General features: G+C 72.3%; 211 protein-coding genes, 7 tRNA genes, 4 pseudogenes and 1 riboswitch (2 of these 223 running past the window's edge). Of the genes and pseudogenes, 53 read left to right on the top strand and 169 right to left on the bottom strand.

Going from position 1 to position 228653, the window contains the following annotated elements; translation table 11 throughout:
• Positions 1–652: the 5' portion of an acyl-CoA dehydrogenase gene (locus IE273_RS11035; protein WP_189814949.1), read on the bottom strand. 521 nt of this gene lie to the left of the window's left edge; 652 of the gene's 1173 nt are visible here — the first part of the coding sequence; the start codon lies at positions 650–652; its stop codon lies off the left edge, out of view.
• 332 nt (positions 653–984) lie between these two features.
• Here IE273_RS11035 and IE273_RS11030 point away from each other — a divergent pair, with 332 nt between their 5' ends.
• Complete coding sequence (locus IE273_RS11030; protein WP_189814948.1) at positions 985–2217, top strand: glycoside hydrolase family 18 protein; 1233 nt, start codon at positions 985–987, stop codon at positions 2215–2217.
• Between the two features lie 14 nt (positions 2218–2231).
• On the opposite strand, the gene IE273_RS11025 is transcribed toward IE273_RS11030, so the two are convergent.
• From IE273_RS11025 to IE273_RS11005, 5 genes are all read right to left on the bottom strand, one after another.
• Complete coding sequence (locus IE273_RS11025; RefSeq protein WP_189814947.1) at positions 2232–2879, bottom strand: TetR/AcrR family transcriptional regulator; 648 nt, start codon at positions 2877–2879, stop codon at positions 2232–2234.
• A gap of 100 nt (positions 2880–2979) precedes the next feature.
• Positions 2980–3120, bottom strand: a complete 141-nt coding sequence (locus IE273_RS11020) for an SCO1431 family membrane protein (RefSeq protein WP_103816500.1) — start codon at positions 3118–3120, stop codon at positions 2980–2982.
• A 118-nt stretch (positions 3121–3238) separates the two neighbouring features.
• Complete coding sequence (locus IE273_RS11015; RefSeq protein WP_189814946.1) at positions 3239–4606, bottom strand: C39 family peptidase; 1368 nt, start codon at positions 4604–4606, stop codon at positions 3239–3241.
• A gap of 208 nt (positions 4607–4814) precedes the next feature.
• On the bottom strand, positions 4815–6341 hold the full coding sequence (locus IE273_RS11010; protein WP_373309322.1) for an amino acid permease: 1527 nt from the start codon (positions 6339–6341) through the stop codon (positions 4815–4817).
• 52 nt (positions 6342–6393) lie between these two features.
• Positions 6394–7350 (bottom strand): hypothetical protein, encoded by a 957-nt coding sequence (locus IE273_RS11005; protein ID WP_189814944.1) that lies wholly within the window; start codon positions 7348–7350, stop codon positions 6394–6396.
• A gap of 275 nt (positions 7351–7625) precedes the next feature.
• Between IE273_RS11005 and IE273_RS11000 the strand changes: the two genes are divergently transcribed.
• Both IE273_RS11000 and IE273_RS10995 read left to right on the top strand, forming a co-directional pair.
• Complete coding sequence (locus IE273_RS11000; RefSeq protein WP_189815012.1) at positions 7626–8246, top strand: uridine kinase family protein; 621 nt, start codon at positions 7626–7628, stop codon at positions 8244–8246.
• Positions 8247–8675: 429 nt separating this feature from the next.
• Positions 8676–10547, top strand: coding sequence for an AAA family ATPase (locus IE273_RS10995; RefSeq protein WP_189814943.1), 1872 nt, complete (start codon positions 8676–8678; stop codon positions 10545–10547).
• A gap of 72 nt (positions 10548–10619) precedes the next feature.
• Here the strand turns inward: IE273_RS10995 and IE273_RS10990 are convergent, their stop codons facing one another.
• The 9 genes from IE273_RS10990 to IE273_RS10950 form a co-directional block, all read right to left on the bottom strand.
• The gene (locus IE273_RS10990) at positions 10620–11693 is read right to left on the bottom strand and encodes a hemolysin family protein (RefSeq protein ID WP_189814942.1); all 1074 of its coding nucleotides are present in this window, start codon (positions 11691–11693) and stop codon (positions 10620–10622) included.
• Positions 11690–13024 (bottom strand): hemolysin family protein, encoded by a 1335-nt coding sequence (locus IE273_RS10985; protein WP_189814941.1) that lies wholly within the window; start codon positions 13022–13024, stop codon positions 11690–11692. The genes IE273_RS10990 and IE273_RS10985 overlap by 4 nt, the downstream gene beginning before the upstream one ends.
• A 164-nt stretch (positions 13025–13188) precedes the next feature.
• A complete protein-coding gene (locus IE273_RS10980; protein WP_189814940.1) occupies positions 13189–13659 on the bottom strand; it encodes a PH domain-containing protein in 471 nt (156 codons plus the stop codon).
• 16 nt (positions 13660–13675) lie between these two features.
• Positions 13676–14524, bottom strand: a complete 849-nt coding sequence (hisG, locus tag IE273_RS10975) for an ATP phosphoribosyltransferase (RefSeq protein ID WP_189814939.1) — start codon at positions 14522–14524, stop codon at positions 13676–13678.
• 53 nt (positions 14525–14577) lie between these two features.
• Positions 14578–14850: a phosphoribosyl-ATP diphosphatase gene (locus IE273_RS10970; RefSeq protein WP_023552153.1), complete on the bottom strand. Its 273-nt coding sequence runs from the start codon at positions 14848–14850 to the stop codon at positions 14578–14580.
• 34 nt (positions 14851–14884) lie between these two features.
• Positions 14885–15370: a 6,7-dimethyl-8-ribityllumazine synthase gene (gene ribH, locus IE273_RS10965; RefSeq protein ID WP_014671488.1), complete on the bottom strand. Its 486-nt coding sequence runs from the start codon at positions 15368–15370 to the stop codon at positions 14885–14887.
• A 23-nt stretch (positions 15371–15393) separates the two neighbouring features.
• A complete protein-coding gene (locus IE273_RS10960) occupies positions 15394–16707 on the bottom strand; it encodes a bifunctional 3,4-dihydroxy-2-butanone-4-phosphate synthase/GTP cyclohydrolase II (RefSeq protein WP_189814938.1) in 1314 nt (437 codons plus the stop codon).
• Entirely contained in the window at positions 16704–17345 is a 642-nt protein-coding gene (locus IE273_RS10955; RefSeq protein WP_189814937.1) for a nicotinamide mononucleotide transporter family protein, read from the bottom strand. The genes IE273_RS10960 and IE273_RS10955 overlap by 4 nt, the downstream gene beginning before the upstream one ends.
• Positions 17342–17947 (bottom strand): riboflavin synthase, encoded by a 606-nt coding sequence (locus IE273_RS10950; protein WP_189814936.1) that lies wholly within the window; start codon positions 17945–17947, stop codon positions 17342–17344. The genes IE273_RS10955 and IE273_RS10950 overlap by 4 nt, the downstream gene beginning before the upstream one ends.
• Positions 17948–18109: 162 nt before the next feature.
• Positions 18110–18240, bottom strand: a riboswitch (FMN riboswitch).
• Positions 18241–18499: 259 nt separating this feature from the next.
• On the opposite strand from IE273_RS10950, the gene IE273_RS10945 reads away from it, so the two are divergent.
• On the top strand, positions 18500–18874 hold the full coding sequence (locus tag IE273_RS10945) for a hypothetical protein (protein ID WP_189814935.1): 375 nt from the start codon (positions 18500–18502) through the stop codon (positions 18872–18874).
• Between the two features lie 45 nt (positions 18875–18919).
• On the opposite strand, the gene IE273_RS10940 is transcribed toward IE273_RS10945, so the two are convergent.
• Positions 18920–20542 carry an ROK family transcriptional regulator gene (locus IE273_RS10940; RefSeq protein WP_189814934.1) on the bottom strand — a complete coding sequence of 541 codons (1623 nt, stop codon included), beginning with the start codon at positions 20540–20542 and terminating at the stop codon, positions 18920–18922.
• A 140-nt stretch (positions 20543–20682) separates the two neighbouring features.
• On the opposite strand from IE273_RS10940, the gene IE273_RS10935 reads away from it, so the two are divergent.
• Positions 20683–21891, top strand: coding sequence for an MFS transporter (locus IE273_RS10935; protein ID WP_189814933.1), 1209 nt, complete (start codon positions 20683–20685; stop codon positions 21889–21891).
• On the opposite strand, the gene IE273_RS10930 is transcribed toward IE273_RS10935, so the two are convergent.
• Positions 21851–22309, bottom strand: a complete 459-nt coding sequence (locus tag IE273_RS10930; RefSeq protein ID WP_189814932.1) for an acyl-CoA thioesterase — start codon at positions 22307–22309, stop codon at positions 21851–21853. The two genes, IE273_RS10935 and IE273_RS10930, sit on opposite strands and share 41 nt — an antisense overlap.
• Before the next feature lie 108 nt (positions 22310–22417).
• The gene (locus IE273_RS10925) at positions 22418–23686 is read right to left on the bottom strand and encodes an alginate lyase family protein (protein WP_189814931.1); all 1269 of its coding nucleotides are present in this window, start codon (positions 23684–23686) and stop codon (positions 22418–22420) included.
• A 150-nt stretch (positions 23687–23836) separates the two neighbouring features.
• Here IE273_RS10925 and IE273_RS10920 point away from each other — a divergent pair, with 150 nt between their 5' ends.
• Positions 23837–25240 (top strand): uracil-xanthine permease family protein, encoded by a 1404-nt coding sequence (locus IE273_RS10920; RefSeq protein ID WP_189814930.1) that lies wholly within the window; start codon positions 23837–23839, stop codon positions 25238–25240.
• 76 nt (positions 25241–25316) lie between these two features.
• Positions 25317–26003 carry a DUF5995 family protein gene (locus IE273_RS10915; protein ID WP_189814929.1) on the top strand — a complete coding sequence of 229 codons (687 nt, stop codon included), beginning with the start codon at positions 25317–25319 and terminating at the stop codon, positions 26001–26003.
• A 75-nt stretch (positions 26004–26078) separates the two neighbouring features.
• Here the strand turns inward: IE273_RS10915 and IE273_RS10910 are convergent, their stop codons facing one another.
• From IE273_RS10910 to fmt, 11 genes are all read right to left on the bottom strand, one after another.
• On the bottom strand, positions 26079–27776 hold the full coding sequence (locus IE273_RS10910; protein WP_189814928.1) for a flavin monoamine oxidase family protein: 1698 nt from the start codon (positions 27774–27776) through the stop codon (positions 26079–26081).
• Positions 27777–27823: 47 nt separating this feature from the next.
• Entirely contained in the window at positions 27824–28612 is a 789-nt protein-coding gene (locus IE273_RS10905) for a carbon-nitrogen hydrolase family protein (protein WP_189814927.1), read from the bottom strand.
• Between the two features lie 302 nt (positions 28613–28914).
• On the bottom strand, positions 28915–29367 hold the full coding sequence (locus IE273_RS10900) for an Lrp/AsnC family transcriptional regulator (RefSeq protein WP_014671501.1): 453 nt from the start codon (positions 29365–29367) through the stop codon (positions 28915–28917).
• Positions 29368–29394: 27 nt separating this feature from the next.
• Positions 29395–30882: an amino acid permease gene (locus IE273_RS10895; RefSeq protein WP_189814926.1), complete on the bottom strand. Its 1488-nt coding sequence runs from the start codon at positions 30880–30882 to the stop codon at positions 29395–29397.
• A 372-nt stretch (positions 30883–31254) separates the two neighbouring features.
• Entirely contained in the window at positions 31255–32697 is a 1443-nt protein-coding gene (locus tag IE273_RS10890; protein WP_189814925.1) for a GuaB1 family IMP dehydrogenase-related protein, read from the bottom strand.
• A 132-nt stretch (positions 32698–32829) separates the two neighbouring features.
• Entirely contained in the window at positions 32830–33159 is a 330-nt protein-coding gene (locus IE273_RS10885) for a barstar family protein (protein WP_189814924.1), read from the bottom strand.
• Entirely contained in the window at positions 33156–33554 is a 399-nt protein-coding gene (locus IE273_RS10880; RefSeq protein WP_189814923.1) for a guanyl-specific ribonuclease, read from the bottom strand. Before IE273_RS10880 ends, IE273_RS10885 begins: the two co-directional genes overlap by 4 nt.
• 72 nt (positions 33555–33626) lie before the next feature.
• Positions 33627–34670 (bottom strand): sugar-binding transcriptional regulator, encoded by a 1044-nt coding sequence (locus tag IE273_RS10875; protein WP_189814922.1) that lies wholly within the window; start codon positions 34668–34670, stop codon positions 33627–33629.
• A gap of 90 nt (positions 34671–34760) precedes the next feature.
• A complete protein-coding gene (rpe, locus tag IE273_RS10870; protein ID WP_189814921.1) occupies positions 34761–35447 on the bottom strand; it encodes a ribulose-phosphate 3-epimerase in 687 nt (228 codons plus the stop codon).
• 119 nt (positions 35448–35566) lie between these two features.
• Positions 35567–36985, bottom strand: a complete 1419-nt coding sequence (locus IE273_RS10865; RefSeq protein ID WP_189814920.1) for an RsmB/NOP family class I SAM-dependent RNA methyltransferase — start codon at positions 36983–36985, stop codon at positions 35567–35569.
• A gap of 276 nt (positions 36986–37261) precedes the next feature.
• Positions 37262–38194, bottom strand: a complete 933-nt coding sequence (gene fmt, locus IE273_RS10860; protein ID WP_189814919.1) for a methionyl-tRNA formyltransferase — start codon at positions 38192–38194, stop codon at positions 37262–37264.
• Between the two features lie 214 nt (positions 38195–38408).
• Here fmt and IE273_RS10855 point away from each other — a divergent pair, with 214 nt between their 5' ends.
• Positions 38409–38936, top strand: a complete 528-nt coding sequence (locus tag IE273_RS10855; protein WP_189814918.1) for a hypothetical protein — start codon at positions 38409–38411, stop codon at positions 38934–38936.
• Between the two features lie 111 nt (positions 38937–39047).
• Here the strand turns inward: IE273_RS10855 and IE273_RS10850 are convergent, their stop codons facing one another.
• From IE273_RS10850 to pyrR, 14 genes and pseudogenes are all read right to left on the bottom strand, one after another.
• Positions 39048–41195, bottom strand: a complete 2148-nt coding sequence (locus IE273_RS10850; protein ID WP_189814917.1) for a primosomal protein N' — start codon at positions 41193–41195, stop codon at positions 39048–39050.
• A 114-nt stretch (positions 41196–41309) separates the two neighbouring features.
• Positions 41310–42518 (bottom strand): methionine adenosyltransferase, encoded by a 1209-nt coding sequence (gene metK / locus IE273_RS10845; RefSeq protein ID WP_189814916.1) that lies wholly within the window; start codon positions 42516–42518, stop codon positions 41310–41312.
• Between the two features lie 249 nt (positions 42519–42767).
• A complete protein-coding gene (gene coaBC / locus IE273_RS10840) occupies positions 42768–43970 on the bottom strand; it encodes a bifunctional phosphopantothenoylcysteine decarboxylase/phosphopantothenate--cysteine ligase CoaBC (protein ID WP_189815011.1) in 1203 nt (400 codons plus the stop codon).
• Between the two features lie 102 nt (positions 43971–44072).
• On the bottom strand, positions 44073–44345 hold the full coding sequence (rpoZ, locus tag IE273_RS10835; RefSeq protein ID WP_003982715.1) for a DNA-directed RNA polymerase subunit omega: 273 nt from the start codon (positions 44343–44345) through the stop codon (positions 44073–44075).
• Positions 44346–44398: 53 nt separating this feature from the next.
• A pseudogene (gene gmk / locus IE273_RS10830) lies at positions 44399–44989 on the bottom strand (guanylate kinase); the annotation flags it as partial.
• Positions 44990–45016: 27 nt separating this feature from the next.
• Entirely contained in the window at positions 45017–45340 is a 324-nt protein-coding gene (locus IE273_RS10825; RefSeq protein ID WP_003977346.1) for an integration host factor, read from the bottom strand.
• Between the two features lie 298 nt (positions 45341–45638).
• A complete protein-coding gene (pyrF, locus tag IE273_RS10820) occupies positions 45639–46484 on the bottom strand; it encodes an orotidine-5'-phosphate decarboxylase (RefSeq protein WP_189814914.1) in 846 nt (281 codons plus the stop codon).
• Positions 46481–47587, bottom strand: coding sequence for a quinone-dependent dihydroorotate dehydrogenase (locus IE273_RS10815; RefSeq protein ID WP_189814913.1), 1107 nt, complete (start codon positions 47585–47587; stop codon positions 46481–46483). The genes pyrF and IE273_RS10815 overlap by 4 nt, the downstream gene beginning before the upstream one ends.
• A gap of 51 nt (positions 47588–47638) precedes the next feature.
• Positions 47639–50947: a carbamoyl-phosphate synthase large subunit gene (gene carB, locus IE273_RS10810; RefSeq protein ID WP_189814912.1), complete on the bottom strand. Its 3309-nt coding sequence runs from the start codon at positions 50945–50947 to the stop codon at positions 47639–47641.
• Positions 50940–52097 carry a glutamine-hydrolyzing carbamoyl-phosphate synthase small subunit gene (gene carA / locus IE273_RS10805; protein ID WP_189814911.1) on the bottom strand — a complete coding sequence of 386 codons (1158 nt, stop codon included), beginning with the start codon at positions 52095–52097 and terminating at the stop codon, positions 50940–50942. Before carA ends, carB begins: the two co-directional genes overlap by 8 nt.
• Positions 52094–52654: a PH-like domain-containing protein gene (locus IE273_RS10800; protein WP_189814910.1), complete on the bottom strand. Its 561-nt coding sequence runs from the start codon at positions 52652–52654 to the stop codon at positions 52094–52096. Before IE273_RS10800 ends, carA begins: the two co-directional genes overlap by 4 nt.
• Entirely contained in the window at positions 52651–53937 is a 1287-nt protein-coding gene (locus tag IE273_RS10795; RefSeq protein ID WP_189814909.1) for a dihydroorotase, read from the bottom strand. The genes IE273_RS10800 and IE273_RS10795 overlap by 4 nt, the downstream gene beginning before the upstream one ends.
• A 5-nt stretch (positions 53938–53942) precedes the next feature.
• Positions 53943–54920, bottom strand: coding sequence for an aspartate carbamoyltransferase catalytic subunit (locus tag IE273_RS10790; protein ID WP_014671522.1), 978 nt, complete (start codon positions 54918–54920; stop codon positions 53943–53945).
• Between the two features lie 91 nt (positions 54921–55011).
• Positions 55012–55593, bottom strand: coding sequence for a bifunctional pyr operon transcriptional regulator/uracil phosphoribosyltransferase PyrR (pyrR, locus tag IE273_RS10785; RefSeq protein ID WP_189814908.1), 582 nt, complete (start codon positions 55591–55593; stop codon positions 55012–55014).
• A gap of 263 nt (positions 55594–55856) precedes the next feature.
• Between pyrR and bldD the strand changes: the two genes are divergently transcribed.
• Positions 55857–56360, top strand: coding sequence for a transcriptional regulator BldD (gene bldD, locus IE273_RS10780; protein ID WP_014671524.1), 504 nt, complete (start codon positions 55857–55859; stop codon positions 56358–56360).
• A gap of 157 nt (positions 56361–56517) precedes the next feature.
• Here the strand turns inward: bldD and nusB are convergent, their stop codons facing one another.
• The 13 genes from nusB to IE273_RS10715 all read right to left on the bottom strand — a co-directional run bounded on the left by nusB (position 56518) and on the right by IE273_RS10715 (position 69374).
• Positions 56518–56952, bottom strand: coding sequence for a transcription antitermination factor NusB (nusB, locus tag IE273_RS10775; protein WP_189814907.1), 435 nt, complete (start codon positions 56950–56952; stop codon positions 56518–56520).
• Between the two features lie 2 nt (positions 56953–56954).
• Positions 56955–57521: an elongation factor P gene (efp, locus tag IE273_RS10770; RefSeq protein ID WP_009187601.1), complete on the bottom strand. Its 567-nt coding sequence runs from the start codon at positions 57519–57521 to the stop codon at positions 56955–56957.
• Positions 57522–57572: 51 nt separating this feature from the next.
• On the bottom strand, positions 57573–58679 hold the full coding sequence (locus tag IE273_RS10765; protein ID WP_189814906.1) for an aminopeptidase P family protein: 1107 nt from the start codon (positions 58677–58679) through the stop codon (positions 57573–57575).
• A 106-nt stretch (positions 58680–58785) separates the two neighbouring features.
• The gene (locus tag IE273_RS10760; protein ID WP_189814905.1) at positions 58786–59688 is read right to left on the bottom strand and encodes a Pro-rich N-terminal domain-containing protein; all 903 of its coding nucleotides are present in this window, start codon (positions 59686–59688) and stop codon (positions 58786–58788) included.
• 164 nt (positions 59689–59852) lie between these two features.
• The gene (gene aroB, locus IE273_RS10755; protein WP_189814904.1) at positions 59853–60944 is read right to left on the bottom strand and encodes a 3-dehydroquinate synthase; all 1092 of its coding nucleotides are present in this window, start codon (positions 60942–60944) and stop codon (positions 59853–59855) included.
• Complete coding sequence (locus tag IE273_RS10750) at positions 60941–61423, bottom strand: shikimate kinase (protein WP_189815010.1); 483 nt, start codon at positions 61421–61423, stop codon at positions 60941–60943. The genes aroB and IE273_RS10750 overlap by 4 nt, the downstream gene beginning before the upstream one ends.
• 32 nt (positions 61424–61455) lie before the next feature.
• Positions 61456–62640 carry a chorismate synthase gene (gene aroC / locus IE273_RS10745; protein WP_189814903.1) on the bottom strand — a complete coding sequence of 395 codons (1185 nt, stop codon included), beginning with the start codon at positions 62638–62640 and terminating at the stop codon, positions 61456–61458.
• 163 nt (positions 62641–62803) lie between these two features.
• Entirely contained in the window at positions 62804–63643 is an 840-nt protein-coding gene (locus IE273_RS10740) for a shikimate dehydrogenase (RefSeq protein WP_189814902.1), read from the bottom strand.
• Complete coding sequence (gene mltG, locus IE273_RS10735; RefSeq protein ID WP_229887151.1) at positions 63624–65300, bottom strand: endolytic transglycosylase MltG; 1677 nt, start codon at positions 65298–65300, stop codon at positions 63624–63626. Before mltG ends, IE273_RS10740 begins: the two co-directional genes overlap by 20 nt.
• Before the next feature lie 121 nt (positions 65301–65421).
• Entirely contained in the window at positions 65422–65886 is a 465-nt protein-coding gene (gene ruvX / locus IE273_RS10730) for a Holliday junction resolvase RuvX (protein ID WP_189814901.1), read from the bottom strand.
• Positions 65887–65900: 14 nt separating this feature from the next.
• Positions 65901–68573 (bottom strand): alanine--tRNA ligase, encoded by a 2673-nt coding sequence (gene alaS / locus IE273_RS10725; RefSeq protein WP_189814900.1) that lies wholly within the window; start codon positions 68571–68573, stop codon positions 65901–65903.
• On the bottom strand, positions 68573–68920 hold the full coding sequence (locus IE273_RS10720) for a hypothetical protein (RefSeq protein ID WP_189814899.1): 348 nt from the start codon (positions 68918–68920) through the stop codon (positions 68573–68575). The genes alaS and IE273_RS10720 overlap by 1 nt, the downstream gene beginning before the upstream one ends.
• A 16-nt stretch (positions 68921–68936) precedes the next feature.
• Entirely contained in the window at positions 68937–69374 is a 438-nt protein-coding gene (locus IE273_RS10715; protein ID WP_086011507.1) for a DUF948 domain-containing protein, read from the bottom strand.
• A gap of 163 nt (positions 69375–69537) precedes the next feature.
• Here IE273_RS10715 and IE273_RS10710 point away from each other — a divergent pair, with 163 nt between their 5' ends.
• Positions 69538–71709 carry an ATP-binding protein gene (locus tag IE273_RS10710; protein WP_189814898.1) on the top strand — a complete coding sequence of 724 codons (2172 nt, stop codon included), beginning with the start codon at positions 69538–69540 and terminating at the stop codon, positions 71707–71709.
• 21 nt (positions 71710–71730) lie between these two features.
• Here IE273_RS10710 and rpsD read toward each other — a convergent pair whose 3' ends face one another.
• From rpsD to IE273_RS10685, 5 genes are all read right to left on the bottom strand, one after another.
• Positions 71731–72345 (bottom strand): 30S ribosomal protein S4, encoded by a 615-nt coding sequence (rpsD, locus tag IE273_RS10705; RefSeq protein ID WP_014671539.1) that lies wholly within the window; start codon positions 72343–72345, stop codon positions 71731–71733.
• Between the two features lie 305 nt (positions 72346–72650).
• Complete coding sequence (locus IE273_RS10700; RefSeq protein ID WP_189814897.1) at positions 72651–74006, bottom strand: replication-associated recombination protein A; 1356 nt, start codon at positions 74004–74006, stop codon at positions 72651–72653.
• A 43-nt stretch (positions 74007–74049) separates the two neighbouring features.
• Positions 74050–74706: a vitamin K epoxide reductase family protein gene (locus tag IE273_RS10695; RefSeq protein WP_189814896.1), complete on the bottom strand. Its 657-nt coding sequence runs from the start codon at positions 74704–74706 to the stop codon at positions 74050–74052.
• Positions 74707–74925: 219 nt separating this feature from the next.
• The gene (gene hisS, locus IE273_RS10690; RefSeq protein ID WP_014671542.1) at positions 74926–76188 is read right to left on the bottom strand and encodes a histidine--tRNA ligase; all 1263 of its coding nucleotides are present in this window, start codon (positions 76186–76188) and stop codon (positions 74926–74928) included.
• Positions 76189–76201: 13 nt separating this feature from the next.
• On the bottom strand, positions 76202–76918 hold the full coding sequence (locus IE273_RS10685) for an MBL fold metallo-hydrolase (RefSeq protein WP_189814895.1): 717 nt from the start codon (positions 76916–76918) through the stop codon (positions 76202–76204).
• A 169-nt stretch (positions 76919–77087) separates the two neighbouring features.
• Between IE273_RS10685 and IE273_RS10680 the strand changes: the two genes are divergently transcribed.
• Positions 77088–77924 carry a peptidylprolyl isomerase gene (locus tag IE273_RS10680; RefSeq protein ID WP_189814894.1) on the top strand — a complete coding sequence of 279 codons (837 nt, stop codon included), beginning with the start codon at positions 77088–77090 and terminating at the stop codon, positions 77922–77924.
• Between the two features lie 177 nt (positions 77925–78101).
• Positions 78102–79331, top strand: a complete 1230-nt coding sequence (locus tag IE273_RS10675; protein ID WP_189814893.1) for a DUF349 domain-containing protein — start codon at positions 78102–78104, stop codon at positions 79329–79331.
• Positions 79332–79416: 85 nt separating this feature from the next.
• Here the strand turns inward: IE273_RS10675 and IE273_RS10670 are convergent, their stop codons facing one another.
• The 15 genes from IE273_RS10670 to pgsA form a co-directional block, all read right to left on the bottom strand.
• The gene (locus tag IE273_RS10670; protein ID WP_189814892.1) at positions 79417–81954 is read right to left on the bottom strand and encodes a RelA/SpoT family protein; all 2538 of its coding nucleotides are present in this window, start codon (positions 81952–81954) and stop codon (positions 79417–79419) included.
• Between the two features lie 254 nt (positions 81955–82208).
• Positions 82209–82748, bottom strand: coding sequence for an adenine phosphoribosyltransferase (locus IE273_RS10665; RefSeq protein WP_189814891.1), 540 nt, complete (start codon positions 82746–82748; stop codon positions 82209–82211).
• Positions 82745–83866, bottom strand: coding sequence for a protein translocase subunit SecF (secF, locus tag IE273_RS10660; RefSeq protein ID WP_189814890.1), 1122 nt, complete (start codon positions 83864–83866; stop codon positions 82745–82747). Before secF ends, IE273_RS10665 begins: the two co-directional genes overlap by 4 nt.
• 3 nt (positions 83867–83869) lie before the next feature.
• Positions 83870–85672: a protein translocase subunit SecD gene (gene secD / locus IE273_RS10655; protein WP_189814889.1), complete on the bottom strand. Its 1803-nt coding sequence runs from the start codon at positions 85670–85672 to the stop codon at positions 83870–83872.
• Between the two features lie 142 nt (positions 85673–85814).
• Complete coding sequence (gene yajC / locus IE273_RS10650; RefSeq protein WP_189814888.1) at positions 85815–86318, bottom strand: preprotein translocase subunit YajC; 504 nt, start codon at positions 86316–86318, stop codon at positions 85815–85817.
• 178 nt (positions 86319–86496) lie between these two features.
• The gene (ruvB, locus tag IE273_RS10645) at positions 86497–87591 is read right to left on the bottom strand and encodes a Holliday junction branch migration DNA helicase RuvB (RefSeq protein ID WP_189814887.1); all 1095 of its coding nucleotides are present in this window, start codon (positions 87589–87591) and stop codon (positions 86497–86499) included.
• A gap of 25 nt (positions 87592–87616) precedes the next feature.
• Positions 87617–88222 carry a Holliday junction branch migration protein RuvA gene (gene ruvA, locus IE273_RS10640; protein ID WP_189814886.1) on the bottom strand — a complete coding sequence of 202 codons (606 nt, stop codon included), beginning with the start codon at positions 88220–88222 and terminating at the stop codon, positions 87617–87619.
• Positions 88219–88758, bottom strand: a complete 540-nt coding sequence (gene ruvC / locus IE273_RS10635) for a crossover junction endodeoxyribonuclease RuvC (protein WP_189814885.1) — start codon at positions 88756–88758, stop codon at positions 88219–88221. The genes ruvA and ruvC overlap by 4 nt, the downstream gene beginning before the upstream one ends.
• A 124-nt stretch (positions 88759–88882) precedes the next feature.
• Complete coding sequence (locus IE273_RS10630) at positions 88883–89635, bottom strand: YebC/PmpR family DNA-binding transcriptional regulator (protein ID WP_189814884.1); 753 nt, start codon at positions 89633–89635, stop codon at positions 88883–88885.
• Between the two features lie 65 nt (positions 89636–89700).
• Positions 89701–90300: a pyridoxal 5'-phosphate synthase glutaminase subunit PdxT gene (pdxT, locus tag IE273_RS10625; RefSeq protein WP_189814883.1), complete on the bottom strand. Its 600-nt coding sequence runs from the start codon at positions 90298–90300 to the stop codon at positions 89701–89703.
• Between the two features lie 13 nt (positions 90301–90313).
• Positions 90314–91219, bottom strand: a complete 906-nt coding sequence (pdxS, locus tag IE273_RS10620) for a pyridoxal 5'-phosphate synthase lyase subunit PdxS (RefSeq protein WP_014671557.1) — start codon at positions 91217–91219, stop codon at positions 90314–90316.
• A 115-nt stretch (positions 91220–91334) separates the two neighbouring features.
• On the bottom strand, positions 91335–91877 hold the full coding sequence (locus tag IE273_RS10615) for a LemA family protein (RefSeq protein ID WP_189814882.1): 543 nt from the start codon (positions 91875–91877) through the stop codon (positions 91335–91337).
• A 284-nt stretch (positions 91878–92161) separates the two neighbouring features.
• The gene (locus IE273_RS10610; protein ID WP_189814881.1) at positions 92162–93325 is read right to left on the bottom strand and encodes a glycosyltransferase family 4 protein; all 1164 of its coding nucleotides are present in this window, start codon (positions 93323–93325) and stop codon (positions 92162–92164) included.
• Positions 93322–94230 carry a phosphatidylinositol mannoside acyltransferase gene (locus tag IE273_RS10605; RefSeq protein WP_189814880.1) on the bottom strand — a complete coding sequence of 303 codons (909 nt, stop codon included), beginning with the start codon at positions 94228–94230 and terminating at the stop codon, positions 93322–93324. Before IE273_RS10605 ends, IE273_RS10610 begins: the two co-directional genes overlap by 4 nt.
• Complete coding sequence (gene pgsA, locus IE273_RS10600; RefSeq protein WP_189814879.1) at positions 94227–94892, bottom strand: phosphatidylinositol phosphate synthase; 666 nt, start codon at positions 94890–94892, stop codon at positions 94227–94229. The genes IE273_RS10605 and pgsA overlap by 4 nt, the downstream gene beginning before the upstream one ends.
• A 310-nt stretch (positions 94893–95202) precedes the next feature.
• Between pgsA and IE273_RS10595 the strand changes: the two genes are divergently transcribed.
• Both IE273_RS10595 and IE273_RS10590 read left to right on the top strand, forming a co-directional pair.
• Positions 95203–97404, top strand: coding sequence for an elongation factor G-like protein EF-G2 (locus IE273_RS10595; RefSeq protein ID WP_189814878.1), 2202 nt, complete (start codon positions 95203–95205; stop codon positions 97402–97404).
• Positions 97405–97615: 211 nt separating this feature from the next.
• Positions 97616–99262, top strand: coding sequence for an AbeC-like domain-containing protein (locus tag IE273_RS10590; RefSeq protein WP_189814877.1), 1647 nt, complete (start codon positions 97616–97618; stop codon positions 99260–99262).
• 143 nt (positions 99263–99405) lie between these two features.
• Here the strand turns inward: IE273_RS10590 and IE273_RS10585 are convergent, their stop codons facing one another.
• From IE273_RS10585 to IE273_RS10570, 4 genes are all read right to left on the bottom strand, one after another.
• A complete protein-coding gene (locus IE273_RS10585; protein WP_189814876.1) occupies positions 99406–99969 on the bottom strand; it encodes an HIT family protein in 564 nt (187 codons plus the stop codon).
• A 152-nt stretch (positions 99970–100121) separates the two neighbouring features.
• Entirely contained in the window at positions 100122–102098 is a 1977-nt protein-coding gene (gene thrS, locus IE273_RS10580) for a threonine--tRNA ligase (protein ID WP_189814875.1), read from the bottom strand.
• Between the two features lie 114 nt (positions 102099–102212).
• Positions 102213–103430: a hypothetical protein gene (locus IE273_RS10575; protein ID WP_189814874.1), complete on the bottom strand. Its 1218-nt coding sequence runs from the start codon at positions 103428–103430 to the stop codon at positions 102213–102215.
• On the bottom strand, positions 103427–103993 hold the full coding sequence (locus IE273_RS10570; protein WP_189814873.1) for a DUF4365 domain-containing protein: 567 nt from the start codon (positions 103991–103993) through the stop codon (positions 103427–103429). The genes IE273_RS10575 and IE273_RS10570 overlap by 4 nt, the downstream gene beginning before the upstream one ends.
• A 168-nt stretch (positions 103994–104161) precedes the next feature.
• Between IE273_RS10570 and IE273_RS10565 the strand changes: the two genes are divergently transcribed.
• Positions 104162–104887 (top strand): 3'-5' exonuclease, encoded by a 726-nt coding sequence (locus IE273_RS10565; protein WP_189814872.1) that lies wholly within the window; start codon positions 104162–104164, stop codon positions 104885–104887.
• Between the two features lie 55 nt (positions 104888–104942).
• On the opposite strand, the gene IE273_RS10560 is transcribed toward IE273_RS10565, so the two are convergent.
• The 6 genes and pseudogenes from IE273_RS10560 to IE273_RS10535 all read right to left on the bottom strand — a co-directional run bounded on the left by IE273_RS10560 (position 104943) and on the right by IE273_RS10535 (position 108315).
• A tRNA-Val gene (locus tag IE273_RS10560) sits at positions 104943–105014 on the bottom strand.
• Between the two features lie 39 nt (positions 105015–105053).
• Positions 105054–105500 (bottom strand): SRPBCC family protein, encoded by a 447-nt coding sequence (locus tag IE273_RS10555; RefSeq protein ID WP_189814871.1) that lies wholly within the window; start codon positions 105498–105500, stop codon positions 105054–105056.
• 124 nt (positions 105501–105624) lie between these two features.
• Positions 105625–106778, bottom strand: a pseudogene (locus IE273_RS10550) (ABC transporter substrate-binding protein).
• Positions 106779–106836: 58 nt separating this feature from the next.
• A pseudogene (locus tag IE273_RS10545) lies at positions 106837–107169 on the bottom strand (alpha/beta fold hydrolase); the annotation flags it as partial.
• Between the two features lie 512 nt (positions 107170–107681).
• Positions 107682–107753, bottom strand: a tRNA-Val gene (locus IE273_RS10540).
• Between the two features lie 85 nt (positions 107754–107838).
• Complete coding sequence (locus IE273_RS10535; RefSeq protein ID WP_189814870.1) at positions 107839–108315, bottom strand: TIGR02611 family protein; 477 nt, start codon at positions 108313–108315, stop codon at positions 107839–107841.
• A 191-nt stretch (positions 108316–108506) separates the two neighbouring features.
• Between IE273_RS10535 and IE273_RS10530 the strand changes: the two genes are divergently transcribed.
• Both IE273_RS10530 and IE273_RS10525 read left to right on the top strand, forming a co-directional pair.
• On the top strand, positions 108507–108920 hold the full coding sequence (locus tag IE273_RS10530) for an SsgA family sporulation/cell division regulator (RefSeq protein WP_004002642.1): 414 nt from the start codon (positions 108507–108509) through the stop codon (positions 108918–108920).
• 318 nt (positions 108921–109238) lie between these two features.
• Positions 109239–109799: a CGNR zinc finger domain-containing protein gene (locus IE273_RS10525; RefSeq protein ID WP_189814869.1), complete on the top strand. Its 561-nt coding sequence runs from the start codon at positions 109239–109241 to the stop codon at positions 109797–109799.
• Positions 109800–109882: 83 nt separating this feature from the next.
• Here IE273_RS10525 and IE273_RS10520 read toward each other — a convergent pair whose 3' ends face one another.
• Together IE273_RS10520 and IE273_RS10515 are read right to left on the bottom strand one after the other, a co-directional pair.
• Entirely contained in the window at positions 109883–110086 is a 204-nt protein-coding gene (locus tag IE273_RS10520) for a hypothetical protein (protein WP_189815017.1), read from the bottom strand.
• Positions 110087–110189: 103 nt separating this feature from the next.
• On the bottom strand, positions 110190–110642 hold the full coding sequence (locus IE273_RS10515; protein WP_189814868.1) for a hypothetical protein: 453 nt from the start codon (positions 110640–110642) through the stop codon (positions 110190–110192).
• Between the two features lie 212 nt (positions 110643–110854).
• Here IE273_RS10515 and IE273_RS10510 point away from each other — a divergent pair, with 212 nt between their 5' ends.
• Positions 110855–111379 (top strand): DsbA family protein, encoded by a 525-nt coding sequence (locus IE273_RS10510; protein ID WP_189814867.1) that lies wholly within the window; start codon positions 110855–110857, stop codon positions 111377–111379.
• Between the two features lie 89 nt (positions 111380–111468).
• On the opposite strand, the gene IE273_RS10505 is transcribed toward IE273_RS10510, so the two are convergent.
• The 3 genes from IE273_RS10505 to IE273_RS10495 are packed head-to-tail and all read right to left on the bottom strand — an operon-like array spanning position 111469 to position 114217.
• Entirely contained in the window at positions 111469–112293 is an 825-nt protein-coding gene (locus IE273_RS10505) for a GNAT family N-acetyltransferase (RefSeq protein ID WP_189814866.1), read from the bottom strand.
• Positions 112294–112343: 50 nt separating this feature from the next.
• The gene (locus tag IE273_RS10500) at positions 112344–113165 is read right to left on the bottom strand and encodes an aminotransferase class IV (RefSeq protein ID WP_189814865.1); all 822 of its coding nucleotides are present in this window, start codon (positions 113163–113165) and stop codon (positions 112344–112346) included.
• Positions 113162–114217, bottom strand: a complete 1056-nt coding sequence (locus IE273_RS10495) for a chorismate-binding protein (RefSeq protein WP_189814864.1) — start codon at positions 114215–114217, stop codon at positions 113162–113164. The genes IE273_RS10500 and IE273_RS10495 overlap by 4 nt, the downstream gene beginning before the upstream one ends.
• A 178-nt stretch (positions 114218–114395) precedes the next feature.
• Between IE273_RS10495 and IE273_RS10490 the strand changes: the two genes are divergently transcribed.
• From IE273_RS10490 to IE273_RS10470, 5 genes are all read left to right on the top strand, one after another.
• Positions 114396–114468, top strand: a tRNA-Gly gene (locus tag IE273_RS10490).
• Positions 114469–114506: 38 nt separating this feature from the next.
• Positions 114507–114580 (top strand) — tRNA-Cys (locus IE273_RS10485).
• A 1-nt stretch (position 114581) separates the two neighbouring features.
• Positions 114582–114653, top strand: a tRNA-Val gene (locus IE273_RS10480).
• A gap of 40 nt (positions 114654–114693) precedes the next feature.
• Positions 114694–114765, top strand: a tRNA-Val gene (locus IE273_RS10475).
• Between the two features lie 29 nt (positions 114766–114794).
• Positions 114795–114866, top strand: a tRNA-Val gene (locus tag IE273_RS10470).
• Between the two features lie 63 nt (positions 114867–114929).
• On the opposite strand, the gene IE273_RS10465 is transcribed toward IE273_RS10470, so the two are convergent.
• The 3 genes from IE273_RS10465 to IE273_RS10455 form a co-directional block, all read right to left on the bottom strand.
• Positions 114930–115223, bottom strand: coding sequence for a TFIIB-type zinc ribbon-containing protein (locus IE273_RS10465; RefSeq protein WP_078611708.1), 294 nt, complete (start codon positions 115221–115223; stop codon positions 114930–114932).
• A gap of 80 nt (positions 115224–115303) precedes the next feature.
• Positions 115304–116308 carry a phosphotransferase family protein gene (locus tag IE273_RS10460; RefSeq protein WP_189814863.1) on the bottom strand — a complete coding sequence of 335 codons (1005 nt, stop codon included), beginning with the start codon at positions 116306–116308 and terminating at the stop codon, positions 115304–115306.
• A gap of 261 nt (positions 116309–116569) precedes the next feature.
• Positions 116570–116746: a hypothetical protein gene (locus IE273_RS10455; RefSeq protein ID WP_177235595.1), complete on the bottom strand. Its 177-nt coding sequence runs from the start codon at positions 116744–116746 to the stop codon at positions 116570–116572.
• A 603-nt stretch (positions 116747–117349) separates the two neighbouring features.
• Here IE273_RS10455 and IE273_RS10450 point away from each other — a divergent pair.
• Positions 117350–118825, top strand: coding sequence for a serine/threonine-protein kinase (locus IE273_RS10450; protein WP_189814862.1), 1476 nt, complete (start codon positions 117350–117352; stop codon positions 118823–118825).
• Between the two features lie 42 nt (positions 118826–118867).
• Here IE273_RS10450 and IE273_RS10445 read toward each other — a convergent pair whose 3' ends face one another.
• From IE273_RS10445 to IE273_RS10405, 9 genes are all read right to left on the bottom strand, one after another.
• On the bottom strand, positions 118868–119686 hold the full coding sequence (locus tag IE273_RS10445) for a TrmH family RNA methyltransferase (protein ID WP_189814861.1): 819 nt from the start codon (positions 119684–119686) through the stop codon (positions 118868–118870).
• Between the two features lie 84 nt (positions 119687–119770).
• Positions 119771–121003 (bottom strand): uroporphyrinogen-III C-methyltransferase, encoded by a 1233-nt coding sequence (gene cobA, locus IE273_RS10440; RefSeq protein ID WP_189814860.1) that lies wholly within the window; start codon positions 121001–121003, stop codon positions 119771–119773.
• A 141-nt stretch (positions 121004–121144) separates the two neighbouring features.
• Positions 121145–125821, bottom strand: coding sequence for a nicotinate-nucleotide--dimethylbenzimidazole phosphoribosyltransferase (cobT, locus tag IE273_RS10435; RefSeq protein ID WP_189814859.1), 4677 nt, complete (start codon positions 125819–125821; stop codon positions 121145–121147).
• 342 nt (positions 125822–126163) lie between these two features.
• On the bottom strand, positions 126164–127387 hold the full coding sequence (cbiE, locus tag IE273_RS10430) for a precorrin-6y C5,15-methyltransferase (decarboxylating) subunit CbiE (protein ID WP_189814858.1): 1224 nt from the start codon (positions 127385–127387) through the stop codon (positions 126164–126166).
• A gap of 90 nt (positions 127388–127477) precedes the next feature.
• Positions 127478–128116 carry a GNAT family N-acetyltransferase gene (locus tag IE273_RS10425; protein ID WP_189814857.1) on the bottom strand — a complete coding sequence of 213 codons (639 nt, stop codon included), beginning with the start codon at positions 128114–128116 and terminating at the stop codon, positions 127478–127480.
• Positions 128117–128277: 161 nt separating this feature from the next.
• Positions 128278–129099 (bottom strand): MetQ/NlpA family ABC transporter substrate-binding protein, encoded by an 822-nt coding sequence (locus IE273_RS10420; RefSeq protein ID WP_189814856.1) that lies wholly within the window; start codon positions 129097–129099, stop codon positions 128278–128280.
• A 21-nt stretch (positions 129100–129120) separates the two neighbouring features.
• Positions 129121–129951: a MetQ/NlpA family ABC transporter substrate-binding protein gene (locus tag IE273_RS10415; RefSeq protein ID WP_189814855.1), complete on the bottom strand. Its 831-nt coding sequence runs from the start codon at positions 129949–129951 to the stop codon at positions 129121–129123.
• Between the two features lie 119 nt (positions 129952–130070).
• Positions 130071–130808: a methionine ABC transporter permease gene (locus IE273_RS10410; RefSeq protein ID WP_014671590.1), complete on the bottom strand. Its 738-nt coding sequence runs from the start codon at positions 130806–130808 to the stop codon at positions 130071–130073.
• Positions 130805–131896, bottom strand: coding sequence for a methionine ABC transporter ATP-binding protein (locus tag IE273_RS10405; protein WP_308437032.1), 1092 nt, complete (start codon positions 131894–131896; stop codon positions 130805–130807). The genes IE273_RS10410 and IE273_RS10405 overlap by 4 nt, the downstream gene beginning before the upstream one ends.
• 478 nt (positions 131897–132374) lie before the next feature.
• On the opposite strand from IE273_RS10405, the gene IE273_RS10400 reads away from it, so the two are divergent.
• Together IE273_RS10400 and IE273_RS10395 are read left to right on the top strand one after the other, a co-directional pair.
• Entirely contained in the window at positions 132375–132734 is a 360-nt protein-coding gene (locus tag IE273_RS10400; RefSeq protein WP_014671592.1) for a hypothetical protein, read from the top strand.
• A 1-nt stretch (position 132735) separates the two neighbouring features.
• Positions 132736–133155, top strand: a complete 420-nt coding sequence (locus IE273_RS10395; protein WP_189814853.1) for a hypothetical protein — start codon at positions 132736–132738, stop codon at positions 133153–133155.
• A 27-nt stretch (positions 133156–133182) separates the two neighbouring features.
• On the opposite strand, the gene IE273_RS10390 is transcribed toward IE273_RS10395, so the two are convergent.
• The 3 genes from IE273_RS10390 to IE273_RS10380 form a co-directional block, all read right to left on the bottom strand.
• Positions 133183–133680, bottom strand: coding sequence for a GNAT family N-acetyltransferase (locus tag IE273_RS10390; protein ID WP_189815008.1), 498 nt, complete (start codon positions 133678–133680; stop codon positions 133183–133185).
• A gap of 45 nt (positions 133681–133725) precedes the next feature.
• The gene (locus IE273_RS10385; protein WP_189814852.1) at positions 133726–134232 is read right to left on the bottom strand and encodes a sigma-70 family RNA polymerase sigma factor; all 507 of its coding nucleotides are present in this window, start codon (positions 134230–134232) and stop codon (positions 133726–133728) included.
• 122 nt (positions 134233–134354) lie between these two features.
• Positions 134355–135530 (bottom strand): glycerophosphodiester phosphodiesterase, encoded by a 1176-nt coding sequence (locus IE273_RS10380; protein ID WP_189814851.1) that lies wholly within the window; start codon positions 135528–135530, stop codon positions 134355–134357.
• Between the two features lie 328 nt (positions 135531–135858).
• Between IE273_RS10380 and IE273_RS10375 the strand changes: the two genes are divergently transcribed.
• Both IE273_RS10375 and IE273_RS10370 read left to right on the top strand, forming a co-directional pair.
• Entirely contained in the window at positions 135859–136548 is a 690-nt protein-coding gene (locus IE273_RS10375) for a lysophospholipid acyltransferase family protein (RefSeq protein ID WP_189814850.1), read from the top strand.
• 145 nt (positions 136549–136693) lie between these two features.
• Entirely contained in the window at positions 136694–138331 is a 1638-nt protein-coding gene (locus tag IE273_RS10370; RefSeq protein ID WP_189814849.1) for a multicopper oxidase family protein, read from the top strand.
• A gap of 23 nt (positions 138332–138354) precedes the next feature.
• Here the strand turns inward: IE273_RS10370 and IE273_RS10365 are convergent, their stop codons facing one another.
• The 5 genes from IE273_RS10365 to IE273_RS10345 form a co-directional block, all read right to left on the bottom strand.
• The gene (locus IE273_RS10365; protein WP_189814848.1) at positions 138355–139878 is read right to left on the bottom strand and encodes an MFS transporter; all 1524 of its coding nucleotides are present in this window, start codon (positions 139876–139878) and stop codon (positions 138355–138357) included.
• Complete coding sequence (locus tag IE273_RS10360) at positions 139875–140426, bottom strand: TetR/AcrR family transcriptional regulator (RefSeq protein WP_189814847.1); 552 nt, start codon at positions 140424–140426, stop codon at positions 139875–139877. Before IE273_RS10360 ends, IE273_RS10365 begins: the two co-directional genes overlap by 4 nt.
• An 83-nt stretch (positions 140427–140509) precedes the next feature.
• Positions 140510–141481 carry an aldo/keto reductase gene (locus IE273_RS10355; protein WP_189814846.1) on the bottom strand — a complete coding sequence of 324 codons (972 nt, stop codon included), beginning with the start codon at positions 141479–141481 and terminating at the stop codon, positions 140510–140512.
• A gap of 91 nt (positions 141482–141572) precedes the next feature.
• On the bottom strand, positions 141573–143006 hold the full coding sequence (gene argH, locus IE273_RS10350; protein ID WP_189814845.1) for an argininosuccinate lyase: 1434 nt from the start codon (positions 143004–143006) through the stop codon (positions 141573–141575).
• Between the two features lie 114 nt (positions 143007–143120).
• Complete coding sequence (locus IE273_RS10345) at positions 143121–144314, bottom strand: argininosuccinate synthase (RefSeq protein ID WP_189814844.1); 1194 nt, start codon at positions 144312–144314, stop codon at positions 143121–143123.
• A gap of 171 nt (positions 144315–144485) precedes the next feature.
• Here IE273_RS10345 and IE273_RS10340 point away from each other — a divergent pair.
• The 3 genes and pseudogenes from IE273_RS10340 to IE273_RS10330 all read left to right on the top strand — a co-directional run.
• A pseudogene (locus IE273_RS10340) lies at positions 144486–144926 on the top strand (hypothetical protein); the annotation flags it as partial.
• Between the two features lie 131 nt (positions 144927–145057).
• On the top strand, positions 145058–145645 hold the full coding sequence (locus tag IE273_RS10335) for a pyridoxamine 5'-phosphate oxidase family protein (RefSeq protein ID WP_189814842.1): 588 nt from the start codon (positions 145058–145060) through the stop codon (positions 145643–145645).
• A gap of 3 nt (positions 145646–145648) precedes the next feature.
• On the top strand, positions 145649–146353 hold the full coding sequence (locus tag IE273_RS10330) for a L,D-transpeptidase family protein (RefSeq protein WP_189814841.1): 705 nt from the start codon (positions 145649–145651) through the stop codon (positions 146351–146353).
• Between the two features lie 401 nt (positions 146354–146754).
• Here IE273_RS10330 and IE273_RS10325 read toward each other — a convergent pair whose 3' ends face one another.
• Both IE273_RS10325 and IE273_RS10320 read right to left on the bottom strand, forming a co-directional pair.
• Positions 146755–148227 carry a HAMP domain-containing sensor histidine kinase gene (locus IE273_RS10325; protein WP_189814840.1) on the bottom strand — a complete coding sequence of 491 codons (1473 nt, stop codon included), beginning with the start codon at positions 148225–148227 and terminating at the stop codon, positions 146755–146757.
• On the bottom strand, positions 148224–148964 hold the full coding sequence (locus tag IE273_RS10320) for a response regulator transcription factor (RefSeq protein ID WP_014671609.1): 741 nt from the start codon (positions 148962–148964) through the stop codon (positions 148224–148226). Before IE273_RS10320 ends, IE273_RS10325 begins: the two co-directional genes overlap by 4 nt.
• A 156-nt stretch (positions 148965–149120) precedes the next feature.
• On the opposite strand from IE273_RS10320, the gene IE273_RS10315 reads away from it, so the two are divergent.
• The 6 genes from IE273_RS10315 (at position 149121) to IE273_RS10290 (ending at position 156112) form a co-directional block, all read left to right on the top strand.
• Complete coding sequence (locus IE273_RS10315) at positions 149121–150479, top strand: ferredoxin reductase family protein (RefSeq protein WP_189814839.1); 1359 nt, start codon at positions 149121–149123, stop codon at positions 150477–150479.
• A 28-nt stretch (positions 150480–150507) separates the two neighbouring features.
• On the top strand, positions 150508–150960 hold the full coding sequence (locus IE273_RS10310) for an FMN-binding protein (protein WP_014671611.1): 453 nt from the start codon (positions 150508–150510) through the stop codon (positions 150958–150960).
• A gap of 59 nt (positions 150961–151019) precedes the next feature.
• Complete coding sequence (locus IE273_RS10305; RefSeq protein ID WP_189814838.1) at positions 151020–152402, top strand: ferredoxin reductase family protein; 1383 nt, start codon at positions 151020–151022, stop codon at positions 152400–152402.
• Between the two features lie 16 nt (positions 152403–152418).
• Positions 152419–153192, top strand: coding sequence for an FMN-binding protein (locus tag IE273_RS10300; protein WP_189814837.1), 774 nt, complete (start codon positions 152419–152421; stop codon positions 153190–153192).
• Positions 153185–153988: an FAD:protein FMN transferase gene (locus tag IE273_RS10295; protein WP_373309319.1), complete on the top strand. Its 804-nt coding sequence runs from the start codon at positions 153185–153187 to the stop codon at positions 153986–153988. The genes IE273_RS10300 and IE273_RS10295 overlap by 8 nt, the downstream gene beginning before the upstream one ends.
• A 312-nt stretch (positions 153989–154300) precedes the next feature.
• Complete coding sequence (locus IE273_RS10290; protein ID WP_189814836.1) at positions 154301–156112, top strand: ABC transporter ATP-binding protein; 1812 nt, start codon at positions 154301–154303, stop codon at positions 156110–156112.
• A 90-nt stretch (positions 156113–156202) separates the two neighbouring features.
• Here IE273_RS10290 and IE273_RS44660 read toward each other — a convergent pair whose 3' ends face one another.
• The 11 genes from IE273_RS44660 to IE273_RS10235 form a co-directional block, all read right to left on the bottom strand.
• On the bottom strand, positions 156203–156976 hold the full coding sequence (locus IE273_RS44660) for a hypothetical protein (RefSeq protein WP_189814835.1): 774 nt from the start codon (positions 156974–156976) through the stop codon (positions 156203–156205).
• On the bottom strand, positions 156966–157553 hold the full coding sequence (locus tag IE273_RS10280; protein ID WP_189814834.1) for an RNA polymerase sigma factor: 588 nt from the start codon (positions 157551–157553) through the stop codon (positions 156966–156968). The genes IE273_RS44660 and IE273_RS10280 overlap by 11 nt, the downstream gene beginning before the upstream one ends.
• 108 nt (positions 157554–157661) lie before the next feature.
• On the bottom strand, positions 157662–158207 hold the full coding sequence (locus tag IE273_RS10275; RefSeq protein ID WP_014671617.1) for an arginine repressor: 546 nt from the start codon (positions 158205–158207) through the stop codon (positions 157662–157664).
• Positions 158208–158214: 7 nt separating this feature from the next.
• Positions 158215–159432 (bottom strand): acetylornithine transaminase, encoded by a 1218-nt coding sequence (locus IE273_RS10270; protein WP_189814833.1) that lies wholly within the window; start codon positions 159430–159432, stop codon positions 158215–158217.
• Complete coding sequence (gene argB / locus IE273_RS10265) at positions 159429–160337, bottom strand: acetylglutamate kinase (RefSeq protein WP_189814832.1); 909 nt, start codon at positions 160335–160337, stop codon at positions 159429–159431. Before argB ends, IE273_RS10270 begins: the two co-directional genes overlap by 4 nt.
• A complete protein-coding gene (gene argJ / locus IE273_RS10260; protein ID WP_189814831.1) occupies positions 160334–161488 on the bottom strand; it encodes a bifunctional glutamate N-acetyltransferase/amino-acid acetyltransferase ArgJ in 1155 nt (384 codons plus the stop codon). Before argJ ends, argB begins: the two co-directional genes overlap by 4 nt.
• A 115-nt stretch (positions 161489–161603) precedes the next feature.
• Positions 161604–162632 (bottom strand): N-acetyl-gamma-glutamyl-phosphate reductase, encoded by a 1029-nt coding sequence (argC, locus tag IE273_RS10255; RefSeq protein WP_189814830.1) that lies wholly within the window; start codon positions 162630–162632, stop codon positions 161604–161606.
• A gap of 46 nt (positions 162633–162678) precedes the next feature.
• On the bottom strand, positions 162679–163047 hold the full coding sequence (locus tag IE273_RS10250) for a GtrA family protein (RefSeq protein WP_189814829.1): 369 nt from the start codon (positions 163045–163047) through the stop codon (positions 162679–162681).
• Positions 163047–163997, bottom strand: coding sequence for a glycosyltransferase family 2 protein (locus tag IE273_RS10245; protein ID WP_189814828.1), 951 nt, complete (start codon positions 163995–163997; stop codon positions 163047–163049). Before IE273_RS10245 ends, IE273_RS10250 begins: the two co-directional genes overlap by 1 nt.
• 22 nt (positions 163998–164019) lie before the next feature.
• Entirely contained in the window at positions 164020–166572 is a 2553-nt protein-coding gene (locus tag IE273_RS10240) for a YfhO family protein (protein WP_189814827.1), read from the bottom strand.
• A 247-nt stretch (positions 166573–166819) separates the two neighbouring features.
• Positions 166820–167038 carry a hypothetical protein gene (locus IE273_RS10235; RefSeq protein ID WP_189814826.1) on the bottom strand — a complete coding sequence of 73 codons (219 nt, stop codon included), beginning with the start codon at positions 167036–167038 and terminating at the stop codon, positions 166820–166822.
• Here IE273_RS10235 and IE273_RS10230 point away from each other — a divergent pair.
• Positions 167037–167489 (top strand): DUF6314 family protein, encoded by a 453-nt coding sequence (locus tag IE273_RS10230; RefSeq protein WP_189814825.1) that lies wholly within the window; start codon positions 167037–167039, stop codon positions 167487–167489. The two genes, IE273_RS10235 and IE273_RS10230, sit on opposite strands and share 2 nt — an antisense overlap.
• Here the strand turns inward: IE273_RS10230 and IE273_RS10225 are convergent.
• The 3 genes from IE273_RS10225 to IE273_RS10215 are packed head-to-tail and all read right to left on the bottom strand — an operon-like array spanning position 167486 to position 170070.
• Entirely contained in the window at positions 167486–168079 is a 594-nt protein-coding gene (locus IE273_RS10225) for a histidine phosphatase family protein (protein ID WP_189814824.1), read from the bottom strand. The two genes, IE273_RS10230 and IE273_RS10225, sit on opposite strands and share 4 nt — an antisense overlap.
• 49 nt (positions 168080–168128) lie before the next feature.
• Positions 168129–168581 (bottom strand): GNAT family N-acetyltransferase, encoded by a 453-nt coding sequence (locus IE273_RS10220; RefSeq protein WP_189814823.1) that lies wholly within the window; start codon positions 168579–168581, stop codon positions 168129–168131.
• A gap of 10 nt (positions 168582–168591) precedes the next feature.
• A complete protein-coding gene (locus IE273_RS10215; RefSeq protein ID WP_189814822.1) occupies positions 168592–170070 on the bottom strand; it encodes an aminotransferase-like domain-containing protein in 1479 nt (492 codons plus the stop codon).
• Between IE273_RS10215 and IE273_RS10210 the strand changes: the two genes are divergently transcribed.
• Together IE273_RS10210 and IE273_RS10205 are read left to right on the top strand one after the other, a co-directional pair.
• Positions 170069–170980 carry a DMT family transporter gene (locus IE273_RS10210; protein ID WP_189814821.1) on the top strand — a complete coding sequence of 304 codons (912 nt, stop codon included), beginning with the start codon at positions 170069–170071 and terminating at the stop codon, positions 170978–170980. The genes IE273_RS10215 and IE273_RS10210 overlap by 2 nt on opposite strands.
• A 19-nt stretch (positions 170981–170999) precedes the next feature.
• Complete coding sequence (locus IE273_RS10205; protein ID WP_189814820.1) at positions 171000–171197, top strand: DUF1918 domain-containing protein; 198 nt, start codon at positions 171000–171002, stop codon at positions 171195–171197.
• Here the strand turns inward: IE273_RS10205 and IE273_RS10200 are convergent, their stop codons facing one another.
• Entirely contained in the window at positions 171198–172472 is a 1275-nt protein-coding gene (locus tag IE273_RS10200; RefSeq protein WP_189814819.1) for a glycoside hydrolase family 10-like protein, read from the bottom strand.
• A 171-nt stretch (positions 172473–172643) separates the two neighbouring features.
• On the opposite strand from IE273_RS10200, the gene IE273_RS10195 reads away from it, so the two are divergent.
• Both IE273_RS10195 and IE273_RS10190 read left to right on the top strand, forming a co-directional pair.
• On the top strand, positions 172644–173504 hold the full coding sequence (locus IE273_RS10195; RefSeq protein WP_189814818.1) for a 3-hydroxybutyryl-CoA dehydrogenase: 861 nt from the start codon (positions 172644–172646) through the stop codon (positions 173502–173504).
• 194 nt (positions 173505–173698) lie between these two features.
• Complete coding sequence (locus IE273_RS10190; RefSeq protein WP_014671637.1) at positions 173699–173959, top strand: hypothetical protein; 261 nt, start codon at positions 173699–173701, stop codon at positions 173957–173959.
• An 11-nt stretch (positions 173960–173970) separates the two neighbouring features.
• Here the strand turns inward: IE273_RS10190 and IE273_RS10185 are convergent, their stop codons facing one another.
• From IE273_RS10185 to infC, 10 genes are all read right to left on the bottom strand, one after another.
• Positions 173971–174507: an NUDIX hydrolase gene (locus IE273_RS10185; RefSeq protein ID WP_078611712.1), complete on the bottom strand. Its 537-nt coding sequence runs from the start codon at positions 174505–174507 to the stop codon at positions 173971–173973.
• A gap of 65 nt (positions 174508–174572) precedes the next feature.
• Complete coding sequence (locus IE273_RS10180; protein ID WP_189814817.1) at positions 174573–175913, bottom strand: NsdA family TPR-like regulatory protein; 1341 nt, start codon at positions 175911–175913, stop codon at positions 174573–174575.
• A gap of 191 nt (positions 175914–176104) precedes the next feature.
• Positions 176105–177202: a PP2C family protein-serine/threonine phosphatase gene (locus IE273_RS10175; protein WP_189814816.1), complete on the bottom strand. Its 1098-nt coding sequence runs from the start codon at positions 177200–177202 to the stop codon at positions 176105–176107.
• 248 nt (positions 177203–177450) lie between these two features.
• Positions 177451–179973: a phenylalanine--tRNA ligase subunit beta gene (pheT, locus tag IE273_RS10170; RefSeq protein ID WP_189814815.1), complete on the bottom strand. Its 2523-nt coding sequence runs from the start codon at positions 179971–179973 to the stop codon at positions 177451–177453.
• Entirely contained in the window at positions 179973–181094 is a 1122-nt protein-coding gene (gene pheS / locus IE273_RS10165) for a phenylalanine--tRNA ligase subunit alpha (protein WP_189814814.1), read from the bottom strand. Before pheS ends, pheT begins: the two co-directional genes overlap by 1 nt.
• A 152-nt stretch (positions 181095–181246) precedes the next feature.
• Positions 181247–182377: a sensor histidine kinase gene (locus IE273_RS10160; protein WP_189814813.1), complete on the bottom strand. Its 1131-nt coding sequence runs from the start codon at positions 182375–182377 to the stop codon at positions 181247–181249.
• Positions 182378–182427: 50 nt separating this feature from the next.
• Positions 182428–183282 (bottom strand): TrmH family RNA methyltransferase, encoded by an 855-nt coding sequence (locus IE273_RS10155; protein WP_189814812.1) that lies wholly within the window; start codon positions 183280–183282, stop codon positions 182428–182430.
• A gap of 211 nt (positions 183283–183493) precedes the next feature.
• Positions 183494–183877, bottom strand: coding sequence for a 50S ribosomal protein L20 (rplT, locus tag IE273_RS10150; RefSeq protein WP_006141703.1), 384 nt, complete (start codon positions 183875–183877; stop codon positions 183494–183496).
• A 96-nt stretch (positions 183878–183973) separates the two neighbouring features.
• A complete protein-coding gene (gene rpmI / locus IE273_RS10145; RefSeq protein ID WP_004933563.1) occupies positions 183974–184168 on the bottom strand; it encodes a 50S ribosomal protein L35 in 195 nt (64 codons plus the stop codon).
• Between the two features lie 123 nt (positions 184169–184291).
• Positions 184292–184954 (bottom strand): translation initiation factor IF-3, encoded by a 663-nt coding sequence (infC, locus tag IE273_RS10140; protein WP_189815006.1) that lies wholly within the window; start codon positions 184952–184954, stop codon positions 184292–184294.
• A 341-nt stretch (positions 184955–185295) separates the two neighbouring features.
• Between infC and IE273_RS10135 the strand changes: the two genes are divergently transcribed.
• Positions 185296–185661: a DUF1844 domain-containing protein gene (locus tag IE273_RS10135; RefSeq protein ID WP_041665038.1), complete on the top strand. Its 366-nt coding sequence runs from the start codon at positions 185296–185298 to the stop codon at positions 185659–185661.
• Here IE273_RS10135 and IE273_RS10130 read toward each other — a convergent pair.
• A complete protein-coding gene (locus tag IE273_RS10130; protein ID WP_189814811.1) occupies positions 185652–186413 on the bottom strand; it encodes an SseB family protein in 762 nt (253 codons plus the stop codon). The genes IE273_RS10135 and IE273_RS10130 overlap by 10 nt on opposite strands.
• 149 nt (positions 186414–186562) lie before the next feature.
• On the opposite strand from IE273_RS10130, the gene IE273_RS10125 reads away from it, so the two are divergent.
• Positions 186563–187513, top strand: coding sequence for a serine hydrolase (locus IE273_RS10125; RefSeq protein WP_189814810.1), 951 nt, complete (start codon positions 186563–186565; stop codon positions 187511–187513).
• A gap of 133 nt (positions 187514–187646) precedes the next feature.
• A complete protein-coding gene (locus IE273_RS10120; protein ID WP_229887148.1) occupies positions 187647–188834 on the top strand; it encodes an alpha/beta hydrolase family protein in 1188 nt (395 codons plus the stop codon).
• Positions 188835–188838: 4 nt separating this feature from the next.
• On the opposite strand, the gene mycP is transcribed toward IE273_RS10120, so the two are convergent.
• Positions 188839–190008 (bottom strand): type VII secretion-associated serine protease mycosin, encoded by a 1170-nt coding sequence (mycP, locus tag IE273_RS10115; RefSeq protein WP_189814809.1) that lies wholly within the window; start codon positions 190006–190008, stop codon positions 188839–188841.
• On the bottom strand, positions 190005–190802 hold the full coding sequence (locus tag IE273_RS10110) for a hypothetical protein (protein WP_308437031.1): 798 nt from the start codon (positions 190800–190802) through the stop codon (positions 190005–190007). Before IE273_RS10110 ends, mycP begins: the two co-directional genes overlap by 4 nt.
• Positions 190803–192006: 1204 nt before the next feature.
• Here IE273_RS10110 and IE273_RS10105 point away from each other — a divergent pair.
• Positions 192007–193209, top strand: coding sequence for an amino acid deaminase/aldolase (locus IE273_RS10105; protein WP_189814808.1), 1203 nt, complete (start codon positions 192007–192009; stop codon positions 193207–193209).
• A 6-nt stretch (positions 193210–193215) separates the two neighbouring features.
• Here IE273_RS10105 and IE273_RS10100 read toward each other — a convergent pair whose 3' ends face one another.
• The 3 genes from IE273_RS10100 to IE273_RS10090 are packed head-to-tail and all read right to left on the bottom strand — an operon-like array spanning position 193216 to position 196753.
• Entirely contained in the window at positions 193216–193998 is a 783-nt protein-coding gene (locus tag IE273_RS10100; RefSeq protein WP_189815003.1) for a 3-oxoacyl-ACP reductase, read from the bottom strand.
• 11 nt (positions 193999–194009) lie between these two features.
• On the bottom strand, positions 194010–195383 hold the full coding sequence (locus IE273_RS10095; RefSeq protein ID WP_189814807.1) for an aldehyde dehydrogenase family protein: 1374 nt from the start codon (positions 195381–195383) through the stop codon (positions 194010–194012).
• Between the two features lie 11 nt (positions 195384–195394).
• Entirely contained in the window at positions 195395–196753 is a 1359-nt protein-coding gene (locus IE273_RS10090) for a glutamine synthetase family protein (RefSeq protein WP_189814806.1), read from the bottom strand.
• A gap of 96 nt (positions 196754–196849) precedes the next feature.
• Between IE273_RS10090 and IE273_RS10085 the strand changes: the two genes are divergently transcribed.
• Positions 196850–197587 (top strand): FadR/GntR family transcriptional regulator, encoded by a 738-nt coding sequence (locus IE273_RS10085; protein ID WP_189814805.1) that lies wholly within the window; start codon positions 196850–196852, stop codon positions 197585–197587.
• Between the two features lie 51 nt (positions 197588–197638).
• The gene (locus tag IE273_RS10080; protein ID WP_189814804.1) at positions 197639–198325 is read left to right on the top strand and encodes a gamma-glutamyl-gamma-aminobutyrate hydrolase family protein; all 687 of its coding nucleotides are present in this window, start codon (positions 197639–197641) and stop codon (positions 198323–198325) included.
• Positions 198326–198399: 74 nt separating this feature from the next.
• On the opposite strand, the gene IE273_RS10075 is transcribed toward IE273_RS10080, so the two are convergent.
• A complete protein-coding gene (locus tag IE273_RS10075; protein WP_189814803.1) occupies positions 198400–199317 on the bottom strand; it encodes a LysR family transcriptional regulator in 918 nt (305 codons plus the stop codon).
• A 70-nt stretch (positions 199318–199387) separates the two neighbouring features.
• On the opposite strand from IE273_RS10075, the gene IE273_RS10070 reads away from it, so the two are divergent.
• Positions 199388–200545 (top strand): TDT family transporter, encoded by a 1158-nt coding sequence (locus tag IE273_RS10070; protein ID WP_189814802.1) that lies wholly within the window; start codon positions 199388–199390, stop codon positions 200543–200545.
• Here IE273_RS10070 and IE273_RS10065 read toward each other — a convergent pair.
• From IE273_RS10065 to IE273_RS10050, 4 genes are all read right to left on the bottom strand, one after another.
• Complete coding sequence (locus IE273_RS10065; RefSeq protein ID WP_189815002.1) at positions 200457–201149, bottom strand: helical backbone metal receptor; 693 nt, start codon at positions 201147–201149, stop codon at positions 200457–200459. The two genes, IE273_RS10070 and IE273_RS10065, sit on opposite strands and share 89 nt — an antisense overlap.
• A gap of 112 nt (positions 201150–201261) precedes the next feature.
• The gene (locus IE273_RS10060; protein ID WP_014671662.1) at positions 201262–201834 is read right to left on the bottom strand and encodes a helix-turn-helix domain-containing protein; all 573 of its coding nucleotides are present in this window, start codon (positions 201832–201834) and stop codon (positions 201262–201264) included.
• A gap of 407 nt (positions 201835–202241) precedes the next feature.
• Positions 202242–204056 carry an ABC transporter permease/substrate binding protein gene (locus IE273_RS10055; RefSeq protein ID WP_189814801.1) on the bottom strand — a complete coding sequence of 605 codons (1815 nt, stop codon included), beginning with the start codon at positions 204054–204056 and terminating at the stop codon, positions 202242–202244.
• The gene (locus IE273_RS10050) at positions 204049–205125 is read right to left on the bottom strand and encodes a quaternary amine ABC transporter ATP-binding protein (RefSeq protein WP_189814800.1); all 1077 of its coding nucleotides are present in this window, start codon (positions 205123–205125) and stop codon (positions 204049–204051) included. Before IE273_RS10050 ends, IE273_RS10055 begins: the two co-directional genes overlap by 8 nt.
• 154 nt (positions 205126–205279) lie before the next feature.
• Between IE273_RS10050 and IE273_RS10045 the strand changes: the two genes are divergently transcribed.
• Positions 205280–206200: a 5'-3' exonuclease gene (locus IE273_RS10045; protein ID WP_189814799.1), complete on the top strand. Its 921-nt coding sequence runs from the start codon at positions 205280–205282 to the stop codon at positions 206198–206200.
• A 134-nt stretch (positions 206201–206334) separates the two neighbouring features.
• The gene (locus IE273_RS10040; protein ID WP_189814798.1) at positions 206335–207183 is read left to right on the top strand and encodes a siderophore-interacting protein; all 849 of its coding nucleotides are present in this window, start codon (positions 206335–206337) and stop codon (positions 207181–207183) included.
• 89 nt (positions 207184–207272) lie between these two features.
• Here the strand turns inward: IE273_RS10040 and IE273_RS10035 are convergent, their stop codons facing one another.
• The gene (locus tag IE273_RS10035; protein WP_189814797.1) at positions 207273–207854 is read right to left on the bottom strand and encodes a GNAT family N-acetyltransferase; all 582 of its coding nucleotides are present in this window, start codon (positions 207852–207854) and stop codon (positions 207273–207275) included.
• Between the two features lie 87 nt (positions 207855–207941).
• On the opposite strand from IE273_RS10035, the gene IE273_RS10030 reads away from it, so the two are divergent.
• The gene (locus IE273_RS10030) at positions 207942–208895 is read left to right on the top strand and encodes an RluA family pseudouridine synthase (RefSeq protein WP_189814796.1); all 954 of its coding nucleotides are present in this window, start codon (positions 207942–207944) and stop codon (positions 208893–208895) included.
• A 226-nt stretch (positions 208896–209121) separates the two neighbouring features.
• Here IE273_RS10030 and IE273_RS10025 read toward each other — a convergent pair whose 3' ends face one another.
• From IE273_RS10025 to IE273_RS09945, 17 genes are all read right to left on the bottom strand, one after another.
• Complete coding sequence (locus IE273_RS10025; protein ID WP_189814795.1) at positions 209122–210615, bottom strand: cytochrome P450; 1494 nt, start codon at positions 210613–210615, stop codon at positions 209122–209124.
• A 46-nt stretch (positions 210616–210661) separates the two neighbouring features.
• A complete protein-coding gene (locus tag IE273_RS10020) occupies positions 210662–211282 on the bottom strand; it encodes a GTP-binding protein (protein WP_189814794.1) in 621 nt (206 codons plus the stop codon).
• Positions 211263–211697, bottom strand: coding sequence for a DUF742 domain-containing protein (locus IE273_RS10015; protein ID WP_189814793.1), 435 nt, complete (start codon positions 211695–211697; stop codon positions 211263–211265). The genes IE273_RS10020 and IE273_RS10015 overlap by 20 nt, the downstream gene beginning before the upstream one ends.
• The gene (locus IE273_RS10010) at positions 211694–212098 is read right to left on the bottom strand and encodes a roadblock/LC7 domain-containing protein (protein ID WP_014671672.1); all 405 of its coding nucleotides are present in this window, start codon (positions 212096–212098) and stop codon (positions 211694–211696) included. The genes IE273_RS10015 and IE273_RS10010 overlap by 4 nt, the downstream gene beginning before the upstream one ends.
• Positions 212095–213765, bottom strand: coding sequence for a sensor histidine kinase (locus IE273_RS10005; RefSeq protein WP_229887146.1), 1671 nt, complete (start codon positions 213763–213765; stop codon positions 212095–212097). The genes IE273_RS10010 and IE273_RS10005 overlap by 4 nt, the downstream gene beginning before the upstream one ends.
• A 349-nt stretch (positions 213766–214114) precedes the next feature.
• The gene (locus IE273_RS10000) at positions 214115–214372 is read right to left on the bottom strand and encodes a hypothetical protein (protein WP_189814792.1); all 258 of its coding nucleotides are present in this window, start codon (positions 214370–214372) and stop codon (positions 214115–214117) included.
• Positions 214373–214684: 312 nt separating this feature from the next.
• Complete coding sequence (locus tag IE273_RS09995; protein ID WP_189814791.1) at positions 214685–217537, bottom strand: DEAD/DEAH box helicase; 2853 nt, start codon at positions 217535–217537, stop codon at positions 214685–214687.
• A 141-nt stretch (positions 217538–217678) separates the two neighbouring features.
• Positions 217679–218629, bottom strand: a complete 951-nt coding sequence (gene tatC, locus IE273_RS09990; protein WP_189814790.1) for a twin-arginine translocase subunit TatC — start codon at positions 218627–218629, stop codon at positions 217679–217681.
• A gap of 47 nt (positions 218630–218676) precedes the next feature.
• Positions 218677–218958, bottom strand: coding sequence for a Sec-independent protein translocase subunit TatA (gene tatA, locus IE273_RS09985; RefSeq protein ID WP_014671678.1), 282 nt, complete (start codon positions 218956–218958; stop codon positions 218677–218679).
• A gap of 259 nt (positions 218959–219217) precedes the next feature.
• A complete protein-coding gene (locus IE273_RS09980; protein ID WP_189814789.1) occupies positions 219218–219412 on the bottom strand; it encodes a hypothetical protein in 195 nt (64 codons plus the stop codon).
• A 42-nt stretch (positions 219413–219454) separates the two neighbouring features.
• Positions 219455–219715: a hypothetical protein gene (locus IE273_RS09975; RefSeq protein ID WP_037630432.1), complete on the bottom strand. Its 261-nt coding sequence runs from the start codon at positions 219713–219715 to the stop codon at positions 219455–219457.
• Between the two features lie 129 nt (positions 219716–219844).
• Complete coding sequence (locus tag IE273_RS09970; RefSeq protein ID WP_189814788.1) at positions 219845–220849, bottom strand: helix-turn-helix transcriptional regulator; 1005 nt, start codon at positions 220847–220849, stop codon at positions 219845–219847.
• A 14-nt stretch (positions 220850–220863) separates the two neighbouring features.
• Positions 220864–221817, bottom strand: coding sequence for a helix-turn-helix transcriptional regulator (locus IE273_RS09965; RefSeq protein ID WP_189814787.1), 954 nt, complete (start codon positions 221815–221817; stop codon positions 220864–220866).
• Between the two features lie 148 nt (positions 221818–221965).
• Positions 221966–222337: an FKBP-type peptidyl-prolyl cis-trans isomerase gene (locus tag IE273_RS09960; protein ID WP_014671683.1), complete on the bottom strand. Its 372-nt coding sequence runs from the start codon at positions 222335–222337 to the stop codon at positions 221966–221968.
• An 87-nt stretch (positions 222338–222424) separates the two neighbouring features.
• The gene (locus tag IE273_RS09955; protein ID WP_189814786.1) at positions 222425–223435 is read right to left on the bottom strand and encodes an FKBP-type peptidyl-prolyl cis-trans isomerase; all 1011 of its coding nucleotides are present in this window, start codon (positions 223433–223435) and stop codon (positions 222425–222427) included.
• Positions 223436–223578: 143 nt separating this feature from the next.
• Positions 223579–224940 (bottom strand): Pup--protein ligase, encoded by a 1362-nt coding sequence (pafA, locus tag IE273_RS09950; RefSeq protein ID WP_030653997.1) that lies wholly within the window; start codon positions 224938–224940, stop codon positions 223579–223581.
• A 9-nt stretch (positions 224941–224949) separates the two neighbouring features.
• Entirely contained in the window at positions 224950–226209 is a 1260-nt protein-coding gene (locus tag IE273_RS09945; RefSeq protein WP_189814785.1) for an MFS transporter, read from the bottom strand.
• Positions 226210–226325: 116 nt separating this feature from the next.
• On the opposite strand from IE273_RS09945, the gene IE273_RS09940 reads away from it, so the two are divergent.
• The gene (locus IE273_RS09940; protein ID WP_189814784.1) at positions 226326–227345 is read left to right on the top strand and encodes a LacI family DNA-binding transcriptional regulator; all 1020 of its coding nucleotides are present in this window, start codon (positions 226326–226328) and stop codon (positions 227343–227345) included.
• Positions 227346–227405: 60 nt separating this feature from the next.
• On the opposite strand, the gene prcA is transcribed toward IE273_RS09940, so the two are convergent.
• Both prcA and prcB read right to left on the bottom strand, forming a co-directional pair.
• Positions 227406–228161 carry a proteasome subunit alpha gene (gene prcA, locus IE273_RS09935; RefSeq protein WP_014671688.1) on the bottom strand — a complete coding sequence of 252 codons (756 nt, stop codon included), beginning with the start codon at positions 228159–228161 and terminating at the stop codon, positions 227406–227408.
• A 61-nt stretch (positions 228162–228222) separates the two neighbouring features.
• A protein-coding gene (gene prcB, locus IE273_RS09930) for a proteasome subunit beta (RefSeq protein ID WP_189814783.1) crosses the window boundary here: on the bottom strand, positions 228223–228653 show its 3' portion. It continues 415 nt past the right edge of the window; only the last 431 of its 846 coding nucleotides appear in the window; the start codon falls outside the window, past its right edge — the gene reads right to left on this strand; the stop codon is at positions 228223–228225.

Here is a 228653-nt window from a genome sequence, read left to right as displayed (position 1 = left end):
GCGCCGTGGGTGAGCCCTTCAGGCCCATCTTCTTCTCCGGCGCGGCACCGCTCAGGCCGGGGGCGTCGCCGGGCACGAGGAAGGCGGTGATCCCGCGCGGGCCCTCCTCCCCGGTGCGGGCCATCACGGTGTAGAAGTCGGCGATCCCGCCGTGGGTGATCCAGGCCTTGGTGCCGTCGATCACCCAACCGTCGCCCTCGCGGACGGCCTTGGTGCGCAGGGAGGCGGCATCCGAACCGGAGGACGGCTCGGAGAGGCAGTACGCGCCGAGCAGGCCGCCGCCCAGCATCGCGGGCAGGTGCTCGACCTGCTGCTGCTTGGTGCCGTAGGTGGCGAGGGCGTAGGACGCGAGCGTGTGGACGCTGACGCCCAGGCCGACGGTGAGCCGGGCCGCGGCCAGCTCCTCCAGGACCTGGAGGTAGACCTCGTAGGGCTGGTCGCCGCCGCCGTACTCCGACGGATAGGGCAGGCCCAGCAGCCCTGATTCGGAGAGCAGACCGAAGATCTCGCGCGGGAAGCGTCCCGCGTCCTCCTCCTCGGCGGCCCTGGGCGCGATCTCGCGCTGGGCGATCTCCCGGACGAGGGCGAGCAGATCCCTCGCCTCTTCCGTCGGCAGTTGACGCTCCACCGGCTGCGGGTCGCGGTCGGACATGGCGTCGGGCTCCTCCCTGTTCGGGCACCGGCGGTCCGGCCCGGGGTGGGGGGCGGCTCCGCCTGGTGATCGCGCTTCGCCGAAGGCGCCCGCTCCCGGGTCTCGGAAGCTGCTGACCAGCGGCATGCGCAGTGAGTATGCCCGATCAGCGACCTCCCGTCACCAGTTAACGACCGCTTACTTCAGGAGTCCAGTCGGAGCCGTACGCGGGGGCGATATTGGTCCGAACCATTGACCTAGTGGTCTAGTCCTCCTAGGGTGCATGACCAACGCTTTACCGCGTTCATGCCAATCGGCGCACGTTCCCCTCTCCCCCACGAGGAGACACCCGAATGCACACTCCCCACCGCTCCCTCGTCCGGGCCCTCGTCTCGGCCGCGTGTACCGCCGCCCTCGGCGCCGGCCTACTGGCCGGAACGGGCACGGCGACCGCGGCGGCACCGAGCGCCCCGCGGGCGGCGGCCGGCTCCAAGGTCGTCGGCTACTTCACCGAATGGGGCACCTACGACCGCAAGTACTACGTCAAGAACGTCGAGACCTCCGGCTCCGCCGCCAAGCTGACCCACATCAACTACGCCTTCGGCAACGTCACCGGCGGCAAGTGCGCCATGGGCGACTCCTACGCGGCCACGGACCGGGCCTACACCGCCGCCGAGTCCGTCGACGGCGTCGCCGACACCTGGGACCAGCCGCTGCGCGGCAACTTCAACCAGCTGCTGAAGCTGAAGAAGAAGCACCCCGGACTGAAGATCCTGTGGTCCTTCGGCGGCTGGACCTGGTCCGGCGGCTTCGGCGAGGCCGCGAAGAACCCGGCCGCCTTCGCCCAGTCCTGCTACGACCTGGTGAAGAACTCCAAGTGGGCGGGGGTCTTCGACGGCATCGACATCGACTGGGAGTACCCGAACGCCTGCGGCAACACCTGTGACACCAGCGGACGCGAGGCGTTCAAGAACCTGATGGCCGCCCTGCGCTCGAAGTTCGGCTCCGGGAACCTGGTGACCGCGGCGATCACCGCGGACGCCACCAGCGGTGGCAAGATCGACGCGGCGAACTACGCCGGCGCCGCCCAGTACGTCGACTGGTACAACCCGATGACGTACGACTACTTCGGCGCCTGGGACGCGACCGGCCCGACCGCCCCGCACTCCCCGCTGAACTCCTACTCGGGCATCCCCAAGGCGGACTTCCACACGTCGGCGACGATCGCCAAGCTCAGGGGCCTCGGCGTCCCGGCCTCCAAGCTGCTCCTCGGCATCGGCTTCTACGGGCGCGGCTGGACCGGCGTCACCCAGGCGGCCCCCGGCGGTACGGCCACGGGCCCGGCGGCCGGAACGTACGAGCAGGGCATCGACGACTACAAGGTGCTCAAGACCAAGTGCCCGGCGACCGGCACCGTGGGCGGCACCGCCTACGCCAAGTGCGGCAGCGACTGGTGGAGTTACGACACCCCGGCCACCATCGCCACGAAGATGACGTACAAGAACCAGCAGGGCCTCGGCGGCACCTTCTTCTGGGAGCTGAGCGGCGACACCGCGAACGGTGAGCTGATCAAGGCGATCAACTGACGGTTCTTCCCGGGTCAGCCGCCCCGGCGGGCGGGCGGCGGGGCCGGGTGGGCGGGGTCCAGCTCCTCGATGGCGCGCAGGGCCCCGCCGAGCGTCTTCACCAGCAGCTCGCACATGGTCTCGCGGGAGAGCCGGGGGTGACCGATCCAGTCCAGGGCGGCGCCCTCCACGCTGCACACCCAGGAGAGCAGACCCATCCGGGCCACCGGGGAGATATCGGCGCGGCCGTAGGCCCCTTCGGCGATCGTGGCGACGATCGCCTCGCGCACACCGTCCCGGATCGCGTGCACCTCGGTGTCGAAGCCGACGCCGCCGCTGACGATGGTGCGGTAGGCGGCCTGGTGGTGCTCGGCGTAGCGCAGGTAGCCGTCGATCGTGCGGTGCACGCGGTCCACGGCGGGCAGCTCGACCCCGCCGGCGGCGGAGGTGACCAGGTGGGCGACGGAGTCCTGGATGATCGCCAGGTAGTAGCCGCGCTTGGACCGGAAGTAGTAGTAGATCAGGCCCTTGGCCACCCGCGCCTGGCGGGCGATGTCGTCCATGGACAACGCGTCGTAGGACGTGTCGGCGAACAACTTCCGCCCGATGGCGATGAGTTCGGCGCGGCGCGCCACGGAGCGCTCGGTGCCGCGCGGCTGGACGACGGCACGCTGCTGCGGCATGTTCAAGACCGGCCCTGATCTGGGGACGACGGGACAGCCGCAGTATGTCAGAACAAGCCGTACGCGTGAGCGGTGTGTCCGGAGGCGGGTGCGCGTCGGTTCAGAGCAGGCCGAGCTGGGTCACCAGCATCGCGAACACCGCGACGAGGACCCAGCCCAGGACGTGCTCGACGATCTTCGGGCCGTCTTCCTGCGGGCCGCCGGTGACGGCGCGGGTGGCGGTGGCCGGGTGTGCGGTCATGGTGTTACTCGCAGAGGTCGGACGTATACGGCGGAATGCCCCCACCCATCCGTCCACCATGCCACCCGCGACGGCGTTCGCGGCGATGAGCTTGGTCACAGGCCGCGCGCACCAGGGTTCAGTACACGCCCACCGCGGCGAGCGCCTTGCGCTGGTGCGGGGTCGGGTGGGCCGGGAAGTAGAGGTAGCAGACCCCTCCGGTGCCGGAGACGACCTTGCCGGAGGCGTTGTACCGCTTGGTCCTCAGCCAGATGTTCTCCCACTCGCGCCGCTGGTACACGCGCCGCACCGCCTCGTCGCCCGGTGAGGCGGGGTCGTTGGCGATCACGTCCCCGTCCGCGGTGAAACCGATGACGGTCATCAGATGGCCGGAGGTGCCGTAACCGGCCCCCGTCAGCTCCTCCTTGAGGAACGACTGGGACGTTATGGCCGGGATGCCGGCCGCGATCAGCGTCTCCAGGTCGGTGAGGGAGGCGAGCCGGGTGACCACGCTCTGGAGGCCGTCGTAGGTGGCCGCGTAGGCGGCGTTGAACGGCCAGTTGCCGCAGCCCTGGTACTGGTGGTCGTAGGTGTACCGGGCCGCGTGGCAGACCTGCGGGTCCGCGTAGGACGGGTCGACCCAGGACAGCTGCTCGGGGGTGAGCCGGCCGCCCCAGTACTCGATGATCATCTGTGAGGAGGTGGGGCTGCACCAGGCCTCGCCGCCGTTGTCGTACTCGGGGTACTGGCCCTTGTGGATCTCCTGCGAGTAGCGCGGGACGGCGAGTTCCTGGGCGAGGCCGGGGGTGGAGGCCGACACGGTGAAGCGGTCGGGGATGTCGGAGCCCATCGCGCCGAGCCGCCAGACCGTCGGTGTCAGGTGCGTGCCGGGCCGGCGGTAGAGGGTGAGGCGCAGCCGGTACGACGCCAGGCGCAGGCCGGTGCCCGCGTCGTCGATGGCGAAGGTGTCCGTCCAGATCGTGCTCTTGCCGTCGGTCTGGTCGTCCACCGAGGTCCGCTTGATGTCCTGGTCGCCGGCGGCCCAGCGGCCCATCACGTACCAGGGAGTCTCGGTGCCGTCGGAGTACGTGCCGCGCAGCTCGACCTGGATCCAGGTGCCGGCCGGGGTGTGCGCGTTCCAGGAGGCGATGACCTCGGTCGCGGGCACGGTGAGCCGGTGCACCGGGGAGGTCCAGGTGGCGTACTCCCAGGTGGCGGTGGTCCCGGTGTGCGGGTCGGTGTAGTCGGTCCGGCCGGCGGGGGCGCCGATCACGACACCGGGGCGGCTGCCGGAGACGGGCCGGGTGCCCTGTGCGGTGCCGCAGCGCCAGTCGCGGAACGTGGTCCAGGAGTGGTGGTCGATCGGGCGGGCCTGCGCCCGGCCGGGGTCGTCGGTGTCGGCGGGTCGCGGTGCGGCGGCGGCAGCGGGGGCCGCTGTGCCGGTCACCGCCGCGGCGACGGCCGCGGCCAGAACGATTCTGCGGGACGGCTGTTGGGCTCTGCTCATGGGCGCGACGACCCCCAGGGTGTCCGAGACGGGCTGATCCGGTGCGGTAACTATGAAGCAGGCCGGATCTCGCTGCCAGCACTTCGGCGCATGCCGCCGGACGAATATTGGTCTGGACCACTGGTGGGGGCGCCCGCAGGGGCGCGGGCCGTGTCGCAGCGCGGCTCCGCCGCACGAGCGCGACCAGCGCCCACGCACCCCGGCACGCTCAGACGAGATCCATCGCGGCGACCTCGTCCGGGCGACCGTAGCTGACCGGCCCCTGGAAGCGGCGGCGGGCCGTGGCGAACCACCACACCGTCGCCACCAGCAGGACGACGGCCAGCGCGATCGGCGCGTAGTTGAAGGAGTCGACGGTGATCGGGGATGCCTGCGGCAGCATGAACAGGACGCTGCTGAGCAGGATCCAGGTCACCGCGAGCCAGCCGATCGGCCTGCCCCAGCGGCCCAGGTGCCAGGGACCGGGCTGGAACGCGTCGCCGAGCCGCAGCCGCAGGAAGATCGGCACGGCGTAGGCCAGGAAGAGGCCGACCACGTTGACGCTGACGATGGCGGTGAACGCCGTGTGCGACCACCAGCCCGGCACCACCAGGGCCAGCGAGCAGCCGACCGCCAGCCAGACCGCCTTCACCGGCGTACGGGTGCGCAGCGAGACCGAGTGCCACCAGCGGGAGCCGGGCATGGCGCCGTCCCGGGAGAAGGCGAAGATCTGCCGGGTGTTGCTGGTGAGGTTGGCGAGACCGCAGAAGAGCATCGCGCCGATGACGATGAGGAGCATCACCTTGGCGGTGGTCGGGCCGAGGCCGTCGATGAGGATCTGGACCGGCGGCGCCGCGGCGCCGGCCACCTTGGCGTAGTCGCCGATGCTGTAGACCAGGGCCAGCATCAGGGCGAGGCCGGTGATCGCCGAACAGCCGATGGCGCGGGTGATGCCCTTCGGTGCGCTGACCGTCGCGTGGACCGTTTCCTCGGACATGTGGAAGCTGCCGTCGAACCCGGTGAAGGTCCAGCTCGTGACCAGGAGGCCGAGCATGCCGCCGTAAAGCCCGCTCGTGAAGCCGGTGTTGTTCTCGAAATGGGTGACGAAGGACGCGGACTGGTGATGATCGGGCATCACGATGAGCGCGCCCACGATCACGACGAGTCCGATCAGCAGCCACCACACGGAAATGCGGTTCAGTACGGCGACGAGCTGGACGGTGTAGGTGTTGGCGAGCCCCTGGAGCACGATGATCAGGGCCGTGACGAGGACGGTCTGGTGCGCGGTCGGCCGGTAGGAGGGCCACTGCAACTGCACGAACACCTGGATGAAGGTGGCGGCGGCATAGCCGGTGGCGGCGGTGCCGCCGATCTGGCCGACGAAGTTCAGCCAGCCCGTGTACCACGACCAGGCGCCCTTGTGCCGCTTGGCGAGTTTACCGGCGGAGAAATACAGGGCACCGCTCGTCGGATAGGCGGAGGCGACTTCCGCCATGGCCGCGCCGATGAGCAGCACCATGAGCGAGACGCCGATCCAGCCGAACACGAGAATGCGGGGGCCACCCGCGTTCATGCCGAATCCGAAGGAGGAGAAGATACCGGAGAGGATATTGATGATGGTGAACGAGATCGCGAAATTGTCGAACGCCCGGAAGCGCCGGGTGAGTTTCCGCGGATAACCCATCGCGTGCAGGGTGGCGTCGTCGTCGAGCACGACGGGGTCCGCCGCGCGGGCGCGGGCCCGGGGAGTCGACATCCGTTCCGACACTGATCGGCCTTTCTCTGGATGGGGGGTGGGGGCGAGCGGGTCAGGCGGCCCCCGGGACGGGCAGCCCGCAGGCGCGCCGGGCCCGGGAGAGCTGCTCGGCGGGATCACCGAAGGCGCTCCACGGCATGCGCGAGGCGTACCGGCCCATCGCCGTGAAGACCGCCCGTGCCTCGAACGCGCGCTGGGCCATGACCAGCGCGTGCGCGAGGTAGGCCAGGTCGAGCACGGGGGTGAAGCGGTAACCGGCCACGGTGGGCAGCCAGTGCTGGTAGATCGCCAGCGCGGTGGAACGCCACTGGGGCTGCTCCCACACCCGGTCGGCGAGGAGCTGGGTGGGGTTGTAGCTCTCCACCAGGGCCACCAGGGGCAGCAGCCGGAGGGCGGAGTCGGCGGGCGCCCGCTGGCTGAGGAAGGCGGCCACGTCCCAGGCCGCGGTGACCGAGCCGCCGTACCGCGTGAAGAAGCAGGACAGGAAGCGGTGGTGGGCCTCGCGGTGCCAGGGGTCCAGGGACAGGATGTGCGCGAACAGCCGCCAGGGGCCGGGCGGGGCGGTGAGCAGGCCCCGCGGGGCCGGGTCGCGGAGCCGGTGCAGCCGGGCCATGGCGAGCCGGGCGACCCAGGGGGTGGGGTCGGCGGGGGCTGCCTCGGCGGCCCGGTCGCAGGCGGTCAGCGCGATCCGCTCCAGCGCCTCGGCGCGCTCGTCACGGGCGTCGGCGGCGCGCAGGGCGCGCTGTACCGCGACCCGCGCCCACATGAGGGCGGCCTCGGGCGTCGGCTCCTCTGCGAGCCAGCGTTCCACCAGGTCGGTGCCGGCCGCCTCGGAGGCGAGGACGAGCGAGCGGTGGGCGCGCAGGGCGAAGTCGGAGCGTGTCTCGACGAGCGCCTCGTGGGCGTACCGATGACGTCCGGCGCGCACATCGACGCACACGCTCGCCAGGACCCGGTCGTCGGCCGCCGGGTGCCATACATAGTGCCCTTCGAATAATTCCGCGGCCATGGTCCCCCTGCCGGTCCCCGCTCGACGCATCACGTTGCGCAGAAGGCACCTTACTCAGCGTGGGGCACACCCGGAACGTCGAATTCGACATATCGGTCAGGGGATGCGGACTGTTTATCGGCAGCCTTTGACTGGCCGCCAGCCGGTGGTTCAACGCATGAACCAACTGGCGCTCACCCCCTGGCGACACATGACCGCCACTAGACTGCGTTTCACGGAAAACCCACAACACCGGACCTCACACCCCCGCACAGCACGACACCCCGGGAATCACCATTCACGACCTCGCCGCCCGGCTGCACGGGCTCCCGCCCTCACTGGGGCCGGTCCGGCTCATCGCCGTCGACGGGCACGCCGGCTCGGGGAAGTCCACCTTCGCCGGGCGGCTGGCGCACGCGCTGGGCGGGGCTCCGGTGCTCCACCTCGACGACATCGCCAGCCATGAGCGGCTCTTCTCGTGGACCGACCGGCTCATGACCGAGGTGATCGAGCCCCTGGCGCGCGGCGAGGGCGCGCACTACACCCCGTACGACTGGCGGGCCCGCGCCTTCGGGACCCCGCGTCCGCTGCCGGCCGCACCCGTCGTGCTGGTCGAGGGTGTCGGCGCCGGCCGCCGCGCCCTGCGGCCGTACCTGGCCCGGCTGCTGTGGATGGAGCTGCCCCGGGAGGAGTCCTGGGCGCGCGGCCGGCAGCGGGACGGCGCGGAGCAACGGGAGTTCTGGGACGGCTGGGTCGCGGCGGAGCGCGCGCACTTCGCCGAGGACCCCTCGCGCCCCCATGCCGACCTGCTGGTGCTCCAGCGAATTGCGGGATACGAGGTGCTGCCGGGACCGGCGACGACTCCCGAAGCCGGGCCGGAAGTGACGCTGAGTGACGGACCGTCCCGGATGTGGTGAAGTCGTGAAGAGCCTTGCGGGACGACTTCTCCCAGTGCCTCAACTCCGCTTGACCGGGGGCCCGTACAGGTCTTACGTTCTCAATGTGCGGCTTTCGGAGTCGCCCACCGACGCGAAGCCCCCGGTTGTTCCCCCGTGACCGGGGGCTTCGTTCTGCCCTCGAAGAGGTGTTCCAGGCTCCTCGCGCACCCGCACTCTCACCCTCGGTCACGAAGCGCGGTGCGCCCCGTCTGCTCCCACCTCGTCGAACGCCCCGTGCGGCACCCTTCGGCACGCGCAGGTAGCGCGGGTACGATGCCCTCGGTGCGACCTTCGAGCGGCTGCCTCGCGCACCGGCAACTCCGGTCCGCGGCACAGCGGTTCGACCGCGGCGGCCGTCGGGCGACTGCCCGGTGGGAACCACGGGGACACGGTCTGTGGGGGGACGTGATGGACTTCGGCACGCAGGGCCCCGAGGCCCCGGCCGACCTCGCCTGGCTGCGGGGTGTGGACGCCTACACGATGGGCGCCTACCCGCAGGCGGAGGAGGAGTTCCGCACCGCGGTGCGGATGGACCCGGGCATGGCGGACGCCTGGCTCGGGCTGCACGCGCTCCGGGTCGACACGACCACCGCGCTGCTGCGGATGTTCCGGCACCGCGACCGCTTCGGCGAACAGCGCGCCCGGCACCGCCGCAGCCTCAACTCCTGGTACTGGCTGGGCTGGTGGGTGCAGCCGGTACTGGAGAGCCCGCGCGATCTGCTGCTGGCGCACGCCTCCCACTGGCTGGACGGCCGGCATGTGCCCGAGCTGGACCGCGCCCTCGCCGGGCTGCCCCCGGTCGACGCCGACCCGCAGGTCCGCTTCCTGCACGCCTGCCGCGCCTATCTGGTCAAGGACTGGGAACAACTGGCCCGGCACACCGATCCACTGCTGGACGACTCCCTCCTCGGCATCGAGGCCGGTCTGTTCGGCGGCATGGCCCGGGTGCGGCTGGAGATGTACGGCCAGGCCGAGCCGCTGCTGTCGACGGCGCTGATGCGGTGCCGCAGCGAGCAGCCGCAGCGCAAGGAGCTGCGCTACTGGCTGGCCAGGGCGCACGAGGGAACGGGACGCTCGGCCGCCGCGCTCCCCCTGTACCGCGCCGTGCACCGGGTCGACCCGGCCTTCATGGACACCTCCGCCCGGCTCGCCGCGATCTCCGAGGGCGACGGGTACGACGAGACGGCCGACTACGCCGCGATCACGCTGACCGGCGCGGGGCAGGACGTGGTGGACGGGCCGGACGGGTTCGATCCGCTGTTCGGCACGGAGGGCCGGGACCTGCGGCTGCCGGAGCCCGATCTGCCGGCCGGACCGCTGCCGTCGGTGGCCGACCCCTCGGTGCGGACCAAGACGGGGGTGCCCGGGGTGTCCACCGCGCCGATGCCGGCCGGGCCCACCGACCCCGCGTTACTGGAGGAGGCGCTCGCCGAACTGGAGCGCATGGTGGGGCTCGAACCGGTCAAGCGCCAGGTCAAGGCGCTGTCGGCGCAGCTGAACATGGCGCGGCTGCGGGCCGGGCAGGGGCTGCCGGTCCAGCCGCCCAAACGGCACTTCGTCTTCTCCGGCCCGTCCGGCACGGGCAAGACCACGGTCGCGCGGATCCTCGGCCGGGTGTTCTACGCGCTGGGGCTGCTGGGCGGGGACCACCTCGTGGAGGCCCAGCGCGCCGACCTGGTCGGCGAGTACCTGGGGCAGACGGCCGTGAAGGCCAACGAGCTGATCGACTCCGCGATCGGCGGGGTGCTGTTCGTGGACGAGGCCTACTCGCTGTCCAACTCCGGGTACGGCAAGGGGGACGCGTACGGCGACGAGGCCTTGCAGGTGCTGCTGAAGCGGGCCGAGGACAACCGGGACCACCTGGTGGTGATCCTGGCCGGCTACCCGGAGGGCATGGACCGCCTGCTCGCCGCCAACCCCGGGCTGTCCTCCCGGTTCACCACCCGGGTGGACTTCCCCTCCTACCGGCCGCTGGAGCTGACCGAGATCGGCAAGGTGCTCGCGGCGGAGAACGGGGACCTGTGGGACGAGGAGGCGCTGGACGAGCTGCGGTCCATCGCCGGGCACGTCGTCGACCAGGGGTGGATCGACGAACTGGGGAACGGGCGGTTCCTGCGGACGCTGTACGAGAAGAGCTGCGCGTACCGGGACCTCCGGTTGTCGACGTACCCGGGCTCCCTGTCCCGGGACGACCTGGCGACCCTGCGACTGCCCGACCTGATGCAGGCGTACGGAGAGGTGCTGTCGGGGCGGGGGCCGCAGGATCCGCCGGGCATGTGAGCGCCCCGACGGGGGCGGGGAACCGCGCGGTCGGCAGGCCACCGGCCGCACAGCTCCCCCTCGCCACCCGGGCTAGCCGGCGAGCGCTCCCTCCGGCTCCCCGCTCACACGAGGCTCCGGCATCTCCCGGTGCGCCGGGTCACGGACCTCGCCCACCAGCAGCTCCAGCACGTCCTCCAGGGCCACCAGCCCCAGCACCTTGCCGGTCGCGTCCGCCACCTGGGCCAGGTGCGTGGCCGCCCGGCGCATGACCGTCAGCGCGTCGTCCAGCGGCAGCTCGGCGCGGAGCGTGGCCATCGGGCGCCACACGTGCTGCGGGACGGCCCGGTCGGAGTTCTCCAGGTCGAGGACGTCCTTCACGTGCAGGTACCCCATGAAGGGGCCCTTCTCGCCGGCCGCGACCGGGAAGCGGGAGTAGCCCGTGCGGGCGGTCAGCTCCACGATCTCGCCCGGGGTGACCGCCGGGGTCACCGTGACCAGGGACTCCCGGCGCAACAGGACGTCCGTCACCGGGCGCGAGCCCAGCTCCAGGGCGTCCTCCAGGCGCTCCTGCTCCTCCGGGTCGAGGAGGCCGGCCTGGCCGGAGTCCTCCAGGAGCCGGTTGAGCTGCTCGGTGGTGACGACCGCCTCCACCTCGTCCTTCGGCTCGACCCGGAACAGCCGCAGGATGCCCTGGGCGCAGGCGCCGAGGGACACCGTGATCGGCTTGCAGAGGCGGGCGAACCAGACCAGGCCCGGGCTGAGCCACAGCGCGGCCTTCTCCGGGGCGGCCATCGCGAGGTTCTTCGGGACCATCTCGCCGATGACGAGGTGGAAGAAGACCACCGCGGCCAGCGCGATGACGTAGCCCAGCGGGTGGATCACGCCGTCCGGGAGGTGGATCCACTCGAACACCGGCTCCAGCAGGTGCGCCACCGTCGGCTCGGCGACCGCGCCGAGCGTCAGCGAGCACACGGTGATGCCGAACTGGGCGGCGGCCATCATCTGCGGCAGGTGTTCGAGTCCGTACAGCACCTGCCGGGCCCGGGCGGTGCCGAGCGGTTCGATCTGGCTGCGGCGGACGGAGACGAGCGCGAACTCGGCGCCGACGAAGAAACCGTTGGCGAGCACGAGCAGCGCCGCGAAGACCAGTTGGAGGACGCTCACCGGGCGGCCTCCATCACGTTCACCGCCGGGGCCGTCCTGACCAGACGGACCCGTTCGGCGCGGTAGTGGCCGACCTGGCGGACCGAGAGCCGCCAGCCGGGCAGCTCGGCCCGGTCGCCGGGGGCCGGAATCCGGCCGAGCAGGTCGGCGACGAGGCCGGCGACGGTCTCGTACGGCCCCTCGGGCACGTCGAGGCCTATGCGCTTCAGGACGTCGACGCGGCAGCTGCCGTCCACGTCCCAGGCGGGCCTGCCGTCCTCGGGCGGGGCGGGTGCCAGTTCGGGCATGTCCTTGGCGTCGTGCTCGTCACGGACCTCGCCGACCAGTTCCTCGACGATGTCCTCCAGGGTGACCACGCCGGCCGTGCCGCCGTACTCGTCCACGACGACCGCGATGGGCTGCTCGCTGCGCAGCCGGGCGAGCAGGGGCTGGACCGGCAGGGTCTCGGGGACCAGGAGCGCCTTGCGGGCGATCCGGCTGACCGGCGTACGCAGCCGGTCGTGCACGGGGACCGCCAGCGCGTCCTTGAGGTGGGCCATGCCGACGATCTCGTCGATCTTCTCCCGGTAGACGGGGAAGCGGGACAGGCCGGTGGCCCGGGTGAGGTTGACGACGTCCTCGGCGGTGGCCGAGTCCTGCAACGCGCTCACCTTCACGCGCGGGGTCATGACGTGCTGCGCGGTCAGTTCGCCCAGGGACAGGGTGCGGACGAACAGGTCGGCCGTGTCCTGCTCCAGGGCACCGGCCTGGGCGGAGTGCCGGGCCAGGGAGACCAGTTCGCCGGGGGTGCGGGCGGAGGCCAGCTCGTCGGCGGGTTCGACGCCGAGGGCGCGGACCAGCCGGTTGGCGACCGTGTTCAGCGCCGAGATCACCGGGCGGAACAGGCGGGCGAAGCGGTGCTGCGGGCCGGCGACGAAGCGCGCGACTTGCAGCGGCCGGGACACCGCCCAGTTCTTGGGCACGAGTTCGCCGATCACCATCTGGATCGCGGAGGCCAGCAGCATGCCGACGACCACGGCGACGCCGGAGGCGGCACCCTCGGGGACGCCGAGCGCGGCGAACGGGCCGCGCAGCAGCGCGGCCAGGGCCGGTTCGGCGAGCATGCCGACGACCAGGGAGGTGATGGTGATGCCGAGCTGGGTGCCGGAGAGCTGGAAGGACAGCTCCTTCAGCGACTCCACGACCGTACGGGCGCGGGTGTCGCCGTCGGCGGCGGCCTTCTCGGCCTCCGGGCGCTCGACGGTCACCAGGCCGAATTCGGCCGCCACGAAGAAGCCGTTGGCGAGGATCAGCAGGAACGCCGCTCCGAGGAGCAGCAGGGGGATGGTCACGCTGCCACCGCCTTCCCGTTCCGTCGGGCAGGGGTGGCGCAGGTACTACAGGACGATCCGTCCATCGCCGGAGGGAGTCACTCCTCGGGTAGCAGGAACCCCTGTGCACCGGGCGGCGCGCAGGGGCGGAGGCACAGCGAGACGGCCTCCGCCCACCAGATTAATCAAGATCTGGGCTCGTGCGGCAGGGCGGAGGGCGCCGAGCGGGCCTCGGCGAGCGCGCGCAGGGCCTTGGCGTCGGCGATGGCCCGCTGCTTGGCGATGCCCGGCTGGATGCCGAGCGCGGGCAGGCTGGTGCCGTCGCTGAGGTCCAGGAACACCCACGGATCACCCGGCCGGAGGTTCACCCGGACGATCTCCGCCCAGGCCAGGCGACGCTTGCCGGCGATGTTGACGACGGTGACGCCGGACTCGTCGGCGACCACCTTCACCCGGGCGAGCTGGGCCAGGGCCCAGAAGATCAGCGCCCCGGTGAGGATGAAGCTGAGCCGCGAGCCCGGACCGAGGTGCTCCAGCAGCATCGCGACCCCGGATATCACCACGAAGATCACGACCCCGGCGGTGAGCAGGATCGCCCGGGTGTGTCCCGGCCGGAAGGTGACGGGGAGGCGGGGAGGAGGGGGCAGGTCGGACATCTCTCGGGCGTACCTCTTACAGGCGGCAGGCGTGGATGGCCGTGGTCAGGATGGCGCGGGCGCCGATGGCGTAGAGGTCGTCCATGATCCGCTGGGCCTCCTTGGCGGGGACCATGGCCCGGACCGCGACCCAGCCCTCGTTGTGCAGCGGGGAGACGGTCGGGGACTCCAGGCCGGGGGTGAGCGCGACGGCCTTCTCCAGCTGCTCGACCCGGCAGTCGTAGTCCATCATCACGTACGTCCGGGCCACCAGGACGCCCTGGAGGCGGCGCAGGAACTGCTGGACCTTCGGTTCCTCGGCGTCGGCGCCGGTGCGGCGGACGACGATCGCCTCGGACTTCATGATCGGCTCGCCGAAGACCTCCAGGCCCGCGTTGCGCAGGCTGGTGCCGGTCTCGACGACGTCGGCGATGACCTCGGCGACACCCAGCTCGATCGCGGTCTCCACGGCCCCGTCCAGGTGGACGACGGAGGCGTCGATCCCGCGGTCCGCGAGGTGCTTGTCGACGATGCCCTCGTAGGAGGTGGCGACCGTCTTGTCCTTGAGGTCCTCGATGCCGCTCGCCGTGCCGGGCTTGGCGGCGAAGCGGAAGGTGGAGCGGGCGAAGCCGAGCGGCAGGATCTCCTCGGCGTCGGCGCCCGAGTCGATCAGCAGGTCACGGCCGGTGATGCCGATGTCGAGGCGTCCGGAGGAGACGTAGATCGCGATGTCGCGGGGGCGGAGGTAGAAGAACTCGACCTCGTTCTCCGGGTCGACGATGCGCAGCTCCTTGGACTCACGGCGCTGCTGGTAGCCGGCCTCATGCAGCATCTCCGCCGCAGGGCCGGACAGTGAACCCTTGTTGGGGACGGCGATGCGCAGCATGAGGTCGGCTTCCTTTGCGTGAAGGGGTTTCTACGGCTGTGTCGGCGGGCGGGTCAGAGGTGGGCGTAGACGTCGTCCAGGGAGATCCCGCGGGCGACCATCATCACCTGGACGTGGTACAGCAGCTGCGAGATCTCCTCCGCCGCCGCCTCCTTGCCCTCGTACTCGGCGGCCATCCAGACCTCGGCGGCCTCCTCGACGACCTTCTTGCCGATGGCATGGACACCCTTGCCGACCAGCTCCGCGGTACGGGAGGTGGCGGGATCGCCGTGGGCGGCCTTCTGCTGGAGCTCGGTGAAGAGCTCCTCGAACGTCTTCTTGGACATGGTGCTGCCCACCCTACGCGGTCGGGCCGGCTCCTCAGTGCCAGGGTTCGGATACTGAGCGGAGCGTGGCCGCGGTCGCGACGGCGGCGGTCACCGCCTCGTGGCCCTTGTCCTCGTTCGAGCCCTCCAGGCCGGCCCGGTCCAGGGCCTGCTCCTCGGTGTCGCAGGTGAGCACGCCGAAGCCGACGGGCACCCCGGTCTCGACGGACACCTGGGTGAGGCCCTGGGTGACGCCCTGGCACACGTAGTCGAAGTGGGGGGTGCCGCCCCGGATGACCACGCCGAGGGCGACCACGGCGTCGTAGCCGCGGCCCGCGAGGACCTTGGCGGCGACCGGCAGTTCGAAGCTGCCGGGGACCCGGATCAGGGTCGGCTCGTCGATGCCCAGTTCACCCAGGGCGCGCAGGGCGCCGTTCACCAGACCGTCCATCACCTGCTCGTGCCACTGCGCCGCGATGACGGCGACCCGGAGGTCGCTCACATTGCGTACGGACAGTTCCGGTGCACCCTTGCCGCTCACGTCTCTCCTCAGTGCTTTCGTGCTTACTGGTTGCCGCAGGTGGCCGCGGACGCGGCCACCGAAGCCGACACGGCGGGCGTGTCGAGCCAGGGCAGGTCGTGCCCCATCCGGTCCCGCTTGGTGCGCAGGTACCGGAGGTTGTGCTCGCCGGCCTGGACGGGCATCGGCTCGCGGCCGGTGACCTTCAGGCCGTGGCGCAGCAGCGCCTCGGTCTTGTCGGGGTTGTTGGTCATCAGCCGGACGCCCCGTACGCCGAGGTCGGCGAGGATCCGCGCGCCGGCGCCGTAGTCGCGGGCGTCGGCGGGCAGGCCGAGTTCCAGGTTGGCGTCCAGGGTGTCGTGGCCCTGCTCCTGGAGCTCGTAGGCGCGCAGCTTGGACAGCAGGCCGATGCCGCGTCCCTCGTGTCCGCGCAGGTAGACGACGACGCCCCGGCCCTCGGCCTGGATGCGTGCCAGGGCGGTGTCCAGCTGGGGGCCGCAGTCGCAGCGCAGGGAGCCGAAGACGTCGCCGGTGAGGCATTCGGAGTGGACGCGGACCAGCACGTCCTCACCGTCGCCGAGCTCGCCGTGGACGAGCGCGACGTGTTCGACGCCGTCGACGGTGGACCGGTAGCCGTAGGCGGTGAAGGTGCCGTGCCGGGTGGGCAGGCGGGTCGCGGCCTCGCGGCGGACGGTGGGCTCGCTGCCGCGGCGGTAGGCGATCAGGTCCTCGATGGAGATGATCGTCAGGCCGTGCTTGCGGGCGAACGGGATCAGCTCGGGCAGCCGGAGCATCCGGCCGTCCTCACCGGCGATCTCCACGATGGCGCCGGCCGGGCGGAGCCCCGCGAGCCGGGCGAGGTCGACGGCGGCCTCGGTATGGCCGTTGCGCACCAGGACGCCGCCGGACCGGGCGCGCAGCGGGAAGACGTGGCCGGGGCGGACGAAGTCGGTGGGCTCCGCCGTGCCGCCCGCGAGCAGCTGGAGCGTCGTCGCGCGGTCGGCGGCCGAGATGCCGGTGCTCACGCCGTGGGCGGCGGAGGCGTCCACCGAGATGGTGAACGCGGTCTTCATCGACTCGGTGTTGTCCTGGACCATCTGCGGCAGCTGGAGCCGGTCCAGTTCCTCGCCCTCCATGGGGGCGCAGATCAGGCCCCGGCACTCGCTCATCATGAAGGCGACGATCTCGGGGGTCGCCTTCTCGGCGGCGATGACGAGGTCGCCCTCGTTCTCCCGGTCCTCGTCGTCCACGACGACCACCGGGCGGCCCGCCGCGATGTCGGCGATGGCCCGCTCGACCGGGTCGAGGGCGAAGTTCTCGGTGTCGTCGGTGCCGTGCAGCAGCGGTGCCGAGGTCATGCCGGGGCTCCTTCCAGTGCGGGCCGCGGGCCCCGGCGGGAGCGCAGCCACCAGTCGCGCATGCCCCACAGGACGAGTGCGCCGTAGATGACGTAGACGAAGCCGGAGAAGGCGTAGCCGTTGGCGAAGTTGAGGGGGACGCCGACGAGGTCGACGAGCAGCCAGGCGATCCAGAACTCGACCATGCTCTTGGCCTGGGCGTACATCGCGACGATGGTGCCGACGAAGATGTAGGCGTCGGGCCAGGGGTCCCAGGAGAGCTTCGGGTAGGCCGTGAAGAGCAGGGCGACGGCGACCGTGCCGGCGGCAGCCGCGGCGAGCATGCCCGCGCGCTCCCGCCAGGTGGCGAAGCGGGGGGCGATGTGGCCGTCGTCGGACCGGTCCTTGGTGCGCTGCCACTGCCACCAGCCGTACAGCGCGACGGCCATGACGACGACCTGCTTGCCGGCGCTGCCGGTCAGGTGGCCGTAGAAGGCGGCGAACAGGACCAGGCCGGACAGGAACTGCACGGGCCAGGTCCACAGGGAGCGGCGCCAGCCGAGGGCGAGGGTGATGAGGCCCAGGATGTTGCCGATCATGTCGGACCAGATGATGTGCTGGCCGAAGAGGGTGAACGCCTCGGAGTTCATCCAGTTCACTTGCCGGCTCCCTGTCCGGCCGTGAGCAGCCGCTCCACGTACTTGGCGATGACGTCCACTTCGAGGTTGACCGGGTCGCCGGGCTGCTTCAGACCGAGCGTGGTGAGGGCGAGGGTGGTCGGGATGAGGCTGACGGTGAAGTGGTCGTGGCCGGCCTCCACGACGGTGAGGCTGATGCCGTCCACGGTGATGGAGCCCTTCTCCACGACGTAGCGGGAGAGGTCCGCGGGGAGGGAGATCTTCACGATCTCCCAGTGCTCGGAGGGCGTGCGGGCCAGGATCTCGCCGGTGCCGTCCACGTGCCCCTGCACGATGTGTCCGCCGAGGCGGGCGCCGACGGCGGTGGGACGCTCCAGGTTGACGCGGGAGCCGAGGGTGAGCGCCCCCAGGCTGGAGCGCTTCAGGGTCTCGGCCATGACGTCGGCGGTGAATTCGTCACCCTCGTGCTCGACGACCGTGAGACAGACCCCGTTCACGGCGATGGAGTCGCCATGGCGTGCGCCCTCGGTCACGACGGGGCCGCGGAGCCGGAAGCGGGAGGAGTCGCCGAGGTTCTCGACGGCGGTGACCTCACCCAGTTCTTCGACGATTCCGGTGAACACTTCCCGGGTCCTCCTGCCTCTTCGGGCACGGACTCCGGGGCTGTCGATGACGACAGAAAAGTACGGATGAGCACACACCGGGGGCGTCGCCGAAAGGAACACGCCCGCGCACGGACGCGTCCGGATACGGCGGCGCGCACACGGAGAACGCATGCCCGCCCGCCGCGCACTGCCTCCCATCCGGACTTTAACCGTCGGTCCAGGAATTTCACCTGGTCAACCGGCCGCTGGAAGCGACCGGGTCGCGGACTGTAACCGCCGGTTCGGACTTTCACCGACCCCGGAGTGCGCTGCTTCTGGTACAGGGCCAGTGTGCCACGCCCGGTGCGCGTCCATGCGGGTGAACGGTGTGGGGTCGCTCACAGCACGTGTCGCCGTCTTCGCGTCCCGCAGCCGCCCGCGCCAACTGGCCGGTACGGCAGGAGCATTGGCCCCGGTCCGGACCATTGACCGTACTGGTCTAGTCCTTTTAGGGTGCGGACGGGCCCGGCGGCGGTGACGACGGCCCTTGCCCGCCGCCGGGCCGCCACCGCGCCGAGTACAGTCACCCGCATGACGGCACCGGTGATCCGCGCGATCGAGTGGGACGGGACGGCGTGGGACGACCCCTCCGAGGACCAAGTCCACGATCTGCTCGCGGACATGAGCCTGACCTGGCGCTTCGTCATCGTCGAGCGGCTCGGCCGGGAGCCTGCCGGGCACCACTACATGCAGGTGTACCTCAATGACGACCTGAGCTACCAGGTGGAGTACCGCGAGGGCGGCCCGGAGCGGCACTTCCAGGCCCGGGTCGCGCGCGAGCACGAGGTGTTCGCCGTCGAGCCCGTGGCCGAGGTGGTACAGGCCTGGGCGTTCGAACGACCGGGCTGGCGGGAGGCGCTGCCGTGGGTGCCGTGGCGGCCTTCGGGGGAGCCGGTACAGCCCTGATGTCCGGGGGCGCGGGGTCAGGCGGTCGGCCGCTCCGGTGACGTGTCAGCCGCCCGGGCGGTCCGGTGGCGCGAACAGTTCGTCCTGGGCCCGGTCCCGGGCGGTGAGGAGCGCGCCGCGGAGTACGGCCGTCCCGCCGAGGCTGCTCGCCCGCACCTCGGTGGCCAGCGGCGACATCCGGCGCAGCCGCTCCTCCACCAGCCCGGCGAGCACCGTGCCCCCGGCCTGGCCGACCTCCCCGCCGAGCACCACACAGCCGGGGTCCAGAACGGCCACCACGGATGCGGCACCGACGGCGATCCGGTCGGCGAGGATCCGGAGGAAGCGGGCGGCGGGAAGGTCGCCGGGCGGAGCCGCCGGGGTCGCGCCGCCCGGCTCAGCCCGTGGGGGCGCCCCGCATCCGAGATGCCCCGCCGACGCCGACCCCGACTCCGACACGGAAACGCGGCCCGAATCGGCGCCGGACGCCCACGCCGCAGGTCCCGCCTCCCTCGGAGCGAACGCGAAGCCGCCGTCCGGCTCGACGTCCGAACGCCCCGCCCCTGGCCCCGCCTCCCCCGAGGCGGACGCGGTCACAGCATCAGGCTCCGCGCCCCCCTTCACCTCCGTCCCACCGGGCCGCCTCCCGTCCCCCTCACCCGGCCGCGCCTCCACCTGACCCGGCCGTGCCACCGGCACCGCCGCTCCCGGCCCCGTCACGGGCACCGCCATCGGCCCCCTCTCCCCCGCCACGGGCACCGGTACCGGCACCCCCTCCTCTGCCTTCTCCACCTCCGCCACCGCGCCCCGCACCGCCTCCGCCGCCCCGGGGCCGTCCGGTGCGGCCGGGGCCGGGAGGCCGCACTCGGCCGCGAGGGAGGTGACCGCCGCCGCGCCGGTGAGGGAGTGGAAGCCGCCGGCGCAGTCGCCGGCCGAGGGCAGCGTGGCCGTTCCCGGGACCGGCAGGAAGCCGATCTCGCCGGTGCCGCCGGAGGCCCCGCGGCGCAGGGCGCCGTCCAGGACGACCGCGGCGCCGACGCCGTGGCCGAGCCAGAGCAGGACGAAGGTGTCCCGGTCGCGCGCGGCGCCCTCGCGCTGCTCGGCCAGGGCGGCCAGGTTGGTCTCGTTCTCGACGGTGACCCGCGCGCCGGGCAGCCGGTCCTGGAGGGTGACGGCCAGGCTGCGGTGCCAGGCGGGCAGTCCGACCGAGTCGCGGAGGTCTCCGGTGGCCGGGTCGATCAGGCCGGGCGCGCCGATGCCGACGGTGTGCAGCCGGTCTGCGCCGGCCTCCTTCGCGGCGCTCTCCACCGCCGCCACCGCCTGCTCCACGGCGGGCCCGGTCCCCGCGTCGGGGCCGATCGGCACGGACGCCTCGGCGAGCACCCGGCCGAGCAGGTCGGAGACGAGGACGAAGACGCCCTCGGTGCGGACGTCGAGGGCTGCGAGGTGGGCGCGGTCGGCGACGATGCCGTAGAGCCGGGCGTTGGGGCCCCGGCGCTGTTCTCCGGACTCGCCGACCACCGTGATCAGGCCGGAGGCCGTGAGCCGGTCGACCAGGTCGGCGACCGTGGGCCGGGACAGTCCCGTCAGCTGCTTCAACTGCCCTGCCGTGAGCGGGCCTTCCTGCTGCAACAGCCGCAGGGCCAGCCGGTCGTTGAGGGCCCGGGCGGTGCTGGGTGATGCGGGCATGACGGGAATCCTCCCAGATCGCCGGGGTGGGACAGGGCCTGGTATGCGCTATCTATCAGGCAGGGTTCCTGATAGTTTACGGCGCGTCGCAGTGGAGCGGCGCCTACGGGGCCGGGCACTCCCGGGGAGGGGACAGGATCATGAGTGACGTGACGCGTGCGGGCGACGAGGTCAGGCGCGCCCGGTACGCCGTGGCGGCCGTCTTCGCCGTGCACGGCGCCGTGACCGGCTCGTTCGCGACGCGTGTGCCGTGGGTCCAGGACCACACCTCGCTCGGCGCGGGCCAGTTGGGGTTCGCGCTGGCCTTCACGGCGCTGGGCGCCTCGTGCGCGATGCCGCTCGCGGGCGGGATCACCCATCGTTTCGGCAGCCGTACGGCCCTGCGCGGGCTGCTCGCGCTGTGGACGCTCTCCCTGATCCTGCCGTCGATCGCGCCGAACCTGGTCACCTTGTGCCTGGCGATGTTCGTCTACGGCGCGAGCGCGGGCATGGCCGATGTCGCGATGAACGCGCTGGGGGTGGAGGTCGAGCGCCGGCTCGAAAAGTCGATCATGTCGGGTCTGCACGGCATGTGGAGCGCGGGCGCGCTGATCGGCTCGGCGGCCGGCACCCTCGCCGCGCACCTCGGCGCGGACGCGCGCGCGCACTTCGCCCTGGCCTCGGCCGTCCTCACCCTGCTCGGCCTGGTGGCCTGCACCTGGGTGCTGGACCTCCAGCCCGCCGAGGACGAGGAGCCGCCCCCGCGGTTCGCGCTGCCGCCGCGCTCCGCCCTGCTGATCGGCGCGGTCGGCTTCTGCGCGGTGTTCGCGGAGGGCGCGAGCCTGGACTGGTCGGCGGTGTTCCTGCGGGACCGGCTGGACAGTTCGGCCGGGCTGGCGGCGGCCTCCACGACCGGGTTCATGCTGACCATGGCGGTGGCGCGGATCGCCGGCGACGCCGTGGTGAACCGTTTCGGCGCGGTCCGCACGGTGCGGTCCGGCGGCGTCCTGGCCGGGCTGGGCGGCCTGCTGGTCGTGCTCGCCGGGCACCCGGTGGTGGCGATGGCCGGGTTCGCGCTGATGGGGCTGGGCATCGCGGTGGTCGTCCCGCTGTGCTTCGCGGCGGCCGGGCACGCGGGCCCGAACCCCAGCCAGGCCATCGCGGGCGTGGCGACCATCACCTACACCTCGGGGCTGATCGCGCCGAGCCTGATCGGCGGGGTGGCCCAGGCGACCAGCCTGATGGTGTCCTTCGTGGTGGTGACGGCCCTGGCGTGCGGGCTCGCGGTGTTCGCGGGCGTGCTGCGCACCGCCGAGCGCGGCGGCGAGGTCAGCCGGCGGGCCGCAGCAGTTCCCGACCCACGGCCCTGAAGGTCTCGCTCCAGGGCGCGGGGCGCAGGGTCGCCGCGTCCAGCCGGACCAGCACGCGGGTGCCCCGGGCGTAGGTCTCGGTCCCGTCGGCCGAGCAGAGCCGGAAGCCGTAGGTGAGGCCGGTGGTGCCGAGCCGTTCCAGCCAGAGGTGGACGGCGTAGGCGCCGGGGCGGGTGACCGGTGCCTCGTAGCCGATGCGCAGCTCGCGGACCGCGTTGCAGGCGTCGCCGGCCGCCGCCCAGTCGCCGTCGAAGCGGACGCCGTGCTCGCTCCACAGCTCGGTCCAGGCGCGCTCGACCATCAGCGGGTAGCGGGCGTTGTGCAGCAGCCCGAGCGCGTCGAGGTCGTCGAAGTGGACGGTGACGGGGATGAGCCGGCCGTAGGAGACGGCGGGGGCGGTCGGGGCTTCGGCGGTCACGGGAAGGGCTCCTGAGCAGCGCTGTTGGGGTGGCGACACCCCCGTACACCACCATACTAAGCGACCGCTCAGGAGCCCGGCCTGGAAGCCCCCGGGCCGGCGAGGGGGTCAACCCGCTATCGAGTCCAGCTGCTCGGCGGCGGGCCGCAGCGCCCAGAGGTCTCCCCCGGGCGGCGCCTCCAGCCTCGGCACGGCCGCCTTGGCCGACGGGTCACCGGCGTCGGCCGCCGCGTGCACCACGTCGGCCGCCGCGTAGCGGTGGAACTCCAGCTCCGGGTGCGGCCAGGCGGCGGCACCGGTCGCGGCGGGCAGCAGGTAGTCGACCGCCTTGGACAGGCTCTGCCCGTCCGGCCCCGCGTAGTCCCACAGGTTCACCCCGACGTGCCGGCCGATGGCCGCGAGCCGGGTGTAGGCGACCAGGTCGAAGGTCGAGTAGTGCCAGCTCCGGGTCCGGGTGAGCTCCTGGGGCTGGCTGCCGTCGGCCGCGATCTGCGGGTCGATCCGCTTCGCGCGCGCATCCAGCACGGTCCGCCGGGCGAGCGCGGTGTCACCGGTGGCGTAGGCGAGGGCGGCGAGCTGCATGTCGTAGAAGGTGCCGTGGTTGTTGGCGGCGGCGCCCTCCTGCCGGCCGAAGTCGCTGTTCGTCAGCCAGTCGCGGAAGTCCTCGTTCCACCGGGTCATCGCGGTGCGGTCGGCGGCCGTCCAGCCGGGTGCCCCGGCGGCGAGGATCGCCTGTGCGTCCAGGACGCTGGTGTAGGACTGCGAGAAGTCGATGACGCCGATGGCCCGGCCGTCGTACTTGCACGGGATGAACTGGGCGTGGTCCAGATTGGGGTTCATCCGGGTGGCCGGGTCGAGGAACCAGGTGCGCAGGATCCGCCCGGCCTTCTCGGCGTAGCTGCGCCTGCCGGTGTAGTACCAGGCGAGCGAGAGGTCGTACGTCGCGTCGAAGACCTTCTCCACGTCCTGCCGGTCGGTTCCGCTGTCGACCTCCGGATTGCGCCGGCCGTCGCGCTGGACGTACGGGCAGCCCCAGGGGTTGTCGGCGGTGGGGGCGGTCGTGGGCCACCAGTAGGGGGCCTGGCTCAGGTAGTCGTGGACGTCGCCGCCGGGGGCGGGCTTCGGCTTGTCGACGACCGTCCAGGGGCCCTGGTCCAGCCAGGCGTCGGCGCGGGCGGTCAGGTCCGCGAGGGCGTGCCGGAGCCGGGCGTCGTGGGGCAGGCGGGCCCGGGTCCGCTGGAGGCGGACGCCGTCGAGGACCGCGGTCCGCGGAGCCGCCTTGGACGGGGCCGGTGCGGCGTGGGCGGAGGGGACGAGCAGGGCTCCGAAGGCCACCACGGCGGTGAGGAGCGCGGCGGCACGGGGTCTTCCACTCATTCAGGCACTCCGATCTTCGCTCGACCCGATCAGACACCCGATCAGGTATGTGAACGCAGTTCACGAGGAGGACCGTGCGAGCGTAGAGCCGCCAGGTACCCCTGACAATGGTTCGGACCCTCTTCACGTACAGAGAAAGCGAAACCCCTTATGGATCTCGGCGTGCGCTGGAAGCTGCACGGTGACGGGCGCACGCCCGCGCCCGGAGCGGTGGTACGCCCCGACGAACGGCTGTCCTGGCCCCGCACCGTGGGCCTGGGCGCCCAGCACGTGGTCGCGATGTTCGGCGCCTCGTTCGTGGCCCCCGTGCTCATGGGCCTGGACCCCAACCTGGCGATCATGATGTCGGGCGTGGCGACCATGATCTTCCTGCTCGCCACCCGCGGCCGGGTGCCGAGCTACCTCGGCTGCTCCCTGTCCTTCGTGGGCGTGGCCGCCGTCATCCGCGCCCAGGGCGGTACGAGCGCGACCGTGACCGGCGCGGTCCTCGTCGTCGGCGCCGTGCTGTTCCTGGTCGGCCTCGCGGTGCAGCGCTTCGGCGCGCGGATCATCCACGCCGCCATGCCGCCGATCGTCACCGGCGCGGTCGTCATGCTGATCGGCTTCAACCTGGCCCCGGTGACCGCGTCCACCTACTGGCCGCAGGACCAGTGGACGGCCCTGCTGGTGATGCTCTTCACCGGTCTGGCGGTCGTCTGTCTGCGCGGTTTCTGGTCCCGCGTCGCGATCTTCCTTGGCCTGGTGTTCGGATACGGCCTGTCCTGGGCGTCCGACCGGATCTTCGGCAAGATCCACTCGGTGGACGCGAGCGGCAAGCTCACCGACCACTGGCGCCTGGACCTCTCCGGCGTCTCCAAGGCCGACTGGATCGGGCTGCCGTCCTTCCACGGCCCGACCTTCCAGTGGTCGGCGATCCTGGTCGCGCTGCCGGTCGTCATCGCGCTGGTCGCCGAGAACGCGGGCCACGTCAAGGCGGTCGGCGAGATGACCGGCGACCCGCTGGACGACAAGCTCGGTACGGCGATCTCGGCGGACGGCGTCGCCTCCGTGCTGTCGACGGCCGTCGGCGGCCCGCCCAACACCACCTACTCCGAGAACATCGGCGTGATGGCCGCGACCCGCGTCTACTCCACCGCCGCCTACTGGGCCGCCGCCGGCTTCGCGCTGCTCTTCGGCGTCTGCCCCAAGTTCGGCGCGGTCGTCGCCGCGATCCCCGGCGGGGTGCTCGGCGGCATCACCGTCATCCTCTACGGCATGATCGGCCTGCTCGGCGCCCAGATCTGGCTGAACGCCAAGGTGGACCTGCGCAACCCGCTGAACCTGGTGCCGGCCGCCGCGGGCATCATCATCGGCGTCGGCAACGTCACCATGAAGTTCACCGACACCTTCTCGCTCAGCGGCATCGCCCTCGGCACGCTGGTCGTCATCACCGGCTACCACGCGCTGCGCGCCTTCGCCCCGGCCCATCTGAAGAAGCAGGAACCGCTGCTGGACGAGGGCACGTCCTCCTACGACACCGGGGCCGACTCGGCCGTCCCGCGCGCCGAGTCGTAGTCCGGCGTTCCCCCGTTCCGGCGAAGCACCGGGCCGGTCGGCACGCCGGCCGGCCCCGGGCTGGGACCCTTCCCCCATGGTGCAGTTGGAACACCTCACCGCCCCCGTCGACGCCGTCGTCGCACGGATGCGCGCGCTGGACGCGGCCCTGCCCCCACGGGACGGCGTCGCCGTGTTCAACCGGGTCTACCTCGCCGTCACCGAGGAGATCGACCGGCGCCTGGACGCCGGGGAGTTCCCGGACCCGCGCGCGGCGACCGCGCTGGACGTGCGGTTCGCCGAGCGCTATCTCGCGGCGGTGGACGCGGCCGACGCGGACCGCCGCCCGCCCGCCTGCTGGCGCCCCCTGTTCCAGTTCCGCCGCCATCCCGGCGTACGACCGCTCCAGTTCGCGCTGGCGGGCATCAACGCACACATCGGGCACGACCTGGCCCTGGCCGTGGTCGACGCCTGCCACACACTCGGCTGTGAACCGGCCGACCTGGAGGACGAGTTCGACCGCGTGGGCGATCTCCTGGTGTCGCTGGAGGAGCGCATCCGCGAGGATCTGATGCCGGGCCCCGACCTGTTCCAGATCGCCGACCCGCTCACCCATCTGCTGGGCTCCTGGAGCCTGGAGCGGGCCCGGGACGCGACCTGGGCGGCGGCTCGGGCCCTGTGGGCGCTGCGGCACTGCGCCGACGTGGTCGAGGAGTTCACCGAACGGCTGGACGCGGCGGTGGGGTTCGCCGGCCGGATGCTGCTGACACCGCTGGCCGACTGAGATCCCGGCGCATGGGAAAGGCGCGGAGGGCCGGAGTCCGTGGCCGGCCGCCCGCGCCCTGGTCCGTCTCCCGGGTCAGTCCTCGGGAAGCTCCACCGGCGCGATCTCGTCGTAGACGTCACCCGGGCCGGGGTTCGCCGCGTCGGTCGCGCCGCCGAAGTGGTGCATGACGCCCCAGACCGCGTTCAGCGCGGTCTGCACGGCACCCTCGGCCCAGCCGGCCGTCCAGGAGATGTCGTCGCCGGCGAGGAAGATGCCCCGCTTGTCCTCGGGCAGCCGGTCCTGCACGAAGTGCGTGAACAGGCGCCGCTGGTAGCGGTAGTGGCCGGGCAGGTTGGCCTTGAACGCGCCCATGAAGTAGGGCTCGTTCTCCCAGGAGACGGTCACCGGGTTGCCGATGATGTGCTTCCTGATGTCGACCTTCGGGTAGATCTCGCCGAGCGACTTCAGCATGACCTCCATCCGCTCGTTCGCGGACAGCGGCAGCCACTTCAGGCTGTCGTCGCACCAGGTGTACGACAGGCAGATGACGGCGGGCTTGTCCGGGCCGTCGTCCAGCAGGTAGGTGCCGCGGGTCATGCGGTCGGTGAGCGTCATCGACATGACGTCCCGGCCCGTGTCCTCGTCCTTGTCCAGCCAGAACGGCCGGTCCACCGGCACGAACAGCTTGCTGGACTCCATGTAGTGGGTGCGCTCGATCGCGGTCCAGTGGTCGATCGGGAACAGCGAGTCGTCGCAGGCGATCTTGGACAGCAGCATCCAGGACTGGGCGGTGAAGATGGCCGCCTTGTAGGTGCGGATGTCGCCGTGCGCGTCGGTGACGGTGATCTGGTTGCCGGCGGTGCGGTGCAGCCGGGTCACGGCCGGGCGGGGCTCCCCGTCCACGTGCAGCGACTTCAGGGACGTCCCGTACGGCCAGTGGACGATCTTCTCCGGCTCGCGCTCCCACAGCCGCAGCGGCAGCCGCTGGGAGCCGCCGACGATGCCGCGGTGGTGGTCGTCGGCCTCGGTGTAGACGACGCGGAGGATCTCCAGGATGGAGTTCGGGAAGTCGGTGTCCCAGCCGCCGGTGCCGAAGCCGACCTGGCCGAAGATCTCGCGGTGCCGGAAGGACTTGAAGGCCTCGGAGTCGCAGAGGAAACCGTAGAAGGTCTGGTTGTCCAGCTTCTCGACGAGCTTCGCCCAGATCTCGCGGATGCGCGGGACGTCCCGCTCGCGCATGGCGCGGTTCATGTCGGAGAAGTCGGCGCCCTCCTCCAGGCACTTGTTCCAGGCGTCGGCGACGTCCCGGTACACCTGGGGCAGGTCGTCGATCGTCTCGGCGTAGTGCGACTCGCCCTTGAGGTCGACCACGGTGGACGGGGTCGCCTCGGCCAGGGGGTTCGGGAAGGGCCTGGTCTCCAGGCCGACCAGGTCGATGTAGTGCTGGAGCGCGGTGGAGGACGGCGGGAAGCGCATCGCGCCCATCTCGGCGGTCAGCGAGTCGTCGCAGCCCTCGAAACCGACCGTGCGGAGCCGGCCGCCGATCTGGTCGGCCTCGTAGACGACGGGCTTGAGACCCATCTTCATCAGCTCGTACGCGGCCACGATGCCGGACAGGCCGCCGCCGATGATCGCGACCTCGGTGCCGTGCTCGGTCGCCGGCACCTGGCCGAGGCCCGCCGGGTGGGCGAGGAAGTCGTCGTAGGCGTAGGGGAAGTCCGGGCCGAACATGGTGATCGGCGGCTGCTGCTCGTCGGTGTGCTCGACGGCGTTGGGCACCGTGGACGTCATGGGGTACGGACTCCTTGCACGGGTGGTTCGGGGGAAGGCTCGGGTGTTCAGACGAGGGACCCGTACAGACCGGGGCGGCGGTCCTCCAGGTACGGGTTGTGCTCGCGGGATGCGGCCAGGAAGGCGGGGTCGGCGTCGGCGAGCACCAACTGCTCGGCACGGCCGGCGCGGGTGCGGGCGACGCCGTCGGGACCGGCGAGGACGGAGAGGCCGACGAACTCGAACTCGCCTTCCTGGCCGACCCGGTTGACGTAGGCGACGTACATCTGGTTCTCGAAGGCGCGCACCGGGATCATCGACTCGGCGACGAACTGGAAGGGGTGCATCTGCGCGGTCGGCACGACCAGCAGGTCGGTGCCGGCCAGGGCGTGGGCGCGGACGTTCTCCGGGAACTCGACGTCGTAGCAGATCAGCAGGCCCACGGTGAGGCCGTTCAGCTCGGCCTGGACGACCTGCTGCTCGCCCGGCGTGAAGTGGTCGCGCTCGAAGCAGCCGAAGAGGTGGGTCTTGCGGTAGTTGGCGAGCCGGGTGCCGTCGGCGGAGATCAGCTGGGCGGAGTTGAAGACGGCGTCGCCGTCGCGCTCGGGGTAGCCGTAGGCGAGGGCGAGGCCGTGCCGGGTGGCGATCTCGGCGATCGCGTCGGCGGAGTCGCCGTCGGCGGGCTCGGCGAGGCGGGCGATGCCGTCGCCGATCGCGTACCCGGTGAGGAACATCTCCGGTGCGGCCAGCAGTCCGGCGCCCGCGGCGGCGGCCCGGCCCGCGGCCTCGTCGAGGACCTTGAGGTTCTCGGTGATCGAGCCGGGACGGCCGGAGCTCTGGAGCAGGGCGGTGCGCATGCGTGATCCTCACCGGAACGGGGGGTTTGGGGGGCCAGGAAGAAGGTACGTTCGGCGCGCTCGGCCGGACAAGAAGGAGCCGTTGCGCGCCGGTGCGCGGTTTGTTGCGCCGAGGACGGGCTGGGCGGCGATTCGTTGCGCGGGGCCGGTAAGGGTGACGGGAGGAGCACGGAAAAGGGCTCGGGGCGCCTTGTCGTCGGCCGGGTGCGGGTGGTCCGGGGCGCTCGCGCGGTTCCCCGCGCCCCTTCAGGGAGCTGATCCGCAGCCGGTGACGACAAGGCGCCCCGAGCCATGGTCCGCTCCTATCCCGGCGCCCCGGAGGAGAAGCGGCGCAGCAGCGGCGACAGCACCAGCACCGACTTGGTCCGCTCCACGAACGGCTCCCCGGCGATCCGCTCCAGCACCCGCTCGAAGTGGCGCATGTCGGACGCGAAGACCTGCGCGACGGCGTCCGCGTCCCCGGTGACGGTGGACGCGGCCACGACCTCCTGGTACCGCTCCAGCCCCCGTTGGATCGTCTCCGGCGAGGTGTTCCGCCGGCAGTAGATCTCGATGAACCCCTCGGTCTCCCAGCCGAGCGCCGCCGGATCCACCCGCACGGTGAATCCGGTGATGGCTCCGGTGGCCCGCAGCCGGTCCACGCGCCGCTTCACCGCGGGCGCGGACAGACCGACCATCTGCCCGATGTCCGCGTAGGAGCGGCGGGCGTCCTCGGCGAGGGCGTGCACGATGCGTTCGTCGAGATCGTTCAGCACTGGGGGTCGTTCACTTCTTCGGTCCGGTCACTTCTCTGCCGTCGCCGCGAGAGCGTCATCGGCCGCGAGACGGGAACGGCGGTAGCCGTACAGGAAGTAGAACACGAGCCCGGCGGCCATCCAGCATCCGAAGACCACCCAGGTGACGGTGTCGAGGCTGAACATGTTGTACGCGCAGAACAGGAAGCCCAGCACCGGCAGGACCGGGCCGAACGGCACCCTGAACGCGCGCTCCAGCTCCGGGCGCCTGACCCGCAGCACGATCACCGCGATGTTGACCAGGCCGAAGGCGAACAGCGTGCCGATGCTGGTGGCGTCGACGAGCTTGCCCAGCGGGATGAGGGCGGCGAGCGCACCGCAGAAGAGGGACACGATCACCGTGTTGAGGCGGGGCGCGCCGGTCTTCGGGTGGATCCTGCCGAGCGCCTTCGGCACCAGGCCGTCGCGGGCCATCGCGAAGAGGATGCGGGTCTGGCCGTAGAGCACGGTGAGCACCACGCTCGCGATGGAGATGACCGCGCCGAGCGCGAGCAGCGTGCCCCAGAAGGTCTGACCGCTGACGTCGTTCATGATCCCGGCGAGGGCGGCCTCGGAACCGTCGAACTTCTTCCAGTTCCAGGCGCCGACGGCGACGGCCGCGACGAGCACGTACAGCGCGGTCACGATGATCAGCGACAGCATGATCGCCCGCGGCAGGTCCCGCTTGGGGTCCTTCGCCTCCTCACCGGCGGTGGAGGCGGCGTCGAAGCCGATGTAGGAGAAGAACAGCGTGGCACCGGCGGCGCTGACGCCGGTGATGCCGAGCGGCATGAAGTCGGCGTAGTTGCCCGACTTGAAGCCCATGACGCCGATCGCGCAGAACAGCACCAGCGCGGCGATCTTCACACAGACCATGATCGTGTTGGCGCGGGCGGACTCCCGCGCGCCGCCGAGCAGGAGCACCATCGCCAGCAGGACGACGATCAGGGCCGGCAGGTTGATGACGCCGCCCTCGCCCGGCGCCGAGGACAGGGCGGCCGGGATGGTGACGCCGATGGTGCCGTCCAGCAGTTCGTTCAGGTACTCGCCCCAGCCGACGGCGACCGCGGCCACCGAGACGCCGTACTCCAGCACGAGACACCAGCCGCAGACCCAGGCGACCAGTTCGCCCATCGTTGCGTACGCATACGAGTAGGAGGAGCCGGCGACCGGGATGCTGCCGGCCAGTTCGGCGTACGACAGGGCCGAGAACAGCGCCGTGAGACCGGCGATGACGAAGGCGAGGGTGACCGCGGGACCGGCCTTGGGGACGGCGTCGCCGAGGACGACGAAGATGCCGGTGCCGAGGGTGGCACCGATGCTGATCATGGTCAGCTGCCACAGCCCGAGGGAGCGCCTGAGCTGCCCTCCCTCACCGTGGCCGCCCTCCGCGACCAGGTGTTCCACGGGCTTGCGACGCATGAGGCGCGCGGCGACGCCCGGGGACGCGGGGGCCGCCGTTGGCTGGTGGTGCGGGGGTGCGCCTTGGTCGAGCACGCGCTGGCTCCTTATCGCTGCCGGTGGTTGCGGGGCGGGCCGGCAAGAGCGCCGGCCCTCGTGGGCGGGAACCGGCGGAGCCTGCGAGGGCAGGAACCCGCCGAGCGGGGTCCCCGCCACGCCACGTACTAGCGCAGCACCCTATGAGGCGGGCCTTCACGGGCGTAATGCAGCAACCTTGCGTCTACCCGCATGATCATTGCGTTCATCGGGACGGAATGACAAATCGTTGCGCGTGACCTGCCGACCTTTGCGCACGCGTCCCGGGGGTCCCGTTTCCCGGCCGGCTTCCCTCTCGTGCGCCGGACGCGCCGACGGCCCCCGTCGTTCCCGGGCACGGGATCGACGGGGGCCGTCGGCGCGGAGCGGGGATCAGTTCCAGCTGGCGTGCAGCGGCTTGCCCTCGGCGTAGCCGGCCGCGCTCTGGATGCCGACGATGGCCTTCTCGGCGAACTCCTCCAGGGAGCCGGCACCGGCGTAGGTGCAGGAGGAGCGGACGCCCGCGATGATCGCGTCGATCAGGTCCTCGACGCCCGGTCGGGCCGGGTCGAGGAACATGCGGGAGGTGGAGATGCCCTCCTCGAACAGCGCCTTGCGGGCGCGGTCGTACGCCGACTCCTCCGACGTGCGGTTGGCCACCGCACGCGCGGAGGCCATGCCGAACGACTCCTTGTAGGCGCGACCGCTCGCGTCGTGCTGGAGGTCACCGGGCGACTCGTAGGTGCCCGCGAACCAGGAGCCGACCATCACGTTGGACGCGCCGGCGGCGAGCGCCATGGCGACGTCACGCGGGTGGCGGACACCGCCGTCGGCCCACACGTGCTTGCCGTACTTCCTGGCCTCGGCCGCGCACTCCAGGACGGCGGAGAACTGCGGGCGGCCCACGCCGGTCATCATGCGGGTGGTGCACATGGCGCCCGGCCCGACACCGACCTTGATGATGTCCGCGCCGGCGTCGATCAGGTCCTTGACGCCCTCGGCGGAGACGATGTTGCCCGCGGCGATCGGCACCCGCGGGTCGAGCGCGCGCACCACCTTGATGGCGTTGATCATCGACTCCTGGTGGCCGTGCGCGGTGTCGATCACGAGCGTGTCCACGCCCGCGTCGAGCAGCTGCTTGGCCTTGCCCGCGACGTCGCCGTTGATGCCGACGGCGGCGGCGATCCGCAGCCTGCCGTTCGCGTCCACGGCCGGCGTGTACAGCGTGGCGCGCAGCGCGCCCTTGCGGGTGAGGATGCCGGCGAGCTTGCCGTCCTTGTCGACGGCCGGTGCGTAGCGGCGGTTGTGCTGGTCGAGGGTGTTGAAGGCCTCGCGCGGGTCGATGTCGGCGTCCAGCAGGAGCAGGTCCTTGGACATGACGACTTCGAGCTGGGTGAAGCGGTCGACACCGGACAGGTCGGCGTCGGTGACGACACCGACGGGCCGGTGGTTCTCGTCCACGACCACGCCGGCGTTGTGCGCCCGCTTGGGCAGCAGCGCCAGGGCGTCGGCGACGGTCTGGTGCGGGGCCAGCACGATCGGGGTGTCGAGCACCAGGTGGCGGCTCTTCACCCAGGAGATCACGTCGGTGACGACGTCGATCGGGATGTCCTGCGGGATGACCACCAGGCCGCCCCGGCGGGCCACCGTCTCGGCCATGCGGCGGCCGGCGATGGCGGTCATGTTGGCGACGACGAGCGGGATGGTGGTGCCCGTGCCGTCCGGCGAGGCGAGGTCCACGCCCTGACGCGAGCCGACCGCGGAACGGCTCGGCACCATGAACACGTCGTCGTACGTCAGGTCGTACGCGGGCTGGATGTCATTGAGGAAACGCACGTGCTGCACATCCCAGTCGATCAGAGGCGACCCCCTGACAGGTGTGCCAGGGGGAAAGAGCACGTACTTCATTGTCCCATGTCGGGGCCGGTGTCATGCCCTGACGGATCATCCAGGGTCGGCGCCGATCAGCTAGGAGGTTCCTCCAAGGGCGAGGGCGACGGTGAGCGCCGGCATCACGCCCATGGCCTGGGCGAACACCTCCTGGGCGGTCTCCCACTCCTGGGGCCGCTCCCTCGCGTAGCCCTCCCAGCCCCGTACGACGACCAGGAGCCCGCTGCCCTCGGCCTGCCGCGGCCACACGGACGGGTCGGACAGGGAGTCGGCCAGCGCGTCCCAGTTCCGGCCGAACCAGTCGGGCAGCGACAGGGCCCGCGCGGCGCGGTCCATCAGGCCGGCCTTGTCCGTGACGCCGTCGAGGTCGAGCGCGACCACGAAACGGCCGGTCAGGTCTTCGCTCATCTCAGTACCGCCCGGAACGACTCGTAGTGATCACCGCTGTAGTAGAACTCCCCGCCCTGCCCGGTGACGATGCGCCGGGCCCCGCGGTCGTGCGAGCCGGGGGTCGGCACGGTGTACTCGTGGTAGTAGCCGCGCCGGTGCTCCGGCAGGCGTCTTTCGAAGTTCCCGAAGACGGTCCCGTCCTTGGCGTAGGGGAAGGGGCCGCCCTTGTCGATGAGGGCGAGTGTCCCGCGGGCCTCGGCCGGGAGGCGGGACTCCTGGACGGTGGCCATGCCCCGCGCCCAGGCCGGGGACGCCGGGGAGGCGGGGCCGGAGGCGCCGGCGCACCCCGTCAGGAGAACGGCGAGGCAGACCAGCAGCCCGGCGAGAGCGCGGGAGACGAACCGTGGCAGCATGCGGACGATGCTGCCACGGCCGTCCCGCCACGGCCCGCCACCGGGTCCGGCCGGACCCGGTGGCGGGCCCGGTCAGACCCCGTCGGGGTCCTGACGGCTGAGCGCCGGCTTCGGGGTCGGACCCGCCGTCATCAGGTAGTCGGCGGCCGAGGTGTCGGTCACCAGGCTGGTGACCAGCCCGGAGCGCAGCACCGCGTCGATCGCGGCGGCCTTGCGCTGCCCGCCCGCGATGGCCACGACCTCCGGGACACGGCGCAGCTGGTCGGCCTTGACCGTGATGCACCGCTCGCCCAGGTCCCGCCCGATCCGGCGCCCCTCGGCGTCGAAGAGGTGGGCCGACATCTCGGCGGCGACCCCGAGCGAGGCGTAGTGCGCGCGCTCCTCGTCGCTGAGCATGTCGTGCACGGTCGAGATGCCCGGCTCCCAGGAGCCGATGGAGACACACGCGACCGTGACCTTGTCGAAGTACTCGAAGGCCCGGGCGATCCCGGTCTGGTGGCGCAGCGCCCCCGCGGTGGCCGCGTCCGGCAGCAGCATCGGCGCGTAGATGGGGTGCGCGTCACCGCCGGACACCTGGGCGGCCCGGCGGACGGCCTCCACCGAGCCGCGCTCGGCGGTCCCGGCGTCGTACACGCCCGTCAGCTGCACCACCGTGCACGGCGGCAGCCGGTCGAGCGCCGCCGCCATGTGGATGGTGGACCGGCCCCAGGCCAGCCCGAGCACGTCCCCCTCGTTGACGAGTTCGCCGAGCAGGTCGGCGGCGACCTCGCCGAGGTTCTCGGGGTCGGGGGTCTCCTCGGCCTCGGCCGGGGATTCGACCACGACGGCGTGCCTCAGGCCGTAGCGGGCGCGGAGCGCGTCGGAGCGCTCGGCGTCCAGTTCGGCCGGCACGCGGATCTCGATGCGTACGAGGTCCCTTTCGAGGGCAGTCTCCAGTACCCGGGCCACTTTGAAGCGGCTGACGCCGAACTCCTCCGCGATCTGGATCTTGGACTTGCCTTCGAGGTAGAAGCGGCGGGCCATGGCCGCCGCCTGCACCAGCTCAGCGGGTCCCATCCGCATGGCTGACCGGCCCGCCGACATACCCGACACGGCGATCTCCTCACTGCTGTTCACACTCTGGATTCGCCGTTCATCCTTGCAGATTCGGGGCGACTGATCTGCCCTGATGGGCGCCGTTCACTTAACCGTTCACTTGGCCGTGGCTCAGTGGTCGCATGCCCAGGACGCCTTGGCGGTGGCCGCCTCCGCCTGGGCGCGCAGGGCACGTACGGCCTCCGCCGGGTCCTTCGCACCGTAGACGGCCGAGCCGGCGACGAACACGTCCGCTCCCGCGTCCGCGCACCGCTCGATCGTCGAGGCCGAGACCCCGCCGTCGACCTGCAACCACAGCTCCAGACCGTGCTTCTTGATCAGCTCACGGGTGCGGCGGATCTTCGGCAGCATGATGTCCAGGAACGCCTGGCCGCCGAAGCCGGGCTCCACCGTCATGACGAGCAGCATGTCGAGTTCCGGCAGCAGGTCCTCGAACGGCTCGATCGGCGTCGCCGGCTTGAGCGCCATGGAGGCGCGGGCGCCCTTGGCGCGCAGCTCCCGGGCGAGCCGCACCGGTGCGGCGGCGGCCTCCACGTGGAAGGTGACCGACGACGCCCCCGCCTCGACGTACTGAGGCGCCCACCGGTCGGGGTCCTCGATCATCAGATGGCAGTCCAGCGGGGTGTCCGTCGCACGGGCCAGGGACTCCACGACCGGCACGCCGAGCGTGAGGTTCGGGACGAAGTGGTTGTCCATGACGTCGACATGGAGGAAGTCGGCGCCTTGGACCGCCTTGGCCTCCTCCGCGAGGCGGGCGAAGTCGGCGGACAGGATGCTGGGGTTGATCTGCACGGCCATGACCCAAGCCTGCCATGTCGCCGCGCCGGGCTGTAGCCGCGGTCCTCGGGTCGTGGTCCGGCCGCCGGGCCGGTGGGGGCCGCTCGCACGGTTCCCCGCACCCCTTTCAGGACGCCGGGTCATCCGGTTCTGCGGATCAACGCCAGGTACATCGCGTCCGTGCCGTGTACGTGCGGCCAGAGCTGGACGTCCGGGCCCTCGCCGAGGTCGGGGACGCCGGGGAGGAGGGGGCGGGCGTCGATCAGCTCGGTGTCCGGGCGCTGCTTGAGCACGTCGGAGACGACCGCGCGGGTCTCCGCCAGGTGCGGGGAACAGGTGGCGTAGCCGACGACGCCGCCGACGCGGACGGAGTCGAGGGCGGTGCGCAGCAGGCCGCGCTGGAGCGGGGCGAAGTCGTCCAGGTCCTCGGGGCGGCGGCGCCAGCGGGCCTCGGGGCGGCGGCGCAGGGCGCCGAGGCCGGTGCACGGGACGTCCACCAGCACCCGGTCGAAGCTGCCGGGCCGCCACGGCGGGCGGGTGCCGTCGGCGGCGACGACCTGGTACGGCCCCGGGTTGCCGTGCAGGGCCCGGGCCACCAGCCCGGCCCGGTGCGGCTGCTTCTCCGAGGCGAGCAGCGTGGCCCCGCGCCCGGCGGCGAGCGCGGCCAGCAGCGCTGCCTTGCCGCCCGGTCCGGCGCAGCCGTCGAGCCACTTCTCGTCGGGGCCGTCGAGCGGGGCGTTCGCCAGCGCGAGGGCGACCAGCTGGCTGCCCTCGTCCTGGACGCCCGCGCGTCCCTCGCGCACGGCCTCGACCGCGCCCGGCTCGCCGCCCTCGGCGAGCCGCACGGCGTACGGCGACCAGCGCCCGGGTACGGCGGCGTCCTCGCGGAGCAGTTCCTCGGTGGTGGCCCGGCCCGGCCGGGCGACGAGCGTCACCTCGGGCCGCTCGTTGTCCGCCGCCAGCAGCCGCTCGATGCCGGCCCGGCCGCCGCCGAGGGAGTCCCAGAGCGCGGAGACGACCCAGCGGGGGTGCGAGTGCACGACGGCGAGGTGGGCCTCGGGATCCTCGTCGTAGGGCGGCGCCACCTTCTCGGTCCAGCCGTCGAGATCGTCCTGGGCCACCTTCCGCAGCACGGCGTTGACGAACTTGGCCCGCCCGTCCCCGAGTACGACCCGGGCCAGCTCGACCGAGGCGGACACGGCCGCGTGCGTGGGGATGCGCGTGCCGAGCAACTGGTGCGCGCCCAGGCTCAGCACGTCGAGGACCGGCGGGTCGACCTCACGCAACGGCCGGTCGACACAGGCGGCGATGACGGCGTCGTACGTGCCCTGCCGGCGCAGCGTGCCGTACACCAGCTCGGTGGCGAGGGCGGCGTCCCGGGCGTCGAAGTCGCCCTGCTCGCGGGCCTTCCGCAGCAGCGGGGGCAGCACGAGGTTGGCGTACGCGTCCCGCTCGTCCACCGCGCGCAGCGCCTCGAAGGCCAGGAAGCGGACGGGGTCCTTCTGGGGACGGCGGTAGGGCTTGGCGGGCTTGCGGGGCCGCCGGGACTGCTCGCTCACGAAAAAGGTGCTCCGGGTGTGAAGGGGGGATGCGCCTCCAGCGTACGTCGCCCCACTCGGCCGGGGGCCCACCGCCCGGGCCCGACCGTGCCGCCGCCGGGCCGACGGCCGGCGCGGGGAGGGGCGACCGCTGCCCGCGGGCCGGCCGCCGCGCCCCGGGGCAACAGCGGCGCGTGGGCGCCCCGGGCCCAACAGCACCGCGTGGGGCATCAGCCGCCCGGCACCGGGGCCCGCGTGCCCCTCTGCGAAGCGTCAGCCGTGCCGCCGCCCAGGGCGTCAGCCGCCCAGCGTCTCGCCGTCCGCGATGCGTACCCCGCGGGCCCAGTCGGCCGCGCGCATCGGCTTCTTGCCCTGGGCCTGCACCCAGAGCAGTTCGACGGCGTACGACCCCGTGCCCACGTGCACGCTGTTCTTGCCCACCGCCGGCCGGCCCGGCGCGAGGTCCGTGCGCTCGGGCACCGGCGTGACCTGGACGAGCTTGAGCCGCTCGCCGCGGAAGGTGGTCCAGGCACCCGGCGCGGGCGTGCAGCCGCGCACGACCCGGTCGACGCGCAACGCGGGCGCGGCCCAGTCCACCTGAGCGTCCTCGACGGTGATCTTCGGCGCCACGGTGATGCCCTCGGCGGGCTGCGGTACGGCCTTCAGCGTGCCGTCCTCGATGCCGTCCATGGTCGCGGCGAGCAGCCCCGAGCCCGCGAAGGCGAGCCGGGTGAGCAGGTCGCCGCTGGTGTCGGTGGGGCGGATCTCCTCGGTCACGGTGCCGTAGACGGGCCCGGAGTCCAGGCCCTCCTCGATGAGGAAGGTGGACGCCCCGGTGATCTCGTCGCCCGCCATGATGGCGTGCTGGACCGGCGCGGCGCCGCGCCAGGCGGGCAGCAGCGAGAAGTGCAGGTTGACCCAGCCGTGGGCGGGGATGTCCAGGGCGGCCTTCGGCAGCAGGGCGCCGTAGGCGACGACCGGGCAGCAGTCCGGGGCGATCTCCCGCAGCCTCTCCAGGAACTCCGGGTCCCGGGGCTTCAGCGGCTTGAGCACCTCGATCCCGGCCTCCTCCGCCCGCTCGGCCACGGGCGACGCGACCAGCCTGCGTCCGCGCCCGGCGGGGGCGTCGGGCCGCGTGACGACGGCGGCCACCTCGTGCCGCCCGGAGGCGAGCAGAGCGTCCAGAGCGGGAACGGCGACCTCGGGGGTACCGGCGAAGACGAGCTTCATGGGCGGGATCGGGCCTCTCGGGCGGGGGTCGGCGGGCAGCGCACCAGTCTATGACCATGGGCGGCGCGCGAGCGGGTGGGCGGCGTACGCATATGCCCGTACGCCCCCACCCCGTGACCAGCGGAGCGCGAGCGCGTTGGTCAAGACAGAGTTGACCACATCGGACCGCTTTCGCGGCCCAATTCCTTTCAACGCCGGTTCGAGAGGCTTGTTCATGGCCGACCACGCAACCCACGACGCCCAGGCCCGGGCCAGCCTGCACTTGCTGGTGCGGGACATCGAGAGGGTCCGCCGGCAGGTGGACGCGCTGCGCACGCTCACCGCCCAGTTGGGCAACGTCTACCGCCCGCGCCGCTCCGGCCCGTCCACGGGCTTCGTCGTCTACGGACGCGCTCCCGCCCCGACGGTCCGCCTCGCCCAGGAACTCCGGGACAGTGTCGAGACCCTGGTCACGGCCGCCGTGGACTTCGACCGCTCGCTCGGCTTCTCGTGGGACGCGGTGGGCTCCGCGCTCGGGGTCACCAAGCAGGCGGTGCACCGCCGGTACGGCGCCCGCCGCGCCGCGGCCCAGGCGGAGGCGGAGCGGACGCCGGAGCCGTCCGGCACCCGCACGATCAATGTGAACACCGGGCTGCCCACGGTCCCCGCGGCCCGCTCCATGCCCACCCAGCCGACCGCGGGCAGCCCGACCCTGCGCGACGACGCCCGCCCGACGGCCTTCCCGGGCCCCCGCAACGGCTGACACCCCCCTCACCGCTGCCCTCCCGGGCCAGGTCCGGGAGGGCGGGCGTGTCTTCCCACCCGGCCGGACCGTCGCGTGAGCCGGTGTCTTCACCGGCTCGGCGTGCGCCCGTCACCCGATGTCCGGCGGATCGATCCGCACCCGGACCGCCTCCCCGCTCCCCCGTGCCATCCGCGCCGCCTGGGCGGTCTTCAGGGCCGTCGCCAGTGCCGAGCCGCTGCCCGGTGGTACGCGGACCAGTGCCCGGTCCCAGTGTTCGCCGGGCGGCGGGGTGCCGGGTCTGCGTACTCCGCCGGGCGGGGACGGCGGCAGCGGCACCGGTCCCAGCACCTCGGCGTCCGGCGGCAGGTCGACCGCCGCCAGGAACTCGGCGACGGCCGCGGGCGGCCCGGACACGGCCGCCATCCGGGACACCGGCGGGAAGCCCAGCTCGGCCCGCTCGGCCAGCTCCCGCACGGCATGCCCGACCGGGTCCCACCGCACCAGCGCCTGGACGGGCCGCAGGGTCGGCTCGGCCACCACGACCACCGTGCCGCCCTCGCTCTGGGGCCGCACCAGGACCCCGGCCGCGATCCACCGGCGCAGCGCGTCCTCGCCGGCCCGCAGGTCCGGCCGTACGAGCATGGCCCAGCCGTCCAGCAGCAGGGCCGCCGCATAGCCGCCCTCGGCGACCGGTTCCGCGCCCGGGGTGCTGACGACCAGCGCGGGCGTGTCCGGGACGGTGTCCAGCACATGCTCGCGCCCCGAGGTGCGCACCGGTACGGCGGGGAAGGCCCGCCCCAGCTCCTCGGCGGTCCGGCGCGCGCCCACGACCTGGGCGCGCAGCCGGAAGCCGCCGCACTCCGGGCAGTGCCAGGCGCCCTCCTCGCGCCCGCACCACCCGCAGCGCAAGACGCCCGCGTCCTGTCCCTGGAGCGGGCCGGAGCAGTGCCGGCACCGGGCGGGCGCCCGGCACCGGGCACAGGCCATGCGGGGCGCGTAACCACGCCGGGGCACCTGCACCAGCACCGGCCCGTGCCGCAGCCCCTCACGGGCCGCCTGCCAGGCGAGCGTGGGCAGCCGGGCGGCACGGGCGGCCTCGTCACGCGCGAGGTCGTCGTCCCCGACCGTCCGGACGAGGGGCGCGGTCCGGCGCACCTGCTCCCGCCCGGCGGCCAACGGCCGGGCCCAGCCGCTCTCGACGAGCTGGGCGGCCTCCACGGTGCAGCTCCAACTGCCCAGCAGAAAGGCGCACTTGTCGAGTGCGGCGCGCAGCAGCAGGACGTCGCGGGCGTGCGGCTGCGGGGCGTGCGGCTCGCTGTGGCTGTCGTCCCCGTCGTCCCAGATGGCGACGAGGCCCAGATCCTGGACGGGCGCGAACATCGCCGCCCGGGTCCCGACGACGGCACGCACGGAACCGCGCCGCACCGCCAGCCACTGCGCGTACCGCTTCTCGGGCCCGGCGTCGGCGGTGAGCAGCGCGTGCCGGCCGGTGCCGAGCAGCGCGGTGAGCGCGGCGTCCACGCGCGCGGCGGAGCGCCCGTCCGGTACGACGACGAGGGCACCGCGCCCGGAGGCGAGGGTGGCGGCGACGGCCCGGGCCAGCTCCTCGCTCCACAGCGGTCCCGGCAGCGCGTTCCACACGGCCCTGGGAGCCCCGCCGGAGGCCAGGGCGTCGAGGAAGGCGCCCCCGTGCTCGTACCGGCCCCAGGAGCCGTGCTCCGGTGCCGTGGGCGGGGGCAGCGGCTCGGGGGACGGGCGCTGCTCGGCGCGGGCGCTGCGCGGGGGCACGGCCAGCTGGAGGACATCGGCCAGGCTGCCCGCGTACCGGTCGGCGACGGCCCGGGCGAGGCCGAGCAGTTCCTCGCTCAGCACCGGCTCGGGCGACACGACCTGGGCGAGCGCGGCCAGCGGTCCGGGGTAGTCGGACTCGGCGCGCCGCTCGACGAGGAAGCCGTCGATGAGCCCGCCGCCCTCCCGGCGTCCGTCGCGCACCCGGTGCCGCCCGGCCCCGAAGCGCACCCGCACCCGCACCCCGGGCCGGGCGTCCGCGTCCAGCTCCGCGGGCACGGCGTAGTCGAAGTACCGGTCGAGGTGCAGCACGCCCTTGTCGACCAGCACCCGTGCTACGGGCAGTTCCTCGGCGAGCGCGGCCCCCCGCCAGGTCCGGGGCTTGGCGCGCGGCACCTTCGCCTTCCGCACGCTCTCCCGGATGAGCGCGAGCTGTTCCGGCGGCGCCCCCTCGGCCCCGCCACCCCCCGACCCGTTCTCGCTGCTCACGCTTGCATTCTCGCAAACCCCACTGACAACGCCGCCGGTCCGCCGGTTCGACAGCGACGCCGGGGCCCGGCCCCCCGAAGGGAACCGGGCCCCGGCGACGGCGGGTGGGCCGGGTTACAGGCCCGAGGCCTTGCGCAGGGCGTCCACGCGGTCCGTGCGCTCCCAGGTGAAGTCGGGCAGCTCGCGGCCGAAGTGGCCGTAGGCCGCCGTCTGGGCGTAGATCGGGCGGAGCAGGTCGAGGTCGCGGATGATCGCGGCCGGGCGGAGGTCGAAGACCTCGTCGATCGCCTTCTCGATCTTCTCCGGCTCGATCTTGTGAGTGCCGAAGGTCTCCACGAACAGGCCCACCGGCTCGGCCTTGCCGATCGCGTAGGCGACCTGGACCTCGCAGCGGGAGGCCAGGCCCGCCGCCACCACGTTCTTCGCCACCCAGCGCATCGCGTACGCCGCCGAGCGGTCCACCTTGGACGGGTCCTTGCCGGAGAAGGCGCCGCCGCCGTGCCGGGCCATACCGCCGTAGGTGTCGATGATGATCTTGCGGCCGGTCAGGCCGGCGTCGCCCATCGGGCCGCCGATCTCGAAGCGGCCGGTCGGGTTGACCAGCAGCCGGTAGCCCTCGGTGTCCAGCTTGATGCCTTCTTCCAGCAGCGCCTTCAGCTCCGGCTCCACCACGAACTCACGGATGTCCGGGGCGAGCAGCGACTCCAGGTCGATGTCGGAGGCGTGCTGGGAGGAGACCACCACCGTGTCCAGGCGGACGGCCTTGTCGCCGTCGTACTCGATGGTGACCTGCGTCTTGCCGTCCGGACGCAGGTAGGGGATCGTGCCGTTCTTGCGGACCTCGGACAGGCGCTTGGACAGCCGGTGCGCCAGGAAGATCGGCAGCGGCATCAGGGTCGGCGTCTCGTCGGACGCGTAGCCGAACATCAGGCCCTGGTCGCCCGCGCCCTGCCGGTCCAGCTCGTCCTCGTCGCCCTCGACCCGGGCCTCGTACGCCGCGTCGACACCCTGCGCGATGTCCGGGGACTGCGCGCCGATGGACACCGAGACACCGCAGGAGGCGCCGTCGAAGCCCTTCTTGGAGGAGTCGTAGCCGATCCCCAGGACCGTGTTGCGGACGAGGGTCGCGATGTCCGCGTACGCCTTCGTCGTCACCTCGCCGGCCACGTGCACCAGGCCGGTGGTGATGAGCGTTTCCACGGCGACCCGGGAAGACGGGTCCTCGCGCAGGAGCGCGTCGAGAATGGTGTCGCTGATCTGGTCAGCGATCTTGTCGGGGTGACCCTCGGTCACGGACTCCGAGGTGAACAGGCGACGGGACACAACGCTCCCTGTGGTTGCAGCGGCTGCTGGCTGATCATTTACGGTCGGCGCGGGGCTGCGCCTTGCGTCGACCGTGAACAGTTTATCTGTCGCACTCGACCGGCGGGCCACTGTCTCGCCTCTCGGGAGCGCTGTGACCTGCGGCACGGGCATTCTGCACAATGACGAGCGGCCTTGGCCAGGGCCGCCACACCTGATTTCGGCGCTGGGTGACCTTGACGTCGGGTTCGCCCGATCGCCTGGCAGGCATTAGGCCAGACGCCGTACGACCAAGTCCCAGACGGTATCGGCCAGGGCTTCCTTGGGGCCGTGGGGCACCGGGGTCTCGCTGCCGTCGGCGCCCAGGACGACGGCCTCGTTCTCCTCGGAGCCGAAGGTCCTGGCCTCTCCCACCTCGTTGACCACGAGCAGGTCGCAGCCCTTGCGGGCGAGCTTGGCGCGGCCGTTGGCGAGGACGTCGTCGGTCTCGGCGGCGAAGCCGACGACGACCTGTCCCGGCCGGGCGCGGTCGGCGGAGATCTCCGCGAGAATGTCCGGATTTCGCACCAGGACGATCGGGTCCGGGTCCTGGCCGTCCCTCTTCTTGATCTTCCCGGTGGCGTAGACGGCGGGGCGGAAGTCGGCGACGGCGGCGGCCATCACCACGGCGTCGGCGTCCGCGGCGGCCTTGAGGACGGCCTCGCGCAGCTGCACGGCGGTGCCGACCCGGACGACGTCCACGCCCGCCGGGTCGGGCAGGCCGGCGTTGGCGGAGACCAGGGTCACCCGGGCGCCCCGGGCCGCGGCGGTGCGGGCGAGGGCGTAGCCCTGCTTGCCGGAGGAGCGGTTGCCGAGGAAGCGGACCGGGTCCAGCGGCTCGCGGGTGCCGCCGGCGGAGACGACGACGTGCCGCCCCCGGAGGTCGGGCTCGGTGACGCCGCGGGCCAGCACCCGGCGGCACACCTCGAAGATCTCCGCCGGGTCGGGCAGCCGGCCCTTGCCGGTGTCGACGCCGGTGAGGCGGCCGACGGCGGGCTCGATGACGACGGCGCCGCGGCGGCGCAGCGTGGCCACGTTGTCCTGGGTGGCCGGGTGCTCCCACATCTCGGTGTGCATGGCCGGGGCGAAGACGACCGGGCAGCGGGCGGTGAGGAGGGTGTTGGTCAGCAGGTCGTCGGCGAGGCCGTGGGCGGCCTTGGCGAGCATGTCGGCGGTGGCCGGGGCCACGACGACCAGGTCGGCGTGCTGGCCGATGCGGACGTGGGGCACCTGGTGGACGTCGTCCCAGACCTCGGTGGCGACGGGGTTGCCGGACAGCGCGGACCAGGTGGCGGCGCCGACGAAGTGCAGCGCGGAGGCGGTCGGCACGACGCGGACGCCATGGCCCGACTCCGTGAACCTTCTCAGCAGCTCACAGGCCTTGTAGGCGGCGATGCCACCGCTGACCCCCAGCACGACCTTCGGCTTGTCCACCATGGCTCCTCGCATTCGAGAATCTGCACCACCCATGACACACCACAGGCCCGGCAGCATGACTGCCGGGCCTGTGGATAAGTCAGTCGCAATCTGAAAGTACTACTGCGCCGGGCCTTCGACGGCCTCGGAGGTCAGCAGACCTGCGTTGATCTCGCGCAGGGCGATCGACAGCGGCTTCTCGTGGACGTGGGTGTCGACGAGCGGACCCACGTACTCCAGGAGGCCCTCACCGAGCTGGGAGTAGTACGCGTTGATCTGGCGGGCACGCTTGGCCGCGTAGATCACGAGGCTGTACTTCGAGTCGGTCGCCTCAAGAAGCTCGTCGATCGGCGGGTTGATGATGCCCTCGGGCGCGGTGATGGAAGAGGACACGCTCTACCTTCCGATGGATGGGAAAGAATCAGACATCGTGATCACAGTCACGATCACACAACGTCCATCAAGGCTAGCAGCTCGCGGGCCACGTCCTCGACGGAGGTGTTGACCAAGGTCGTATCGAACTCCGGCTCGGCCGCCAGCTCGGTCTTCGCCGCCGCCAGGCGGCGGTCGATGACCTCGGGCGGCTCGGTCCCCCGGCCGGTCAGCCTGCGCACCAGCTCCTCCCAGGAGGGCGGAGCGAGGAACACCAGCTGGGCGTCGGTCATGGACTCGCGGACCTGCCGGGCGCCCTGGAGGTCGATCTCCAGTAGGACGGGCTCGCCGTTCTCCAGCCGCTCCAGCACCGCCGCGCGGGGGGTGCCGTAGCGGTTGCCGGCGAACTCGGCCCACTCCAGCAGCTCGCCGTTGGCGATCAGCTTGTCCATCTCCTCGTCGGTGACGAAGAAGTAGTGGACTCCGTGCTGCTCGCCGGGGCGCGGCTTGCGGGTCGTCGCCGAGACCGAGAGCCAGACCTCGGGGTGTTCCTTGCGCATATGGGCGACGACCGTGCTCTTGCCGACCCCCGAGGGGCCGGAGAGCACGGTCAGCCGCGGACGTTCACTCATGCAGCGATTATTCCAGCAATCCCGGAGTGCCCGGGACTCCCGGTCCGCCGGGCGGCGGACTCAGGAGCCGGTGCTGCCGAACTCACGCTCCAGGGAAGCGATCTGGTTGGAACCGAGACCGCGCACACGGCGGCTCTCGGAGATGCCCAGACGCTCCATGATCTGCTTGGCGCGGACCTTGCCCACGCCCGGCAGGGACTCCAGCAGCGCGGAGACCTTCATCTTGCCGATGACGTCGTTTTCCTGGCCCTGCTTGATGACCTCGTGCAGGGAGGCGCCGGAGTGCTTGAGTCGATTCTTGACCTCGGCCCGCTCCCGGCGAGCCGCGGCGGCCTTTTCGAGCGCGGCTGCGCGCTGTTCAGGGGTAAGGGGCGGAAGAGCCACGCCTACGTCACCTCGGATGTCGAACTGTCGGATACGGACCGGTGAGGAACCTAGTCGCCCCACACCTGGGGAGCCACGAGCAACACGCTGCCCGTCCTCCCCCACTGCCTGAGGGGCGCGGGAGGTGCCCCCACTGCTCGGAGACTAGCGGGCAAGTCCGCCAGAGTCAGCGAGAACAGCGGAAAAGTCCTGGTCAGCCTCCGTCAGGCTGGACATTTCAGACATAATGCCCCTGATTTGAGGATGTATTCACCCTCAAGTCGGCGTGATCCCGCTCAGCCGAGCACGCGACCGGGGTTCAGGCACCGGCGACGGCCGCCCGGATCTCACCCGCGAACCGCTCCGCCGCCCCGCGCAGCGCGCTGACGTCGGGACCGTGACGCAGAACACCCCGGCTGACGTTGGGCACGACGTTGCGGACGGCCGCCCCGAAGACCCGGGGAAGATCGGCCGGGGTCGCGCCCTGGGCACCGATGCCCGGCGCGAGGAGCGGGCCGTTGACAGCGAGGTCGTACGAGGACAGGTCGCCGAGCGTGGCACCGACGACCGCGCCGAAGGAGCCCAGCGGCTCCTCCCCCGCGTTCTCGGCCGCCAGGTGGGCCAGCACGGTCGCCCCGACGGTCCGGCCGTCGGCGCGGACCGCGTGCTGCACCTCGCCGCCCTCCGGGTTCGAGGTCAGCGCCAGCACGAACAGGCCGGCCCCGCTCTCCCGGGCGAGCGCGACGGCCGGGCTCAGCGAGCCGTAGCCGAGGTACGGCGAGACGGTCAGGGCGTCGGAGAACAGCGGGGCGCCGGGGCGGAGGAACGCCTCGGCGTAGGCGGCCATGGTCGAGCCGATGTCGCCGCGCTTGGCGTCCATCACGACCAGGGCGCCGGCCGCGCGGGCCTCCTGGACCGACTGCTCCAGGACGGCGAGGCCGCGCGAGCCGAACCGCTCGAAGAAGGCGCTCTGCGGCTTCAGGACGGCCACCCGGTCGGCCACGGCCTCGACGACCGTGCGGCTGAACCGCTCCAGGCCGGCGACGTCGTCGTCCAGGCCCCACTCGGCGAGCAGGGAGGCGTGCGGGTCGATACCGACGCACAGCGGCCCGCGCTCGTCCATGGCGCGGCGCAGCCGGGCGCCGAAGGGCTCCAACGGGCTCATGCGGGCTTCCTCACGTCGGCGCCGACCGCGTCGGCGAGGGTGGCGTACGGGCTGGTGCGCAGCCGGGCGGCGAGGCCCTTGTGGATCGCGCGGCACCAGAAGGGGCCCTCGTAGACGAAGGCGCTGTAGCCCTGGACCAGCGTGGCACCGGCCAGGATGCGCTGCCAGGCGTCCTCGGCGGTCTCGACGCCGCCGACGCCCACCAGGGTGATCCGGTCGCCCACGCGCGCGTACAGGCGGCGCAGGACCTCCAGGGAGCGCTCCTTGAGCGGGGCGCCGGACAGGCCGCCGGTCTCCTTGACCAGCGCGGCGGGGGACCGCAGGCCGAGGCCCTCGCGCGCGATGGTGGTGTTGGTGGCGATGATGCCGTCCAGGCCCAGCTCCACGGCGAGGTCGGCGACCGCGTCGACGTCCTCGTCGGCGAGGTCGGGGGCGATCTTCACCAGCAGCGGGACGCGCCGGTTCGCGACCGTACGGTCGGCGGCCCCGCGCACCGCGGTGAGCAGCGGACGCAGGTGGTCCACCGCCTGGAGGTTCCGCAGACCGGGCGTGTTCGGCGAGGAGACGTTGACGACCAGGTAGTCCGCGTACGGCGCGAGGCGCTCGGCGGACTTCACGTAGTCGGCGACGGCCTCCGCCTCCGGGACGACCTTGGTCTTGCCGATGTTGACGCCGACCACCGTCTTGAAGACCGGCTCACGGGTGGCCAGGCGGGCCGCCACGGCGAGGGAGCCGTCGTTGTTGAAGCCCATGCGGTTGATCAGCGCGCGGTCCGCGACGAGCCGGAACAGCCGCTTCCTGGGGTTGCCGGGCTGCGCCTCCCCCGTCACCGTGCCGATCTCGACGTGGTCGAAGCCCAGCATCGACATCCCGTCGATGGCCACCGCGTTCTTGTCGAATCCGGCCGCGAGCCCGAACGGGCCGTGCATGCGCAGTCCGAACGCCTCCGTGCGCAGCTCCTTGTGGCGGGGCGCGAGGGCGGCGGCGACGAAGGTGCGCAGCACCGGGACGCGGACGGCGAGGCGGATCCAGCGGAAGGCCAGGTAGTGGGCCTTCTCGGGATCCATGCGCTGGAAGACCAGCTTGAAAAAGATCTTGTACATGGTGTCCTCACGAAGAGGGGGACACCGTTTCCGGTGTCCCCCTCGGGGCTGCTAGTCGCGGGCCGCGGTCAGGTGTTCCGCGTGTTCCTGGAGCGAGCGGACGCCCACGTCACCGTGGTTGAGGGCGTCGATGCCCTGGACGGCCGCCGCGAGCGCCTGGACGGTCGTCAGGCACGGCACGGAGCGCGCCACGGCCGCCGTACGGATGTCGTAGCCGTCGAGGCGGCCACCGGTGCCGTACGGGGTGTTGACGATGAGGTCGACCTCGCCGTCGTGGATGAGCTGGACGATGGTCCGCTCGCCGTTCGGGCCGGCGCCCTCGGACTGCTTGCGCACGACCGTGGCGTTGATGCCGTTGCGCTTGAGGACCTCGGCGGTGCCGGAGGTCGCGAGCAGCTCGAAGCCGTGCGCGACCAGCTCGCGCGCCGGGAAGATCATCGAGCGCTTGTCCCGGTTGGCGACCGAGATGAACGCGCGGCCCTTGGTGGGCAGCGGGCCGTAGGCACCCGCCTGCGACTTGGCGTACGCCGTGCCGAAGACCGAGTCGATGCCCATGACCTCGCCGGTGGAGCGCATCTCCGGGCCGAGGACGGTGTCGACGCCGCGGCCGTGGATGTCGCGGAACCGCGACCACGGCATCACGGCCTCCTTGACGGAGATCGGCGCGTCCAGCGGCAGCTCGCCGCCGTCGCCGTTCTTCGGCAGCACGCCCTCGGCGCGCAGCTCGGCGATGGTCGCGCCCAGGGAGATCCGGGCGGCGGCCTTCGCCAGCGGCACCGCGGTCGCCTTCGAGGTGAAGGGGACCGTGCGGGAGGCGCGCGGGTTGGCCTCCAGGACGTAGAGGATGTCGCCGGCCATCGCGAACTGGATGTTGATCAGGCCGCGCACGCCGACGCCCTTGGCGATGGCCTCCGTGGAGGCGCGCAGCCGCTTGATGTCGAAACCGCCGAGGGTGATCGGGGGCAGGGCGCACGCCGAGTCGCCGGAGTGGATGCCGGCCTCCTCGATGTGCTCCATGACGCCGCCGAGGTACAGCTCCTCGCCGTCGTAGAGCGCGTCGACGTCGATCTCGATGGCGTCGTCCAGGAAGCGGTCGACGAGGACCGGCCGGGAGGGGCTGATCTCGGTCGACTCGGCGATGTAGGAGGCGAGGCGGGTCTCGTCGTAGACGATCTCCATGCCGCGTCCGCCGAGGACGTACGACGGCCGGACCAGGACCGGGTAGCCGATCTCGTCGGCGATGGCCTTGGCCTCCGCGAAGGTGGTGGCCGTGCCGTGCTTGGGCGCCGGCAGGCCCGCCTCCGCGAGGACCCGGCCGAAGGCGCCGCGGTCCTCGGCCGCGTGGATGGCCTCGGGGGACGTACCCACGATCGGCACGCCGTTGTCCTTCAGGGCCTGCGAGAGGCCCAGCGGGGTCTGGCCGCCCAGCTGGACGATGACGCCCGCGATCGGGCCGGCCTGCTGCTCGGCGTGGACGATCTCCAGCACGTCCTCCAGCGTCAGCGGCTCGAAGTAGAGGCGGTCGGAGGTGTCGTAGTCCGTGGAGACGGTCTCCGGGTTGCAGTTGACCATCACGGTCTCGTACCCGGCGTCGGACAGCGCGAAGGAGGCGTGGACGCAGGAGTAGTCGAACTCGATGCCCTGGCCGATGCGGTTCGGTCCGGAGCCCAGGATGATCACGGCCGGCTTCTCGCGCGGCGCGACCTCGTTCTCCTCGTCGTAGGAGGAGTAGAAGTACGGCGTCTTCGCGGCGAACTCGGCGGCGCAGGTATCGACCGTCTTGTAGACCGGGCGGACGCCGAGGGCGTGCCGGACCTCGCGGACGACGTCCTCGCGCAGGCCGCGGATCTCGGCGACCTGCTGGTCGGAGAAGCCGTGCCGCTTGGCCTCGGCGAGCAGGTCGCGGGTCAGCTCCGGGGCCTCGGCCAGCTCGTCGGCGATCTCCTTGATCAGGAAGAGCTGGTCCACGAACCACGGGTCGATCTTCGTGTACTCGAAGACCTCCTGGGGGGTGGCGCCCGCGCGGATGGCCTGCATGACCGTGTTGATCCGGCCGTCGGTGGGCCGTACGGCCTCGCGCAGCAGGGTCTCCTTGTCGCCGGGCTCACCGGTGAAGGCGAACTGGCTGCCCTTCTTCTCCAGCGACCGCAGCGCCTTCTGGAAGGCCTCGGGGAAGTTGCGGCCGATGGCCATGGCCTCGCCGACCGACTTCATGGTGGTGGTCAGCGTGGAGTCGGCCTGCGGGAACTTCTCGAAGGCGAACCGCGGGGCCTTGACCACCACGTAGTCGAGCGTGGGCTCGAAGGAGGCGGGGGTCTCCTGCGTGATGTCGTTCGGGATCTCGTCCAGGGTGTAGCCGACGGCCAGCTTGGCGGCGATCTTGGCGATCGGGAAGCCGGTCGCCTTGGAGGCGAGCGCCGAGGAACGCGACACGCGCGGGTTCATCTCGATGACGATCACGCGACCGTCCTCGGGGTTCACCGCGAACTGGATGTTGCAGCCGCCGGTGTCCACGCCGACCTCGCGGATGACGGCGATGCCGATGTCCCGCAGGATCTGGTACTCGCGGTCGGTCAGCGTCATCGAGGGCGCCACGGTGATGGAGTCACCGGTGTGCACGCCCATCGGGTCGAAGTTCTCGATGGAGCAGACGACCACGACGTTGTCGTTCTTGTCGCGCATCAGCTCCAGCTCGTACTCCTTCCAGCCGAGGATGGACTCCTCCAGGAGCACCTCGGTGGTCGGGGAGAGCGTGAGTCCCTGGCCGGCGATGCGGCGCAGCTCCTCCTCGTCGTGCGCGAAGCCGGAGCCGGCGCCGCCCATGGTGAAGGACGGACGGACGACGACCGGGTAGCCGCCGAGGGTCTCGACGCCCTTGAGGACGTCGTCCATGGAGTGGCAGATGACCGAGCGGGCGGACTCGCCGTGGCCGATCTTGCGGCGGACCTCCTCCACGACCTCCTTGAACAGGTCGCGGTCCTCGCCCTTGTGGATCGCCTCGGGCTTGGCGCCGATCAGCTCCACGCCGTACTTGGCGAGGACGCCGTTCTCGTGCAGGGAGATGGCGGTGTTCAGGGCCGTCTGGCCGCCCAGGGTGGGCAGCAGGGCGTCCGGGCGCTCCTTGGCGATGATCTTCTCGACGAACTCGGGGGTGATCGGCTCGACGTAGGTGGCGTCGGCGATCTCCGGGTCCGTCATGATCGTCGCCGGGTTGGAGTTGACGAGGACGACGCGCAGGCCCTCGGCCTTGAGCACGCGGCACGCCTGGGTGCCGGAGTAGTCGAACTCGGCGGCCTGGCCGATGACGATCGGGCCGGAGCCGATGACCAGGACGGACTGGATATCGGTGCGCTTAGGCACGCTGGCCCTCCATCAGGGAGACGAAGCGGTCGAAGAGGTAGGCGGCGTCGTGCGGGCCGGCCGCCGCTTCGGGGTGGTACTGGACGGAGAAGGCGGGCTGGTCGAGCAGCTGGAGCCCCTCCACGACGTCGTCGTTGAGGCAGACGTGGGAGACCTCGGCGCGGCCGAACCTGGTCTCGCTGACCTTGTCGAGCGGCGCGTCCACGGCGAAGCCGTGGTTGTGCGCGGTGACCTCGACCTTGCCGGTCGTACGGTCCTGGACCGGCTGGTTGATGCCCCGGTGGCCGTACTTCAGCTTGTAGGTGCCGAAGCCGAGGGCGCGGCCGAGGATCTGGTTGCCGAAGCAGATGCCGAACAGCGGGGTCCCGCGCTCCAGGACGGCGGTCATCAGCGCGACCGGGCCGTCGGCGGTCGCCGGGTCGCCGGGACCGTTGGAGAAGAACACACCGTCCGGGTCGACGGCGTAGACGTCGTCGGCCGTGGCGGTGGCGGGCAGGACGTGCACCTCGATGCCGCGCTCGGCCATGCGGTGCGGGGTCATGCCCTTGATGCCGAGGTCGATGGCGGCGACCGTGAACCGCTTCTCGCCGACCGCCGGGACGACGTACGCCTCCTGGGTGGCGACCTCCTCGTAGAGGCTCGCGCCCTTCATGTGCGGCTGGGCCTGTACGCGCTCCAGCAGCTCGGCGTCGGGGGCGGCGGCCTCGCCGGAGAAGATGCCGGCGCGCATGGAGCCGCGCTCGCGCAGGTGGCGGGTGAGGGCCCGGGTGTCGATGCCGGAGATGCCGACCACGCCCTGCCGCTCCAGCTCGTCGTCCAGGGAGCGCTTGGCCCGCCAGTTGGACGGCACGCGCGCGGGGTCGCGCACGACGTAGCCGGAGACCCAGATGCGGCCGGACTCGTCGTCCTCGTCGTTCCAGCCGGTGTTGCCGATCTGGGGGGCGGTCGCGACGACGATCTGACGGTCGTACGACGGGTCGGTGAGGGTCTCCTGGTAGCCGGTCATGCCGGTGGAGAACACGGCCTCGCCGAAGGTCTCCCCCACGGCCCCGTAGGCGCGGCCGCGGAAGATGCGGCCGTCCTCCAGGACGAGTACGGCGGGAAGCACCTGGTTCCTCTGAGAGGAGCTTCCCCTGGTGGAGGTCGTCATCGCGCGCCTTCCGTGTCGTTGGTCATCTGGTTCAGGGTGTCGACCCACTCGGTGTGCTCGGCCGCGTGGTCGGAGCGGAAGCCCGAGTCGATCAGCTTGTCGCCGAGCGCCCAGGTCACCACCAGCAGTCCGCCCTCGGTGAGGACCTTGCCGGCGATGCCCTTGTCCAGCCGGGCTCCGCGCAGGGCCGCCGTGGGGACGAAGAAGTCGGTCGCGCCGGGGCGCTCGACCTCCAGGCCCGCGTCGGTCAGGGTGAGCTCGGCCCGGCTGCGGGTGCCCAGGCCGTGGGCCACGATGCGGTCCAGCCACTGTCCGGCGGTGGTGGAGCCGTGGTACCGGCCGCTCATGCTCAGTCTGGCCGGGCCGGTCTCCTCCGGCGCGCTGGGCAGCTCCGGCAGGTCGCTCTGGAGGGTGCCGCGCCACTTCCAGCCCTCGCGCATCAGCCAGTAGACCAGCGCGATGAAGAGGGCCAGTCCGACGAGCCAGCCGATGCGGGCCCCCCAGTCGGTGACCTCGGCCGACTTCTTCGCCTCGGCCAGCAGGATTACAGGTGTCACGTGAGCTTCCCGTCGACGAGCGTGGCCTTGCCCCGCAGCCACGTGTGCGTCACACGGCCCGGCAGCTCACGCCCCTGGTAGGGGGTGTTGCGGCTGCGCGAGGCGAAGCCCGCGGGGTCCACCTGGCCACGGTATTCCGTGTCGACCAGGGTGAGGTTGGCGGGCTCACCAGCCGAGACGGGACGGCCGTGGCCGGTGGCCTGTCCGATCCGCGCGGGCTTGAAGGACATGCGGTCGGCGACGCCGGCCCAGTCCAGCAGGCCCGTGTCGACCATGGTCTCCTGGACCACTGACAACGCGGTCTCCAGGCCGACCATGCCCATGGCGGCGGCGGCCCACTCGCAGTCCTTGTCCTCGTGCGGGTGCGGGGCGTGGTCGGTGGCGACGATGTCGATCGTGCCGTCGGCGAGCGCCTCGCGCAGGGCCAGCACGTCGCGCTCGGTGCGCAGCGGCGGGTTGACCTTGTACACGGGGTTGTAGGTGCGCACCAGCTCGTCGGTCAGCAGCAGGTGGTGCGGGGTGACCTCGGCGGTGACCTGGATGCCCCGGGACTTGGCCCAGCGGACGATCTCGACGGAGCCGGCGGTCGACAGGTGGCAGATGTGGACGCGGGAGCCGACGTGGTCGGCGAGGAGGACGTCGCGGGCGATGATCGACTCCTCGGCGACGGCCGGCCAGCCGCCCAGGCCCAGCTCGGCGGAGACGACGCCCTCGTTCATCTGGGCGCCCTCGGTGAGCCGCGGCTCCTGCGCGTGCTGGGCGACGACACCGCCGAAGGCCTTCACGTACTCCAGCGCGCGGCGCATGATCACGGCGTCGTCCACGCACTTGCCGTCGTCGGAGAAGACGGTGACGCCGGCGGCGGACTCGTGCATGGCGCCCAGTTCGGCGAGCTTCTTGCCCTCCAGGCCGACGGTGACGGCGCCGATGGGCTGGACGTCGCAGTAGCCGTGCTCCTGGCCGAGCCGCCAGACCTGCTCGACCACACCGGCGGTGTCGGCGACCGGGAAGGTGTTGGCCATGGCGAAGACGGCCGTGTAGCCGCCGCTCGCCGCCGCGCGGGTGCCGGTGAGGACGGTCTCGGAGTCCTCGCGGCCCGGCTCGCGCAGGTGGGTGTGCAGATCGACCAGGCCCGGCAGCAGCACCTTGCCGTCGGCCTCGACGACCTGGGCGCCCTCGGCGGACAGGTCCTCGCCCACCTCGGCGATGGTCCCGCCGTCGATCAGGACGTCCTGCGGCGCGCCGCCGAGCACCTTCGCACCACGGATCAGGATCTTGCTCATGTGTCTTACTTCTCCTCGGTACGAGAGTGGGTGACGGCGGGCTCGTTGCCGCCGAGCAGCAGGTACAGGACGGCCATCCGGATGGAGACGCCGTTGGCGACCTGCTCGACGGCGGTGCAGCGGTCGGAGTCGGCGACCTCGGCGGTGATCTCCATGCCGCGCACCATCGGGCCGGGGTGCATCACGATGGCGTGCTCGGGCAGCCTGGCCATGCGGTCGCCGTCGAGACCGTAGCGCCGCGAGTACTCGCGCTCGGTCGGGAAGAAGGCGGCGTTCATGCGCTCGCGCTGGACGCGGAGCATCATCACGGCGTCGGACTTGGGCAGCGTGCTGTCGAGGTCGTACGAGACCGCGCACGGCCAGGAGTCGACGCCGACCGGCACCAGGGTGGGCGGGGCGACCAGGGTGACCTCGGCGCCGAGGGTGTGCAGCAGGTCGACGTTGGAGCGGGCGACCCGGCTGTGCAGGACGTCGCCGACGACGGTGATCCGCTTGCCGGACAGGTCCTGGCCGAGCCCGGCGTCGCGGCCGATGAGCCGGCGGCGCATCGTGAAGGCGTCCAGCAGTGCCTGGGTGGGGTGCTGGTGGGTGCCGTCGCCGGCGTTGATGACGGCCGCGTCGATCCAGCCGGAGTTGGCCAGGCGGTACGGGGCTCCGGAGGCGCCGTGCCGGATGACCACGGCGTCGACGCCCATGGCCTCCAGGGTCTGCGCGGTGTCCTTCAGGGACTCCCCCTTGGACACCGAGGATCCCTTGGCGGAGAAGTTGATGACATCCGCCGACAGGCGCTTCTCGGCGGCCTCGAAGGAGATGCGCGTGCGCGTGGAGTCCTCGAAGAAGAGGTTGACGATCGTCCGGCCGCGCAGGGTCGGCAGCTTCTTGATCGGCCGGTCCGCGACCCGGGCCATCTCCTCGGCGGTGTCGAGGATGTGGACGGCGTCGTCGCGGGTGAGGTCGGCGGCCGAGATGAGATGACGCTGCATCTGTCAGGCTCCGTAAGGCAGTTCATTCGGGAGATTTCGGGCAGGCGGGCGCGTGTTCACGGCACGCCGGGGCGGCCGTGCGCCTGACTTGCTACTGAGCGGCCGGCTTCGCACCGAGCAGCACGGTGTCGCGACCGTCCTCCTCGGCGAGCTGGACCTTGACCGTCTCCCGCAGCGACGTGGGGAGGTTCTTGCCGACGTAGTCGGCACGGATGGGCAGTTCGCGGTGGCCGCGGTCGACCAGGACCGCGAGCTGCACCGCGCGCGGGCGCCCGATGTCGTTCAGGGCGTCGAGGGCGGCGCGGATGGTGCGTCCGGAGAAGAGCACGTCGTCGACGAGGACGACCAGCCGGCCGTCGATGCCGTCGCCGGGGATCTCGGTGCGAGCCAGCGCGCGCGGCGGATGCATGCGCAGATCGTCGCGGTACATGGTGATGTCGAGCGAGCCGACCGGGACCCCGCGGTCGGTGATCTGCTCCAGCTTGGCGGCGAGCCGCTGGGCGAGGAAGACGCCGCGGGTCGGGATGCCGAGGAGCACCACGTCGTCGGCGCCCTTGGCGCGCTCGACGATCTCGTGGGCGATACGGGTGAGCACCCGTGCGATGTCGGGGCCCTCGAGAACGGGCCTCGCATCGGACGCTTGCGGATGCGCAGGCGTGATGTTCTTGTCCATACGAAACGGACCTCCTTCTCCGCCTCACGGGACGGACCTTAAAGGACGTCGGAATTGCGCCATCTACCGTAGCAGGTCACCTGACCGGCCCCGGCCGCCCCCCTGTCACCCGCTCGGCCTAATCGGTGGCCACTACCACGGAAGAGTCGGTGTGGACCATTCGGCTTGACGCACCAGAGTCACGCTGCGTAACCTCACAGTGAGTTACCAGCCGCGCGGCGGGAAAGCAGCCGGCCGCGTCGACACAGTGTCCGGGGAGCTATATGTCCAGCGAATACGCCAAACAGCTCGGGGCCAAGCTCCGGGCCATCCGCACCCAGCAGGGCCTTTCCCTCCACGGTGTCGAGGAGAAGTCCCAGGGGCGCTGGAAGGCCGTGGTGGTCGGTTCGTACGAGCGCGGCGACCGTGCCGTGACCGTGCAGCGCCTGGCCGAGCTGGCCGATTTCTATGGCGTTCCGGTGCAGGAGCTCCTGCCGGGCACCACGCCGGGCGGCGCCGCGGAGCCGCCGCCGAAGCTGGTCCTGGACCTGGAGCGGCTGGCCACCGTGCCGGCCGAGAAGGCGGGCCCCCTGCAGCGCTACGCGGCGACGATCCAGTCCCAGCGCGGTGACTACAACGGCAAGGTGCTCTCCATCCGCCAGGACGACCTGCGCACACTCGCCGTCATCTACGACCAGTCCCCCTCGGTCCTCACCGAGCAGCTGATCAGCTGGGGTGTCCTGGACGCGGACGCGCGCCGCGCGGTGGCGACGCACGAAGAGGCGTAAGCGCACGCACACACCTCAGCAGAAACGTGCCGCCGGGGTGGCCGGAACTCTACGGTTCCGGCCACCCCGGCGGCGTTCCAGCGCCGGTACGGCAAACGCCGGAGGGCCCGCAGCACAGACATGCTGCGGGCCCTCCGGCATCGGCTGTCGGGCGGTTTTACGCCTGGTCCCGGCGCAGGGACGGCTTGAGTTCCTTCAGACGGCCCAGCAGACCGTTGACGAACGACGGCGACTCGTCGGTCGAGAACTCCTTCGCCAGCTGCACCATCTCGTCCAGGACGACGGCGTCCGGGGTCTCGTCGACCCAGATCAGCTCGTACGCGCCCAGCCGCAGGATGTTGCGGTCCACGACCGGCATCCGGTCGAGCGTCCAGCCCACCGCGTACTGGGCGATCAGCTCGTCGATCCGCTTCGCGTGCTCCGCGTAGCCCTCGACCAGCTGCATCGTGTACTCGCTGACCGGCGGCTGCCGGGTGTCGGACCGGGAGAGCCGGATCCAGTCCGCGAGGACCGTCAGGACGTCGGCGCCGCGCTGGTCGCCCTCGAAGAGGATCTGGAAGGCGCGCTTGCGGGCCGTGTTGCGGGCAGCCACGGTTAGCTGTTCACCCGGCCGAGGTAGTCGCTGGTGCGGGTGTCGACCTTGATCTTCTCACCGGTGGTGATGAAGAGCGGGACCTGGATCTGGTGGCCGGTCTCCAGGGTGGCGGGCTTGGTGCCACCGGTGGAGCGGTCGCCCTGGACGCCCGGCTCGGTCTCCTGGACGGTCAGCTCGACGGCGGCCGGCAGCTCGACGAAGAGCACCTCGCCCTCGTGCTGCGCGACGGTGGCGGTGAAGCCCTCGATGAGGAAGTTGGCGGCGTCGCCGACGGCCTTGCGGTCGACCATCAGCTGGTCGTAGGTCTCCATGTCCATGAAGACGAAGTACTCGCCGTCCATGTACGAGAACTGCATGTCGCGCTTGTCGACAGTGGCCGTCTCGACCTTGACACCGGCGTTGAAGGTCTTGTCGACGACCTTGCCGGAGAGCACGTTCTTGAGCTTGGTGCGCACGAAGGCGGGGCCCTTGCCGGGCTTGACGTGCTGGAACTCGACGACGGACCAGAGCTGGCCGCCTTCGAGCTTGAGCACCAGGCCGTTCTTGAGGTCGTTCGTGGAAGCCACGGTTGCGGAATCTCCTGGACTGACGTGGACGACCCCGGGGCACGCACCTGCCTAGAGGGCGAGCAGCTCCTTGGTCGTGATGGTGAGTAGCTCGGGTCCGCCGTCCGCCTCGGGGCGTACGACGAGCGTGTCATCGATCCGGACACCGCCCCGGCCCGGGAGGTGGACCCCCGGTTCGACGGTGACCGGCACGCAAGCGTCCAGTTTACCCATGGCCGCGGGCGCCAACTGCGGGTCCTCGTCGATTTCGAGTCCGACACCGTGTCCGGTCAGCGGTGGCAGGGCCTCCGCATAGCCCGCGGAGTCCAGTACCTGGCGTGCGGCGCGGTCCACGTCACGGTAGGCGGCGCCGGGTGCCAGGAACTCGCGTCCGGCCCGCTGGGCGGCGAAGACCAGGTCGTACAGCTCGATCTGCCAGTCGGCGGGTGAGGTGCCGATGACGAAGGTGCGGCCGATCTCGCAGCGGTACCCGCGGTAGGTGGCGCCGAGACAGACGGAGAGGAAGTCGCCCTCCTCCACCCGCCGGTCGGTGGGGCGGTGGCCACGGCGGCCGGCGTGCGGTCCGGTGGCCACGGAGGTGGGGAAGGCCGGTCCGTCGGCGCCGTGGTCGACCAGGCGCCGCTCCAGCTCCAGCGCGAGATGCCGTTCGGTACGGCCGACCAGGATGGACTCCAGCAGCTCGCCGAGGGCCTGGTCGGCGATCTCGGCGCCGATGCGGAGACAGGAGATCTCCTCCTCGTCCTTGACGACCCTGAGCTGTTCCACGGCCCCGCCGAGGTCGATGAGGCGGAGCCTCGGGGCGACGCAGGCGATGGCCCGGTGCCGGGTGACGGTGAGGTGGTGTTCCTCGACCGCCAGGGAGTCGGCACCCTGGTCGGCCGCGAGGCCGGCCGCCGCGACGGCGGCGTCGCCGTCGCGCGGCGGAAGGACGTGCAGGCGCAGGTTCTCGTCCGGCTGGCCTTCGTGCGGGCGGTCGTCCGGCGGACCGGCGCACACCAGGACGTCCTCGCTCCTGCCGATCAGCAGCACGGCGCCCCGCGGGGCCGCGGCGGCGAGGTAGCGGACATTGGCCGGGCGGGTGACGAGCGCTGCCGCGGTGCCGGCCGCGTTGAAGTGTTCCCTCAGCCGGGATCGGCGGTTCGCGTACACCTCTGACATGAGATGAGCGTAGGAGGTTTGTCTGGATTGTGCCGATCGGCGGGGGCCGAGTGGGGTTGCGGAGCAGGTGGGGGGTGGTGCCGTGGGGCGCCGGAGGCACCCCCGCTCACCAGCTCGGTGGGCTCGCTATCGCCCTGGCCAGGACCTCGTCCAGCACGCGGGCCGTGCCCGGGACGTCCAGCTGGGAGTTGTCGACGATCGGGAGGCCCGAGCCGTACCAGCCGGCCATGCGGCCGTGGATGCGGGCCACCTCCTCGTCGGTGAGGCGGCGGTTGCCGGTGCGTTCGGCGTTGCGCTCCAGGACGACGTCGAGGCCCGGGAGCAGGACCACCGGGAGCAGGCCGGGACCCACGTGCCGCTTCCAGCCGCCGAGGCCGACGACCGGGCGGTCCGGGAAGACGGCGTCGTCCAGGATGCAGGAGATGCCGTTGGCCAGGAAGTTGCGCGCGGCGAAGCCGCAGGTGCGACGGGCCAGGCGGTACTGGGCCTCCGAGTTGTCGTTCCAGCCGGACTGCGGGTCGGCGAAGCCCGAGCGGACCCATTCGCGGACGTCGTCCAGGCTGATGTGGGCCGTGGGGACCCGGCGGTGGTCCGCCCAGTACTTGGCGACGCTGGTCTTGCCCGCGCCGGCCGGGCCGATGAGGAGGACGGCGAGGGGGGTCGCCGTCGGATCCGGTGCCGTGGCCGCGGCGGGCGGGGCCGCCGGGGCGCCGACCGGGCCGCCGGGCGGCAGCGGGACGTGTCCGGTGCTGTCGGGGGTCTGCGGGCCGGCGGTGTGCCGCGGGGGCGCGGGCGGCGGCACCGGGCCGGCGGGGGCCGGGGGCTGCTGCGGGGCCGGCGGCACCGGTCCGGGCGGAGCCGGGAAGCCCGGCGACGGGGGGACGGGGGCGGGCCCCTGGGAGACTCCCGGGTGCGGGCCCGGGTGGTGTGCGGCCGGCACCCAGCCGACGTGCGGGCCCTGCCCCGGCTGGTGGGGCGGCGGCAGCGGAGACCCCACTGCGTGCTGCATCCGTTGCCACTCCGTCTCGTCCACACATCTGGCACTGGCAGCGGGGGCGTGCCCCGCTCGCTACCGAACGGTACCGTCCCCGGCCGTCGTTTGGTGAAACGGCCGGGGGCGGTCCGAAGTGCCCGGCGGACGAAGGAAATCGGACGCGGGGAGCGGTCCGGGGACTACTGGCCGACCTCGCCGTAGGCGGCGAGGAGGACGGCCGGGTCCGGCCCTTCCAGGACGGTCGGCTTGGCCAGGCCGTCCAGGACGATGAAGCGCAGCAGGTCGCCACGGGACTTCTTGTCGACCTTCATCGCCTCCAGCAGCTTGGGCCACTGGTCGTAGCGGTAGTGCAGCGGCAGGCCGACGGATTCGAGGATGCTGCGGTGGCGGTCCGCCGTCGCGTCGTCCAGGCGGCCCGCGAGGCGGCCGAGTTCGGCGGCGAAGTGCATGCCGACCGCGACCGCGGCCCCGTGCCGCCACTTGTACCGCTCGTTCTTCTCGATGGCGTGGCCGAGCGTGTGACCGTAGTTGAGGATCTCCCGCCGGCCGGATTCCTTCAGGTCCGAGGAGACGACGTCGGCCTTGACGCGGATCGACCGCTCGATCAGCTCGGCCGTGTGCGGGCCCGCCGGGGTGCGGGCGGCCTGCGGGTCGGCCTCGATCAGGTCCAGGATCACCGGGTCGACGATGAACCCCGCCTTGATGATCTCGGCCAGTCCGGAGACGTAGTCGTGCACCGGGAGGGAGCCCAGCGCGGCCAGGTCGCACAGGACACCGGCCGGCGGGTGGAAGGCGCCGACCAGGTTCTTGCCCTCGGCGGTGTTGATGCCGGTCTTGCCGCCGACCGCCGCGTCCACCATGGCCAGCACGGTCGTGGGGACGGCGATCCAGCGCACCCCGCGCAGCCAGGTCCCGGCGACGAACCCGGCCAGGTCGGTGGTGGCGCCCCCGCCGACACCGACGACGACGTCGGTGCGGGTGAAGCCGCACTGGCCCAGCGCCTTCCAGCAGTAGGCGGCGACCTCGGCGGTCTTGGCCTCCTCCGCGTTGGGCACCTGGATCGCCACGGCCTCGTAGCCCTGCCCGGCCAGGTCGGCGCGCAGCGCCTCCCCGGTCTCGGCCAGCGCTTCCGGGTGGATCACGGCGACCCGCTTGGCCCTCGCCCCGATGAGCCCGGCCAGCTCGCCCAGGAGCTGCCGGCCGACCAGCACCTCGTAGGGGTCGGTGCCCGCGGTACCGGCGATCTGGATCCGGGTGACTGCCTCGCTCATACCTGCTTCAACTCCAGTGCGTCCAGCGCCGCCTGCGCGACCTCTTCCGGAGTGCGGCCGTCCGTCGCGACGACGGCGGTGGCGACCTCCTCGTACAGGTGCCGGCGCGCCTCCATCAGCTCCCGCCACTGCTTGCGCGGGTTGACCGCGAGCAGCGGGCGGGCCACGTTCAGACCGGTGCGCTTGACGGCCTCCTCGACCTCCATCGAGAGGTACAGCACCCGCTGCCCGGCCAGCAGCGCGCGGGTGTCCGCGTCCAGGACCGTCCCGCCGCCCAGCGCGACGACGCCCCGGTGCTCGGCGAGCGCGGTCCGCACGGCGGCCTTCTCCAGGGCGCGGAAGGCGGCCTCGCCGTCGTCCACAAAGATCTCGGCGATGCTGCGGCCCTCGGCCGTCACGATGTCCTCGTCGGTGTCCCGGTAGCCGACGCCGAGGCGCTCGGCGAGCAGTCGGCCGACGGTGGACTTGCCCACGCCCATCGGCCCGACCAGGACGACCGCCGGTACGCCGCTCACCGGATCGCCAGGTTGTCGAGGTACGACCGGACGTTGCGGCGGGTCTCCGGGACGGAGTCACCGCCGAACTTCTCGGCGACCGCGTCCGCGAGGACGAGTGCCACCATGGCCTCGGCGACGATGCCGGCCGCAGGGACGGCGGAGACGTCGGAGCGCTGGTGGTGGGCCTGGGCGGGCTCGCCGGTGGTGACGTCCACCGTCCTGAGCGCGCGCGGCACGGTCGCGATCGGCTTCATCGCGGCGCGCACTCGCAGCAGCTCACCCGTGCTGAGGCCGCCCTCGGTGCCGCCCGAGCGGCCGGAGACGCGCCGGATGCCCTCCGGCGTGGCCACGATCTCGTCGTGGGCCTGGGAACCGGGCACCCGGGCCAGCTCGAAGCCGTCACCGATCTCGACGCCCTTGATCGCCTGGATGCCCATGAGCGCGCCGGCGAGGCGGGCGTCCAGCTTGCGGTCCCAGTGCACGTGCGAGCCGAGGCCGACCGGGACGTCGTAGGCCAGCACCTCGACCACGCCGCCCAGGGTGTCGCCGTCCTTGTGGGCCTGGTCGATCTCGGCGACCATCGCCTTCGAGGCGTCCGCGTCGAGGCAGCGCACCGGGTCGGCGTCGAGCTTGTCGACATCGGCCGCAGTGGGGTAGACGCCCCGCGGGGCCTTCACGGAGCACAGCTCGACCACGTGGGAGACGATCTCGATGCCGGCCGTCTCCTTCAGGTACGACCGGGCGACCGCGCCCAGCGCCACCCGGGCCGCCGTCTCGCGCGCCGAGGCGCGCTCCAGGATCGGGCGGGCCTCGTCGAAGCCGTACTTCTGCATGCCCGCCAGGTCGGCGTGGCCGGGGCGGGGGCGGGTCAGCGGCGCGTTGCGGGCCAGGCCCGCCAGCACCTCGGGGTCGACCGGGTCGGCCGCCATGACCTGCTCCCACTTCGGCCACTCGGTGTTGCCCACCATGATCGCCACCGGGGAGCCGAGGGTCAGCCCGTGCCGGACCCCGCCGAGGAACGTGACCTCGTCCCGCTCGAACTTCATGCGCGCACCGCGGCCATAGCCGAGCCGCCGCCGCGCCAGGTGGTCCGCCACCATCTCCGTGGTGATCGGCACGCCGGCGGGAAGACCCTCCAGCGTCGCGACAAGTGCGGGACCGTGGGACTCCCCCGCGGTCAGCCAACGCAGCCTGCTCAACGGTGCTCCTCAGTGCTCGCGCCCGGTACTGCCCGCGCTACGCGCGTCCTCGCGTAGGGCGACGGCGCCGCCGGGTGCGCGACCCCGGTACGCCACCTCCGATCCTCCCACGTCCCGGGGCGCGGACCGGCCGCCGGTCCAGCAGGCGGACGCGTGCGGGGCGTCAGCGGGCCGCGAGCGCCTGCTCGCCGGCGTGCCGCATGGCCTCCAGGGGGCCCGGGGTGTGCCCGGTCATCTGCTCGAACTGGAGCGCGGCCTGGTGGACCAGCAGGTCGAGGCCGCCGACGACGGCGCCGCCGAACATGGACCAGCGGGCCGCCAGCTCGGTGGGCCAGGGATCGTAGAGCACGTCGAAGAGGGTGGCGGGGCGTTCGGGTACGGCGGCGGCGAGGGCGTCGGTCGTGCCGGCGGGCGTGGTGGCGATGACCAGCGGGGCGCGCAGGGCCTCGGCCGCGTCGGCCCAGTCCGCCGTGCGGACCTCCACGTCGAGCCGTTCGCCCCACTGCCGCATCTCGGCGGCGCGGGCCCCGCTGCGGACGTAGGCGACGACCTCCCCGGTGCAGATCCGGGCCAGCGCGGCGAGCGCGGAGGATGCGGTGGCACCGGCGCCGAGGACGGCGGCGGAGTCGACCTGTTCGATGCCGTGCTCACGCAGGGCGGCCACTATGCCCGGGATGTCGGTGTTGTCGCCCAGTCGGCGGCCGTCCTCGGTGAAGACGAGCGTGTTGACCGCGTCGACCGAGGCGGCCGTCTCGCTGATCTCGTCCACCAGCGGGATGACCGCCCGCTTCAGCGGCATGGTCAGCGACAGCCCCGCCCACTCCGGCCCGAGCTTGTCCAGGAAGCCGGGCAGGGCGGCCTCGTCGACGTCGAAGCTGTCGTACGACCAGCCGGTGAGTCCGGCCGCGTCGTACGCGGCCCGGTGCAGCACCGGGGAGAGCGAGTGGGCGATCGGCGAACCGAGCACGGCGGCACGGCGGCCGTCAGTTGCCCGTGTTGGCATTGAACTTGTCCCTGAGTTCCTGGAATTCGGTGAAGGTCTTGGCGAACTCGGTGTTGTTCGTCCCGTCGGTCGCCACGAAGTAGATCCAGCCGTCGTGCGTCGGATTCAGTGTGGCCTTCAGCGCGTCCTCGCCGGGGTTGCCGATCGGGCCGGGCGTAAGTCCCTTGTGAGTGTACGTGTTGTACGGGTCCTGGTTGCCGGTGATCTCCCTTTCGGAGATGTGGATGTTACTCGTGCCCTTGAGGTAGTTGTAGGACGAGTCGAACTGCAACAGCCGGTTGGTCTCGGTGTTGGTGGGCTTGAGGCGGTTGTAGACCACCTCGGCCATCTTGCGGAAGTCGTCGTGGGTCTTGCCCTCGGCCTGCACCAGGCTGGCCACCGTGACGAGTTCGAAGGCGTTGTCCAGGCCGAGCGCCTTGGCCTTGCCGGTCAGGCCGTAGGCGGCGTACTTCAGCTTGGCCTGGGTGACCATCTGCTTCAGGACGGCGTCGGGCTTCATGCCCTTGGCGGCCGGATAGGTGCCCGGGAAGAGGAAGCCCTCCAGCGGGTCCTTGATGTCGCTGTTCTGGTTCTGCGCCCAGGCCGGCAGGCCGAGGGTCCGGTAATTCTTACGGGCGACCTTCTTGGTGGTGCCCGCGGACAGTTCGAGTTTCTTGTCGATGTCCGCGTAGACACCGGAATTGCGCTCGCCGGGGGTGACGATCACATTGTTCTGGCTGCGCGGGTCCATCATCAGCCGGACGGCGCTGGCGGCGGACATCTCCTTCTTCAGGAGATAGGCGCCGGCCTGGATTCCGTCGCCGCCCGGAGTCGTGGTCTGGGCGTGGACGAACGCCTCGGCGCTCTTGACGACCCCGGCCTCTTTCAGGCGGCGGCCGATCTCCCAGCCGCCCGCGCCTTTCGGGATCTCGACGGTCACCGTCTGGCCGGTGCCGTCGCCCGCGTAGTCCGGAGCCGTGCCGAAACGATTTTGGTAGAACTGGTAGCCGAAATACCCGACGCCGCCGAGGCCGCCGCCGAACACCAGGACGACCACCATGCAGGCGCAGCCGGTGCGCCGCTTCTTGCTCTTGACGGGCTTCTTTCCGCGCCGCTCACGCCGGCTCTGGAGCTCGTGCTCCTCCTCGTCGTCCTCGCCGCCGCCTCCCGCGAAGAAGCCGTGCTCCTCCTCGCCCGCCGGCTCGGGCTCCGGCTCGGGCTGCCGGCGGCCGGGCGGCTCCGGCGGCGGGTAGGCGTCCTCGGTGGGGTAGAAGTCGGGCTGCTCCGCGCCGTAGGCCATGGGCTGCTGGCCGTACGGGTCACCGGGGTCGGCGGCGTAGGGCACGTGGCCGTGGGTGCCGGTCGCGTCCCAGCCGCCCTGGTGGAACTGCTGCTGGGTCTGGTGGGCGAACCGCTGGTCGTACTCGGGCCGGCCCGATCCGTCCTGGTAGTCGGGGTAGTCGGGGTAGTCGGGGTACTGGTGCTGCTGCCCGCCGTACCCGGGCTGCTGTTCCTGGCTCCAGTCGCCGTGCTGCGGCGCCTGCGGATGGTGCTGCGGCTGGCCGCCGTAGGGCGACTGCGGGCCCGCCTGGGCCTGCCGTCCCCATCCGCCGTCCCCGTACAACGGGTCCTCCGGATGCCACGGTTCGGAGCCTTGGCCCCGGCCATACTCAGTCATCGATCCCCTAGAGCCGCGAGGCCGACGGTCACGCGGCCGGGGGCCGGCTTCCGCTCCGCCTCTTGCTGTGCCCCGGCTGTTCGAACACCGGCGCATCGCGCGGAACGTTACCGTATCGCGATCAGATGACCACTTCGACGCCTTCGCCGGGTGGTCCACCTGACACCCGTTCGGATTCCAGGGCCTGCTGCAAAATGATGACGGCGGCGGCCTGGTCGATGACCGCACGGCCCTTCTTCGACTTCACGCCCGAGGCACGCAGCCCCTGACTGGCCGTCACCGTCGTCATCCGCTCGTCCACCAGCCGCACCGGCACCGGCGTGATGCCCTTGGCCAGCTCCTGCGCGAAGGCGCGGACCTTGACCGCGGCCGGGCCCTCGCCCCCCTTGAGGGAGCGAGGGAGGCCGATGACGACCTCGATCGGTTCGTACTCCTCCACCAGCTGACGCAACCGGCGGTGGGCGGCGGGGACGTCCCGGCCCGGGACGGTCTCCACCGGGGTGGCGAGGATCCCGTCGGGGTCGCACGAGGCGACCCCGATCCGGGCGTCCCCGACGTCGATCGCGAGCCGACGTCCTCTGCGCATGTCTCGGCCGTTCCCTACTTGGCGGTCTCGGCGACCAGGCGCTCGACGGCGTCGACGGCCTCGCCGACGGCGGCCGGGTTCTGGCCGCCGCCCTGGGCGACGTCCGGCTTGCCGCCACCGCCGCCGCCGAGCGTCTTGGCGGCCGTACGGACCAGGTCACCGGCCTTGAGGCCGCGCTCGCGGGCGGCCTCGTTGGTGGCGATGACCGTGAGCGGCTTGCCGTTGGTGACGGTGAACAGGGCCACGACGGCGGCCCGGCCGCCCTGGATCCGGCCGCGCACGTCCAGGACCAGCTTGCGCAGGTCGTCCGGGGTGGTGCCGTCCGGGACCTGGCCGGTGACCAGGGCGACGCCCCGCACGTCCTTGGCGGACTCGGCGAGACCGGCGGCGGCCTGGAGCACCTTCTCGGCGCGGAACTTCTCGATCTCCTTCTCGGCGTCCTTCAGCTTGCCGAGCATGGCGGAGACCTTCTCCGGCAGCTCCTCCGCGCGGCCCTTGAGCAGCTCGGTCAGCTGGTTGACGACCGTGTGCTCGCGGGCGAGGAAGTTGTAGGCGTCGACGCCGACCAGGGCCTCGATACGGCGCACACCGGAGCCGATGGAGGACTCGCCGAGCAGCTTCACCAGGCCCAGCTGGGCGGTGTTGTGCACGTGCGTGCCGCCGCACAGCTCCTTGGAGAAGTCGCCGATGGTCACGACGCGGACCCGCTCGCCGTACTTCTCGCCGAACTCGGCGATGGCGCCCTGCTTCTTGGCCTCGTCGATGCCCATGATGTCGGCGCGCACGTCGAGGTCGCGGGCGAGCACCTCGTTGATCTTCTGCTCGACGTCGGTCATCACGGCCGTCGGCACGGCGGACGGGGAGCCGAAGTCGAAGCGGAAACGGCCGGGCTGGTTCTCGGAACCGGCCTGGGCGGCCGTCGGGCCGAGGGCGTCGCGCAGGGCCTGGTGGGTGAGGTGGGTGGCCGAGTGGGCGCGGGCGATGGCCGTGCGCCGGCGGGTGTCGATGGCGGCGTGGGCCTTGGCGCCGACGGTCACCTCGCCGACCTGGACGACGCCCTTGTGGACGTAGACGCCGGGGACCGGCTTCTGGCAGTCGCGGACCTCGATGACGGCGCCTGAGTCGACCTTGATCCGGCCGGTGTCGCCGATCTGGCCGCCGCCCTCGGCGTAGAACGGGGTGCGGTCCAGGACGACCTCGACCTCGTCGCCCTCGGTGGCGGCCGGGGAGGAGACACCGTTGACGAGGATGCCGACGATCGTGGACTCGCCCTCGGTGTCGGTGTAGCCGATGAAGTCGGTCTCACCGGCGGCGTCGGCGATCTCGCGGTAGGCACCGAGGTCGGCGTGGCCGGTCTTCTTGGACTGGGCGTCGGCCTTGGCGCGCTCCCGCTGCTCCTTCATCAGGCGGCGGAAGCCCTCCTCGTCCACGGAGAGGCCCTGTTCGGCGGCCATCTCCAGGGTGAGGTCGATCGGGAAGCCCCAGGTGTCGTGGAGCAGGAAGGCCTTGTCGCCGGGCAGCACGCTGGAGCCCTGGGCCTTGGTCTCGGTGACGGCGGTGTCGAGGATGTTGGTGCCGGCCTTCAGCGTCTTGAGGAAGGCGTTCTCCTCGGCGACGGCGACCTTCTCGATGCGCTCGCGGTCGGTGACCAGCTCGGGGTACTGCCGGCCCATCATCCGGATCACGATGTCGATCAGGTCCTTGACGACCGGTCCGGTGGCGCCCAGCAGGCGCATGTTGCGGATGGCGCGGCGCATGATGCGGCGCAGCACGTAGCCACGGCCCTCGTTGCCGGGGGTGACGCCGTCGCCGATGAGCATGGTGGCGGTGCGCATGTGGTCGGTGACCACGCGGAGGGAGACGTCCGAGGCGTGCGATTCGCCGTAGTGGACACCGGTCAGCTCGGTGGCGCGCTTGATGACGGCCATGGAGGTGTCGATCTCGTACATGTTCTGCACGTCCTGCAGAATCATGGCGAGCCGCTCCAGGCCGAGGCCCGTGTCGATGTTCTTGCTCGGCAGGTCCCCGAGGATCTCGAAGTTGTCCTTGCCGGTGCCCTCGCCGCGCTCGTACTGCATGAAGACGAGGTTCCAGATCTCCACGTACCGCTCGTCGTTGACGGCGGGGCCGCCCTCGACGCCGAACTCGGGGCCGCGGTCGTAGTTGATCTCGGAGCAGGGGCCGCAGGGGCCCGGGACGCCCATGGACCAGAAGTTGTCCTTCATGCCCAGGCGCTGGATGCGCTCCTTGGGCACGCCGACGACCTCGTGCCAGATCTGCTCGGCCTCGTCGTCGTCCTGGTAGACGGTGATCCACAGGCGCTCGGGGTCGAGGCCGTAACCACCCTTGTCCTGGGGGCTGGTGAGCAGCTCCCAGGCGAGCTTGATGGCGCCTTCCTTGAAGTAGTCGCCGAAGGAGAAGTTGCCGCACATCTGGAAGAACGTGCCGTGCCGCGTGGTCTTGCCGACCTCTTCGATGTCGGGCGTGCGCACACACTTCTGCACGCTGGTGGCGCGCGGGAAGGGCGGCTTGACCTCACCCAGGAAGTAGGGCTTGAAGGGCACCATGCCGGCGGGGACGAGGAGCAGAGTCGGGTCGTCCGCGATGAGCGACGCCGAAGGGACGACGGTGTGCCCGCGCTCCTCGAAGAAGCTCAGCCAGCGGCGGCGAATCTCGGCCGACTCCATCAGTGGTCCTCATTCCGGTTGTACGAGTACGTCGTGTTCTCGACGTACTGCGGGTTGCTGCGGTTGTTCTCGATGGCGGCGTACCGCCGGGGTGCCGTGAGCCCGGGGCTCTCCTGGATGCCGAGCGCCTCCTCCAGCTCGGCCTCCCGCTGGGCCATGTTGTCGCGGACGTCGAGCGCGAAGCCGACCGCGCGGTCCTTCAGCCGCTGACCGGTCTGAAGGGCCTTGTTCGCCGCGGTGGCGGCCAGGCTCTCCGGGGTCAGCTGCTTCAGCTTGCGGTTGACCTTGGTGGTGGCCCACACACCGGCGGCGACACCTGTGCTGAACCAGAACGTACGGCGGAACATCGCTCGGTCTCAGTCCTTACTTCCGCTTGCGTCGTGCGGCAGGGACCGTCCGGCCCACGATCACGGTACGCCGGGGCGACTTCCCCGGCACGTCCTCCTCCTTGCGGCCACCGAGCGCCCGGCGGACGCCGTAGCCGAAGGCCGCGACCTTCACCAGCGGGCCGCCGAAGGTGGAGGCGACGGTGGTGGACAGCGCGGAGGCGTTCGAGGTGACCTCCTGGACGTCGGAGGCGATGGCGTCGACCCGGTCGATCTGCGTCTGCGCGGAGCGCACCGCCTGGGAGGCGTCGGCGAGCAGCGGGACCGCCTGGTCGGTCACGTCCGCCACGAGCTTGGTGGTCGCCTTGAGCGTCTGGGCCAGCCTCGCCAGTGCGACCGCGAGGAAGGAGACCAGGATCGCCCAGAAGACGGCCACCAGGATCCCGGCCACCTCACCACCGGACACTGTGCGCACCCGCTCCCTGAAACGTGCTCTGAACATCTGAACCATGAAAAAAGCAGTGCCCCGAGCCTATCGCGCCGTGGCGGAGGCTCCGTACCGGATTACCGGGTGGGGCGGGCGGAGTTGCGGGAAGCGATTGTACGCGGTGAACACGGTTCAGTACGCTCCGTGTCCCATGCGAGGTCCTCACAGTCCCGGCTCCTGGGCGGACGGCGATCCACCCCTCGAACTCACCTCTTTCGTCGGGCGCTCGGCCGAGGTGGCCGAGCTGACGACGGCGCTCGGCCAGGCACGGCTGGTGACCGTGACCGGGGTGGGCGGGGTCGGCAAGTCCCGGCTGGCCGCGCGGGTGGCGGCGCGCTGGGCGTCCGGTGGCCCGGCGGGCGCCCCGGGCTGGGGGCGGGTGGAGCTGTCGGCGGTGCGGGACCCGCAGTTCGTGGAGTACGCGGTCGTGGAGGCGCTGGGGCTGACCGACCACACCACGCGCCTGCCCCGGGAGGCGCTGCTGGAGCATCTGGCCGGGCGGCGGGCGCTGTTGGTGCTGGACGGGTTCGAGCACCTGGTGGCCGCCTGTGCCGATCTGACGGCGGAGCTGCTGCGCGAGCTCCCGGAGCTGCGGGTGCTGGCCGTGGGCCGGCGTCCGCTGGACCTCGCGGGCGAGCGGCTGTTCCCGCTGGCGCCGCTCGGCGAGGACGAGGCGGCGGAGCTGTTCACGGACCGGGCCCGGGCGCAGGGCGTGCCGGTGGCCGACGGCACCGAGGTGCGGGAGCTGTGCCGGCGGCTGGAGGGCATCCCGCTGGCGCTGGAGCTGGCGGCCGGGCGGCTGCGGGCGCTGTCCCCGGCGCAGTTGCTGCGGCGCCTGGACGACCGGTTCCGGCTGCTGACCGGTGGCGGCCGGGACGTCCTCCCCCGGCACCAGACGCTGCGCACGGCGATCGGCTGGAGCCACGAGCTGTGCTCACCGGACGAACGGCTGCTGTGGGCCCGCCTGTCGGTGTTCGCGCACTCCTTCGACCTGGAGGCGGCCGAGTACGTGTGCAGCGGGGACGGGCTGGCCGCGGAGGACGTGCTGGACGTGCTGTCGGAGCTGCTCGCCCAGTCGGTCGTCTCCCGCGAGGAGACCCCGGCGGGCCCGCGCTACCGGATGCTGGACACCGTCCGGGCCTACGGCGCCGAGTGGCTGGGGGCGACCGGGGACGCGGGCCGGCTGCGCAGACGGCACCGCGACTGGTACCTGGGCCTCGCCACCCTGTGCGAGCTGGACTGGTTCTCGCCCCGGCAGCGCGAGGTGGCCGCGCGGGTCGAGGCGGAGCTGCCGAATCTGCGGACCGCGCTGGAGTTCTGCCTGACCGAGCCGGAGGAGGCGCACCTCGGCCAGCATCTGGCGGGTGCGCTGTGGTTCTGCTGGGTGGGGTGCGGCCGGCTCGCGGAGGGGCGGCGGTGGCTGGAGCGCGGCCTGGAGCTGGACTCGGAGTACGAGCGGTGCCGGCTGAAGGCGCTGTGGGTGCTCGGCTATGTGGCGATCCTCCAGGGCGACACCGTAGCGGCGCTCCGGGCGCTGCGGATGTGCCGCGAGCAGGCGGAGCGGTCGGCCGATCCGACGGCGGTGGCGTACGCCGAGCACCGCACCGGCTGTCTCGCCCTGGTCACGGATGACATGGCCCGCGCGGAAACGCTGCTGCGGTCGGCGCTGGACCGCTACCAGGAGATCGGCGAGCTGAACAGCAACGTCCTGATGGGCCAGGTGGAGCTGGCGATGACGCGGGCGTTCCAGGGGGATCTGCCGGACGCGGTGCGGCTGTGCGAGGACGTGCGCCGGGTGTGCGAGGACCACGGGGAGCGGTGGGCGCGGTCGTACGCCCTGTACGTGCTGGCGTACGCGGCCTGGCGGGGCGGTGACGCGGTCCATGCGCGCGAGCTGCTGGCGGACTGCCTGGACAACGCGCACGGCTTCCACGACCTGCTGGGCACGGTGCTGTCGATCGAGCTGCTGGCGCTGGTGACGGTGACGCAGGGCGATCCGGTGGAGGCGGCGGTGCTCCAGGGGGCCGCCGGGCGGATCTGGCCCTCGGTCGGGCTGCCGCTGTTCGGCTCGGCCTACTACAACGCCCCGCACGAGAGTTGCGAGGCCATGGCCCGGGAGGCGCTGGGCGACGAGCGGTACGAGGAGTGGGTGCGCCGGGGGGCGCGGCTGGACCGGGAGACCGCGGTGGCCCGGGCGCTGCGCAAGGACGGACGGCCGCTGCCGGCGCTGCCCGCGCCCCGGGGGCCGGTCCCGGCCTCCCGCTCCGGACAGCGCGAACCCGCCGCCTCGCCCACCCGGAAGGGCGGGGAGACGGCGGGCTGAGGACTTACGCCGTGACGGAGGTCAGCGGGCGTAGTACTCGACGACGAGCTGCTCGTCGCAGATGACCGGAACTTCCTTGCGGTTCGGCTCGCGGTCCAGGCGGAACGCCAGGGCCTTGAGGTTCACCTGGAGGTAGCGCGGGGTCTCGCCGTCGGGGGCGAAGCCACCCTCACGGGCGATCTGGAAGAGCGTCTTGTCCTTGGAGCGGTCGCGGACCTGCACGACGTCGTCCGGGCGGACGCGGAAGGACGGCTTGTCGACCTTCTGGCCGTTGACCTGGATGTGGCCGTGCACGACCATCTGGCGGGCCTGGTAGATCGTGCGGGCGATGCCCGAACGCAGGACCAGCGCGTCGAGGCGGCGCTCCAGCTCCACGATCAGGGCCTCGCCGGTCTTGCCCTGGACCTTGGACGCGCGCTCGTAGGCGCGGACCAGCTGGCGCTCGGAGATGTCGTACTGAGCGCGCAGGCGCTGCTTCTCCAGCAGACGGACCTTGTAGTCCGAGTTCTGCTTGCGGCCACGGCCGTGCTCACCCGGCGGGTAGGGGCGGGCCTCGAAGTACTTGACGGCCTTCGGGGTCAGCGCGATGCCGAGGGCACGCGACTTCTTGACCTTGGGGCGGGACTGGTTCGCCACTGTCTTTCGTCTCTTTCGTAGTGTTCGGCTCGTCAGTGTTCAGGGAGGTCGCATCCGCAGCCGGGAAAACCCGCCGGGTCCGCAGGGGACCTGCCGGGCAGCCGCTTCCCTGGTCTGGGCACATACGTGCAGCACGCGAGTGGCCCACCGACCGTCCCGGGACTCCGAGTGGTGGTGGGCTGCCCGCGACACCGTTCGACGGTGCGCGACGCTCCTGGGGCCGGTCCGCACGGGACCGGGCCTCCGGCTGGTTGTCCCGCTCTGACAGCACGGGACTCAGCACTTCGCAGCAGTCTACAGGGTGCTCAGGACCGCTTTCGACCGAGGCGCTTGCGGGTCCACTCGACGGCGTCCGCGTATCTGGCCTCGGCGCCGTGCCGGCCCGGCGTGTAGTACTCGCGGTCCTTCAGGGCGTCCGGGGCGTACTGCTGCTCGGCGATGCCCTCGGGCAGGTCGTGCGGGTACACGTACCCCTGGGCGTGGCCGAGCTTGGCCGCGCCCTTGTAGTGCCCGTCGCGCAGATGCGGCGGCACGGGTCCGGCCAGGCCCTTGCGTACGTCCTCCAGGGCGGCGCCGATCGCGGTGGTCGCGGCGTTGGACTTGGGGGCGAGGGCCAGGGCGATCGTGGCGTGGCTGAGGGTGAGCGCGGCCTCCGGGAAGCCGATCATGGCGACGGCCTGGGCGGCGGCCACGGCGATGGGCAGCGCGTTCGGGTCGGCGAGGCCGATGTCCTCGCTGGCGGAGATCATCAGGCGGCGGGCGATGAACCGGGGGTCCTCGCCGGCCTCGATCATGCGGGCCAGGTAGTGCAGGGCCGCGTCGACGTCGGAGCCGCGGATGGACTTGATGAGGGCGCTGGCGACGTCGTAGTGCTGGTCGCCGTCGCGGTCGTACTTCACCGCGGCCCGGTCGACCGTCTGCTCCAGCGTCCGCAGGCCGATCTCGCTCTCGCCCTGGTCCAGGGCGGCCCCGGCGGCGGCCTCCAGGGCGGTCAGGGCGCGGCGGGCGTCGCCGCCGGCGATGCGGAGCAGATGCTCCTCGGTGTCCTCGGGGAGGGCGACGGCCTCCTTGAGGCCGCGCTCGTCGCTCAGCGCGCGGCGGAGCAGGGAGCGGATGTCGTCGTCGGTGAGCGGTTCGAGGGTGAGCAGGAGGGAGCGGGAGAGCAGCGGGGAGATCACCGAGAAGTACGGGTTCTCCGTGGTGGCCGCGATCAGGGTCACCCAGCGGTTCTCCACGGCCGGGAGCAGGGAGTCCTGCTGGGCCTTGCTGAAGCGGTGGATCTCGTCCAGGAAGAGGACGGTCTCCTTGCCGAAGGCGCCGGTGGCGCGGCGGGCGCCGTCGATGACCGCGCGGACCTCCTTGACGCCCGCGGTGATCGCGGACAGCTCCACGAACCGCTTGTTCGTCGCCTTGGAGACGACGTAGGCCAGGGTGGTCTTGCCGGTGCCGGGCGGTCCCCACAGGATCACCGAGGACGGGCCGGCCGGACCGCCGTTGCCCTCGCCGACCAGCCGGCGCAGCGGGGAGCCCGGTCCGAGCAGGTGCTGCTGGCCCACGACCTCGTCGAGGGTGCGCGGGCGCATGCGTACCGCCAGGGGGCTGGCTGCCGGATCCTTCTCCTGGCGTTCTTCTGCTGCTGCGGTGAAGAGGTCGGGTTCCACTCTGAAACCCTAGAACACCGCACTGACAATCCGGCCGGGACCGTCAGCTGGTCCAGAAGTCCCACCAGCGGGTGAGGACCAGCATGCCGATGACGCCGACGTGCACGACCGGCAGCACCCAGGTGAACTCGCCGAAGAAGGACTTCAGCCAGCGCGGGGACGGCAGGAAGTCGTTGCGGATGTTGAACGAGGTGACGTACCAGAACATGGTGATCGTGGCGACCCACGCCAGCGAGCACCACAGGCACAGCGCGTTGATCCGGTACAGGGACTGGAACTGGAGCCAGGTGCAGAAGGCCACGCCGAAGAGCGTGCCGAAGTTGAAGGTCAGCCAGTACCAGCGCGGGAACCGGGCGCGGGCCAGCAGACTCATGCCGACGCAGATGACGATGCCGTAGGCGACGAGGCCGAGCATCGGGTTGGGGAAGCCGAAGGCGGCGGCCTGCTTGCTCTCCATGACGCTGCCGCAGGAGACGACCGGGTTGAGGCTGCACCCGGGGGTGAACGTCTTGCCGGCGACCTTGGCTTCCAACAGCTTGAACTTGTCGATCGTGATGACCCAGGCCGCCAGCAGTCCGGCCGCGCCGGTGATCACCAGCAGGATGGCGAAGGCGCGGCTGCCGCCCACCGCGCGCGGGGCGTCGGCGGCGCGCTCCGGGCCGGGCTCCGCGGAGACGTCTTTGACTGTCGACTTGCTCATCACGCCGATTCCGTCACTTGAGACTTGGACCATCTTCGGGCACGGGTCATTGTGCCGCACACGCGTGTGTGCGCACCGTTCGCTCCGCATAAGGATGTACGTACGACGGGTACCGCCTGCTCGGTTCCGGACAGCGCCGGCCGCCTCGCGGTACGTACGACGAAGGCGCCGGACACCCCCTCGGGAGAGCGTCCAGCGCCCACGCGCGCGTGTGTGCCGCTAGCCGAGCCGCGCTTCCAGCTCCGCCACGATCTCGTTCACGCCGATCGCCGCCTGCTCTCCGGACTCCATGTCCTTGAGCTGGACGACGCCCTCGGCGAGGTCGCGCTCACCGGCGACGATCGCGTAGCGGGCGCCCGAGCGGTTGGCGTTCTTCATGGCGCCCTTCAGGCCCTTGCCGCCGTAGGCGAAGTCCGCCGCGATGCCCACCTTGCGCAACTCGGTGACCTTGGCGAACAGCACCCGGCGGGCCTCCTCGCCGAGCGGGACGGCGTAGACGCTGGTCGACGCCGGGATGTCCAGTTCCACGCCCTCGGCCTCCAGCGCGAGGACCGTGCGGTCGACGCCCAGGGCCCAGCCGACGGACGGCAGCGCCGGGCCGCCGATCATCTCGGACAGGCCGTCGTAGCGCCCGCCGCCGCCCACCGCGGACTGCGAGCCGAGACCGTCGTGCACGAACTCGAAGGTGGTGCGGGTGTAGTAGTCCAGGCCGCGCACCAGCTTCGGGTCGTCCTCGAAGGAGACGCCCGCGGCGGTGATCAGCTCACGGACCTCCTCGTGGTACGCCTTGCACGCGTCGCACAGGTAGTCGCGCAGCAGCGGCGCGCCGGTGAGCTGCTTCTGGACCGACTCGCGCTTGTCGTCGAGGACCCGGAGCGGGTTGATGTCGACGCGGCGGCGCGTGTCCTCGTCCAGGTCCAGGCCGCGCAGGAACTCCTGGAGCGCCGTCCGGTACACCGGGCGGCACTCCTTGTCGCCGAGGCTGTTCAGCAGGATGCGGAAGTTCCTGAGGCCCAGCGAGCGGTACGCCTGGTCGGCCAGGATGATCAGTTCGGCGTCGAGCGCCGGGTCCTCGGCGCCGATCGCCTCCGCGCCGACCTGGGAGAAGTGCCGGTAACGGCCCTTCTGGGGGCGCTCGTAGCGGTAGTAGGAACCGGAGTACCAGAGCTTGACCGGGAGGTTGCCCGACTTGTGCAGGTTGGCCTCCAGTGCCGCGCGCAGCACGGACGCCGTGCCCTCGGGGCGCAGGGCGAGCTTGTCGCCGCCCTTGGTCTCGAAGGCGTACATCTCCTTGGTCACGATGTCGGTGGACTCGCCGACACCGCGCGCGAAGAGTTCGACGTTCTCGAAGCCGGGGGTCTCGATGTAGCCGTAGCCGGAGTTGCGCAGCGGAGCGGCGATCGCCTCGCGGACCGCCAGATACGTCGCCGAGTCCGGCGGGATCAGGTCGTAGGTGCCCTTGGGGGCCTGGAAGGTGCTCACGGAAGGTCTCTCGTCACATTCCTCGTCGGGGAGCCTCGGCGGCGCCGCGATCTTGGCGGCCTGCGGCCACTTCCCGCAGATAGGGGTTGGTGGCGCGCTCCTGGCCGATGGTCGTCTGGGGGCCGTGGCCGGACAGCACCACGGTGGAGTCGTCGAGCGGCAGGCACACGCGGGCCAGCGACCGCAACATGTCCTCCATGGATCCGCCCGGCAGGTCGGTGCGTCCGATGGAGCCGGCGAACAGCAGATCCCCGGAGAAGAACACCGACGGGATGTCGGCGGTCTCGGGCATCCGGAAGGTCACCGACCCCCTGGTATGGCCCGGCGCGTGCGCGACGGAGAACTCCAGACCCGCCAGTTCGAGGCTGGTGCCGTTCGTCAGCTCCTTCACGTCATCCGGCTCCCCCACGGTCAGCTCGCCCATCAGCGGCATGCCGATGGAGCGGCCGAGCGCCTTCTCGGGGTCGCTCAGCATGTACCGGTCCTCGGGGTGGATCCAGGCCGGGACGTCGTGCGCCCCGCAGACGGGGACGACCGAGGCGACATGGTCGATGTGGCCGTGGGTGAGGACGACGGCGACGGGCTTGAGCCGATGCTTCTCCAGTGCTTCCTCGACGCCTTCGGCGGCCTGGTGGCCGGGGTCGATGATCACGCACTCCTCACCGGCGGCGGGGGCGACGAGATAACAGTTCGTCCCCCAGGCCCCGGCGGGGAACCCGGCAATGAGCACGATCGTCCTTCGTTGTGTCGGTTACAGGCGGCTTCCGCTGGAGTCAGAGCCTACCGGCGCTGCCGTTTCCTCAGCGAACCCATATACGGTACGGGGCTACACGCAGCGGTCGGAGCACGAGGACGCACGCGTGCCGCCCGACACACGACACGCATGAGGAGACAACCCGGTGGTCAGCCAGGAGCAGCGGCGGCGTCAGCTCGCCCGGGAGAAGTTCTTGCGGCAGCAGCAGCGGCGCACCGAGGCGCGGCGCAAGGCCCGCCTGCGCAACTCCGTGATCGCGTCGGTACTGGGCGTGGTCGTGATCGGCAGCGTCGCCCTGTACACGACCGGGGTGCTGAAGGACGACGGCGACAAGAAGGAGAACGCGAGCGCCGAGGTCACCCCCGGCGCCAGCACGAGCGCCGCGCCGACCAGCAAGGCCCCGGACCCGTGCGCGAAGCCGGCGGCCGGCTCGGCGGAGAAGCTGAGCTGGAAGAAGGAGCCGGCGATGACGATCGACACGTCGGCCAAGTACACGCTGAAGCTCGCGACGACGTGCGGTGACATCGGCATCGCGCTGAAGACGTCGGCGGCCCCGCACACGGTGAACTCGTTCGACTTCCTCGCGGGCAAGGGCTACTTCGACCACACCAAGTGCCACCGCCTGACCACCCAGGGCATCTACGTCCTCCAGTGCGGCGACCCGCAGGGCACCGGCATGGGCGGTCCGGGCTACACGCTCCCGGACGAGAACCTCAAGGACGCGAGCCTGAAGAACAACACCTACCCGGCGGGCACGGTGGCGATGGCCAACACCGGCCAGAAGCACACCGGCGGCAGCCAGTTCTTCCTCGTCTACAAGGACAGCCCCCTGCCGCCCAGCTACACCCCGTTCGGCACGATCGACGCGGCGGGCATGAAGGTGCTGAACAAGATCGCCGCGGCCGGCGAGAACACGGGTGCCGGTGACGGTGCGCCGAACGCGACGGTCGTGATCAACAAGGCGACCGTCGGCAAGTCCTGAGGCCGGCCGTCACCAAGTCCTGAGGTCAACGGGGGCCGGGAACGGCCGACTGCCGAATTTCGGTCGCGCTGGATGCGGACAGGCAACCCGCTGGTCGCCTATGTTGGCCGTGACGAAACTGTGGACGATGCCCGGGGGCGCTGAGGCCCCTCGCAGGCATCATGTGGAGGAGGCGCTGTGAGCAGCGACCCGTGGGGCCGCGTCGACGAGACGGGGACCGTGTACGTGCGTACGGCCGACGGCGAGCAGGTCGTCGGTTCCTGGCAGGCCGGCTCCCCCGAGGAGGCGCTGGCCTACTTCGAGCGCAAGTACGAGGGCCTGGTTGTCGAGATCGGCCTCCTCGAGAAGCGAGTGCGGACCACCGACCTGTCGGCGAAGGACGCCCAGGCCGCCATCGACCACCTGCGCGAGCAGGTGGACGCGCACCACGCGGTCGGCGACCTGGACGCGCTGCGGGGGCGGCTGGACAAGCTGGTCGCGACCGTCGAGGCGCGCCGCGAGGAGCGCAAGCAGCAGCGGGCCCGGCAGTCCGACGAGGCCCGCAAGGCCAAGGAGGACCTGGTCGTCGAGGCCGAGCAGCTGGCGCAGTCCGACCAGTGGCGGGCCGCCGGAGAGCGGCTACGGGCGCTGGTGGACACGTGGAAGGGGCTGCCGCGCCTTGACCGCAAGTCCGACGACGAGCTGTGGCACCGCTTCTCGCACGCCCGGTCGGCGTTCTCCAAGCGGCGCAAGGCGCACTTCGCGCAGCTGGACGCGCAGCGCGAGGAGGCCCGCCGGACCAAGGAGCGGCTGGTCGCCGAGGCCGAGGCGCTGTCGGACTCGACGGACTGGGGTCCTACGGCCGCCCGGTACCGCGAGCTGATGGCGGAGTGGAAGGCCGCGGGCCGCGCCCAGCGCGAGCACGAGGACGACCTGTGGAACCGCTTCCGCGGCGCCCAGGACGTGTTCTTCGCCGCCCGTAGCTCGGTCTTCGCCGAGCGGGACGCGGAGCAGTCGGAGAACCTGAAGCTGAAGGAGGAGCTGGCCGAGGAGGCCGAGAAGCTCCTTCCGATCACCGATCTGAAGGCCGCGCGGGCCGCCTTCCGCTCGGTCAACGAGCGCTGGGAGGCCATCGGTCACGTCCCGCGGGACGCGCGGCCGAAGGTCGAGGGCCGGATGCACGCCGTCGAGCGGGCGATCCAGGAGGCCGAGGAGGCCGAGTGGCGCCGGACGAACCCGGAGGCACGCGCGCGTGCGGAGGGTCTGACCGGTCAGCTCCAGGCCGCCGTGGACAAGCTGAAGGCGCAGATCGAGCAGGCGCGCGCCCAGGGCAACAACGCCAGGGCCGACAAGCTGGAGAGGGAACTGGAGGGCCGTCAGGCGCTCCTGGACCAGGCGCTGAAGGGCTTGCAGGAGTTCGGCGGCTGAATCCCCCGCCGCGTACCGCAGAGGGCCCCGTACGAGCGTACGGGGCCCTTCCCTGTGCGGGGGCTCGTGTGGGGCCGGAGCCGTCCTACGAGCGGCTGCGGCCCGATGTCACGCGGTAGACGTCGTAGACGCCCTCCACGCCCCGGACGGCCTTCAGGACGTGGCCGAGGTGCTTCGGGTCGCCCATCTCGAAGGTGAAGCGGGAGGTGGCCACGCGGTCGCGGGACGTCTGGACGGCCGCCGACAGGATGTTGACGTGCTGGTCGGACAGGACCCGGGTGACGTCCGAGAGCAGCCGGGAGCGGTCCAGCGCCTCGACCTGGATGGCGACCAGGAAGACCGAGGACTGGGTGGGCGCCCACTCGACGTCCAGGATGCGCTCGGGCTCGCGGGACAGGGAATCCACGTTGACGCAGTCGCTGCGGTGAACCGAGACACCGCTGCCGCGCGTGACGAAACCGATGATCGGGTCACCGGGCACGGGCGTACAGCAGCGGGCCAGCTTGACCCACACGTCCTCGACGCCCTTGACGACGACGCCAGGGTCGGCGCTGGAGCGGCGCTTGCGGCCCCGGGTGCGGGACGGCGGGACCGTCTCGTCGATCTCCTCGGTCGCGGCCTCCTCGCCGCCGAGGGCCTGGACGAGCTTCTGCACGATGTTCTGCGCGGAGACATGGCCCTCGCCGATCGCCGCGTACAGCGCGGAGATGTCCGAGTAGCGCATCTCGTGCGCGAGCGTGACCAGGGAGTCGCCGGTGAGGATCCGCTGGATCGGCAGGTTCTGCTTGCGCATGGCCCGCACGATGGCGTCCTTGCCGTGCTCGATCGCCTCGTCCCGGCGCTCCTTGGAGAACCAGGCACGGATCTTGTTGCGCGCCCGGGGCGACTTGACGAAGCCGAGCCAGTCCCGGGACGGGCCGGCGCCGGCCGCCTTGGAGGTGAAGACCTCCACCAGGTCGCCGTTGTCCAGGGTGGATTCGAGCGGTACGAGGCGGCCGTTGACCCGCGCCCCTATGGTGCGGTGGCCGACCTCGGTGTGGACGGCGTACGCGAAGTCCACCGGGGTGGCACCGGCCGGCAGCGCGATGACGTCGCCCTTGGGGGTGAAGACGAAGACCTCGTTGCGGGACAGGTCGAAGCGCAGGGACTCCAGGAACTCGCTGGGGTCCTCGGTCTCCTTCTGCCAGTCCAGGAGCTGTCGCAGCCACGCCATGTCGTTGATGGCGTCCTTGTCCTTGGCGGACGTCTTCGGCGCGTCGGTGCGGATCTTGGAGGCGCCGGCGACGGCCTCCTGCTTGTACTTCCAGTGCGCGGCGATGCCGTACTCGGCGCGCCGGTGCATGTCGAAGGTGCGGATCTGGAGCTCGACCGGCTTGCCGTTGGGGCCGATGACCGTCGTGTGCAGCGACTGGTACATGTTGAACTTGGGCATCGCGATGTAGTCCTTGAACCGGCCGGGGACCGGGTTCCATCGCGCGTGCACCGTGCCGAGGGCGGCGTAGCAGTCGCGGACCGTGTCGACGAGGACGCGGATGCCCACCAGGTCGTAGATCTCGGCGAAGTCGCGGCCCCGCACGATCATCTTCTGGTAGACGCTGTAGTAGTGCTTCGGGCGGCCGGTGACGGTCGCCTTGATGCGGGCGGCACGCAGGTCGGCCTGGACCTCGTCGGTCACTATGGCCAGATATTCGTCACGCTTCGGTGCCCGCTCGGCCACCAGCCGTACGATCTCGTCGTACATCTTGGGGTAGAGGATCGCGAACGCGAGGTCCTCCAGCTCCCACTTGATGGTGTTCATGCCCAGGCGGTGGGCGAGCGGCGCGTAGATCTCCAGCGTCTCGCGCGCCTTCTTCTCCTGCTTCTCGCGCTTGAGGTAGCGCATGGTGCGCATGTTGTGCAGGCGGTCGGCGAGCTTGATGACCAGGACGCGCGGGTCCTTGGCCATGGCGACGACCATCTTGCGCACGGTCTCGGCCTGCGCGGCCTCGCCGAACTTGACCTTGTCCAGCTTGGTGACGCCGTCGACGAGCAGGGCCACGACGTCGCCGAAGTCGCGGCGCAGGTCCTCCAGCCCGTACTCGGTGTCCTCGACGGTGTCGTGCAGCAGCCCGGCCATCAGCGTGGCCGGGTCCATGCCCAGCTCGGCGAGGATGGTGGTGACCGCGAGCGGGTGCGTGATGTACGGGTCGCCGCTCTTGCGCTTCTGGCCGCGGTGCCAGCGCTCGGCGACCTGGTAGGCGCGCTCGATCTGGCGCAGCGTGGAGTTCTCGATCTTGGGGTCGTTGCTGCGCACTATCCGCAGCAGCGGCTCCAGGACCGGGTTGTACGGGTTCGCGCGCTGGACGCCGAGGCGGGCGAGGCGGGCCCGGACGCGGTTGGAGGAGCCGGTGCGGGTGGGCGGCGTGACCGGCTGGCGGACCACGGGCGGCTGCGCCGGGCGCTCGGGCGGGGCGGGCTTGGGGCGCGAGGACTCGGCGCTCTTCTCGACGGGCGCGGACTGGGCGCGCTGGACCGTCCCGCGGGTGTCGTTCTTCACGTGGGAAGCGTTCGGCGCGGGCTTCGCCGCGGGGGCCGAGGCGGGCTCGGGCTTGGCGGCGGTCAGTGGCTGGGCCTCGTCTGGCAAGAGGACTCCTCGTGCGCGATCCGGGTCCCTCGGTCAGGCTCCGGAAACCCCATGGTAGCGATCCTGCGCCCGGTCATCGCCTGGAGGCGGATGTGAGGACCGTGTACCCGTGCAACGCGGGGGGCCACCGGGGGATTCCGGGAGGTGTCCTCGGGGGGATCCGCGGGTGTGCGGCACGTGTCCGTACGACGACGGCCGCCCCGGTGTCCTCCGGGGCGGCCGTCGCGCTGTGCGGATCGGTCGGACGTGAGCGGTCAGACCTGGAGGAGGGCCGTCAACGGGGCTCCGCCGAGGGCCGGCGTCAGGCGGGAGCGGCCGTCCAGGAAGCCCAGTTCCATCAGGACCGCGAGGCCGGAGACCTCGGCGCCCGCGCGGTGGATGAGCTGGATCGCGGCCTCGGCGGTGCCGCCGGTGGCCAGGACGTCGTCCACGATCAGGACGCGGTCGCCGGTGACCAGGTCCTCCGCGTGCACCTCGATCTCCGCCGAGCCGTACTCCAGGTCGTACGCCTGGCGCAGGGTGGCCCCCGGCAGCTTGCCCGCCTTGCGGACGGGGATGAAGCCGAGGCCGGCGCGGACGGCGACCGGGGCGCCGAGGATGAAGCCCCGGGCCTCCAGGCCGACGACCTTGGTCGCGCCGGTGTTGGCGGCGATCCCGGCCAGCTCGTCGGTGAGCGCGGTGAAGGCCGCCGGATCGGCCAGGAGCGGGGTGATGTCCTTGAACATCACCCCTGGCTCCGGGTAGTCGGCGACGTCACGGATGCGGCTGAGCAGCAGCTCCTGGATGTCGGTCATCGGCGCTTCCCCGAGGTCCGGCCGCGGCCCCGGCCACGGGAGGCGGGCTGGTTGCGCGGGCCCACCACGGCGGGAGCGGCGTCGTCGGCGTCGTCGGCGTCGTCACCGGCGTCGGCCCCGGTCTCCGCGGCGAGGTCCCCCTCCGCGCCGGCCTGGGCGCGCTTGGCCAGGACCCGCTTGGTGAGGGCCTTCATCGCGGGCTCGCGCTCCTTCAGGTCGGCGACGAGCGGCGTGGCGATGAAGATCGACGAGTAGGCACCGGCCGCGAGGCCGACGAACAGCGACAGGGAGATGTCGTTGAGCGTGCCCGCGCCGAGGAAGCCGCCGCCGATGAAGAGCAGACCGGCGACCGGCAGCAGGGCGACGACCGTGGTGTTGATGGAGCGGACCAGGGTGCCGTTGATCGACCGGTTGGCGATCTCGCCGTAGGTGAACCGGGTCTGCTTGGTGATGTCCTTCGTCTGCTCCTTGAGGCTGTCGAAGACGACGACCGTGTCGTAGAGCGAGTAACCGAGGATGGTCAGCAGACCGATGACCGTGCCGGGCGTGACCTCGAAGCCGACCAGGGCGTAGATACCGGTCGTGATGGTGATGTCGTGGATCAGGGCGACGAGCGCCGCGACGGCCATGCGCCACTCGAAGGCGATCGCCAGGTAGATCACGACGAGGACCATGAAGATCCCCAGGCCCTCCCAGGCCTTGTTGGCGATCTGCTCGCCCCAGCTCGGGCCGACCAGGTCGGCGGCGAGCTTCTCGGGGTCGAGGTTCAGGTCCTTGGCCAGCTCCTGCTTGATCTTGTCGGACTGGCCGGTGTCGATGCCGGCGATCTGGATGCGCAGGCTGCCGTTGCCGAGCTTCTGCACGACCGCCTGGTGGCCGGAGGCCGTGTTGGCGTACTCCTCGGCCTGGGCCACCGACGTGCTCATCTTCGTGGGCGTCGTGAAGACCGCGCCGCCCTGGAACTCGATGCCCATGTTCAGGCCGCGCACCGCCAGGCCGACGATGGCCGTGATGGTGATCAGGATCGAGATGCCGTACCAGATCTTGCGCTTGCCGACGAAGTCGTAAGAGATCTCGCCGCGGTGCAGTCGAGCGCCGAGGTTGCCGAGTTTCGACATCGCTCACGCCTCCTTCGGGTCGACGGGGCCGGCGGCGGGACCGGCGGGACGGCGGGTGCGGCGCAGCGGCGGCTTGGCACCGAGGCCCTTCGGGTCGAGTCCGGACCACTTGTGGCCGTTCGCGAAGAACTTGCGGCGGGCCAGGAGCGTCATCAGCGGCTTGGTGAAGAGGAAGACGACGACCACGTCGAGCAGCGTGGTGAGGCCCAGGGTGAAGGCGAAGCCCTGCACCTTGCCGACCGTGACGATGAACAGCACCGCGGCGGCGAGGAACGACACGAAGTCGGAGACCAGGATGGTGCGCCGGGCGCGCGGCCAGGCCCGCTCGACGGCGGGACGCAGCGTGCGGCCCTCGCGGATCTCGTCCCGGATGCGTTCGAAGTACACGATGAACGAGTCCGCGGTGATACCGATGGCGACGATGGCACCACAGACGGCGGGCAGGTTCAGCGCGAAGCCGATGGCCGGGCCGAGCAGCGACATGATCACGTAGGTGAGGATCGCGGAGACCACCAGGGACGCCATGGCCACGACGGACAGGCCGCGGTAGTAGACCACCAGGTAGATCACGACGAGCGCGAGACCGATCGCGCCGGCGAGCAGACCGGCGTGCAGCTGCTCACCGCCGAGCGCGGCGGTGACGGTGGTGACGGACTGCTCCTGGAAGGAGAGCGGCAGGGCGCCGTAAGACAGCACGTTGGCGAGGCTCTGGGCCTCCTCCTGCTTGAAGCTGCCGGAGATCTCCGCCTGGCCGCCGGTGATGGCCGAGCTGACGTACGGGCTGGAGATGACCTCTCCGTCGAGGACGATGCCGAACTCGTTCTGCGGGGGCTGGTTCTTGGCCAGCTCGCCGGTGATGTCCGCGAACTTCTTGGAACCGCTGCCGGTGAAGGTCATCTGGACCTGCCAGCCGGAGGCTCCCTGGGTGTCGAAGACCGCCTGCGCCTTCTTCACCTCGGTGCCGTCCACGGCGGCGGGGCCGAGCAGGTACTTGTACCAAACCTTGTCGATCTCGCCGCAGGCCACGGTGGTCTCGCCGGGCTTGGCGTTCTTGCCGGCGTTGGCGCGGTCGGTGGCCTTGCTGCAATCCAGGGCCGCGTACTGGGCCTGGAGCTTGGAGTCCGCGTTCGTGCCGCCGCTGGGGGTGGCCGAGGGGGTGGCCGACGGCTTGCCGCTGCCGGAGGAGGAAGCGCTCGGCGAGGGGGTGGAGTCGGCCTTCAGCGCGTCGGTGACGGCGCGGCCCTGGGAGGTCGCCGTGGCCGAGGGGGACGCGGAGCCGGACGAGGAGCCGGACGAGGAGGCCTTCTGCGGCGAGGAGGCGCTGGACGACGGGCTGGTGCTCGGCTTCGACGAGGAGCCGCCGCTGGGGGACGCGCTCGGCGAGGGGCTCTGCGCGGCGCCGCCGCTGGGCTCGCTGGCCAGGACCGGCCGGAAGTACAGCTTGGCGGTGGTGCCGACCTGCTCCTGGGCCTCCTTGGAGTTGGTGCCCTTGGGGATGTTGACGATGATGTTGTCGGTCCCCTGGGTCTGCACCTCCGCCTCGGAGACGCCGAGGCCGTTGACACGGCGGTTCATGATGTCGACCGCGGTGTCCATGTTGGCCTTGTTGATCGCGGACCCCTGGTCGGCCTTCGCCTTGAGCGTGATGCTCGTGCCACCGGCGAGGTCGATACCGAGACGCGGAGTGGTGTGCCCGGAGAGGAACATCCCCCCGGTGAGCGCCACGATGGCGATCAGGATGAGGGCCAGCGAGCGCCCTGGCTTGCTCTGGGCGCTCGCGCTTCGGCCCCTCTTAGGTGCTGCCACCTTCTCGTACTCCCTCTCGGGCCGCCCCGCGCCCCGTCGGCGCGGTCGGCCATGACATGGTGTCGGGCTCCCGTGCGGGAAACAGACGCGCCCGGGATGCGCGGGGCGCCATCATGCCGCCGTCGCGCCTCCCGGGGCGTGACTACTTCGCGTCGGAGTCGCCGTCGGTCTTCTTCGGCTCGTCCTCCGCCTTGGCGTCGGCGGCACCGGCCGCGTCGGCGTCCTCGGCGGCGTCCTTCTTACCGAGGTCGATCTTGTCGTCGGAGGCGGCGGCAGCGGCGGCAGGCCCGTCGGTCTCGTCGGTCTCGGTGAGGGAGGAGGCGTCGTCCGGGACGAGGCCGCCGTCGGACTTGAGGTCGTGCTCGACGCCGTGGACGATGCGGTTGTACTCGTCGTCGGTGAGGACGGCGCCGATGGCGTTCTTGGCGAAGAGAAGCTCGACGCCCGGTCCGGCGTCGAGGAGGACGGTGTCCTCGTTGACCTCCTTGACCGTCGCGTACATACCCCCGATCGTGCGGACACCGGAGCCGGGCTGCATCTCGTTCCGCATCTGGGCGGCCTGCTGCTGCTTCTTCTTGGCCGAACGCGTCATCAGGAACATCGCCGCGATGAGCACGATGAACGGGAGAAGGGTATAGGCATTCACGGGACGGAATTTCCTTCGCGCGACCGCGCGGGTGAGCGGCCTGTTGGATGGGGGTGTGGTCGGCACCGCCCACAAGGGCGGCATCGGCGGAGTCTAAGCGAGTCCGCTCGCATGGAACAACGCTCAGCATGGCACCTGGGTTCCTGCCCGCACCATTGCCCTCGCCGAGCGGTGACCATCACGCCCCGAACAGGTCCTGTTGTCCGTTTCCCGCACCGGACGAGCGCGGTGGGGTGAGGCCGAGATGCGACCATGCCGCCGGCGTGGCGACCCGGCCGCGCGGGGTGCGGGCGAGCAGACCCTCGCGGACCAGGAACGGTTCGGCGACCTCCTCGACGGTCTCCCGCTCCTCCCCCACCGCCACGGCGAGGGTCGACAGGCCGACCGGCCCGCCGCCGAACAGCTTCAGCAGGGCCTGGAGGACCGCGCGGTCGAGCCGGTCGAGGCCGCGCGCGTCCACCTCGTACACGGCGAGGGCGGCGGCCGCGATGTCGCGGGTGATCAGCCCGTCGGCCTTGACCTGCGCGTAGTCGCGGACCCGGCGCAGCAGGCGGTTGGCGATGCGGGGCGTGCCCCGGGAGCGGCCGGCGATCTCCGTGGCGCCGTCCGGCTCGATCTCGACGTCCAGCAGGGTCGCCGAGCGGTGCACGACCCGCTCCAGCTCGTGCGGTTCGTAGAACTCCATGTGCGCGGTGAAGCCGAAGCGGTCGCGCAGCGGCGGCGGCAGCAGGCCCGCGCGCGTGGTGGCGCCGACCAGGGTGAACGGCGGCAGCTCCAGCGGGATCGCGGTGGCGCCGGGGCCCTTGCCGACGATGACGTCGACGCGGAAGTCCTCCATGGCCATGTACAGCATCTCCTCGGCGGGCCGGGACATGCGGTGGATCTCGTCCAGGAAGAGGACCTCGCCCTCCTGGAGGGAGGAGAGGATCGCGGCGAGGTCGCCGGCGTGCTGGATGGCGGGGCCGGAGGTGATGCGGATCGGGGCGCCCATCTCCGCGGCGATGATCATCGACAGGGTGGTCTTGCCGAGGCCCGGCGCGCCGGAGAGCAGCACGTGGTCGGCGGTGGCGCCGCGCGCGCGTGCGGCGCGCAGGACGAGGTCGAGCTGTTCGCGGACCTTCTCCTGGCCGATGAACTCGCCGAGGTCCTTGGGGCGCAGGGCGGCCTCGACGGCCTGGTCCTCCCGGTCGGCGACAGAGCCCACCAGCCGCTCCTCGGCGGGCCCGACGAACCGCTCCTCGGCGGCGCCGTCGGTCGTGTCGTCCCAGTTCACGAAGTTCTCCTAGCGGTGGCGCAGGTCAGCGGGCGCGGTTCAGGGTCTGCAGGGCGGCCTTCAGCAACTGCCCGACCTGGGGCGTGCCGCCCGCGGCCTCGGCCTGCGGGGTGACGGCGGCGACCGCCTCGTCGGCCTCGCGGGTGGCGTAGCCCAGGCCGATCAGGGCCGCGTGCAGCTGGTCGCGCCAGCCCTGGCTGACGGGTGCGCCGACGGCGGGGGCGCCGACGGGCGCGCCGAGCCGGTCCTTCAGCTCCAGCAGCAGCTTCTGGGCACCCTTCTTGCCGATGCCGGGGACTGCGGTGAGGGCCTTCTCGTCACCGGTGGCGACCGCGCGGCGCAGCGCGTCCGGGGTGTGCACGGCGAGCATCGCCTGGGCCAGGCGCGGGCCGACGCCGCTCGCGGTCTGGAGCAGTTCGAAGACCTGGCGCTCGTCGTCGTCGGCGAAGCCGTACAGGGTGAGCGAGTCCTCGCGGACGACGAGGGAGGTGTGCAGCCTGGCCGGCCGGCCGATCCGCAGGGCCGACAGCGTGTTCGGGGTGCACTGGACGGCCATGCCGACGCCGCCGACCTCGACGACCGCGGCGTCGGGGGCGAGCGCGGCGACCGTGCCGCTGACGAAGGCGATCATGCCGTACGGCCTTTCGTTGCGTGGACTGCGTGCCGGGCGACGGCCTGCTGGAGCCGGTTCTGGGCGGGGGCCCGCCAGATGTGGCAGATGGCGAGCGCGAGGGCGTCGGCGGCGTCGGCCGGCTTGGGCGGCGCGGCGAGCCGGAGCAGCCGGGTCACCATGGCTCCGACCTGCGCCTTGTCGGCGCGCCCGGTGCCGGTGACGGCGGCCTTGACCTCGCTGGGGGTGTGCAGGGCGACGGGGATGCCGCGCCGGGCGGCGCACAGCATGGCGACGGCGCTGGCCTGGGCGGTGCCCATGACCGTGCGCACGTTGTGCTGGCTGAAGACGCGCTCCACGGCGACGAACTCGGGGCGGTGCTCGTCCATCCACTGCTCGATGCCCTGCTCCACGGCGAGCAGCCGGTGGCTGAGGTCGGCGTCCACGGGGGTCCGGACGACCCCGACGCCGACCATGGTGAGCGGACGGCCCGCGACCCCTTCGACGACACCGACCCCGCACCGGGTCAGCCCGGGGTCCACCCCCAGTACGCGCACGCGCGCCCTCCCTCCGGTCACCCCGTCGCTTGTTCGTGCAGGCTATCGGGTGCCACTGACAACGCCGTACAACGCGACGGGCCGACGGGGGTGTCCCGTCGGCCCGGTCAGCCAGCTGTGGGCGTTACGCGTCGACCTTCTCCATGATCTCGTCGCTCACGTCGAAGTTGGCGAAGACGTTCTGCACGTCGTCGCTGTCCTCCAGCGCGTCGATCAGCTTGAAGATCTTCTTCGCGCCCTCCTCGTCCAGTTCGACCTGCATGGTCGGGACGAAGTTGGCCTCGGCGGAGTCGTAGTCGATGCCGGCCTCCTGGAGGGCGGTGCGGACCGCGACCAGGTCGGTGGCCTCGCTGAGGACCTCGAAGGTCTCGCCGAGGTCGTTGACCTCCTCGGCGCCCGCGTCCAGGACGGCCATGAGGACCTCGTCCTCGGTCAGTTCGCCCTTGGGGACGATGACGACGCCCTTGCGGTTGAACAGGTACGACACCGAGCCCGGGTCGGCCATGGAGCCGCCGTTGCGGGTCATGGCGACGCGGACCTCGGAGGCGGCGCGGTTGCGGTTGTCGGTGAGGCACTCGATGAGCACCGCGACGCCGTTCGGGCCGTAGCCCTCGTACATGATCGTCTCGTAGTCGGCGCCGCCGGCCTCCAGGCCCGCGCCGCGCTTGACCGCGGAGTCGATGTTCTTGTTGGGGACCGACGACTTCTTCGCCTTCTGGATGGCGTCGTACAGCGTCGGGTTGCCCTCGGGGTCCGCGCCGCCCATCCGCGCCGCGACCTCGACGTTCTTGATGAGCTTCGCGAAGAGCTTGCCGCGCTTGGCGTCGATCACGGCCTTCTTGTGCTTCGTCGTGGCCCATTTAGAGTGGCCGGACATCTGCCTGTCTCCTTCGCGTAACCCATCCAGATACGAACGCCAGAGATCCTACAAGGACTCTCGTCCTACTCCGGTGTCCGGTGCGCGCGCACCATGTCGACGAACAGGGAGTGCACGCGGTGGTCGCCCGTCAGTTCCGGGTGGAACGACGTGGCGAGCGCGCTGCCCTGGCGTACGGCGACGATGTGGCCGTCGTGCTCGGCGAGCACCTCGGCCCCGGCGCCCACGGACTCCACCCACGGGGCGCGGATGAAGACGCCCTCCACAGGATCGCCCGGGACGCCCTTGACGTCGACCGCGGCCTCGAACGACTCGTTCTGCCGTCCGAAGGCGTTGCGGCGCACGATCATGTCGATGCCGCCGATGGTCTCCTGGCCCGAGCGCGGGTCGAGGATCTTGTCGGCGAGCATGATCATGCCCGCGCAGGTGCCGTAGACCGGCATGCCGGCGCGCACACGCGCGCGCAGGGGCTCCATCACGCCGAACAGGATGGCCAGCTTGGAGATGGTGGTGGACTCGCCGCCGGGCAGGACGAGGCCGTCGACCTCGGCGAGTTCCTCGGGGCGCCGCACCGGCCTGGCCACGGCGTCGGCCGCGGCCAGGGCGATGAGGTGCTCCCGTACGTCGCCCTGGAGGGCCAGGACGCCTATGACGGGGGTGTTCATGGGTTCCAGTGCCTTACCAGCCGCGGTTCGCGTAGCGCTCGGTCTCGGGGAGGGTGTCGCAGTTGATGCCGACCATGGCCTCGCCGAGGTTGCGGGAGGCGTCCGCGATGATCTTCGGGTCGTCGTAGAAGGTGGTGGCCTTGACGATGGCGGCGGCGCGCTTGGCCGGGTCGCCGGACTTGAAGATGCCGGAGCCGACGAAGACGCCCTCGGCGCCGAGCTGACGCATCAGGGCGGCGTCGGCCGGGGTGGCCACGCCACCGGCGGAGAACAGCACCACCGGGAGCTTGCCCAGCTCGGCGACCTCCTTGACCAGCTCGTACGGGGCGCGCAGCTCCTTGGCGGCGGCGTAGAGCTCGTGGTTGTCGAAGCCGCGCAGACGGGCGATCTCGTTCTTGATCTGGCGCAGGTGGCGGACGGCCTCGACGACGTTGCCGGTGCCGGCCTCGCCCTTGGAGCGGATCATCGCGGCGCCCTCGGCGATGCGGCGCAGGGCCTCGCCCAGGTTGGTGGCGCCGCAGACGAAGGGGGTGGTGAAGGCCCACTTGTCGGAGTGGTTGACCTCGTCGGCCGGGGTGAGCACCTCGGACTCGTCGATGTAGTCGACGCCGAGGGACTGGAGCACCTGGGCCTCGACGAAGTGGCCGATGCGGGACTTGGCCATGACCGGGATCGAGACGGCGTCGATGATGCCCTCGATCATGTCCGGGTCGGACATGCGGGCCACTCCGCCGTCCTTGCGGATGTCGGCCGGGACCCGCTCCAGGGCCATGACGGCGACGGCGCCCGCGTCCTCGGCGATCTTCGCCTGCTCCGGCGTGACGACGTCCATGATCACGCCGCCCTTGAGCTGCTCGGCCATGCCGCGCTTCACGCGGGCGGTGCCGGTCTCGGGAGCCTGGTTCTCGATGGTGGACACGGGTGACCTCACTGAAGGGGAAGAGGGTTTTCTGCACCGACGAGGAAACGTGAGTGGACCAGGCCACAGCAAGGGCCAATGACAAGCCGGTGGATCCTTTTGGTCCGCCCGTCGGTCAGGCGGCCCTCTCGGCCAGAGCCGCGGGCGGCTCGTCGTCCATCTCGAAGGCCAGCGGGAAGGGTGCGTGGCCGGCCAGCCGGAACCAGCGGACCTTGCGGTGCTCGCGGAGTCTGCGGGCGGCCCCCACGGCGTCGTTGTGGAAGCGGCGGGCCATCGGCACCCTGCGGACGGCCTCGGCCAGCTCACGGGCAGCCTCCTCGCCGCCGGGGGCCTCCCGTACGGCCTCCACCTGCGCCGGGTCCTCGAAGACCGCCCGCAGCGCCTGGCTCAGCTCGCTCTCGGCGACCTCCCGCTGCTCCTCCTCCGCCTGCCGGGCCGCGTGCGCGGCCTCGTAGAGCACGATCGAGGCGGCCGGGTCCAGCACGCCCGAGGTCGCCAGTTCCTGCGCCACGGAGGCCCGCCGCAGCAACTGGGCGTCGAGCGCGGCCCGGGCGGCGTCCATCCGCACGTGCAGCCGGTCCAGCCGCCCGGCCGTCCAGCTGAGGTACACGCCGACGGCGAGGAGCGCGACGAGGATCCAGATGAGGGTTGCGGTCACGCCGGAAGGCTATCGGCTGCGCGGACCGCTCCTACGCGCCAGTACCACCCCCACCGGGCACGGCCTCGCACCGGCTCGGGACAGGCCCGTACGACCGCGCCGCACTGCCGCCGCCCCGCACGGTCCCCCACCGGCTCCGGGCCGACCCGCACGACCGCGACCCGCTCCCGCCGCCCCGCACGACTCCGGGCACGCCGGTACGGCCCCGCGCCAAGTCAGTCCGAGCTCGGCCCGAACCGCGCCCGCCGACGCCCAAGGCCACCCGGAACCGCGGGACCCGCGGCTCAGTCCCGCGCCAGCCCGAAGCGGGCCCTCAGGCCCGTCGTCCGTTCGTCCGCGGCCACCGCTGCCGCGCCCGCCGTCACCGTCTCGTAGACGGACAGGATGTCCGCGCCGACCGTGGACCAGTCGAACCGCCGCACATGGGCGCTGCCGCGCTCGCGCAGTCGGATACGGCGGGCCGGGTCCTCCAGCAGCCGTACGGCCGCCTCGGCCAGCGCGTCGGCGTCCTCGTTGGTGAAGACCTCGCCGGCCTCGCCCTGGTCGAGGACCTGCACGAACGCGTCCAGGTCGGAGGCGAGCACGGGGGCACCCGCGGACATCGCCTCGACCAGGATGATGCCGAAGCTCTCCCCGCCGGTGTTGGGGGCGACGTACAGGTCGACGCTGCGCAGCAGCCGCGCCTTGTCCTCGTCGCTGATCATGCCGAGGAACTCGACGCGGGAGCGCAGTTCCTTCGGCAGGTCCTCGACGGCCGCTTCCTCGTCGCCGCGGCCGGCGACCAGCAGCCGGGCGCCGGGGCGGGCGGCGAGGATGCGCGGGAGAGCCCGCATCAGGACCGGCAGGCCCTTGCGGGGTTCGTCGATGCGGCCGATGAAGCCGATGGTGTCGCCCTGCCACTCCGGCTTGGGCTCGGCCTCGGCGAAGAAGTCCACGTCGACGCCGTTGGGGATGACCACCGCGTCCCCGCCGAGATGCTCGACCAGGGTGCGGCGGGCGTACTCGCTGACCGCGATCCGCGCGCTGATCTTCTCCAGCGCGGCCTGGAGGATCGCGTACGCGGCGATCATGGCGCGCGAGCGCGGGTTGGAGGTGTGGAAGGTGGCCACGATCGGGCCGGACGCCGCCCAGCAGGTCAGCAGGCCGAGCGAGGGCGAGGTCGGCTCGTGGATGTGCACCACGTCGAAGGCGCCCTCGTGCAGCCAGCGCCGCACCCGCGCGGCCGACAGGAAGCCGAAGTTCAGCCGGGCCACCGAGCCGTTGTACGGCACCGGGACCGCGCGGCCGGCCGAGACGACGTACGGCGGCAGCGGGGTGTCGTCGTCGGCCGGGGCGAGGACGGACACCTCGTGGCCGAGCCGGAGGAAGTACTCGGCGAGGTCACGGATGTGGAACTGGACGCCACCGGGCACGTCCCAGGAGTACGGGCAGACGATCCCGATTCTCACGCGGGTCCCTTCGCGGGGTCGAGGTCGGCGAGCCACAGCCGCTGGAGCATGTGCCAGTCCTCCGGGTGGTCGGCGATCCCGGTGGCGAAGGCGTCGGCCAGCGCCTGTGTCATGACAGACGTCCTCTCGGCCCGGGTGCCTGACTCGGGGACCTCGATCGCCGGATGCACCCGGCCCCGCATGACGGGCGAGTCGTCGTACCAGAGGGTGACGGGCAGCAGCAGCGCGCCGGTCTGCTGGGCCAGCAGGGCGGGTCCGGCCGGCATCCGGGCCGTGTCGCCGAAGAAGTCGACCTCGACGCCGGAGGCGGACAGGTCGCGGTCGGCCACCAGGCAGACCAGGCCGCCGTCGCGCAGCCTGCGGGCCAGGGTGCCGAAGGCGGAGCCGCCGCTGTGCGGCAGGACCTCCATGCCGAGGCCCTCGCGGTAGGCGACGAACCGGTCGTACAGCGTCTCGGGCTTCAGCCGCTCGGCGACCGTCGTGAACGGCGTCTTCAGCTCCGTGGTGACCCAGGCGCCGGCCAGGTCCCAGTTGGCCAGGTGGGGCAGGGCGAGTATCACGCCCCGGCCGGCGGCGAGGCCGTCGGTCAGGTGGTGCACGTCCTTGGGGTCGAAGCCCGTCCGCACGCGCTCGGCGCTCCAGGCCGGCAGCCGGAAGGACTCCATCCAGTAGCGCAGGTAGGAGCGCATGCCCGCGCGGGACAGCTCCGCCAGCCGCTCCGCCGTGGCGCCCGGCACCACGCGCGCGTAGTTGGCCTCCAGCCGCTGGACGCCCTTGCCGCGCTGCTTCCAGGCGAGGTCGGCGATGGTCCGGCCGAGGCGCACCGCGACCGGCTCGGGGAGCTTCTTGACGGTGCTCCAGCCGAGCCCGTAGAGCGTGTCGGTGAGCCGGTCGGCGGCGCTCACTGCGTCGCCTCGCTGGTGTTCTGCCGGGCCGCCGCCTCCGCCTCGGCGGACTCGCGGCGGACGGTGACGACCCGCTGGATCAGCGTGACCAGGCTGCCGATGGCGACGACCCACAGGGCGATGGGCAGCAGCCACTGGATGCCCGGCACGCCGAACTTGTGCAGGCCCGCGAAACCGGCCGCGACCAGCGAGATCACCAGCCGCTCGGCACGCTCGACGAGCCCGTTGACGGCGACCGGCAGCCCGATCGACTCGCCGCGCGCCTTGGTGTACGACACCACCTGGCCGCTCGCGAGGCAGAAGATCGACACCGCGCACAGCACGTTGTCGTTCCCGCTGCCCGCGTACCAGAGCGCGAAACCGCCGAAGATCGCTCCGTCGGCGACCCGGTCCAGGGTGGAGTCCAGGAAGGCGCCCCAGCGGCTGGATCGGCCCAGCTGGCGGGCCATGTTGCCGTCGACCAGGTCGGAGAAGACGAACAGAGTGATCACGACCGTGCCCCAGAAGAACTCGCCCCTGGGGTAGAAGACCAGCGCCCCCGCGACCACCCCGGCCGTGCCGATGAGCGTGACCGTGTCGGGGCTCACGCCCCGGCGGATGAGAAACGTGGCGAACGGTGTGAGGACACGCGTGAAGAATGCACGCGCGTACTTGTTCAGCATGGCCTTCCCGACGGTCGGTGTCGCCGCGGCCCCTGGTGACCGCCGGCTGGCCCATCGTAGCCACGCGCGCGTGTGCGTGACGGGCGGGCACCCACAGCCGCGCCGGGAACCGGCGCGTGCCGTCGCGCGCGGGGGCGTGCGTGACGCGATCGGTGCCGCGCGCGCACCCTGCGCATCCGTCGCGGTCCTTCGTATGGACGCGACGTGACGGGAGTGGAAAGCTCGAATAACCGCGGGCGTCGCCGGAGCCGCCGCACACGCGGATCCCGCGTGTCCGCGCCCACCCTCACCGTGCACGGGAGGCAGGATCATGGGCGACAAGGCACAGACACACCACCCCGGGGCCGCCGGCAGGGCTCTGGCGGCCGACCGACCCGCGTCCGTACGGAATGTGGTGCTGGTCGGCCACTCCGGCTCGGGAAAGACGACCCTCGTGGAGGCCCTCGCGCTGACCGCGGGGGCGGTGAACCGGGCGGGGCGCGTCGAGGACGGCGGCACCGTCTCCGACCACGACGACATCGAGCACCGGCAGCAGCGCTCGGTACAGCTCTCCCTGGTGCCCGTCGAATGGGACGGCATCAAGGTCAACCTGCTGGACACCCCGGGGTACGCCGACTTCGTCGGTGAGCTGAGGGCCGGTCTGCGGGCGGCGGACGCGGCCCTGTTCGTCGTCTCGGCCTCCGACGGCGTGGACGGCTCGACCAGGATGGTGTGGGAGGAGTGCGCGGCGGTCGGCATGCCCCGCGCGATCGTGATCACGCACCTGGAAGCCGCGCGCGCGGACTTCGAGGAGATGACGCGCACCTGCGCGGAGGCCTTCGGCGGTGACGACCCCGACGCCGTCCTGCCCCTGTACCTGCCGCTGCGCGGCCCCGAGGGCCCCGACGGGCACGCGCCCGTGACCGGGCTCGTCGGACTGCTGTCGCAGAAGCTGTTCGACTACTCGACCGGGGAGCGCAAGGAGTCCGAGCCCGGCGAGGACCAGCTTCCCGGCATCGAGGAGGCCCGCAACCGGCTCATCGAGGGGATCATCGCGGAGAGCGAGGACGAGACCCTCATGGACCGCTATCTGGGCGGCGAGCAGGTCGAGGTCAAAACGCTGATCGAGGACCTGGAGCGGGCCGTGGCACGCGGTGCGTTCTTCCCCGTGCTGGCCGCCGCCCCCGCCGCCGAGGGCGCCAGGCAGGGCCTCGGCACGGTCGAGCTGCTGGAGCTGGTCACGCGCGGCTTCCCGACCCCGTTCGAGCACCCGCTGCCGGGGGTGACCACCATCGACGGCGAGCCGCGCGAGCTGAAGCCGTGCGACACGGACGGCCCGCTGGTCGCCGAGGTCGTCAAGACCTCCTCGGACCCGTACGTCGGCCGGATCTCGCTGGTCCGCGTCTTCTCCGGCACCCTGCGCCCGGACCAGACCGTGCACGTCTCCGGGCACGGTCTCGCCGACCGCGGGCACGAGGACCACGACGTGGACGAGAAGGTCGGCGCCCTGTCCATGCCCTTCGGCAAACAGCAGCGCCCGGTCACCCACGCCGTCGCCGGCGACCTGGTCTGCGTGGCCAAGCTCAGCCGCGCCGAGACCGGCGACACCCTCTCCGCCAAGGACGACCCGCTCCTGATGGAGCCCTGGCAGATGCCCGACCCGCTGCTGCCGCTCGCCATCCACGCGCACAGCAAGGCCGACGAGGACAAGCTCTCCCAGGGGTTGTCCCGGCTGGTCGCCGAGGACCCGACCATGCGCCTGGAACAGAACCAGGACACCCACCAGGTCGTGCTGTGGTGTCTGGGCGAGGCCCACGCCGACGTCGCCCTGGAACGGCTGCGCAGCCGCTACGGCGTCCAGGTCGACGTCGTCGCGCACCGGGTCTCCCTCCGGGAGACGTTCGCGACCCGGGCCGCCGGGCGCGGCCGGCACGTCAAGCAGTCCGGCGGCCACGGCCAGTACGCCATCTGCGAGATCGAGGTCGAACCGCTGCCGGGCGGCTCGGGCATCGAGTTCGTGGACAAGGTGGTCGGCGGCGCGGTGCCCCGCCAGTTCATCCCCTCCGTCGAGAAGGGCGTGCGCGCCCAGGCCGCCAAGGGCGTCGCCGCCGGCTACCCCCTGGTCGACGTGCGGGTCACGCTGGTGGACGGCAAGGCCCACTCGGTGGACTCCTCCGACGCCGCCTTCCAGACGGCGGGCGCGCTCGCGCTGCGCGAGGCCGCGGCGGACGCCAAGATCCATCTGCTGGAGCCGGTCGCCGAGGTGACCGTCCTGGTCGGCGACGACTACGTGGGCGCCGTGATGAGCGACCTCTCCAGCCGTCGCGGCCGGCTGCTCGGCACCGAACAGGTGGGCACGGGACGGACGTTGATCCGCGCCGAGGTGCCCGAGTTCGAGATCGGGCGGTACGCCGTCGACCTGCGCTCGCTCTCGCACGGCACGGCCCGCTTCGACCGGAGTTACGCCCGGCACGAGCCGATGCCGCCGCAGATCGCCGAACGCGTCCGCGAACAGGCCGGGGACGAGGCGTAGTACACCGGCGCACGACCGGCGCACGGGCGGGCGGCTTCGGCCGTCCGCCCCCACGTTGTCGGTGCGGGCGGATACGCTGATCACCTGGTGCCGTCGTGCGGCAACCGACCGGCAGCCGACCGGTGTCGGCACGACGGCCGGTCCAACAGGTGTGCGGAGCAGGGAAGTCGGGAAGGCCGCAGGAACGGCACCGGCGGCGATGGGGGCGGGAATGTCGTTTGGAACGGAGTGGGACGGGCCCCAGGTACCCGTCTCGGGCGACGAGGGACAGGCGGCGACCTCCGCACTGGCCTCCGCGGCGTACCGGGACAGCCCGATCGAGGAGATCAAGAAGGCCGACAACGAGTGGCACCAGTCGACCGTGAAGCCCGGCCGGATGAAGATGTTCCGGCCCAATCTCGGTGAGGCGTTCTCCCGGGCCCTCGTCGACCGGATGCTCGCCCCCGGCCGCAAGCCGCTCATCCAGTCCTTCGGCTCCGAACCGCAGTTCGTCGTCGAACACGCCCTGGCCGCCAACAACATCCGCCGGGAGCGCGACAACCGCCTGACCACCATCACCGTCGTCTGCGGTCTGCTCTTCCTGCCCGGGATGATCGGCTGGCTGCTCGTCTTCCAGCTGCGCACCCTCGTCGCGAAGCGCGACGACAAGCGGGCCGGGACACTGGCCACCGCGCTCCTGCTGGGCGTCGGTCTGCTCGCCGCGCTGTTCCTGATCAAGATGCCGTTCTCCGGCTTCTGGGCCTGGTACGCCCGCGCGGCCGTGGTCGTCCCCGTGCTCGGCTGGTTCTGGGCCAAGCAGATCTGCGAGCGCACCGCCAAGGACCTGCGGGCCCGCTGGGACGGCCTGCTCTCCGGCACCAGCGTCGGCGCCAAGGTCCCGGAGGCCGTGCCGCGCGGGCCCGGCCAGACCGCCGCGGAGGCGCTGCGCCAGTCACTGGCCCGGCTGAGCGCCGAGCAGCAGTCGAACTCGGTCTTCTACGCCGGCCCCAAGGGCATACTCGGCATGGGCACCCGCTGGGGGGCCTGGCAACTCGCCGAGGACCTCGTGCCCGCCGACCCCGGCCGGGAGATCCACCCCTTCCGCAGCTGGGACGTCGTACGCGCGATCCACGACCAACTGTCCCTCCTGGAGCGCGGCCCGCTGAACACCGGCGGCTTCCCCAAGCCGTCGATACGGCACTGGATCGTCACCCCGATCGGCGAGAAGGCCACGGCGGTGTCCCGGCCCGAGGGCACCGACGTCGAGGCCTTCCAGGTCAAGCCGCACGCCATACAGGACATCTGCAACAAGCAGCAGTTCGGCAGCGGCGACCGGCACTACCTGGGCGTGCAGTGGACCCTCTGGGACGGGCAGTTGGTCATCACCATGCTGATCACCGTCACCGTGCTGCACGAGACGCTGCGCATCGAGGTCACCGGGCACGCCCTCGGACCGGTGAACTCGCTGTTCACCGGCAAGCCGGAGGCGCCGACCAAGGAGGTCGCCAAGTCCTTCAAGCCCTGGGAGAACCGCACGATCAAGCTGCCGCTGGTCACCACCGACGAGGTGGTACGGCTCGCCGTACGCGCCCCGCTGACCTGGTACCCGCCGCTGCTGAACTGGCTCGGCGGCTCCCTCGGCCTGCCCGAGCCGTTCGGCCTGCGGCACGCCTGGGCCGACCAGCCGTGGCGCCACCGCTTCATGGCCGACGACGCGCTGCGCGCGGCCACACCGGTGCTGCGCGTGGTCCACTCCGCCGCGATCAAGCTCCTGGAGGAGAACGGCGTGAACACGGAGAAGTTCGGTGCCCGCTCCGCCTTCCTCAGCGGCAACGTCCAGGACCCGATGCCGAAGAAGGCCGACGTCTACGACGCGTAGTCCTCCGGCGGTCCGGCCGGTGCGGGGGCGTGGGGCTTCGACCACCGGGGGGCTTCGACCACCGGGGCTGCGGCCCCCAGATCCCCGCATCGGCCGAGGACGGCCTCGTCCTCACCCGCCGGACGAGCTCACGCCGGACGGGCTCACACCGCCGACGGCCACGCCTCCGCCAGCATCTTCCGGGTGTCCGCCAGGAGCTGCGGCAGCACCCGCGTGTGGCCCACGACCGGCATGAAGTTCGTGTCGCCGCCCCAGCGCGGGACGATGTGCTGGTGCAGATGCGCGGCGATACCGGCCCCCGCGACCCCGCCCTGGTTCATGCCGATGTTGAACCCCTGGGCGCCGGACGCGGTCCGCAGGGCGGTCATCGCCTGCTTGGTCAGCTCCGCCAGCTCGGCGGTCTCCGGCCCGGTCAGCTCCGTGTAGTCGGCCACGTGGCGGTAGGGCACGGTCATCAGGTGGCCGCCGTTGTACGGGTACAGGTTGAGCACCGCGTACACATGCTCACCGCGCCGGACGATCAGCCCGTCCTCGTCCGACTTGGCCGGAATCGAGCAGAAGGGGCAGCCGTCGCCGGCTCCGGGGCCGGTCGGCTTGTTCTCACCCTGGATGTAGGCCATCCGGTGGGGCGTCCACAGGCGCTGGAACGCGTCCTGCGTCCCCACTCCGATCTGCTGCTCCGGCTCACTCGTCATGCTAGGCAGCATATGGCTTCACCCCTTCCCGGCGTGTCGCCGGGGCGGGGTGCCGACACCTCCCGGCCGAGCCTGGCCGGTGGACGACGACCGCCGTACGCGGCGCGGGGAGGACGGGAAAGCCCCCGGGACGGTGGTCCCGGGGGCCTGGGCGCTCAGGCGGTTCAGACCTGGGTCCGCTCCTCGACCACCTTGGCGATCTTCGCGATGGCCTCGTCGAACGGGATGCCGTTCTCCTGCGAGCCGTCGCGGTAGCGGAAGGACACCGAGCCGTTCGACATGTCCTCGTCGCCCGCGATGACCATGAAGGGGACCTTCTGCTTCTGGGCGTTGCGGATCTTCTTCTGCATGCGGTCCGAGGAGGAGTCCACCTCGACGCGCAGCCCCCGCTTCCTGGCCGCGGTCGCGAACGTGTGCAGGTACTCCACGTGCGCGTCGCCGATCGGGATGCCGATCGCCTGGACCGGGGCCAGCCACGCCGGGAAGGCACCCGCGTAGTGCTCCAGCAGGACGGCGAAGAAGCGCTCGATGGAGCCGAACAGCGCGCGGTGGATCATGACCGGGCGCTGCTTGGAGCCGTCCGGGCCCGTGTACTCCAGGTTGAACCGCTCGGGCAGGTTGAAGTCGAGCTGGATCGTCGACATCTGCCAGGTCCGGCCGATGGCGTCCTTGGCCTGGACGGAGATCTTAGGGCCGTAGAAGGCGGCACCGCCCGGGTCGGGGACGAGGGGCAGGCCCTGCTTCTCGGCGACCTGGCGCAGGGTCTCGGTCGCCTCCTCCCAGACCTCGTCGGAGCCGACGAACTTCTCCGGGTCCTTGGTGGACAGCTCCAGGTAGAAGTCGGTCAGACCGTAGTCGCGCAGCAGGCCGAGGACGAAGGTGAGCGTCTTGTCCAGCTCGTCGGACATCTGCTCACGGGTGCAGTAGATGTGCGCGTCGTCCTGCGTGAAGCCCCGCGCCCGGGTCAGGCCGTGCACGACGCCCGACTTCTCGTACCGGTACACGGTCCCGAACTCGAAGAGGCGCAGTGGCAGTTCGCGGTACGACCGGCCGCGCGCGTCGAAGATCAGGTTGTGCATCGGGCAGTTCATGGGCTTGAGGTAGTAGTCCACGCCCTCGTCGAGCTGCATGGGCGGGTACATGCCCTCGGCGTACCAGTCCAGGTGCCCGGACGTCTCGAAGAGCTTCCCCTTCGTCGCGTGCGGGGTGTAGACGAACTCGTAGCCCTCTTCCTCGTGGCGGCGCCGCGAGTAGTCCTCCATGACCCGGCGGACGATGCCGCCCTTGGGGTGGAAGACGGCCAGGCCGGAGCCGATCTGCTCGGGGATGGAGAACAGGTCCAGCTCGGAGCCGAGCTTGCGGTGGTCGCGCTTCTCGGCCTCGGCGAGGAAGTCCAGGTACGCCTTCAGCTCGTCCTTGGACGGCCAGGCGGTGCCGTAGATGCGCTGGAGCATCGGGTTCTTCTCGCTGCCGCGCCAGTAGGCGGCCGCGTTGCGCATCAGCTTGAACGCCGGGATCAGCCGGGTGGAGGGCAGGTGCGGACCGCGGCACAGGTCCTTCCAGCACAGCTCGCCGGTCTTGGCGTCCAGGTTGTCGTAGATCGTCAGCTCGCCGGCGCCGACCTCGACGTCCGCGCCGTCGTCGTGCGAGGCCGAGCCCTTGAGGCCGATCAGCTCCAGCTTGTACGGCTCGTCCGCCAGCTCCTCGCGCGCGGCGTCGTCGGTGACGACACGGCGGGCGAACTTCTGCCCGCGCTTCTGGATCTCCTGCATCTTCTTCTCGATGGCCTTGAGATCCTCGGGCGTGAACGGCTTCTCGACGTCGAAGTCGTAGTAGAAGCCGTCCTTGACGGGCGGGCCGATGCCCAGCTTGGCCTCGGGGAAGAGTTCCTGCACGGCCTGCGCCATGACGTGCGCGGTGGAGTGGCGCAGGATGTTCAGGCCGTCCTCGGACGCGATCTCGACGCCCTCGACCTCGTCACCGTCGGACAGGGCGTGGGTGAGGTCCTTCAGCTCGCCGCCCACGCGCGCGGCGATGATCGAGCGCTCGCCCGCGAAGAGGTCGGCGGCCGTAGTGCCCGTCGTCACCACGCGTTCTTCCCGCTCGGAATCGCGTTGGATGATCACACGGACGTCTGACACCGGTCTCTCCTGACTGAAGGTGGGGTGCGGCGCCATACCAGGAGCGCGCGCACAGGCGATCGTACCGACCCGACGGCACCGACCGCGAAACGGTCACCCTCGGTCGCCCTTCGCTCACGCTTCCCCGCACGCCTCCTCGAAGAAGTCGAGGTTCTCCTGGAGGGACTTCAGCAGCCGGTCCCGCTCGGCCTCGTCGACCTGCACGGGTACGACGCCGGAGGCGCCGGTGAGCCTGCGGAAGCCGCCCCGGCGCTCCAGCCGGCCGTGCACGCGGACGGGGAGGCCGACGAGGTGGGCGTGGCCGGCGATGCGGTAGTCCTCCTCGTCGAGGGTGACGCGGACGTGCGGGACGTCGGCGCCGGCGAGGACGCGCAGGCGTACGGTGCCCGCGCCGCCGGGCCCGGAGCGGCGCATGCGGACGACGGCGCCGGTGACGCTGACCGGGACGGAGGGTTCGGCGCGGAGGTAGCGGGCGGCGGCCTCGTGGAGCGCGGGCAGGTCGCCGGGTGAGAACTCGACGGGTTCGGCGGAGGGGGCGCAGCCCGCGGGGGCGCCGGTGCCGGGGGCCCAGGCGACGGCGACGCGGGCGCCCTCGGTGCCGCGGACGAGGGCGGCGAGCGCCTCGGTGAGTTCCCGGCTGACGCCGGCCTCGACGGCGCCGTCGAAGGCGTCCATGCCGCCGGTGGCCCGCCGGTAGTCGATGGCCTCGCGGGCGGCGTGGAGGGCCTGGTGGAGGCGGACGGCGAGGGGGCGGCCGGCGCTCACGGGAACGAAGGCGGTGAGGGTGCGTCCCTCGGCGGCGGGGCCGACGAGGACGTCGTCCAGGAGGGCGGCGGCGGAGCGGCGGTGCCGGGCGCCGTAGTAGCCGGCACGCGCGCGTGTGGCGAGCGCGGCGGCGAGCAGCAGGTGCCGGGCGGCGCCGCGCAGGTCGTCGTCGGCGGTCCAGGGGGCGGCGCCGGCGGGCCCGCCCGGGGTGTCGCGCCACCAGCGGACCTCGTCGCTGGGTACGGCGAGGGAGATCAGGACCTCGCGCGCGGAGGGGGTGTGGCTGCGGGCGAGGGCGTCGAGGGCCTCGCCGATCAGGTCGTCGCTGTCGGGGAAGGCGCGGCTCTCGGGGACGAGCAGGCTGGTTCCGCCGCCGCCCGGTCCGGGCGGGGTCCAGCGGCCGTACCGGCCGGGTGCTCCGCCGCGCCGCTGCCAGCCGTGCCGGCGCAGCAGGGCGCCGAACACGGCGGGGTCGACGTCGGCGGGCTCGGGCGGCCGGTCCCAGGGGAGGTCGTCGGGGTGCGGCCGGACCTGCCGTACCGGCTCGTCACAGGGACGGTTCCTCATGGTCTGCCTCCCGTCCCGACCCGCGTCATGATCTCGCAGAGCGCCCGGTCGTCGAAGATGCGCGAGGTCGGTATCCGCACGGTGGTCCGGTTCCGGCCGGTGATGGGCTGGCCGGCGAGGTTGATCCAGTAGCAGCAGTGCCTCAGGTCGAGGCGGTCGTGGCCGGCGCGCAGCCAGTCGCCCTGGGAGCGCGGCACGAGCATGACGACCAGGATCTTGTGCACCGAGACGGGGGTGCGGGCGAGCTTGCGCAAGTGGTCGTTGTCGAGGGTGAAGGAGAAGGAGCGCCCCGGAGGGTTCGGCGCGATCTGGTAGGTGGCCTTCAGCTGCACCTTGATCGTGACCTCGTCGTCGACGGTGTGTCCGGGCGCGCTGTGGCTGACGTGCCAGTCGATGCCGTTGTCCGGGAAGGGCTGGGACAGCGAGCAGCCGGCCGCGGCGGCGACCGCGTGCAGATAGCCGACCTGCAATGTCTCCATGCAGGCGGTGATGGCGAGCGAGCCGCGAAGGTGGCCCGGACGTTCGGGCAGCAGCCCGCCCCGCTCGGGCTGCGCTATGGCCATGACCAACAGCCTTCCAAGGCAAGGGTTTCCCCGCTGTGGGCCGCTGAACTGCAAAGACCCGTACTCCTGTTGTCTCCTCCCGGCGTACGGCGCAAACGGCCCGGGTATCACCAAACGGGCAGAAGACGGAACGTCATCTGCCATCGGTGAACGAGGAGTTGGGTTGCGATGACGACCTGGTACGAGGGGCCGCTGGCCGCCTTCGACACGGAGACGACGGGCGTGGACGTGGAGACCGACCGGATCGTGTCGGCCGCCGTCGTCGTCCAGGACGCGCCGGGGACCCGGCCCCGGATCACCCGGTGGCTGGTGAACCCGGGTGTGCCGGTGCCGGAGGCGGCGACGGCGGTGCACGGGCTGACGGAGGAGCACGTGCAGCACAACGGGCGCTGGCCGGCCCCGGTGATGTACGAGATAGCCGAGCAGCTGGCCGAGCACACGGCGCTGGGCCGGCCGCTGGTGGTGATGAACGCGCCGTTCGATCTGACGCTGCTGGACCGGGAGTTGCGCCGGCACCGGGCGTCGTCGCTGGACCGCTGGTTCGAGTCGGCGCCGCTCAGGGTGCTGGACCCGCGGGTGCTGGACAAACACCTGGACCGGTACCGCAAGGGCCGGCGCACGCTGACGGACCTGTGCGCGCACTACGGGGTGACCCTCCAGGACGCGCATGACGCGGCGGCGGACGCACTGGCCGCGATGGATGTCGTACGGGCGCTGGGCCGCCGGTTCGCGGCCCGGCTGGAGCGGCTGTCCCCCGCCGACCTGCACACCTTGCAGGCGAACTGGCACGCGGCGCAGGCGCGGGGGTTGCAGGCGTGGTTCGCGCGCAGCGGCTCGGAGGAGGTCGTCAGCACGGAGTGGCCGCTCAGGCCCGAGCTGCCGGCGGCGGCGTGACGGGCCCGGCGGCATGAAGAAGGCCGGCCCGCGACGGCGGACCGGCCTTTCCCGGTGGGCGATACTGGGTTCGAACCAGTGACCTCTTCGGTGTGAACGAAGCGCTCTCCCACTGAGCTAATCGCCCGGGAACGCACTGAACAATACAGGTCCCGGCGCGGTTCGTTCAAACCGCTTCCAGGTGGCGCAGCAGTCCGCGCCGTCCGGCCCGCATCATCAGCCGGTGATTGAGGCGGAAGAGCGGCCGTCCCGGTACGGCGAGCCGCCTGAGCAGGGGCTTGCGGACGCGGACCTCCTGGTCGTACCGGGCGAGGGTGCCGGGGTCGCCGGGGGTGACCGTCCAGCGGGCCCAGCCGTCGATGTCGCCGGACAGGGTGACCTCCAGGACCCCGGCGGCCTGGTCCCGGCGGGTCGCCCGCACGGTGGACGTGAGGGCGTACGGCAGCGCGGACCGGATGGTGATCACACCGGTTTCGTCGTCCAGCCGGGTCACCGCCCGCACCTGTGGCCACCAGCGGGGATAGTCCTCGGCCCGCTCCAGTGCCGCGTACACGGTGGCCGGCGGGGCGGGCAGGGGCCACACGCTGCGGAAGTGGTAGTGGTTCCAGTCCATGCGTCGAGTGTGCGCGAAGGCGCGCGGGCATATGAGTACGGGTACTCATGCGCCGGGCCGCGGCCGGCGTCAGACTGGGGGCGCGAGCGCCGCCGCCCGTGCGACGGCGCTCCCCCGGTCCCGGTCAGGCCGGCATCTCGTCGCCGAGCAGGGCCAGGTCCTCGATGGCGGCGAGGCCGTAGAGGGCGGTGTCGTCGGTGGACACCCAGGCCGCCTCGCTCCCTTCGACCGGGGTGGCCGGTCCGGTCAGCTTCCCGGTCTTCCAGGGGGAGGACTCGGTGTAGCCGTCGGAGCCGTAGAACTCGGCCCAGGCGCGCTTGGCGAGGGCCGCGTCGCCGGTCTGTACGGCGGCGTAGGCGTCGAGGGGCGAGTGGCCCTGGAAGAACAGCAGGAAGGCGGCCTCGATGGTGTCGGCACCGGAGGGGTGCGGGGTGATCGTGCCGAGGACACCGGACTTGGCTGTGTCCTCCCCGTACTGCGCGATCTCCTTGTTGACCGCGTCGGCGGGCTTGTGGGCCTGGCGCTGAACATCAGGGAGGCGAGGTACTGGCCGGTCTTCTTGCCGTCCGTGGTGGGGATCGGCGCCAGGCCGCACTCGCTGTCGCCCTCCGCGGAGTAGCGGACGGCGAAGTTGTCCCAGGTGAACTCCGAGGCGCCGTGACCGGCGGAGAGCGAGGACTTGGGCTGGTCCTGGGAGACGACCTTCGGGTCGGTGACGTGGCCGACCTTGACCCGGTTGTAGCCGTCGGTCCACCACTCCGTCAGGTCGGACGTGTCGAAGCCGAGTCCGTCGTCGGTGAAGAACGCCTTGCCGTTCTGGCGGAGGTAGAGGTCGTACAGGTACATGATGGCGAAGTAGCCCGTGTCCCCGGGGACCTTCGTCTTGTCGTGGATGGTCTTCAGGGCCTTGAAGTGCTCGTCCCAGGCCCAGCCCGGCCGCGGCTCGACGCCCGCCTTCCGGAAGACCTTCTTGTCGATGACGAGCGCCATGGTGTTGGAGCCGACGGGAACGCCGTGCTGCTTGCCGTCGACCTCGCCGACCTTCGTGACGCCCTCGCGGAAGTGATCCAGGCTCAGATTTCCGGCCTGCACCTGCGACGTGAGATCGAGGAGAATTCCTCGCTTGTCGTACTTCCCAAGGAATGTGACGGCGTTTTGGAAAACGTCCGGGGGATTTCCGCCGGCGGCCTGTGTCTGGAACTTCTCCCAGAAGGACTGGTACGTCTGGAAGTCCGTCTTGACCTTGACCTTCGGGTACTTCTCCTCGAACAGCTTGATGCTCTGGTTGACCTTCTTGGCCCGCTCCTCGGCTGGAAGTACGAGACGTAGAACTCCTCCCCGGCGGGGTGTACGGCACGCTCAGCAGGCCCACGGCCCGGAACACGTCCGGCCTGGTCAGCGCCGATACGGCGGCGATCGACGCGCCCCAGTCGTGCCCGACGACCACCGCGGACCGCTCACCCAGCGCCTCCACCACCGCGACGTTGTCCGCCGTCCCGTACGCGTCCACCGGCTCCAGGTTGGACGAACGGCCGTGACCACGCACGTCGATCGCCACCGCTCGGTAACCGGCGGCGGCGAACACCGGCAACTGGTGACGCCAGGCGTACCAGGACTCCGGGAAGCCGTGCAGGAGCAGCACGAGCGGACCCTGGTTGCCTTGCTGCACGGCGTGCTGGGTGGCACGGGGCCTCCTGGTGGTGGGGTGCCTGGGTGGGCCGGAGCTGCGGTGTTGGTGGTGCCGGTGTGGTCCTGCCTGGTGCAGGTCCTGATGCGAGGGCTGAGCGGGCCGGCGGAGGGGCTTCAGCCGGCGGAGCCGAGGAGGCGGTCAGGGCCCGCGGTCGGATGACGGGGACGGGCTTCGGTCGGGACGTACGGTCGGTGACGGAGCCGGCCGGACGTCGGCGTCGGCGTCGGGCGGCCGTCCCCGGGGTGCGGGCCGCCGGTCGTGACGGTGTGCGCGGGCCGGCCGGTGTCCGACGACCGGCGCCTGGCTGCCGGTCGGGCCCGCCTGACGATGATCCGGTGGGTGACCGGGCGGGCACGAGAGTTGTTGCCGTTTGGGCACAACGCGCGGGCGGCGGAGTCCTGGGCCGGCCCAGCCGCCCCGCACCCGCCGCCGACAGGGCGCGCGTACGCCGACGGCCCACCTGCTGGTCGCAGATGGGCCGTCGGTCCGGGTGGGCGATACTGGGTTCGAACCAGTGACCTCTTCGGTGTGAACGAAGCGCTCTCCCACTGAGCTAATCGCCCGGGCGCAGGAAGAACATTACCCCAAGTCAGGGGGTGCTTCCGACCGGGGGCCGGGCGGCGGGGGCCGTCCGCCTCCGGAGCCGTTTCACTGGTCCTCGATCTTCCACGGCATGACGAGGCCGAATTTCCACAGGTAGATCCCGGTGAGCACGCCGATGATCACCAGCCCGATCACGGTCAGTGTGATGTTGCGGCGGCGCACCTTGGGGTCGAGGGCCCGGTGGGCCGCCTCGGTGACCTTGCGCTTGGTCCAGCGGAGCACGAGCTGGGCCCAGACGAACTCGGTCGCCCAGATGGCCATGCCTCCGAAGATCACCACCCAGCCGGGCCCGGGCAGCGGGAGCATGACGATCCCCGCGCCGACCACCGCGAGGCCGACCACGAAGACCCCGACCTGCCAGCTGAGGTGCAGGAGCCGGCGGGCCTTGACGAATTCCGGCGCCCGGGAGCCGAGCCCGCGCTCGGCCTCGTGCCCGGTCTCCTGCCCGGCCTCGGGCCGGTCCGTCCTCGCCTTGTCCGCTGCCACGGCGACCTCGCCCGGCTCGTCACTCCCCGTATTCATACAGACAAACCCTACCCGAGTGAATCCGGTCACCGGAATGGTCGTAGGTCTGGTACGAGTTCTCGGCCGGAAGAGTTACGTAAACACACGCAAAACCCTCAGAGGGGTTTACAACGGCACCGTAGGTGGCATGTCGATTTCGCCGACGTGCGAATCCCCGAGCGCACACTGAGCGAAAGGCCCTGGCGCTTATGAACACCACGGTCAGCTGCGAGCTGCACCTGCGCCTCGTTGTGTCGAGCGAGTCCTCCCTGCCTGTCCCCGCAGGCCTGCGGTACGACACGGCCGACCCCTACGCCGTGCACGCCACCTTCCACACCGGAGCCGAGGAGACCGTCGAGTGGGTGTTCGCCCGCGACCTCCTCGCCGAGGGGCTTCACCGGCCCACCGGCACCGGCGACGTCCGCGTCTGGCCATCCCGCAGCCATGGTCAGGGCGTCGTGTGCATCGCCCTCAGCTCCCCGGAGGGGGAGGCACTGCTTGAGGCCCCGGCGCGGGCCCTGGAGTCCTTCCTGAAGCGAACCGACGCCGCCGTGCCGCCCGGCACGGAACACCGGCACTTCGACCTGGATCAGGAGCTCTCGCACATCCTGGCGGAGAGCTAGGCCGCGGCCCTTCCGAGCAGCCCGGCGCCGTCCACTCGGGGAGACGGCTCGGGCCAAGACAACCGCATACGGCACAGGCCGACGCCGTCACCGTGAGCGCCACGGAGGCGGCGTCGGCCTGTGCGCGGCCGGCTGCGCTCCGTGTGCGTCCGGCCGCGCTGCGTCCCGGCGGCCCGGCCCGGGAACCCCTTGGGGATCGGCGGCGTCCTATCGGCGGGCGAGAGGTCGGGAACACAGCGGTGCGGGGGGCGCGGTTGTCGCTACCATCGGCCAGCATCGGCGGGCGTCCGCCCGACCCCCCAGGCCAGGGAGCGAAACGTGCTGATCACCCACGACACCCGGTGCGCCCTCGACACCGTGGTGGATCTGGTGAACACCGCGCCGGAGGACGACGCGGCGGCGGACGGACTGCCCGATGTCCCGGCTCTCGCGGATTTCGTACGAAACCACAAGATGAGCGATGTCGGTGTGCTCTCGGAGTTCGACCTCTCCGCGGTACGCAGGGTCCGGGCGCGGTTCGCGGCGATCTTCGCGGCTCCGGACGCCCGGTCCGCCGCCATGATGATCAACGAACTGGTCGCCGCGGCGGGCACCACGCCCCAGCTCACCGACCATGACGGCTACGACTGGCATGTGCACTACTTCGCACCGGGCGCCTCCGTGGCCGACCATCTCGCCGCGGACTGCGGCATGGCACTCGCCTTCTTCGTGGTGGCCGGCGAGCAGGAACGGCTGCGGCGCTGCGAGGCGCCGGACTGCCGGCGCGCCTTCGTGGATCTGTCCCGCAACCGTTCGCGCCGCTACTGCGACAGCCGCACCTGCGGCAACCGGCTGCACGTCGCCGCCTACCGGGCCCGGCGCAAGGAGGCGGCGGGCTGAGGAGGCGGCGGGCCGAGGAGTCCTCCGCCCGCCCCGGTGCGACGTCGGTCCCGGCGGGTGGCGCCGGGACGGACGTGTACGGCTCACAGCAGCAGCAGGTCGTGCAGCGCAGCCATGAGCAGCAGACACCCGATCACCGCAAGGAAGATCATCAGCGGTGGCTGGGAAAGGGCGAAGAGGCATCCGCGCGGCTCGTCCTTCGGCGGCGCGGCCTCGCTCTGTTGCGTGTCCAGCATCTCGCGGCCGATGATGGCGCACCCGAGGGGCCGTCCGCGATCAACGCTCACGGATCTTGCGGGAGTTCGCCGAATACGCGAGGTCTCGTTCGGCTCGTGAACGGTTCGGGACGTCCGGGGACCTACTGTGTCGTTTCAGCGAGTCATGTGACTGTCATATGCCGTGCTTCTTCAAGATGGCCTCGACGTCGTTGAAGTCCTCGGCCGAGCCGGTGGCCCGGGGCGCGCCGGTTCCCGGTCCGGCCGTGGGGCGCGCGGCGGCCCGGGGCGCCTCGCCCAGGGACGGCGCCGAGGCCGCGGGCGCCACCGTGTCCCGCTCGGCCCGCCCGGTCGCCTTGCGCCCGGCGCCTCCGCGCCGTCGCTCCACGGCGCGCGTGCCGGCGAACAGCAGCCAGGCCGCGCCCAGCACTCCGAAGCCCGCCCAGGCGGTGGGGCTCAGGGCGGTGTCGGCGAGCCAGCCGACGACCCCGGTCATGACCAGGCCGACCGGCACCAGCGAGTAGGCCGCGAGGCGGGCCGCCGCCAGGAAACGCTTGCGGTAGGCGGTGACCACCGCGATACCCAGGCCCGCCGCCGACACGGCGGAGCAGACTGTCTCGGCAATCATCCGTCCTCCTGGCGGGCTCGTTCGTCGCTTCCATCGTGCACCGCCCGGTCCCCGCGATGCCATGCCCCGGCCGGACATCAGGGACATCTCCGGGTCGCCTCCTACTGGAGTGCCGGTCCGGGTCCGATGCCCGGGGTGCCGGTCCCCGCCCCTCACGGGCCGGCCCAGGTCCCGATTGGGTCGCCCGGTCCCGGCCTGGAAGACTGGTGGGCATGAGCGACTCCTCCCCCGCACCCACCGAAGCCCTCGTCCTCGACGTCTGGTGCGAATTGCAGTGCCCCGACTGCCGCACCGCCCTGGACGACGTCCGCGCCCTGCGCGCCCGCTACGGCGACCGGCTGGAGCTGCGGCTGCGGCACTTCCCGCTGGAGAAGCACAAGCACGCCTTCGCCGCGGCGCAGGCCGCCGAGGAGGCGCTGGAGCAGGGCAAGGGCTGGCCGTACGTGGAGGCCGTGCTGGAGCGGGTGGCGGAGCTGGACCGTCAGGGAGAACCCCTCCTGGTCGAGGTGGCACGGGAACTCGGCCTGGACGCCGAGGAGTTCGACACCGCGTTGATCGACGGCCGGCACATCCTGGCCGTCGACGCCGACCAGGCCGAGGGCAAGGCGATCGGCGTCACGGGCACCCCGACGTACGTCATCGGCGGCGAGCGCCTCGACGGCGGCAAGAGCCAGGAGGGGCTGCGCGAGCGCGTCGAGGAGATCGCGGACCGGCTGCTGGCCGACCGGGAGGCCTGACCGGGGGCGGGGCCAGGGTCCGGGGCGGCTCGGGGCCCGGCGGCGCGGGCGCCGTCGTTCCACGGCACGTGGCACGGGCCCGCGCGGTCCTACAGCAGGGGCTTGCTCAGGGAATGGGTCACGGTCTCGTAGCCGAGTGACGCGTAGAGCCGTTCGGCCGGGGTGTTGTCCGCGAACACGTTGAGGCCGAGGACCGTCCGGCCGGCCTCGATCGCCTGGCGTTCCGCCAGCAGCATGAGCGTACGGCCGTGGCCCAGCCCGCGGTGGGCGGCGCCGGTCTCCACGTCGAAGACGAACGCCTTGGCGTCCTCCAGGGCCAGCCAGAGGGTGCCCACCGGGACGCCCTCGTGCTCCAGCACGCTGAAGAGCGCGTCCTCGGTCGCGAGCCCGTGCGGCAGCAGCCGCGCGTGGTCGCCGCGGGCCTTGGCGCGGGCCGCGGCCTCGGGGACGCCCCGCCCGATCCACCCGCGCGCGTACCGCTCGCTCTCCGCCTCCCGCCAGGCGGCGAACTCGGCCTCGGTCATGGGGCGCGCGCGGCTGCCCGGCGGCAGCGCGGGCGGGGTGGCGCCGAGGCGTTTCTCCATGCCGCGGTTGCGCACCGTGTAGCCGAGGGCCCCGAACAGGCGCAGCGCGGCGTCCGCCGTGGCGGGCACCACCGCCTCCATCTGTACGCAGCCCCAGCCCCGGGCGACCTCCTCCGCGGCGAGCGCGGCCACGGTGCCCCGGCCGCGCCGCCGGTCGGGCTCGGCGATCCGCAGGTCGACGACACGGGCCACCGAGTCGCCGAGGGACGGCGAGGTGCCGAGGTGGATCTCGCCGACGGGACGGCTGTTCACGCACACCGCGTAGCGGCGGGAACGGGATCCGTCGGGGTGCTGCTGGAGCGGCTCGGCCGGCCGCAGGGTCGTGGTCATCACAGGTGTTCTACCCACGACGACCGCCCGGCGTCAGCCCGTTTTGCGGCTCAGGGTTCCAGGTCCCGCCCGGCCCGGTCGTCGAAGATCCGCATGGCCTCGGCGGTCACCGGGCCCCGGGTGCCGGGCAGTTGGCGGTCGTCGATCTGGTGCAGGGCCTGTACGTCCCGCAGGGTGGAGGTCAGGAAGACCTCGTCGGCGCGCCGGAGGGCGTCCAGCGGCAGGTCGGTCTCCTTGGCGCCGACCCACTCGACGACCAGGGCCCGGGTGATGCCGGGCAGGCAGCCCGAGGTGACCGGCGGGGTGTGGATCTCGCCGTCCAGGACGACGAAGACGTTGGACCCCGTGCCCTCGCAGAGCTGTCCGACCGTGTTGCCGAACAGCGCCTCGGAGGCGCCGTGTTGGTGGGCGCGGGCCAGGGCGACGACGTTCTCCGCGTACGAGGTGCTCTTCACGCCGGCGAGGGCGCCGCGTTCGTTGCGGGTCCACGGGACGGTGATCGCCGCCGTGGAGTCGGGGCGGCGGCTCGTCTCGCCGAGGGCCACCACCAGTGTCGGGCCCTGGTCGCCGCGGTCGGAGCCGAGCGGGCCGTGGCCTCCGGTGTAGGTGATCCGCAGCCGGCCCAGCGGCACCGGGTCGGCCTCCAGGACGGCCGCACAGGCGCGGCGCACCTCGTCGTGGTCGGGGTCGGGCAGGCCGAGGCCGCGGGCCGAGCGGGTCAGCCGGTCCAGGTGCCGGGTGAGCGCGAAGGGCGTGCCGTGGACCGCCTTGACGGTCTCGAAGACGCCGTCACCGACGGTCAGCCCGTGGTCGAGGACGGAGATCCGGGCGGATTCCAGGTCCCGCAGCTCGCCGTCCAGCCAGATCCTCATAGGAGCGCCCCCTCGGTCTCGTCGTACACACCCGACGCTACCGCGAGCAGCCGGGACGCCTTCAGCTCGGTCTCGCGCCACTCCCCCTCCGGGTCGGATCCCCAGGTGATGCCGGCCCCGGTGCCGAAGCGCAGGGCGCCCGCGGCGCGGTCGATCCAGAAGGTGCGGATGCCGACGGCCAGCTCGGCGGTGCCCCGGTCGGCGTCCACCCAGCCGATGCCGCCGCAGTACGGGCCGCGCGGCGCCGGCTCCAGCGCCTCGATGATCGTCAGGGCGCTCGGCTTGGGGGCGCCGGTGACCGAGCCGGGCGGGAAGGCCGCGGCCAGCAGCTCCGGCCAGCCGGCGTCCGCCCGCAGCTCGCCGCGGACCGTCGAGACGAGGTGGACGAGCCCCGGGTGCTTCTCGACGGCGCACAGGTCGGGGACGGTCACGCTGCCGGTCGCGCAGACGCGGCCGATGTCGTTGCGGACCAGGTCCACGATCATCACGTTCTCGGCGTAGTCCTTCTCCAGGAGGTCCGCCTCGGTGCGCCCGGTGCCCTTGATCGGTCCCGACTCGACGGTGCGGCCGTCCCGGCGCAGGAACAGCTCGGGCGAGGCGGTGGCGATCTCCACGCCGTGCTCCGGCAGCCGGATCGTCCCCGCGTACGGCGCCGGGTTGCCGCGGGCCAGCAGGGCGGTCAGGGCGTCCACGTCGGCGCCGGGGTCGACCGGCGCGCTGAGCACGCGGCAGAGATTGGCCTGGTAGACCTCGCCCGCCGCGATGTGCTCGCGGATGCGGTGGACGGCCGCCGTGTACGCGGCGCGGTCCAGGGAGGAGGTCCAGTCCCCCGGCCGCGGGCCCCGCCACCGGCCGGGCACCGGCGCGGGCACCGGCTCCTCGCGTACGTCCGCGAAGCGCGCGCAGGTCAAGCGGCCCTCGAAGTCCGCGCAGACGGCCCAGAAACCGGTGGAGTCCAGGGCGGCCGGATCGCTGGTGACGTCGAGGAGGCCGGTGGCGACGCGGTCGCCGAAACGGGCCAGCGCGGGGAGTCCGGATGGGTGGTGGAGCACGTGGTCGAGTCTAGGACGGGTGTCCGGGAGGTGGCTCCGGGATGTCCCGGAGGGGGCCCTGACCACGGGGTCCGTCGAGTGCACCGCAGCACGCTGCGCAAACGCGTTTTTGTGCTGGCCCGGGAATCCGCTAGAGTTCAACACGTCGCCGGGACGCGGAAGCGGACCGAAACGACAAGCGGACGTAGCTCAGTTGGTAGAGCGCAACCTTGCCAAGGTTGAGGTCGCGAGTTCGAGCCTCGTCGTCCGCTCGAAGGAGAAGGGGTCGTCCCGATCCCCTTACACTCCTGGTGGAGTGGCCGAGAGGCGAGGCAACGGCCTGCAAAGCCGTCTACACGGGTTCAAATCCCGTCTCCACCTCCAAGGACGATTAGCTCAGCGGGAGAGCGCTTCCCTGACACGGAAGAGGTCACTGGTTCAATCCCAGTATCGTCCACTGGATCTTCGGATCCTGGATCTTCTCGAAGATCCCGCCCGCGCGATTAGCTCAGCGGGAGAGCGCTTCCCTGACACGGAAGAGGTCACTGGTTCAATCCCAGTATCGCGCACCGCCTGTGACTTCCAGGTCACAGCCCGCGGACGATTAGCTCAGCGGGAGAGCGCTTCCCTGACACGGAAGAGGTCACTGGTTCAATCCCAGTATCGTCCACACCGCAAGGAGCCCCCGGCCGTCTCGTACGGCCGGGGGCTTCTGCGTGTGCTCAGCCGGGGATCAGCTGGAGAAGAGCATGTGGCCGAAGCTCTTGTGGCGCTGGTGGCCGTAGTGACCGTGACCGCCGTGGCCGCCGTGCGGGGCGCCCCAGGCGGGCGCGGGCGGAGCCGCCGGGTAGGCCTGCGGAGCGGGCGGGGGCGGCGGGGCCGGCTGCGACCACTGGGCCTCCAGACGGGTCAGCGCCTCCAGTTCGCCGTAGTCGAGGAATATGCCGCGACAGCCGCTGCACTGCTCGATCTGGACGCCGTTGCGGTTGTAGGTGTGCATCGGCGCATGGCACTTCGGACACTGCATGGTCGGCTCAACTCCTCGCCGGTCGGTCCTGCTTCGTGTTTCCCCAGGACAGACTCCGTCCGGCCCCGGGCGGTTGCAGCCTAGTCCGGGAATCCGGGCGCGGACCGAGGGGGACGCGGGAGGCCGGCGGCGACGGACGGCATGCGCGCGCACGCGTCCACCAATGCCTGTTCCACCTCGTCCAGCGGGCGGTCGGCGGCGAGCGCCTTGGTGACCGCGCGGGCGGCCGTCTGCACGGTGAGCGCGCGGGCCGGGACGTCCAGGGCGGTCCAGGGGTCGCCGTCCGCGGGCACGGCCGGGCCGCCGGCCCGTCGGTAGGCGGTCAGGAAGCGGGTCCACTCGTCGGGCGGGAGGAGTCCGCAGGCGTACCAGGCGGCGGGGCGGGCGAGGTCCCAGGCCGGGACGCCGGCACCGAGGTCGTCCACGTCGATCAGCTTCCACGGGCCGTCCGGTGCCGGGTGCCGGACGAGCTGGCCGAGGTGCAGGTCGCCGTGGCAGAGGGCCGGCGGGCCGGGCATCGGCGCCTGCGCGCGGGCCCAGGCGGGCAGGGCCGCCCAGGCGTCCAGGACGGGACGGGCGGCCGTGTGGGCGGTCGTGCCGGGCGTGGTGCGCAGGGTCGCCTGGAGGCGGTCGAGCGCGCGGGCGGCCTTCGCGGGGCCGCGCATCGGGGGGAGGCCGGCGGGGACGTGGGTGCGGTGCAGGCGGGCGAGGAGGGTGGCGGCGGCCTCCCAGGGAGCGGCGTCCGGGTCGTCCGGGTCCACGGGGACGCCGTACGGCCAGAAGGTGACCAGGCGGTCGTGCAGGGTGGCCGTGTCCGGGGTGAGCGGCGGCAGGAGCAGGTCGGGGAGGCGGGCGGCCGTGGTGACGCGGAGGGTGAGTGCGGCGGGGTCCGTGTCCGGGGCGTGGGCCTTGGCGACGGTGGCGTCGTGGCGGACGACGGTGGCGTCCCGGCGGTCGGCGAGGGGGGCGCTGGGACAGGAGCAGGGGGCGGTGGGGGTACGGGGGTGAGCGGCGGCCTTGGCCCGGTCGGCCAGCGCGGATATGAGGGCGGGGGCGTCGGCGCCGGTGTCGGTGTCTGCGGTCAAGGGGGCCTCGGACGGGGTGGGGTGCTGGGGTGAGGGTACCGGGGGCGGGGCGGCGAGGGTCCGGCGAACTCCGTCGGACGCCCCGCGCGCCCGCGGCCGGTGTACGAGCCGCAAGGCCGGCCGGCGCCGGGAAAACGGCCAATGCCGGCGCAGCTCCCCAGCTGCGCCGGCATTTGTGCCGTCCGCCGTACCCCCGTCCCCACGGGGTTTCATGGATCGATGTCCCCGCCCGGACCGCTCTTCCGGGCCTGGGGTCGCCGCTCAGCGCCCCAGCATCGCACCCACGGACGACGCCTGTGTGGCCACCGTCTCCCAGCCGTCGAAGACGAGCAGGAGCAGGGCCGCCAGGGGAAGGGCCATGAGCGTCGCCACCAGGGGGTGGCGACGGCCCGTCCGGCGGGGGGCGAACGACGTGCGTCGCGGTGCCGTGTGGGCCATGGTCCCTCTCCTGACCGTTTGGTTGTCGTCGGCAGCGGCGGGTGTCTGACCTCGGGGGACGAGTGCTACACCCGCCGCTTGACCTCAAATCTAGGCGCGCGGCGCCCACCGGGCGTCATGCCCGCGTACCGATTGCCGGGCCTCCATGAGGATGAGCCATGACCTGCGACGTACTCCCCTGGGTGGAGACGCGGACCGGTGTCTCGGGGTCTTCCCGGAGGGGTAGCCCACTCTGTCCCTATATTTCCGACGCGCCCTATGGGATGAGTTGCGTGACTTCGATCACTCCCGTCCGGGGTGGAGGGAGTGCCGGGGGTGGACCGGCGTCCGGGGGGCGGGCATGACCGCGGGTCGCCGCCGACCGTGGGCCGGTGGGCGTACGGACCCCCGCACCGCCGCTCAGCAGGGCGTCAACCTCCCTGCGACACCGATCGGTTGAGGCCACCCGTGGCAAGAAGTCGCCGTGGACCGGTGCCTCCTGACCGCGTTTCACCTCCCCCCGGACGGCCGACACAATCCATCCGGCCCAGAGGGCGCGGCCTCTGCGCGCAGGCGGCCGTGGAAACGTAAGCTGTGCCACGTCACAGGGACCGGGCAGCGGGGATGAACATGGCGATGATGCGCCTGAGGCGCGAGGACCCGCGCGTCGTCGGCTCGTTCAGGCTTCACCGACGGCTCGGCGCGGGCGGGATGGGAGTGGTCTATCTCGGCTCCGACAAGAAGGGGCAGCGGGTCGCCCTGAAGGTGATCCGGCCCGATCTGGCGGAGGACCAGGAGTTCCGGTCGCGGTTCGCGCGCGAGGTGTCGGCGGCCCGGCGGATCCGGGGCGGGTGCACGGCCCGGCTGGTCGCCGCGGACCTGGAGGCCGAGCGGCCCTGGTTCGCCACCCAGTACGTACCGGGCCCGTCGCTGCACGACAAGATCGCCGAGGAGGGCGCTCTCGGCGCGGCGGACACGGCGGCGATCGGCGCGGCCCTGTCCGAGGGACTGGTCGCCGTGCACGAGGCCGGGGTCGTCCACCGGGACCTGAAGCCCTCCAACATCCTGCTGTCCCCGAAAGGGCCGCGGATCATCGACTTCGGCATCGCCTGGGCCACCGGCGCCTCCACGCTCACCCACGTCGGCACCGCCGTCGGCTCCCCCGGCTTCCTGGCCCCGGAGCAGGTGCGCGGCGCGGCGGTCACGCCGGCCACCGACGTGTTCTCGCTGGGCGCGACCCTGGCGTACGCGTCGACCGGCGACTCGCCCTTCGGGCACGGCAGTTCCGAGGTGATGCTGTACCGGGTGGTGCACGAGGAGCCGCAACTGTACGGCGTGCCGGACGCGCTGGCCCCGCTGATCCGGGCCTGCCTGGCGAAGGACCCCGACGAGCGGCCCAGCACGCTCCAGCTGTCACTGCGGCTGAAGGAGATCGCCGCCCGGGAGGCGCAGGGCCTGGACGGCGTACGGCCGCCCTCGCCGCGTGCCGCCGAGGCGGACCGGCCCACCGGACGGCTCGCCGACACCTACCCCGAGCAGCAGCGCACCCAGCGGCGCGCCTCGCCCGGTACGCCGCTGCCGCGCGGCGGCACTCCGGCCCGGGGCGGTGCGCCCTCCGTGTCCTCCAGGGGCGGGGTGTCCGCGCGCGGCGAAGTGCCGTCCCGTGGCGGAGCGTCCTCGCGCGGCGGGGTGCCCTCACGCGGGGGCAGCGGTGCGCGCGGTGGCGGTGCCGGGCTCACCGCCCGGCCGGGTGCGGCGCGCCCCACCCCGGTGCCGCGCGGCGGCGGCCCGCGCTCCGGTGGCGGCCGGCCCGCTCAGCGCGGTGGTTCCGGTCGGCCGGGGCAGCGCCCGGCGGGGAGCCTGCGGCGGCCGGCCAATCCGCGGCTGCTGCGGCAGCGGCTGTTCGTCTTCGTGGTGGTGACGCTGCTCGTGGCGCTCGGCATCGCGGTGGCCCAGGGCTGCCAGGGCCCGGCGCGCGGGCTCGGCGACGACGGCGTCCCCCGGCAGCAGCACACCCAGCCGAGCCACTCGCCGCTGGGCGACGCGACGTTCGTGCCGAACCCGGACACGTCGGCGGTGAGCCGCGACGCCGGTAACTGAGGGCCGCGTCGGCACCGGTTCGGCGGGCGGGGGCGCGCCGGGTCAGGACTCCGGCCGGCCCGTGGCCACCGCGTAGAAGGCCACCGCCGCCGCCGCGCCCACGTTGAGCGAGTCGACGCCGTGGGACATCGGGATGCGGACCCACTCGTCGGCGGCGACCAGCGCCTGCGTGGACAGCCCGTCGCCCTCGGCGCCGAGCATGAGCGCCACCCGGTCCATCCTGTGCGGGGCGGCCTCGTCCAGGGTGCGGGCCTTCTCGTCCGGGGTGAGCGCGAGCAGGGTGAAACCGGCCTCGCGGACCGAGTCCAGGCTCTTGGGCCAGGTCTCCAGCCGGGCGTACGGCACCGAGAACACGGCGCCCATGGAGACCTTGACGCTCCGCCGGTACAAAGGGTCGGCGCAGTCGGGCGACAGCAGCACCGCGTCCATGCCGAGGGCCGCCGCCGAGCGGAAGATCGCGCCGATGTTGGTGTGATCGTTCACCGACTCCATGACCACCACCCGGCTGGCGGAGCGCAGCAGTTCGCCGGCCGTCGGCAGCGGCTTGCGCTGCATGGAGGCGAGGGCGCCGCGGTGCACGTGGTAACCGGTGACCCGTTCGGCGAGTTCGGGGCTGACGGCGTAGACGGGAGCCGGGAGTTCGTCGATGACGTCGCGCATGACGTCGATCCACTTGGCCGAGAGCAGCATCGACCGCATCTCGTAGCCGGCTTCCTTCGCCCTGCGGATGACCTTCTCGCCCTCGGCGATGAACAGGCCCTCGGCGGGCTCGCGCTTGCGGCGCAGCTCGACGTCGGTCAGGCCCGTGTAGTCGCTCAGGCGCGGGTCGTCGGGATCCTCGACGGTGATGAGATCGGCCACAGGGTGATACTGCCTTGTCCTGGAGGTGGTGCCAACGGCTGGGAAGGGATGGGTTACCCCGGGTTACGCGAGATCAGGCCAATGTCACGCCGAAGGCGCGGGACCGACCCGCACCACTTCGCCGATGACGATGACCGCCGGGGGCTTCACGTCCTCGGCGCGGACCGTCTCGGCGACCGTGGCGAGGGTGGCGTCCACGCGCCGCTGCGCGGCCGTCGTCCCCTCCTGCACCAGGGCCACCGGCGTCCCGGGCGACCTGCCGTGCGCGACGAGCGTCTCGGCGATCTTCCCGATCTTGTCGACGCCCATCAGGACCACCAGGGTGCCGGTGAGCTTGGCCAGCGAGGGCCAGTCGACCAGGGAGCGCTCGTCGTCCGGCGCCACATGGCCGCTGACCACCGTGAACTCATGGGCCACCCCCCGGTGCGTGACCGGGATGCCGGCCGCGCCCGGCACCGAGATCGAGCTGGAGATGCCGGGGACGACCGTGCACGGGATGCCGGCCTCGGCGAGCGCCTGGACCTCCTCCATGCCCCGGCCGAAGACGAACGGGTCGCCGCCCTTGAGCCGGACGACCGCCTTGCCCTGCTTGGCATGCTCGACGAGCGCGTTGTTGATGGCCTCCTGGGCCATGTACCGGCCGTACGGGATCTTCGCCGCGTCGATCACCTCGACGTGCGGGGGGAGTTCGGCGAGCAGGTCGCGCGGGCCGAGCCGGTCGGCGATGACGACGTCCGCCTCGGCGAGGAGGCGCCGGCCGCGAACCGTGATCAGGTCGGGATCGCCCGGGCCGCCGCCGACCAGGGCCACGCCGGGGGTGCGGGTGCGGTGGTGCGGGGCGACGAGGGTGCCGTCGCGCAGGCCCTCGACGACCGCGTCCCGGATGGCCGCGGTGTGCCGGGGGTCGCGGCCCCGCGCGTGCGTGGTGAGCACGGCGACGGTGACGCCCTCGCTGTGGCCGGTCGCCGGGGTCCACGCCGTCGCCTGGTCGGCGTCGTCGGAGCGGACGCACCAGACGCGGTGGCGCTCCGCCTCGGCGGAGGCGGCCGTGTTCGCCGCGGGGTCGCTGGTCGCGATGAGGGCGTACCAGGCCTCGGCGAGGTCGCCGTCCTCGTACCCGCGCCGCACCCAGGTGATCTCGCCCGCGTCCGCCATGGCCTCGACCGAGGGGGTCGCCTCCGGGGAGACGAGGACGATGTCCGCGCCGGCCGCGATGAGCGCCGGGAGGCGGCGCTGGGCGACCTGGCCGCCGCCGAGGACGACCACGCGACGGCCGGAGAGGCGGAGGCCTACGGGGTAGGCGGGGTGTTCGGCCATGAGGGACGGCTCCTCGTGCAGCTGTGCGATGGGCGCGCTGCACCTTCGGAGCGGCCCTGACGTGCAGATTTTAAGCGGTGGGCGGGGCATGGGACACGGGTGGTCCGGCAGCTGAACACCGGACCACCCGTGCCGTGGGGCCTACTTCTCCGTGACCCCCGCCGAATCGAACGTGGCCACCTCGTGCATGGCCCGCGCCGTGCTCTGCACCAGCGGCAGGGCGAGCAGGGCGCCGGTGCCCTCGCCGAGGCGCAGGTCCAGGTCGACCAGGGGGCGCAGGCCCAGCTTGTTCAGGGCCGCCACGTGGCCCGGCTCGGCGCTGCGGTGGCCGGCGATGCAGGCCGCGAGGACCTCCGGGGCGATGGCGCGGGCCACGAGGGCCGCCGCGCCGGCGCTGACGCCGTCCAGGATCACCGGCGTACGCAGCGAGGCACCGCCGAGCAGCAGGCCCACCATGGCCGCGTGCTCGAAGCCGCCGATCGCCGCGAGGACGCCGATCGGGTCGGCCGGGTCCGGCTGGTGGAGTTCCAGGGCACGGCGGACGACCTCCGTCTTGCGGGCGAGCGTCTCGTCGTTGATGCCCGTTCCGCGCCCGGTCACCTCGGCCGGGTCGGTGCCGGTGAACACGGAGATCAGCGCGGCGGACGCGGTGGTGTTGGCGATGCCCATCTCACCGGTGAGCAGCGCCTTGTTGCCGGCCGCCACCAGGTCGCGGGCGGTCTCGATGCCCACCTCGATGGCCGCCTTGGCCTCCTCGCGGGTCATCGCGGGGCCGGTGGTCATGTCGGACGTGCCGCCGCGGATCTTGCGGGGCAGCAGGCCCGGGGTGGCCGGCAGGTCGGCGGCCACGCCCACGTCCACGACGCACACCTCGGCGCCGACCTGACTGGCGAAGGCGTTGCAGACGGCGCCCCCGCCGAGGAAGTTGGCCACCATCTGGGCGGTGACCTCCTGCGGCCAGGGGGTGACGCCCTGGGCGTGCACGCCGTGGTCGCCGGCGAAGATGGCGACGGCGGCGGGCTCCGGGATCGGCGGCGGGCACTGCCGGGACAGCCCGCACAGCTGTGCGGAGATGATCTCCAGCATGCCGAGCGCGCCGGCCGGCTTGGTCATGCGCTTCTGGCGCTCCCACGCCTCGCCGAGCGCCTTGGCGTCGAGCGGGCGGATCTGTGCGACGGTCTCGGCAAGCAGGTCGTGGGGTTCCTCTCCGGGCAGGGCGCGGCGGCCGTACGTCTCCTCGTGCACCACCCAGGACAGGGGGCGTCGCTTGGACCAGCCGGCCTGCATCAGCTCGGGCTCGTCCGGGAACTCGTCGACGTACCCGACACACAGGTAGGCGACGACCTCAAGGTGCTCGGGCAGGCCGAGCGCGCGGACCATCTCCCGCTCGTCGAAGAAGCTGACCCAGCCGACGCCGAGGCCTTCGGCGCGGGCGGCGAGCCAGAGGTTCTCCACCGCGAGCGCCGAGGAGTAGGGCGCCATCTGCGGCTGGGTGTGACGGCCGAGCGTGTGCCGGCCGCCGCGGGTGGGGTCGGCGGTGACGACGATGTTGACCGGGGTGTCGAGGATGGCCTCGATCTTCAGTTCCTTGAACTGCTTGGCCCGGCCCTTCGGCAGCGACTTGGCGTACGCCTCGCGCTGCCGCATCGCCAGTTCGTGCATCGTCCGCCGGGTCTCGGCGGACCGGATGACGACGAAGTCCCAGGGCTGCGAGTGGCCCACGGACGGCGCGGTGTGCGCGGCCTCCAGGACTCTGAGCAGCACCTCGTGCGGGATGGGGTCGCTGCGGAAGCCGTTGCGGATGTCGCGGCGCTCGCGCATCACCTTCAGGACGGCCTCGCGCTCGGCGTCGGCGTAGCCCGGCGCGGCGGGGCCGGTGGACTGTCGTCCCTCCGCCACCGCGGCCGTGCTCTCCTCCTGGTCCGCGGCCGTGGTCCGCAGGTCGTCCGCGTGCTGGACGACATCGGGGGCGGTGGCCCCGGCCGGCTCGCCCTCGCGGGGAGCGGGCACGACGAGGGGGTGCGGCGGGGTGGGCGCCAGGTGCGGGGCGGTGGGCACCTGGCCCTCCACCGGCACGAACTCCCCGAGCGGGCGCGGGTCCGGCCCCACGGGGAGCCCGGAGGGCAGGGGCTGGTCCGGGTTCTGCACGGGGCCCTGCGGATGCGGGACGTCGGGTACGGCGGCGTCCGGCTGCGGGGTGGCCTGCGCGGCCGGGGCGTCGGGCACGGCGGCATCCGACACCGCGTCCGGCTGCGGGACGGCCTTCGCGGGCGGGACGTCGGGCACGGAGGCGTCCGACACCGCGTCCGGCTGCGGGACGGCCTTCGCGGGCGGGACGTCGGGCACGGCGGCATCCGACACCGCGTCCGGCTGCGGGACGGCCTTCGCGGCCGGGACGTCGGGCACGGCGGCATCCGACACCGCGTCCGGCTGCGGGACGGCCTGCGCGGGCGGGGCGACGGTGGCGTGCGGGGCGCTCTCGGCGAGCTGCGGGCCCTGGAGCACGACCGGCTCGGTCACCTCCACGGCCTCGTCGACGCCATCACCGGCGGGCGGGGCGGATACGGCGTCCTGCCTGGCGGCTACGGGTACGGCGGGCTGCGCCGGGGTCGGCTGCGACGGCTCGGCTCGGGGTGCCTCGGCGGCGGCCGGGACGGCCGGCTCCGGCGCCTGGCCGCCGTCGGTATGCGGTGCCTCCGCGACCGGGACGGCGGGCTGCGGCGTCTGGGGTGCGGTCGGCTGCGCGGCCGGGGCGGCCGTGGGGTGCGGGGCGACGGTGGGTTCCGCGGCCTGGGCGGGTGCCGGGTCGGTGCCGTCGACCGCTACCTGGGCCGGTGTCGGATCGGCACCGTCGACCGCTGCCTGGGCGGTGGCCGCGTCGGGGACCGGGGCTGCGCTCTGGGCGGCGATCGCCTCGGTGGCTTCGCCCGCGCCATGAGGGGGAACCTCTTCGGCGGACTCCACCGCACCCTGGGGGGAGACGGCGGCCTGGGCTTCGGCGGACGCGTGGGCGTCGGCGGGAAGGTGAGGCTGTGCGGGGTCGGCAGGGTCCGCGGTGGCAATCTGCTGCGCTTCGGCACTCTGCGGCTCATCGGCAGCCTGCTCGGCGCCGGCCGGCTGCGCAGGGGCGGCGGGCTGCGCCGCACCAGCGGCATCCCCGGCAACGACAGCCTGCGGAACCTCGGCAATCGGCGCACCATCGGCAGCCTGCACCGCATCGGCAACCTGCGCAGGACCAGTGGGCTGCACCGCGCCAGCCGCATCCCCGGCAACGACAGCCTGAGGAGCCGCGGCAGTCGGCGCGCTGTCGGCGGACCGCACCGCGTCCATAACCTGCGCAGTCTCAGCGGACTGCACCCCGCCAGCCGCATCCTCAGCAACGACAGCCTGCGGAACCTCGGCAATCGGCGCACCATCGGCAGCCTGCACCACATCAGCAACCTGCGCAGGCTCAGCGGACTGCACCCCGCCAGCCGCATCCCCGGCAACGACAGCCTGAGCGGGATCGGCGGGGTGCGCGACGTCGGCGGACTGCTCGGTGAGCTGGTCCGCAGCAGCGACGTCCCCGGTGCCGGGGAGCTGTTCGGCGTCCGCGGCCTGCGCAGTCTCAGTGGCCTGCCCGGCATCGATGGGCTGCGCCGTCTCGCCCTGCTGCACGCCATCGGCCGCCTGCGCCGGTGCCGTCGGCTGAGCCGCGTCCCCGGCCCCTGCCTGAGCCGCGTCGCCAGCCACTGCCTGAGCCGCATCCCCGGCCGCTGGCTGAGCCGCGACCTCCCCGGCCGCTGCCTGAGCCACTGCCTGAGCCGCCGCCTCGGCCGGCGTACCGGCGGCCGGACCCGCGTCCGCGGCCCCCTCGGCACCGGTGGCCTCCGAAGGCAGTGCGCCGGTCGGTACGGCCTGTGCCGGCGCCGGCTCGGCCGGAACGCTCCGGGCCGCCGGGTCCGTCCCGGAGGCCTCCGGCGTCGGAGGCACCTGGTCGGCCCCGTCCTGCCCGTGCGCCGGCCCTGGCGCTCCGTCAGCGGCCTGTACGTCCGTGGGCGCCGCGTCGGCGACGGTCCCGCCGTCTGCGGAGGCCACGTCGGCCCCGGCACCCGGCGTCACCGGTGCCGTGTACACCCCGTCGTGCGCGTGGACCGGCTGGACCCCGTCATGGCCGTGGACGACCTGTACGTGGCCGGTGTCGGTCGGGGACGACGCCTGGCCGGTGAGGCGGGCCACCGCCGCCTGGGCCGCGCCGGACGGGTCAACCGTTTCGGCAGCCGGGGTCTGGGTGGCGACCTGTGCCGCGCCCCAGGGGGCCGCGCTCTGCGGAGCCGCCTGCGACTGGGCGTCGAGGTATTCGGGGCCGCTCGCCGCCGGTCCGGGCTGCCGCACCGGCGCTCCCGCGGGGCCGCGGTCGGCGAGGGAGCGGACCGGGCTGGCGGAGGCGTCGGGGATCGGCGGGCCGAGGTGCAGCGGGCGGCGCGGCGGCTGCGGGGCGGTGGCCGGGTCGTGCGGCGCCGAGAGGATGGGCGACGGCGGCACCGACGCCGGGCCCGGGTTGGGCAGGCGGACACCGCTGAGGTCGACCGAGCCGCTGTCACGGCCGGCCGTCTCGTGTGGGCCCGGCTCGTGGACGGCTTCCACCACCGGTTCCGGAGCGGGTGGCGGCACCTCGTTGCCCCACGCGCCCTGGGCACCCGGCAGCAGCAGGTCTTCGTCCTCGGCGGGAGCCTCGGAGAGGTAGGCGTACGCACCGTGCGCGGGAACGCCCGGCTGCTCCACCATGCCTGCGCTCTCCGGCTGCCCCTCGCCCGGGACCTGGCCGGTGTCGGTCATGCGTACCCCTCGCCCATCGGTTAGTGCTCCTACGACCAGCTCACCCGGAACGGCGCACCGACCGCCCGCAGTGAAGAACGAGCGTCCGTGCCCAGCGGCACGAACGACCCGCCGGAAAAGGCGACAAAGCCATTCAGTGGCATTGTCCCGGTCGTCGTGCCGTCGCGACAGCAAGATCCGCGACAGCCCGCTGTGGACTGCGCCACGTTGCGCGTCCTCTGGTTCCGCCGTACCACACCCACCCCAAAACGGGCGCGCGTTCCGGACATTGGTGAACGAAGTTCGGCCCACCGGTGCGGTACAACGATCGGCCAGCCTACCGCGCGCGGTACGACAACAGGATCACGGGGCGCGGTCCGGTAGTACCCCGCTGAGCAGGAACGCTACGTTCCGCTCGGTCTCGGTCCAGGCCCGGGTGTCGAGTTCGACGGACTGGAGCAGGGCGCACTCGACGCGGTATCCGTGCTCGGCCAGGTCGCGGCCGACGCGTTCGGCGGCGTCCCGGGTGGCGGCGTGCGTGACGATGCGCTGCGGGCGCCGGTCGGCGACCGCGGAGACGACGGCCGGTCCCCCGCCGCCGACCCGTACGACGTCCGGTTCGTGCAGGTTTTCGAGGACGTGCGGGGCGCTGCCGTGCACGATCTGGAGCTGGACGGCGAAGCGGCGCGCGGCGCTCTCGGTGCGGGCGCAGGCGGCCGGGTCGTGGTCGACGGCGATGACGGCCGCGCCGGCGCGCGCGGCCTCGGTGGCGAACGCGCCGCTGCCACAGCCGATGTCCCAGACGAGGTCGCCGACGCGGGGCCCGAGGCGGGCGAGTTGCGCGGCGCGCAGCAGCTGGGTCTCGCCCTCGCCGAGACCGCCGGCCGGGCCGGCGCCGTAGCTCTCGTCGGGCTGCACCCAGCCGCGCGGGCCGGTGCCCGGGTCGCGTCCGGCGATCCAGCCGCCGCCCTCCTGCGCGGCGGCCGGTCCGCCGATGACGATGACGACGTTGGGGTCGCGCCAGGTGTGGTCGGCGGCCTTGTCGGAGGTGACGACGCTGACCTGTTCGCGTTCGGTGCCCAGTTCCTCGCAGATGACGAAGGTGCGGTGCACGCCCTCCAGGAGGAGGCCGAGTTCGGCGGGGCCGGCGCCCGGCGAGGTGAGGACGGCGACCTTGGTGTGGGCGCGGCAGACGTTCACGGCCCGGCGCAGGGTGCGCGGGTGGGCGACGACGACCTGGGCGTCGTCCCAGGGCATGCCGGCGCGGGCGAAGGCGGCGGCGACGGAGGAGACGGCCGGGACGACCTCGACCTCCAGGCCGAACTCCGGGGCGCGCAGGGTGCGGACGACACCGAAGAAGCCGGGGTCGCCGTCGGCGAGTACGACCGCGGTGCCGCGGTGGGCGGCGATGCGGCGGGCGGCCAGGGCGAGGCTGCCGAGGCGGACGCGTTCGGCGGTGGGCGGGACCTCTCGCAGCGCCAGGTGGTGGGCGGCACCGGCCACGAGGGTGGCGGCGCCGAGGGCGGCCCGTGCCGCGTCGGTCGGTGGCGAGCCGTCCCAGCCGATCACCGTGACCCGGTCGGCCATCGTCGTCAGTCTCCAGTGGTTCTGCGCGGGTCTTCGGGGGGAGAGAGCCCGGGGCGGGCTCCGTGAGAGTACCTGGTGAAGCCGGGGGGCTCAGTTCCAGTCCGAGTACGACGTGAAACCCGCGGTGTCGGCCGGCTGCTCGGTGACCCCGGCGAGGTCCTCCGGGAGCAGGCTCCAGACGATGACGTCCGTGCGCACCTCGGTCCAGGCGCCGACGTCGGTCCTGGCGCGGGCTATCCAGGCGTTGCGCAGGACGCCCTCGCTGATGCAGCCGATCTTCTGGGCCACCTGCTGGGAGGCGGTGTTGTCGGCGGCGGTGCGCAGTTCGAGCCGTTCGAACTTCTGGTCGTGGAAGAGCCACTGCGCGGTGGCGAGGACGGCTTCGGAGGCGTAGCCCTCGCCGCGGGCCCAGGGCGCGATGACGTAGGCGATCTGGCTGGAGCGGACGCGCCAGTCCGTGTTCCTCAGGTGCACGACGCCGACGAGCCGCTGGGTGAGGAATTCGGTGACGGCGAGGACTATGCCGCGTCCTTCGGTGCGTTCGTCCGGGGCGAGGCGGGTGATCCACCGATGGGCGTCGGCCTCGGTGTAGGGGTGGGGGGCGGTGGTCCAGGCGACGACCTGTTCGTCGTTCATCATGTCGGCCAGGGCGGGCACGTCGTCCTCGTCGAGGGGACGCAGCACCAACCGCTCCGTGCTGATGGAGATGTTGGGGAAGGTGCTCGTCATGCGCCGCTCCGTAACCTTCGGAAATTCCTCGAAAGACCGTCAGGACCGTCAGGTCTGCTGAACTGCCCAGCATGCAGCATGGAACCACTGAACCGCACGACGGGGTCCACACCCGGTGAGGGAGTGGACCCCGTGCGTCGCGAAACGCCGTGTACGTGCCGTCAGCGGCCGGTCGCCGGCAGGACGGACCCGTGGTACTTGTCCTGGATGAACGTCCGCACCTCGGGCGAGACGAGCAGCTTCGCGAGCTTCTTCACCCGTGGGTCGTCCTCGTGGCCGCGCTTGACGGCGAGGAGGTTGGCGTAGGGGTTGTCCTTCGCCGACTCCAGGAGGATCGCGTCCCCGGTGGGGCTGAGGCCCGCGTCCTGGGCGTAGTTGTTGTTGATGACCGCGGCGTCCACGTCGTCGAGCGAGCGGGGCAGCTGGGCGGCTTCCAGCTCCCGGAACTTCAGGTGCCGGGGGTTGGACGTGACGTCCGCGGGGGACGCGTCGGTGCCGGCGCCGGCCTTCAGCCCGATGACGCCGCCCGCGGCCAGCAGCTTCAGGGCGCGGCCCTCGTTGGTGATGTCGTTCGGCACGGCGACGGTGGCTCCGTCGGCGAGCTCGGTGACCTTCTTCACCTTGTGGGAGTAGACGCCCATGGGCGGCAGGTAGGGCTTGACCACGGAGACGAGGTCGGTGCCCTTGGACGTGTTGAAGTCGTCCAGGTAGGGCTGGTTCTGGTAGAGGTTCGCGTCCAGCTCGCCCTCCTGGAGGGCGGTGTTCGGCAGGACGTAGTCCGTGAACTCCTTGATCTCCAGCTTCAGGCCGGCCTTGGCGGCGAGGTGGTCCCTGACGTAGGTGAGCACCTCGCCGGCCGGGACGGCGGTGGCGCCGACGACGAGGGTGTCGTCCGTGCCACCGCCCTTGCCGGAGTCCGTGCCGGAGCCGCAGGCGGTCAGGCCGAGGGCCAGGGCCGCCACGGCGATGACGGACACGCGCATCGGTTCGGTTCCCCTCACGGCTCAGAAGGACGGGATGACCGAGCCCTGGTACTTGTCCTCGATGAACTTCTTGACCTCGGGCGAGGTGAGGAGCTTGGCGAGCTTCTTCACGCGCGGGTCCTTCTGGTTGCCCTCCTTGACCGCGAGGAAGTTGCCGTACGGGCTGTTCTTCGCGGACTCCAGGACCAGGGCGTCCTTGGCGGGCTTGATGCCGGCGGAGATGGCGTAGTTGCCGTTGATCACGGCCGCGTCCACGTCGTCCAGGGAGCGCGCGGTCTGGGCCGCCTCGACCTCCTTGAACTTGAGGTCCTTGGGGTTCTTGGTGATGTCCTGCGGGGTCGCCTCGGTGCCGACGCCGTCCTTGAGGGTGATGAGCCCGTTGGCGGCGAGCAGCTTCAGGGCGCGCGCCTCGTTGACGGCGTCGTTCGGGACGGCGATGGTCGCACCGCTCTTGAGGGCGTCGGCCTTCTTGACCTTGTGGGAGTACAGGCCGAGCGGCTCCAGGTGCACCGTGACGACGGGCGCGATGTGGGTGCCGCGCTTCTTGTTGAAGTCGTCCAGGTACGGCTGGTTCTGGAAGTAGTTGGCGTCCACCGAACCGTCCTCGGTCGCCGTGTTCGGCGTGATGTAGTCGGTGAACTCCTTGACCTCCAGGTCGAGGCCCGCCTTCTTCGCCAGCTTGTCCTTGACGAAGTTCAGGATCTCGGCGTGCGGGGTCGGGCTCGCGGCGACGACCAGCGGACCGCTGTAGTCGGAGGAGGCGGAGTCCTTGTCCGAGCCGCAGGCGGTGAGCCCGAAGGTGACGGCTCCGGCGGCGAGGACGGCGGTGGTGAACTTGGCGGTGTTACGCACGAAAAGTGCCTTTCCTTAAGGGTGGTGCGACCCCGGATCAGGGGCTGTCGGCGCGAAGCGCCGTCGTTGAGGGGTGGTGGTCGGGTGACGGGTGGGCGGACGGGGAACTCTGCGGAAGCTCAGGCGACCTTGCTGACGTCGGCCGCCGCCGGCTCCTTGGCCTTCAGCAGGCGGAGCTTGGGCGCCGGGCCCGACCGGCCGCCCCGGCTGTGCAGGGAGCGGGCCGCGAAGTCGCCGGCGAACTGGATGAGGGAGATGACGACGGCGAGGATCGCGACGGTGATCCACATGAGCTCGGTCTCGAAGCGCTGGTAGCCGTAGCGGACGGCGAGGTCGCCGAGGCCGCCGCCGCCGACGGTGCCGGCCATGGCGGAGTAGCCGATGAGGGCGATGAGCGTGGTCGTGGTGGAGGCGATCAGCGAGGGCAGGGCCTCGGGGATCAGGACCTTGCGGACGATCGTCCAGGTGTTGCCGCCCATGGACTGCACGGCCTCGACCAGGCCGTGGTCCACTTCGCGGACGGCCGTCTCGACCAGGCGGGCGAAGAACGGGATGCCGCCGATGGCGAGCGGCACGATCGCGGCGGTCGTGCCGATGGTCGTGCCGGTGACCCAGCGGGTGAAGCTCATCAGCGCGACCATCAGGATGATGAACGGCATGGACCGGCCGATGTTCACGACCTGGCCGACCACCTTGTTGGCGACGACGTTCTGGACCAGGCCGCCCCGGTCGGTGACGACGAGGAGGAGGCCGAGCGGGAGGCCGGCCGCGACGGCGATCAGGGTGGACCAGAGCACCATCGTCAGCGTCTCGGAACACGCCTGGGACAGCAGCGGCTGCATCTCGGACCAGGTCACTTGGCACCTTCCTTCACCAGCAGGGCCTCCTGGCCCACCACGTCGATCTGCAGGCCCTGTTCGCGCAGGAAGCCGACCGGCACCACGTTGTCCTCGTAGCGGCCGGGCAGTTCGATGCGCATGCGGCCGATCTGGAGGCCGCCGACGGTGTCGATGGCGGCGCCGAGGATCGATATGTCGATGTTGTAGGTGCGCGAGAGCTGGGAGATGACGGGCTGGGTGGCGGTCTCGCCGTGGAAGGTGATGTCGAGGACGGTCCGGTCGGTGCCCGTGGCCTCGCCTCCGACGGGGAACAGCGCGGCGGCCAGCTCCGAGCCCGGGGTGGCCAGCAGCTCGCTGACCGTGCCGGACTCCACGATCCGGCCCTTCTCCATCAGGGCGGCGGAGTCGCAGACCGACTTCACGACGTCCATCTCGTGGGTGATGAGCAGGACGGTCAGGCCCAGCTGCTGGTTCAGGTCGCGCAGCAGCTGGAGGATGGAGCGGGTGGTCTCCGGGTCGAGGGCGCTGGTGGCCTCGTCGGAGAGCAGCACCTTGGGGTCGCCGGCCAGGGCGCGGGCGATGCCGACGCGCTGCTTCTGGCCGCCGGAGAGCTGGGCGGGGTAGGCCTTGGCCTTGTCGGCGAGGCCGACCAGGTCGAGCAGCTCCAGCGCCTTGCGGGAGCGGGCCCGGCCGGACTGGCCGAGGATCTCCAGCGGCAGTTCGACGTTGTCCTGCACGGTCCGCGAGGCCAGCAGGTTGAAGTGCTGGAAGACCATGCCGATCCGGGTGCGGGCCCGGCGCAGCTCCCGGCCGGCGCGCGGGCCGCGCCCGGCCAGTGCGGTGAGGTCCTGCCCGTCGACGGTCACGGTGCCGGAGGTGGGGCGCTCCAGCAGGTTGACGCAGCGGATGAGCGAGGACTTGCCGGCGCCGGACTGGCCGATGACGCCGTAGACCTCGCCTTCGCGGACGTGGAGATCGACGCCGTCGAGGGCGGTGACCTCGCGGCCGCGGGAGCGGTAGACCTTGGTCAGGCCCGAGGTGGTGATCACGTGGGTTTCCGTCACTGTCGAGTGCGCGGGCGTGGGTGTGCCCGGGCACGGGTGCATGCGGTCGGCATGGAGGAAGGGATGTGCGTCTCGTACGGCCTACGGCGCACGGACATGCCACGGGTCTCGCTTCGGGGCGCGAGGCTCAGCTGATGCGGGGGCCCTCTAGAAGGCGCACATTCGACACATCAGGCGACACATACAACGAGCACCGGGCGTCAGGGTCGCCTCGGTCGCAAGGGTGCGGCAGCTCGTCGTGGTCATGCGAGAAGTAAAGCAGACGAACGGTCCTGACCGGCCGCCGCTGTCCGCATGGTGGACAGCGGCGGACAGGGGCGGCGGGATGCCCGCGGACCCGTGGTGACCTGCGCTCCCCCGTCCTTCACCAGTGCGGACAAGGCCGACGGGGACGCAGCACCGGGCCGGCGCCCGGCCCGGCCGCCCGGTGGGCTGTGGCCAATGCCACGGCGGTCGCGTCCAAGGGGCCTGGGGCGGGGCCGGGGGCGATGGGCTGTTTCCGCCGTAATAAGGTCACGGCATGCTCAATGCCCTGACGCTGGTGACCGGGGTCGCCGCGCTGTTGCTCGCCGCCTGGTGCGGCTGGGCCGCCTATCGCGACCAGCCGACGAAGGACTGGCACTTCATCGGCATGGCCGTGGTGTCGCTGCTGGCCCTGGTCCAGCTGGTCATCGGTATCGTGCAGCTGGCGCGGGGCGAGAAGCCGGAGCAGGGCACGACGATCTTCGTGGCGTACCTGCTGGGCGCGTTCGCGTGCGTTCCGGCGGCGGGCTTCATGTCGCTGGCCGAGCGGACCCGCTGGGGCTCCGTGACGGTGGCCGCCGGCGGTGTGGTGCTGGCCGTGCTGGAAGTGCGGCTCTTCGACATCTGGGGAGGCTGAGGTGACGGCGGTGCAGGAGAAGCCGGCCCGCTTGATCAGCGGGCCGGGCATGCTGCTCGTCTGGTTCTACGGCGTGATGGTGGTCGGCGCGGTGTCGCGGTCCGCGTACCAGATCTCCACGGAGTTCGGCCGGGCACCGCTCGCGTACTCGCTGTCCGCCGTGGCCGGCGTGGTGTACGGGTTCATCACGTACACGCTGGTGCGCGGCGGGGAGACGGCTCGCCGGGCGGCACTGGTGTGCTGCGCGGCGGAGCTCGCGGGCGTGCTGATCGTCGGTACGTGGACCCTGGCCGAGCCGTCCGCGTTCCCGGATGCGACGGTGTGGTCGAAGTACGGGATGGGGTACGTCTTCATCCCCGTGCTCCTGCCGCTCTCCGCGATGTACTGGTTGCGGAAGGCGTCCGCCCGCGAGGGCGCCTGAGGGGCGCCCCTTCCGGGGCGCCCGCCCTCACGCCGTCTGCGCGTACGCGCCCGCCTGCTTCTCCAGGATGATCATCTCCACGCCGTCGGCGCCCTTGGCCCTGCCGACCGTCTCGTAGCCGGACCGGCGGTACAGACGGAGGTTGCCCTCGCTGCGATGGCCGGTGAAGAGGCGGAAGCGGGTGGCGCCGCGCTCGTCCGCCAGCGCGGCCTCGGCCGTGCGCAGCAGCCGCGCGCCGATGCCGTGGCCCTGGAGGCGGGGGTGGACGCAGAGCTTGCCGATGGCCGCCGCGCCGTCCTCGGTGACCCTGCCGCGCACCGAGCCGACCACCTCGTCGCCGAGCCGGGCGACGAAGACGCAGTCGGAGGCGACCTCCTGACGGACCGATTCCAGGGTCTGCACGAGCGGGTCGATGCGGTAGTTGCCGTACAGCGCCGCCTCGCTCTGGAAGCACAGGTACTGGAGCCGGAAGATCTGCTCCGCGTCCTGCTCGGTCGCCACCGAGATGGTCACGCTCATGCCCATGTGCGCATGCCTCCCGCTCACCTGATCACCTGTCGTCGCCTACTCCTATCCCCGCGCTTCGCACGCCGCAACCTCCGGCGTGAGCAATCGGCGCAGACATCCGAGACATCTGGAACGTTCCGGGCCGAGACTGCCCTGTGAGATACCCAACTCCCCCGCGATCTCCCGGTAGGTGAGGTCCTTGGGCGAGAGCAGCGCCTCGATGAGGCGGGGGCAGCGGCCGGGCAGGCGGCGGACCGCGTCCCGCAGCGCGCGGTACCGGGCGGTGGCCAGGACGTGGTGTTCCGGCCCGGGGCGGAGGTCGTCGGCCGGGTCGGTGTCGTAGGGCCGTTCCAGGCGGGTGGTGCGGCGGGTGCGGCGGGCCTCGGCGCGGACCGCCTTGCGCAGCCAGCCGTGCGGGTCCGGCGGTGGCCCGTCGCTCTCCAGCCGCTCCAGGAGCCGGAGCCAGACGGCCTGCTCCAGGTCGCCCGGCTCGCCTCCCACGGCATATGCCTCGGCGCAGGCCTCAGCGGTGAGCAGGGGGTGCAGGGAGGCCACCAGGTCGTGCGTCATACGCGGAACGACGAGCCGCCCCGGCGGGTGGTTGCCGGGGCGGCGCGCAGTCAGCCCGAACGGAGTGCCGGGCGGTGCGGCGGTTGACGGCCGGGCCGCTGGCGGTCGTCCGGAAGGGGCCGTCAGCCCTTCAGGAAGTCGGCGCGGGCGAGCAGTCCGGTGTCGGCGTTGTCGGTGAAGACGCCGTCGATCCCGGTCGCGAAGTACGTCTTGAAGGCGCCGAAGACATCGCCGTAGGCGTCGGCCGCGGTGCCCTTGCGGTACTCGGCCGGCAGGAAGGGGTTCTCGTTCCGCATGGTGTAGGGGTGCAGGACCAGGCCGACCTTGTGCGCGTCGGAGACCAGCGTGGTCGGCTCGGCCAGGGTGCCGTCCGCCTTCTTCGGGATGACCAGGTCCAGGGTCGGGCCGATGCCCTGGGCGTAACCGGCGATCTCGCGCAGGCCCTTGGGCGTGACGAGGTCGGCGACCGTACGCGGGTCGTTCGCCTCGACGAAGTCGTACGGGCGGCTGTTCGCCGAGGAGAGCAGGACGACGAGCGGGTTGTCGACCAGCCGGTTCAGCCGCTGGATGCTGCTCGGCTCGAAGGACTGGAGGATGACCGGGGAGTTACGGCCGTCCTTGCCGTACTTGTGCAGCAGCTTGGCCACCCGCTCCTCCAGGCCGAGGCCCAGCTTGCGGAAGTACGTGGGGTGCTTGGTCTCCGGGTAGATCCAGACCTGCTTGCCGCGCTTGCGGGTCTGCTCGTCCTGCCACCGCAGGACCTCTTCGAAGGTGGGGATCTCCCAGCGGCCGTCGTAGAGGGTGTTGTGCGGCCGGTTGGCCGGGATGCGCTCGACGGCGCGCAGCGTCTTCAGCTCCGCGAGCGTGAAGTCCTCGGTGAACCAGCCGGTGGTGGGGACCCCGTCGAGCACCTTGGTGGTCCTGCGGTCGGCGAACTCCGGGTGGGAGGCGACGTCCGTCGTGCCGCCGATCTCCGGCTCGTGCCGGCAGACCAGGTGACCGTCCTTGGTGGGCACCAGGTCGCCCGCCTCGACCACGTCGGCACCCAGGTCCAGGGCCAGCTCGTACGAGCCGAAGGTGTGTTCGGGGCGGTAGCCGCTGGCACCACGGTGGCCGATGATCGTCGGCACCGGCAGGCTCTTCAGCCCGCGGCCACCGTGTCCGGCCGTGCGGGACTCGGCGGCCCGGGCGGTGCCGGACAGTCCGAGGACCGCTCCGCCCGCGCCGAGCACCGCGGCGCCGAGGAGCGCCCGCCGTCCCGTTCCCTGCGTCTGCCCGTTCGCCTGGTCGCCGTCCATGAGCGCCCTCCTGCCGCATTCGTCCATCGGTGCGGCCCGATCGTAGGGGCGTGCACATGGCGAGAGGGAGGCCCCGGTCCGAACACCCGGGTGCTGTCGGATGTCCTGCGGACGGCGGAGGGTGACGAGTCGTCGGAGGCGGCGGCCCCCGTCCGGCGCGATGTCCGTCACATCGGCGCAAGGCGGTTACGCGCCGTCCTGTGCGCGCCACCGCAGGTAAATGCGCGTCAACACTTCGTAAGACCTCGGTGAACCGGTCGTCCCCGATGTGCGCGCGGCCCGGCGCCGCGAGTAATGTCCTCACCTGCACAGACTCATATCGCCCCCTTTGACATCGGAGGACCCGTTGTCCCGCTTCGCGCTCATCAAGGCAGTGCTCGGACCGATCATGCGCCTGATGTTCCGCCTACAGGTGGAGGGCGTGGAGAACATCCCCGGCGACGGTCCGGTGATTCTGGCCGGTAATCACCTCACGTTCATCGACTCGATGGTGCTGCCGCTGGTCAGCAAGCGGCAGGTGTTCTTCATCGGCAAGGACGAGTACGTCACCGGCAAGGGCGTCAAGGGCCGGCTGATGGCCTGGTTCTTCACCGGCGTCGGCATGATCCCGGTGGACCGGGACGGGGCGAGCGGCGGGGTGGCCGCGCTGATGACCGGACGGCGCGTCCTGGAGGAGGGCAGGATCTTCGGGATCTACCCGGAGGGCACGCGGTCGCCCGACGGGCGCCTGTACCGGGGCCGCACCGGTATCGCCCGCCTCACCCTGATGACCGGCGCGCCGGTGGTGCCGTTCGCCATGATCGGCACGGACAAGCTCCAGCCGGGGGGCCGGGGCATCCCGCGGCCCGGCCGGGTCACCGTCCGGTTCGGCGAGCCCATGGAGTTCTCGCGGTACGACGGCATGGACCGGGACCGGTACGTGCTGCGGGCGGTGACGGACTCGGTGATGACCGAGGTGATGCGGCTGTCCGGGCAAGAGTACGTGGACATGTACGCCACGAAGGCGAAGGCCGCCTAGGTCCTTGCCGGGTGGTCTCCGGACCCCTCGGCGGGCCGGTGTTGTGCCGGCTGCCGTCCGCCTGCCGGTGGAATCTGCCGCCGACACATCGGGCATTCGGCCGTATCAGACGGCCATATGACCACACAACATGTCTGATTCAGACATGTCCAAACCTTCTCGGCGTACTCTGCTCCGTACCCCGGTCGCCGTCGCCGGCGCGGGATTCCTGGCAGCCTGCACCAGCTCCGGTTTCGAGCCCAGTTCCGGCCCCCAACACTCGAATGGCGGGGAGAAGTTCGTCCCGGCCGGACCCCGGGGGTACGTCAACCCGTCGGATCCGGAAGTCCTGGCCGCCGAGCGGAGACGCGGGCCCGGCCGCGAACGCGTCTTCAGCTTCACCGCCGCCGAGGCCAGACTGGACCTGGGCGGGCGATCGGTCCGCACGTGGGCGTACAACGAGGAGGTGCCCGGCCCGCTGGTGCGGGTCACGGCCGGTGACGTGCTCGACCTGACGCTCACCAACCGGCTGCCCGCCACGACCACGCTGCACTCCCACGGGGTGCGGCTGCGCTGCGACATGGACGGCGTGCCCGACCTCACGCAGCGGGCCATCCACCCCGGGGCGGACTTCCGCTACCGCTTCGTCGCCGAGCACCCGGGCACCTACCTGCTCCACTCCCACGTGGGCATGCAGCCCGACCGGGCCCTGTACGCGCCGCTCATCGTCGACGACCCCAAGGAGCCCCTCTCGTACGACAAGGAGTGGGTCGTCGTCCTGGACGACTGGCTCGACGGCGTGCAGGGCTCCACGCCCGAGGACGTCCTGGGCCAGCTCAAGCCCGGCGGCTCCATGGACATGGGGGGCATGGCCATGGGCCCCGGCCACGACGGCACGGGCGCGCACGGACCGGACGCGCACCCGTCGGGGGCCAAGAAGTCCGCGCGGAAGTCCACGGGCCCCAACCGGGTGCTGCACAACTCCCACAGCCGCATGCTGCACGGGGAGGGCGGCAGCGTCGCCTACCCGTACTACCTGGTCAACGGGCGCCTGCCCGACAATCCGTCGGTGTTCCGCTGCCGCCCCGGCGACCGGGTGCGGCTGCGCATCATCAACGCCGGTTCGGAGACCGCCTTCCGGGTCGCGCTGGGCGACCACACGATGACCGTCACCCACACCGACGGCTATCCCGTGAAGCACAAGAGGACCGACGCGCTCCTCGTCGGCATGGCGGAGCGGTACGACGTGCTGATCACCGCCCGGGACGGGGTCTTCCCCCTGGTCGCCCTGCCCGAGGGCAAGAAGGGCAGGGCCGTCGCCGTCCTGCGCACCGGCAAGGGGAGCAAGAAGCTTCCCCCGGCCGACGTCCACCCGGACGAACTCGACGGGAACACCGTCCCCGCGCGCCGTCTCCTGCCCGCCGACTCCGTGGCCCTCGGCGACCGGGACCCCGACCGGGAGATCCGCATCAGGATCACCGGCACCATGCAGAAGTTCGACTGGGGATTCGACCACAAGCCCTACTCGCCGCAGCAGCGCCACCCGGTCCGCGCCGGTGAACGGGTGCGGCTCACCCTCATCAACGCCACGGGCATGTGGCACCCGATGCACCTGCACGGGCACACGTTCTCGCTGACGGGGCTGGATGCCGTGGGGGCGCGCAAGGACACCGCGCTGGTGCTGCCGCACCGGAAGCTGGTGCTCGACTTCGACGCCGACAACCCCGGGTTGTGGATGCTGCACTGTCACAACCAGTACCACTCGGAGAGCGGCATGATGACGGTGCTCGGTTACAAGAAGTGACGTGGGGGTGGTCCCGGACCGCCTCAGCCGGTGCTCTCCAGTTCCTGGTCCCTCAGCAGGAACCAGGCCGCCGCCGACGCCGTCAGGAGGACTGCCGCTCCTGCTCCGGAGGCCAGGTGGAGACCGTGGACGAAGCTCTCCCGGGCCGCGTCCAGAAGGGCCTGTGCCCGGGACGGGGACAGGTGCGCCGCCGCCCGCACCGCCGCGCCCAGGGACTCGTGGGCGCCGGCCGGGGTGCCGGACGGGCCCGTGAAGCCGCGGTAGACGCCGGTCACGATGGAGCCCAGCAGGGCGATGCCCAGGGCGGCGCCCAGTTCGTACGCCGTCTCGGACACCGCCGAGGCCGCGCCCGCCTGGTCCCTGGGGACGCTGGACAGGATGACGTCGGCGGTCACCGTGAAGGAGAAGCCCGCACCGACGCCCACGACCAGCAGGGCGGCACCGAGGGCCGGGTAGCCGGTGGACTCGCCGAGCGTCGTCAGCGCGGCCAGGGCGACGCCGACCGCGGCCAGGCCGCCGGAGACCACCGCCCGGACCGAGAAGCGCCGGGCGACCCGGCCCGCGACCAGACCGGCCGTCACCGCGCCCACCGCGGCGGGCAGTTCGGCCAGGCCCGCCTCGAACGGGCGTCGGCCCTGGACGAGTTGCAGGTACTGGGAGAGGAAGAACACCAGGCCCGACATGCCGAGGACGGTCAGCAGGTCGGCGAGGACCGCACCGCTGAAGCCACGGCGCCTGAACAGCCGCATGTCCAGCAGCGGGACCGGCATGGTGAGCTGGCGGTGGACGAAGCCGTACAGGGCCGCCGCGCCCAGCAGGCCGGTGCCGAGGGTCGTCCGGGTCAGGCCGTGGGTGGCGGCCTCCTTGACCGCGTAGACCAGGGCGATCATGCCGACCAGCGAGAGCAGGACGCTGCTCAGGTCCCAGGGGCCCGGGTTCGGGTTGCGGGACTCGGGCAGGGTGCGGATGCCGACCAGGACCAGGATCGCCATCACCGGCAGGTTGATCAGGAAGACCGAGCCCCACCAGAAGTGTTCGAGCAGGAATCCGCCGACGATCGGGCCGACGGCCGTACCGGCGGAGGCGGTGGCGCCCCAGATGCCGACGGCCAGGCTGCGCTCGCGCGGGTCGTGGAAGATGTTGCGGATCAGGGCCAGGGTGGCGGGCATCAGGGTCGCGCCGGCGACGCCGAGCAGCGCCCGGGCCAGGATCATCAGTTCGGGTGTCGTCGCGTAGGCGTTGAGTACGGACACGGCGCCGAACGCCGTGGCCCCGCCCAGCAGGATCCGCTTGCGGCCGATGCGGTCGCCGAGGCTGCCCATGGAGACCAGCAGACCGGCGATGACGAAGGAGTAGACGTCGCCGATCCACAGCAGCTGGGTGCCGGAGGGGTTCAGGTCTTCGCTGATGTAGGGGGTCGCCAGGCCGAGGACGGTGGCGTCGACGGCCACCAGCAGCACGGCCAGGACGAGGACGGAGAGCGCGAGCCAGCGGCCCGGGCGCCTCACCGCCCCGGTCGCCTGTGCCGGCTGCACGGTGCTGGTCATGGTTCCTCTCTTCGCAGAGCGCCGCCGAGCAACAACTCGGCGATCATGGTCGGGAAGTCCCGGGAGGCCACGCGGCCGTCCAGGGTGGCCCAGGCGCAGGAGGCGATCAGTCCGTACAGCGCCTCCGTGAGCCAGACCGGGCTGAGGTCGATGCGGAACTCGCCGTCGCGCTGTCCACGCTGGAACAGGGCGCCCATCCGGGCGTCCAGGCGCTGCCAGCCCTCGTTCTGCCGGTCGCCCTCCCACAGCTGGTTCTCGCCGTAGAGGAACGCGAGCAGTCCGGCGGCCGGCTGGATCTCGCGGACGAGCCTGCGGACGGCCTCGGCGGCGGACCCCTCCTCCGGCCGGGCCCGGTCCAGCGCCCCCTCGCACTCCGCGATGCCGAGCTGCTCCAGCGCCCGCACCAGCGCGTCCCGGCCGGCGAAGTGGCGGTGCAGCGTGGCCCGGCTGATCCCCGCGGCCTTGGCGACCTCGTCCATGGTCGCGGTGGATTTGCGGGTCAGCAGGGCGGCGGCGCTGCGCAGCACGTGGTCACGATCGAGGGCCATGAGACAAGAATAGCCCAAGTGAGACATCTGTGTCTCACGATGGGCGTGGCTGCCTCATGGATGCCGTGCCGGAACGGTGTGCGTCAGTGCCAGGGGAGCTGTCCGCGCCGCTCCCAGTAGGCGCCCGGGTCCTCCGCCAGCGTGTCGAGGCGGGTCAGCTGGTCCTCATCGAGGTCGACGGCGGGGGCGTGGAGGTTGGAGAGCAGCTGCGGGACGGTCGCGGCGCCGGAGAGGACGACTGCGACCCAGGGCCGGCGCAGGATCCAGGCGAGGGCGACCGCGTCACAGCCCATTCCGGTCGCGTCGGCCACGGCCTTCAGCGCGTCCGGGGCGTGCGGCCCGGCCAGCCGGCCGTTCGCCATGCCCTCCTTGACGATCACGGTGAGCCCGGCGTCGTGCGCCTCGGCGAGGGCGGAACCGGCCGACGCCTCCAGGGCGTTGTAGGTCGACTGCACGGTACGGAAGAGGGGCTCGCCGTCGACCGTGACCGCGAGGGCGGCGCGGATGGCGTCGGCCTGGGCGGGGCCGCTGGTGGAGAAGCCGACGGTGAGGCCCTGCGCGGCGGCTTCCGCCAGCCTGGCGTGCAGGTCCTTGTCGGTGAGGGCCGGGCTGTCCGGGGTCACCGAGTGGATCTGGTAGAGGTCGAGCCGGTCGCCGAGCAGGGCGTCGGTCTCGGCGCGCTGCCGTTCGTAGGTGGCGAGGCTGTGGTCCTTGACCTCGTGCCGCTCCGCGTCGGTGGACCAGCCGGCCGTGTAGGTGTAGCCCCATTTGCTGCCGACGACCACGTCGTCGACCTCGGGGTGGGCGCCGAGCCAGTCGGCGAGGAACTCCTCGGAGCGGCCGTAGGAGCGGGCGGCGTCGAAGTAGCGGACGCCCTGGGCGTAGGCGGCGTCGAGGAGTTCGTGGGTCCGGGTGCGCAGTGCTTCGACGCTGCGGTCCTCCCCGAGGTCCTCGTCGCGGCCGAGGTTGATGTAGCCGGGGCGGCCCACTGCGGCCAGGCCGAGTCCGATGTGGCAGGTGGGGGTCGTGACTGTGGCCAGTCGCGCGAAGGGCATCGCGGGCTCCGTTCGGTCGGCTCGGTGAGGCTCGCGACCAACGTAACCCGCGACGCCCCGGTGATCGCGGTGGAGGTGCGGGGCGCTGCCCTCAGCCCTGCTTCTTCGCCTGCGCCCACTGGTGCTGACGCGCCACGTCCGCCTTGACCTCCGCGAGCTGGACGGCCACCGCGCTGGGGGCCGTACCGCCACGCCCGTTGCGGGAGGCGAGGGCGCCCGGGACGTTGAGGACGGAGCGGACCTCCGGAGTGAGGTGCGCGGAGATCTTCGCGAACTGCTCGTCCGTGAGGTCGTCCAGTTCCTTGCCCTCCGCCTCGGCGACCTTGACGCACTCCCCCGCGACCTCGTGCGCGACGCGGAACGGCACGCCCTGCTTGACCAGCCACTCGGCGATGTCGGTGGCGAGGGAGAAGCCGGCCGGGGCCAGTTCCTCCATGCGCTCGCGGTGGACGGTGAGGGTGGCGACCATGCCGGTGAAGGCGGGGAGCAGCACCTCCAGCTGGTCACAGGAGTCGAAGACCGGCTCCTTGTCCTCCTGGAGGTCGCGGTTGTAGGCGAGCGGCAGGGCCTTGAGGGTGGCGAGGAGCCCGGTGAGGTTGCCGATCAGACGGCCGGACTTGCCCCGGGCCAGCTCGGCGATGTCCGGGTTCTTCTTCTGCGGCATGATCGACGAGCCCGTGGAGAACGCGTCGTGCAGCGTGACGAAGGAGAACTCCTTCGTGTTCCAGATGATGATCTCCTCGGCGATCCGGGAGAGGTTCACGCCGATCATCGCGGTGATGAAGGCGAACTCGGCGACGAAGTCGCGGGAGGCTGTGCCGTCGATGGAGTTGGCGGCGCTGCCGTGCTCGAAGCCGAGGTCGCGCGCGACCGCCTCCGGGTCCAGGCCCAGGGAGGAGCCGGCGAGCGCGCCGGAGCCGTACGGCGACACGGCCGTCCGCTCGTCCCACTGGCGCAGCCGCTCGGCGTCCCGGGTGAGGGACTGGACGTGGGCCAGGACGTGGTGGGCGAAGAGCACCGGCTGGGCGTGCTGGAGGTGGGTGCGGCCGGGCATCGCCACGTCGGGGTGGGCCTCGGCGAGGCCGATCAGAGCGTCCTGGAGGTCGGCGATCAGGCCGCCGATGATCCGGGCGTGGTCGCGCAGGTACATCCGGAAGAGGGTGGCGACCTGGTCGTTGCGGGACCGGCCGGCACGGAGCTTGCCGCCGAGGTCGGGGCCGAGGCGCTCCAGGAGGCCGCGCTCCAGGGCGGTGTGCACGTCCTCGTCGGCGATCGTGCCGACGAAGGTGCCGGCGGCCACGTCGGCTTCCAGCCGGTCGAGTCCGGCGAGCATGCGCTGGAGCTCGTCGTCGGTGAGGAGTCCGGCCGTGTGCAGCACGCGCGCGTGGGCCCGCGAGCCGGCGATGTCGTAGGGGGCGAGCCGCCAGTCGAAGTGGACGGACGCGGACAGCTTCGCCAGGGCCTCGGCCGGACCGTCGGCGAAACGGCCGCCCCAGAGCCGTACGTCACCGCTGTTGCTGCTCACTTGCGTTGCTCCTCGAAGCTCTAGGTGTGCCACCGCCTCCCCACCTTTCCAGGCGAGGAGGCGGCTGTCAGGCTGATGCGTGTGAGGTGAACCCGTGCGTGTGACCCGTCGGGGTTACGCCAGGTCCCGCTTGGCCGCGATCTTCGACGACAGGCTGTAGATGTCGATGAAGCCCTTGGCCGCCGACTGGTCGAAGGTGTCGCCGGTGTCGTAGGTGGCGAGGTTGAAGTCGTACAGGGACTCCGTCGAGCGCCGGCCGGTGACGACGGCACGGCCGCCGTGCAGGGTCATCCGGATGTCGCCCGTGACGTGCTGGTTCGCCTCGTTGATGAAGCCGTCCAGGGCGCGCTTGAGCGGGGAGAACCACTGGCCGTCGTAGACCAGTTCGCCCCAGCGCTGCTCGACCTGCCGCTTGTAGCGGGCGAGCTCGCGCTCGACGGTGACGTTCTCCAGCTCCTGGTGGGCGGTGATCAGGGCGATCGCGCCCGGAGCCTCGTACACCTCGCGGGACTTGATGCCGACGAGGCGGTCCTCGACCATGTCGATCCGGCCGATGCCCTGGGCGCCGGCGCGCTCGTTGAGCTGCTGGACGGCCTGGAGGACGGTGACGGGCTTGCCGTCGATGGCGACCGGGACGCCCTCCTTGAAGCTGATGACCACCTCGTCGGCCTCGCGCGGGACGGCCGGGTTGGAGGTGTACTCGTAGATGTCCTCGATCGGGGCGTTCCAGATGTCCTCCAGGAAGCCCGTCTCGACCGCGCGCCCGAAGACGTTCTGGTCGATGGAGTACGGGGACTTCTTGGTGGTGGCGATCGGGAGCTGCTTCTCCTCGCAGAAGGCGATCGCCTTGTCCCGGGTCATGGCGTAGTCACGGACCGGGGCGATGCACTTGAGGTCGGGGGCGAGGGCGACGATGCCGGCCTCGAAGCGGACCTGGTCGTTGCCCTTGCCGGTGCAGCCGTGGGCGACCGTGGTGGCGCCGTGCTTCTTGGCGGCGGCGACGAGGTGCTTGACGATCGTCGGCCGGGACAGCGCGGAGACCAGCGGGTAGCGGTCCATGTAGAGGGCGTTGGCCTTGATCGCCGGGAGGCAGTACTCGTCGGCGAACTCGTCCTTGGCGTCCGCGACCTCGGCCTCCACGGCGCCGCACGCGAGGGCGCGCTTGCGGATGACGTCCAGGTCCTCGCCGCCCTGGCCGACGTCGACCGCAACGGCGATGACCTCGGCGCCCGTCTCCTCGGCGATCCAGCCGATGGCGACGGAGGTGTCCAGACCGCCTGAGTAGGCGAGTACGACGCGCTCGGTCACGGGTTTCTCCTCACAGTGCATTCGCTGACATGCATGAGTATGCAGAACTCTGCATGATTCGTCAATCTCCCTTGGGGTTGAACGCGTGCAACCGCTTTCTCGTACTCCCCGCCGAACGCAGGCGCCGCGTTCGTCCGACGACGACCCTCCCCACCCGAGTGAGGCATTCGCATGTCCAGGGCTCTTCCGAAGTACGACAAGCGTCGCGTGGCGGTCATCGGCGGCGCCGCCGCCGTGCTGCTCTCCGGCGCGGTGATCGCCGGCTCCGCCCTCGCCGGCACCCCCGCCGGGAGCGACGGCACGACCGGTGCCCGCACCCTGGCGAGCCCCGGGACGATCACCTGCCCGGACGTCGCCTCCCGGCTCCCCGCGATTCCCGCCTCCGCGAAGGCCGAAGTCGACCGGAACCTCACCCTCCTCCAGACCCAGATCAAGGAGGCGAACACCCGGCTGGCCACCACCGTCGGCCAGGGCGGACCGAACTTCGTCGACAACGCGATCCTCGGCCCGCTGAAGGACAAGCGCGCCTCGACCATCGGCCGCATCGCCATCGCCATCGGCCGCGTCTCCGCCAGGCCGACGGGGCTGGACTTTCTGGCCGCCTGCACGCTCACCCGGTGAGGTGACAGGCAGCCGTGGCCGCCCCGTGGGAAGCGCCGGCCGGGGCGGCCACGGCGAACTCCCCCACGCAGGTCGGACAATTACTCAGACAGCCGAAGACGTTGCGCCGATACTCGTCAGACATGGGAAAGACCTATGAGCGCATAGACGGCAGGCTGCGCACGTTCATCGAGGAGCAGCCCCTCTTCTTCACCGCGACCGCCCCGCTCTCCGGGGACGGCACGGTCAACCTCTCCCCCAAGGGCCTCAAGGGCTCCTTCACCGTGCTCGACGAACTCACCGTGGCCTACCTGGACTTCGCCGGGTCCAGCGCCGAGACCATCGCGCACCTCAGGGAGAACGGGCGGATCACGCTGATGTGGTGCGCCTTCCAGGGCCCGCCGAACATCGTGCGCGTGCACGGCCGGGGCGAGCCCGTCTTCCGTGACGACCCGCGCTTCCCGGAACTGCTCGCGCGCTTCCCGGACATCGACCCGAGCCTCCACGGGCTGCGCGCGGTCATCGTGGTACGCGCCGAACTGATCCGGGACAGCTGCGGATACGCCGTCCCCCACATGGCGTACGAGGAGGACCGCGAGCTGCACGGCAAGCGCTTCGCCCGCGAGGACGACGTCTCGCTGAGCGCGTACTTCGAGAAGAAGGAGCACATCGCCACTAGCCTGGACGGCCTACCCGGGCTGCCGTTGCCGCTGCCGCCCTCTACCGTCTGAGCCATGCGCCCCGGTGTGGTCCTCGCCCTCGTCTCCGCCTCCGCCCTCGCCCTGCTCGGCGCCGCGCCCGGCCGCGGCCCGGTGCCGCTGCCCGCGGGGATGGCGGACACGGGCGGCGGCCACCAGCTGATCGTCGCCCAGGCCCCGGACACGGGGGCCACGACGGGCACGGTCAGCTGGTGGGACCTGCGGGACGGCCAGTGGGTACGGGCCGGCTCCGCACCGGCCCGGTTCGGGGCGGGCGGGCTGGTCGACGGCGCCACCCGCCGGCAGGGCACGAACACGACACCGACCGGGCTGTACGGCCTTCCCTTCGGCTTCGGGACCAAGACCGCGCCGGCCGGCACACACGTCGCGTACCGCCCGGTCCGGAAGAGTTCCTGGTGGTGCCAGGACAACGACTCCCGCTCCTACAACCGCTGGGTCGACCCGCTCCCCGCCGACTGCCGCGCCGCCCAGTCCGAGCACCTGATCGACTACGGCACCCAGTACGCGTACGGCCTCGTCATCGCCTTCAACTACGACCGGCCCGTACGGGGGCGCGGAGCCGGGATCTTCCTGCACGTCAACGGCCACGGGGCGACGGCCGGTTGTGTCTCGGTGCCTCAGGACGCCATGCGCCGGATCCTCACCTGGACCGACCCGGCGGCGAAGCCGCACATCGCGATCGGCACGGAGAAGGGCGCGACGGCGGTCGGCCGCTACTGAAGCGTCCCGCGCCCGGACTCCGTCGGGGCACCGCGCCGTCGCCCTGGTGCCGACGGGGAGGGGACATGGCGCAGGAGCACGACGCCGCGCCGATCGGCGGACGGCGCCGGGATCCTCCTGAGCGAGGTGTACTGCTGCGAGGGGGGCGCTCCCACCCGAATCCGCCGCCGGACCACCGGGTGCGGGTCACGCCGGACGCCGGCCACCGGTTCGTCCCGCTGGAGGATCCGGTCGGTGCGGACCAGCGGCTGCCGGCCTCCTCCCCCACCGCTTCCGGGTACGCGGTGGAGACGCTGTACGACGCGACCCGCGCCGGGATCGCCACCCGGATCGACGGGGCCGCCCGGGGCGTTCCGGCCGATGCGCCGGGCTCTTCAGGCCGGCACCGTGACAGGCCCCCGTCAAGGCGTCGCCGGCAAGCGCACCGTGAACGTCGTCGCGCCCGGTCGGCTCTCCAGCTCCACGCTCCCCCCGTGCGCCTCCGCCACCGCCGCCACGATCGACAGGCCCAGGCCCGCTCCCCCGCCGGAGGCGTCGGGCCGGCGGCGGTGTTCCGCCCGGGTGAAGCGTTCGAAGACGGTGGGCCGGACGTCCTCGGGGACGCCGGGGCCGTCGTCGTGGACCGAGAGGGTGGCCTGTGCGGCACCGGCCTCCAGGGTGACCGTCACCTTCGTGCCGGCGGGTGTGTGCAGACGCGCGTTGGCCAGCAGGTTGGCGAGCGCCTGGTGGAGGCGGTGGGCGTCGCCCGGCACCGTCACCGGTTCCTCCGGCAGGTCCAGGGTCCAGCGGTGGGCGGGGCCCGCGGCGCGGGCGTCCGTCACCGCGTCCAGGACCAGGCGGGTCAGGTCCACCGGCCGGCGTTCCAGCGGGCGGCCCGCGTCCAGGCGGGCGAGCAGGAGCAGGTCGTCGACCATCTCGCCCATGCGCGCGGACTCGGCCGTGATGCGGTCCAGGGCGCGGGTCACCTCCGGTGGCACCGGGCCCGGGTGCAGGAGGGCCAGTTCGGCGTGACCGCGGACCGAGGCGACCGGGGTGCGCAGTTCGTGGCTGGCGTCGGCGGCGAAGCGCCGTAGCCGCTCCTCCACGGCGTGCCGCTTGGTGAGCGCGTCCTCCACGTGCCCCAGCATGCGGTTGAAGGCCGTGGCCACCTGACCGACCTCGCCGTGCGGGTCGGTGTCCGGGGCCCGTGGCGGCAGCGCGACCTCGCCGCTGGCCAGCGGGAGCTCGCTGACCCGGGTGGCGGTGGCGGCGACCCGGCTGAGCGGCCGGAGCGACCAGCGGACCCAGCAGGCTCCGGCCACGCCCGTGACGACCAGGGCGAGGCCGAAGACGACGCCGGCCACCAGTTCCAGCCGGTGGACCGTGGCCTCGACCGGCTCCAGGGGGAGACCGACGAGCAGCACGTCCCCGTCCCGGCCCGGGGAGGCGACGACCCGGTAGTCGAGCAGGGCGGACAGGTCGACGGTGTGGGGCCTGCCGTCGGCCGGCACCCGGGCCAGCCGGTCGGCGTCCCGCGCGGTCAGGTCCACGTTCAGGTCGGCGGCGGGGTCGCCGGAGCGGATGAGCCCCTTGTGGGTGACCGTGCCGTTGAGCAGCCGGGCGCCGAAGGTGCCGGTGGCCATGCGGCGGGTGTCGGCGTGTTCGTCGCCGTCGTGGTCATCGGGCAGTCGGCCGTCGTGCTCCAGGCTCTCCGGGAAGCGGGTGCCGACCTGGGCGAGCTGTTCGTCCAGGCGCTGGGTGAGGAAGCCGTCCAGTTCCACGACCGCGGCCAGGCCGACGGCCGCGCAGCTCACCGCCAGCAGCGTCACCAGCCCGACGGTGAGCCGGGCCCGGAGGGTGCGGGGACGCAGCGTACGGCGTCGCGGCGCGGTCACCTGGTCACCGGCTTCAGGACGTAGCCGGCGCCGCGCACGGTGTGGATCATGGGTTCGCGGCCCGCGTCCACCTTCTTGCGCAGGTAGGAGATGTACAGCTCGACGACGTGGGCCCGGCCGCCGAAGTCGTAGGACCAGACCCGGTCGAGGATCTGCGCCTTGCTGAGCACACGGCGCGGGTTGCGCATGAGGAAGCGCAGGAGTTCGAACTCGGTCGGCGAGAGGTCGATCAGCTCGCCGGCCCGGGTCACCTCGCGGGCGTCCTCGTCCATCACCAGGTCCCCGACGACCAGGCGCGGGCCCTCCTCCTGCGTGCGGGCCATGCCGGCCCGGCGCAGCAGCCCGCGCAGCCGGGCGACGACCTCCTCCAGGCTGAAGGGCTTGGTGACGTAGTCGTCGCCGCCCGCGGTGATCCCGGCGATACGGTCCTCGACCGCGTCCCGCGCCGTCAGGAAGAGCACGCACACATCGGGCTTCACCTCGTGCAGGCGGCGCAGCACCGCGAAGCCGTCGGTGTCCGGGAGCATCACGTCCAGGACGACGGCGTCGGGCATCAGCTCGCGGGCGGCGGCGAGGGCGGCGGCGCCGTCGCCGGCCGCGCGCACCTCCCAGCGCTCGTAGCGCAGGGCCCCGGTGAGCACCTCCGCGAGGTCGGGGTCGTCGTCGACGACGAGGACGCGCAGCGGGGTGCCGTCGGGGCGGGTGAGGGCGGGGCGGCCGGACCGGGTGGTGTTCATGGCGCCTCCCAGCATCGCCGGTCCGCGACGCTGAGGGCGAACCGGGCCGCCTCTGAGTTTCCTGTGAGTCCGCCCGGGCGGGCCCCGCTCAGAGCTGATTCAGAGCTTCGCCCCGCACAGTGGCCTGGCCGACGGACGAAAGGACGGCGACATCAGATGACCACCGTGGATACACGGCGGGCCCCGGCTCCGCCGCTGCCCGTGACCGCGCGGCGCTCCCCCGCCGGGCCCGTGCTGGCCCTGCTGTGGGCGGGGGCGGCGGCCGTACTCGCGCTCTGGTGGGCGGACACCGGGTCCGTGGTCGGGGCGGCCGGGTGGCTGACCGGGGCCGGGCGCATCGCCGGGCTGCTGTGCGGGTACGCCTGCGCGGTGCTGGTCGGGCTGATGGCACGGGTGCCGCTGCTGGAGCGGCGCATCGGCTCGGACCGGGTGGCGCGCTGGCACGCGCTGGCCGGCCGGTACACCGTCTGCCTGCTGCTCGCGCACGTCGTGCTGATCCTCGCCGGGTACGCCGCCCAGGACCGGGCCTCCCTCTGGCACGAGGCGGTGACCGTCGTCCTCGACTACCCGGAGATGCTGAAGGCCACCGCCGGCACGGTGATCCTCCTCGCGGTCGGCGTCACCTCGGCGCGGGCCGTGCGCCGCCGGACGAGCCACGAGTTCTGGTACTACGTCCACCTGCTGACATACGCGGCCGTCTTCCTCGCCTTCGGGCACCAGCTCGCCCTCGGCGACGAGTTCAACGGCGAACCGGTCGCGACCGCCGCCTGGTACGCGCTGTACCTGGGCGTGGCGGCCCTGGTGCTGTGGTTCCGGATCCTCGCCCCGGTACGGCTCAACCTGCGCCACCGGCTGCGGGTGGACTCCGTCCACCGGGAGGCCCCGGGCGTGTACTCGGTCGTGGTGCGGGGGCGGCACCTGGACGAGCTGGGAGCGCGGCCGGGCGAGTTCTTCCGCTGGCGGTTCCTCGCCGAGGGCATGCGCCGGACGTCGACGCCGTACTCCCTGTCGGCGCCGCCGCGCCCGGACCTGCTGCGCATCACGGTCAAGGCGCTCGGCGACCACAGCGCGGCCGTGTCCCTGCTGCGCCCGGGCACCCGGGTGTGGGCGGAGGGCCCGTACGGCGCCCTGACCGCCGACCGGGCCGCCGGCCGGCACACCCTGCTGGTCGCGGCCGGCGTCGGCGTCACCCCGCTGCGGGCGCTGTTCGAGACGCTGCCCGGCGAGGTCACGCTGCTGTACCGGGCGCGCTCGGCAGAGGACCTGGCGCTGGGCGGCGAGCTGGAGGCGATCGCCCGCTGGCGCGGCGGGCGGGTGCTGTACGCGCTCAACGGTCCGGGCGGGGAGCGCCCGCCCCTGACGGCGGAGTCGTTGCGCGCCACCTTCCCCGGGCTCGCCCGCGACTACGACGTCTTCCTGTGCGGGCCGCACGGCTTCGCCCAGGACGTGTACCGGGCGCTGCGGGCGGCCGGGGTGGCGGACCGCCGCATCCACCACGAGTCGTTCGAGCTGTGAGCCGGAGAGAGACGGAGAAGGGCCAGACATGCACGCGTTGAACAAGAACCGCCCCCTGCGCCGGATCGTGCTGGCGAGTGCCGCGACCGTCTCCGGGATGGTGCTGCTGCTGGCGCTGAAGCCGCACACGGCGCCCACTCTGGCGACGGCGAGCACCAAGTCCCCGGCCGCGTCGAGCAGTTCCGCGCCCGGCTCCGCCTCCGGGACCAGGACGGCCACCGGAGACACCGTGCAGACCCGCTGGGGCCCGGTCCAGGTGCGGGTCACCGTGGCGGACGGCAGGCTCACCGACGTCACGGCCGTCAGCTACCCGCAGGACAACCCCCGCGACCAGGAGATCAACAGCTACGCCCTGCCCCAGCTGCGGCGCGAGGCGCTGGCGGCGCAGAGCGCGCAGATCGACACGGTGTCGGGAGCCACGTACACCAGTGACGGTTACCGGCAGTCACTCCAGTCCGCGCTGGACTCGGCGGGGCTCTGAACACTCCCGCCGTGCGACACGTATCTGTGGGCCATGGGTCAAGTCCCCACGGAGGAACCGTGACCACCACGCTCGCAGGCGGACGTGCCGCCCGCCGACAGACGATGCGCCGCATCCGCCCGCGCCGCTCCCCGGCCGTACCGCTGCTGCTCGCCGTCTGGGCGGGCGCGGCGGCCGTGCTGTGGCTCTGGTGGCACGACACCCCGTCCATCGCCGACGACACCGGCCGCATCCTGGGCGCGGGCCGGATCACCGGTCTGCTGGCCGGCTACCTCATGGCGCTGGTCGTGCTCCAGATGGCGCGCGTCCCGGCGCTGGAACGGCGCGTCGGTTCCGACCGGGTGGCCCGCTGGCACGCGATGAGCGGCCGGTACACGTTGTGCCTGGTCGTCGCCCACGTCTTCCTCGTCATGTGGGGGTACGCGCGCCAGGCCGGCAGGTCCCTCGGCGACCTCGTCCAGCAGACCGCCGACTCCGTCGGCCAGCTGCCGGACATGGGCAAGGCGGCCGTCGGCACGGGCCTGTTCGTGGTCATCGGGCTGACGTCGATCGGCCCGGTCCGCCGCCGGCTGCCGTACGACACCTGGTACCACGTCCACCTGCTGACCTACGCGGCGGTGTTCCTGACGTTCTGGCACCAGATCACCACCGGCAACGACTTCGCGGTGGAGCCCGCCGCCAGGACGTTCTGGTACGGCCTGTACGGCGCGGTCACCGCGCTGGTGGTCTGGTACCGGGTCCTCGCCCCGATCCGGCTGAACCTCCGGCACCGCATGTACGTGGAGGCGGTGATCGAGGAGACGCCGGGCATCGTGTCGGTGCTGATCGGCGGGCGGAGGCTGCACCGGATGGGCGCGGAGGCGGGCCAGTTCTTCCGCTGGCGGTTCCTCGCCCCCGGGATGCGGTTCAGCTCGCACCCGTACTCCCTCTCGGCCGCCCCGCGCCCCGGCATGCTGCGGATCACGGTGAAGGCGATCGGCGACCACAGCGCCCGGCTGCGCGAGCTGGCGCCCGGGACGAAGGTGTGGGCGGAGGGCCCGTACGGCGCGCTCACCGCGCAGCGCCGCAGCCGGGGCAAGGTGCTGCTGGTCGCGGGCGGGGTGGGCATCACGCCGATGCGGGCGCTGTTCGAGACGCTGCCCGGTGCCGCCGGTGACATCACGCTCCTGTACCGGGCGAACACCACCCGGGACCTGGCGCTGTGGGACGAGCTGGCGGCCATCGCCGAGGAGCGGGGTGCCCGGCTGATGTACGCGGTGAACAGTCCGGAGGGCGAGCGGCCGGACATCTCCGCGGAGAACCTCCGGCGGAAGATCCCGGACATCGACCGGCACGATGTCTTCATGTGCGGTCCGCCCGGCTTCGCGCAGTCGGTGTACGAGGCACTGCGCGAGGCGGGGGTGCCCGCCCGCCGTATCCACCACGAGTCGTTCGAGATGTGAGCGGAGCTGCGAAGCGATGAGGAAGAGCCACCCCGTGCGGCGGGTCGTGCTGGCCACCGCCGCGACCGTGTCCGGTGTCGTGCTGCTGCTGTCACTGAAGCCGGCGTCGGATCCGGCCGCCGCGTCGGCGGCGGGCGCGGCCCCGCAGGCGACGGCGGCCGGGCAGGAGTCGCCGCAGGGCGGGTCGCGGGGCGCGGCCCCGGCCGGCTCCGGCACGGTGACCGGTGACGCGGTGCGGACGCGGTACGGGGCCGTGCAGGTACGGCTGACCGTCGGCAACGGCAGGATCACGAAGGCGGAGGCGGTGCAGGCGCCCACGGGGGGCCTGAGCGACCAGAAGACCCAGCTCGCCGTCCCGAAGCTCAACCAGGAGGCCGTGGCGGCGGGAACGGCGGACATCGACGCCGTCTCCGGGGCGACCTACACCAGCGAGGGCTACCGGAAGTCGTTGCAGTCCGCGCTGGACAGGATGGAGCAGGCCCCGTCCGGTGCCTCGGGTTCCTCCGGCGCGGCGCGGGCGCGGACCGTCACCGGGAAGGCCGTGCGGACCCAGTACGGGCCGGTCCAGGTGCGGATCACGGTCACCGACGGCAGGATCACCCGGGCGGAGGCGGTCCAGGCGCCCACGGGGGGCCTGAGCGACCGGAAGACCCAGCTCGCCGTCCCCAAGCTCAACCAGGAGGCCGTGGCGGCGGGAACGGCGGACATCGACGCCGTCTCGGGAGCCACCTACACCAGCACCGGCTACCGGCAGTCCCTCCAGTCGGCTCTGGACCAGGCCGGTGGCTGACACGGTGGCCGAGCCGGCGAAGGCACCCGCCGCGTTGCGTCACGCGGAGGAGGTCATGGGGACGGTCTTCTCCTTCGACGTCCGCGGCGGGGAACCGGACGCGGTGCGGGCGGCGCTCGCCGAGGCCGTCGCCGGGCTGCACCGGGCGGACGCGCTCTTCAGCACCTACCGCGAGGACAGCGAGGTGTCGCGGCTGGCCCGGGGTGAGCTGGACGTCTCGCGGTGCGCTCCCGAGGTGGCCGAGGTGCTGGACCTGGCGGCCGAGGCGGAGCGGGTGAGCGAGGGGTGGTTCAGCACGCGCTACCGGGGCTCGCTGGACCCCACCGGCATCGTCAAGGGCTGGGCGGCCGAGCGGGCGGCGCGGGTGCTGGCGGCGGTGGCCGGGGTGCGGGGGGTGAGCGTCAACGGGGGCGGCGACGTGCAGTTGCTGGGCGCGCCGGAGCCGCAGCGTGCCTGGCGGGTGGGGGTCTCCGATCCGCTCCGGCCCGGCGGGCTGGCGGCGGTGGTCTCGGCGGCGGGCACGGACGAGCTGGCGGTGGCGACGTCCGGTACGGCGGAGCGGGGGGCGCACATCGTGGATCCGCGCACCGGTCGGTCCGCGGTGACGGACCTGGTGGCGGTCACGGTGGTGGGGCCGCGTCTGACATTCGTCGACTGCTGGGCCACGGCCGCGTTCGCGATGGGTTCGCGGGCGGGGCTGGCCTGGCTGGAGTCCCTGCCGGACGTGGAGGCCCTGCTGATCACCGCCGGGAACGAGGTGCGGTGCACCGCGGGGCTGGCGGCACGGCTGGGCTGAGCGCGGCCGGCTCCCGGTCCACCGTCCCGAAGTTTTTCCTCCGCGACGCCATCCGTCTCCCGCCCTCGGACGTATCCCCTGTGGGGCGAGTTCCAGGAGGAAACGACATGGCCATCTTCAGCAGCCTGCTGCCCGCGATGCGGGACCGCGACAGGGACGACGGCTCGCGGCACGGACATGGTCACGGCCACGACCACGACGACCGCCACGACCACGACGACTACTGATCACGTACGAAGCTGAGCGGACCGGCGGCCCGAGAACCCGGTCCGCTCGGCCGATGTCCGGGCAACGCGACGAGGAACACGTGCCATGGCGCATGTCCTGCGGCGGCTGCTCCCGGCGGGCGAGACCTCCGATGCCGTGGTGGCGGCGGCGCCCGCGGTGCCCCCGCGCGAGGTGTTCCGCCGGTTCTGGCCGTACACCCGCGGCGGCCGGCGCTGGCTCGTGCCGGTCGTCCTGTTCAGCCTGACCGGTCCCGCCGTCGACGCCGCGGAGCTGTGGCTCTTCAAGATCCTGGTGGACGATGTGCTCGTCCCCCGGGACCTGCGCCCCTTCCTGTGGATCGCGCCGGCCTACCTGGGCCTGGTCCTGTGCTCCGGCATCCTCGGCTTCGCCGACGACGTGACGTCCACCTGGGTCGGCGAGCGCTTCCTGCTCGCCCTGCGCTCGGACGTGTTCCGGCACGTCCAGGGGCTGTCGCTCGGCTTCTTCGAGCGCCGCAGGCTCGGGGACGTGCTGTCCCGGGTCACGGGCGACGTCGACGCGGTGGAGACGTTCCTGCTCTCGGGCGTGGCGGACGCCCTCTACTACGTCGTCCGCCTCGCCGTCTTCCTCGGCCTGCTGGTCTACCTGCGCTGGGACCTGACCGTGTTCGCCCTGGTCATCGTGCCCCTGTTCTGGGGCGTCGCCCGGCACTTCTCGCGGCTGCTGAAGGAGGCCTCGCGGGAGCGCAGGCGCCGCAGCGGCTCGCTCAGCGCGATCGCCGAGGAGTCGCTGGGCAATGTCGTCCTGGTGCAGGCGTACAACCGGCAGGGCTGGGAGGAGCGCCGGTTCGAGCGGGAGAACCTGGGCCGGTTCCGGGCGGCGATGGCCTCGGCGCGGATCCGTGCCGTGTACGGGCCCGTCGTGGAGGTCATCGAGGTCGCCGGCGGCCTCGCGGTGCTGGGCCTGGGCACCTGGAAGCTGGCCCAGGGGCAGCTCACGCTCGGCGGCCTGCTGGTCTTCCTCGCGCTGATCGGCAAGCTGTACGGCCCGGTCCGCGGCCTGTCCCGCCTCGGCACCACCTTCTACGCGGCCTCCGCCTCGGCGGAACGGATCATCGAGCTGCTGGACCAGCGGCCCCAGGTGACCGAGGCGCCGGACGCCCGGCGGACCGGCCGCGCCCGGGGGGACGTGGCGTTCGACGGGGTGTGGTTCCGCTATCCGGGCGGCTCCTCCTGGGCGTTGTCGGACGTGTCCTTCCACGTGGCGCCCGGGGAGACGCTGGCGCTGGTGGGGGCCAGCGGGGCGGGCAAGTCGACGATCGCCAAGCTCCAGCTGCGCTTCTACGACCCCGACCGGGGCGCGGTCCGCCTCGACGGGACCGATCTGCGCCGGCTCAGCCTGTCCGACGTGCGGGACAGCGTGGCGGTGGTGCTCCAGGAGACGCTCGTCTTCCACGGCACGGTGCGGGACAACATCGCCTACGGGCGGCCGGGCGCCACGGACGCGGACATCGTCGAGGCGGCGCGGGCGGCGGACGCCCACGCGTTCATCGAGCTGCTCCCGGAGGGGTACGACACCCTGGTCGGCCAGCGCGGCCGGACCCTCTCCGGCGGACAGTGCCAGCGCCTGGCCATCGCCCGCGCGATGATCCGGGACGCGCCCGTCCTGCTGCTGGACGAACCGACGGCCGGGCTCGACGTCCGGTCCAGCCGGCGGATCATGGACCCGCTGCGCCGGCTCATGGCCGGCCGCACGACCGTCGTCGTCTCCCACAACCTGCTGACCGTCCGCGACGCCACGCGCATCCTGGTACTCGACCACGGCCGGATCATCGAGCACGGCACCCACGGCGACCTGCTCGCGCACGACGGCACCTACGCCCGGCTGCACCGCCTGCACACCGGAGCGGCGCGGTGATGACCGTCACCACCGGGGCGGACGCCCCGCCCCTGCCCCCCGGACCGGCACCGGCGGCCGTACTGCCCCGCGGCGGCTGAGCGGGGCGGTTCACGTCTTCGGGGTGACGACCTGCCCCTTCCGCAGCTGGGCGGTGGCGAGGACGGTGCCGTCGGGCGACGTCAGACGGGCGCCGGAGTACCGGGTGAGGTCGACGGGGACCGCCACGCCCCAGTTGCCGTGGCCGTCGCGCACGGGGAAGTCGCCGACGCGGACGCTGGTGCCGTCGGCGCGCACCAGGAAGCAGGTGACCGTTCCGGTGTACCGGGTGCCGGGGCGGGTGAGGGCGACGGACACGAAGATCCAGCCGGGGGTGCCGGGGTGGGCGTACAGCTCGCCGACGGGCTGCCCGCCGTGCCCGGCCGGGGTCATGTCCCCGACGAGCACCGGTTCGGACTCGACGGCGGACGGCGGCGGGGCGGTGACCTCCTCGACGGCGGTGCCGACCGCCCAGCCGGCGAATCCGACGGCGATCGTGAGGGCGGCACCGACCGCGGCGAGCCGTACCCGGGGCCGCCGGGCGCCGTCGCGCAGCCCTCGGCGCGAGCGGCGGAAGACGCCCGCCGGCCGCTGTCCCCCGGGTGCCGCCGTCGGCTGGGCGAGGCCGCGTGCCACGCGGGTCTCGAAGCCGGGCGGCGGCTCGCGGTCCGGCAGCAGGCCGGCCAGCCGGTCGCCGGCCAGGGTGAGTTGCCGGACGTACTCCCGACAGTCCGCGCACTGGTCCAGATGGGCGACCGCCTCGGCGCGCTCCCGGCCGGGCAGCACGCCCAGCGCCAGCTCGGCACCGATCTGCCTCAGCTTCTCGCAGTTCGCTTCACTGGACATGGTCGCCCCGTTCCGGAGAAGCGACGGTGGTACGCAGCCGCGCCATCGCCGTTCTGATCCGCGTCTTGGCGGTACCCAGCGGGATCCGCTCCGCGTCGGCGATCTGCCGGGCCGTCATGCCGTAGATGCCGGCCATCATCAGCGCCCTGCCCTGTTCCCGTGGCAGCCGTGCCAGGGCGGACCGGACCTGGGCGGAAGCCTCGTCGGCCAGCGCCCACCGCTCGGGGGTCTCGGTGACGGCGTCCAGCAGGTCTTCGAGGTCCTCGGGTGCCAGCGGCTCCGTCCGCCGGGCCCGGATCGCGTCGACGGCCAGGTTGTGCGCGATGGTCGTCAGCCAGGTCGTGACCGAGCCGCGACGCGAATCGTAGATCTGCGCATGGCGCCACGCGCGCTCGAAGGTCTGCTGGGCGACGTCCTCGGCGAGCTGCTGGTCCCTGGTGACGGCCATGGCCACACCGAAGACCCGGTGCTGGAACCTCCGGACGAAGATCACCGCCAGGTCCGGATCACCGGCGGCCAGCCCGGACAGCAGAGCCTCGTCCGGGAGGCGGCCGACGGGGAACCGATATCCCGACACACCTCTGTATACGTTCGACGGCCGCCAGGGGATTGCCCGTCCCCCTGGCCGCTCGCCGCGGAAGATCACATGCCCATTCTGCGTCGGCCGGCCGGGTCCCGCACGCGGTCAGTGCCCGTTCTGCGCCAGCCGCAGCAGATGGTCCGCCAGGGCCTGCCCCCCGCTGGGATCCCGGCTGATCAGCAGCAACGTGTCGTCACCGGCGATCGTGCCCAGGATGTCGTGCAGCTCCGCCTGGTCGATGGCGGAGGCGAGGAACTGCGCGGCGCCCGGAGGAGTCCGCAGGACCACCAGGTTCGCCGAGGCCTCCGCGGAGATCAGCAGCTCCTGGGAGAGCCGCCGCATCCGTTCCTCCTTGGCCGACTCCCCGAGCGGAGCCCGCGGGGTGCGGAAGCCGCCCTCGCTCGGCACCGCGTAGATCAGGTCGCCGTCGGTGTTGCGGATCTTCACCGCGTTCAGCTCATCGAGATCCCGGCTCAGCGTCGCCTGCGTGACGCTCAGCCCGTCGTCGGCGAGCAGCTTCGCCAGCTGGCTCTGCGACCGCACCGGCTGCCGGTTGAGGATGTCCACGATCCGGCGGTGCCGTGCGGTGCGGGTCTGCGGCACGGCGGGCCCGGCACCGTTGCCCGCCTCATAGTCCTGCGCCTCGCTCATCGTCGTCTCATTCTCCGGATCGTCCGTCCCCGTCGACGGGGTTCGCCGCGTCGAGGATGCCGGGCAGCGCCCGGAGCAGCGCACCCGCCTCGTCGTCGCGGAGATTCAGCGGCGGCATGAGCCGTACGACGTCGGGGGCGGGCGCGTTCACCAGGAACCCGGCCTCCTGGGCCGCCTGCTGCACCTGCGGTGCGCGCGGCCCGGTCAGCACGATACCCAGGAGCAGGCCCGCACCCCGGACATGATCGACCAACGGGTGGTTCAGGGCCTCGACGCCGTCCCGCAGCCTCTCGCTCTGCCGCTTGACGTGGTCGAGCAGGCCCTCGCCCTCGATGGTGTCGAGCACGGCGAGGCCGGCGGCGCAGGCGACGGGGTTGCCGCCGAAGGTGGTCCCGTGCTGGCCGGGCTGAAGCAGTTCGGCGGCCCGGCCGAAGGCCACGGTCGCGCCGAGCGGCAGCCCGCCGCCGAGCTGCTTGGCGAGGGTGACGACGTCGGGCAGTACGCCTTCGTGCGCCTGGTACTCGAACCAGGTGCCGGTCCGCCCGATGCCGGTCTGCACCTCGTCCAGGACGAGCAGCGCACCCGTGGCGGCGGTGATCGCGCGGGCCGCCTTGAGGTAGCCGGCCGGGGGCACGACCACGCCGTTCTCGCCCTGGATCGGCTCGATGACCACCAGGGCGGTGTCCTCGGTGACCGCGGCGGCCAGCGCCTGGGCGTCGCCGTAGGGGACGTGGGTGACATCGCCGGGCAGCGGTCGGAACGGGTCCTGCTTGGCGGGCTGGCCGGTGAGCGCGAGGGCGCCCATCGTGCGGCCGTGGAAGCCGCCGTCGGTGGCGACCATGTGGGTGCGCCCGGTGAGCCGGCCGATCTTGAAGGCGGCCTCGTTGGCCTCGGCGCCGGAGTTGCAGAAGAAGACCCGGCCCTCCCGCCCGAACAGCGTCAGGAGCCGTTCGGCGAGGGCGACGGTGGGCTCGGCCATGAAGAAGTTGGAGATGTGGCCGAGGGAGCCGATCTGCCGGGTCACGGCCTCGACGATCGCGGGGTGGGCGTGGCCCAGCGCGTTGGTGGCGATACCGCCGACGAAGTCGAGGTACTCCCGGCCCTCGGCGTCCCACACCTTGGTGCCCTCGCCGCGGACGAGGGGCAGCCGCGGGGTGCCGTAGTTGTTCATGAGCGCGCCCTGCCAGCGCTCGGTCAGCTCCTGGTTGCCCTGGTGGCCCGTCACTGCGCGTCCCCCTCAAGCTCGTCGGGCACGACCATGGTGCCGATGCCCTCGTCGGTGAAGATCTCCAGCAGGATCGAGTGCTGGACCCGGCCGTCGATGACGCGGGCGGTCGTCACGCCGTTGCGCACGGCGTGCAGGCAGCCCTCCATCTTCGGCACCATGCCGGAGCTCAGCTCCGGCAGCAGCTTCTCCAGCTGGGAAGCGGTGAGCCGGCTGATCACCTCGTCGGAGTTCGGCCAGTCCTCGTAGAGGCCCTCGACGTCGGTGAGGACCATGAGGGTCTCGGCGCCCAGTGCCGCAGCGAGTGCCGCAGCCGCCGTATCAGCATTGACGTTGTAGACATGTCCGTCGTCCTGGGAGCGGGCGATCGAGGAGACGACCGGGATGCGGCCGTCGGCGAGCAGCGCCTCGATGGCGCCCGTGTCGAGGGCCGTGATCTCGCCGACCCGGCCGATGTCGACCCGCTCGCCGTCGATCTCGGGGGTGTGCTTGGTGGCGGTGATGGTGTGCGCGTCCTCGCCGGTCAGGCCGACGGCGAACGGGCCGTGCTGGTTGAGCAGGCCGACCAGCTCGCGCTGCACCTGCCCGGCCAGCACCATCCGTACGACGTCCATGGCGTCCTCGGTGGTGACGCGCAGGCCCGCCTTGAACTCGCTGACGATGCCGTGCCGGTCGAGGGCGGCGCTGATCTGCGGGCCGCCGCCGTGCACGACGACCGGCTTGAGGCCGGCGTGCCGGAGGAAGACGACGTCCTGGGCGAAGGCGGCCTTCAGTTCCTCGTTCACCATGGCGTTGCCGCCGAACTTGATGACGACGACCTTGCCGTGGTGCCGGGTCAGCCAGGGCAGCGCCTCGATGAGGATCTGGGCCTTCGGCAGTGCCGTGTGTTTCCGCGTCGTGGTCATGAGGAGTAGGCGCTGTTCTCGTGGACGTAGTCGGCGGTCAGGTCGTTGGTCCAGATGGTCGCGGTCTCGGCGCCGGCGGCGAGGTCGGCCACGATGTGGACCTCGCGGTAGCGCATGTCGACCAGGTCGCGGTCCTCGCCGACGCTGCCGTTCTTGCAGACCCAGACGCCGTTGATGGCGACGCCCAGCTGGTCCGGCTCGAAGGCGGCCCGGGTGGTGCCGATCGCGGAGAGCACGCGGCCCCAGTTGGGGTCCTCGCCGTGGATCGCGCACTTGAGGAGGTTGTTGCGGGCGATGGAACGGCCCACCTCGACGGCGTCCTCCTCGCTCGCCGCGTTGATCACCTCGACCTTGATGTCCTTGCTGGCGCCCTCGGCGTCGCCGATGAGCTGCCGGCCGAGGTCGGCGCAGACCTGCCGTACGGCCTCGGCGAACTCCTCGTACTCCGGGGTGACGCCGGAGGCGCCGGAGGCGAGCAGCAGGACGGTGTCGTTGGTGGACATGCAGCCGTCGGAGTCGACGCGGTCGAAGGTGACCTTGGTCGCGGCGCGCAGGGCCTTGTCCAGGGTCTCGTCGTCGAGGTCGGCGTCGGTGGTGAGGACGACGAGCATGGTGGCGAGGCCCGGCGCGAGCATGCCGGCGCCCTTGGCCATGCCGCCGACGGTCCAGCCGCCCGCACCGCTGACGACGGACGTCTTGTGGACGGTGTCGGTGGTCTTGATGGCGATGGCGGCCTTCTCGCCGCCGTGCTCGCTCAAGGAGGCGGCGGCCGTCTCCACGCCTCCCAGGACCTTGTCCATGGGGAGCAGCACGCCGATCAGGCCGGTGGAGCAGACGGCGACCTCGATGGCACCCCGGCCGAGCACCTCGGCGGCCTTCTCGGCGGTGGCGTGGGTGTCCTGGAAGCCCTGGGGGCCGGTACAGGCGTTGGCGCCGCCGGAGTTGAGGACGACCGCCGAGACCTGGCCGCCCTTGAGGACCTGCTCGGACCAGAGGACCGGCGCGGCCTTCACACGGTTGGAGGTGAAGACGCCCGCGGCGGCACGGCGGGGCCCGTTGTTGACCACGAGGGCGAGGTCGGGGTTGCCGTTCTCCTTGATCCCGGCGGCGATCCCCGCCGCCGTGAATCCCTTGGCTGCCGTGACGCTCACTGCATCTCCTTGTTCGCTTCTCCGCCCGTGCAGCGCAGCGGTGCGGCCATCGTCGTCGTCTGCGGCCCGGGGGCTGCACGCACTCCCCCAGCTACCGCTGGGAGGTGCCCCCAGCTCACGGTGCGACTCCGATCGTGGAAAGCCCGGTTGTCTCGTCGAGACCGAGGGCGATGTTCATGCTCTGGACGGCACCGCCCGCGGTGCCCTTGGTCAGGTTGTCGATGGCGCTGATCGCGATGATGCGGCCCACGCTGGCGTCGTACGCGACCTGCACCTGAACGGCGTTGGAACCGTGGACGGACGCCGTCGCGGGCCATTGGCCCTCGGGGAGCAGGTGGACGAAGGGTTCGTCGGCGTAGGCCTTCTCGTAGGCGGCGCGCACCGCGTCGGCCGTGACCCCCTCGGCGGCGGACGCGCTGCACGTGGCGAGGATCCCGCGCGGCATCGGCGCGAGGGTCGGTGTGAAGGAGACCTTCACGGTGTCCCCGGCCACCGCGCTGAGGTTCTGGATCATCTCGGGGGTGTGCCGGTGGCCGCCGCCGACGCCGTACGGCGACATGGAGCCCATGACCTCGCTGCCGAGCAGGTGCGGCTTGGGGGCCTTGCCCGCGCCGGAGGTGCCGGACGCGGCGACGATCACCGCCTCGGGCTCGGCGAGTCCGGCCGCGTAGGCCGGGTACAGGGCGAGGGAGACGGCGGTCGGGTAGCAACCGGGCACCGCGATGCGCTTGGACCCCTCCAGCGCGGCGCGGGCACCCGGAAGTTCGGGGAGGCCGTAGGGCCAGGTACCGGCGTGCGGGGAGCCGTAGAACCTCTCCCAGTCGGCCGGGTCCTTGAGCCGGAAGTCGGCGCCCATGTCGATCACGAGGACCTCGGGGCCGAGCTGCTCGGCGACGGCGGCGGACTGCCCGTGCGGCAGCGCGAGGAAGACCACGTCGTGCCCGGCGAGGGCCTCGGGGGTGGTCTCGGCCAGTACGCGGTCGGCCAGCGGCAGCAGGTGCGGCTGGAGCGCGCCGAGCCGCTGTCCGGCGTTGGAGTTTCCGGTCAGGGCACCGATCTCGACCCCGGGGTGCGCGAGGAGCAGGCGCAGGACCTCTCCGCCCGCGTATCCGCTCGCTCCGGCCACCGCCGCACGTACCGCCATGTCCATCCTCCTCCTGGATGGCATGACTATACGTATCGCTGCACGTTTATGCAATCGATCTGGGCAGCATCACCCAGCGCGAGACGACGAAGGTGACCGGGATCGCCGCCGCGGAGGCGAGCAGCGGGGCGAAGCGGCTGCCGGCGTGCAGGAGGTCCACGATCACGCAGACGCCCGCCGTGGTGATCAGGAAATTGGTCACGTTCGTCAGCGGGAACAGCAGGAATTTCCGCCAGGTGGGCCGCGTGCGGTAGGTGAAGCGCGCGTTCAGGAAAAACGACCCGATCATGCTGAGCAGAAATGCCAGGATGTGCGCGGCCAGATAAGGAAGGGCGGTCAGGAACACCAGGTAAAGACAGTAGTAGGTCGCCGTGTTCACGACGCCGACCGCCGCGAAGGTCAGAATCTGCCGCATCAGGGGATGAGATCTTTCGTCCGTTCCACGTTGGTCGCCTTCACCAGGAAGTGCGGGCGCCCCTTCACCTCGTAGTAGATGCGGCCGGTGTACTCCCCGATGACTCCCAGCATGACCATCTGGACGCCCGCGAGGGCGGTGACGGCGGTGATGATGGTCACATAGCCGGGGGTCTGGACGCCGTGGACGAGCGCGGCGCCCACGATCCAGGCGGTGTAGAGGCCCGCGCACAGCAGCAGGCCCACACCCAGCCAGAGCGCGGCGCGCAGCGGGCGGTTGTTGAAGGACAGCAGCCCGTCGAGGCCGTAGTTGAGCAGGCCGCGCAGGTTCCAGGAGCTGCGGCCGGCCTCGCGCGCGGCGTTCTGGTACTCGAAGGTGGTGCTCGGGAAGCCCACCCAGGCGAACAGGCCCTTGGAGAACCGGTTGGACTCGGTGAGCGCCAGCACCGCGTCCACCACCCGGCGCGACAGCAGCCGGAAGTCCCCCACACCGTCGACGAGTTCGACGTCGACCAGGCGGTTGACGAGCCGGTAGTACAGCCGGGCGGTGAGGGTCCGGGTGAACCGGTCGCCGGTGCGGGTGCGCTTGGCGATGACCTGGTCGTGGCCCTGTTCGCGCAGCTCGACCATGCGCTTGATCAGCGCCGGCGGGTGCTGGAGGTCGGCGTCCATGACGATCACCGAGTCGCCCGAGGCGTGCCGCAGGCCGGCGAGCAGGGCCGCCTCCTTGCCGAAGTTGCGGCTGAAGGAGACGTAGCGCACCCGGGCGTCGAGGTCCGCCAGCTCCTTGAGGACCGCGAGCGTACGGTCCCGGCTGCCGTCGTCGACGTACACGAACTCCATGTCGTGGCCGAGGGGCAGCAGTTCCTCGGCGACCTTCTGGACCTCCTCGTGGAAGCGGGCGAGGACGTCTTCCTCGTTGAAGCAGGGCGCGACGATCGATATCAGCATGCGGGGTCCCCCCTGGGCGCGATCAGAGAGCGGTGGTCACGCGCTCGCGCGGTGATGTGGTCGTGGGCGGCGCCGGGGCGCGCCGGCGGCGGACGGCGGTGACGGCGGTGAGCAGGACGAGCGCCAGCAGCGAGGCGGCGCCCACGGCCGTGCCCAGCCGCAGGCCGGGTGGGTGGAAGGTGCAGGTCAGGCTGGTGGAGGTGCCGTCGAGGGGCACGGCGATCAGTCCGTGGAAGGCATCGGCGGGTCGCTCGGGTCCGTCGCCGGTGGCGCAGCGCCAGCCGGCGATCCGGGGGGCCGCGACGACCGCGATGCCCTTGCTGCCGGGGCGCAGCCGGGCCCGTAGCGTGGCGCCGGAGACGGTCACCTCGGTGGCGCCGGTGGCCTTCAGGCGGGCGGCGGCGCCGGCCAGCCGGGCCGTGTCCAGGCAGCCGACGGCGTCGGACGGGATGCGGCCGGGCCGGTCCGGCCGCAGCTCGATCCGCAGCGCACCCGAGGCGGGGGCGGTGCCGAGCGGCTCCATGGCGGCGCGGGTGCGCGGGAACTGGAACCGGAACCGGGCGGGCTCCCCGGCGCCGGCGAGCCGCGCGGTGCCGGAGAAGTCCGGGGCCCACAGGTGGACCTGGGTGCCGGCCGGGCACCGGGCGGTGATCGTCGGCCGGGCCAGGGCGTTCCCGGTGCCGACCCGGCGGGACGGGAGCGCCCGCCCGTCGTCGTCGTGCACGGTGACGCGGGACACGGTGTAGACGCGGCTGCCGAGCAGCAGTTCCTGGTTGCGGTACGGCGACGGTCCGAACGGTTTCACGTCGGGCGCGGCCCGGACGGTGACCAGGGGCGGTACGTCCCGGCGGGTGACGGTCACCGGGGCGGCGTACGGGGACAGGTACTTCTGGTGCGGGTCGGGCGGGGAGTGCACCCGGGCGCCGACGGAGAAGACGACGTCCGTGACGGCGTTGTCCAGGCTCTGCACGTTGCGGCCGCGCGAGGTCCAGCCGTCGCCGAGGGCGGTGAGGGTGCGGCTGAGAACGTCCGAGGTCAGGCTGCTGTAGTACTGGGCGCCCTCGCCGCCCACCAGCAGCGGGTCGTTGCCGACGGTCTGCTCGCGGCCGGGGTCGGTGCGGTACCGCGGCCAGTCGTCGGCCCCGGCGATCGCCGCCGCCTGCGTCTCCTGCCGCTCGCCCCAGGGCTCGTAGTCGTCCAGGTGCCCGAGGCGCAGCCGGGTGGCCACGGCCGAGGTGGCGGCCGTCTCGCCCACCTGGGCGCCGAGGAGCAGGACGACGGCCAGTCCGGCGAGCCGGGTGCGGTGTCCGGCGCGGCCCAGCAGCACCAGGCCGCCGACGGCGCCCGCGAGGGCGAGCAGCAGCACCGGCCAGGTGTACGGCCGGACCAGCGTGCTGCGGCTCGCGACGGCGACGACCAGCACGAGCAGGGCGGTCGCGGCACCGAGGGCGCGCCGGTCGGGCAGGCCGTACGCCACGGCGTGCCAGGCGGCGACGACCAGCAGGCCGCACAGCACGAACGCCTGCCGGTAGGCGCTGCCCTGCGGGGTGGCGAAGGCGTGCCACAGCAGGTGGGTGGGGCCCCACTGGAGGGAGAGGGCCACCACGAGCGCCAGCGCCGTCCAGCCGGCGCGCACCGGGACCGGGACCGCGCGGTGGAAGGGCAGGGCGAGGGCGAGGAGCAGGGCGGTGATGCCGACGTAGAGGGCCGGGGAGCCGAAGCCGTAGGTCGCCGGCAGCAGCCGGGCGGCCACGTCCTCGGTGGGCACGGGGGCGAACTGGCGTACGCGGCCGGGGTAGGCGTGCTTCGTGCCGAAGTAGACGACCGTCACGAGCGGGGCGGCGAGGCCCGTGCCGAGGGCGGTGGTGAGGACGGCGCGGCCGGCCGTGGCGAGCGCCTGCCGGCGCGGCGGTCGGGCGAGCAGCAGGCGCAGCAGCAGGACGAGGGCGGCGCCGAGGGTGGCCATGTAGGCGGTGTAGAAGTTGGCGGTCCAGGCGAGGGCGACGAGCAGGACGCCGGTCAGGCGCCGGCGTCCGGTGAGCGCCCACTCGCCGACCAGGCACAGCAGCGGCAGGGCGATCAGGCCGTCGAGCCACATCGGGTTGTAGGAGGCGTCGGCCGTGCTCCAGCCGCACAGCGCGTACGAGGCGCCGAGCAGGCCCGCCGCCCACCAGCGGCCGGGCCGCAGGGTGAGCAGCAGCCAGGCCATGGCCGCCGCGGCGGAGGCGGTCTTCAGGAGGGTGACGGCGTAGACGGCGAGGTCGATCTCGTCGCGCGGGAAGAGGGCCACGAGCAGGGCGTAGGGGCTGCCGAGGTAGGTGCCGAGGTCGGGCAGGAAGCTCGCGCCGTAGCCGGACTGCCAGTTGACGAGGAGGCCGCCGTGGCCCCTGCGGTGCAGCAGGTCCCACAGGTGGGCGTGGAAGGGCACGTACTGGTTGCCGAGGTCGTTGACGCTGCGGGTGCGGGGGCCGAAGGGATAGCTGCGCGCCAGCACGTCACCGGCGCAGAAGGCGGTGACCGTGACGGCGGCGGCGAGCAGGGCGGCGGCCTGCCGCGGCCGGGGGACCGCTTTCACACCCTGCTCCTGTCCGGGTGTCGCCGCGCGTTCCCGTGCACTGTGCCGCTTTCGCCGGGTGGGGTATTGCGGTGCATTTTCGGCGGTCCTCACGGAATGTGTGCCCCATTGATTCGCCGACTTAGACGGGGCGCGATTCCGGATGGTTGCCCGGTCACCGGAAAGTGAGGCGACATCTTCCGAGTACGGGAAACACCGCGTGAATTAAACGTCCTACCGGAAAACATTCGCTTTCCGGTAGGTGTTCTCAGGGTGAACCCGCCTTGCGGGCCGCGCAGGCCCAGGCCGCCCGGACCCGGTGGAAGGCGACGAGGAAGCCCTCCTTGCCGGACTTCTTGGTGGCTTTCACGTGCAGGTCGTAGTCGTGCCAGGACGGGTCGCCGGCCTGGACCACGGTGTTCTCCGCGGCGTCGTCCGTCAGCGCGTCAAGGGGGCGAGGCGAGGGGCCGCGTAAGCTCCGGGGCATGGGTGAGTTCTGGCCGGTGCCCGACGTACTGGCCCATCTGACCGGGCGGTGGCGCGTCGAACGTGCCGTGCGGGACCTGGCGAGCGGGGACGAAGGGCACTTCACGGGGACGACCGTCTTCACCGAGCTGGACGGCGGTGGGCTGCTGCACGAGGAGTCCGGCACCTTCACCTGGCAGGGGGTGGCGCGGCCCGCCGGCCGGACGCTGCGCTTCCTGCCGGGCCCCGGGCCCGGCCGGGCCGACGTGCGGTTCGCGGACGGGCGGCCGTTCCACGAGCTGGACCTGACCACGGGCCGGTACGTCGCCGGCCACCCCTGCGCGGCCGACCTCTACCGTGGCGAGTTCACCGTCCGGGACGCCGACCACTGGCGCACGGTGTGGCGGGTCGGCGGACCGGCGAAGGACCTCGTCCTCACCACCGACTACGCGCGCGAAGGAGCGACCCGCTAGCCGCGCGGGGCCTGAGCCGGGACCCCGTCGAAGCGGAGGGTCCAGCGGCCGGCCTGGCCCGTGACCGTCGTGGTGGACAGCGGGCGGACGTCGAGGTTCCAGTAGGTCGTGGGAGGCGCCTTCAGGGCGTAGACCAGGGCCGCCCGGATCACGGACGGCTCGGCCACCGCGACGATCCGGCCGCCGTCGTCCGCCGGCCGGGTGTCCAGCCAGCCGCCGACCCGGGAGATGAACGCCAGCAACGACTCGCCGCCGTGCGGGGTGGACCGCGGGTCGGCGAGCCAGGCGTCCACCGCCTCCGGCTCCCGGGCCATCGCCTCGGCCGGCGTCAGCCCCCGCCAGCGGCCCATGTCGCAGTCCCGCAGCGCGAGTTGGACCAGCGGGGCGTACCCCAGGGCGGCGCCGGTGGCCCGGCTGCGCGGCGTCGGCGAGCAGTAGCGCAGCTCGGCCGCGGCCAGCGGCAGCAGGCCCCCGGCGACGCGCTGCACCTCGTCCCAGCCGCCCTGGTCCAGCGGCCGGTCGTCCTCGAAGCGCTCCGCGAGCAGCGCGGCAGCGCGCGCGGCGGCGACGAACGTCACCCTCAGTGGCATGCGGTGATGGTGGGCCCAGGCGGGCAACGGGTCAAGAGACGGTGCGCGGTCAGGCGTCGAGCGGCTGCCCGAAGGTGTGCACCATGTACAGCTCGGGACGGTCCAGCGGCCGGAAGCCCAGCTTCTCGTAGACCCCGTGCGCGTCCTGCGTCGCCAGCAGCAGCCGGCGCAGGCCGAACGGCTCCAGGTGCGCGCGGATCCGGGCGACGAACGCCGTGCCGACGCCCTTCCCGCGCACCGACGGATCGACGTACACATCGGCCAGCCAGGCGAAGAGCGCCTGGTCGGTGACCACGCGCGCGTACGCCACCTGCTCCCCCGAGGCCGTGTCGTACACCCCGAAGTTCAGCGAGGACGCCATCGCCCGCTCGTGCTTCTCGCGCGGGCGGCCGATCGCCCAGTACGCGTCGGCCGACAGCCAGCCGTGCACGCGGTCCACGTCGACCCGGGCGGAGTCGGCGGAGAACTCGTATCCCTCGGGCAGGTCAGGTGTATCGCTCATGCGGTGATCCTCACAGGCCCGGCCGCTCGCTGACGAGCGGATTTCGCACGGCCTCGTCGTACGCCGCCCGCAACCGCCGCACCCCCTCATCGATCTCCCCGGTGCCGGCGACCGCCGCGAAGCTCAGGCGGAGGTGGGCGGCGGGGGGTTCGGCGCTGAAGTAGGGGCGGCCCGGGGTGACGGCGACGCCGGCGCGCAGGGCCGCCGCGGTCAGCGCGGCCTCTCCCCCGGAGCCGACGGCGCCGTCGGGCAGGCGCACCCACAGGTGGTAGCCGCCGGACGGGATGTGCGGCAGGGCGAGGTCCGGAAGCTGCCGGGCGAGCGCGCTGGTCAGGGCGTCACGGCGGGTCTTCAGCTCGGCCGACAGCGCCCGCAGATGGCGGGGCCAGGCGGGGGAGCCGACCAGTTCCAGGGCGGCCTCCTGGAGCGGCCGGGGGACGAAGAAGCTGTCCACGACCTGGATGGCGCGCAGCCGTTCCAGCACCGGCCCGTGCGCGGCCAGCGCGCTCACCCGGAAGCTGGGCGAGGTGGCCTTGGTCAGCGAGCCGACGTGGACGACCACACCGTCCGGGTCGTCGGCGGCCAGCGGGCGGGGCAGCGGGGCGGCATCGGCGTGCACGAGCCGGCGGACGTAGTCGTCCTCGACGACGAACGCGCCGGCCTCGCGGGCGATGCGCAGCACCTCGGTGCGCCGGGTGAGAGCCAGCACCGCGCCGGTGGGGTTCTGGAACAGCGGCTGGCAGACGAAGACGCGCGCTCCGGTGGCGTGGAAGGCGTCCGCGAGCAGGTCCGGGCGCACTCCGTCGGGGTCGACGGGCACCGGGACGGGCCGCAGTCCGGCCGCGCGGGCGAGGGCCAGCATGCCCGGGTAGGTCGGCGACTCCACGAGCACCGGGGCACCGGGCGGGGCCAGCGCGCGCAGGGCGGTGGCCAGCGCGGCCTGCCCGCCCGCCGCGATCAGCACCTCGGCCGCGGTGACGGCGCCGCCGATCCCGCGGGCGAACCACTCCCGCAGCTCCGGCAGCCCCTCCAGCGGCGGTCTCCCCCAGGCGCCGGGCCGCCGCCCGGCCCGGGCCAGGGCCGCCGCCATGGCGCGCTCCGGCTGGAGCGAGGGGTGCAGATAGCCGCCGCTGAGCTCCAGGACCCCGGGGGGCGGCGCGGCGAGGGAGACCGTGACGCCGGAGGCGTCCACGGTGCGCGGTACGAGGTCGGCGGCGCCGTCGGCACTCAGCGCGACCTCCTGCCAGGAGGTGTCCCCGGCGGGGGCCTCGCTCCGGTGCGGCCTGGCCCGGAAGGCGCCGGCGCCCGGCCGGGTGACCACCAGGCCCTCGGCGGCGAGCTGGGCGAGGGCCCGGGAGACGGTCACGGGGCTCACCCGGAACCGCTCGACCAGGGCCCGGCTCGACGGCAGCTTTCCACCCGGAGAGTAGCGGTCAAGCTCCCTCCGCAGCTGTTCCGCCAGTTCACCCACACTGCTACGCTCTTGCATGAGAGCACAGAGTAGCGCTACTACCGCGAGTCCGATAGCAGTCAGCGCTCCCCGGGACTTCCGGGGACTCGGCACCGTCCAGGCCGCCCTCGGCGTGGTCGCCTTCTCCCTGACCTTCCCCGCGACCGCCTGGGGCCTGGAGAGCTTCGGCCCGTGGTCGCTGGTGGCGGTGCGCGGCGTCCTCGCCGCACTCGTCGCCGGCGGTTGTCTGCTGGCCCTGCGCGTACGGCTCCCGGCGCGGCGGCACCTCGCCGGGCTCGCGGTGGTCGCCGCCGGAGTGGTGCTCGGCTTCCCGATGCTGACCACGCTCGCGCTCCAGACGTCCACCACCGCCCACGCGGCCGTCGTGGTGGGCCTGCTGCCGCTGACCACCGCCGTGTTCTCCGCCCTGCGCACCGGCGTCCGGCCCTCCCGCCGGTTCTGGCTGGCGGCCGTGGCGGGCGCGGCGGCCGTGCTCGCCTTCACCGTCGGCCAGAGCGGCGGCGCGCTCACCACGGCCGACGGCTGTCTCTTCGGGGCGCTGCTGGTGTGCGCGGCCGGGTACACCGAGGGCGGCCGGCTGGCCCGGGTCATGCCGGGCTGGCAGGTCATCGGCTGGGCGCTGGTGCTGTGCCTGCCGCTGACCGTGCCGGCCGCGGCGCTGGCGCTGTCGTACGAGCCGGTGCGCCTGAGCGTGCACGGCGTCACCGGACTGGTGTGGGTGGCGCTCGGTTCGCAGTTCCTCGGCCTGGTCGTCTGGTACCGGGGGATGGCGGCCATCGGCATCCCCCGGGCCAGCCAGTTGCAGTTGGCCCAGCCCCTGCTCACACTGGTGTGGTCGGCGCTGCTGCTGGGCGAGCACTTCACGGTGGCCGCTCCCCTGACCGCCCTCGCGGTGCTCGTGTGCATCGCCGTCACTCAGCGGTCGTGATCGTGAGGAGGGCCTGTAGATGCGCGCGTCCAAGGGCGACAAGCTGGTCCAGCACGGCAGGGTGGTGGGTCAGCACGACCACGTCTCGGAAGTCGTAGAAGTGCTCGGGCAGGAGGGCAACCCGCCGTACCGCGTCCGTTTCGAGGACGGGCACGAGGCGATCATGTCCCCCGGACCCGACTGCCAGGTCAAGCACAGGGACAAGCAACAGCAGTAGTCAGCGAGGTGGTTCCGCCGGCCCCCGGTAGTGGTCGGCGACCACCCGTGCCATCGCCCCGATCGGATCGGCCGCCAGGTCCGCCGCGGCGAAGAACACGTGCCCGCGCACCTGCGGGTACCGGGCGGCGAGGGTCAGGTGCCGGGACAGCTCGACCGGGTCCCGCCAGGCCGACGACTCCCCGGCGGCGCCCGCCCGGTACAGGGCCTCGCCGATGTACAGCTGGGTCCTGGTGCCCTTCGCGACCTCCGCCCACCACACCAGGAGCCGGGCGTAGTCGGCGGCGGAGTAGCCGATCTGCCAGTAGAGCTGCGGGACGATGTAGTCGATCCAGTGGTTGCGGACCCAGGCGCGGGTGTCCGCGTAGAGGTCGTCGTACGTCTCCACGCCCGCCTGTGTGTCGGAGCCGCGCGGGTCGGTCGACGCGTTGCGCCACACCCCGAAGGGGCTGACGCCGAACCGGGTGCCGGGCCGGACCCGCTTGATGCCGGCGGCCGTCTCGCGCACCAGGGTGTCGATGTTGTTCCGGCGCCACGCGGCCCGGGAGGAGAAGGCGCCGCCGTGGCGGTCGTACGCGTCGTCGTCGTCGAAGGTCTCCCCGTCGGCCGGATAGGGGTAGAAGTAGTCGTCGAAGTGGACGGCGTCGACGGGGTAGCGGGCGACCGCGTCGAGGATCGCCCGCTGCACGAAGGCGCGGACCTGGGGCAGGCCGGGGTTGTAGTAGAGCCGGCCGTCGTAGGGCACCACCCAGTCGGGGTGCTTGCGGGCCGGGTGCGAGGCGGTCAGCCGGCCCGGGTCGGTGTGCTGGGCGATCCGGTACGGGTTGAACCAGGCGTGCAGTTCCAGGCCCCGGGCGTGCGCCTCCCGCACGGCCGTGCCGAGCGGATCCCAGCCCGGGTGCCTGCCCTGGGTGCCGGTGAGGTACTCGGACCAGGGTTCGTACGGCGACGGCCACAGCGCGTCGGCCGTGGGCCGCACCTGGAGGATCACCGTGTTGAGCCGGTCCCGGACCGCGCGGTCGAGGTGGGCGATCAGCTCCTTGCGCTGCGCGCTCGCCGTGAGGCCGGTCCGCGAGGGCCAGTCCCGGTTGACGACGGTGGCGATCCAGACGCCCCGCATCCCGGCGCCGGCGCGCGCGGCGCGGTCGGTGGGGTGCGGAGCCGGACCCGCCCGGCCCGGTGCCCGGACCGCCGTGCTCCTGGTCGGCACGGCCGGTGCCGTCGCCAGCGTGGACAGCGCGCCCAGGGCGAAGGTCCGCCGCGACATGCGCCCCATCGGCACACCCCCATACGCTCCGGATCCGCTCCGTCACGGATCGTCCCGCGGTTCAGGATGCCCCCACCCCGGCGATCGATCATCGATACTTGGCGGTAACGTGCACGATCGGAGCAGGCGCCGAACCCGGAGGTCTGCCAGCGAGCCGGAGAACTCAGCGAAGGGAACGATGTGACCGACATCGAACGCGTCGGAGTCGTGGGCTGCGGCCAGATGGGCGCGGGCATCGCCGAGGTGTGCGCCCGCGCGGGACTGGACGTGAAGGTCGCCGAGACCACCGGCGAGGCCCTGGAGATCGGCCGTACCCGGCTGTACAACTCCCTGGCCAAGGCCGCCGAGCGCGGCAAGATCAGCGAGGAGGAGCGGGACGCCACCCAGGCGCGGCTGAGCTTCACCACCGATCTCGGCGAGTTCGCCGACCGGGACCTGGTGATCGAGGCCGTCGTCGAGAACGAGCAGGTGAAGACCGAGATCTTCCAGGTGCTCGACCAGGTGGTGGCCCGGCCGGACGCGATCCTGGCCTCCAACACCTCCTCGATCCCGCTGGTGAAGCTGGCGGTCGCCACCTCCCGCCCGGACCACGTCGTCGGCGTCCACTTCTTCAACCCGGCCCCGGTGCAGAAGCTGGTCGAGCTGATCCCGGCGCTCACCACCTCCGAGGGCACGCTCAGCCGAGCCCAGGTCTTCGCCGAGAAGGTGCTCGGCAAGCACGCCATCCGCGCCCAGGACCGCTCCGGCTTCGTGGTGAACGCGCTGCTCGTGCCGTACCTGCTGTCCGCGATCCGGATGTTCGAGTCGGGCATCGCGAGCCGCGAGGACATCGACAACGGCATGGAGATGGGCTGCGCCCACCCGATGGGTCCGCTGAAGCTGTCCGACCTGATCGGCCTGGACACCATCGTCTCCATCGCCAACTCGATGTACGCCGAGTACAAGGAGCCGCTGTACGCCGCTCCCCCGCTGCTCCAGCGCATGGTGGAGGCGGGCCGGCTGGGGCGGAAGACCGGCTCCGGCTTCTACACCTACGGCTGATTACGAAGAGCGACGCCTGCGGGCCCGGCACCGGATTCCGGTGCCGGGCCCGTCTGTTTCACACACCGTGTGCGCGGCGGGCACGCATATGCCCGCCACACACGCTCCCCACGCGCCCACCAGGCGAGTTGACTCATCATGCGCATGCAAGGGATGCGGAACCACCCATTTCGACCACCGAAAGGAGCGGACCCGTGACCGCCGAACCGGAGCATCCCGTGGTCCATGGAGAACTCGCAGAGTTACGGCGCCGCCTCGACGTGGCCTACGCCCGTGTCGAGGGAGGACTGGCGCTGCTGCGTCACCGTACCGAGGAGACCGCCAAGGAGCTGGACGAGCTGAACACCCGGATGGCCTCGCTGGAACACGCACGCTGGCCGCTGCCCTCGCTCGCCGCGCTGACCGCGCTCGGTGCGCTCGTGGTGACGGTCTGGCAGGCGCTGGCGGCCCACTAGCCGCCGGCTCCCTAGCCTTCCGCGAGCCTGAGGTGGTGCAGCAGGAGTAACGCGGCCGCCATGTTGGCGGCCGGGACCTCCCCACGGGCGATCAGGTCGGGGACGAGCTTCAGGGGGACCCATTCCCGCCGGTCCGACTCGAAGTCGTCCACGGGGTGCCCGACGTACTCGCCCCGGTCGGACCAGTAGATGTGGTGCCGGGCGTCGGTGAGGCCGTTGGACGGCTCCACGCTCATCAGGTGGTGCAGGGGCCCCGGTCGCCAGCCGGTCTCCTCCTCCAGTTCCCGGGCCGCCGCGCTCGCGATGTCCTCGCCGTCCTCGACGACGCCCGCGGCCAGCTCCCAGCCCCAGCTGTCGGTGATGAAGCGGTGCCGCCACAGCAGCAGCACCTCGTTCGCCTCGTTGACCACCGTGGCCACGGCCACGGGGCGCAGCCGGATCAGGAAGTGGTCGAGGTGCCGGCCGTCCGGCAGCTCGACATCTGCGAGATTGACGCTGAACCAGCGGTTTTCATACACAGTCTGCTCGCTTTGTTTCGTCCACTGCACGGTTCTGCCACCTTCCGCCGAGTAAGTGGCAATATCGCAGCAGGGACGGTGCGCCCACAGGGGGCCTACAGCGGTACGCGCAGTGCCCCGTCGATGAGTTCGGCGGCTTCGGCGGTGCCGGCCGAGCCGCAACGCACCAGGTGCTCGCGCACCGCGCGCAGTCTGTCGCGCAGCCGCTGGGACTCCATTCCCCGTGCCTGCTCCGCCATCCGCACGGCGGTGGCCACGGCCTTGTCGGCGTTGCCCTGGCGCAGTTCGATGGTGCTGAGCATGGCCAGCCGGTGCACCCGCCCCCGGTCGTGGGCCGGGTTGTCGACGGCCGCCGCCGCGTGCTCCCGGGCGGCGGCGAGTTCCCCGAGGCTCAACAGCGCCTCGGCCACCTGCACGTTGACCAGCCCCGGCTGCACGTACCCCGTCTCGTCGGGCTCGTAGCCCCGCCGGATCCGCTCGGCCGCCGTCTCCGCCCGCCGGATGCAGGACAGCGCGCTGCCGCTGTCCCCGAGGTGCGCGTACGCCTTGGCCTGCATCGCGTACAGGTCGGAGGCGAGCGCCGGGGTGATGTGCCGGCCGGCCGCGCGCAGCGCGGCCTCGGCGAAGGCGACGGCCTGCCGGTACTCCCGCATGAACAACGACTGGTTGACCAGCAGCGCGATGACGTACGCCCCAAGGCCCCGGTCCCCGCTGGCCTTCGCCAGCCGCAGCGCCTGGTGGAAGTAGCGCTGCGCGAGCCCGTGCGCGTCGGAGTCGTACGCGCAGATGCCCGCGATCGCCACCAAACCGCCCGTGGCCCGGTGCAGTTGACGGCCGGTGGCGTCGGTGTAGCTGCCCCGCAACAGCGGCGCGGCCTCGGCGTTGAGGAACCCGACGATCCGCGTCCGGGTCGCGACACCGCCGGCCTTGCGGTACATCTGCTCGTAGTGCGTCCGGGCGGCGCGCAGCATCTCGATGTCGGCCGTGGTGACCGGGTGCCGGCCGCCCCGGGAGACGTCGACGTCCTCGGGCGGGTTCTCCCACTCCCACACCGGCATCACCGCCGGGGTCCCGGTGACGGCCGGGGCGCCCAGCACATGGGGCCGCTGCTGTTCGTCCGAGCGCCACAGGGCGGTGGCCCGCTCCACGAACCCGCCCAGCGAACCGGCGTGCGGGGTGCCGGGCTCACCGGGCACGCCGAGCCCGATGTCGTCGAGCGTGACGGGGCGTCGCAGCCGTGCCGCGAGCACTTCGCAGATCAGGTCCGGCACCTGGCCGCGGGGCCGCTGGCCCTTCAACCAGCGCGCCACGGCGGTGTGTTCGTACCGCAGGGCGAGTCCGCGTCCGCGGCCCGCCTGGTTGACGTGGGCGGCGAGACCGGCGTGCGAGATGCCCGCCTCGTCCAGGATGGCGTCGAGCAGGGTGTTGGGCTGCATGGGATGCCCCCCGAGTGGCCTGGTGCGGTCAGCGTAGTGGCTCCGCGTTCACACGGGGTGTGAACGGAGTGCCCGTATCCGTTGCGTACGCGCGCTGTTGCGGAGCGTGTCGATCCGATTGACTGGGACACCTCGCTAGAGGCCGGCCGAGCCGCCGGCTCCCCCTCGAACGACGGCGGCTCGGCCGGGGGTTAGTGGTACGTCGTCGGCCGCGGGTGGGTGGGGGCCGTGCGCGTCCGCGTGGCGGAGCCGCTGACGTCGTCGCCCCGCGCGCCCGGGGAGTTGCAGCCCGCCCCTCTTCGGCCGTTGCGCAGGACCAGTACCGCGACGTCGTCCGTCGGTCTGCCGACCGTGTGGCGCAGGAGGCCCGAGAAGACGGTGCGCAGGACCGCCTGGGGTGAGACCGGGTGGTCACGTACGGCCTCGCGCAAGGCTTCCGGCAGCGAGAAGAACCGTCCCTGGGCGTCGCGCGCGTCCTCCGCCCCGTCCGTGAAGAGGACCAGCGACTCCCCCGGGTGCAGCCGGCCGCAGGACAGCACCTCCAGCTCCGTCGGCAGCGGGAACGGCCCCAGTGGCGGAAGGGGGTCCCCGCCGGCCAGCTGCTCGACGCCGGTCCCCCTCAGCGCATACGGCCAGGGATGGCCGCAGTTGAGGGCGCGCAGGCCGCCGTCCCCGTCGATCTCCAGGAGGAGCACGGTGACGAACTCCTCGGCGACCGGGTTGTCGAGGTCGGCGGGGCCGTTCGCGGGGTGCTCGGCGCGGGCGCGTTCGCGCAGGTGGCGGGCGAGGGCGCGGTCCAGTCTGCTGAGCACGCGGTCGAGTTCGGGCTCGTCGTGGGCGGCCTCGCGGAAGCTGCCGAGGAGGGCGGCGACGGTACCGAGGGCGGCCAGACCGTGCCCCCGTACGTCCCCCATCACCACCCGGACCCCGTGTTCCGTGGCGATGGCCTCGTACAGATCGCCGCCGACGCTCGCGCCCCGGTCGGCCGAGAGCTGGGCGGCGGCGACGTCGATCCCGTCGAGCCGTGGCGGCAGCGGACGCAGGACGACGTTCTGCGCGGCGTTCGCCGCCCGCCGGGCGAGCCGCAGCTCCCGCAGCAGGGAGCGGCGGACATGGACTATGAGGCCGGTGCCGACGGCGAAGAACACGGCACTGGTGACGATGCGGGCCCCGAGCCCGTTCTGCTGGGCGAGCGGACAGCCGAACTTGTAGCCGACCGCGACGGCTCCCCAGACCGTGGGCAGTACTGCCACCCGCCCGGTGGGCGCCCGTGCCTTGATGCGGATCATGCCTCTGGTCCCCCATATGGGCCCTGACAGAGGAATCGGACCGGCCCCGAAAGGCCGGTCCGATTCTGTCGACGGCATGAGCCGGGCGGGGAGGATCACCCTCACTTCCCACCCGAATGAGTGAGAGACCCGGCGCCGACGTGCATTTATGCGGGTAACAGCGGGGTCGGGCACCCCTGGGGCGCGGGGAACCGCGTGGCCGGCCACCGAAGACCCGTACCCGGCCACGCGGAGAACCCCGACGGCGACTAGCCCCTCAGTACCGCACCCGTCCGCTCACCCGCGAGGGCGACCGCCGCGTCCCGCGCGGCCGACGCCTCGTCCACGGTCAGCGTGCGGTCGGCGGCCCGGAACCGGAGCGCGTACGCGAGCGACTTCCGGCCCTCCCCGAGCTGCTCGGCGTTCTCGTACACGTCGAACAGCCGGATGGACTCCAGCAGCTCACCGGCACCCTCACGCAGCGCCGCCTCGACCTCCACGGCCGGCACCGGCTTGTCGACGACGAGGGCGACATCCTGCGTGGCGACCGGGAACGTGGAGATGCCCGGCGCCTGCGGGGCACCGTCGCCCACCGCCTCCAGGGCGTCCAGGTCCAGCTCCATCGCGCACGTGCGCTCGGGCAGCCCCAGGGCCTTGACGACCCGCGGGTGCAGCTCTCCCGCATGGCCCACGATCCGCTCCGCGCCGTCGGCGGCGACCACCAGCTCGGCACACCGGCCGGGGTGCCACGGACCGTACTGGCCCTTGCGGACGATCAGTTCGGCACCGGCTTCCCGGGCGACGGCACGCCCCGCCTCGACCGCGTCGGCCCAGTCGGCCGGACGGCCCTTGCCCCACCAGCCGGCCTGTTCACGGGCGCCGGCGAGGACGACGGCCACGTGCCGGGGCTGCTCGGGCAGCGCGGCGTTCAGCGCGGCGATCTCCTCCTCGGTGGGACGCCGGTCGACGGGCAGGTGCGTGGCGCCGCGCGACTCCTCGCGCGGCAGGAAGACCAGCCCGGTCTCGAACAGAGCCAGGTCGTGCGAGCCCCGGCCGTCGTTGCGCCGCAGGGCGCCGAGCAGGCCCGGCAGCAGCGTGGTGCGCAGCGCCGGCTCCTCGTCGCTGAGCGGGTTGACCAGCTTCACGACGCGGCGGGCCGGGTCACCGGCCTCCAGTCCGAGCTGGCCGAAGACCTGCTCGCTGACGAACGGGTAGTTCGGCGCCTCGACGTAGCCCGCGCCGGCCAGCGCCCGGCCGACCCGGCGGTGCAGCCGCTGGCGGTGGGTCAGGCCGCGGCCCGAGGGCAGCTTGGGCAGCGTGGAGGGCAGGTTCTCGTAGCCCTCCAGACGGATGACCTCTTCGGCCAGGTCGTTCGGGTCGGCCAGGTCGGGACGCCAGGACGGGACGGTGACCAGCAGCTCGTCCTGCCCGTACACGTCGCAGCCGACCTGCTGGAGACGGCGTACGACCGTCTCGCGGCCGTAGTCGACGCCCGCGACCTTGTCCGGGTGGCCGGCCGGCAGGGTGATGGTGTGCGGGGCCGAGGGCGCGATGATCTCGGTGACGCCGGCCTCCGCCGTACCGCCCGCGAGGAGGACCAGCAGGTCCACCGTGCGCTGCGCGGCGGCAGCGGCGGCCTGCGGGTCGACGCCCCGCTCGAAGCGGCGGGACGCCTCGGAGAGCAGCTTGTGGCGGCGGGCCGTGCGGGCGATGGAGACGGCGTCGAAGTGGGCGGCCTCGATGACCACGTCGCTCGTGCCGTTGACGCCGTCCTCGGTCACCTCGTGGTCGGCGATCTCCGTGTTGGCGCCGCCCATCACACCGGCGAGGCCGATGGGGCCGCGCTCGTCGGTGATGACCAGGTCCTCGGCGTGCAGCGTGCGCTCCACACCGTCGAGGGTGACGAGCTTCTCGCCCTCCTGCGCGCGGCGCACCCCGATGGTGCCCTGGACCAGGGACCGGTCGTAGGCGTGCAGCGGCTGGCCCAGCTCCATCATCACGTAGTTCGTGACGTCGACGGCGAGCGAGATCGGGCGCATGCCGACCTTCTGGAGCCGGCGCTGGAGCCAGATCGGGGAGCGTGCCTCGGGGCGCAGGCCGGTGACCGTGCGCGCGGTGAAGCGGTCGCAGCCGAACGGGTCGGTGACCTGGACCGGGTAGCCGTAGGCGTTCGGCGCGGGGACGTCGATCAGCGCGGGGTCGCGCAGCGGCAGGCCGTAGGCGATGGCGGTCTCACGCGCGACACCGCGGATGGACAGGCAGTCGCCGCGGTTGGCGGTGACGGCGATGTCCAGGACCTCGTCGACCAGCTCCAGCAGCTCGATGGCGTCCCTGCCGACCTCGGTCTCCGGCGGCAGCACGATGATGCCGTGGGTGCCGTCGTCGCCCATGCCCAGCTCGTCGCTGGAGCAGATCATGCCGTGGGAGGTCCTGCCGTAGGTCTTGCGGGCGGCGATGGAGAAGCCGCCGGGCAGCGTGGCGCCGGGGAGGACCACGACGACCTTGTCGCCGACCTGGAAGTTGCGGGCGCCGCAGACGATCTCCTGGGGCTCACCCGTGCCGTTGGCCTGGCCGACGTCGACGGTGCAGAAGCGGATCGGCTTCTTGAAGCCCTCCAGCTCCTCGATGGTCAGCACCTGGCCGACGACCAGGGGGCCCTTGAGGTCGGCGCCGAGCTGCTCGACCGTCTCGACCTCCAGACCGGCCGAAATGAGCTTGGCCTGGACGTCGCGCCCGGTCTGAGTCGCCGGCAGGTCGACGTACTCCCGCAGCCAAGAAAGCGGGACCCGCATCAGATCTCCATCCCGAACGGCCGGGTGAACCGGACGTCACCCTCGACCATGTCTCGCATGTCTTCGACGTTGTGGCGGAACATCAACATCCGCTCGATGCCGAACCCGAAGGCGAAACCGCTGTACTTCTCCGGGTCGACGCCGCAGGCGGTGAGCACCCGCGGGTTGACCATGCCGCAGCCGCCCAGCTCGATCCAGCCCTCGCTGGAGCAGGTGCGGCAGGGCCGGTCGGGGTTGCCGACGGACTCGCCCTTGCAGACGTAGCAGAGCATGTCCATCTCGGCGCTCGGCTCGGTGAAGGGGAAGAAGTTCGGCCGCAGCCGGGTCTTCATGCCCTCCCCGAACAGCGACTGGACCATGTGGTCCAGGGTCCCCTTGAGGTCGGCCATGGTCAGGCCCTCGTCCACGGCGAGCAGCTCGACCTGGTGGAAGACGGGCGTGTGCGTGGCGTCCAGCTCGTCGGTGCGGTAGACGCGGCCCGGGCAGATCACGTAGACCGGCAGCTCACGGTCGAGCAGGGAGCGGATCTGGACCGGCGAGGTGTGGGTGCGCAGCACGACACCGGACTCGGTGCCGCCGTCGGGCCCCTGGACGAAGAAGGTGTCGGCCTCGCCGCGCGCCGGGTGGTCCGGGCCGATGTTCAGGGCGTCGAAGTTGAACCACTCCGCCTCGACCTGGGGGCCCTCGGCGACCTCGTAGCCCATGGCCACGAAGACGTCCTCGATGCGCTCCGAGAGCGTGGTCAGCGGGTGCCGGGCACCGGCCGGGACGCGGTCGTACGGCAGGGTGACGTCGACGTCCTCCTCGACCAGCACGCGGGCGTCCCGCTCGGCCTCCAGTTCGGCCTGGCGGGCGGCGAGGGCCTTGTTCACGGCGCCGCGGGCCATGCCGACGCGCTTGCCGGCCTCGGCCTTGGCGTGCGGGGGCAGGGCGCCGATCTCCCGGTTGGCGAGGGCCAGCGGGGAGGCGGGGCCGGTGTGGGCGACCTTGGCCTCGTGGAGCGCGTCGAGGGAGTCCGCGGCGGCGAAGGCGGCGAGCGCCTCGTCCCGCATGCGCTCGATCTCTTCCGGTTTCAACGCCTCGACCTCGACAGGGTCGTACGACTTATTGGGTGCCGACATCTCTTCCCGTGCTTCCGATTGTCCCCCAGCTGACGCTGGGGGGTGCCCCCTGGCGGATGGTCCCCGTGACCGGCGTAGCGGGCCGTGCAGGACACAAAGGTGCCAAAGGCCGAGTCTAACGGGGTGGACGTAGACGAATGGCCCGTGGGCCGCTAGGCGAGATACGCCGGCGCGCTCACGGGCAACGTAAATCGGAACTCGGCGCCGCCGCCGGCGGCCCGGCCGACCGTGATCGTGCCGCCGTGGGCCTCCACGATGCCCTTGACGATGTACAGCCCGAGGCCCGTGCCGCCGCGCTTGCTGCCCCGCCAGAAACGGGTGAAGACGCGGTTCATGGACTCCTCCGGGATGCCGGGCCCCTCGTCGCTCACGGTGACCGACGTGCCGATGTCCTCGCCCTCGCGCGGGGACGGCGTGGGCGTGACGTCAATGGTGACGGTTCCCTCGCCGTGCCGCACGGCATTTTCGATGAGGTTGCTGAGCACCTGATCGATCTTGTCGGGATCGGCCCACAGGGCGGGCAGCGGCTGTTCGATGCGGAGCAGGAAGCGGTCGGCGGGCTGGCCGGCGGCCACGTAGGCCTGGATGTGCCGGGAGACGGCGGCTCCGATGTCGACGGGCTGGCGGCGCACCTCCAGCCGCCCGGAGTCGATCCGGGAGATGTCCAGCAGCTCGGCGATGAGGCGGGTGACGCGGTCCGCGTCGGCGTCGACGGTCTCCAGCATGAGCCGCTTCTGGTCGTCGGTGAAGCGCTCCCACTTGGCGAGCAGGGTGGCGGTGAAGCCCTTCACGGAGGTGAGCGGGGAGCGCAGCTCGTGGGCGACGGTGGCGATCAGCTCGGCGTGGCTGCGCTCGGTGCGGCGGCGGGCCTCGGTGTCCCGGAGGGAGACGACCACGCTGCGCACCGGTCCCAGCGGCTCGTCGCGCACGTAGCGGGCGGAGACGAGGACCTCCCGGCCGCCGGGCAGCAGCAGATTGCGCTCCGGCTGCCGCACCCGGATGGCGAGCCCGCCGTACGGGTCGGTGAGCTGCCACCAGCGGCGCCCCTCCAGGTCCTCCAAGGGCAGCGCCTTCTCCAGGGACTGTCCGAGGGCCTCGGCGGGCCGCACCGCGGTGATCCGCGCGGCGGCGGCGTTGAAGCAGGTCACGCGGCCGTGTTCGTCGGCGACGACGAGGCCGTCGGGCAACTGGTCGGGATCGACGCCGGAGCCGGCGCACCGGGACACGGGCGCGCCCCGCGCGTCCCGTCCTTCCGGCGCGGTGCTCGTGCCGGCCACACTCATCCCCGTACCCCACCTCTCAGACGGCGCAGGGCCCCGCGCTGGTCACCCTACTAGTTCTCGGTGACGGAGCGGCACCCTCCGGAGGCGCGCTGTGCACGGGCCGACGCGTAGAGACATACGGCGGCGGCGGTGGCGAGGTTCAGGCTCTCGGCCTTCCCGTGGATGGGGACGCGTACGACGGCGTCGGTGAGGGCGCGGGTCTCCTCGGGCAGTCCCCAGGCCTCGTTCCCGAACACCCAGGCGGTGGGGCCGCCCATGGTGCCCTTGTCCAGTTCCTCGTCCAGGTCGCGGTCGCCGGCCCCGTCGGCGGCCAGGACGCGCACCCCGGCCTCCTTCAGTGCGGCCACGGCCCGCTCGACGGGGACGCCGACGGCGACGGGCAGGTGGAAGTGCGAGCCGACGGAGGCCCGGACGGCCTTGGGGTTGTACAGGTCCACGGAGGCGTCGGTGAGGACCACCGCATCGGCGCCGGCGGCGTCGGCGCAGCGCAGCACGGTGCCGGCGTTGCCGGGGTCCCGCACATGGGCGAGGACGGCGACGAGCTTCGGCCGGGCGGCGAGGATGTCCTCGAACGGGGTGTCCAGGAACCGGCAGACGCCGACCAGGCCCTGCGGGGTGACGGTGGTGGAGATGTCGGCGATGACCTCTTCGGACGCGAGGTGCACCCGGGCGCCGGCGTCGCGGGCCGCGCCGATGATGTCGGCGTACCGCTCCGCGGCCTCCACGGTCGCGAACAGCTCCACGAGGGTGGGGACGCCGTCGGCCCGGTGCCCCGCCGCCTCCCGGACGGCCTGCGGCCCCTCCGCGAGGAACAGCCGGTCCTTCCCCCGGAAGTTCCGCTTGGCCAGCCGCCGGGCGGCGGAGACACGGGTGGAACGGGGGGAGATCAGCTCGGGGGTGGGCATCCTCTGGGTCACCTTCAGCGATTTTCAACGTGCAGCGGGTCAGGCGCCCCGCAGGGGCGCGGGGCTCTGTCGATGTGCGGCTCCGCCGCGTGGGCGCGAGCGACCACGACGGACCCGCACTCGAACGACGGCCGACCCGGCAACGACAGGACCCGCAAGCCATACAGCCTGCGGGTCCTGCGGTGAGCGTCGGCTCAGAGCCGGCGCGGCGTCACGCGGCCTTGGGGGCGTTCACGTCCGACGGCAGCGCCTTCTGCGCGACCTCGACGAGCGCCGCGAAGGCGTTCGCGTCGTTCACGGCCAGCTCGGCCAGGATCTTGCGGTCGACCTCGACGTTCGCGGCCTTCAGACCCTGGATGAAGCGGTTGTAGGTGATGCCGTTGGCGCGGGCAGCGGCGTTGATGCGCTGGATCCACAGCTGACGGAAGTCGCCCTTGCGCTTCTTGCGGTCGTTGTAGTTGTAGACCAGCGAGTGGGTGACCTGCTCCTTGGCCTTGCGGTACAGGCGCGAGCGCTGACCGCGGTAGCCGGAGGCCTGCTCCAGGATCGCCCGGCGCTTCTTGTGGGCGTTGACTGCCCGCTTGACGCGTGCCACTTGTTAACTCCTTGTAGCGGGGTCGTGGTGGTGCTCACACGACCCGGAATCGATTCGGTCCCGGTCCCGACGCACGGCGCTCAGAGCGCCGCCGCGTCACTTGCCGAGAAGCTTCTTGATCTTCGCGGCGTCGCCCGGGGCCATCTCGGCGTTGCCGGTGAGGCGACGCGTGACGCGGGACGACTTGTGCTCGAGCAGGTGGCGCTTGCCGGCGCGCTCACGGAGCACCTTGCCGGAGCCGGTGACCTTGAAGCGCTTGCTGGCACCGCTGTGCGACTTGTTCTTCGGCATAGCGCCGTTATCTCCTCGTCGGTGGCGCTCCGGTGCCCGGTCGTGAAACCGGGCACGATGGAGCGTCGCTCTCTTCTTTCGGTTACATCCTCGGGGACGTACGCAGACGCACATCCCCCGGGATCACGCCTCGGCCGGCTCCTCGGACGGTGCATCGGCCTCGGCAGGGTTCTGCGACTTGCCGGGGTTCGCCTTCGCGTCGGCCTTGCGGGCCTCCTGCGCCTGGCGGGCCTCGGCCATCGCCTCGGTCTTCTTCTTGTGCGGACCGAGGACCATGATCATGTTTCGGCCGTCCTGCTTCGGGTTCGACTCCACGAAGCCGAGGTCCTGGACGTCCTCCGCGAGCCGCTGCAGCAGTCGGTAGCCCAGCTCGGGGCGGGACTGCTCGCGACCACGGAACATGATCGTGATCTTGACCTTGTCGCCCTGCTTGAGGAACCGGACGACGTGACCCTTCTTGGTGTCATAGTCGTGCGGGTCGATCTTCGGCCGGAGCTTCATCTCCTTGATGACCGTGTGCGCCTGGTTCTTGCGCGCCTCACGGGCCTTCATGGCCGACTCGTACTTGAACTTCCCGTAGTCCATGAGCTTGCACACGGGCGGACGGGCGTTCGCCGCGACCTCGACCAGGTCCAGGTCGTACTCCTGCGCAAGCTCCAGTGCCTTCGCGAGCGGCACGATGCCGACCTGCTCGCCACTGGGACCGACAAGTCGCACCTCGGGAACGCGAATCCGGTCGTTGATGCGGGGCTCGGCGCTGATGGATCCTCCTCGGTAGCACCACACGGCGGTCTGGCGGACAGCCGCGTAACGTCTCTTTTCGTTAGACCTAACCGCGCCAAAGCACAAAAAATGCCCCGGACGATCACAGGCGGGGCTCCAAACAACCGGAGCACCGTCGCGATAGCCGCGGGGCGCGCTTTCGGGCGACTCCATCGTCCGTACGGAACGATGGTGGCCGCCTGACCGGATGACCCGCCGTCCCGGAGGACGGTCAGGTGGGAGATCGGAGCCTCCACTTGTGGGCCGGACACAATCATGTCCAGCCGGTCGTCCTCCAGATTAGCAGGATCGCTTGACAAGGGCGAATTCAGGGGCGCCGGGCGCGACCACCTATGGTGTGGGGCATGAGTGACACCCCTGCCGAGCCTTCCCAGGCTCCCGACTTCGACGCGATGACCCGGGACATCGCCGAGGTCCCCGCCGTCGAGGTGATCGTGACGGTCGCCGTCAACCTGATGAGCGCCGCCGCCGTGAAGCTCGGGCTGAGCGAGGAGGGCGAGAAGTACAAGGACCTGGACGAGGCCCGCAAGCTGATCACCGGGCTCGCCGGCCTGCTGGACGCGAGCGCGACCGAGATCAGCTCCTTCCACGCGGCTCCGCTGCGCGACGGCCTGAAGTCGCTCCAGCTCGCGTTCCGCGAGGCGTCGATCGTCCCGGACGAGCCGGGCCAGGGGCCGGGCGAGAAGTACACCGGCCCGGTCTACGGCTGATCCGCTCCCGCACGGCTGACCTCTTCCTTCACATACAGGGGCTCGCCCGGAGGCGTGGTCCCGGCCGGCAGCAGTGCCAGGTCGAGACCGCGCACCAGGCGGGCCCGCAGTGTTTCGTCGGCCGCCAGCCGCTCGGCGATCGCGCGGGCCGCCTCGGCGGGCGGCGCGGCCGGGTCGAGGACGAGGGCGAGGGTGCCGTCGGCCTGTCCGGGCCCGAGGTGGGCGCGCAGCACGGCGGGCTCCGCCGCCACCACCGTACGGACGGCCCCCACCACGGCGGGGTCGGCGAGCGGGTCGATGCTGGCGCGGCCCTCGGCGAGGGCGAGCAGCGCCGGGCCGGTCAGCTCGAACGGCACCGGACCGGCGAGGTCGAGCACGACCGTGTCGGCCTGCTCGTGCGCCGCGGCCTGGAGGGCCTGGTGCAGGGGTACGGCGACCGGGCGGGCCGCGGGGTCCCAGCGGGCGAGGGAGTCGGTCGAGGTGAAGGCGGGCAGCGCGGTACGGCCGCCGGCCTTCAGGGTGGGCACGGCCATGTCGCTGGTCTTCTCGCGGCGCAGGCCGTTGTCGTCCTCCTCCACCTCGCCGAGCACGGCGACGACGGGGACCAGCAGGCGGGCGCCCCTGAGCGCCTCCAGGACGGGCCCGAGGGCGCTGCGGTCCTCGGCCCAGGCGGCCAGCGCCGCGCTCAGCCGGGGGTCGGCGGAGCCGTCGTCGTCGGAGTAGCCGGGGTCGGGAATGTTCTTGTTCGCCACGGTCCCCGACCCTATAGGGGGCAGGCCGCCGGGCTCGTGCGGGGCCGGAAACGCCGGCGTCAGCGCGTTCACAGGAATCCCGGTCTTCCCTGACCCGGCTCTCAGCTCCGTCCCACAGGATGCACAGCCCTCGGGCCGAGCATCGCGGCATGGAGTCCTCCAGAGCCCGCCGTGGCCGTCGCGCGCGCCCGTCCCGGCGCCGTGCCTTCCTGCGCACCGCGCTCGCCGTCGTCGCCGTGGGCGGGGTCGCCGCCGCCGGCACGGTCTATGTGAAGGGCCGGGCACACGCCGGGGCCGTGGCCGTGTCGTCGGCGGCGGCGCCCTCGCTCACCGCCTCGGCCGGGGCCGGTGAGCAGGCGTCCGTGCGGGAGCCCGCGACAGCGGACCGGCAAGCGGTTCTGAGCGCCGCCATGGCGGAGGTCGAGGTGCCGTCGGGCGCGCGGGTGTCGGCGGCGGTGCTGGCGCCGGAGTCCGGGGAGAGCGCCGTGTACGGCGACGCCTCCTTCGACACGGCGAGCATCGTCAAGGTCGACATCCTGGCCGCGCTGCTGCTCCAGGCGCAGGACGCGGGCCGGCGGCTGACGGCGCAGGAGCGGGCGTACGCCACGAAGATGATCGAGAACAGCGACAACGCCTGCGCGACGGCGCTGTGGCACACGATCGGGCGGGCGGCCGGGCTGGACGCGGCGAACGAGCGCTTCGGGCTGACGGACACCTCCGGCGGGGACGGTGAGCTGTGGGGGCTGACCCGGACCACCGCGGCGGACCAACTGGTCCTCCTCCAGCAGGTGTTCGTGGAGGGCTCGAAGCTGAGCGCCGCCTCGCGGACGTATCTCCAGGGGCTGATGGAATCCGTCGAGCCGGATCAGCGGTGGGGGGTGTCGGCCGCCGCCGAGGGCGGCTCCTGGGCGCTGAAGAACGGGTGGCTGCCGCGCAGCACGACGGGGTTGTGGGACGTGAACAGCATCGGCCGGGTGACGGCGGACGGGACCGACTACCTGGTGGTGGTGCTGTCGGACGGCACGGCGAGCCAGGCGCGGGGGATCTCCCTGGTGGAGACGGCGGCGAAGGCGGCGGTAGGGGTGTTCGGCGACAGATGACCCATCGCGTCCGGCCGTAAAAGATCCAGCGATCGTCGACCAAATGATCTAACGTGCAAGGGACTTGACGATGAGCAGGCCGGAGGCCGGCGATTTCTTTACCGAGCCCGCGTCCGGCCGCGGAAGGAGCCTGGTGCCTCCCGTACGCCCCACTCGCCGATCCCTCATAGCCGGTGGCCTCGGAGCCGTCGCAGCCGCCGCCGTTCCCCTGTCGGCTCCCGGACACGCCTCGGCGGCCGGCCTCATCCCCATCCGGCTGGCCGGACCGACCGGGCCCGCGCCGGTGGGCGCCGTGGAGCTGCACCTGGTCGACCGGTCGCGGACCGAACCCCGGTCGGGCACGGGTGAGCCGCGTGAACTGATGGTGACCGTGCACTACCCGGCCGCCGACGTACGGGGTCACGCGCCGCTGCCGTGGCTGCCGTCCGGTGCCGAGCGGGCGGTGAAGGCCCGCTTCGGCGGCGCGGTGGACGGCTACGCGCTGCCGTGGACGCACAGCGCGGACCGGGCGCCCGCCAGGCCGGGGCGCCGGCCGGTGCTGCTGTACTCGCCGGGCTACACGTCGGACCGCACGTTCAACACCCTCGTCGTCGAGGACCTGGTGTCCTGGGGGTACGTGGTGGTCACGGTGGACCACCCCTACGACTCGGGCGAGGTGGAGTTCCCCGACGGCCGCGTCGTGACCTGCCCCGAGCCGGACCCGGTCGGCCGGGCGGAGGCGGTCGCGGTGCGCGCCGACGACCTGCGGTTCGTGCTCGACCAGTTGGCCGTCGTGGACCGGGGCGGCAATCCCGACGCACAGCGGCGCCCGCTGCCCCGCGGTCTGTGCGGGAGCCTGGACCTGACGCGGACCGGCGCCTTCGGGCACTCCCGGGGCGGTGCCGCGTCGGCGGCCGTCATGTACCTGGACGAGCGGGTGCGGGCCGGCATCGACCTGGACGGCGCGCTGTACGGGCCGGTGGTCGAGCACGGCCTCGACCGTCCGTTCCTGCTGATGGACACGGCCGTTCACGACGGCATGGACCAGGACCCGACCTGGCACCCGTTCTGGGAGCGACTGAGCGGCTGGCGCCGCTGCCTGCGGCTCGCGGACGCCGACCACAGCTCCTACACGGACCTCGTGGCCATCGCGCCCCAGGTCCCGGAGGCGGTGCGGCAGCGGTTGCAGGTCGGCACGATCCCCGCCGACCGGGCGGTGGCCGCCGTACGGGCCACGGTGCGGGCCTTCTTCGACCTGCGGCTGCGGGGCCGCCCCGACACCGCGCACCTGCTGGACGGAGCTTCGCCGCGCTACCCGGAGATCGGGTACATCGCCGGGTAGCGGCTCAGGCCGAGTGCCTGCGGCCCCGCCACAGCATCACCCCGGCCACCAGCAGGACCCCGCCCGCGCCGCCCGCGAGCGGGGCGGCCCAGTCGGAGGGGCCGCTCGTGGCGCCGGGGGTGTCCGGGCCGGCGCCGAAGTACTTCTCGCCGTAGGACGCCGGCTTCAGTCCCCGGGGTTCGACCCGGGCGGCGGCTCTCAGGGCCGCCGCCGGGTCGATCATGCCGAAGCCCCGGGAGTCGTCCCGGCCGCCGACCGGGGCGTCCCTCGCGGTGTCCTCCAGGAGCTTCTTGATCTGGGCCGGGGGAAGGCCGGGGTGGGCGGCCTTGATCAGGGCCGCCGCGCCGGAGACGAAGGCCGAGGCGGCGCTCGTGCCCCAGCCCGCGTAGTACTTGTGGTCGGGGTCGGCGATGACGACGTCGACGCCGGGCGCGCTCACGGCCGCGTACCAGCGGCGGGTGGAGAAGGCGGCGCGGGTGCCGTACTTGTCCACGGCGGTCGCGGCGATGACGCCCGGGTAGGCGGCCGGGTAGGAGACGTGGTCGCCCTTGTCGCCGCCGTTGCCCGCGGAGGCGACGACGACCACGCCCTTCTTCAGGGCGTACTGCACCGCCTCGTCCTCCCCGGGTTCGGGGTGGGCCGAGTTCGAGTCGTCGCCGAGGGAGAGGTTGATGACGTCGGCGCCGTGGTCGGCGGCCCAGCGGATGCCGTCGGCGAGGGCGTTGCCGCGGGTGGTACGGGCCTTGGCGCGGGCGGGGTCGCCGTCCTCCAGGATCACCCGGACCGGCAGGATCTTCGCCTCGGGGGCGACGCCCACGACGCCGTCCGAGCCGCCGGGTCCGTGGCCGTGCCCGGCGATGATGCCGGCCATGGCGGTGCCGTGCCGGGCCCAGGTGCGGTCGCCGGGTCCGGCACCGAAGCCGATCATGTCCTTGTCGGGCAGCACGTTGCCGTCGAGGTCCGGGTGGTCGGCCTCGACGCCGGTGTCCAGGACGGCGACGGTGACGCCCCGGCCCTTGCTGGTCCGCCAGGCCTCGTCCAGGTGGAGGGCGCCGAGGCCCCACTGCTGGGCGCGGATGCCGTCGGCGTGGGCGGCGGACGGCAGCAGGGCGAGGGGGACGGCGAGCAGCAGGCTCACCGCCGCCTTGGCGGCGTGCTGGGCCGCGTGCGTCATGAGGGCTTCTCCGTGGCCGTGCCGACGGTCTTGCGCAGGCGCCGTTCGATGCGGTCGGCCAGGCCCTGGGTCTCGTTGCCGAGGCCGGCCTGGGCCGGTGCCGTGGTGGCGCCGGAGCGGACGGCGTCCGCGGCGGGCTGGGGCGTGTCGACGGTACGGCCGTCGGCCCAGCCGGCGACGGCGTAGGCGACGACGGGGGCGTCGGTGAGGACGGCGACGGTCCACGAGGCCCGCTGCCGGTCCCCGAACCCGGCGGCGGCCGTGCCGGCGGCGGCGTACGGCCGGGGCATCAGGTCGGCGCGGCTGTCGAGGTGTTCGTCGCGGAAGCGGGCGGCGAGCGCGGACATCGCGGCCGGGTCCGCCCTGGTGAAGAGCAGGCCGACGGTGGTGACGTAGGTCTGGGTGGCGTCGGTGTAGGTGGCGCGCAGCAGGCGCTGGCAGCCGACGGGGGCGAGGGCCTTGTGCAGCAGCGGGTCGAAGGCGTGGGCGCAGCCGCTGTCCCGGGCGACGGCGATCCGGGTCCAGGTGCGGTCGGCGCCGCCGGGGCCGGCGCCCGTGCCCTGGACGGTGGGCGGGAACAGTTCGTCCACGGGCACGCTGTGCCAGAGGCTCCGGGCGGTGCCGAAGGCGTTCCCGGCGCCGTCCGCCCCGCCGTCCCCGGTGAGCCAACTCCCGGTCGCGGCACCGCCGATGAGCCCGAGCCCGAGCACGAGACAGGCAGCGGCGGCGACGGTGCGCGCCCCGACACGGAGACGCGTCCGCCCCCCGAACCCCTCCGGCTCCCCGAACGACACGAACGGCCGCCCATCGGTTCCGGCCCTCCAGGAGTGAGCGGGGTCGGGCGCGGGACGCACGGGAGGGGCGGGAGCCAGGGGACTCCAGACCCCGGCCCGGCCGTCCGTCCGCCCGGACCCGGGGACGGCGCCGGCACGGTCGCCCGCTGCCTGCGCGGGCACACCACCGGTACGGGGGTCCCTGGCATGGGGGTCCCTCGCCTGCCCGGACGCGGGCACGCCACCCGCGCGGGGGACCGCTGCCCGGCTGGGTGACGGTGCGTCACCCATGAGGGGATTCGCGGCCTGACCGGGCGCGGGCACGCCACCGGTACGGCGGTCCCCCGGCGCCCCCATGGAACCGGCCGAAGCCGAGGCGGTGGGCGCGGTGGGGGCCGAGCCGGGGTGCCGCGGGCCGGGTGCCGGAGAACGCGGTGAATCCGGCGTACGCGAGGACACCGGCGGAGGCGGAGACACCGGCGCGGGCGGGGTTGCCGGGCGGGTCGGGCGTAGTCGTGTCGTCGTCTCCGACGGGGTTTCGGCCGGGGCGCCCTGTGCCCCGGGCTCCCGGTCCGGGCGGAGCCGGGCCGTGCTGGTCTCCGGGGCCGGCTCCGCCGGGGTCACCGGGGTCACCGAGGCCGTCGGAGCGGTCGGGGCCGGCGCGCCGGCGGAGCCGGTACCCGGCGGGACGTCGGGGAACCGGGCCGAGGCGGGCGGTGGGGGCGGGCTCACCGGGGCGGGGGCCTCGGGCACGGCCGACGGGCGCGGGCGGTGGGCGCGCGGGACCGCGTCGGGCGCGGGCCGTGCACCGCGGGGGGTGAAGACCGAGGGCTCCTCGTCGGGATCGGCGTCCGGCCGAGGAGGCGTGGAGGGTACCGGCGGGCGCTGGGCCGGGGGCCCCGGGGGGGTCGACGGGCGACGCGGGACCGGGGCGTGGCGGGCTCCCGTGCTCATGCACCCCCCGTTTCCTCGTGCCCGGGCCGTCTCCTCGTACGCGGGCCGGTCCGCTGCTCGGCCGCGCCCGGTGTGGAAGCTCCTTCCGGGCACGCATACCCGTACGGCCGGACCGGCATCCCGGTTCACGTGGTGGCCGGGCGCGTTCCGCCGTACGTGCGCGTCACTCTACGGGTTGTCCGGGAGTGAAGGAGAACCAGTCCACGAGCCAGGGGCATCTGCCCGGAACGTCCCCCTACCCTGCGGTAATCCTGTCTGGCAGGCTTCCGTCATGACTGCGCGCGCCGCCGACCGGGCCCGTTACGACCGGGCCACCGCCCATCTCGACGCCCCTCTCGCGATCGTGGACCTGGACGCCTTCGACGCCAACGCGGACGACCTGGTCCGCCGTGCCGGGGGCAAGCCCGTGCGGGTCGCCAGCAAGTCGGTCCGCTGCCGGGCCCTGCTGGAACGCGTCCTGGCCAGGGACGGCTTCCAGGGCATCATGTCGTTCACCCTGGACGAGTCGCTGTGGCTCGCGCGTTCGGGGTTCGAGGACATCCTGCTGGCCTATCCGTCGGCGGACCGGGCCGGGTTCGCGGAACTGGCCGCCGATCCCAAGCTGGCCGGTGCCGTCACCGTGATGATCGACGATCCGGCGCACCTGGACCTCATCGACGCGGCCCGCGACGGTGGTCGTGAAGTCGTGCGGATCTGCCTGGAAATGGACACCTCGCTGAAGCTGCTGGGCGGCCGGGTCCGGGTCGGGGCCCGGCGTTCGCCGCTGCACTCCCCCGCCCGACTCGCCGAGCTGGCACGGTCCGTGTCCCGGCGGCCGGGCTTCCGGCTGGTGGGGATCATGGCGTACGAGGGGCATGTCGCCGGGGTCGGGGACACGGTCGCCGGGCGGCCCCTGCGCTCGCGGGCGATCCGGCTGATGCAGGCCACCGCCCGGCGGGAGCTGGCGGAGCGGCGGGCCGCGGCCGTCCGGGCGGTCCGTGCGGTCGCCCCGGACCTGGAGTTCGTCAACGGCGGCGGCACCGGCAGTGTGCAGCACACCGCCGCCGAGGACGCGGTGACCGAGATCGCGGCCGGCTCGGGACTGTACGTGCCGCGCCTGTTCGACAACTACACGTCCTTCACCGGCCGTCCGGCCGCGCTCTTCGCCCAGCCGGTGGTCCGGCGGCCCGGCGTGGGCGTCGTCACCGTGCTCGGCGGCGGCTACCCGGCCTCCGGCGCGGCCGGCCCCGACCGGCTGCCGGTGCCGTACCTGCCGGAGGGCTTGAGGTACGACCCGCAGGAGGGCCCCGGCGAGGTGCAGACCCCGCTGCTCGGCTCGCCCGCCGACGATCTGCTCATCGGCGACAAGGTGTGGTTCCGCCACGCGAAGGCGGGCGAGCTGTGCGAGCGGTTCGACACCCTGCACCTGATCGAGGGGGACACGGTGACGGCCGGCGTGCCCACCTACCGGGGTGAGGGGCGTACGTTCCTCTGAGCCGTCCTACAGGGGGGTGACGTAGGCGCCGGCGATCCCGCCGTCCACCAGGAAGTCGGTGGCGTTGACGAAGGAGGAGTCGTCGCTGGCCAGGAAGGCGACGGCGGCGGCGATCTCCTCGGCCTCGGCGAACCGGCCGACCGGGATGTGGACGAGCCGGCGCGCGGCCCGCTCCGGGTCCTTGGCGAACAGCTCCTGGAGCAGTGGGGTGTTGACCGGGCCGGGGCACAGCGCGTTGACCCGGATGCCCTCCCGGGCGAACTGCACGCCCAGTTCGCGGGACATGGCGAGGACGCCGCCCTTGGAGGCCGTGTAGGAGATCTGGGACGTGGCCGCGCCCATCCGCGCCACGAACGACGCGGTGTTGATGATGGAGCCCCGGCCCTGGCGGCGCATGTAGGGGAGGGCGGCCTTGCAGCACAGGTAGACGGAGGTGAGGTTGACCTCCTGGACGCGCTTCCATGCCTCCAGCCCGGTCTCCAGGATGGAGTCGTCGTCGGGCGGGGAGATGCCGGCGTTGTTGAAGGCGATGTCGACGCTGCCGTAGGTGTCGTACGCGGCCTTGAACAGTGCCTCGACCTGCTCGGGGTCGGTGACGTCGGTCTTCACGAAGAGTCCGCCGACCTCGTCGGCGGCGGCCTTGCCGCGCGCCTCGTCGACGTCCGCGCAGACGACGTGGGCGCCCTCGGAGGCGAGCCGGCGGGCACTGGCGAGTCCGATGCCGCTGCCGGCTCCGGTCACGACGGCGGTACGGCCGACCAGGCGGCGGCAGACACTGTTGTCGGTCACGCTGTTGTCGGTCACGGTGCGGGGACCTCCGTGCTGAGGAAGACGTTCTTGGTCTCGGTGAAGGCGGTCAGGGCGTCGGGGCCGAGTTCCCGGCCGAGGCCGGACTGCTTGTAGCCGCCGAACGGGGTCCAGTAGCGGACGCTGGAGTGGGAGTTGACGGACAGGTTGCCCGCGCGGACGGCCTGGGACACACGCAGGGCGCGGCCCACGTCCCGGGTCCAGATGGATCCGGAGAGGCCGTAGGGGGTGTCGTTGGCGAGGCGGATCGCGTCCTGCTCGTCGGTGAAGGGCAGCAGGACGGCGACCGGGCCGAAGATCTCCTCGCGGGCCGCCGGGCTGTCGTGCCGCTCGCCGGTGAGCACGGTGGGCGGGAACCAGAAGCCGGGGCCGTCGGGGGCCTTGCCGCGCAGGGCCGGGGCGTCCTCGGGGATGTAGGAGCGTACGCGTTCCCGTTGCCGGCCGGAGACGAGCGGGCCCATCTGGGTCTTCTCGTCGGCCGGGTCGCCCACGACCACGGCGGCCAGCGCGTCGGCGAGGAAGGCGCGGGCCTCGTCCAGCACCGTCTCCTGGACCAGGACGCGGGTGCGGGCGCAGCAGTCCTGCCCGGCGTTGTCCAGGAAGGAGAAGGGGTCGAGGGCGGCCTTGAGGTCGGCGTCGGCGAAGACGACGTTGGGGCTCTTGCCGCCGAGTTCGAGGGTGACCGGTTTGACCAGGCGGGCGCAGCGTTCCATGACCTCGCGGCCGGTGCGGGTGGAACCGGTGAACACGATCTTGGCGACGTCGGGGTGGTCGACCAGAGCGCGCCCGGCGGTGTCGCCGTGGCCGGGCAGCACCTGGAAGAGGTGCTCGGGCAGGCCCGCCTCCAGCGCCAGTCGGGCGAGGCGGAGCGCGGTGAGCGGGGTGGTCTCGGCGGGCTTGAGGAGGACGGCGTTCCCGGCCGCGAGCGCCGGGAAGGAGCCCCAGGCGGCGATCGGCATGGGGAAGTTCCAGGGGGCGATGACACCGATGACGCCCAGCGGTTCCTGGAAGGTGACGTCCCAGCCGCCGGGGACCGGGATCTGCCGGCCGACCAGGCGCTCGGCGCCGCCGGCGGCATAGAGGAGCACGTCGCGGGCGTTGCCGGCCTCCCAGCGGGCGCCCGCGACGGTGTGGCCGGCCTCGCGGACCTCCAGCCGGGCGAGTTCCTCGGTGTGGGCGTCGACCACGTCGGCGAAGCGGCGCAGCAGCCGGGCCCGGTCGGCGGGGGCGAGGGCGGCCCACCGGGTCTGGGCGCGGGCGGCGCGGGCGACGGCGGCGTCCACGTCCTCGGCGGTGGCGGCGGGGACGGTGGCGACGACCTCTTCGGTGGCGGGGTTGAGGACGGTCAGCTCGTTCGGGTCGGACACGTGGTGACCTTTCACAGGCGTTCGAAGGAGCGGCGCAGCTCCCAGTCGGTGACCGCGGCGTCGAAGGCCTCCAGTTCGACGCGCGCCATGTTGCGGTAGTGGGCGACGACCTCGTCCCCGAAGGCGGCCTTGGCGATCGGGCTGTTCTCCCACAGCCCGGCGGCCTCGCGCAGCGTGGTCGGCACCCGCGCGTGGTCGGCGGCATAGGCGTTGCCGGGGCAGGGCTCGGGCAGCTCCAGCTTGTGCTCGATGCCGTACAGACCGGCCGCGACGAGCCCCGCGACGGCTAGGTGGGGGTTCACGTCCCCGCCGGGGAGGCGGTTCTCGAAGCGCAGGGAGCGGCCGTGGCCGACGACGCGCAGGGCGCAGGTGCGGTTGTCGTGGCCCCAGGCGACGGCGGTGGGGGCGAAGGAGCCCGGCTGGAACCGCTTGTAGGAGTTGATGTTGGGGGCGTACAGCAGGGAGAAGTCGCGGAGCGCGGCGAGCTGTCCGGCGAGGAAGCGCCGCATCACCTCGGACATGCCGTCGGGTCCGGCCATCGCGTTGGTGCCGTCGGCGTCGGCGAGCGAGAGGTGGATGTGGCAGGAGTTGCCCTCGCGCTCGTTGTACTTGGCCATGAAGGTGATCGAGACGCCCTCCTGGGCGGCGATCTCCTTGGCTCCGGTCTTGTAGAGGGCGTGCTGGTCGCAGGTGCGCAGGGCCTCGTCGTAGCGGAAGGCGATCTCGTGCTGGCCGGGGTTGCACTCGCCCTTGGCGGACTCGACGGTGAGGCCGGCGCCGGCCATGTCGTTGCGCAGGCGGCGCAGCAGGGGCTCGATGCGGCCGGTGCCGAGGATGGAGTAGTCGATGTTGTACTGGTTGGCCGGGGTCAGGCCCCGGTAGCCCGCGTCCCAGGCCCGCTCGTAGCTGTCCTTGAAGACGATGAACTCCAGCTCGGTGCCGACCTGGGCGGTGTAGCCGTGCTCGGCGAGCCGCTCCAGCTGGCGGCGCAGGATCTGGCGGGGGGCGGCGACGACCGGGGAGCCGTCGTTCCAGGCGAGGTCGGCGATGAGGAGCGCGGTGCCCGGGTGCCAGGGGACGCGGCGCAGGGTGGACGGGTCCGGGTGCATGGCGAAGTCGCCGTAGCCGCGCTCCCAGGAGGACATGGCGTAGCCGTCGACGGTGTTCATCTCGGTGTCCACGGCGAGCAGGTAGTTGCAGCCCTCGGTGCCGTGGTGCAGGACCTCGTCGAGGAAGAAGCGGGCGGCGAACCGCTTGCCCTGGAGGCGCCCTTGCATGTCGGGGAAGGCCAGGACGACAGTGTCGATCTCACCGCTCGCGACCAGGACGTGCAGTTCCTCGACGCTGAGCGGTGGTGTGCGGTCTGCCACGGGAGAGCCTCCTTCGGCGCCATCGCGCTTCTTCGGCCGGGCCGGGAGACATAAGGTATTGCCGCGAACCATTGCTTGGGAAGGGGGTGCGCGCGGATGTCGCGGGAGACGGATGCGCGAACGGTGGACGACCGGCTCGCCGCGGTGCTGCGGCCGGTGCGGGCGGGCAACGGCTTCGAGGAGGCGCTGGAACAGGTCCTCCAGGTCGTACGGCTCGGTCTGGTGCCGGCCGGGGAGCGGCTCCCGGCCGAACGGGAACTGGCGGAGCGGCTCGGGATCAGCCGGGTGACGCTGCGCGAGGTGCTGAAGGTGCTCCAGGACCAGGGCCTGGTGGAGGCGCGGCGCGGGCGGTACGGCGGAACGTTTGTGCTGCCGCGCCCGGACGCGGGCGGCGAGGACGAACTGCGGCGCCGGACCGCCGAGGTCGACATCGAGGACGTACTGCGCTTCCGCGAGGTGCTGGAGGTGGGCGCGGCCGGGCTGTGCGCGGCGCACGGGCTCGCACCGGAGCAGACGGAGCGGCTGCGGGAGGCGCTGCACCGCACGCACGAGGTCCCGCTGACGGACTACCGGCGGGCGGACACGCTGTTGCACCTGACGCTGGCCGAGCTGTGCGGTTCGCCGTCGCTGACCGCGCGGTACGCGGCGGTGCGGGCCACGGTCAACGACCTGCTGGACTGCATCCCGCTGCTGGTGCGCAACCTGGAGCACTCCCAGCGCCAGCACACCGCGCTGGTGGAGGCGGTGCTGGACGGGGACGCGGACGGGGCGCGGGAGATCGCGCGCGAGCACTGCGCGGGTACGGCGGCGCTGCTGCGGGGTTTCCTGGCGTGAGTCCGCCCTGGAAAGGTATGCAGTCGAACCTTTGACGTCGAGGAGGGCAGCATGACCGTACGGCCGCTGATCGGGGTGAGCACGTATCTGGAGTCCGGCGTGCGCTGGGGGGTGTGGGAGCTGGACGCGGTGCTGCTGACGGCCGGCTATCCGCGGCTGGTGCAGCGGGCCGGCGGGCTGGCCGCGCTGCTGCCGCCGGACGCGCCGGAACACGCCGCGGCGGCGGTGGCCCGGCTCGACGGGCTGGTCGTCGCGGGCGGCCCGGACGTCGACCCGGCCCGGTACGGCGCCGAGCGCTCGCCCCGCACGGGGCCGCCCGCGCCGGAGCGGGACGCCTGGGAGCTGGCGCTGATCGACGCGGCACTGGCGGCGGGCGTGCCGCTGCTCGGGGTGTGCCGGGGCATGCAGTTGCTGAACGTGGCCCTCGGCGGCACGCTCGTCCAGCACCTCGACGGGCACGCGGAGGTGGTCGGCGCCTTCGGCGAGCACCCGGTGAAGCCGGTGCCGGGAACGGTGTACGCCGGCATCGTGCCGGAGGAGGTGACGGTGCCGACGTATCACCATCAGGCGGTGGAACGGCTCGGCGAGGGGCTGGTCCCGTCGGCCTACGCGGCGGACGGCACGGTGGAGGCCGTCGAACTGCCGGCGGAGCGGGGGTGGGCGCTGGGGGTGCAGTGGCATCCGGAGATGGGCGAGGACGTGCGGGTGATGGCGGCGCTGGTCGCCGCGGCGGGCTGAGCGCCGTCCGGCGCTCGGTCACGTGCTCTCGGCGGGTCCGGGGCGGTCGCTCGCGCGGTTCCCCTCGGGGCGCTTCAGCCCCGGGTCAGGGACAGCAGTTCCCGGGCCGGGCCCGTGGGGCGGTGACCCGTCGGCCATACCGCTCTCAGGTCCCGGCGCAGGGAGACGCCCTCGACCGGGATGCTGACCAGGCGCCGCATCCCCAGCTCCTCCCCCACCGCGAGTTCGCTGAGCACGGAGGGGCCCGCGCCGCTGACGGCGGAGGCCTTCACCGCCGTCGTGGAGGACAGCTCGATCAGCGGGCGGGCCAGGCCGCCGAGGGCCGCGTCCAGGACCTGACGGGTGCCGGAGCCCCGCTCGCGGAGGATGAGCGGGGTCGCGGCCAGTTCCGCCGCCGTCAGGGGCCGTCGGCGGCGGGCCCACGGGTGGGCGGGCGCGGTGACGACGATCAGCCGGTCGCGGGCGATGACCGTGGAGTCCAGGCCCGTGGGCACGGTCAGCCCCTCCACGAAGCCCAGGTCCGCCTCGCCGGCCAGCAGGAGTTCCGCGACCTTCGCCGAGTTCCCGGCGAGCAGCGAGACCGCCGTGTCGGGCCGCTCGGCGTGCAGCGCGAGGAGCCAGCCGGGCAGCAGGTACTCGGCGATGGTCATGCTCGCGGCGACCCGGAGCCGTGAGTCCCGCCGGTCCCGCAGCGCCCGCGCGCCCGCGTCGAAGGCCGCCGCCGCCTCCACCACCCGCCGGGCCCAGTCCGTGACCAGGGCGCCGGCGTCGGTGAGCCGGGAGCCGCGCGGCGAGCGGTCGACGAGGGCCACACCCAGCTGCCGTTCCATGGAGCGGATCCGGCTGCTGGCGGCCGGCTGGGTGATGCCGACCTCGCGCGCCGCCGCGCCGAGACTGCCCAGCCGCGCCACCGCGAGCAACAGCTCCAGCGCGGCGAGGTCCGGCACCCGGTGCGCCAGCGATTCCGTGCGTAGCCCCTCCGCCTCGCTCATAAGACCAGCTTATGCCCTCATAGACCCGTGCTCCCTGGTCCGGGCGGTCCGTCGGCGGGATCTTGGACGCATGGTCACCGCAGCCCAGCCCCTGCCCCTCCCCCGCACCGCCCGGCTCCGTCACCTGGGCCCGAACTGGTACGCCTCCGTGATGGGCACCGCGATCGTCGGTTCGGCCGGTGCCGCGCTGCCCGGCCCGGCCCACGCGGCGCACGGTGTCTTCGCGGCCTTCTGGGCGCTGTCCCTGCTCCTGCTGACGGCCCTGCTGATCGCGCGGGCCCTGCACTGGAGCCGCCACCGCGACCAGGCCCGCGCCCACCTCCTCGACCCGGCCATGGCCCCCTTCTACGGCTGCCTGGCCATGGCACTGCTCGCGGTGGGCGGCGGCGCCCTGACGGCCGGCCGGGAGCTGATCGGCACGCATACGGCCGTCGCCCTGGACGCCGTGCTGTTCACCGCCGGTACGGCGGTCGGGCTCGGGGCGGCCGTGGCCGTGCCGTACCTGATGGCCGTACGGCACCGCGTCGATGCCGCCCAGGCCTCCCCGGTGTGGCTGCTGCCGCTGGTCGCGCCCATGGTGTCGGCCTCGGCCGGTCCGCCGCTGGTGCCCTACCTGCCGCCGGGGCAGCCCCGGGCGACCCTGCTGCTGGCCTGTCTCGCGCTGTTCGGGCTGAGCCTGCTGGCCGTGCTGCTGACACTGCCGCTGGTCTTCGCCCGGCTGATCACCACCGGACCGCTGCCGCTCGCGCTGACCCCGGCCCTGTTCCTGGTCCTCGGCCCGCTCGGGCAGTCCACCACCGCCGTCGGGCTGATCGCGGACGCCGCTCCGGGCGTCGTGGCGGCCCCCTACGGCCGTGGCCTCGCCGTCTTCGCCGTGCTGTACGGGGTGCCCGTGACGGGGTTCGCGCTGCTGTGGCTGGCGCTCGCGACCGCGCACGTGGTGCGGGCCCGGCGGCGGGGCATGGGCTTCACGCTGACCTGGTGGGCGTTCACCTTCCCGGTGGGGACCTGTGTCACCGGCGCCGCGACCCTCGCCCGGCACACCGGTCTCATGGTGTACGACGCCCTGGCGGCCGGTCTGTACGGCGTCCTGGTGGCGGCCTGGCTCACGGCGGCGCGCGGCACCGTGCGCGGTCTGCTCAGCGGCGCGCTGCCCGCAGCGCCCCGGCCAGCACCCGTGGCGCTTCCGTCAGGGACGGGCCGTACCAGGTCAGGTGCCGCCCGCTGACCAGGGCGCAGGGCAGCCCCGGGAACGCCTCCGGGCCGTCGTCGGCGGTGAAGCGGTACGGCTCGTCGGGCAGGACCACCAGGTCCGGCTCCCGGGCACGCAGCTCGTCCAGGGGGATGCGGGGATAGCGCTCGGGGTGGTGGGCGTACACGTGGTCCACGCCGAGGCGGGCGAGGACGTCACCCGCGAAGGTGTCCCGGCCGAGGACCATCCAGGGGCGCCGCCAGACCGGTACGACCGCTGTCCTGCGCTCCGCCGGCTCGGGCAGGGCCGCCCAGGCCTCCGCCGCCTCGGCCAGCCAGCCGGGCCGGCCGGCCGCGCCGCACGCGGTGAGCACCCGGTCCAGTTCGGCGACGGCCTGTGGCACGCTGCGCACCTCGGTGACCAGCACGTCCAGTCCGGCCGCGCGGAGGGCGTCGAGGTCGGGCCCGCGGTTCTCCTCCTCGTTGGCGATCACCAGGTCGGGGGCGAGCGCGATGATCCGCTCCACGTCCGGATTCTTCGTACCGCCGATCCGGATGACGTCCAGCTCCCGCGGACGACTGCACCAGCCGGTGGCACCGACGAGGGCTCCGGGGAGCGTCCTCGCCACCGCCTCGGTCAGTGAGGGGACGAGGGAGACGACGCGTGCGCCGAGGGGGCGCGGGGAACCGCCCGACCGGCCACGACGGACCCGCGGACGCGGGTGGTCCGGCACCAGCCCGTCCGGTGGGCGCTCAGCGGGTGCGATCCTGCACCGCCTCGATGTGCTCGGCCACCGCCACCACGATCACCCGCGTGTCCGGCACCGTCGCCCGCCACCGGTGCCGTACCCCGCCCGTCAGGTACAGCGTGTCGCCGCGCCCGAGTCGGTACGCCCGCCCCTCGGCCTCGATCTCCACCGCGCCGTCGGCGACGTACATCAGCTCGTCGTTGCGGTGCTGGAACTCGCGGCCGGCGTCGTGGTCGCCGGTGAACTCGGAGGCGTGCAGCTGGTGGTGGCCGCGCACGAGGGAGCGGGTGCGCGGGTCGAAGTCGCCGTCGGCGACGGCCTCGGCGCGGACGACGTCGACGCTGGCGGCCGGGTCCGCGGCGGCGAGGAGTTCGACGGCCGTGGTGCGCAGGGCGTCGGCCAGCTTCTCCAGGGAGGTGCGGCTCGGGCGGGCCCGGTCGTTCTCGACCTGGCTGAGGAAGGGCACCGAGAGGCCGCTGCGCTCGGCCACGACGGCGAGGGTCAGTTCCAGCGCACGACGGCGCCGCCGGACGGCCGCGCCCACCCGCACGGGCTGCTGCTCTTTGTGGTCGCCCATCGCTCCGGCTCCCTCCCTCGCTCGTCGTGCCGCTCTCCGGGTGCCCGCTGTGGGGCACACCTCTTCCGATGACTTCTCTGCACCCTACGCATGTTCGGCAAACCGTTTCACGTGCCTGTCACATCCCTGACACTTCCGTGATCCCCGACCCCACGGTTCGCGCCAGCGCTCCGGGGTCCGGGAACGCTCCGGGACCCGGTCACCCTGGCGGATGAACACGCCGTCCAGCTGGGCCGGGTGTCCGGGCACGGGCCCTCGCTGCTCACGGTGGGTGATTGGCCTGAACCTTCCCGTAGGACACAGGCCGCCAGGAGTGGCCCGTGAAGACCGCGAGGGGCGGGCGGCACCGGACGCGGGTCGGCGTCCGGCGGCGCCCGCCCCTCGGGAGGCGGTCCGGGAGGGTCAGGTCACCCGGCCGCCTGGCTCGTGGTGTCCTCCTTGGCGACCGGGGCCCACGTGTCGACGAGGCCGGGGTGCTGCCGCAGCCAGGCCCGGACGGCGTCCTGCTCCTTGCCCTTGCCGGCCTTCTGGATCCCCGCCTCCAGGCCGGTCAGCTGCTCCTCGGTCATCGAGAAGTCCTTCAGCCACCGGCCGACCTGCGGGTTGTCGGCGGCGAAGCCCTTGCGGGCGAGGGTGTGCACGCCGTCGCCCTCGCCCCAGGCGCCCTGGGGGTCCTTGAGCTTCTTCAGGTCGTAGTCGCTGTACGCCCAGTGCGGTGACCACAGGGTGACGACGACCGGCTGCTTCCTGGCGTAGGCGCGCTTCAGCTCGGCGAGCATGGCGGGAGTGGAGCCGTCGACCACGTCGTAGCTGCCCTGGAGGCCGTATGCCCCCAGCACCTTGCTCTTCAGCAGGCCCATCATGCCGGCGCTGGGCTCGATGCCGATGATCTTCCCCTGGAACTCGGACGCGTGGTCCTTCAGGTCCGCCAGGGAGTTCACGTCCTTCACGTACGACGGGACGGTCAGTTCCAGGGACGTGGGGCCGTACCACTTGCCGAGGTCGTCCAGCCGCTTGCCGTACTTCGCCCAGTACTCGGCGTGGGTGGTGGGCAGCCAGGAGTCGGTCTGGAAATCGAGCTGGCCGGTGGCGAGGCCGGTGTAGAGCGGGCCGGCGGCGTACTGGGTGGTGGTCACCTTGAAGCCGCGCTCCTCCAGCAGTTCCTTCCAGAGGAAGGTGGAGGCGATGCCCTCGTCCCACGGGATGTAGCCGATCCGGATCTCCTTGCCCTTGCCGATGTCCGCGCCGGAGGCCTCGGAGGTGCCGGCGGAGGAGCCGAAGATCCCGAGCCCGCCCGCGACCAGGGCGAGGACGACCACGCCGACGACGGCGACGGCCGGGCGCGGACGGTACGACCACGCGCGCGTGCGGGCCTTCGCGGCGGCCCTGCGGCCCAGCGGGGAGAGCTGGGTGCCGAGCGCGCCGGTGACGCGGTCCAGGTAGATGGCGAGGACGACGATGCCGACGCCCGCCTCGAAGCCGTAGCCGATGTCGAGTTGGCCGATCGCCTCGTTGACGGCGCCGCCGAGGCCGCCGGTGCCGACCATGCCCGCGATGACGACCATGGACAGCCCCAGCATGATCACCTGGTTGACGCCGGCCATGATGGTCGGCAGCGCGAGCGGGAGCTGGACGCGCCACAGGATGTCGCGCGGGGTGGTGCCGAACGCCTCGGCCGCCTCGACGAGTTCGGCGTCGACCTGGCGGATGCCCAGCTCGGTCATGCGGACGCCGGGGGCGAGCGCGAAGATCAGGGTGGCGACGACACCGGCGGCGGTGCCCAGGCCGAAGAAGAGCATGGCCGGGATCAGCAGCACCATCGACGGCATGGTCTGGAGCAGGTCCAGGACCGGCCGTACGGCGGCGCCGACCGCCCTGGACCGGGCGGCCCAGATGCCCAGCGGGACCGAGATCACCAAGGCGATCACGGTCGCCACGAGGACCAGGGCGAGGGTGGACATGGCCCGGTCCCACAGGTCGAGCGAGTCGACCAGCGCGAAACCGGCGAAGGCGAGGACACCGGCGAGCAGGCCGCGCAGCCACCAGGCGAGCACGGCGAGGATGCCGGCCATCAGCAGCGGCTCCGGGGCGGCGAGCACGGCGTCGACGCCGTCGTACATGCCCTCCAGGACCGCCCTGATGGCGTCGAAGAGCCAGGAGAGGTGGTCGACCAGCCAGTTCACACCGGAGTCGACCCAGTCGCCGAGGTGGATCCTAGGCACGGCCGATCACCTTCCCCCGCGGGTTGTCACAGGGCGCTGGACCGGCCGCCTCCTCGCCGAGGAAGCCGACCAGGCGCTGCCGGGGGACGACACCGACGACGCGGTGCGCCTCGTCCACGACCGAGACGCGGTGGGACAGCCGGGCGCTGATCGCGCACAGCTCGGCGAACGGGGTCTCGCGGGTCGCGGTCTCGCAGCCGCACAGCGGGGCGTCGGCCGTGACCGAGGTGTCCATGAGGGCACCCGCCGTCAGCACCCGGGACCGGTCGACGTCCTGGATGAAGGAGGCGACGTAGTCGTTCGCGGGGCGCAGCAGGATGTCCTCGGCGGTGCCGGTCTGGACGATGCGGCCGTCGCGCATCACGGCGATGCGGTCGCCGAGCCGCATGGCCTCGTTGAGGTCGTGGGTGATGAAGACGATGGTCTTCTTCAGGGTCTTCTGGAGTTCCAGCAGCTGGTCCTGCATGTCACGGCGGATCAGCGGGTCCAGGGCGCTGAAGGACTCGTCCATCAGCAGGACGTCGGCGTCGGTGGCGAGGGCGCGGGCGAGGCCGACGCGCTGCTGCATGCCGCCGGACAGCTCGTCGGGCCAGGACGTCTCCCAGCCGGCCAGGCCGCACAGGGCGAGCGCCTCGTCGGCGCGGCGCTCGCGCTCGGCGCGGGGCACGCCCTGCACTTCCAGGCCGTAGGCGGCGTTGTCGCGGACGCTGCGGTGCGGGAACAGCGCGAAGTGCTGGAAGACCATGCTGATCTTCCTGGAGCGCAGTTCGCGCAGCGCCCGGTCGGTGAGCGCGGTCAGGTCCTGGCCGTCGAAGCGCACGGTGCCCGCGGTCGGCTCCAGCAGCCCGTTGAGCGTGCGCAGCAGAGTGGACTTGCCGGAGCCCGACAGCCCCATGACGACGAAGATCTCGCCGGCCTCGACGCGGAAGGACGCGTCGATCACTGCGGCGGTCGTGCCGTCGGCGCGCAGCTCCGTCCGGTCGGCGCCCTCGCGGAGGCGTTCCACAGCTTCGTCGGGTCGTCTGCCGAACACCTTGTACAGATGCTCCACCTCAAGCCTGGCTGACACGCGGACCTCTCGTCTTCGGGGACGGGACAGAGGCCGCGCCTCCCCAGACCGGGCCGGGGCAAACGCGCGAGTGGCCGGGTTCACGGCGATGCGCGTGACGCAACGCGTTCCGGGAGCGGGGGCCGCTGTCGGTGCCGTGCGGCATGATGCGTGCGTGACCGGACGACTCATGCTCCTTGACACCGCCTCGCTGTACTTCCGCGCCTACTTCGGCGTCCCGGACTCCGTGAAGGCGCCGGACGGCACGCCCGTCAACGCGGTGCGCGGGCTGCTGGACTTCATCGACCGGCTGGTCAAGGACCACCGCCCGGAGCACCTGGTGGCCTGCATGGACGCCGACTGGCGCCCGCAGTGGCGGGTAGACCTCATCCCCACCTACAAGGCGCACCGGGTCGCCGAGGAGCACGAGGGCGCACCGGACGAGGAGGAGGTGCCGGACACCCTCGCCCCGCAGGTGCCGGTGATCGAGGACGTGCTGGACGCGATCGGGATCGCCCGCGTCGGGGTCGCGGGGTACGAGGCGGACGATGTGATCGGCACGTTCACCGCGCGGGCCGGGGGCCCGGTGGACATCGTCACCGGCGACCGCGACCTGTATCAGCTCGTGGACGACGAGCGCGAGGTCCGGGTGCTGTATCCGGTGAAGGGCGTCGGCACGCTCCAGCTGACCGACGAGGCGGCGCTGCGCGAGAAGTATGGCGTCGACGGGCGGGGGTACGCGGATCTGGCGCTGCTGCGCGGCGATCCGAGCGACGGACTGCCGGGCGTGGCCGGCATCGGCGAGAAGACGGCCGCGAAGCTGCTCGCCGAGTTCGGCGACCTGGCCGGGATCATGACGGCGGTCGACGACCCGCGGGCGAAGCTCACGCCGTCGCAGCGCAAGCGGCTCACCGAGGCCCGGCCGTATCTCGCGGTCGCCCCGAAGGTGGTGCGGGTCGCCGACGACGTGCCGCTGCCGGACGTCGACACGGCCCTGCCGCACACCCAGCACGACCCGGCGGCACTGGAGGCGCTGACGCACCGGTGGGGCCTCGGCGGCTCCTTGCAGCGGCTGCTGACCACGCTCGCGGAGTGAGGCCGGCTCACAGTGCGGCGTGAGGCCGGCCCATATTCCGGCAAAGGGATCTCATCGAACGCTCATCGAAGAGGTGTTGAATCGGCGCGAGGTGCTAACTTAGGTAAACCTAACCGACCCCGCAGGAGGCCGTGATGGCAGAGCGTCCGGGACGAAAGCCGCGCAAGCCCCATACCGCCCAGGTGGTGCGCACCGAGCGGCTGACCCCGCACATGCAGCGCGTGGTGCTCGGTGGCGAGGGCCTGGCTGGATTCGCCGCGGACACCTGCACCGACCACTATGTGAAGCTGCTGTTCGGCGCCGCCGGTGTCACCTACCCGGAGCCCTTCGACCTGGAGCGGATCCGCGCCGAGTTCCCGCGCGAGCAGTGGCCGGTGACCCGGACCTACACCGTGCGCGCCTGGGACCCCGTTCAGCGCGAGCTGACCCTGGACTTCGTGGTCCACGGCGACGAGGGCCTGGCCGGCCCCTGGGCGCTGCGCGCGCGGCCCGGCGACATCGTGCGCTTCATGGGCCCCGGCGGCGCGTACGCGCCCGACCTCGATGCCGACTGGCACCTGCTCGCCGGGGACGAGAGCGCGCTGCCCGCCATCGCCCGCGCCCTGGAGACGCTGCCCGCCGGTGCCCGTGCGCACGCGTTCATCGAGGTCTCCGGCCCCGAGGAGGAGCAGAAGATCGACACCGAGGTGCCGGTCGTCTGGCTGCACCGCGGGGACCGGCCGGTCGGCGAGGCCCTGGTGGAGGCCGTACGCGGGCTGGAGTTCCCGGCGGGCCGGCCGCACGCGTTCGTGCACGGCGAGGCGAGCTTCGTGAAGGAGTTGCGCCGGCTGCTGCGGGTCGAGCGCCAGATCCCGCGCGAGGACCTGTCGATCTCCGGTTACTGGCGGCTCGGCCACAACGAGGACGGCTGGCAGGCCTCCAAGCGGGAGTGGAACGCCCGGATCGAGGCGGAGCAGGAGGGCGGCCCGGCGGCGGCTGCCTGAGCGAGCGGAGGGCGGCGGCACCCGGGAGGGGTGCCGCCGCTTTCGTACGCCCGGTTCCCCGTCCGCCGCTCCCGCGGAGTCCCGCCGGGTCAGTCACCCCGTACACGCGCGTGCAGGTGCATGTCGTGCCAGCCGTCCTGGTGGAGGTAGGCGCTGCGCTTGGTGCCCTCCAGGGCGAAGCCGGCCTTGCCTGCGACCCGGCAGGAAGCGGGGTTGGCGAGCGCGTGCATGAGTTCCAGGCGGTGGAAACCGATCTCCTCGAAGGCCCAGTGGGTCAGGGCCGTCGCGGCGCGCAGGGCGACGCCCCGGCCCCGCGCCCCCGCCACCGTCCAGTACGCGATCTCGGCGACGCCGTCGCCGAGCACGATCTGGCGCAGCGCGACCCGGCCCAGCAGCTCGTCCGTGCCCTCGTCCACGACGGCCCACTGCGCGTCGCGCTCGTCCGCCCACCCCCCGCGCCACTGCGCGATCCAGCCGGCCGCCTCCTCCGCGGACTCGCAGGACCGGCCGTGCCACTGGCGCAGCACCGGGTCCTCGAAGGCGGCGTGCACGGCGGGCGCGTCCTCGGCCCGCCACGGACGCAGGAGCGTGCCGCCGGCGGCGGGGAGGGCGGGCTGCGGGGCACGGGCGAGGGCGCCGGGGGTCAGGACGGGGCTGGTGAGAAACGGCATGATCCCTATCCTGCCGAGTGCGGGACCGGCGGACCGCCTCTTCCCGACGGCCACCGGGGTGAGCGTGCCCCCGTACCCTTGACCGCGATGAGACGCCGTACCCCGCCCCCGCCCGCCCCGCTGCCCCAGCGCGAGGGCGTGGACCCCGTGCGCGTCCGGCTGCCCGTGGACGGGGCGTGGGCCACCGTGCGGGAGCATCTGGTGGAGCGGCTGACGGGGGCCCCGGCCGGGGTGGTCGAGTCGATGTTCGCCGCCGGGCTGGTGGTCGGGGCCGACGGGCGGGCCGTGGCGCCGGACGCGCCGTACCGGCCGGGGATGTTCGTCTGGTTCCACCGCGAGCTGCCCGCCGAGGTGCCGGTGCCGTTCCCGGTCGAGGTGGTGTACCGGGACGAGCACATCGTGGTGGCCGACAAGCCGCACTTCCTGGCCACGACCCCGCGTGGTGCGCACGTCGCCGAGACCGCGCTGGCCCGGCTCCGGCGTGAGCTGGGCATCCCGACGCTGACGGCGGCGCACCGGCTGGACCGGCTCACCGCCGGACTGGTGCTGTTCACCGTGCGGCCCGAGGAGCGGGGCGCGTACCAGTCGCTGTTCCGGGACCGGCGGGTGCGCAAGGAGTACGAGGCGGTGGCGCCGTACGACCCCGCGCTCGTGCTGCCCCGGACCGTGCGCAGCAGGATCGTGAAGGAGCGCGGGGTGCCGGCCGCGCGGGAGGTGCCGGGCGAGCCGAACGCGGAGACCCGGGTGGAACTGGCCGGACACCGGGCCGGGCTCGGCCGCTACCGGCTCGTGCCGACCACCGGGCAGACCCACCAGCTCCGGGTGCACCTGACCGCACTGGGCGTGCCCATCCTCGGCGACCCGCTGTACCCCGAGGTGACCGCCCCGGTACCGGCCGGCGACTTCCGCCGCCCCCTGCAACTGCTCGCGCGCGGGCTGGAGTTCACCGACCCGGTCACCGGCACGGAACACACGTTCACCAGCGCCCGCGCCCTGCGCGCGTGGACGTCACACGGGGCCTGGGCGGACGGGACCCTCTAAGCCCCGGTGGGGGACGCCGCACGAGGCCGGGGCGGACGGCACCTGGCCAAGGCGGGGAAACCGCCCCCACCGGACGGCGCCCACCAGCCAGAGCCAGCCGGGACACACCGCCCCCGAACGGCACGCCGACCCCACTGTCCGGCCCTGCCCCCGCCGGGCGTGCCCCGCGGGCGGAGCCCCCGGGTGACCGTGCCACGCCGGGACCGCCGGGGGCACGGCACCGCTGTCACTCCGCGCGCCACCAGCGCAGCAGTCGGCCCCACAGACCCCGGGGGCGCGGCGGTTCCGGGGCCGGCGGGGCGGGGGCCGGGACGAAGGACGCGCGGGCGGGTGCCGGGGTCGGCTCGGCGGCCGGGGCCGGGTCGCTGCTCAGGGTGCCGACCTGCCAGTCGGAGCGCTGCGCCGGGAGGGGCATGGCCCGCGGCGGCATGTCGACGTCCTGCTGCGGCTTCGGTTCGAAGCGCACCGGCAGGGCCACCAGGTGCCGGGAGGCGATGGACGACCGCCAGCGCAGGTCCTCCTCGGCGCAGTCGAGCTGGATGTCGGACAGCCGGGTGAGCAGCGCGTCCACGCCTACGTCCGCGATGGCGCGGCCGATGTCCTGGCCGGGGCACTCGTGCGGGCCGCCGCCGAAGGCGAGATGGGCGCGGTTGCCCTGCATGCTCGCGGACAGGTCGGGCCGCACCCGCGGGTCGACGTTGCCCGGCGCGGGCGCGAAGAGCAGCCCGTCGCCCTTGCGGATCTGCCGGCCGCCCAGCTCGGTGTCCTGCTTGGCGTAGTAGCCGAAGACCGTGCTGAACGGCGGCTCGTCCCACAGGGACTGCTCGATCGCCTCCGGCACGGTCATCTGGCCGCCGTTGAGCTGGGCCCGGAACCCCGGCTCGGTGAGGACCATGCGCAGCGCGTTGGCGAGGAGGTTCGCGGTGGCCTCGTAGGCGGCGAAGAGGACGACCCGCAGGTGTTCGCGGACCTCGTCGTCGCCGAGCCCGGCCGGGTGGGTGAGGAGGTGGCTGGTGAAGTCGTCCTCGGGCCGGACGCGCCGCCGGGTGGTGAGCCGGCTGAGCGCGTCCATGACGTAGGCGTGGCTCTGGATGGCGGTCTCGGTGCCCTTGAGCGCGTCACGGGCGGCCTGCACCATCCGGTCGTTGTACTCCTCCGGCATGCCGAGGATCTCGCACATCACGGCCATCGGCAGGTGCTCGGCGAACTGGGAGACCAGCTCGGCCCGGCCCCGCTCGCAGAAGCTGTTGACCAGGATCTGGGTGTAGCGGCCGATGTGCCGGCGCACCCCGCGGTGGTCGATGGTCTCCATGGCCGCTGTGACCGCGCCGCGCAGCCGCTTGTGCTCCTCGCCCTCGGCGTGGGAGCAGACGGGCTGCCAGGCGATGTGCGGCATGAGCGGGTGGTCGGGCTTGACCGTGCCCTCGCGCAGCGGGGTCCAGATCCGGCTGTCCCGGGTGAACTGCGAGGGGTTGCGCACGAGTTGGAGGTTCTCGGCGTGGCCGAGGACCACCCACATCGGTACGTCGTCGTGGAGCAGCACGGGCGCCACGGGGCCGTGCTCCTCGCGCAGGCGCTCGTAGAGGTCGCCGAGGTCCTCCGCGTCGGGGCCGTGGAGCCGGCGCGGGCTCCCAAGGCCGAGGCCGTGCGCGGGGCAGCCCGGTGGCGGAGCGGAGAGGGTGTCGGGTGTCCCGGTCGGTGAGGGGGATTCAGGCGTCACAGTGGTCGCTCCGGAGCGGAAGGGGGCGGGGTCGGTGGGCTGCCGGTCAGGTGAGGGCGCCGGACATGGCGAGGGAGTGCAGGAAGCCCATCAGGGTCATCAGTACGTCCTTGCTGGATGCCCGGCGGCGCACATCGCAGTCGATGATCGGGACGTCCGGGCTCAGGTCGAGGGCGGTGCGCAGTTCCTCGACCGGGTAACGGGGGGCGTCCGGGAAGGAGTTGACGGCGACGACGAAGGGCACGCCGCCCTCCTCCAGCCGGCCCATCACGTCGAAGCTGACCTCCAGGCGCCGGGTGTCGACCAGGACGACCGCGCCGAGGGCGCCTTCGAACAGGCCGTTCCACAGGAACCAGAAGCGCTCCTGGCCGGGGGTGCCGAAGAGGTAGAGCACCAGCTTCTCGGTGATGCTGATCCGGCCGAAGTCCATGGCCACGGTGGTGGCCGTCTTGGACTCGGAGCCGTAGTCGTCGTCGACGCCGATGCCGGCCTGGGTCATGGTCTCCTCGGTGGTCAGCGGTCTGATCTCGCTGACCGAACCGACCATGGTGGTCTTGCCGACGCCGAAGCCGCCCACGATCACGATCTTCACCGCGGCCTGTGCGGTGTGCGGCAGGTGGTCCTCGGTGCGCGGGCCGGGGAGCGTGTCAGAGCCTTTGAAGTCCATGCATCACCGCTTCGAGGAGTGAACGGTCGGGGAGCGCCTGGCGGACGATGGGGGCGCGCGCCTGCACCAGTTCGGCCGTGATCAGCTCGGTGAGCAGGACGGTCATCGTGCTGAACGGCAGTCGGAGGTAGGCCGACAGCTCCGCCACGGACAGGGGGGCCTTGCAGAGCCTGAGCACCGCCGCCTGCTCCGGGGTGGCGGAGACCGGGGGCGCGGAGCGCGCCACGATCAAGGTCACCAGATCGAGTTCGGCGCGGGCGCCGTCGCCGGACCCGGCGACGGAGTACAGCCGTTCCGGGTTGTCGCCCGGTCCCTTGGCCTCCGCCGCCTCCGCCGCCTGCGCCGACGGGGACCGCGGGGGCTGTGGAGCGGGCGGAGGCTGCGGCCGGCGCCGCGTGCGTCGTGGAGGGGTCATACGGTCTGCCCGTTCCGCCGGGGCGGACTGGTGAGGTGGGCGCCGATCCGGACGACGAGGTCGCGCATCATGCCGCTCATCCGCCCCGGTTCGCAGGTCACGTCGGAGAGCACGGCGAGGTAGGCGTTGGGGCCGGCGTTCATGAGGTAGAAGTAGCCGCCGTCGATCTCGAAGACGACGGTCTTCATGTCGCCGGCGCCGGGTAGCTCCTGGACGATGGCGCCGGCCAGGCTCTGCACGCCCGCGCAGGCCGCGGCGACCCGGTCGGCGGCGTCGGGGTCGCCGCCGTAGCGGGCGATGCGCAGGCCGTCGGCGGAGAGGACCACGATCATCTCGATGCCCGGCACGCCGTCGTTGAGCTGCTTGAGCATCCAGTCCAGGTTGCCTCGCTGCTGAATCACTTGAGGTCCCCCTCGTCGTCGGCCTCGGTGGCGCCCTGGACGGGGTCGGCCGAATCCTTGAGCAGATGCAGGTACTTGGTGGGGTGGAGCGTGAAGTCGGTCAGTTGGGAGGTGGGGGTGTCCGGGGGCATGCCCTCGCGCAGGCCGTCCCAGAAGGCCTCCATCCACATGCCCGGCGGCCGTTCCATGAGCTTCTTGCGCTCGGGGTCCATCTCCGGCTCGGGTTCCGGCTCGGCCTGCTTCTGGGACCAGATGGTCGGCCGGCCCTCGCGCTCGGCGCGTTCGATGGCGGCCTGTTCGGCGTACCGCTGGCTGAGCGGGATCTTCACCCGGCTGCGGCGCTGCGGGAGGCCGCCCGCGGTCCACTCGGTGACCTCGGGGATGTCGTCCTCCAGCGAGATCCCGGCGGGGATCTTAGGGCTGGTGGGGCGGCGTTTCTTGGGCGGGCGCTTGGGGCCCTCGACGGCGTCCGCCGTGGGGATCTGGGCGGCGGCGGCCCCGATGCCGTGCGCGGCGCCGACGCCGGGTTCGGTGGTCGTCATGACGCGCGGCACCACGAGGATCGCGCGGACGCCGCCGTACGCGGAGGAGCGCAGCGAGACGTCCATGTCGAACCGCTTGCAGAGGCGGCCGGCGACGGCGAGGCCGAGGCGCGGGTTCTCGCCGAGGTTGTGCGCGTCCTCGCCGTTCTTGGCGTCCTCGATCATCCGCTCGATGCGGGCGCGGGACTCCTCGCTGAGGCTGACGCCGCAGTCCTCGATCTCGATGACGATGCCGGTCTGCACCTCGACGGCGGTGACGTGCACCTTCGTCGACGGCGGCGAGTAGCGCGTGGCGTTGTCGAGGAGTTCCGCGGCGGCGTGGATGACCGGCTCGACCGCGGTGCCCTTGATGTTGATGTTGACGATCGAGGCGAGGTTGATGCGGCGGTACTCCAGGATGCGGGACATCGCGCCGCGCAGCACGCTGTAGAGGGAGACCGGCTTGGGCCACTGACGGCCCGGCCGGCCGCCGCCGAGGACGGAGATGGTGTCGGCGAGCCGGCCGATCAGCGAGGTGCCGTGGTCGATGCGCAGCAGGTCGTCGAAGACCTCGGGGTTGCGGCCGTGGTCCTCCTCCATCTCGCGCAGTTCGTAGGCCTGCTGGTGGACGATGGCCTGGACGCGGCGGGCGACGCTCACGAAGGAGCGCTCGGTGGCGTCGCGCATCGAGATCTCCTGGTCGGCGCCGCGCAGCGCGATGCGTACCAGTTCGCGGTAGCCCTCGGGCAGGCCGCGCAGGTCGGGGTCCGCGTCGAACACGTCGCGTACGACGTCCCGCAGCACCTGGCCGCGGCGCAGCCGGTAGAAGCCGGCGGGCAGGACGTCGGTGGCGAAGCGCTCCATCAGATCGTTGTGCGCGGCGATCCGCTGCTCCAGGTACGCGGCGTGACGGGCGTGCTCGGCCCGCGCCTCGCGGAGCAGACGGCCGCGCCGGGCGGCCTCCCCGGCCGTGCCGAGGACCAGCAGGACGGCCAGCGCTCCGCACACGCCGACGGCGAGCCGGGCCGTGGGCGGTACCAGGGCGACGGCGGCCCCGGCCGCCGCGGCCATCACTATGGCCGGTGGCAACAGCACGCGCGCATAGGGATGTTCACGGCGACCGGGAGGCTTCTGAACACTCACCATGGATGCCTTCTGAGACGAATCGGCTGGGTTCGGGGGTGCTTGCGGGGGGAAGACAAACAGAACCTGTCAGGATGCATTCCGCATATGGGAACAGACGCACGATTTGGCTCAACTCGGTGCGTCGCGGGCGAGCTTAGTCCGACCGGATCATCGCCGTGTCATATTCGGCAAGCGCCTGAAATCGCCCCGCGCGCGGAGTACTCTCAACTCCTTTTGCACACTGGGCTTTTGCTCGCACACGAGGAGTAACGGCACACGGGCGTACGAAAGTCGCTCACCGTGCGGGGTGAAACGCGAACGGGGGCCGCACCTCGACGGCCGCGCCTCCCGTTCACCGACGTGACCGCCCTCACCCGGTCACGTCGAGCAGGTGCGCGGCGCGGTGATCCCGGCCGTGGACAGGGCCGCGGCGCCATACGGCCGCGGCGCGGTGCCGCTCCGGTACGACGGCGAGGCCGTCCAGCGGCACCGGGGCCCGCTCCGCGCACCCCCGGCGCAGCCACGATGACCCGCCCGCGCCCTCCAGGACGACCACGCCCGCGAGGTCGTACCCGGGCACGGTCCCGGACGCCGGGCACCGGCCGAGCACCGGCTTCCTCCGGTTCACGGCCCCTGTCGGACCCCGATCAGCGCCTCCCCCGGCCCGGGGTCCGGCTCGGGCGTCTCACCCGGCCGCGCACAGGCGGACCTACGACCCACCGGCAACGTGCAGGACCCGTTCGCCGCGCTCCTCCAGGAGCGGGCGGAGTGATCGCGCGGCCGTCAAGACCGGCTCCCGGCCGTCCGGCCCCGGCGTACTTCCCCCGCCTCCTGGCCTTCCTGGACGCGCCGGCCGAGACGGCGGGAGCTGGACGCGGCCCTGGTACGCCCACAGGGCCCGGACCGTCCGGCGAGGACGGCCCGGGCCCTGCCGGACGGGTCACCCCACGGACGAGTAGGCGACCACACCCCGCAGCAACTGGTCGACCGCCTTGCGCGCGGCCTTGGCCACGGTCGACCCCTCCGCGGGAGCCGCGGCGGAGATCTGCCCCAGCACGTCGATGACCTGCTTGCACCACCGCACGAAGTCCCCGGCCGGCATCTCCGCCTCCCGCAGCACCTCGTCGAGCCCCTTGCCGGACGCCCACATGTACGCGGCCCAGGCGAAGCCGAGATCCGGCTCCCGCTGTCCGACGCCCTCGGTCTGGTTGATCCTGAACTCCTCCTCCAGCCCGTCGAGCCGGCCCCAGATCCGCACCATCTCACCGAGCACGGCCTTGGCCTTGCCGGAGGGCAGCTTCGGCGCCATGGCGTCGTCGCCGACCCGGGCCTCGTACACCAACGCGGAGACGCAGGCGGCGAGTTCGGCGGGGGCCAGCCCCTCCCAGACCCCCTCGCGCAGGCATTCGCTGGCCAGCAGGTCCAGTTCGCCGTAGAGCCGCGCGAGCCGCTTGCCGTGCTCGGTGACCTCGTCGCCGCGCAGATAGTCCAGCTCGGTCAGCAGGGCCACGATCCGGTCGAAGGTCCGCGCGATGGTGTTCGTACGGCCCTCGATGCGCCGCTCCAGCTGCGAGGTGTCGCGCAGCAACCGGTAATAACGCTCGGCCCAGCGGGCGTGGTCCTCACGGTCGTTGCACCCGTGGCAGGGATGCGCCCGGAGCGCCGTCCGCAGCCGTGCGATCTCCCGGTCGTCGGCGGCCTGGGACCGCTTCTTGCGCGCCCGCTCCGGCGGGATGTGCCCGGCCTTGGTCCGCAGCGCGGAGGCGAGGTCCCGGCGGGACTGCGGCGAGCGCGGGTTGAAGGTCTTCGGGATCCGCATCCGGTCCAGCGGCTCGACCGGCACCGGGAAGTCCATCGACGCCAGCCGCTTGACCTGCCGCTCGGCGGTCAGCACCAGCGGGCGCGGCCCGTCGTGGGCGTCGAAGCCGCGGTGGCCGTTGGAGCGGCCGGCGGGCAGACCCGGGTCCAGGACCAGGGCGAGGCCCGCGTACTTGCCCGTGGGCACGTGGATGACATCGCCCGGCTTCAGCTTCTCCAGGGCGACGGCGGCCTCGGCCCGGCGCTCGGCGGCGCCCTGCCGGGCCAGCTCGGTCTCCCGGTCCTTCAGCTCGCGGCGCAGCCGCGCGTACTCCTCGAAGTCGCCGAGGTGGCAGGTCATGGAGGCCTTGTAGCCCTCCAGACCCTCCTCGTTGCGCTGCACCTGCCGCGAGATGCCCACGACCGACTTGTCGGCCTGGAACTGGGCGAAGGAGGTCTCCAGCAACTCGCGCGAGCGGTGCCGGCCGAACTGCTCGACCAGGTTGACCGCCATGTTGTACGACGGCTTGAAGCTGGAGCGCAGCGGGTACGTGCGCGTGCCCGCGAGACCGGCGAGGTGCTCGGGGCTCATGCCGCGCTGCCACAGCACCACGGCGTGGCCCTCGACGTCGATGCCCCGGCGCCCGGCCCTGCCGGTCAGCTGGGTGTACTCACCGGGCGTGATGTCGGCGTGCTGCTCGCCGTTCCACTTGACGAGCTTCTCCAGCACCACCGAGCGGGCGGGCATGTTGATGCCGAGCGCGAGGGTCTCGGTGGCGAACACGGCCTTGACCAGGCCGCGTACGAACAACTCCTCCACGACCTCCTTGAAGGTCGGCAGCATGCCCGCGTGGTGGGCGGCGATGCCGCGCTCCAGGCCCTCCAGCCATTCGTAGTAGCCGAGGACGTGCAGGTCCTCGGTCGGGATGGAGGCGGTGCGCTCCTCGACCAGGGCGCGGACCTGCTCCCGTGCCTCCTCGTCGTTCAGTCTCAGGCCCGCGTACAGGCACTGCTGGACGGCGGCCTCGCAGGCGGCGCGGCTGAAGATGAAGGTGATGGCCGGGAGCAGGCCCTCGGAGTCGAGCCGTTCGATGACTTCGGGGCGCCCCGGGGTCCACACGCGCGAGCGCTGTCTGCGCTCGCGCTCCCGGTCGGCCTCGCGCATCGCCCGGCCGCGCCTGCGGTCCTGGTACGACGGCCGGGTGGCCTCCATCCGGGCCAGCCGGACCAGGTCGGGGTTGACGGCCTTCTTGTGGCCCTCGCCCTCCTCGAACAGGTCGTACATCCGGCGCCCGGCGAGCACGTGCTGGAACAGCGGCACGGGCCGGTGCTCGGAGACGATCACCTCTGTGTCGCCGCGGACGGTGTCCAGCCAGTCACCGAACTCCTCCGCGTTGGACACGGTGGCGGAGAGCGAGACCAGGGTCACCGACTCGGGCAGGTGGATGATCACCTCCTCCCAGACGGCGCCGCGGAAGCGGTCGGAGAGGTAGTGCACCTCGTCCATGACCACGTAGCCGAGGCCGAGGAGGGTCTGCGAGCCGGCATAGAGCATGTTCCGCAGCACCTCGGTGGTCATCACGACCACCGGGGCGTCGGAGTTCACGCTGTTGTCGCCGGTGAGCAGGCCCACCTTCCCGGTGCCGTAGCGGCGGCACAGGTCGGCGTACTTCTGGTTCGACAGTGCCTTGATGGGTGTCGTGTAGAAGCACTTCTTGCCCTGTTGCAGGGCGAGGTGGACGGCGAACTCGCCCACGATCGTCTTGCCCGAGCCGGTGGGGGCGGCCACCAGGACGCCCTTCCCGGCTTCGAGCGCCTGGCAGGCCTCGATCTGGAAGGGGTCGAGGCCGAAGTCGTACATCTCGCGGAAGGAGGCGAGCGCGGTGGCCTGCTCGGCTGCCCGCCTGCGGGCTGCCGCGTACCGCTCGGCCGGTGAGAGGTCCTGTGTCATCGTACTTTCGAGCGTACCGGGCCTCACTGACAACAGGACGATCATTATCCGGATCACCTTCCGGACGACAGCCGGAGGGTAAGAAGAACGGAAGAATCACGATGGCCTGCCTGCCGGACGGCCGGTGGGACACGAATGCCCCCGTCCTCAGGGGTCGGGGGCATCGCGTGGCGGCTCGGTGAGGGCTCAGGTCACGTCGTCGTATCCGTTGACCCGGTCGGTGCCCGTCTGCTCGGGCAGGGCCCGGTTGGCCGAGACGGGCTCGGCGTCGCCGATGTCCTCGGGCGTGAGGTCCAGCTCGGAGGCCTCGTCGTCCGCGGGGCCCGCGGCCTCGCGGCGGCGCCGGCGCCTGTCGTTGAGCAGCGAGAAGGCGACCGCGCCGAAGTACAGCACCCAGATCGGCCCGGCGAGGGCCAGCATGGACAGCGGGTCGGTGCTCGGGGTGGCCACGGCCGCGAAGACCGTGATGCCGAGGATCATGGCGCGCCACCAGCCGAGCATGCGCCGGCCGGTCAGCACCCCGGTGAGGTTGAGCATGATCAGCAGCAGCGGCAGCTCGAAGGAGAGGCCGAAGACGACCACCATGCGGGTGACCAGCTGGAGCAGGTCGTCGAGCGGCAGGAAGTTCCTGATGGACCCGTTCGGCGTGAAGTCGATCAGCACCTTCGCGGTGGTGGGCAGCACCTTGTACGCGAAGAAGGCACCACCGAAGAACAGCGGGGCACCGGTGAAGACGAAGGCGTAGGCGTACTTCTTCTCGTGCCGGTGCAGACCCGGCGCGACGAAGGCCCACAGCTCGTACAGCCAGATCGGCGAGGCCAGTACGACACCCGCCGTCAGGGAGACCTGGAGGGCCAGCGTGAACGGGGCGAGGAGACCGTTGATCGTGATCTCCGCGCACTGGTGCTTGCCGCTGGCCTTCGCCAGCTCCTCGAAGGTCTCCGGGCAACCGATCGAGTCGAGGATGGGCCTCGTCAGGAAGTTGATGATGTCGTTGTAGAAGAAGGCGGCGACGACCGTCACGACGACGATGGCCAGCATGGCCTTCGCGAGCCGGTTGCGGAGCTCACGAAGGTGATCCGCGAGGGGCATCCGCCCCTCGGGATCCTTCTCCTTGTTGCGGGCAGGCTTGAGCAACCCACGTCCTCATCTCGTGCGGCAGGCCGGGGGTTTCCGGCCGTGCGTCAGCGCTGGGTGGTGTCCGTCGGCTCGTTGACCGGCCGCGAGCTGGTCACGTCACCGGGGGCCGCCTGGATGGTGCGCTGCGCCGGAGGCTGCTCGCCCGTGGTGGGCGCCTGGGCGGACGTGTTTCCGCCCTCTTCCTTCATCGCCTTGGCCTCGCTCTTGAGGATGCGCGCGGACTTGCCGAGCGAGCGGGCCATGTCCGGAAGCTTCTTCGCGCCGAACAGCAGGATGATGACGACGAGGATGAGAATGATCTCGGGAGCTCCGAGCCTTCCGAACATAAGTCTTTACCTTCTCACCGAGGCGGCTGGGTGGGGTGCTGTCCGACCAGTCGGACATGTGTCCGATGGTCATGCTGGCAGCGATCGTAACGCTCAGGGGTAAACGTGAGGCAATCCCCGTGCGTACTCCCGGTCCACGATGCGGGCCTCGTTCTCCACACCGGGACCAGCAGCGTACCTGTCCCACAGGCCAGCATGACAGGGCGAAGTGACGCAAAGCGCTTGCGTCGCCGGTCTCACGGGCACCGTTCGGCACTGCTCACAGTGCGTCCACCGCGTCGGCCGCGCGCGCGGACGCCCGCTCCAGATCCTCGGCGGCCCTGCTGATACGGCGTGCGGAGTCCGCGACCTGCTCCCCGAGGCGCCGCGCCTCCAGGAACACCCGCACGGCCAGCACCCCCAGGACGGCGACACCCAGGAAACCCATCGCTACCGCGAACATCGGCCAGAACATGACGCCGAGCCTAGACCGTGCGCCGACGCGGAGCGCCGGGGGCTACACCGTGGAGTGCAGCCGCAGGGTCCTGACCCCGCCGCCGGTGAGCAGCTCGACGATCCGCTCCCCGGCGGGCTTGCGGACCGCGGCGCCGCAGTCGGGGCAGGTGAAGGAGTAGAACGTCGTCCGGCTGCTGGCGCCGATGGCGAGGCGCAGCGCGCCGGCGGCGAGTTCGAAGCGGCCCCGGCAGTCCGGGCAGCCGGCCCTGAACATCACCGGGACCGCTCTTCTCATGCCGGCGAAGGCGGTCGCCACCGTCATCTCACCCGCACGCTCGCTCACAGGCCTCGCTCCTTCTTCCGGTCGTTCACCACGCCGCCGGCAGTGCCGCGTCGTGCCGCTTCGCGTCCGCGGCGCCATGGGGGCTTCTCGCGCGGTTCCCCGCGTCCCTCACAGCCCCGGGCCCGCCGGCGGCTCCCCGTCGTACGCCGCCAGCGCCTCCGCCGCCGCTCCCCTGGCGCTCTCGGTGAGCTCCGGCGGGGAGACGATCCGGCCGTCGCGGCCGAGGCGCAGGGCGAGCCGGCGCAGGGAGGCCGGGTCGGGGGTGCGCAGAGTGATGCGCAGCCCGCCGTCGGGAAGCTCATCGGCGCTGTCGTGCGGGTAGTACTCGGCGACCCAGCGGCCACCGGGGCCGACCTCGACCACGACCTCGGGGTCCTCGGCGGCCGGCTGCACCAGCCCCTCGGAGAGGTCGCGCAGTTCTATCTCGGGCGGGGCCGACGGCGCGTCGAGGATCTTGATCTCGGCGACCCGGTCGAGGCGGAAGGTGCGCCGGGCCTCGGAGCGGCGGCACCAGGCCTCCACATAGGTGTGGCCGACGCTGACCAGGCGGATCGGGTCGATCTCGCGCTCGGTGACCTCGTCCCGGGCCGGGGAGTAGTACCGGATCCACAGCCGGCGGCGCTCGGAGATCGCCCGGTCGACGTCGGCGAAGACTCCACCCTCGGACTCGAAGGTCACCGACAGCCGGGAGCTGGCACCGGCGGCCTCACCGGCGGCGGCCTCCACCTTGGCGGTGGCGCGCAGCAGGGCCTGCCGGTCGCTCTCCCGCAGACCGGGCAGCGTGGAGACCGCGCGGGCGGCCACCAGCAGCGCGGTGGCCTCGTCGGCGGCGAGCCGGAGCGGTTCGGCCGCCTCCTCGCCGAGCGCGGCCGGGTTGTGCCACCAGATGCGCTCGCCGTCGGTGTCGATGTCCAGCAGGTCGCCACCGCGGAAGCTCGTGCCGCACATGGGCAGCAGATCGAGGTCGGCGACCAGCTCGTCCTCGGTGATGCCGAAGGCGCGCGCCACATCGGCGATCCGGGCGCCGGGGCGCTCTCTCAGATACGTCACCAGGGAGAGCATCCGCCGCGTCTGGTCGATGGCGTTGACCGTCCTGGCCGGTTTGACTGCCACAGTCCCGCTCCCCCTCAGCCCTTGGCCACGGCGCGCAGCCGGTCCACCACGTCGGCCCGCAGCTCGGCCGGCTCCAGGACCACCACGTCCGGCCCGAACTCCACCAGCCAGGCGTCCAGGCCGTGCCCGTACGGAATCTCCAACTCGTCCCAGCCGTCGCCGAGTTCCCGGACCTCGGTGGCCTTCGCCCGAAGGGGGTAACCGGAGCCGGAGCGCAGCCGGATCAGTGCCGAGCGGTCGGCGATCTCACCGGCCCAGCCCGCGACGGTCTCACGTACGGTGACGACGTCCGGCACGGGCGCGGTGAAGCCCGTGCCCCGGGAGCGGACCTTGCCGGTGATCCGGGAGAGCCGGAAGACGCGCTCGGCGCCCCGGTCGCGGTCGAAGCCGGCCAGGTACCAGTGGCCGCGCCAGCACTCCAGCGCCCACGGCTCGACGTGCCGGGGCTCGGGGCGGGCGGCGGAGGCCTTGCGGTACTCGAAGACCACCGGGCGGCGGTCGCGGCAGGCCAGCATCAGCGGCTCGAAGGCGGCCTCGTGCACGGGGATGCGCGGCTCCAGGGCGCCGTGCGCCCCGTAGGGGTCGACGCCCTCGGGGAGCCCGGCGGCGCGCAGCTTCTGCAAGGCGCCGCTGGCGGCCCCGGCCAGCCGGGCCTGCTGCCAGACCTTGGCGGCGAGGCCGAGGGCGGCGGCCTCCTCGGCGTCCAGGGTGATGGGGGGCAGGCGGTTGCTGTCGCGGCGGGCGAGGTAGCCGACCTCGCCGTCGAGGTTCTCGACGGTCTCGATGACCAGGCCCAGTTCCCGCAGGTCGTCCTTGTCCCGCTCGAACATGCGGTTGAAGGAGTCGTCGCTGCCCGCTTCCAGGTAGGCCTCGATGGACTCGCGCAGCTCCCGCTTGCTGAGCGGCCGCCGCGTCCCGAGCAGACACAGCGCGAGGTTCATCAGCCGCTCGGCCTTGGCAATGGCCATCGACGCCCTTCGCCTTCCCTATGGTGCTTCCGACCGACGACCGTACCGCTCCGCGGGGCGGTGACAAAAGCCGAGGGCCCATGCCCGAGCAGGCATGGGCCCCAGGTGATCGGTTCCGGTCGGACCCGGCCGGCCGATCGGGTGCGGATCAGACGCCGAGCAGGTCGACCACGAAGATGAGGGTCTCGCCGGGCTTGATCGCCGGGGTCGGGCTCTGGTTGCCGTAGGCGAGGTGGGCGGGGATGGTCAGCTGGCGGCGGCCACCGACCTTCATGCCCTGCACGCCCTGGTCCCAGCCCTTGATGACCCGGCCGCCACCCAGCGGGAAGCGGAACGGGGTACCGCGGTTCCAGCTGGCGTCGAACTCCTCGCCGGTGCTGAAGGCGACGCCCACGTAGTGGACGGTGACGTTCTGGCCCGCCTGCGCGACCGGCCCGTCGCCCTCCCAGATGTCCTTGATCTCCAGGTCCGCCGGGGGCTCGCCGCCCGGGAAGTCGATCTCGGGCTTGTCGATGCTCACGTCAAAAGCTCCTGCTTGTGTACGACACGGAACGTGGACAGTCTTTCATCATCGCGGGCCTCCCGCCCGCCCCGGAGGCCCCGGGCGTCACATGGCCGCGAGGATGTCCACGGTGAACACGAGCGTGGCGTCCTTCTTGATGACTCCGCCGCTCGGCGGGTTGTCGCCGTACCCCAGGTCCGGCGGGACGACGATCAGGACCCGGCTGCCGACCTTCTTGCCGGTCAGGCCCTGGGCGAGGCCCTTGACCGCCTGCTGCATCTGCTCCAGCGAGAACTGGCTGAGCCGGCCGGAGCCGTACGTCCGCTGGAAGGTCTTGCCGCTGTCCCAGACCAGGCCCTGGAACTGGCACAGGATCGTCTGGTCGGCCTTCAGCTCGGGGCCGTCGCCCTCCAGGACGTACTCCGACACGAGCTTCTTCGGCGGGCCGGCCTTCGGCACGGTGACCTTGGGCACCTGGCCGTCGGTGTTGGTGGCCACCTTCGGCAGGGCGGCGTCGTGCTGCGGGACCGGCGTGCCCTTGGCCGAGCTCTTGGAGTTGAAGGAGTCGATCAGGTCGATGACGAAGACCAGGGTGTCGGTGCCCTTGATGCCCGCCTGCGCGTTGCCCTCCGTGCCGTAGCCCCAGGTGGGCGGGACGGCGATCTGGACGCGGCTGCCGGTCTTCTTGCCCGCGAGGCCGTACCGCCAGCCGTCGATGATGCCGCCCTGGGCGAGCTGGATGACCAGCGGGCGCTTGCGGTCGTAGGAGTTGTCGAAGACCTTGGCCGTGCTCCAGATCTGACCGAGGTAGTTCGCCTGGATGAAGTCGTTCTCCGCGACCGTGCGGCCACTGCCCGCGATCAGCGTCTTCACCGCGAGGTTCTTCGACGGATCGCCCGGCCCCTTGGCGACGGTCGGCTTCTCGCCGAACTTCGTGCCCGCCGTGACCGCCGGAAGCGGCCCGTCCACGATCTTGGGCGGGGGCGCGGACGACGCCGAGGCCGAGGCCGACGGTGAGGCGCCGGTCTTACCGGAATCGGACTTGCCGTCACCGCATCCGGCGAGTGTGACCAGTCCTGCGGGAACGGCGGCGAGGAGGAGTGAGCGTCGGCGCACGGAAGAGCCTCGTAATCGGTCGATCTTGCGGATGGCGTGCGCGCAACTCTACGACTTGAGCAGGGCGCCGTACGGGAAACGTACGGCGCCCGTGTGGCGTTCCGGCATAGGTGTGCCGGAACGCTTGACCCACCTGCCGGTGACTACATTCCGGCGATGAGCTTCTCCACCCGGTCGTCCACCGAACGGAACGGGTCCTTGCACAACACGGTGCGCTGTGCCTGGTCATTGAGCTTGAGGTGCACCCAGTCGACCGTGAAGTCCCTGCGCTGTTCCTGGGCCCGCCGGATGAAGTCGCCGCGCAGCCGGGCGCGAGTGGTCTGCGGCGGAACCGACTTGCCCTCGAAGATCTTCAAGTCATTGCAGACGCGGGCGGCTTGGCCCTTCTTCTCCAGCAGGTAGTACAGGCCACGACGGCGGTGGATGTCGTGGTAGGCGAGGTCTATCTGGGCGACCCGCGGGTGCGACATCGTCATGTTGTGCTTGGCCCGGTACCGCTCGATGAGCTTGTACTTCATGACCCAGTCGATCTCGGTCTCGATGCGGTCGAGTTCCTCGTTCTCGATCGCTTCGAGGGTGCGGCCCCACAGGTCCAGGACCTGCGCGACCGTGCCGGTGCGGATGCCCCGGCGGTCGCAGAAGTCCACGGCCTTGTCGAAGTACTCGCGCTGCACCTCCAGCGCCGAGGCCTCCCGGCCGCTGGCCAGGCGCACCTTGCGCCGGCCGGTGATGTCGTGGCTGACCTCGCGGATCGCCCGGATCGGGTTCTCCAGGGTGAGGTCGCGCATCACGGTGCCGGCCTCGATCATGCGCAGCACCAGGTCGGTGGCGCCGACCTTGAGCAGCATCGTCGTCTCGGACATGTTCGAGTCGCCGACGATGACGTGCAGCCGGCGGTAGCGCTCGGCGTCCGCGTGGGGTTCGTCGCGGGTGTTGATGATGGGCCGGGAGCGGGTCGTCGCCGAGGAGACGCCCTCCCAGATGTGCTCCGCGCGCTGGCTGACGCAGTAGACGGCGCCGCGCGGGGTCTGGAGCACCTTGCCGGCGCCGCACAGCAGCTGCCGGGTGACGAGGAAGGGGATGAGGATGTCCGCGAGCCGGGAGAACTCCCCGTGCCGGGCCACCAGGTAGTTCTCGTGGCAGCCGTAGGAGTTGCCCGCCGAGTCGGTGTTGTTCTTGAAGAGGTAGACGTCGCCCGCGATTCCCTCCTCGTGCAGGCGTCGTTCCGCGTCCACCAGGAGTCCTTCGAGAATGCGCTCGCCGGCCTTGTCGTGGGTGACCAGTTCGATCACGTTGTCACATTCGGGGGTCGCGTATTCCGGATGTGAGCCCACGTCGAGATAGAGCCGGGCGCCGTTTCGCAGAAAGACATTGCTGCTGCGGCCCCATGACACGACACGGCGGAAGAGGTACCGCGCCACCTCGTCAGGAGACAGGCGGCGCTGTCCCCTGAACGTGCACGTGACGCCGTACTCGTTCTCCAGCCCGAAAATGCGGCGGTCCATGAGGGAACATTACGCCCGATCCCCCGAGCTGAAACGGGGTTCGGCAGCACGATTTGGATCATTTTCCGATGAAGCCGCAACGATCCCGCCCCGCGCGGGAGCTGCGAGGACCCGTCCGGTGGCGAGCAGGACCAGCAGCGACACGGCCCCGGCGGCACCCGGCAGCGCGAAGCCCCACACGGTGCCACCGGCCTGGACCACCGGCCCCGCCAGGCCCGTTCCGACCGAGGCGCCCACGGTGAACGTCGTCACGAGCCAGGAGAACGCCTCGGTGACGGTCCCGCTCGGCGCGTGCCGGTCGACGAGGATGAACGCGCAGGCGATGCAGGGCGCCAGGAACACACCGGCGACCACGCTGAGCAACACCATGGCCACCGGGCCCGGCACCAGCATCAGCGGCAGGTAACACACCGCCAGAAGGGCCACCAGCACTCTGAGTCGCCGTTCGGGTGCGCCGCCCCACGCGCGGGCGCCGTAGACGGTGCCGCCGGCCAGCGCCCCGAGGCCCACCCCGGCCATCAGCCAGCCGTACACCGCGTCGCCGCCGTGACCGTCCGCGTACGACACCGAGGCGACCGTGATGGAGCCCAGCGCGATGCCCACGAACAGGAAGGCGGCGAGCAGCGCGAGCAGACCGGGCGAGCGCAGGGCGCCCAGCCAGTGGGCCTCGCGCGGGGCCGGGCGCCACGCGCGCGAGGGCGGCGAGAGCACCACGCAGAGCGCGCCGAGCACGCCCACCAGGTTGAGCACGAGCAGGGCGGCGCGCTCGTCCCACAGGGCCACGCAGAGGGTCACCAGCAGCGGGCCGACGGTGTACATGACCTCCTGCGCGATGGCGTCCATGGCGTACGCGGTGTGCACCTGCTCCTCGCGGCGCAGCACGGACGGCCACAGGGCGCGCAGGCCGCCCTCCAGGGGCGGGGCGAACAGGCCGGCCGCCGCGACGGCCGCGTAGGCGAGCGGCAGCGGGGAGGTGCCGGAGAAGGCGAAGAGGGTCATGGCCAGGGCCGCGAGGACGGCCGCGGGCAGCTGGACGCGCGGCTGGCCGTACAGGTCCACGAGGCGGCCCAGCACGGGCTGGCCGACGGCGTTGGCGACCCCGTACACGGCGGCCAGGGCGCCGGCGAGGCCGTAGGTGCCGCCCTCGGCGCGGACGAAGAGCACCAGGGCGATGGCGGCGGTGGCGTTGGGCAGCCGGCCCACCAGGGTGCCGGTGAGCAGCCGCAGCGCGTGCCTCGCCTTCAGGATCTCCAGGTATCCCGTGGCCATGTCCTGCCCTCCGTGGCTCGCCGGGGCGCCGTGACGACCCGAAGTGTTACGTATAACGTCCCTGTTCATACGTACCATGTGCGCATTCGCACGTCCAGACGACCGGGAGTCATGTGGTGTCCCGCAGCAGCACGCGCCCGACCAGCCGGGACGTCGCCCGGGCGGCCGGGGTCTCCCAGGCCGCCGTCTCCCTCGTCCTGGGCGACAAGTGGCGCGGCCGGGTGTCCGAGACCACCGCCGGGCGCGTCCGCGAGGCCGCGCGCGAGCTGGGCTACCGCCCCAACCTCGCCGCCCGCAACCTCCGCCTGGGCCACACCCGCACCGTCCTGCTCGTGGTGCCCGCCCTGACCACGGAGTTCTTCGCCGGCGTCTACACCGGCGCCGCGCGCGTGGCGGCCGAACACGGCTTCGGCGTGGTGCTCTACCCCTCCCCCGAGGGCATCGGCCCGGCCCGCGACCCCTTCGCCTCCGCGCAGGCCGCCCTGGACGGCGTCATCGCCTCCTCCATGGCCGCCGACGCCCTCACCGCCATCCGGGGCGACCAGCTGCCCCTGGTCATGCTCGACAGCGACCCGGCGGGCAGTTTGGGCGCCGCGACCGTGAACCTGGACATCGCCGACGGCGTCCGGCAGGTCGCCGCCCACCTGCTGGGCCTCGGCCACCGCCGGGTGCTGCACCTCGCCGCCGACGTGCCCTCCTGGACCTTCGAGGTCCGCGCGAGGGAGCTGGCCGCGTGCCTGGCCGCCGTGCCGGGCACCGAGGTCCGTACGGCCCGGGCCCCGATCTCCATCGAGGGCGCGCTCGCCGCCACCGAGGCCGCGCTCACCGCGCCGGGCCCCCGGCCGACGGCGGTGGTCTGCGACGACGACAAGCTCGCCGCCGGTGCCTACAAGGCGCTGCGCCGCCTGGGGCTGCGCGTCCCGGACGACATGTCCGTCACCGGCCTGGACGACCTGGCCCTGGCCACCGCGATCGACCCCGAGCTCACGACGGTACGACTGGACGCCGAGCTGTTCGGGGAACGGGGCATGCGGGCCCTGCTGGCGGTCCTGGAGGGCCGGGAGCCGGAGGGCGGGGACATCCCCGTGGAACTGGTCGTCCGGGGCTCCACGGCGCCGCCAGGCGCGTCGGCGTGAAAGCCGGGTGCCCCGGCCGGAGATCCGGCCGGGGCACCCGGCGACACGTGCGGGAGGCGGCTACTCCTCCTCGGTCTCCTCGGAGCCGTCCGCGCTCTCCGCCTCGGTGCTCGCGCCGTCCGCCGCCAGCAGACGGGCGAGCTGGCGGCCGACGATGCGCTTGAACTTGCGCTTCTGCGGGCGCGTGCGGTCCAGGACGGCGACCTCCAGGCGCTCGGCGGGGATCTCCCGCTCGCTGCCGTTGGTGTCCCGGGACAGGGCCTGCACGGCCAGCTTGAGGGCCTCCGCGAGGCTCATGCCGTCGCGGTGGCGCTGGTCCAGGAAGCTGCTGATCTGCTCGGCGTTGCCGCCCACCGCGACCGAGCCGTGCTCGTCCACGATCGAGCCGTCGTGCGGCAGCCGGTAGATCTGGTCGCCCTCGGGGGTCTCCCCCACCTCGGCCACCACCAGCTCCACCTCGTACGGCTTCTCGGCCGCGGAGGAGAAGATCGTGCCCAGCGTCTGGGCGTAGACGTTGGCCAGGCCGCGGGCGGTGACGTCGTCGCGGTCGTAGGTGTAGCCGCGCAGGTCGGCGTAGCGGACACCGCCGATGCGCAGGTTCTCGTACTCGTTGTACTTGCCGGCCGCCGCGAAGCCGATCCGGTCGTAGATCTCGCTGAACTTGTGCAGCGCGCGGGACGGGTTCTCGCCGACGAAGACGATGCCGTCGGCGTATTGCAGCACGACCAGGCTGCGGCCACGGGCGATGCCCTTGCGGGCGTACTCCGCCCGGTCGGCCATGGCCTGCTGGGGTGAGACATAGAACGGCGTCGACACCGGTTATCCGTCCCTTTCTGTCATGGTCACTGGATCACCTTGATAAGAACCGGGCCCGCGCTCAGAGCAGGGCGGCCTTGGGGCCGTCGGGCTCCTCCAGGCGCTTCTGGAGCACCGCGCGGGCGACCTCGGACGACTCGTCCTCGGTGAGCCGGCGGAAGCCGTCCTCGGTGATCACGGTGACGATCGGGTAGATCCGGCGGGCGACATCGGGACCGCCGGTCGCCGAGTCGTCGTCAGCCGCGTCGTAGAGCGCCTGCACCACGAGGGTGGTGGCCTGCTCCTCGGTCAGGTCGTCACGGAACAGCTTCTTCATCGCGCCGCGCGCGAAGATCGAGCCGGAGCCGGTCGCCGCGAAGTTGTGCTCCTCGGAACGGCCGCCCGTGACGTCGTAGGAGAAGATGCGGCCCTTCTCGCGGTCCACGTCGTACCCCGCGAAGAGGGGCACCACGGCCAGGCCCTGCATGGCCATGCCGAGGTTGGAACGGATCA

This window comes from Streptomyces olivaceoviridis (genome assembly GCF_014650115.1).
Classification (GTDB): Bacteria; Actinomycetota; Actinomycetes; order Streptomycetales; family Streptomycetaceae; genus Streptomyces; species Streptomyces olivaceoviridis.
This window is presented reverse-complemented; position numbering and strand designations above follow the sequence as displayed.

Coding starts and splice junctions, on each gene's coding strand:
- IE273_RS11030 (WP_189814948.1), top strand. CDS start 985: ATGCACACTCCCCACCGCTCCCTCGTCCGGGCCCTCGTCTCGGCCGCG.
- IE273_RS11025 (WP_189814947.1), bottom strand. CDS start 2,879: ATGCCGCAGCAGCGTGCCGTCGTCCAGCCGCGCGGCACCGAGCGCTCC.
- IE273_RS11020 (WP_103816500.1), bottom strand. CDS start 3,120: ATGACCGCACACCCGGCCACCGCCACCCGCGCCGTCACCGGCGGCCCG.
- IE273_RS11015 (WP_189814946.1), bottom strand. CDS start 4,606: ATGAGCAGAGCCCAACAGCCGTCCCGCAGAATCGTTCTGGCCGCGGCC.
- IE273_RS11010 (WP_373309322.1), bottom strand. CDS start 6,341: ATGTCGACTCCCCGGGCCCGCGCCCGCGCGGCGGACCCCGTCGTGCTC.
- IE273_RS11005 (WP_189814944.1), bottom strand. CDS start 7,350: ATGGCCGCGGAATTATTCGAAGGGCACTATGTATGGCACCCGGCGGCC.
- IE273_RS10995 (WP_189814943.1), top strand. CDS start 8,676: ATGGACTTCGGCACGCAGGGCCCCGAGGCCCCGGCCGACCTCGCCTGG.
- IE273_RS10980 (WP_189814940.1), bottom strand. CDS start 13,659: ATGTCCGACCTGCCCCCTCCTCCCCGCCTCCCCGTCACCTTCCGGCCG.
- hisG (WP_189814939.1), bottom strand. CDS start 14,524: ATGCTGCGCATCGCCGTCCCCAACAAGGGTTCACTGTCCGGCCCTGCG.
- IE273_RS10970 (WP_023552153.1), bottom strand. CDS start 14,850: ATGTCCAAGAAGACGTTCGAGGAGCTCTTCACCGAGCTCCAGCAGAAG.
- IE273_RS10960 (WP_189814938.1), bottom strand. CDS start 16,707: ATGACCTCGGCACCGCTGCTGCACGGCACCGACGACACCGAGAACTTC.
- IE273_RS10945 (WP_189814935.1), top strand. CDS start 18,500: ATGACGGCACCGGTGATCCGCGCGATCGAGTGGGACGGGACGGCGTGG.
- IE273_RS10940 (WP_189814934.1), bottom strand. CDS start 20,542: ATGCCCGCATCACCCAGCACCGCCCGGGCCCTCAACGACCGGCTGGCC.
- IE273_RS10935 (WP_189814933.1), top strand. CDS start 20,683: ATGAGTGACGTGACGCGTGCGGGCGACGAGGTCAGGCGCGCCCGGTAC.
- IE273_RS10925 (WP_189814931.1), bottom strand. CDS start 23,686: ATGAGTGGAAGACCCCGTGCCGCCGCGCTCCTCACCGCCGTGGTGGCC.
- IE273_RS10920 (WP_189814930.1), top strand. CDS start 23,837: ATGGATCTCGGCGTGCGCTGGAAGCTGCACGGTGACGGGCGCACGCCC.
- IE273_RS10915 (WP_189814929.1), top strand. CDS start 25,317: ATGGTGCAGTTGGAACACCTCACCGCCCCCGTCGACGCCGTCGTCGCA.
- IE273_RS10910 (WP_189814928.1), bottom strand. CDS start 27,776: ATGACGTCCACGGTGCCCAACGCCGTCGAGCACACCGACGAGCAGCAG.
- IE273_RS10905 (WP_189814927.1), bottom strand. CDS start 28,612: ATGCGCACCGCCCTGCTCCAGAGCTCCGGCCGTCCCGGCTCGATCACC.
- IE273_RS10885 (WP_189814924.1), bottom strand. CDS start 33,159: ATGAGCGAAGACCTGACCGGCCGTTTCGTGGTCGCGCTCGACCTCGAC.
- IE273_RS10880 (WP_189814923.1), bottom strand. CDS start 33,554: ATGCTGCCACGGTTCGTCTCCCGCGCTCTCGCCGGGCTGCTGGTCTGC.
- rpe (WP_189814921.1), bottom strand. CDS start 35,447: ATGGCCGTGCAGATCAACCCCAGCATCCTGTCCGCCGACTTCGCCCGC.
- fmt (WP_189814919.1), bottom strand. CDS start 38,194: ATGAAGCTCGTCTTCGCCGGTACCCCCGAGGTCGCCGTTCCCGCTCTG.
- IE273_RS10855 (WP_189814918.1), top strand. CDS start 38,409: ATGGCCGACCACGCAACCCACGACGCCCAGGCCCGGGCCAGCCTGCAC.
- pyrF (WP_189814914.1), bottom strand. CDS start 46,484: ATGAGCCCGTTGGAGCCCTTCGGCGCCCGGCTGCGCCGCGCCATGGAC.
- IE273_RS10815 (WP_189814913.1), bottom strand. CDS start 47,587: ATGTACAAGATCTTTTTCAAGCTGGTCTTCCAGCGCATGGATCCCGAG.
- carA (WP_189814911.1), bottom strand. CDS start 52,097: ATGACGACCTCCACCAGGGGAAGCTCCTCTCAGAGGAACCAGGTGCTT.
- IE273_RS10795 (WP_189814909.1), bottom strand. CDS start 53,937: ATGAGCAAGATCCTGATCCGTGGTGCGAAGGTGCTCGGCGGCGCGCCG.
- IE273_RS10790 (WP_014671522.1), bottom strand. CDS start 54,920: ATGCAGCGTCATCTCATCTCGGCCGCCGACCTCACCCGCGACGACGCC.
- pyrR (WP_189814908.1), bottom strand. CDS start 55,593: ATGGACAAGAACATCACGCCTGCGCATCCGCAAGCGTCCGATGCGAGG.
- bldD (WP_014671524.1), top strand. CDS start 55,857: ATGTCCAGCGAATACGCCAAACAGCTCGGGGCCAAGCTCCGGGCCATC.
- IE273_RS10765 (WP_189814906.1), bottom strand. CDS start 58,679: ATGTCAGAGGTGTACGCGAACCGCCGATCCCGGCTGAGGGAACACTTC.
- IE273_RS10760 (WP_189814905.1), bottom strand. CDS start 59,688: ATGCAGCACGCAGTGGGGTCTCCGCTGCCGCCGCCCCACCAGCCGGGG.
- aroB (WP_189814904.1), bottom strand. CDS start 60,944: ATGAGCGAGGCAGTCACCCGGATCCAGATCGCCGGTACCGCGGGCACC.
- IE273_RS10750 (WP_189815010.1), bottom strand. CDS start 61,423: ATGGGCGTGGGCAAGTCCACCGTCGGCCGACTGCTCGCCGAGCGCCTC.
- IE273_RS10740 (WP_189814902.1), bottom strand. CDS start 63,643: ATGCCAACACGGGCAACTGACGGCCGCCGTGCCGCCGTGCTCGGTTCG.
- mltG (WP_229887151.1), bottom strand. CDS start 65,300: ATGACTGAGTATGGCCGGGGCCAAGGCTCCGAACCGTGGCATCCGGAG.
- ruvX (WP_189814901.1), bottom strand. CDS start 65,886: ATGCGCAGAGGACGTCGGCTCGCGATCGACGTCGGGGACGCCCGGATC.
- alaS (WP_189814900.1), bottom strand. CDS start 68,573: ATGGAGTCGGCCGAGATTCGCCGCCGCTGGCTGAGCTTCTTCGAGGAG.
- IE273_RS10720 (WP_189814899.1), bottom strand. CDS start 68,920: ATGTTCCGCCGTACGTTCTGGTTCAGCACAGGTGTCGCCGCCGGTGTG.
- IE273_RS10710 (WP_189814898.1), top strand. CDS start 69,538: ATGCGAGGTCCTCACAGTCCCGGCTCCTGGGCGGACGGCGATCCACCC.
- IE273_RS10695 (WP_189814896.1), bottom strand. CDS start 74,706: ATGAGCAAGTCGACAGTCAAAGACGTCTCCGCGGAGCCCGGCCCGGAG.
- IE273_RS10665 (WP_189814891.1), bottom strand. CDS start 82,748: ATGACCGACATCCAGGAGCTGCTGCTCAGCCGCATCCGTGACGTCGCC.
- secF (WP_189814890.1), bottom strand. CDS start 83,866: ATGTCGAAACTCGGCAACCTCGGCGCTCGACTGCACCGCGGCGAGATC.
- ruvA (WP_189814886.1), bottom strand. CDS start 88,222: ATGATCGCCTTCGTCAGCGGCACGGTCGCCGCGCTCGCCCCCGACGCC.
- IE273_RS10630 (WP_189814884.1), bottom strand. CDS start 89,635: ATGTCCGGCCACTCTAAATGGGCCACGACGAAGCACAAGAAGGCCGTG.
- pdxT (WP_189814883.1), bottom strand. CDS start 90,300: ATGAACACCCCCGTCATAGGCGTCCTGGCCCTCCAGGGCGACGTACGG.
- pgsA (WP_189814879.1), bottom strand. CDS start 94,892: ATGCTGAACAAGTACGCGCGTGCATTCTTCACGCGTGTCCTCACACCG.
- IE273_RS10595 (WP_189814878.1), top strand. CDS start 95,203: ATGGGCGACAAGGCACAGACACACCACCCCGGGGCCGCCGGCAGGGCT.
- IE273_RS10590 (WP_189814877.1), top strand. CDS start 97,616: ATGTCGTTTGGAACGGAGTGGGACGGGCCCCAGGTACCCGTCTCGGGC.
- IE273_RS10585 (WP_189814876.1), bottom strand. CDS start 99,969: ATGCTGCCTAGCATGACGAGTGAGCCGGAGCAGCAGATCGGAGTGGGG.
- IE273_RS10575 (WP_189814874.1), bottom strand. CDS start 103,430: ATGAGGAACCGTCCCTGTGACGAGCCGGTACGGCAGGTCCGGCCGCAC.
- IE273_RS10570 (WP_189814873.1), bottom strand. CDS start 103,993: ATGGCCATAGCGCAGCCCGAGCGGGGCGGGCTGCTGCCCGAACGTCCG.
- IE273_RS10565 (WP_189814872.1), top strand. CDS start 104,162: ATGACGACCTGGTACGAGGGGCCGCTGGCCGCCTTCGACACGGAGACG.
- IE273_RS10555 (WP_189814871.1), bottom strand. CDS start 105,500: ATGGACTGGAACCACTACCACTTCCGCAGCGTGTGGCCCCTGCCCGCC.
- IE273_RS10535 (WP_189814870.1), bottom strand. CDS start 108,315: ATGAATACGGGGAGTGACGAGCCGGGCGAGGTCGCCGTGGCAGCGGAC.
- IE273_RS10530 (WP_004002642.1), top strand. CDS start 108,507: ATGAACACCACGGTCAGCTGCGAGCTGCACCTGCGCCTCGTTGTGTCG.
- IE273_RS10515 (WP_189814868.1), bottom strand. CDS start 110,642: ATGATTGCCGAGACAGTCTGCTCCGCCGTGTCGGCGGCGGGCCTGGGT.
- IE273_RS10510 (WP_189814867.1), top strand. CDS start 110,855: ATGAGCGACTCCTCCCCCGCACCCACCGAAGCCCTCGTCCTCGACGTC.
- IE273_RS10505 (WP_189814866.1), bottom strand. CDS start 112,293: ATGACCACGACCCTGCGGCCGGCCGAGCCGCTCCAGCAGCACCCCGAC.
- IE273_RS10500 (WP_189814865.1), bottom strand. CDS start 113,165: ATGAGGATCTGGCTGGACGGCGAGCTGCGGGACCTGGAATCCGCCCGG.
- IE273_RS10465 (WP_078611708.1), bottom strand. CDS start 115,223: ATGCAGTGTCCGAAGTGCCATGCGCCGATGCACACCTACAACCGCAAC.
- IE273_RS10455 (WP_177235595.1), bottom strand. CDS start 116,746: ATGGCCCACACGGCACCGCGACGCACGTCGTTCGCCCCCCGCCGGACG.
- IE273_RS10450 (WP_189814862.1), top strand. CDS start 117,350: ATGAACATGGCGATGATGCGCCTGAGGCGCGAGGACCCGCGCGTCGTC.
- cobA (WP_189814860.1), bottom strand. CDS start 121,003: ATGGCCGAACACCCCGCCTACCCCGTAGGCCTCCGCCTCTCCGGCCGT.
- cobT (WP_189814859.1), bottom strand. CDS start 125,821: ATGACCGACACCGGCCAGGTCCCGGGCGAGGGGCAGCCGGAGAGCGCA.
- cbiE (WP_189814858.1), bottom strand. CDS start 127,387: ATGGCCGACCGGGTCACGGTGATCGGCTGGGACGGCTCGCCACCGACC.
- IE273_RS10425 (WP_189814857.1), bottom strand. CDS start 128,116: ATGACGAGCACCTTCCCCAACATCTCCATCAGCACGGAGCGGTTGGTG.
- IE273_RS10420 (WP_189814856.1), bottom strand. CDS start 129,099: ATGCGCGTGTCCGTCATCGCCGTGGCGGCCCTGGCCCTCGGCCTGACC.
- IE273_RS10405 (WP_308437032.1), bottom strand. CDS start 131,896: ATGCACCCGTGCCCGGGCACACCCACGCCCGCGCACTCGACAGTGACG.
- IE273_RS10400 (WP_014671592.1), top strand. CDS start 132,375: ATGCTCAATGCCCTGACGCTGGTGACCGGGGTCGCCGCGCTGTTGCTC.
- IE273_RS10390 (WP_189815008.1), bottom strand. CDS start 133,680: ATGGGCATGAGCGTGACCATCTCGGTGGCGACCGAGCAGGACGCGGAG.
- IE273_RS10385 (WP_189814852.1), bottom strand. CDS start 134,232: ATGACGCACGACCTGGTGGCCTCCCTGCACCCCCTGCTCACCGCTGAG.
- IE273_RS10380 (WP_189814851.1), bottom strand. CDS start 135,530: ATGGACGGCGACCAGGCGAACGGGCAGACGCAGGGAACGGGACGGCGG.
- IE273_RS10370 (WP_189814849.1), top strand. CDS start 136,694: ATGTCCAAACCTTCTCGGCGTACTCTGCTCCGTACCCCGGTCGCCGTC.
- IE273_RS10365 (WP_189814848.1), bottom strand. CDS start 139,878: ATGACCAGCACCGTGCAGCCGGCACAGGCGACCGGGGCGGTGAGGCGC.
- IE273_RS10360 (WP_189814847.1), bottom strand. CDS start 140,426: ATGGCCCTCGATCGTGACCACGTGCTGCGCAGCGCCGCCGCCCTGCTG.
- IE273_RS10355 (WP_189814846.1), bottom strand. CDS start 141,481: ATGCCCTTCGCGCGACTGGCCACAGTCACGACCCCCACCTGCCACATC.
- IE273_RS10335 (WP_189814842.1), top strand. CDS start 145,058: ATGGGAAAGACCTATGAGCGCATAGACGGCAGGCTGCGCACGTTCATC.
- IE273_RS10330 (WP_189814841.1), top strand. CDS start 145,649: ATGCGCCCCGGTGTGGTCCTCGCCCTCGTCTCCGCCTCCGCCCTCGCC.
- IE273_RS10320 (WP_014671609.1), bottom strand. CDS start 148,964: ATGAACACCACCCGGTCCGGCCGCCCCGCCCTCACCCGCCCCGACGGC.
- IE273_RS10315 (WP_189814839.1), top strand. CDS start 149,121: ATGACCACCGTGGATACACGGCGGGCCCCGGCTCCGCCGCTGCCCGTG.
- IE273_RS10310 (WP_014671611.1), top strand. CDS start 150,508: ATGCACGCGTTGAACAAGAACCGCCCCCTGCGCCGGATCGTGCTGGCG.
- IE273_RS10300 (WP_189814837.1), top strand. CDS start 152,419: ATGAGGAAGAGCCACCCCGTGCGGCGGGTCGTGCTGGCCACCGCCGCG.
- IE273_RS10290 (WP_189814836.1), top strand. CDS start 154,301: ATGGCGCATGTCCTGCGGCGGCTGCTCCCGGCGGGCGAGACCTCCGAT.
- IE273_RS44660 (WP_189814835.1), bottom strand. CDS start 156,976: ATGTCCAGTGAAGCGAACTGCGAGAAGCTGAGGCAGATCGGTGCCGAG.
- IE273_RS10275 (WP_014671617.1), bottom strand. CDS start 158,207: ATGAGCGAGGCGCAGGACTATGAGGCGGGCAACGGTGCCGGGCCCGCC.
- argB (WP_189814832.1), bottom strand. CDS start 160,337: ATGACCACGACGCGGAAACACACGGCACTGCCGAAGGCCCAGATCCTC.
- argC (WP_189814830.1), bottom strand. CDS start 162,632: ATGGCGGTACGTGCGGCGGTGGCCGGAGCGAGCGGATACGCGGGCGGA.
- IE273_RS10250 (WP_189814829.1), bottom strand. CDS start 163,047: ATGCGGCAGATTCTGACCTTCGCGGCGGTCGGCGTCGTGAACACGGCG.
- IE273_RS10245 (WP_189814828.1), bottom strand. CDS start 163,997: ATGCTGATATCGATCGTCGCGCCCTGCTTCAACGAGGAAGACGTCCTC.
- IE273_RS10230 (WP_189814825.1), top strand. CDS start 167,037: ATGGGTGAGTTCTGGCCGGTGCCCGACGTACTGGCCCATCTGACCGGG.
- IE273_RS10235 (WP_189814826.1), bottom strand. CDS start 167,038: ATGCCCCGGAGCTTACGCGGCCCCTCGCCTCGCCCCCTTGACGCGCTG.
- IE273_RS10225 (WP_189814824.1), bottom strand. CDS start 168,079: ATGCCACTGAGGGTGACGTTCGTCGCCGCCGCGCGCGCTGCCGCGCTG.
- IE273_RS10220 (WP_189814823.1), bottom strand. CDS start 168,581: ATGAGCGATACACCTGACCTGCCCGAGGGATACGAGTTCTCCGCCGAC.
- IE273_RS10210 (WP_189814821.1), top strand. CDS start 170,069: ATGAGAGCACAGAGTAGCGCTACTACCGCGAGTCCGATAGCAGTCAGC.
- IE273_RS10215 (WP_189814822.1), bottom strand. CDS start 170,070: ATGCAAGAGCGTAGCAGTGTGGGTGAACTGGCGGAACAGCTGCGGAGG.
- IE273_RS10205 (WP_189814820.1), top strand. CDS start 171,000: ATGCGCGCGTCCAAGGGCGACAAGCTGGTCCAGCACGGCAGGGTGGTG.
- IE273_RS10200 (WP_189814819.1), bottom strand. CDS start 172,472: ATGGGGCGCATGTCGCGGCGGACCTTCGCCCTGGGCGCGCTGTCCACG.
- IE273_RS10180 (WP_189814817.1), bottom strand. CDS start 175,913: ATGCAGCCCAACACCCTGCTCGACGCCATCCTGGACGAGGCGGGCATC.
- IE273_RS10175 (WP_189814816.1), bottom strand. CDS start 177,202: ATGATCCGCATCAAGGCACGGGCGCCCACCGGGCGGGTGGCAGTACTG.
- pheT (WP_189814815.1), bottom strand. CDS start 179,973: ATGCGGGTCCCGCTTTCTTGGCTGCGGGAGTACGTCGACCTGCCGGCG.
- pheS (WP_189814814.1), bottom strand. CDS start 181,094: ATGTCGGCACCCAATAAGTCGTACGACCCTGTCGAGGTCGAGGCGTTG.
- IE273_RS10160 (WP_189814813.1), bottom strand. CDS start 182,377: ATGAGTGTGGCCGGCACGAGCACCGCGCCGGAAGGACGGGACGCGCGG.
- IE273_RS10155 (WP_189814812.1), bottom strand. CDS start 183,282: ATGCCCACCCCCGAGCTGATCTCCCCCCGTTCCACCCGTGTCTCCGCC.
- rpmI (WP_004933563.1), bottom strand. CDS start 184,168: ATGCCGAAGAACAAGTCGCACAGCGGTGCCAGCAAGCGCTTCAAGGTC.
- IE273_RS10135 (WP_041665038.1), top strand. CDS start 185,296: ATGAGTGACACCCCTGCCGAGCCTTCCCAGGCTCCCGACTTCGACGCG.
- IE273_RS10125 (WP_189814810.1), top strand. CDS start 186,563: ATGGAGTCCTCCAGAGCCCGCCGTGGCCGTCGCGCGCGCCCGTCCCGG.
- mycP (WP_189814809.1), bottom strand. CDS start 190,008: ATGACGCACGCGGCCCAGCACGCCGCCAAGGCGGCGGTGAGCCTGCTG.
- IE273_RS10105 (WP_189814808.1), top strand. CDS start 192,007: ATGACTGCGCGCGCCGCCGACCGGGCCCGTTACGACCGGGCCACCGCC.
- IE273_RS10085 (WP_189814805.1), top strand. CDS start 196,850: ATGTCGCGGGAGACGGATGCGCGAACGGTGGACGACCGGCTCGCCGCG.
- IE273_RS10080 (WP_189814804.1), top strand. CDS start 197,639: ATGACCGTACGGCCGCTGATCGGGGTGAGCACGTATCTGGAGTCCGGC.
- IE273_RS10075 (WP_189814803.1), bottom strand. CDS start 199,317: ATGAGCGAGGCGGAGGGGCTACGCACGGAATCGCTGGCGCACCGGGTG.
- IE273_RS10070 (WP_189814802.1), top strand. CDS start 199,388: ATGGTCACCGCAGCCCAGCCCCTGCCCCTCCCCCGCACCGCCCGGCTC.
- IE273_RS10060 (WP_014671662.1), bottom strand. CDS start 201,834: ATGGGCGACCACAAAGAGCAGCAGCCCGTGCGGGTGGGCGCGGCCGTC.
- IE273_RS10040 (WP_189814798.1), top strand. CDS start 206,335: ATGGCAGAGCGTCCGGGACGAAAGCCGCGCAAGCCCCATACCGCCCAG.
- IE273_RS10035 (WP_189814797.1), bottom strand. CDS start 207,854: ATGCCGTTTCTCACCAGCCCCGTCCTGACCCCCGGCGCCCTCGCCCGT.
- IE273_RS10030 (WP_189814796.1), top strand. CDS start 207,942: ATGAGACGCCGTACCCCGCCCCCGCCCGCCCCGCTGCCCCAGCGCGAG.
- IE273_RS10020 (WP_189814794.1), bottom strand. CDS start 211,282: ATGGACTTCAAAGGCTCTGACACGCTCCCCGGCCCGCGCACCGAGGAC.
- IE273_RS10015 (WP_189814793.1), bottom strand. CDS start 211,697: ATGACCCCTCCACGACGCACGCGGCGCCGGCCGCAGCCTCCGCCCGCT.
- IE273_RS10005 (WP_229887146.1), bottom strand. CDS start 213,765: ATGGTGAGTGTTCAGAAGCCTCCCGGTCGCCGTGAACATCCCTATGCG.
- IE273_RS09995 (WP_189814791.1), bottom strand. CDS start 217,537: ATGATCGTCCTGTTGTCAGTGAGGCCCGGTACGCTCGAAAGTACGATG.
- tatA (WP_014671678.1), bottom strand. CDS start 218,958: ATGTTCGGAAGGCTCGGAGCTCCCGAGATCATTCTCATCCTCGTCGTC.
- IE273_RS09980 (WP_189814789.1), bottom strand. CDS start 219,412: ATGTTCTGGCCGATGTTCGCGGTAGCGATGGGTTTCCTGGGTGTCGCC.
- IE273_RS09975 (WP_037630432.1), bottom strand. CDS start 219,715: ATGACGGTGGCGACCGCCTTCGCCGGCATGAGAAGAGCGGTCCCGGTG.
- IE273_RS09965 (WP_189814787.1), bottom strand. CDS start 221,817: ATGGCCATTGCCAAGGCCGAGCGGCTGATGAACCTCGCGCTGTGTCTG.
- pafA (WP_030653997.1), bottom strand. CDS start 224,940: ATGGACCGCCGCATTTTCGGGCTGGAGAACGAGTACGGCGTCACGTGC.
- IE273_RS09945 (WP_189814785.1), bottom strand. CDS start 226,209: ATGGCCACGGGATACCTGGAGATCCTGAAGGCGAGGCACGCGCTGCGG.